The sequence below is a fragment of the Xanthomonas sp. WHRI 8932A genome (assembly GCF_035012785.1).
Taxonomy (GTDB): domain Bacteria; phylum Pseudomonadota; class Gammaproteobacteria; order Xanthomonadales; family Xanthomonadaceae; genus Xanthomonas.
Genome location: NZ_JAYGQQ010000009.1, coordinates 115343 through 296560, shown reverse-complemented (window position 1 = coordinate 296560; position 181218 = coordinate 115343). Strand labels below are relative to the sequence as shown.

General features: G+C 64.7%; 153 protein-coding genes, 6 tRNA genes, 3 other RNA genes and 2 pseudogenes (1 of these 164 running past the window's edge). 73 read left to right on the top strand and 91 right to left on the bottom strand.

The annotated features are described in order from the left end of the window. Positions 1-150: 150 nt before the first annotated feature. Genes VC212_RS16540 through VC212_RS16530 form a run of 3 tightly spaced genes read right to left on the bottom strand, consistent with a single transcriptional unit; the run spans position 151 to position 7867 of the window. Positions 151-3237 (bottom strand): efflux RND transporter permease subunit, encoded by a 3087-nt coding sequence (locus VC212_RS16540; protein ID WP_323526393.1) that lies wholly within the window; start codon positions 3235-3237, stop codon positions 151-153. Continuing rightward, complete coding sequence (locus VC212_RS16535; RefSeq protein ID WP_055854130.1) at positions 3234-6740, bottom strand: efflux RND transporter permease subunit; 3507 nt, start codon at positions 6738-6740, stop codon at positions 3234-3236. The genes VC212_RS16540 and VC212_RS16535 overlap by 4 nt, the downstream gene beginning before the upstream one ends. Continuing rightward, positions 6737-7867, bottom strand: coding sequence for an efflux RND transporter periplasmic adaptor subunit (locus VC212_RS16530; protein ID WP_055854128.1), 1131 nt, complete (start codon positions 7865-7867; stop codon positions 6737-6739). Before VC212_RS16530 ends, VC212_RS16535 begins: the two co-directional genes overlap by 4 nt. A 205-nt stretch (positions 7868-8072) precedes the next feature. On the opposite strand from VC212_RS16530, the gene VC212_RS16525 reads away from it, so the two are divergent. From VC212_RS16525 to VC212_RS16500, 6 genes are all read left to right on the top strand, one after another. Then, positions 8073-8474: a c-type cytochrome gene (locus VC212_RS16525; RefSeq protein WP_055854124.1), complete on the top strand. Its 402-nt coding sequence runs from the start codon at positions 8073-8075 to the stop codon at positions 8472-8474. Between the two features lie 8 nt (positions 8475-8482). Beyond that, positions 8483-8944: a cytochrome c gene (locus VC212_RS16520; protein WP_055854122.1), complete on the top strand. Its 462-nt coding sequence runs from the start codon at positions 8483-8485 to the stop codon at positions 8942-8944. Between the two features lie 101 nt (positions 8945-9045). Next, a tRNA-Ala gene (locus tag VC212_RS16515) sits at positions 9046-9121 on the top strand. Positions 9122-9168: 47 nt separating this feature from the next. Then, positions 9169-9244, top strand: a tRNA-Glu gene (locus tag VC212_RS16510). A 693-nt stretch (positions 9245-9937) separates the two neighbouring features. Then, positions 9938-10013: transfer RNA gene (locus VC212_RS16505), tRNA-Ala, on the top strand. A 47-nt stretch (positions 10014-10060) separates the two neighbouring features. After that, a tRNA-Glu gene (locus VC212_RS16500) sits at positions 10061-10136 on the top strand. 226 nt (positions 10137-10362) lie between these two features. Here VC212_RS16500 and VC212_RS16495 read toward each other — a convergent pair. Both VC212_RS16495 and VC212_RS16490 read right to left on the bottom strand, forming a co-directional pair. After that, positions 10363-10539 (bottom strand): hypothetical protein, encoded by a 177-nt coding sequence (locus tag VC212_RS16495; RefSeq protein ID WP_115560002.1) that lies wholly within the window; start codon positions 10537-10539, stop codon positions 10363-10365. Between the two features lie 332 nt (positions 10540-10871). Then, positions 10872-10958: transfer RNA gene (locus VC212_RS16490), tRNA-Leu, on the bottom strand. Between the two features lie 139 nt (positions 10959-11097). Between VC212_RS16490 and VC212_RS16485 the strand changes: the two genes are divergently transcribed. Then, a complete protein-coding gene (locus VC212_RS16485; protein ID WP_055854118.1) occupies positions 11098-11478 on the top strand; it encodes a response regulator in 381 nt (126 codons plus the stop codon). A 98-nt stretch (positions 11479-11576) separates the two neighbouring features. Next, positions 11577-15347 (top strand): PAS domain S-box protein, encoded by a 3771-nt coding sequence (locus VC212_RS16480; protein WP_055854114.1) that lies wholly within the window; start codon positions 11577-11579, stop codon positions 15345-15347. A gap of 556 nt (positions 15348-15903) precedes the next feature. Here VC212_RS16480 and VC212_RS16475 read toward each other — a convergent pair. After that, entirely contained in the window at positions 15904-18267 is a 2364-nt protein-coding gene (locus VC212_RS16475; protein ID WP_055854110.1) for a Tex family protein, read from the bottom strand. A gap of 103 nt (positions 18268-18370) precedes the next feature. Continuing rightward, positions 18371-18598, bottom strand: coding sequence for a hypothetical protein (locus VC212_RS16470; protein WP_055854106.1), 228 nt, complete (start codon positions 18596-18598; stop codon positions 18371-18373). A gap of 190 nt (positions 18599-18788) precedes the next feature. Here VC212_RS16470 and VC212_RS16465 point away from each other — a divergent pair, with 190 nt between their 5' ends. Then, on the top strand, positions 18789-20000 hold the full coding sequence (locus VC212_RS16465; RefSeq protein ID WP_055854103.1) for an FAD-dependent oxidoreductase: 1212 nt from the start codon (positions 18789-18791) through the stop codon (positions 19998-20000). A gap of 174 nt (positions 20001-20174) precedes the next feature. Here the strand turns inward: VC212_RS16465 and VC212_RS16460 are convergent, their stop codons facing one another. The 5 genes from VC212_RS16460 to VC212_RS16440 all read right to left on the bottom strand — a co-directional run bounded on the left by VC212_RS16460 (position 20175) and on the right by VC212_RS16440 (position 23898). Further along, on the bottom strand, positions 20175-20630 hold the full coding sequence (locus VC212_RS16460) for a hypothetical protein (protein ID WP_193552594.1): 456 nt from the start codon (positions 20628-20630) through the stop codon (positions 20175-20177). 5 nt (positions 20631-20635) lie between these two features. Next, a complete protein-coding gene (locus tag VC212_RS16455; protein ID WP_055854095.1) occupies positions 20636-20833 on the bottom strand; it encodes a PspC domain-containing protein in 198 nt (65 codons plus the stop codon). 110 nt (positions 20834-20943) lie between these two features. Beyond that, complete coding sequence (locus tag VC212_RS16450; RefSeq protein ID WP_055854090.1) at positions 20944-22020, bottom strand: class III poly(R)-hydroxyalkanoic acid synthase subunit PhaC; 1077 nt, start codon at positions 22018-22020, stop codon at positions 20944-20946. Beyond that, complete coding sequence (gene phaE, locus VC212_RS16445; RefSeq protein WP_055854087.1) at positions 22017-23228, bottom strand: class III poly(R)-hydroxyalkanoic acid synthase subunit PhaE; 1212 nt, start codon at positions 23226-23228, stop codon at positions 22017-22019. Before phaE ends, VC212_RS16450 begins: the two co-directional genes overlap by 4 nt. A 55-nt stretch (positions 23229-23283) precedes the next feature. After that, positions 23284-23898: a CDP-alcohol phosphatidyltransferase family protein gene (locus VC212_RS16440; RefSeq protein ID WP_055854083.1), complete on the bottom strand. Its 615-nt coding sequence runs from the start codon at positions 23896-23898 to the stop codon at positions 23284-23286. Between the two features lie 131 nt (positions 23899-24029). On the opposite strand from VC212_RS16440, the gene VC212_RS16435 reads away from it, so the two are divergent. After that, entirely contained in the window at positions 24030-24788 is a 759-nt protein-coding gene (locus VC212_RS16435) for a 3-hydroxybutyrate dehydrogenase (protein WP_055854080.1), read from the top strand. A 237-nt stretch (positions 24789-25025) separates the two neighbouring features. Here the strand turns inward: VC212_RS16435 and VC212_RS16430 are convergent, their stop codons facing one another. The 3 genes from VC212_RS16430 to VC212_RS16420 all read right to left on the bottom strand — a co-directional run bounded on the left by VC212_RS16430 (position 25026) and on the right by VC212_RS16420 (position 27258). Further along, complete coding sequence (locus VC212_RS16430) at positions 25026-25514, bottom strand: 8-oxo-dGTP diphosphatase (RefSeq protein ID WP_115553870.1); 489 nt, start codon at positions 25512-25514, stop codon at positions 25026-25028. Between the two features lie 215 nt (positions 25515-25729). Beyond that, entirely contained in the window at positions 25730-26239 is a 510-nt protein-coding gene (locus tag VC212_RS16425) for a DUF1249 domain-containing protein (protein WP_115513103.1), read from the bottom strand. 197 nt (positions 26240-26436) lie between these two features. Then, positions 26437-27258: a pyruvate, water dikinase regulatory protein gene (locus VC212_RS16420; RefSeq protein WP_055854069.1), complete on the bottom strand. Its 822-nt coding sequence runs from the start codon at positions 27256-27258 to the stop codon at positions 26437-26439. A gap of 142 nt (positions 27259-27400) precedes the next feature. On the opposite strand from VC212_RS16420, the gene ppsA reads away from it, so the two are divergent. Both ppsA and VC212_RS16410 read left to right on the top strand, forming a co-directional pair. Then, positions 27401-29779, top strand: coding sequence for a phosphoenolpyruvate synthase (gene ppsA / locus VC212_RS16415; protein WP_115513104.1), 2379 nt, complete (start codon positions 27401-27403; stop codon positions 29777-29779). Further along, positions 29779-30744, top strand: a complete 966-nt coding sequence (locus tag VC212_RS16410; RefSeq protein ID WP_323526382.1) for a mechanosensitive ion channel domain-containing protein — start codon at positions 29779-29781, stop codon at positions 30742-30744. The genes ppsA and VC212_RS16410 overlap by 1 nt, the downstream gene beginning before the upstream one ends. A gap of 162 nt (positions 30745-30906) precedes the next feature. Here the strand turns inward: VC212_RS16410 and orn are convergent, their stop codons facing one another. The 3 genes from orn to mntR form a co-directional block, all read right to left on the bottom strand. Beyond that, positions 30907-31491, bottom strand: a complete 585-nt coding sequence (gene orn / locus VC212_RS16405; RefSeq protein WP_055854059.1) for an oligoribonuclease — start codon at positions 31489-31491, stop codon at positions 30907-30909. A 71-nt stretch (positions 31492-31562) separates the two neighbouring features. After that, on the bottom strand, positions 31563-32060 hold the full coding sequence (gene tadA, locus VC212_RS16400) for a tRNA adenosine(34) deaminase TadA (protein ID WP_323526380.1): 498 nt from the start codon (positions 32058-32060) through the stop codon (positions 31563-31565). 14 nt (positions 32061-32074) lie between these two features. After that, positions 32075-32542, bottom strand: a complete 468-nt coding sequence (gene mntR, locus VC212_RS16395; protein WP_055854570.1) for a manganese-binding transcriptional regulator MntR — start codon at positions 32540-32542, stop codon at positions 32075-32077. A 145-nt stretch (positions 32543-32687) separates the two neighbouring features. On the opposite strand from mntR, the gene VC212_RS16390 reads away from it, so the two are divergent. Next, positions 32688-34022: an Nramp family divalent metal transporter gene (locus tag VC212_RS16390; protein ID WP_115513107.1), complete on the top strand. Its 1335-nt coding sequence runs from the start codon at positions 32688-32690 to the stop codon at positions 34020-34022. Between the two features lie 579 nt (positions 34023-34601). Then, positions 34602-35426, top strand: coding sequence for an alpha/beta hydrolase (locus VC212_RS16385; RefSeq protein WP_055854567.1), 825 nt, complete (start codon positions 34602-34604; stop codon positions 35424-35426). A gap of 688 nt (positions 35427-36114) precedes the next feature. On the opposite strand, the gene VC212_RS16380 is transcribed toward VC212_RS16385, so the two are convergent. The 5 genes and pseudogenes from VC212_RS16380 to VC212_RS16360 all read right to left on the bottom strand — a co-directional run. Next, entirely contained in the window at positions 36115-37743 is a 1629-nt protein-coding gene (locus tag VC212_RS16380; RefSeq protein ID WP_323526379.1) for an MFS transporter, read from the bottom strand. 85 nt (positions 37744-37828) lie between these two features. After that, on the bottom strand, positions 37829-39676 hold the full coding sequence (locus VC212_RS16375) for an amidohydrolase (RefSeq protein WP_323526378.1): 1848 nt from the start codon (positions 39674-39676) through the stop codon (positions 37829-37831). A 113-nt stretch (positions 39677-39789) separates the two neighbouring features. Beyond that, positions 39790-40227 (bottom strand): DoxX family protein, encoded by a 438-nt coding sequence (locus VC212_RS16370; protein ID WP_115513110.1) that lies wholly within the window; start codon positions 40225-40227, stop codon positions 39790-39792. Further along, positions 40224-40880 (bottom strand): hydrolase, encoded by a 657-nt coding sequence (locus tag VC212_RS16365; protein ID WP_055854039.1) that lies wholly within the window; start codon positions 40878-40880, stop codon positions 40224-40226. Before VC212_RS16365 ends, VC212_RS16370 begins: the two co-directional genes overlap by 4 nt. An 83-nt stretch (positions 40881-40963) precedes the next feature. Then, positions 40964-41350 (bottom strand): annotated as a pseudogene (locus VC212_RS16360) (AraC family transcriptional regulator); the annotation flags it as partial. 479 nt (positions 41351-41829) lie between these two features. On the opposite strand from VC212_RS16360, the gene VC212_RS16355 reads away from it, so the two are divergent. The 4 genes from VC212_RS16355 (at position 41830) to VC212_RS16340 (ending at position 47750) form a co-directional block, all read left to right on the top strand. Next, positions 41830-44922, top strand: coding sequence for a triple tyrosine motif-containing protein (locus tag VC212_RS16355; RefSeq protein WP_323526402.1), 3093 nt, complete (start codon positions 41830-41832; stop codon positions 44920-44922). Then, positions 44915-45556, top strand: coding sequence for a response regulator transcription factor (locus VC212_RS16350; RefSeq protein WP_055854030.1), 642 nt, complete (start codon positions 44915-44917; stop codon positions 45554-45556). Before VC212_RS16355 ends, VC212_RS16350 begins: the two co-directional genes overlap by 8 nt. Before the next feature lie 395 nt (positions 45557-45951). Continuing rightward, the gene (locus VC212_RS16345) at positions 45952-47079 is read left to right on the top strand and encodes a Cache 3/Cache 2 fusion domain-containing protein (RefSeq protein ID WP_055854028.1); all 1128 of its coding nucleotides are present in this window, start codon (positions 45952-45954) and stop codon (positions 47077-47079) included. A 44-nt stretch (positions 47080-47123) separates the two neighbouring features. Continuing rightward, positions 47124-47750, top strand: a complete 627-nt coding sequence (locus VC212_RS16340; RefSeq protein WP_323526376.1) for a hypothetical protein — start codon at positions 47124-47126, stop codon at positions 47748-47750. Between the two features lie 255 nt (positions 47751-48005). On the opposite strand, the gene guaA is transcribed toward VC212_RS16340, so the two are convergent. The 4 genes from guaA to folD form a co-directional block, all read right to left on the bottom strand. Beyond that, a complete protein-coding gene (gene guaA, locus VC212_RS16335; protein ID WP_323526375.1) occupies positions 48006-49571 on the bottom strand; it encodes a glutamine-hydrolyzing GMP synthase in 1566 nt (521 codons plus the stop codon). After that, on the bottom strand, positions 49555-49914 hold the full coding sequence (locus VC212_RS16330; RefSeq protein WP_055852253.1) for a hypothetical protein: 360 nt from the start codon (positions 49912-49914) through the stop codon (positions 49555-49557). Before VC212_RS16330 ends, guaA begins: the two co-directional genes overlap by 17 nt. 5 nt (positions 49915-49919) lie before the next feature. Then, positions 49920-51377 (bottom strand): IMP dehydrogenase, encoded by a 1458-nt coding sequence (guaB, locus tag VC212_RS16325; RefSeq protein WP_055852250.1) that lies wholly within the window; start codon positions 51375-51377, stop codon positions 49920-49922. A gap of 92 nt (positions 51378-51469) precedes the next feature. Beyond that, positions 51470-52354, bottom strand: coding sequence for a bifunctional methylenetetrahydrofolate dehydrogenase/methenyltetrahydrofolate cyclohydrolase FolD (gene folD / locus VC212_RS16320; RefSeq protein ID WP_055852245.1), 885 nt, complete (start codon positions 52352-52354; stop codon positions 51470-51472). Between the two features lie 49 nt (positions 52355-52403). On the opposite strand from folD, the gene VC212_RS16315 reads away from it, so the two are divergent. Further along, positions 52404-52724 (top strand): DUF1244 domain-containing protein, encoded by a 321-nt coding sequence (locus tag VC212_RS16315; protein WP_115527877.1) that lies wholly within the window; start codon positions 52404-52406, stop codon positions 52722-52724. A gap of 451 nt (positions 52725-53175) precedes the next feature. Beyond that, positions 53176-53463 (top strand): annotated as a pseudogene (locus VC212_RS16310) (gamma-glutamyltransferase); the annotation flags it as partial. 398 nt (positions 53464-53861) lie between these two features. Here VC212_RS16310 and VC212_RS16305 read toward each other — a convergent pair. The 10 genes from VC212_RS16305 to cmk form a co-directional block, all read right to left on the bottom strand. Next, a complete protein-coding gene (locus tag VC212_RS16305) occupies positions 53862-55718 on the bottom strand; it encodes a monovalent cation:proton antiporter-2 (CPA2) family protein (RefSeq protein ID WP_323526373.1) in 1857 nt (618 codons plus the stop codon). A 168-nt stretch (positions 55719-55886) separates the two neighbouring features. Continuing rightward, positions 55887-56780, bottom strand: a complete 894-nt coding sequence (galU, locus tag VC212_RS16300; RefSeq protein ID WP_055852231.1) for a UTP--glucose-1-phosphate uridylyltransferase GalU — start codon at positions 56778-56780, stop codon at positions 55887-55889. Then, a complete protein-coding gene (locus VC212_RS16295) occupies positions 56780-58687 on the bottom strand; it encodes a nucleoside-diphosphate sugar epimerase/dehydratase (protein WP_055852227.1) in 1908 nt (635 codons plus the stop codon). The genes galU and VC212_RS16295 overlap by 1 nt, the downstream gene beginning before the upstream one ends. A 13-nt stretch (positions 58688-58700) precedes the next feature. Beyond that, entirely contained in the window at positions 58701-59675 is a 975-nt protein-coding gene (locus VC212_RS16290) for a glycosyltransferase family 4 protein (protein WP_323526371.1), read from the bottom strand. Between the two features lie 251 nt (positions 59676-59926). Further along, positions 59927-60002, bottom strand: a non-coding RNA gene (locus VC212_RS16285) — sX9 sRNA. A gap of 95 nt (positions 60003-60097) precedes the next feature. Continuing rightward, the gene (gene lapB, locus VC212_RS16280; protein WP_055852219.1) at positions 60098-61276 is read right to left on the bottom strand and encodes a lipopolysaccharide assembly protein LapB; all 1179 of its coding nucleotides are present in this window, start codon (positions 61274-61276) and stop codon (positions 60098-60100) included. A gap of 6 nt (positions 61277-61282) precedes the next feature. Then, entirely contained in the window at positions 61283-61588 is a 306-nt protein-coding gene (locus VC212_RS16275; RefSeq protein ID WP_104614612.1) for a LapA family protein, read from the bottom strand. A gap of 66 nt (positions 61589-61654) precedes the next feature. Further along, positions 61655-61966 (bottom strand): integration host factor subunit beta, encoded by a 312-nt coding sequence (locus VC212_RS16270; RefSeq protein WP_055852212.1) that lies wholly within the window; start codon positions 61964-61966, stop codon positions 61655-61657. An 86-nt stretch (positions 61967-62052) separates the two neighbouring features. Continuing rightward, positions 62053-63738, bottom strand: coding sequence for a 30S ribosomal protein S1 (gene rpsA / locus VC212_RS16265; RefSeq protein WP_055852209.1), 1686 nt, complete (start codon positions 63736-63738; stop codon positions 62053-62055). A 183-nt stretch (positions 63739-63921) separates the two neighbouring features. Beyond that, positions 63922-64605 (bottom strand): (d)CMP kinase, encoded by a 684-nt coding sequence (gene cmk / locus VC212_RS16260; protein ID WP_115513122.1) that lies wholly within the window; start codon positions 64603-64605, stop codon positions 63922-63924. A gap of 172 nt (positions 64606-64777) precedes the next feature. On the opposite strand from cmk, the gene ykgO reads away from it, so the two are divergent. The 6 genes from ykgO (at position 64778) to VC212_RS16230 (ending at position 69480) form a co-directional block, all read left to right on the top strand. After that, complete coding sequence (gene ykgO, locus VC212_RS16255) at positions 64778-64903, top strand: type B 50S ribosomal protein L36 (RefSeq protein ID WP_005913193.1); 126 nt, start codon at positions 64778-64780, stop codon at positions 64901-64903. Between the two features lie 212 nt (positions 64904-65115). Further along, on the top strand, positions 65116-65457 hold the full coding sequence (locus VC212_RS16250; protein ID WP_055852198.1) for a hypothetical protein: 342 nt from the start codon (positions 65116-65118) through the stop codon (positions 65455-65457). Positions 65458-65689: 232 nt separating this feature from the next. Beyond that, positions 65690-66724: an agmatine deiminase family protein gene (locus tag VC212_RS16245; protein WP_323526369.1), complete on the top strand. Its 1035-nt coding sequence runs from the start codon at positions 65690-65692 to the stop codon at positions 66722-66724. Positions 66725-66838: 114 nt separating this feature from the next. After that, positions 66839-67723, top strand: coding sequence for a carbon-nitrogen hydrolase (locus tag VC212_RS16240; RefSeq protein WP_115562196.1), 885 nt, complete (start codon positions 66839-66841; stop codon positions 67721-67723). Between the two features lie 4 nt (positions 67724-67727). Next, entirely contained in the window at positions 67728-68255 is a 528-nt protein-coding gene (locus tag VC212_RS16235; protein WP_323526368.1) for a GNAT family N-acetyltransferase, read from the top strand. Between the two features lie 4 nt (positions 68256-68259). Further along, entirely contained in the window at positions 68260-69480 is a 1221-nt protein-coding gene (locus VC212_RS16230) for a TraB/GumN family protein (protein ID WP_193552449.1), read from the top strand. A gap of 117 nt (positions 69481-69597) precedes the next feature. Here the strand turns inward: VC212_RS16230 and VC212_RS16225 are convergent, their stop codons facing one another. From VC212_RS16225 to VC212_RS16180, 10 genes are all read right to left on the bottom strand, one after another. Next, positions 69598-70569, bottom strand: a complete 972-nt coding sequence (locus VC212_RS16225; RefSeq protein ID WP_323526401.1) for an endonuclease/exonuclease/phosphatase family protein — start codon at positions 70567-70569, stop codon at positions 69598-69600. Positions 70570-70574: 5 nt separating this feature from the next. Next, positions 70575-73712: a discoidin domain-containing protein gene (locus VC212_RS16220; protein ID WP_323526367.1), complete on the bottom strand. Its 3138-nt coding sequence runs from the start codon at positions 73710-73712 to the stop codon at positions 70575-70577. Between the two features lie 26 nt (positions 73713-73738). Further along, positions 73739-74575, bottom strand: a complete 837-nt coding sequence (locus VC212_RS16215; protein ID WP_005992271.1) for a carbohydrate ABC transporter permease — start codon at positions 74573-74575, stop codon at positions 73739-73741. After that, positions 74572-75456: a sugar ABC transporter permease gene (locus VC212_RS16210; RefSeq protein ID WP_115513129.1), complete on the bottom strand. Its 885-nt coding sequence runs from the start codon at positions 75454-75456 to the stop codon at positions 74572-74574. Before VC212_RS16210 ends, VC212_RS16215 begins: the two co-directional genes overlap by 4 nt. Next, the gene (locus tag VC212_RS16205) at positions 75453-76817 is read right to left on the bottom strand and encodes a sugar ABC transporter substrate-binding protein (protein ID WP_323526366.1); all 1365 of its coding nucleotides are present in this window, start codon (positions 76815-76817) and stop codon (positions 75453-75455) included. The genes VC212_RS16210 and VC212_RS16205 overlap by 4 nt, the downstream gene beginning before the upstream one ends. Before the next feature lie 3 nt (positions 76818-76820). Continuing rightward, entirely contained in the window at positions 76821-78440 is a 1620-nt protein-coding gene (locus VC212_RS16200; protein WP_115559005.1) for a glucoamylase family protein, read from the bottom strand. 102 nt (positions 78441-78542) lie between these two features. After that, positions 78543-81521, bottom strand: coding sequence for a TonB-dependent receptor (locus VC212_RS16195; RefSeq protein WP_115553890.1), 2979 nt, complete (start codon positions 81519-81521; stop codon positions 78543-78545). Positions 81522-81624: 103 nt separating this feature from the next. After that, positions 81625-82647: a LacI family DNA-binding transcriptional regulator gene (locus tag VC212_RS16190; RefSeq protein ID WP_055852166.1), complete on the bottom strand. Its 1023-nt coding sequence runs from the start codon at positions 82645-82647 to the stop codon at positions 81625-81627. Positions 82648-82991: 344 nt separating this feature from the next. Next, positions 82992-83261, bottom strand: a complete 270-nt coding sequence (locus VC212_RS16185; protein WP_055852162.1) for a BolA family protein — start codon at positions 83259-83261, stop codon at positions 82992-82994. 8 nt (positions 83262-83269) lie between these two features. After that, complete coding sequence (locus VC212_RS16180; protein WP_055852159.1) at positions 83270-83569, bottom strand: YciI family protein; 300 nt, start codon at positions 83567-83569, stop codon at positions 83270-83272. 367 nt (positions 83570-83936) lie between these two features. Between VC212_RS16180 and VC212_RS16175 the strand changes: the two genes are divergently transcribed. From VC212_RS16175 to VC212_RS16165, 3 genes are read left to right on the top strand one after another with little or no spacing between them, the layout of a single operon-like run. Beyond that, positions 83937-84842: a ScpA family protein gene (locus tag VC212_RS16175; RefSeq protein WP_055852158.1), complete on the top strand. Its 906-nt coding sequence runs from the start codon at positions 83937-83939 to the stop codon at positions 84840-84842. Next, the gene (gene scpB / locus VC212_RS16170; protein ID WP_323526364.1) at positions 84781-86076 is read left to right on the top strand and encodes an SMC-Scp complex subunit ScpB; all 1296 of its coding nucleotides are present in this window, start codon (positions 84781-84783) and stop codon (positions 86074-86076) included. The genes VC212_RS16175 and scpB overlap by 62 nt, the downstream gene beginning before the upstream one ends. Continuing rightward, positions 86069-87718: a pseudouridine synthase gene (locus VC212_RS16165; RefSeq protein ID WP_055852152.1), complete on the top strand. Its 1650-nt coding sequence runs from the start codon at positions 86069-86071 to the stop codon at positions 87716-87718. Before scpB ends, VC212_RS16165 begins: the two co-directional genes overlap by 8 nt. A gap of 200 nt (positions 87719-87918) precedes the next feature. On the opposite strand, the gene VC212_RS16160 is transcribed toward VC212_RS16165, so the two are convergent. Beyond that, positions 87919-88356 carry a hypothetical protein gene (locus tag VC212_RS16160; RefSeq protein ID WP_055852149.1) on the bottom strand — a complete coding sequence of 146 codons (438 nt, stop codon included), beginning with the start codon at positions 88354-88356 and terminating at the stop codon, positions 87919-87921. Between the two features lie 163 nt (positions 88357-88519). Between VC212_RS16160 and VC212_RS16155 the strand changes: the two genes are divergently transcribed. Continuing rightward, complete coding sequence (locus VC212_RS16155) at positions 88520-89290, top strand: glutaminyl-peptide cyclotransferase (protein WP_055852145.1); 771 nt, start codon at positions 88520-88522, stop codon at positions 89288-89290. Between the two features lie 86 nt (positions 89291-89376). Here the strand turns inward: VC212_RS16155 and VC212_RS16150 are convergent, their stop codons facing one another. Both VC212_RS16150 and VC212_RS16145 read right to left on the bottom strand, forming a co-directional pair. Continuing rightward, entirely contained in the window at positions 89377-90177 is an 801-nt protein-coding gene (locus VC212_RS16150; protein WP_323526363.1) for an amidohydrolase, read from the bottom strand. Positions 90178-90383: 206 nt separating this feature from the next. Next, complete coding sequence (locus VC212_RS16145; protein ID WP_055852138.1) at positions 90384-91532, bottom strand: pyridoxal phosphate-dependent aminotransferase; 1149 nt, start codon at positions 91530-91532, stop codon at positions 90384-90386. A gap of 199 nt (positions 91533-91731) precedes the next feature. On the opposite strand from VC212_RS16145, the gene ccmA reads away from it, so the two are divergent. From ccmA to VC212_RS16090, 11 genes are all read left to right on the top strand, one after another. Further along, positions 91732-92376 carry a heme ABC exporter ATP-binding protein CcmA gene (ccmA, locus tag VC212_RS16140; protein WP_055852134.1) on the top strand — a complete coding sequence of 215 codons (645 nt, stop codon included), beginning with the start codon at positions 91732-91734 and terminating at the stop codon, positions 92374-92376. Next, positions 92373-93071: a heme exporter protein CcmB gene (gene ccmB / locus VC212_RS16135; RefSeq protein WP_323526362.1), complete on the top strand. Its 699-nt coding sequence runs from the start codon at positions 92373-92375 to the stop codon at positions 93069-93071. The genes ccmA and ccmB overlap by 4 nt, the downstream gene beginning before the upstream one ends. A gap of 112 nt (positions 93072-93183) precedes the next feature. Beyond that, complete coding sequence (ccmC, locus tag VC212_RS16130) at positions 93184-93933, top strand: heme ABC transporter permease CcmC (protein ID WP_055852126.1); 750 nt, start codon at positions 93184-93186, stop codon at positions 93931-93933. Further along, positions 93930-94100 carry a heme exporter protein CcmD gene (locus VC212_RS16125; protein ID WP_055852123.1) on the top strand — a complete coding sequence of 57 codons (171 nt, stop codon included), beginning with the start codon at positions 93930-93932 and terminating at the stop codon, positions 94098-94100. Before ccmC ends, VC212_RS16125 begins: the two co-directional genes overlap by 4 nt. After that, complete coding sequence (gene ccmE / locus VC212_RS16120; protein ID WP_323526361.1) at positions 94097-94555, top strand: cytochrome c maturation protein CcmE; 459 nt, start codon at positions 94097-94099, stop codon at positions 94553-94555. The genes VC212_RS16125 and ccmE overlap by 4 nt, the downstream gene beginning before the upstream one ends. A 324-nt stretch (positions 94556-94879) precedes the next feature. Next, complete coding sequence (locus tag VC212_RS16115; RefSeq protein WP_323526360.1) at positions 94880-96817, top strand: heme lyase CcmF/NrfE family subunit; 1938 nt, start codon at positions 94880-94882, stop codon at positions 96815-96817. Then, positions 96810-97412 carry a DsbE family thiol:disulfide interchange protein gene (locus tag VC212_RS16110; RefSeq protein ID WP_228323877.1) on the top strand — a complete coding sequence of 201 codons (603 nt, stop codon included), beginning with the start codon at positions 96810-96812 and terminating at the stop codon, positions 97410-97412. Before VC212_RS16115 ends, VC212_RS16110 begins: the two co-directional genes overlap by 8 nt. Then, positions 97409-97843 carry a cytochrome c-type biogenesis protein gene (locus VC212_RS16105; protein WP_055852113.1) on the top strand — a complete coding sequence of 145 codons (435 nt, stop codon included), beginning with the start codon at positions 97409-97411 and terminating at the stop codon, positions 97841-97843. Before VC212_RS16110 ends, VC212_RS16105 begins: the two co-directional genes overlap by 4 nt. Next, entirely contained in the window at positions 97843-98850 is a 1008-nt protein-coding gene (locus VC212_RS16100) for a tetratricopeptide repeat protein (protein WP_323526359.1), read from the top strand. The genes VC212_RS16105 and VC212_RS16100 overlap by 1 nt, the downstream gene beginning before the upstream one ends. Positions 98851-99501: 651 nt before the next feature. Next, positions 99502-100677, top strand: a complete 1176-nt coding sequence (locus VC212_RS16095; RefSeq protein WP_323526358.1) for a homoserine O-acetyltransferase — start codon at positions 99502-99504, stop codon at positions 100675-100677. 29 nt (positions 100678-100706) lie between these two features. Continuing rightward, positions 100707-101048 carry a DUF1294 domain-containing protein gene (locus tag VC212_RS16090; protein WP_323526357.1) on the top strand — a complete coding sequence of 114 codons (342 nt, stop codon included), beginning with the start codon at positions 100707-100709 and terminating at the stop codon, positions 101046-101048. A gap of 63 nt (positions 101049-101111) precedes the next feature. On the opposite strand, the gene cydC is transcribed toward VC212_RS16090, so the two are convergent. The 3 genes from cydC to VC212_RS16075 all read right to left on the bottom strand — a co-directional run bounded on the left by cydC (position 101112) and on the right by VC212_RS16075 (position 104621). Continuing rightward, entirely contained in the window at positions 101112-102788 is a 1677-nt protein-coding gene (gene cydC / locus VC212_RS16085) for a thiol reductant ABC exporter subunit CydC (protein WP_323526356.1), read from the bottom strand. Then, positions 102785-104536 carry a thiol reductant ABC exporter subunit CydD gene (cydD, locus tag VC212_RS16080; RefSeq protein ID WP_323526399.1) on the bottom strand — a complete coding sequence of 584 codons (1752 nt, stop codon included), beginning with the start codon at positions 104534-104536 and terminating at the stop codon, positions 102785-102787. The genes cydC and cydD overlap by 4 nt, the downstream gene beginning before the upstream one ends. 9 nt (positions 104537-104545) lie before the next feature. Further along, a non-coding RNA gene (locus VC212_RS16075) (sX9 sRNA) lies at positions 104546-104621 on the bottom strand. A gap of 201 nt (positions 104622-104822) precedes the next feature. On the opposite strand from VC212_RS16075, the gene VC212_RS16070 reads away from it, so the two are divergent. From VC212_RS16070 to VC212_RS16050, 5 genes are all read left to right on the top strand, one after another. Then, the gene (locus VC212_RS16070) at positions 104823-106430 is read left to right on the top strand and encodes a cytochrome ubiquinol oxidase subunit I (protein WP_323526354.1); all 1608 of its coding nucleotides are present in this window, start codon (positions 104823-104825) and stop codon (positions 106428-106430) included. Positions 106431-106446: 16 nt separating this feature from the next. Further along, on the top strand, positions 106447-107598 hold the full coding sequence (cydB, locus tag VC212_RS16065) for a cytochrome d ubiquinol oxidase subunit II (protein ID WP_323526353.1): 1152 nt from the start codon (positions 106447-106449) through the stop codon (positions 107596-107598). A gap of 83 nt (positions 107599-107681) precedes the next feature. After that, positions 107682-107798: a cytochrome bd-I oxidase subunit CydX gene (gene cydX, locus VC212_RS16060; RefSeq protein WP_055852095.1), complete on the top strand. Its 117-nt coding sequence runs from the start codon at positions 107682-107684 to the stop codon at positions 107796-107798. A gap of 54 nt (positions 107799-107852) precedes the next feature. Further along, positions 107853-107929, top strand: a tRNA-Pro gene (locus VC212_RS16055). 123 nt (positions 107930-108052) lie between these two features. Then, entirely contained in the window at positions 108053-109279 is a 1227-nt protein-coding gene (locus VC212_RS16050) for an MFS transporter (RefSeq protein WP_161961733.1), read from the top strand. On the opposite strand, the gene VC212_RS16045 is transcribed toward VC212_RS16050, so the two are convergent. The 13 genes from VC212_RS16045 to VC212_RS15985 form a co-directional block, all read right to left on the bottom strand. Next, entirely contained in the window at positions 109260-111173 is a 1914-nt protein-coding gene (locus VC212_RS16045; protein ID WP_323526352.1) for a CocE/NonD family hydrolase, read from the bottom strand. The genes VC212_RS16050 and VC212_RS16045 overlap by 20 nt on opposite strands. Before the next feature lie 284 nt (positions 111174-111457). Then, positions 111458-112702, bottom strand: coding sequence for a glutamate-5-semialdehyde dehydrogenase (locus VC212_RS16040; RefSeq protein ID WP_323526351.1), 1245 nt, complete (start codon positions 112700-112702; stop codon positions 111458-111460). Between the two features lie 130 nt (positions 112703-112832). Beyond that, positions 112833-113987 carry a glutamate 5-kinase gene (gene proB, locus VC212_RS16035; RefSeq protein ID WP_323526350.1) on the bottom strand — a complete coding sequence of 385 codons (1155 nt, stop codon included), beginning with the start codon at positions 113985-113987 and terminating at the stop codon, positions 112833-112835. 13 nt (positions 113988-114000) lie between these two features. Further along, a complete protein-coding gene (locus tag VC212_RS16030) occupies positions 114001-114261 on the bottom strand; it encodes a YciI family protein (protein ID WP_115527903.1) in 261 nt (86 codons plus the stop codon). Then, positions 114261-114623, bottom strand: a complete 363-nt coding sequence (locus VC212_RS16025) for a cupin domain-containing protein (RefSeq protein WP_055852323.1) — start codon at positions 114621-114623, stop codon at positions 114261-114263. Before VC212_RS16025 ends, VC212_RS16030 begins: the two co-directional genes overlap by 1 nt. Then, positions 114623-115918 carry an argininosuccinate lyase gene (locus VC212_RS16020; protein WP_323526348.1) on the bottom strand — a complete coding sequence of 432 codons (1296 nt, stop codon included), beginning with the start codon at positions 115916-115918 and terminating at the stop codon, positions 114623-114625. The genes VC212_RS16025 and VC212_RS16020 overlap by 1 nt, the downstream gene beginning before the upstream one ends. A 108-nt stretch (positions 115919-116026) precedes the next feature. After that, positions 116027-116980, bottom strand: coding sequence for an N-acetyl-gamma-glutamyl-phosphate reductase (gene argC, locus VC212_RS16015; RefSeq protein WP_323526346.1), 954 nt, complete (start codon positions 116978-116980; stop codon positions 116027-116029). Next, a complete protein-coding gene (locus tag VC212_RS16010; protein ID WP_323526345.1) occupies positions 116977-117588 on the bottom strand; it encodes a GNAT family N-acetyltransferase in 612 nt (203 codons plus the stop codon). The genes argC and VC212_RS16010 overlap by 4 nt, the downstream gene beginning before the upstream one ends. Positions 117589-117593: 5 nt before the next feature. Then, the gene (locus VC212_RS16005; protein WP_115513153.1) at positions 117594-118937 is read right to left on the bottom strand and encodes an acetylglutamate kinase; all 1344 of its coding nucleotides are present in this window, start codon (positions 118935-118937) and stop codon (positions 117594-117596) included. Between the two features lie 48 nt (positions 118938-118985). Then, entirely contained in the window at positions 118986-120086 is a 1101-nt protein-coding gene (locus VC212_RS16000) for an acetylornithine deacetylase (protein ID WP_323526344.1), read from the bottom strand. 195 nt (positions 120087-120281) lie between these two features. Continuing rightward, positions 120282-121523: an argininosuccinate synthase gene (locus VC212_RS15995; RefSeq protein ID WP_311238580.1), complete on the bottom strand. Its 1242-nt coding sequence runs from the start codon at positions 121521-121523 to the stop codon at positions 120282-120284. Positions 121524-121595: 72 nt separating this feature from the next. Next, on the bottom strand, positions 121596-122621 hold the full coding sequence (locus tag VC212_RS15990; protein WP_311238581.1) for an N-acetylornithine carbamoyltransferase: 1026 nt from the start codon (positions 122619-122621) through the stop codon (positions 121596-121598). Positions 122622-122930: 309 nt separating this feature from the next. Further along, a complete protein-coding gene (locus VC212_RS15985) occupies positions 122931-123422 on the bottom strand; it encodes a hypothetical protein (RefSeq protein ID WP_055852058.1) in 492 nt (163 codons plus the stop codon). Positions 123423-123599: 177 nt separating this feature from the next. Between VC212_RS15985 and cysS the strand changes: the two genes are divergently transcribed. From cysS to VC212_RS15970, 3 genes are all read left to right on the top strand, one after another. After that, positions 123600-125015, top strand: a complete 1416-nt coding sequence (cysS, locus tag VC212_RS15980) for a cysteine--tRNA ligase (RefSeq protein WP_323526341.1) — start codon at positions 123600-123602, stop codon at positions 125013-125015. Positions 125016-125245: 230 nt separating this feature from the next. Next, on the top strand, positions 125246-125683 hold the full coding sequence (locus VC212_RS15975) for a SufE family protein (protein WP_055852053.1): 438 nt from the start codon (positions 125246-125248) through the stop codon (positions 125681-125683). Continuing rightward, positions 125680-126930 carry an MFS transporter gene (locus VC212_RS15970; protein ID WP_323526339.1) on the top strand — a complete coding sequence of 417 codons (1251 nt, stop codon included), beginning with the start codon at positions 125680-125682 and terminating at the stop codon, positions 126928-126930. The genes VC212_RS15975 and VC212_RS15970 overlap by 4 nt, the downstream gene beginning before the upstream one ends. A 508-nt stretch (positions 126931-127438) precedes the next feature. Here VC212_RS15970 and dksA read toward each other — a convergent pair. Beyond that, positions 127439-128464, bottom strand: coding sequence for an RNA polymerase-binding protein DksA (gene dksA / locus VC212_RS15965; protein ID WP_323526337.1), 1026 nt, complete (start codon positions 128462-128464; stop codon positions 127439-127441). Between the two features lie 84 nt (positions 128465-128548). Here dksA and yidD point away from each other — a divergent pair, with 84 nt between their 5' ends. The 6 genes from yidD (at position 128549) to eutC (ending at position 135388) form a co-directional block, all read left to right on the top strand. Continuing rightward, entirely contained in the window at positions 128549-128848 is a 300-nt protein-coding gene (yidD, locus tag VC212_RS15960; protein ID WP_161963062.1) for a membrane protein insertion efficiency factor YidD, read from the top strand. Next, the gene (locus VC212_RS15955; RefSeq protein WP_323526336.1) at positions 128845-130194 is read left to right on the top strand and encodes a dihydroorotase; all 1350 of its coding nucleotides are present in this window, start codon (positions 128845-128847) and stop codon (positions 130192-130194) included. The genes yidD and VC212_RS15955 overlap by 4 nt, the downstream gene beginning before the upstream one ends. Next, the gene (locus VC212_RS15950; protein ID WP_055852036.1) at positions 130194-131033 is read left to right on the top strand and encodes a M23 family metallopeptidase; all 840 of its coding nucleotides are present in this window, start codon (positions 130194-130196) and stop codon (positions 131031-131033) included. Before VC212_RS15955 ends, VC212_RS15950 begins: the two co-directional genes overlap by 1 nt. A 763-nt stretch (positions 131034-131796) precedes the next feature. Beyond that, entirely contained in the window at positions 131797-133161 is a 1365-nt protein-coding gene (gene eat, locus VC212_RS15945) for an ethanolamine permease (protein ID WP_323526335.1), read from the top strand. Then, positions 133158-134570, top strand: coding sequence for an ethanolamine ammonia-lyase subunit EutB (locus VC212_RS15940; protein WP_323526333.1), 1413 nt, complete (start codon positions 133158-133160; stop codon positions 134568-134570). Before eat ends, VC212_RS15940 begins: the two co-directional genes overlap by 4 nt. After that, positions 134567-135388, top strand: a complete 822-nt coding sequence (eutC, locus tag VC212_RS15935; RefSeq protein ID WP_323526331.1) for an ethanolamine ammonia-lyase subunit EutC — start codon at positions 134567-134569, stop codon at positions 135386-135388. The genes VC212_RS15940 and eutC overlap by 4 nt, the downstream gene beginning before the upstream one ends. Before the next feature lie 313 nt (positions 135389-135701). Here the strand turns inward: eutC and VC212_RS15930 are convergent, their stop codons facing one another. Both VC212_RS15930 and VC212_RS15925 read right to left on the bottom strand, forming a co-directional pair. Then, positions 135702-135992 carry a hypothetical protein gene (locus VC212_RS15930; RefSeq protein WP_323526329.1) on the bottom strand — a complete coding sequence of 97 codons (291 nt, stop codon included), beginning with the start codon at positions 135990-135992 and terminating at the stop codon, positions 135702-135704. Between the two features lie 277 nt (positions 135993-136269). Further along, a complete protein-coding gene (locus tag VC212_RS15925) occupies positions 136270-136773 on the bottom strand; it encodes a pyridoxamine 5'-phosphate oxidase family protein (RefSeq protein WP_193552451.1) in 504 nt (167 codons plus the stop codon). Positions 136774-136963: 190 nt separating this feature from the next. Between VC212_RS15925 and VC212_RS15920 the strand changes: the two genes are divergently transcribed. From VC212_RS15920 to VC212_RS15910, 3 genes are all read left to right on the top strand, one after another. Beyond that, positions 136964-137039: non-coding RNA, sX9 sRNA (locus VC212_RS15920), on the top strand. 265 nt (positions 137040-137304) lie between these two features. Beyond that, positions 137305-138486 (top strand): putative acyl-CoA thioester hydrolase, encoded by a 1182-nt coding sequence (locus tag VC212_RS15915; RefSeq protein WP_115562232.1) that lies wholly within the window; start codon positions 137305-137307, stop codon positions 138484-138486. Positions 138487-138875: 389 nt separating this feature from the next. Then, positions 138876-140546, top strand: a complete 1671-nt coding sequence (locus tag VC212_RS15910) for a glycoside hydrolase family 28 protein (protein ID WP_323526328.1) — start codon at positions 138876-138878, stop codon at positions 140544-140546. Positions 140547-140727: 181 nt separating this feature from the next. Here VC212_RS15910 and VC212_RS15905 read toward each other — a convergent pair whose 3' ends face one another. From VC212_RS15905 to efp, 6 genes are all read right to left on the bottom strand, one after another. Next, positions 140728-141417 carry a phytoene/squalene synthase family protein gene (locus VC212_RS15905; RefSeq protein WP_323526327.1) on the bottom strand — a complete coding sequence of 230 codons (690 nt, stop codon included), beginning with the start codon at positions 141415-141417 and terminating at the stop codon, positions 140728-140730. Between the two features lie 28 nt (positions 141418-141445). Then, complete coding sequence (locus tag VC212_RS15900) at positions 141446-142111, bottom strand: phosphoglycolate phosphatase (protein WP_323526326.1); 666 nt, start codon at positions 142109-142111, stop codon at positions 141446-141448. Between the two features lie 112 nt (positions 142112-142223). Then, complete coding sequence (gene ubiG, locus VC212_RS15895; RefSeq protein WP_055852321.1) at positions 142224-142943, bottom strand: bifunctional 2-polyprenyl-6-hydroxyphenol methylase/3-demethylubiquinol 3-O-methyltransferase UbiG; 720 nt, start codon at positions 142941-142943, stop codon at positions 142224-142226. Between the two features lie 29 nt (positions 142944-142972). Continuing rightward, on the bottom strand, positions 142973-144310 hold the full coding sequence (locus VC212_RS15890; protein ID WP_323526325.1) for a TRZ/ATZ family hydrolase: 1338 nt from the start codon (positions 144308-144310) through the stop codon (positions 142973-142975). An 18-nt stretch (positions 144311-144328) separates the two neighbouring features. Next, a complete protein-coding gene (locus VC212_RS15885) occupies positions 144329-145177 on the bottom strand; it encodes a hypothetical protein (protein ID WP_323526324.1) in 849 nt (282 codons plus the stop codon). 5 nt (positions 145178-145182) lie between these two features. Further along, positions 145183-145749, bottom strand: a complete 567-nt coding sequence (gene efp, locus VC212_RS15880; RefSeq protein WP_055851998.1) for an elongation factor P — start codon at positions 145747-145749, stop codon at positions 145183-145185. A 101-nt stretch (positions 145750-145850) separates the two neighbouring features. Here efp and epmB point away from each other — a divergent pair, with 101 nt between their 5' ends. Continuing rightward, positions 145851-146879 (top strand): EF-P beta-lysylation protein EpmB, encoded by a 1029-nt coding sequence (epmB, locus tag VC212_RS15875; RefSeq protein ID WP_323526321.1) that lies wholly within the window; start codon positions 145851-145853, stop codon positions 146877-146879. Between the two features lie 96 nt (positions 146880-146975). On the opposite strand, the gene VC212_RS15870 is transcribed toward epmB, so the two are convergent. The 3 genes from VC212_RS15870 to VC212_RS15860 are packed head-to-tail and all read right to left on the bottom strand — an operon-like array spanning position 146976 to position 150835. Then, positions 146976-149093: an EAL domain-containing protein gene (locus VC212_RS15870; RefSeq protein WP_055851992.1), complete on the bottom strand. Its 2118-nt coding sequence runs from the start codon at positions 149091-149093 to the stop codon at positions 146976-146978. Beyond that, positions 149090-150019 (bottom strand): phosphate/phosphite/phosphonate ABC transporter substrate-binding protein, encoded by a 930-nt coding sequence (locus tag VC212_RS15865; protein WP_323526318.1) that lies wholly within the window; start codon positions 150017-150019, stop codon positions 149090-149092. Before VC212_RS15865 ends, VC212_RS15870 begins: the two co-directional genes overlap by 4 nt. A 51-nt stretch (positions 150020-150070) precedes the next feature. Then, positions 150071-150835: an RNA methyltransferase gene (locus tag VC212_RS15860; protein ID WP_115559012.1), complete on the bottom strand. Its 765-nt coding sequence runs from the start codon at positions 150833-150835 to the stop codon at positions 150071-150073. 116 nt (positions 150836-150951) lie between these two features. Here VC212_RS15860 and VC212_RS15855 point away from each other — a divergent pair, with 116 nt between their 5' ends. Further along, positions 150952-151785 carry an inositol monophosphatase family protein gene (locus VC212_RS15855; protein WP_005994417.1) on the top strand — a complete coding sequence of 278 codons (834 nt, stop codon included), beginning with the start codon at positions 150952-150954 and terminating at the stop codon, positions 151783-151785. 533 nt (positions 151786-152318) lie between these two features. Here the strand turns inward: VC212_RS15855 and VC212_RS15850 are convergent. Beyond that, a complete protein-coding gene (locus tag VC212_RS15850) occupies positions 152319-152930 on the bottom strand; it encodes a superoxide dismutase (RefSeq protein WP_039407641.1) in 612 nt (203 codons plus the stop codon). A 263-nt stretch (positions 152931-153193) separates the two neighbouring features. Here VC212_RS15850 and VC212_RS15845 point away from each other — a divergent pair, with 263 nt between their 5' ends. Both VC212_RS15845 and VC212_RS15840 read left to right on the top strand, forming a co-directional pair. Continuing rightward, positions 153194-153634, top strand: a complete 441-nt coding sequence (locus VC212_RS15845; RefSeq protein ID WP_323526317.1) for a ribonuclease — start codon at positions 153194-153196, stop codon at positions 153632-153634. Next, positions 153631-154056, top strand: coding sequence for a barstar family protein (locus VC212_RS15840; RefSeq protein ID WP_115527929.1), 426 nt, complete (start codon positions 153631-153633; stop codon positions 154054-154056). Before VC212_RS15845 ends, VC212_RS15840 begins: the two co-directional genes overlap by 4 nt. A 190-nt stretch (positions 154057-154246) precedes the next feature. Here VC212_RS15840 and VC212_RS15835 read toward each other — a convergent pair whose 3' ends face one another. Then, positions 154247-156142 carry an ATP-binding cassette domain-containing protein gene (locus VC212_RS15835; RefSeq protein ID WP_323526316.1) on the bottom strand — a complete coding sequence of 632 codons (1896 nt, stop codon included), beginning with the start codon at positions 156140-156142 and terminating at the stop codon, positions 154247-154249. Between the two features lie 108 nt (positions 156143-156250). Between VC212_RS15835 and dbpA the strand changes: the two genes are divergently transcribed. Then, positions 156251-157627, top strand: a complete 1377-nt coding sequence (dbpA, locus tag VC212_RS15830; protein ID WP_115513177.1) for an ATP-dependent RNA helicase DbpA — start codon at positions 156251-156253, stop codon at positions 157625-157627. 355 nt (positions 157628-157982) lie between these two features. Here the strand turns inward: dbpA and VC212_RS15825 are convergent, their stop codons facing one another. After that, a complete protein-coding gene (locus tag VC212_RS15825; protein ID WP_115513178.1) occupies positions 157983-158543 on the bottom strand; it encodes an adenine phosphoribosyltransferase in 561 nt (186 codons plus the stop codon). Positions 158544-158635: 92 nt separating this feature from the next. Continuing rightward, the gene (locus tag VC212_RS15820) at positions 158636-160192 is read right to left on the bottom strand and encodes a protein adenylyltransferase SelO family protein (protein ID WP_323526315.1); all 1557 of its coding nucleotides are present in this window, start codon (positions 160190-160192) and stop codon (positions 158636-158638) included. 280 nt (positions 160193-160472) lie between these two features. Between VC212_RS15820 and VC212_RS15815 the strand changes: the two genes are divergently transcribed. Beyond that, positions 160473-161348, top strand: coding sequence for an alpha/beta hydrolase (locus VC212_RS15815; protein ID WP_323526314.1), 876 nt, complete (start codon positions 160473-160475; stop codon positions 161346-161348). 109 nt (positions 161349-161457) lie between these two features. Here the strand turns inward: VC212_RS15815 and VC212_RS15810 are convergent, their stop codons facing one another. Beyond that, positions 161458-162156, bottom strand: coding sequence for a glutathione S-transferase (locus VC212_RS15810; RefSeq protein WP_323526313.1), 699 nt, complete (start codon positions 162154-162156; stop codon positions 161458-161460). Between the two features lie 381 nt (positions 162157-162537). Continuing rightward, entirely contained in the window at positions 162538-162747 is a 210-nt protein-coding gene (locus VC212_RS15805; RefSeq protein ID WP_055851961.1) for a cold-shock protein, read from the bottom strand. Positions 162748-163015: 268 nt separating this feature from the next. Between VC212_RS15805 and VC212_RS15800 the strand changes: the two genes are divergently transcribed. From VC212_RS15800 to VC212_RS15785, 4 genes are all read left to right on the top strand, one after another. After that, a complete protein-coding gene (locus tag VC212_RS15800; protein ID WP_323526311.1) occupies positions 163016-163501 on the top strand; it encodes a YaiI/YqxD family protein in 486 nt (161 codons plus the stop codon). A gap of 56 nt (positions 163502-163557) precedes the next feature. Further along, complete coding sequence (locus tag VC212_RS15795; protein WP_323526310.1) at positions 163558-164106, top strand: YaeQ family protein; 549 nt, start codon at positions 163558-163560, stop codon at positions 164104-164106. Continuing rightward, positions 164103-165284 carry an NAD(P)/FAD-dependent oxidoreductase gene (locus VC212_RS15790; RefSeq protein ID WP_323526309.1) on the top strand — a complete coding sequence of 394 codons (1182 nt, stop codon included), beginning with the start codon at positions 164103-164105 and terminating at the stop codon, positions 165282-165284. The genes VC212_RS15795 and VC212_RS15790 overlap by 4 nt, the downstream gene beginning before the upstream one ends. Positions 165285-165401: 117 nt before the next feature. Further along, positions 165402-167471 (top strand): EAL domain-containing protein, encoded by a 2070-nt coding sequence (locus VC212_RS15785; protein WP_115527936.1) that lies wholly within the window; start codon positions 165402-165404, stop codon positions 167469-167471. A gap of 228 nt (positions 167472-167699) precedes the next feature. Here VC212_RS15785 and htpX read toward each other — a convergent pair whose 3' ends face one another. Then, the gene (htpX, locus tag VC212_RS15780; RefSeq protein ID WP_323526308.1) at positions 167700-168578 is read right to left on the bottom strand and encodes a protease HtpX; all 879 of its coding nucleotides are present in this window, start codon (positions 168576-168578) and stop codon (positions 167700-167702) included. 97 nt (positions 168579-168675) lie between these two features. Here htpX and gluQRS point away from each other — a divergent pair, with 97 nt between their 5' ends. From gluQRS to phaR, 3 genes are all read left to right on the top strand, one after another. Beyond that, the gene (gene gluQRS / locus VC212_RS15775) at positions 168676-169575 is read left to right on the top strand and encodes a tRNA glutamyl-Q(34) synthetase GluQRS (protein ID WP_323526307.1); all 900 of its coding nucleotides are present in this window, start codon (positions 168676-168678) and stop codon (positions 169573-169575) included. 85 nt (positions 169576-169660) lie between these two features. Further along, the gene (locus VC212_RS15770; protein WP_323526306.1) at positions 169661-170401 is read left to right on the top strand and encodes a beta-ketoacyl-ACP reductase; all 741 of its coding nucleotides are present in this window, start codon (positions 169661-169663) and stop codon (positions 170399-170401) included. Positions 170402-170560: 159 nt separating this feature from the next. Continuing rightward, positions 170561-171136, top strand: coding sequence for a polyhydroxyalkanoate synthesis repressor PhaR (gene phaR, locus VC212_RS15765; RefSeq protein WP_005994381.1), 576 nt, complete (start codon positions 170561-170563; stop codon positions 171134-171136). A 47-nt stretch (positions 171137-171183) separates the two neighbouring features. On the opposite strand, the gene VC212_RS15760 is transcribed toward phaR, so the two are convergent. The 6 genes from VC212_RS15760 to VC212_RS15735 all read right to left on the bottom strand — a co-directional run bounded on the left by VC212_RS15760 (position 171184) and on the right by VC212_RS15735 (position 178841). Then, positions 171184-172146 carry a TraB/GumN family protein gene (locus VC212_RS15760; RefSeq protein ID WP_323526305.1) on the bottom strand — a complete coding sequence of 321 codons (963 nt, stop codon included), beginning with the start codon at positions 172144-172146 and terminating at the stop codon, positions 171184-171186. Positions 172147-172179: 33 nt separating this feature from the next. Beyond that, positions 172180-173115, bottom strand: coding sequence for a DUF1684 domain-containing protein (locus tag VC212_RS15755; protein ID WP_323526304.1), 936 nt, complete (start codon positions 173113-173115; stop codon positions 172180-172182). Next, complete coding sequence (mutL, locus tag VC212_RS15750; protein ID WP_323526398.1) at positions 173115-174986, bottom strand: DNA mismatch repair endonuclease MutL; 1872 nt, start codon at positions 174984-174986, stop codon at positions 173115-173117. The genes VC212_RS15755 and mutL overlap by 1 nt, the downstream gene beginning before the upstream one ends. Positions 174987-175124: 138 nt before the next feature. After that, complete coding sequence (locus VC212_RS15745) at positions 175125-176786, bottom strand: N-acetylmuramoyl-L-alanine amidase (protein ID WP_323526303.1); 1662 nt, start codon at positions 176784-176786, stop codon at positions 175125-175127. Positions 176787-176856: 70 nt separating this feature from the next. Next, the gene (gene tsaE, locus VC212_RS15740) at positions 176857-177357 is read right to left on the bottom strand and encodes a tRNA (adenosine(37)-N6)-threonylcarbamoyltransferase complex ATPase subunit type 1 TsaE (RefSeq protein WP_115527942.1); all 501 of its coding nucleotides are present in this window, start codon (positions 177355-177357) and stop codon (positions 176857-176859) included. After that, complete coding sequence (locus VC212_RS15735) at positions 177354-178841, bottom strand: NAD(P)H-hydrate dehydratase (RefSeq protein WP_323526302.1); 1488 nt, start codon at positions 178839-178841, stop codon at positions 177354-177356. Before VC212_RS15735 ends, tsaE begins: the two co-directional genes overlap by 4 nt. 24 nt (positions 178842-178865) lie before the next feature. Here VC212_RS15735 and queG point away from each other — a divergent pair, with 24 nt between their 5' ends. Further along, positions 178866-179933 carry a tRNA epoxyqueuosine(34) reductase QueG gene (gene queG / locus VC212_RS15730; protein WP_323526301.1) on the top strand — a complete coding sequence of 356 codons (1068 nt, stop codon included), beginning with the start codon at positions 178866-178868 and terminating at the stop codon, positions 179931-179933. A gap of 54 nt (positions 179934-179987) precedes the next feature. After that, positions 179988-181218, top strand: the 5' portion of a protein-coding gene (gene xseA, locus VC212_RS15725; RefSeq protein WP_323526300.1) for an exodeoxyribonuclease VII large subunit. 107 nt of this gene lie beyond the right edge of the window; 1231 of the gene's 1338 nt are visible here — the first part of the coding sequence; its start codon is at positions 179988-179990; its stop codon lies beyond the right edge, outside the window.

The following is a 181218-nucleotide window of genomic DNA, read 5'->3' as shown; positions in this document are numbered from 1 at the left end:
CGAGCCGAAGAGCCAGTCCCCGGCCGCGCTGACGCCGCTTACCGAAGCCAGTAACCAACAGCCGCGCACTTGGCAGTACCCGGAAAACCGTACCCTCACCCCAACCCCTCTCCCGGCGGGAGAGGGGCTTTGAGACGGATCGTTGGTCGTTCAAGACTCCAGCGAGGCTCTCGCCTGCGTCGTCTTCGGCACACCCCGCGCACGTCGTACCAGCGCCGCTGCGCCGTTGCTCATGTCGTCGAGAATCGCGTAGATCGTCGGCAGGAACAGCAGGCTCACCACGGTGGAAAACGCCAGGCCGCCGGCGATGGCGCGGGCCATCGGGAAGTACGGCGGGCCGTCGCTGAACATCGTGGTGCTGGTCAGCGAGATCGGCACCATCGCCAGGATCGCGGTGCCCATCGTCATCATGATCGGCCGCAGCCGCTCGCGTGAGCCCTCCACAAGCGCCTGCGTCCGGCCCATGCCGCGTCGGCGCAAATTGTTGATGTGCTCGATCATCACGATGCCGTTGTTCACCACCACACCCATCAGCACCAGGATGCCGATGAAGGACATGATGCCGAACGAGGTGCCGGTGATCCAGAACAGCCAGAACACACCGAAGATCGAAAACAGCACGCCGCTCATGATCGCGGCCGGGAACAGCAGCGATTCGAACACCGCCGCCATCACCACATAAATCATCACCAACGCGATCACCAAGTTGAACAGCATCTGGCCCATCGCTTCGCCGTCGTTCTGATAGTTGCCGCCATCGAAGGTGTAGCTGTAACCGGCAGGAAAATTCATTGCCTTGAGCGGCTTTTCCATCGCCGCGCGTGCTTCCGGCACGGTGATTTTTTCGGCCAGATTGGCCTTGATGGTCAACGTGGTCTGGCGATTGGTACGTCCGATCTGGGTGGCCGCCGGGCGGATCTGCACATCGACCAGACTCAGCAGCGGCACGCTGCGGCCATCCTTGGTGCGTACGCTGAAGCCTGCCAGATCTTCCGGTTTGCTTTGCTCGGCGCCGGCAAAACGCACCCACACCGGCACTTCATTGTCGCCACGACGGAACTCGCGCAGCGGCGTACCGCGCAGTGCCAACCCCACGAAACTGGCCACCTGCTCCGCACTGAAACCGAACGCGGCAGCACGCTCGCGATCGACGCGGATCGCCAGCTCGCTGGTGCGATCGCCGGTATCCACATGCACGTCGCGCAACTCCTTGCGTTGCGCCAGCAGCGGGACCACCTCATCGGCCAGCGACTTGAGCGCCTCGGTGGAGTCGCCAACCAATTGCACCTGCACGCCCTGGTTGCCGCTAGCACCATCGCCCTGATTGCCGATGCTGTAGTCGGCACGCGCAGAACGCGGCAACGCCTTACGGATCTGCTCCAGCAATGGCGGCAGGTCTTTGACCTTGCTCGCATCGAAGGTCACCGTCGTGCTGCTGCCTTCCACCTCGCTGAACCACGAATAGACCTGGGTGATGTGGTATTTCTCGCGATTGGCTTCCAGGTAATTCTCGACTCGCCCGACCTCTTCGCCCAGCTGCTCATGTGTGTACGAGCCCTTCCACTGATATTGGATAAAGGCCTCGTTGCCGCCATCGCCGCCGAACATGTCGACCTTGGTCAGTTTCATCGGCACCAAACTGATGGCGCTCACCAGGATGATCCCGGCCACGCTCCAGCCGCGATGGGCCAGCGTCCATGCAAGCACCCGCGCATAGCGCTGTTGCAGCCTGGCGATCACGCCATGATCGGAGGTCACCATCGGCGGCGTCTTCATGCGCGCCGACAGCATCGGAATCAGGCTGATCGCCACCAGCCACGATGCCAACAGCGACACCGAAATGGTGATCGCGATCTGCGCCATGAAAATGGAGATGTTGTTGGTTTCGCCGAACAGATTCGGCACGAACACGATGCAATGGCACAACGTACCTGCACTCAGCGCAATCGCCACGCTGCGGGTGCCCAGCAATGCCGCCAGCTGCGGCTGCCCGGGCATGCGCTCGCGCTCCTGGTAGATGCTTTCCACCACCACCACGGCGTTGTCCACCAGCATGCCCACCGCGAGCAGCAAGCCCATCATCGTCAGGATGTTGAGCGTGACGCCGACGAAATACATGAAGCCCAACGTGATCGCAAAGCAGATCGGGATCGCCAGCGTCACCATCAAGGTCGATGGCCAATGCCGCAGAAAAAAGAACAGCACGGTGATCGACAACAACAGGCCCACCGCCCCGGCCTCGGCGAGTTCGGCCAGCGACGAGGTCACGGCCTTGCCCTGGTTGTCGATGACCTTGATCTGTATGTCGCGCATCGCGGGCTCGGCGCGAATGTCTTCCACCTCTTTCAGCGCGGCCTTGGACACTTCCACCAGATTGGCGCTGCGCTCCTTGAAGACATCCAGACCGATCGCCGGGCGCCCATCCAGCCGCCGCCCGTAGTTCATGCGCGTGGGCTTGAGGCGCACCTCGGCGATATCGCCAAGACGCAACCCCTTGGCATTGAGGACCAGATCACGCAGTTCCTGCAGGTCGCGCAACTCGCCGATGGGCTGCACCCGAATGCGCTGTCCGTTGTCGTCGATCTGCCCGGCGGACACCGAGAAATTGAGCTTGCCCAGCCGCTCGCTCAGGTCGTTGAGGCTGAGGTCGTGCGCGGTGAGGCGATCCGGCGCGATGGCGATCTCCACCTCGTTGGGTGGGGCGCCGGAAATTTCGACCTTCGCCACACCGGGAATGCGCTCGATGCGCCGCTTGAACTCGCGGTCGAGCATGTCGTACGCGCCGGTCAGATCGGTCTGGCTGGCCAGGCGCACCTTGAGCACCGGCTCGTCGCTACTGGACCATTTGAAGATATGGAAGCGCTGCAGATCGTCGGGAAATTCGTCGCGAATCGCATCCAGCCGCTCGCGCGCATCCGATGCGGCGATGGCGATATCGCGGTCCCAATCGGAGAACTCGATAAAGATGTTGGCGCCATCGGCAGTGGCGGTGGAGCGCATGCGCTTGATGCCGGTCATCGTGGCCAAGGCTTCTTCGGCCGGCCGCACCAGATTGCGCTCCACCTCGTCCGGCGTGGAGCCGGTGTAGGGCAATTGCACGAACAGGAACGGTGCCGAGATGTCCGGCAATGCCTCCAACGGCAACCGGAAGGCGGCGATCAAGCCCACCACCACCAACGACACAAAGCACATGATGGTGGTGACCGGGCGACGAATGCTGAAGGCCGCAACGCTCATAGCGCCTCCAGTCCGTCGGTGTTTTCACGCGTCTGCGCCTGCTGACGCGCCATGCGACGGCCGCGCTCCAGGTAGTACGCGTCCGCACGGCGATCCAGCAAGTCGTACACCACCGGAATCACCAGCAGGGTCAGCAGCGTGGACACCAGCAGGCCACCAATCACGGTGATCGCCATCGGTGCGCGCACTTCCGCGCCCTCGCCCATCGCCACCGCCAGCGGCAAGAAGCCGAACAAGGTGCACAGCGTGGTCATGACGATCGGCCGCAGACGCGAGCGTGCGCCTTCGATCAGGGCCTCGCGCTTGGGCACGCCTTCTTCGCGCAACTGGTTGACCTTGTCGATCAGGATGATCGCGTTCTTGGTCACCAGGCCCACCAGCAGGATCAGGCCGATGAACACCACCACCGAGACCGGCTTGCCGGTCATCAGCAGCGCCAGCACCGCGCCCACCATCGCCAGCGGGATGGTGAACAGGATGACGAACGGGTGCAGCAGCGATTCGAACTGCGACGCCATCACCAGATAGACCAGAAAGATCGCCAGCCCGAACGCAAACAACAACGACTTGACCGACTGCGCCAGCTCCTCGCCCTGCCCGCCGATATGCATGCCGACGCCGGCAGCCAACGGGTCCTTGCGGACCAGCGTTTCCACTTCGCGCACCGCACCGCCCAGGTCGATGTCCTTCAGGCTGGCCGACACGATCGCCACGCGGGTCTGATCGGCGCGATGGATCTCGCTCGGGCCGGTCGTCGCCAGCACCTCGGCCACGGCGGCCAGGCGCACGGGGCGACTGCTGCCCGGATTGACGATCAGCTGGCGGATCGCATCCACGCTGGCGCGGTCGCTGTGCTGCGCACGCACCAGCACATCGATCTTGCGGTCGCGAAAGCTGTAACGCGTGGCCACATCTCCACGCACCTTCTTGACGATGACATCGGCGATCTGCCGCGTGGTCAAGCCCAGTGCACCGGCACGCTCTTGATCGAAGCGGATCTGGATCTCCGGAAAGCCCTCTTCCACGGTCGATTTGACGTCGGCATAGTGGCCGTTGGCGCGCAGCATCGCGGCCAGTTTTTGCCCGGCCCGCTCCAGCTCGCCCAGATCCTGACCGCGCAATTCCACTTCCAGCGGAGTCGAGAAACTAAACAACGCCGGCCGTGCGAAATCCACCTGCGCACCGGGGTGCCCGACCATGCTGCTGCGCAAACGCTGCGTCGCCGCCGCTTCCACTTCAGGGCTGCCGCCGCCGGCCATCACCACGGTGAGCTTGCCGATGTTCTCCCCACTTTCGGTGGGGTTGGCATCCAGCCGCGTGCCGCTGCCGCTCACGCCATACAACGACGCGATGCCGGGGTCTTTGTCGTGCGCGAGTTGCAGCTCGCGCACCAGTGCATCGGTCTGCGCAAGCGGCGTGCCGGACGGCAGCTTCACGGTCATTTCAAAGCGATCCTGCGCCAGCTGCGGGATCAGGTCCGCCCCCAGCATCGGCACCAACAGCACGGTGCCGACAAACGCGGCCGCGGCCAATCCCAGTACCAGACCGGGCCGACGCAACGCTGCCGGCAACATCGCCAGATAGCCACGCTCGGCACGGCCGTACGGCGCCATCGCAATGTCGCTGGCCTTGCGCATCACCGGCGACACCACCCGTGCGATGCCGCGCCACAATTTGACCACCGCCCACGCCCCGCCGAAGAACGCATAGCGCACGCTGGCCCCCGCCCCGCGACGGCCGGCAGCCACTGGCTTGAGCCAACGCTGTTCGGGCGTCCAATCCGGGTGGTCCGGCTCATCCGGAAACGCCATCGGTGGCGCACCCTTCAGTGAGCTCAGCATCGGAATCAGCGTCATCGACACCACCAACGAGATCGCAATGGCGATCGCCACCGTCAGCGCCTGATCGCGGAACAGCTGCCCGGCAATGCCTTCCACGAACACCAGCGGCAGGAACACCGCAATGGTGGTCAACGTGGAGGCCATCACCGCCATGCTCACTTCACGGGTGCCGGCGATGGCCGCATCCAGCACGCTCAAGCCACGTTCGCGCGCCTTGGCGATGCTCTCCAGCACCACGATCGAATCGTCCACCACCAGGCCGGTAGCCAGTGCCAGCCCGCCCAGCGACATCACGTTGAGGCTCAAGCCAAGCTGGCCCATGAAGAAGAACGTGGTGATGATCGACACCGGCAACGACAGGCTGATCACGAACGTGCTCCAGCCGTCGCGCAGGAACAGGAAGATGATCAGGATCGCCAGCACACCGCCGATCACCGCATCTTTTTTGACATCGCTGATCGCGTGTTCGATGAAGTGCGACTGGTCTTCGATGGTGGTGATCTGCACATCGCCCGGCACGGTTGCCTTGAGTTGCTCCAGTCGCGCGCGCAGTGCGGCCGCTGTGGACACGGTGTTGGCATCGCCTTCCTTGTAGATCGCCAGCTCCACCGCTTCCTTGCCGCCCAGACGGATGATCGCCTCGCGCTCCTTGTAGCCTTGGCGCACGTCGGCCACATCTTTCAGCCGCACCGGCATGCCGCCGGCGATGCTGCTGCTGGACGCCGACGACGTGCTCTGCACTTCCGCCGCTGCCGCCAGCGCCGCCTGCGAGCCGGTGGACGCGGCAATCGCATACATCTGCTGCATCGCTGCATCGGCGGCGCTGCTACTGCTGCTCTGCGTGGTGACCAGCATGTTGCGGATCTCGTCCAGATCCACAAACTGGTTCACCGTGCGCACCAGATACCGCTGCGAGCCTTCTTCCAGCCGGCCGCCGGAGATGTTGACGTTCTCTTCCTTGAGTCGGGTGATCACGTTGTCGATGGGCAGATTGAGCTGCGCCAGTTTCTGCTGATCGATATCGACCTGGATCTCGTCTTCCAGCCCGCCGCCGACCTTGACCGCAGCCACACCGGCCACCGGTTCGAGCTTCTTTTTCAGGTCTTCGTCGGCATAGCGGCGAAGGCCGGTGAGCTGACGGATCGCATCGGCGTCCGACGCCGGGGCCTGCTTGGGCGACAACGCCAGCCGCATGATCGGTTCGGTGGATGGATTGAAGCGCAGCAGCACCGGCGGCTTGGTTTCCAGCGGCAGCGACAGCGCTTCCATCTTGTCGCGCACTTCCAGGCCTGCCTGGTCCATGTTGGTGCCCCAGGCGAATTCCAGCACCACATCGCTCTGCCCGGTGCGCGAGATCGACTTGAGCTTGCGCAGGTTCTTGACCACGCCGACGGCTTCTTCCACCGGTTCGGTCACCAACGTTTCGATTTCCGCCGGCGCCGCGCCGGTGTATTCGGTGCGCACGGTGAGCGTGGGGTAGCTCAGGTCGGGGAGCAGATTGACCTTGAGGCTACGTAGCGCGATCAGGCCGAACAACAGCATGGTCACGGTGATCATGGCGATGGTCACGCGCCGCCGTGTTGCGAAGGCCACCAGCCCGCCGCCAGGCGTTGGCAGCTGCGGGTCGTGCAAGGAGCCGTGCACGTTGCCGTGGCCGCTCATGAGTGCGTCTCATCGCGTGCAGCAGCCGGAGCTACCGCGACCGGCTTGCGATCGGGCTGACCAATCACCTGCACGGCAGTGCCATCGCGCAGTGCCACCTTGCCGGCGGTCACCACCTGATCGCCTTCCTTCAAACCCTGACGCACTTCCAGCCACGGGCCTTCGGCGTAACCAAGTTTCACCGGGACGCGGCTGGCCTTGCCATTGCGCACCACGAACACCGCAGGCTCACCATCATCGAGCAGCGCCAGGCGCGGAATCACCAATGCATCCTTGCGCTGGTCGTAATCGATACGGATGCGCCCGAACATGCCCGGCTGCAGCGACTCGGCGCCCTTGCCGAAGGCGCACACCACACGGAACGTGCCGCTGCCCGAATCCACCACCGGCGCAATGCGATCCACCTTGCCCACGAACTGCTGGCCCGGCAGCGCATCGGCCAGCAAGGTCACCGGCTGGCCCGATTTCAACGTCGCCAGTTCGCGCTCGGGCACGTTGAGCGTGGCTTCCAGCTGCGAGTCGTCGACGATGCGGAAGATAGGCGTGTTGATCTGCACGAAGTTGCCGGTCTTGATCGAACGCGAGGCGATCACGCCGGAAATCGGCGCCTGCACCGTGGTGTAGGACAGCTCCAGCGATGCCAGCCGGTGCTGCGCGCGGCTGTTTTCCACATCGAACTTGAGCTGATCCACATCGGCTGCGCTCACCAGCTGCTGACCGACCAATTGCGTGGCGCGGCGGTAGCTGTTTTCCAGCTTGCGTAGTTGCGCTTCGCTTTGCGCAACGGCCAGATGCGCGCGATCCGGATCCAGTCGCACCAGCGCCTGGCCGGCCGACACTTTCTGACCCTCTTCCACCATCACCGCCAATGCCACGCCGGAGGTCTTGGCGACCACCTGCGCTTCCGCACGCGGCTCCAGTGCCGCGGTACCGGTATAGCTGGCAGCCACCGCGCGACGCGCCGCCTTGGCGATTTCCACCGGCACGGTATCGACGGCCTTTTTTTCTTCGGTGGCCTTGGCTTCCCCATCGCCGGTCTTGCAGCCGCCCAACAACAGACTGGTGGAGATCAATACTGCGGCGGCGCAAATTCCGCTGCGGCCGGGCAAGAAGGAGAGTGGCGACATCGTCGTGTCCTAGTGGATGCGTGAACAGGTGTTGTAGGCAAGTAAACCACCCGAGCATGCATGTCGCCAATGCGCCAAAGGTCATGGTCTGTTCAACTTCGCGTATTCACCCCGTTTGCTCCACGCCAATTCGCAGGCATACTCGGTCCGGTTCCGTCACGCCCCCACCGTGCGGACGCTCAATCAGTCTTCCGGATACGAAACCATGCGCCCGCAGCCGCTCGCCGCTTGTCTCGCTCTGGTCGTCTTCCTGCCGTTTGGGGGCGCATCAGCGACACCGTCAGTCACGCCAGCAGTACCGGCCACGCCGGCGCCTGCCGCCGCCGCACCTGCTGCCGCCGCGCCCGCAGCGCCGACCGGCAATCCCTCCAATGGCCGCCTGCTGGCGTATACCTGCCAGGGCTGCCACGGCTTGACCGGCTACAAGAACGCCTACCCCAGTTACCGCGTGCCCAAGATCGGCGGCCAGTCCAGTCAGTATCTGACCCAAGCGCTGACCGAATACCGCCAGGGCAAGCGTAAACACCCGACCATGCAGGCGCAGGCGCAGAGTTTCTCCGAGCAGGACATCGCCGACATCTCCGCCTTCCTGTCCACCCTCAAATAAGCGCCCACATGCCGAACGCCCTGCACGCTCCGCGTCTAGCCATCGTCCTGGTCGCTGCCCTGATGATGGCGGCCTGCTCTCAATCCCAGGTCGAATCCACCGATCACTCCGCCGGCGATGCCGGCCATGCCAGCGGCGAGCACGGCTCTGGCTCCTCTGCCGGCTTGCCCACCGGTCGCGCCGAGGCTGGCGACAAACTTGCGCATACCAAAGGCAAGGCCACCGGCCAGAGCTGCGTGGATTGCCACGGTGCCGATGGCAATGCGCCGATCGACCCCAGCTATCCCAAGCTTGGCGGCCAGTACGGCGACTATCTTGCGCACGCGCTGCAGGCCTATCGCAGTGGCGACCGCCAGCACCCGCTGATGACCGCGCAAGCTACTGCATTGAGTGATCAGGACATCGCCGACCTCGCCGCATATTTCGGTGCCCGGCCGACGCAGCTGCGCGATCTGCACGGCGTCAAGTGAGTTTCAGGCAGCGCTGCCGAGCGCACGCGCTGTCTCAATCGGAATGAAAAAGCGCTTGCGCGAACATTAACGGGTCGCTATCATTTCGTTCTCAGTTTCGTGGGGCCATAGCTCAGCTGGGAGAGCGCCTGCATGGCATGCAGGAGGTCGGCGGTTCGATCCCGCCTGGCTCCACCATCTCAGACATTAGGCCGTCTGAAATGACAACTCAGGTTTTGATCTGCGTCCCCATCGTCTAGAGGCCTAGGACACCACCCTTTCACGGTGGACACCGGGGTTCGAATCCCCGTGGGGACGCCAATCATCCAAAAGCCCTGGCTCTGCCGGGGCTTTTTTTTGCCTGTTTTTTGCAGTGATGAGCGCTTGCGCTGTGTCTCGGCAGCAGCCTCGCTGCCGCCATGGAAGCGTCAAAAAAATTCGAGTGCCGTCGCGTTGCGCACGGCTTCGAATGTGCATCGACACCGTCGGCGACCTGCCGAGCGAGGGCTCACTGGAACCGGCCTGCGCGAGCGTGGCGCAGGCGCCATGCGCAAGCAGTCGCGTCGATCACGCGTCCGCATCGTCCGCATGGTCAGCGGCGACCCAAGCGCGGCATCGAGTGCAATGTGCGGTCGCGCAACGAACGCCGCGCACACCATGGACGTGGAGCATTGGTCGCTGAGGTCGGCTGCACCGTCGGTTGCGAATGCAGGCGCTCGATGCTGCTGATCACGATGTTGATGATTGAAGGCAGCGCGTCGATGCTGCGGTCCATGCACTAATGCGAAACGACATCCGCAACACTTACCTACTCCGCAACGACGACGAACCATCCAGTCCATCGGATTGATCGCAAGGTCCCTCGCGAGAAGAGACGTATTGATTGGCTGCATGCGCAACTTCGTGCTGATCACGCAATCCAGATCGATGCCCCGAAGCACCGGAGATCTTTTTTGCACAGACCGCTTCCCAAAGCCGTCTTCAGTCGCTATGATTGCCGGCTCGCAGCAACGCGGGGCCATAGCTCAGCTGGGAGAGCGCCTGCATGGCATGCAGGAGGTCGGCGGTTCGATCCCGCCTGGCTCCACCACTTCAGACATTAGGCCGTCTGGAATGGACAACGAGGTTTTGATACGCGTCCCCATCGTCTAGAGGCCTAGGACACCACCCTTTCACGGTGGACACCGGGGTTCGAATCCCCGTGGGGACGCCAATCATCCAAAAGCCCCGGCTCTGCCGGGGCTTTTTTTTATGCATGTTTGGGGCGCTCAGCAGTGATGCCGAATACCGCCCGGTCGAAGCGAAGTATTCGATCTCTGCAAGCGTTGGATTACCACGCAGATGCAACCCGCGTGTGGCGCACCCGGCCATGAGGATGCGATGTCGATCGAGCTGTCACAGGCACACACGCATCGCCACACAACACCTGCATCACAAGATCAGGCCTGTCCGTCGTCCAGCGCCTTGCGACCCTCGTGGGTCAGATCGATATCGCCGTCTTCGGCTTGCGCGGCATACCCTGCACGCACCGCCCAATTTGCCTCCTCGTCGGACACCGGCTTGGTGTCGCGGATGTCGCGAAGAATGCGCAACTGCTGCGAAGCATCAAAATCCATGGTGGCTACCTATTTGAAGTAAAGGTCCACGGTACCGACCGGGCGTGATGGTTGCGTGCCTGCAACGCCAACCGAGACCGCAGTTGCGTAGGGAACAAACGCATCTTTAGCCAAGCATGGCCAAGGCGATCGCACGATGCGCGAAACCGACGACATGCAGCGCGATGACCTGAGAACAAGCGAACGACGCCTGCTGCGCGCAAACGCACCGCGATCACGCACATCGGACGTCGCGCTGTCACCAATCCGCAGCACTGCCGCGGCACAACAACACATAGCAAAAAGCCCCACCGGATTGCGCCGGAAGGGCTTTCGCTGTTACTGCAACATCTTGGTGCCGAAGGTGGGACTCGAACCCACACGCTTTTAAGGGCGGCGGATTTTGAGTCCGCTGCGTCTACCGATTCCGCCACTTCGGCGTGGCCGCGTAGTATAGCGGCTTGCGAATGAAACGAACAGTGTCAGGATGCTCCTGACGAATTCAGCTGCAAGCGGCGTCGGCAACACCGTGGTCGACCAGCCTCGATATACTGGCCGACTTAAGTGAAGGAGTAAGCAATGTCGGTGCTGCGTGGAGTTCGGGTACTCGTGGTCGAAAACGATGACATGAATGCCATGCTGCTCGAGTTGCAGCTCGTCCACGCGGGTGCGGCTGTGGTCGGCCCTGTCGGCGAGGTGCAGGATGCCCTGCAGTTGATCCAGGCCGATGCGCCGGATATCGCCGTGCTGGACTATCGCCTGGGCAATGGTCAGACCAGCGAGCCGGTTGCCCGTCTGCTCTCGCAGCGCGGCATTCCCTTTGTGCTGGCCACCGGCGTTGCCAGCGGCAGCATTCCCACCGGCTTCGAACGCGGCGTCATTCTGACCAAGCCTTATCTCTCCGAAGAATTGGTCGGCGCCTTGTCGCGTGCCCGGCAGATGAGCAGTGCCAGCAGCTGATGCCATGGCTCGCCACCTGACCGGTTGTCGGCGGTTTGGTTGCCACCTGAGCGCTTGTCACTAGAATCAAGCATCCAAGATCTGCAGGTGGTTGCTGGATGGAAAGTGCCGTGTCGCCGTTTGCCGGCCTGTTGCCGGAGACGAGCGAAACTGCAGCATTGGTACTGGCGTCCACATGCGTCGCCGACCCGCTGCTCTGCGCCAGTCAGGCGCTGCGTACCGCGCTGTCGGTGTGCCTGCACGCACAACACCCGATGCTATTGGTCTGGGGCGAGCACGCATGCTGCATCTACAACGACGCCTGCATCGCGTCATTGGGCGAAAGACACCCTGCTGCGTTCGGCCAGCCGGTTGCCGAGCTGACGCGCGCCGACTTGGCTGGCGGTCTGCCGGGCGATGCGCTTACTGCAATGGATCTGTCGACCTGGTCGTGCAGTCCGATCCTGGACGCCGGCAGGCAGGTGGGCGCGTTGTATGTAGCTGCTGTGCACGCACGTGGTGCGCGCGACCAGCGTAGCGACGCCATGTCGCTTGCGGCGCCGCCCGCGCTCGACCAGTCGCCGGCCTTCATGGCCGTGCTGCGTGGGCCCGACTACATCATCGAGAGCGTCAACCAACGCTTCCACGATCTTGTCGGCGAGCGTCCCCTGCTGGGCCGTCCCTTGCTGGAGGCGATGCCGGAGATCGCCGATCAAGGCTATCTCGGCCTGCTCGACGAAGTCCGTCGTAGCGGCCAGCCGTTCATCGGCGAATCGATGACCGCCTATCTGCAGCGCACACCCGGCAGCACGCTCGACGAAACCTTCGTCGACTTTCTGTACCAGCCGATGCGCGACAGCGATGGTCGCGTCGATGCAATTCTGGTGCACGGGTTCGATGTCACTGCGCAGCGACGCGTCGAGACTCGCGACAGTTTTCTGCTGATGCTCGAAGACGCCTTGCAGCATGTCTCCGATCCACGGCACGTCATCGACACCAGCGTGCGCTTGCTCGGCGAACACCTGCAGGCCAATCGCTGTGCGTTCGGACTGGCGGCCGAAGATGGCAGCATCATGCATGTGATCAGCGACCATGTGCAGGACATGCCGAGCCTGCAAGGCGACTTCCCGATGGAAGTGGCCCAAGGCCTGCGCGATGCACTGCTGGCCAACCGGCCCTGGTTCACCACCGATGCGATGGCACCGGGTGCGCCGGACTATGTGGCCGAGCAGTATCGCCACTCCGGCCTGCGTGCGTCGTTGGCGATACCGCTGCATAAACATGGCCGGCTGGTCGCGGCAATCGGCGTGCACCAACGCGCACCGCGACGCTGGTTGTCGACCGAGATCGAGCTGGTGCGGCTGGTGGCGGCGCGCTGTTGGGAATCGATGCAGCGGGCCAAGGCGCAGCAACAACTGGCCGCCAGCGAAGCGCGTCTGCGCCGGCTTGCCGACACCTTGCCGCAGATCATCTTCATCGCCGGTCCCGATGGCCAGCTGCACTACTTCAATCAACGCTGGTACGAATACACCGGGCTGGATCCGGGCAACAACGAAGGCGCCGCGTGGCATCGGGCCCACACCGCAGATGGTCTGCAGCTGTCCGTGCAGGCATGGCAGGATGCATTGCTCGACGAGCGCGCTTACGAGATCGAATGCGAATTGCTGCGCCACGACGGCCAGGCGCGTTGGCATCTGGCACGCGCCCTGCCCGTCCGCGGCGACGACGGCTGCATCAGCGAGTGGATCGGCACATATACCGACATCCATGATCGCCGCACCTTTGAGCACCGTTTGCGTGAGAGCGAAATCCGTTTTCGTGCGCTGTGCGAGACGGTTCCCGCGATGATCTGGATGTCCGACGCGCAAGGCGATTGCGTGTACTGGAACCCACGCTGGTACGACTTCACCGGACAAGCCGAAGATCAGGCGCTGGATCAGGGCTGGTGGGATGTGATGCATCCGGACGATGCCGGCCGCGTGCGGTTGGCCTTCGAACAGGCGCTGGAACGGCGCGGCGAATTTTTAGCCGAATACCGGGTGCGTCGCCACGACGGCCAGTACCGTTGGTGTATCGATAACGCCTCGCCGCATTTCGCCAGCGATGGACGTTTTCTCGGGCATATCGGCTCGCTCACCGATATCTCCGAACGCAAGCATATCGAAGATGCCACCGCGTCCGACCGCGCGATCCTGAGCCTGATCACCACCGGCGCGCCGTTACCGGTGGTGCTGGATGCGATCGCATTGAGCGTGGAGGCGCGCGGTGAGATTGGGCTGTATTGCTCGGTGATGGTGCTGGACGAGGTGCGGCATACCTTGAGCTTCGGCTCGGCGCCGCACTTCCCGCTTGCGTATCACGGCAACTTCGAGCCAGCGCCGATCGGCCCGGATGGGCCGCCTTGTTCGCGCGCCGCACATCTTGGCCGGCAAGTCATCTGTGCCGATCTCCAGGCCGATCCAAGCTTCGGCCCTCATCATGCCGTTTCGGCGCTGCTCGGAATCGCGGCGTGCTGTGTAACGCCGATCTTGTCCAGCGACGGCCAGGTGCTGGGCACGCTCAACATCTACTACGACCGCCCGTATCTGCCCTCGCTGCGCGAACAAGCGATGGCGCGCTCTGCATCGCACCTGGCCGGTATTGTGATCGAGCGGACGCGCGTGGATGCCAAGCTCACGTTGTCGCTGCAGGCGGAAACCACTGCGCGCGGTCAGGCCGAACACGCCAGCCGGGTCAAGGACGAATTTTTGGCCACGCTCAGCCACGAATTGCGCACGCCGCTCAATGCGATCCTGGGCTGGTCGCGACTGATGCAAGCGCAGACCTTCGCGCCGGAGAATCTGGGTAAAGGCCTGGTCATCATCGAGCGCAGTGCGCGTGCGCAGACGCAGATCATCGACGACCTGCTGGATATGAGCGCGATCCTGTCCGGCAAGATCCGTCTGCAGGCCGAGCATTTCGACATTGCCGGGCTGGCGCGCAGCACGCTGGAGCTGATGCAGCCGGCCGCGCTGGCGCGCGAGATCGCCCTGGAACTGGACGCGCCGGCCGGCAGCGAATTGTGGTTTTTCGGCGATGCCGGGCGCTTGCAGCAGGTGCTCACCAACCTGCTCAGCAATGCGCTCAAGTTCAGCGCGCCGGGCGGCAGCGTACGGGTGGGATTGGACGTTGAGGAAGGACGTCTGCGGCTGTGCGTGCAGGACAGCGGGATCGGCATCGCGCCGGAGTTCCTGCCCCACGTCTTCGATCGGTTTCGGCAGGCAGATGCCGGCACCACGCGGCGTGTTGGCGGGCTGGGGCTGGGCTTGTCGATCTCGCGTCAGCTGGTGGATCTGCATGGCGGCAGCCTTGGGGCCTCCAGCGCCGGCGAAGGCCAGGGTGCGGTGTTTACAATCGTGCTGCCGTTCCAGCACGGGGTCAGTGGTCTGCGCCCGCCATCGGAGGATTCGAGCCAACCTGGGCGACTTCCGGCCGATTGCAATGGGCGGCTGGACGGCGTGCGTGTGCTGTTGGTCGACGACGATCAGGATTCGCGCGAAGCGGTGATGCAGTTCCTGATGCTTGCCGGCGCGCAGGTGCAGGCGGCCGGCTCGGTGGATGCAGCCGAGCACTATCTGGCTACTTCGGCGTTCGATGTGCTGGTCAGCGATATCGCGATGCCGCTGCGCGATGGCTACGATCTGATCCGCACGGTGCGCACCGGTCGCTTCGATCTGCCACGGCATATCCCGGCAATCGCGCTCACTGCCTACGTGCACGAAGAGGACCGTGACCGTGCCGTGGCGGCCGGCTTCGATGCGCATATGGGCAAGCCGGTGGAGCCGCCAGGGCTGGTCGATCTGATCGAACGCTTGGTGGTGCCGATGCGCGCGGTGCCGGGAGCGGCGTGAGATCGCCCGACAGCGGCTGATAAAAGCAATGCAGGCAAGGAGCAGGAAGAATCCCAACGCCCCGATCGCGAATGCAGACTTCTTGCAGGAGCGCAGCGTCTGACACCCCGGCACGTTTCAATTGCCGCCCGACTGCATTCCAGACTGCATCCGCACAACGGGATTCGAGTCGTCGCGTCGCTTGTGAGATGCAGTCAAAAGCTCAGATGGTCGAGCCTCGACGATTGCGGGACACGCTCATGGAGGCTCTGTGGCGGCATCCATGCCGCCGCAGGGTCCAGCAATCGGCCAGGACACCACACCAACCTGTGAGTCGGCTGCGTTGTTGAAAACATGCACACCGACCATTTCGACTGGTCATTGCCCGCCCACCGTCGCGGGACCTTATGCGGCATGGATGCCGCATAAGAGCCGACAAGGACGTACTTGCGGCGTGTCCCGCGATGGCGGGCGGGCAACGGCCCTGCTGTAACGTTGCAAAGCAGTCGCTCTACAACTGATCTGCAACGTTGCTGCCCAATCACTCAAAGACAGTCGCCGCGCCAGGCAGCATGACTCAGCTGCGCTTGGCGCGCGCGAACGCCGCGGCCAGTGCGTTATCGGCCGGTGGCGCAGTGGTCCGCGGCTTGCTGTTGCCGGGTGCCGGCCCACGTCCGCCGCCGTCGCGACGGCCCTGCCCCGGCCCGCCACTGCCGCGTGCATCGCGCGACTGCGCCGTGCCATCTGCCGCCGGCGGCGTGTCGGACAGGCGGCAGGTCAGTGCGATGCGCTTACGCGGCACGTCCACTTCCAGCACCTTGACCTTGACGATATCGCCGGCCTTGACCACATCGCGCGGATCCTTGACGAAGGTGTCCGACAACGCGGAGATGTGCACCAACCCATCCTGATGCACGCCGATATCGACGAAGGCGCCGAACGCGGCCACATTGCTGACTACGCCTTCCAGCACCATGCCCGGCTTGAGGTGCTTGATGTCCTCGATGCCGTCGGCAAATTGCGCAGCCTTGAACTCAGGACGCGGGTCGCGGCCGGGTTTTTCCATCTCTTTCAGGATGTCGCGCACGGTCGGCACACCGAACTGCGCATCGGTAAACAGCTCCGGCTTCAAGCCGCGCAGGAAACTGCCATCGCCCAGCAACGCCTTGATCGGCTTGCCGGTGTTGGCGACGATGCGCTCGACCACCGGATAGGCTTCCGGATGCACGGCCGACACATCCAGCGGCTCGTCGCCATCGGCAATGCGCAAAAAACCGGCGCATTGTTCGAAAGTCTTGTCGCCCAGGCGCGGCACCTTGAGCAGATCCTTGCGACGCTTGAACGGGCCATTGTCGTCGCGATGGCGCACAATGTTTTCCGCGACCGTGCCGGACAGACCCGATACGCGCGACAGCAGCGCGGCCGAGGCGGTGTTGACGTAGACGCCAACGGCGTTGACGCAGTCTTCCACGCGCGCCTCCAGCGCCTTGGCCAGGCGGTACTGATCCACGTCGTGCTGGTACTGGCCCACGCCGATTGCCTTGGGCTCGATCTTGACCAACTCGGCCAGCGGGTCCTGCAAGCGCCGTGCGATCGACACCGCGCCGCGCAGCGAGACGTCCAGCTCCGGGAATTCCTTGGCGGCAAACTCGGACGCCGAATACACCGACGCCCCCGCTTCGCTGACCACGACCTTCTGCAACTTGGTCGCCCCGCACAGCGCGATCGCCTCACCGGCCAGCTTGTCGGTTTCGCGGCTGGCGGTGCCGTTGCCGATCGCGATCAGCTCCACGTTGTGCTGCATGCACAATTTTTTGATCGTCTGCAGCGATTGGTCCCACTGCCGCTTGGGCTCGTGCGGGTAGATCGTCTCGGTCGCCACCAGCTTGCCGGTGGCATCGACCACGGCGATCTTGCAGCCGGTGCGGATGCCCGGGTCCAGCCCCAGCACCACGCGCGGGCCGGCCGGCGCGGCCAGCATCAGGTCCTTGAGATTGTCGCCGAACACCGCAATCGCTTCGGCCTCGGCCTTCTCGCGGGCCTGGTTGAACAGGTCCAGCAGCAGGTGCATGTGCAACTTGGCGCGCCAGGTCAGCCGGCACGCGTCCAGCAACCAGCGGTCGGCCGGGCGACCCTGGTTGGAAATGCCGGCACTGCGCGCCACCCGGCCTTCGGCGTACTGATGCCCGGCTTCGGCATCGCTGCCCGGGTCGAGGTCGAGATAGAGAAATTCTTCGCGGCGCGCGCGGAACAGCGCCAGCAAGCGGTGCGACGGAATTTTCGCCAGCGCTTCGGCATGGTCGAAGTAATCGCGGTACTTGGCACCGGCCTCTTCCTTGCCCTCGGCGACGCGCGCGCGGATCACGCCGTTATCGTTGAGCCAGCTACGCAACTCGCCAACCAGCGCGGCATCTTCGCCCCAGCGCTCCATCAGGATGGCGCGGGCGCCTTCCAGCGCGGCCTTGATGTCGGCAACACCCTTCTCGGCGTCGATGAAGGCGGCGGCAGCCACCTCCGGCGCCTGCGTCGGGTCGGCCAGCAGGCCATCGGCCAATGGCTCCAGCCCGGCTTCGCGCGCGATCTGCGCACGCGTGCGGCGCTTGGGCTTGTAAGGCAGATACAGATCTTCCAGCCGCGACTTGGTGTCGGCAGCGGCGATCTCGTTGCGCAGTTCGTCGCTGAGTTTGCCTTGTTCGCCAATGCTGGACAGGATCGCCGCACGCCGGTCTTCCAGCTCGCGCAGATAGGTCAGGCGCGTTTCCAGGTTACGCAGCTGGGTATCGTCCAGGCCGCCGGTGACTTCTTTTCGGTAGCGGGCGATGAACGGCACGCTGGCGCCTTCGTCGAGAAGCGCGATGGCGGCGCGCGCCTGGGCGGGTTGGGCACCGATCTCGTCGGCGATGGTGCGAGCGATCTGCTGGGCAAGCTGGCTGTCGTGCATGGCGGCGCGGAATAAACCGCTTCACTGAAAAAAAGCATTTTCGCAGTGTGGGCGCGCGACGGAAACCCGTTGACAGCGCCGCCGTAAACCTATGCCGCCGCGCTCAGCTGGCGCGGTGCGCGTAATGGGTGGCGGCGCGCTCGACCAGAATGCTTTCGTGCATGGATTCCAGGGCCATGACACGGATCTTGCCGACGTTCTTCAGCGGCACCATGCGTTCCACATAGATCTCCGGGCCGGCGTCAGTCATTGCCCGCGACTTGCTGAACCCGTAAGGCACAACACCCTTGTCGCCATCTTTGCTGCCACCGACGTACAGGACAATCGACATGCCACACCCTTTTGCTGCTGTTGTTGCGTTGGAGGCGCGAGCATAACGAGCGCGTCGTGAGGAGCTTTCCACGCACGTTAACGCCGGCTGTTTGCGGTTTAGTGACGGCCTCAAGACCTGACGCACCTCACGAGTGCTTCACCCTGCTTGGTCGTCCAATCTCCGTCCACCCGCTTTCTCACGACATCGCATGGACCTCAAAAGTGGCTACCCGTTCTGGTCGATCCGTAATGGATTGATGCGCGCCTATCCACGCCTGGAGCAAGACACCCAGGCCGAGGTCGTCATCGTGGGCGGCGGCGTGACTGCCGCGCTGATCGCGCACGAATTGCTGCGCAATGGCCATGAGGTGGTGGTGGTCGAACAACGCGAGATCGGCTGGGGCAGTACCTCGGCCAGCACTGCACTGCTGCAATACGAAATCGATACGCCAATGATCGATCTGGCCAAACAACACGGCATGCCGGCAGCCGCGCTCGCTTACGGCGCCTGTGCGCAGGCTATCGTCGACCTGCAGGACCTGTGCGACAGCCTGGGTGGCTGCGACTTCACCCGCCAGGACAGCCTCTACTACGCCAGCCGTGCGCGCGATCTGAAAGACCTGCGGCGCGAGCTCGACGCACGCCAGACCCATCAGCTACCGGTGGAGTGGATCGAGCGCGAGCCGCTCTGGCACGACTACGGCGTGCGCTCCGACGGCGCCATCCTCAGCCGCCTGGCCGCCAGCGTCGACCCGTATCGGCTGTGCTATCGCCTATTCGCCGAATGCGAGCAGTACGGCGGACGCATCTTCGATCGCACTACGATCGCGACCATTGTCCCGCACGATCAGCACGTGGAATTACGTACTCAAGAAGGCGTCGTCGTGCGCGCCAAGCACGTGATCATGGCCGCAGGCTATGGCAACCAGCAGTGGCTGTCGCAGCGTGTGGCACGTAATCGCAGCAGCTATGCGTTCGTGACCGACCCGCTGCACGACAGCGAGATCGGTGCGCTCAAGCACACCATGATGTGGGAGACCGCACGCCCGTATCTGTACCTACGCAGCACACCCGATGGCCGTGTGGTGGCCGGCGGTGAGGACGACAACGTGGACATCCCGGCGCGCCGCGATGCGCGCGTGGAAAGCAAATTGAAGACGCTGCTGAAGAAGATCGGCAAGACCATGCCGGACGTGCGTCTGCGCCCGGTGTTTTCGTGGGGCGGCACGTTTGCCGAAACCGCCGACGGCCTGCCGTTCTTCGGCGCGCATGCCGAACAAGGCACGCGCGTCTTGTTTGCAATGGCCTACGGCGGCAACGGCATCACCTATAGCGCGATCGGTGCCGGGCTGCTGCGTGCGCAATTGGAAGGTAAGCCGCACCCGCTGTCGGACCTGTTCGGGTTCTCGCGACTGGATTGAGGGCGATTGCCTTCTTGCGATGCAGTCGCCGAGCAGGCGCTGCTGCCACTAAGCGCGGCTGACAAAGCATAGCGAACAGTCTTCAGGCCGGCGTGGACTGCGCCATCACAAACGGGGTGTACGCGTACACCGAGCACCGGATGCGTCAGCCCCGCAGTGAGCGCAGGAACGTGGTTAGCCGCTCCAGGTCGATGGCCACCACGGCCACCAGCCATGCCCATGCATCGCATACGCATCGGCCGCCCGCTCCAGCGGGTTGCGCACATGGATGCCGCCGCACATCAGATACACCGGCAGGAACAGCGGCCCGAGCAACATGTATTGATACACATGTGCGCGCTCGTGATCGCCCAGACGCACCGGCGGATGCTCGCAACGGCCGGCCGCGTGTGCATAGGTGCTGCATTGCAGATCCAGCGATGCGCCCTTGAGCAGGATCACATTACCCAAGGTCATCGCCCCGCCCGGCCCCCAGGGCCAGGCATGAAAGACAAACGCGAGCTCATGACGGGACCAGCGCGGGCGGGCGCCAAAACAACTGCCAATGGCGCCGATCAACAGGCCAAGCGCGGTGTTGGGCAGCGTCCACAACGCGCCAAGCGCCAACACAGCCGATGGCGCGCGCCGCAACGGCCTCAATCGGCCTGCGCGGGGATCAGCAGCCACAGGATCAGATAGACCAGGATGCCGGGAAACGCGGCCGAGGCGATCGAGACGATCACGAACAGAACGCGCAGCAAGGTGGAGCTCCATCCGAAGCGGCGCGCAATCCCGCCGACAACACCGGCGATCATGCGGTCATTGAGAGAACGGGACAGTGCAGTGGTGGCCATGAAAACGCTCCTTCAAACGTAGCAAGCAGTCTAAAAAGCCGGGCAGCAGCGGGCCGTGATGGGTGGCGGCATGCGGTCGCACGCAGGCCTGCGCGGTTGCATGCGGCGCATCAGGCGATGCGGTCGCGCTCCTGCAGCCAGCGATGGATCGCCACCGGCACCTCGCGCTGGGCACGTCCGGACACGTAGATCCCGATATGTCCGCCGCGAAAACTCAGTTCGCTGTAATCCTTGCTGCCCACCAGCCCACGCAAGGCGCGCGAGGCATCCGGTGGCACCAGATGATCGTGTTCGGCATAGATATTGAGCACCGGCATATCGACGTCCTGCAGATCCACCGCCTGCCCGCCGATGCTCACTTGGCCGGTGACCAGCCCATTGCGTTGGTAGAACAAGGTCACGAACTCGCGGAACGCCTCGCCCGCCAGATCCGGCGAATCAAAGATCCACTTTTCCATGCGCAAGAAGTCTTCCAGCGCCTGCTTGTCGTCGAGGATGTCCAGCAAGCCGACGTACTTCTGCAAATTAAGCCGGAACGGCTTGAGCATCAGGTAACTGGCGTTCATCAGATCCGCCGGCACGTTGCCCATGGTGTCCACGAACAGATCCACATCGACCATGCGCGCCCAGTTGGACAGCATGTTGTCGGGAGTGTGGAAATCCACCGGCGTGACCATGGTGATGAGGTTGCGCACCTTGTGCCGTTGCAGCGCGGCGTAGCACAACGAAAAGGTGCCGCCCTGGCAGATGCCGAGCACGTCCACCGCCTCCAGCCCCGATTGCGCACGCAGGTGATCCACCGCGCCATCGATGTAGCGCAGCAGATAGTCTTCGAGCGTGAGATAGCGCTCGGAGCGGTCCGGGTAGCCCCAGTCCAGCACGTAGACATCCTGGCCGTGACTCAACAGGCCCTTGACCAGCGAACGGTCGGCCTGCAGGTCCACCATGTACGGACGATTGACCAACGCATACACGATCAGCAGCGGCGTCTTGGCCACCGGCGCCTGCTCGCCGACAAAGCGATACAGCACCACCTTGCCGTCGCGCCAGATTTCTTCGCGTTCGGTGACGCCATAGTCAACGTCTTCCACACCGGGCAGCAGTTTCAGGCCTTCGCGCAGCTTGCGTTGCAGCGACAGGGTTTCCTGCATCAGGTCTTCGGCACTGAATCCCAACGGCCCTTTCATGCCTTGGCTCCACGTGGGGTGCGTGCGACCGGCTTACTGCCGGACGCCTTGCCGGACGACGGTTTCGATGCGGCTTTCGCTGTGGCGGTCTTTTTCACCGCAGGTGTTGCAGCTGCGGTCTTCTTGGGCGCAGATTTTTTGGCCGCGGTCTTTTTTACTGCAGCGGTTGCCGCGGCCGGCTTGCGCGCAGCGGCGGCGTTGGGCGGCGCTGCACGTTTGGGCGGAGACGACGCCTGCGGATCAGCGGTGGTGTCCTCGGCCGGCTTTTCAGCCGCCTTGGTGCTGGTGCTGGTACCGGCGGCGGTGCGCAGCATCCGGCGCACCGCGCGCTCCAGTTCTGCGATACGGCGATGCGCGGCATCCATCTCCGAACGCGTCGGCATCCCGAAACGTTCGCTGAGCTGTTCGACCTCCTCCTGCAAGGCCGCGCGCAAGCGCATGTGCGCGTTGGCGAACCCGCCATACACGTCGCGAAACCGATCCGACAACGCCACATCGGCATAGGACTCTTCGGCCGCCTCGATCCACAGATCGAACAAGGCGCGCGCACTGGTCAGCTGGCTGCCGCTGCTTTCGTGCTCGCTCAGCTTGGTGGTGAAACGGGTGAAGGCCTGCTCGATCGCTGCCTTGAGTTGCTCGCCGTAGGCCTGCGATTGCGCCTGATAGTCCTGTTGCGCGCGCGCCAGTTTCTGCAGGCGCGCCTGATGATTGCGGTTCAACCCGAAGGCCGGCATGTCCAACCACGGCGCGTTTTCTTCGCGCCATTTGCCCAGCGCCTGCGCCGCCTGCTGCAGCCACGGGTCGAAGCCGCCGGGGCTGCCGCCGCGCAGCGAGCCCAGCGTCCACTGCATCAGTTGCTCGCCCTGCCCCTGCACGGCGCGGCGCCAGGCATCGGAGACTTCGTTGGCGGAGGTGTCGCGGCCGGCGAACTGCCCGGCCACCTGCTGCATGGTGCCGAACCAGCCGCCAGCCTGGGTGCGGAAGCGGTCGATGGCTTCCTGCGCCTGCGGCGCGGCCTGGGTGGGCAGCAGCTGCGACCACCAGTCCACTGCCTTTCTCCAGTCCTGCGGGGCATCGCCGCCGGACGCCGGCGGTGGCTGCGCAGCGGAGCCAGACTGGCCGTGGCGCATGGCGTCTCCCCAGGCCGCCCAATACTGGCGTGCCTTGTCCTCGACGTTGCCGTTGTCCGAACCGCTGCTTGCCATCATTCCCTCCTGTGACGATCCACCGAGCCATCCTACCGCGTGTAACCAGGCGTGCCGCTCAGGGCTTGGGGATCCGCAACGTCTTGCTGATCATCAGCGAGCCGGAGACGGCAAACAGCAGCACCAGCGGGTGGAACTGCCACGGCCCGAGCTGCCACTGGCCCCACCACAGGGCGTCGCCGATATGCCCGCTGCTGGCGGCGACCGCGAGCAGGATCACCAGCACCAGACTGGTCGGAATCGGGGTGCCTTCGAAGTACGGCACCTTGTCGGCTTCGCCGGCGATCTCTTCGGCCGTCACGTTGTACCGCGCCAGCCGGCTCACGCCGCAGCAGACGAAATAGCTCAGCACCAGCCAATCCCAGCCGCCACGCATGCCGCAGGCATAACCCAACGCCGCCGGCGCCACGCCGAACGAAATTACGTCGGCCAGCGAATCCAGCTCGCGGCCCAGGGTGGAAGACGCCTTGCGCCAACGCGCGACGTGCCCGTCCAGCGCATCGAACACGAACGCCAACGGGATCAGCGCCATACCCAGCAACAGGTCCCCGCTGTGCCCTTCCTGCAGGAACCGCATCGCTGCGAATACTGCGCCGGTGCCGCAGAAGGCATTGGCCAGCGTGAACCAGTCCGCAAGTTGGAAATCGCGCAGCATCGAAAAATGGCGTTTCATGCGAAACCTGATCAGAGCGAGGCGCAAAGGGTAACGCGCGCGCGCCGTGCAGGCGACCGTTTACCCGTCCTCCGCTAGGCTGGCGATCAGCGTGGCCGCTCCCGGCTGCGCACCACAGTGAAGGACACCCGATGCGCAGCATCCTGATCACCGGCGCGGGCAGCGGCATTGGCGCCGGCATCGCCACCCATCTGGCAAGCGACGGCCACCATCTGCTGGTCAGCGACATGGACCAGGCCGCCGCCGAGCACACGGCCCAGCGCGTGCGCGATGCTGGCGGCTCGGCCGAAGCACTGGTGCTGGATGTCACCGACGACGACAGCATTGCGCACGCGCTGGCCGGCGCCTCGCAGCCGCCGCAAGTGCTGGTGAACAATGCCGGCCTGCAGCAGGTCGCCGCGCTGGAAGATTTCCCGATGCAGCGCTGGGCGCTGTTGGTCGACGTCATGTTGACCGGCGCAGCACGACTCAGCCGTGCCGTGCTGCCGGGCATGCGCGCGGCAGGCTATGGACGCATCGTCAATATCGGCAGCATCCACTCGCTGGTCGCCAGCCCCTACAAGAGCGCGTATGTGGCCGCCAAGCATGGCCTGGTCGGCCTGGCCAAGGTGATCGCACTGGAAACTGCCGACTGCGACATTACCGTCAACACGCTGTGCCCCAGCTATGTGCGCACGCCACTGGTGGAGCGCCAGATCGCCGACCAGGCGCGCGCGCGCGGCATTGCCGAAGAGGCGGTGGTCCGCGATGTGATGCTCAAGCCGATGCCCAAGGGCGCCTTCATCGAGTACGACGAGCTGGCCGGCACGGTGGCGTTCCTGATGTCGCATGCGGCACGCAACATCACCGGGCAATCCATCGCCATCGATGGTGGCTGGACCGCCCAATAATTGCACTGGCGAAATTTTGACCAGCCTGCGCGAGCGCGTTGCGCCGCAGGCGGCTTGCGGACTTGTCCACAGACTTTCGCAGCGTCCATCCACAGGGGATGTGGAAAACTGTGCGGGCAATCTCGCTTGACTGATTGCGGAGATGACCGACGGCACGAGTGAGCCGGACAAGTGCGACCTGGCATGCCGGCGGCCCGGAGCGCGGCGCCGGCGCAACGCGGCCCACACGCCTGTCGCTCAAATCCGCGAATAGCTCCACGATTGCATGCGCCCATCGCGATACGGCATCACCCCATGGAAAGGGCGCGGGTCGCCATCGAACACCAGCGGCAGGAAGTTGCGGTCGCCCTCCCACATCGGCACCTGATCCATCTGCGCGAGAGGCACCCACTCCAGCGTGCCTTCGGGATTGGAGGTGTGCGGTGTCCCATCGAAGCTGCGGATCAGGAACACGAAGCCCAGCCAGTCCTCGCCCTGCTTGCCGAACCCGGGCCAGCTGATGGTGCCGCGCAATTGCATGTCTCCGCACGCGACGCCGGCTTCTTCGCGGATCTCGCGGCGCATGCAGGCCAGCACATCTTCGTCCGGCTCCACCTTGCCACCGAGCCCGTTGTACTTGCCCAGATGTTGATCGCCGGGACGGGCATTGCGGTGGATCATCAGCACCTGGGTGCCGTCGGGCGACAACAGATATCCAAGCGTGGCGACAATCGGGGTATAGGGCATGGCGCGCGATCTGCAACGAAGCGCATCAGTATGACCGATGACATGCGTCTGCCGTGGTGACAAACGGTGATTGGGCGCTATGCGGTCGTGCCTTGAACGACTCCGGTGAACGTGCGCCAAAGCATCGGCAAGTCCCACCCGCATGCCGATCACTGACCATTTCCGTCTAACAGCTGCGCTCGCTAACGATGCGCACGCGCCATCTGCCTATGCACTTAACCGACAACCACCTGCGAGCTGGGCCGCGGCGGCGCAACGTAGTCGGTATCAAGCCGCAAGGTGGCTACTCCATGACCGCGTTCGGCCAGGTACTCCAGCCACTTGCCCAGGAAGGTGTTCATGCGCATGCGGTGACTGATCAGCTCGGCCGGCGGCGGGAACATCCCCATCACGTCCTGCCAGCGACGGCCCACATAACAATGCGTGGTCTCGGCCTGACGCGCATCGCGGTACAGACGCACATACGCAGACGGATCCGGCTCACCGGTCACCGGGTCGCACAGGTCGTAGGTCAGGCGCAGTTCGACGGTGTAGCGATGGCATTCGATCACGTCCAGCCGCAGGTTCAGCCCATCGCCGATCGACGACACATACGAGCCAGGCGCCAGATCGGCCGGCGCGAACAGCCGGGTGAGATGCTGGAAGTTTTCTGCGTACAACCCCATCAGCCAACCGAACCGGCTCAGACGGGGGATGATCTCGAGTTTGCTCAATGCTTGGGCCATGCACCGATCCTACACGCTGCGCTGCCGCACGGGCAGCATTGACGAGGGCCCAATGGCAGGCCTACCTTGGCGGAGCCCTGCCCCGCCCGCTTGATTTTTCTTGGGCTGCACGCCGTCAGCCGCGTGGCGGCAGCCCCCGGACTGTGGACGCGCCGCTTGCTTGCCGGATCCCGCATCCCGCCCCACCAATCCCGGCCTCAAAACATCTCGCGCTGCAGTCCCAGGGTCGACAACACCTTGCTGGAGATTTCTTCGATCGAGGTGTTGGTGGTGCTCAGCGTGGGAATGCGCTCCAACTGGAACATGCGCTCGGCGGTTGCGACTTCGCGTCGGCAGGTTTCTGCCGCGCTGTAGCGCGAGTTGGCGCGACGCTCCTGACGAATCTGCTGCAACCGTTCCGGGTCGATGGTCAGGCCGAACAACTTGTTGCGGTAATTACGCAATCGCGGCGGCAGTCGTTCGCTTTCCAGATCTTCTTCGGTCAGCGGATAGTTGGCGGCGCGGATGCCGTAATGCAAGGCCAGGTAGATGCAGGTGGGCGTCTTGCCCGCGCGCGACACCGCCACCAGGATCACATCGGCCTCGTCATAGTTGAGCGCAATGCCGTCGTCGTGACTCAGCGCGAAGTTCATCGCATTGATGCGGCGGTGATAGGTCTCGAAATCGACCATGCCGTGCGCGCGGCCCACGCGCGAGTGGCGCGGCGCGTTGAGCTCGCGCTCCAGCGGTTCGATGAAGGGCGCGAACACATCCAGCATCAAGGCACCGCTTTCGGCCAGGATCATGCTCAGCTGTGGATCGACGCATGAATTGACCACCACCGGGCGCACCTGGTAACGCTCGCCGGCAGCGCGCACCCGCATCGCGGCATCGCGCGCTTTTTCTGCATCATCAATGAACGACATGCGGTCGGTGACGAAGTTGAACCCGCTGAACTGGGTGAGCAGGCTATGCCCAATCGTTTCAGCGGTGATACCGGTTCCATCGGAGACGTAAAACACCGGCCGGATTGTTGACATCAAGACCACCTCTTTGAACTAGTGTCCAAAACTTACGGGTTCATGCTTGTGCAGGTTCCGCTGTGCACTGCATCATAGCGGCTTCTTCCTACGGTCGCGGCCATTCAGCCCGCTCGGGCGATGGCCTTACGGAGCATCGCGCTTGAACGAGAATATCCTGTGGTTGCATGAGCTACGCCTGGTCGATCTGGCCCGCGTAGGCGGTAAAAATTCCTCGCTCGGCGAGATGATCGGCAACTTGGCCGGGTTGGGCGTTTCGGTTCCTGGTGGATATGCGACCACTTCAGAAGCGTTCAAGGACTTCATCGCGCACAACGATCTGTCCAAGCGGATTTTCGACAAGCTCGCAACGCTGGACGTCGAAGACGTGACCGCGCTCACTGTGGCCGGCAAGGAAATTCGCGGCTGGGTGATCGATGCCCCGCTGCAGCCGGAACTGGACCGCGACATCCGCACCGCCTACGAACAGCTGTGCGCAGAAAACGGCGGCGGCGAAGTAGCCGTGGCGGTGCGCTCTTCTGCAACGGCGGAAGACCTGCCGGACGCCTCCTTCGCAGGCCAGCAGGAAACCTTCCTCAACGTGACCGGCGCCGACGATGTCGTGCACAAGGTCAAGGAAGTGTTCGCCAGCCTCTACAACGACCGCGCGATTGCGTATCGCGTGCACCATGGCTTCAAGCACGAAGACGTGTTCCTGTCGGCTGGCGTGCAGCTGATGGTGCGCTCGGGCGTCGGCGCGGCCGGCGTGTTGTTCACGCTGGACACCGAGTCCGGCTTCCGCGATGTGGTGTTCGTCACCTCCAGCTTCGGCCTGGGTGAAATGGTCGTGCAGGGCGCGGTCAATCCCGACGAGTTCTACGTCTACAAGCCCACGCTCACGGCAGGCAAGCCGGCGATCCTGCGTCGCTCGCTCGGCAGCAAGGCGATCCGCATGGTGTATTCGGATGTGCCCGGCGAGCGCGTGCGCACCGAAGACACCCCGGTGGAACTGCGCAACACCTTCTCGATCAGCGACGAAGATGTGCAGGAGCTTTCCAAGCAGGCGCTGGTGATCGAAAAGCATTACGGCCGGCCGATGGATATCGAGTGGGCGAAGGACGGCGTGAGCGGCAAGCTGTTTATCGTGCAGGCGCGCCCGGAAACGGTGAAGTCGCGCAGCCACGCCACCCAGATCGAGCGGTTCTCGCTCGACGCCAAGGGCGCCAAGATCCTGGTCGAAGGCCGCGCGGTCGGCGCCAAGATCGGTAGCGGCGTCGCGCGCGTGGTGCGCTCGCTGGAGGACATGAACCGCGTGCAGGCGGGCGATGTGTTGATCGCTGACATGACCGACCCCGATTGGGAGCCGGTGATGAAGCGTGCATCGGCGATCGTCACCAACCGTGGCGGCCGTACCTGCCATGCGGCGATCATCGCGCGCGAGCTCGGCGTGCCGGCGGTGGTCGGCTCGGGCAACGCCACCGACATGATCAGCGACGGTCAGGAAGTGACGGTGAGCTGCGCCGAAGGGGATACCGGCTTCATCTACGACGGCCTGCTGCCGTTCGAGCGCACCACCACCGACCTGGGCAACATGCCGCCGGCCCCGCTCAAGATCATGATGAACGTGGCCAACCCGGAGCGCGCCTTCGACTTCGGCCAGCTGCCCAACGCCGGCATCGGCCTGGCGCGCCTGGAGATGATCATCGCCGCGCACATCGGCATCCATCCGAACGCGCTGCTGGAATACGACAAGCAGGACGCCGACGTCCGCAAGAAGATCGACGCCAAGATTGCCGGCTACGGCGACCCGGTGAGCTTCTACATCAACCGTCTGGCCGAAGGCATCGCCACCTTGACCGCATCGGTGGCGCCGCACACGGTGATCGTGCGGTTGTCGGACTTCAAGTCCAACGAGTACGCCAACCTGATCGGCGGCTCGCGTTACGAGCCGCACGAAGAGAACCCGATGATCGGCTTCCGCGGCGCCAGCCGGTATGTCGACCCGTCCTTCACCAAGGCGTTCTCGCTGGAGTGCAAGGCGGTGTTGAAGGTGCGCAACGAGATGGGCCTGGACAATCTCTGGGTGATGATCCCGTTCGTGCGGACGCTGGAAGAAGGCCGCAAGGTGATCGAAGTGCTGGAGCAGAACGGGCTCAAGCAGGGCGAGAACGGGCTGAAGATCATCATGATGTGCGAACTGCCGTCCAACGCGCTGCTGGCGGATGAATTCCTGGAGATCTTCGACGGCTTCTCGATCGGCTCCAACGATCTGACCCAGCTGACCTTGGGCCTGGACCGCGATTCGTCGATCGTGGCGCATCTATTCGACGAGCGGAACCCGGCGGTCAAGAAGCTGCTGTCGATGGCGATCAAGTCGGCGCGCGCCAAGGGCAAGTACGTGGGTATCTGCGGCCAGGGGCCGTCGGATCACCCGGAACTGGCCGAGTGGTTGATGCAGGAAGGCATCGAGTCGGTGTCGTTGAATCCTGACACCGTGGTCGATACCTGGCTGCGTCTGGCCAAGCTCAAGAGCGAGAGCTGATGGGACTGTTGGGTGCAGTGATGGCGGCAGCTGCGGGAGCAGCTGCTGCCAAACCGGCGGCGACGGCAACTGCAGAGCGGGCGTTCAACTGGGCAAAGATCCCGTGGGCACAATACGCGTTGAACTGGGGGGTGGCGCTGCTGATCGTGGTGGTCGGCATGTGGTTGGCCAAGCAGCTCAGCCAGTGGCTGCATCGTGCATTGACCCGTGCACGTATCGAAATCACGTTGACCAACTTCCTGCGCAATGTGATGTATGCATTGCTGCTGGTGTTGGTATTCGTCAGCGCGTTGAGCCAGATCGGCGTACCGCCGACCTCGTTGATTGCGGTGCTCGGTGCGGCGGGCCTGGCAGTCGGTCTGGCGTTGAAGGACTCGCTGTCCAACATCGCCGCCGGCGTCATGCTGATCGTGCTGCGGCCGATGCGCGATGGCGACCATGTGGCGATCGCGGGCCAGGAAGGCATTGTCGATGAGATCCGGATCTTCCAGACCCGTCTGCGGACCTTCGACGAGCGCATGATCACCCTGCCCAACAGCACCATCACCACGGCGCCCATCATCAACTACAGCACCCTGCCCAACCGCCGCCTGGAAGTGACAGTGGGCGTGGGTTATCAGGATGATCTGAAAAAAGCGCAGCAGTTGTTGCTGCAGATCGCCAAGGACAATCCGAACGTTCTGGATTCACCCGCACCATTCGTGCAGGTGACCAACCTGGGCGAGAGTACGGTGGATCTGATGTTGTTCGCTTACGCCACCAATGGCAATTTTGGTGCGGCCAAGAGCAGCACGCTGGAGCAAATCCGCAACCAGCTGCTGGAAAACGGGCTCAACATTCCGTACCCGCAGCGCGACCTGCATGTGTATCACCACGATGCCGATGGCAAGCCGATCTCGGATCTGTTGCGCAAAGGCATCGCCGATGACGGCGACCTGACCAAGGGGCCACCGTTGGCGCGCTGAACATCTGCGTCATCTTTCAAAAGCAAAAGGCCGCATCGAAAGATGCGGCCTTTTATGTTTTGTCACTGCCTGCTGCGATTTTACTGCGATTGCGGCCAGTTGCCCTGGCGTTGGCGCGCTCGACGCGCAGCGCGCCAAAACGCATGCCGCCCATCCGCCAGATCAGCCCTGCGTGCCAGCCTCGGTATCACCGCCGAGCGCCCCCATGAACTGCCGATAGTGGCGCAGTTCGTCGATGGAATCGCGCACATCGCTGAGCGCAGTGTGTGCCGAGTTCTTGGCAAATCCGTTGGCCACCGTCGGTGCCCAGCGGCGCGCCAGTTCCTTGATGGTGGATACGTCGAGGTTGCGGTAGTGGAAATAACGTTCCAGGCGCGACATCTGTCGGTGCAGGAAGCGGCGATCCTGGCAGATCGAGTTGCCGCACATCGGCGAGGCGCCGGCACGGATCCATTCGCCCAAAAACGCTACCGTCTGCGCTTCGGCCTGTGCGTGGGTGACCTGGCTGTCGAGCACACGCTGCCACAGGCCCGAACGACGGTGCTGGTTGCGGTTCCACTCGTCCATCGCTTCCAGCGTGGCCAGCGGATGGGCGATGGCCAGTTCCGGTCCTTCGGCCAGCACGTTCAACTGCGCATCGGTCACGATGGTGGCGATCTCGATGATCGAATCGCGATCGGTATCCAGGCCGGTCATTTCCAGATCGATCCAGATCAGTCGGTCGTTGCCCGCAACGTTGTCTGCCATATCACCGTCCTGTGGAGGCCGTTGCCGGCCGGGGTACTGAAAGGGCGCGCATCATACCGCGGCCATGCCGCTCAGGGTACGAGCGGCGGCTTGCCACGCTTGGCGCGAAAGTAATTGGTCAGCCGCAGGCTTGACTCTGCCGCCAGCACGCCGCCTGCCACCTGCACGCGATGGTTGTGACGCGGGTCGGCCAACAGGTCGAAGACACTGCCGCAGGCGCCGGTCTTGGGGTCGCTGGCGGCGAACACCACGCGTGCGATGCGCGCGTGGATCATGGCCATGGCACACATCGCGCACGGCTCCAGGGTGACGTACAAGGTGCAACCGATCAGGCGGTGATTGGCCAGACGGCGTCCGCATTCGCGCATGGCCATGATCTCGGCATGCGCGCTGGGATCGTGACTGGCGATGTTGTAGTTCCAGCCCTCGCCCAGCACGTTGCCATCGGCATCGATCAATACGGCACCAACCGGGATTTCGTCATAGTCGCGCTCGGCACGCTCGGCCAGACGCAGCGCATGCTGCATCCACTGCGTATCGATGACGGCCTGCGGTGAATCGATCGACATCGCGGCCGGCACACTCACTTCGCCTTGCCGCCCTGGCGGTCGAGAAACGCGGCGAATGCGGCAACGGTCGCCTCGCTGACATGGTGTTCGATGCCTTCCGCATCGCGACGCGCAGTGGCTTCATCGATGCCCAGTGCGAGCAGGAAGCGCTCGACGATCTGATGCCGCTGCCGACTGGAAGCCGCCAACGCCTCCCCGGCCGGGGTCAGGAACACACCGCGGTACGGGCGCTGCACGACCCAGCCGTCGCGGACCAGACGCTTGAGCATCTTGGCCACGGTGGGCTGAGCCACGCCCAGGCGCGCGGCGATATCGACCTGCCGCGCTTCGCCGCCGTCGACCAGCAGATCGGAGATCAGCTCCACATAGTCCTCGACCAGCTCGGCGCGGCGCGCTTCGCGCACCTGGCGGAAGCTCTCCATATGCACCTGCGCATCGATCAGGGACGGCGTGGCCGCCTCCAGCTTTTCGCTCTTGCCCACCCGCATCCTCGTCGTCGCATCCGGCATAGGTGCCGGGGTGCGTAGTGTGAAGCACGCAGCCGATCAATACGATTGAGTTTGCCAATGCTCAATAGCATAGCACTTGCTATATCATCCATCCGACGCCTCCAACCCGCTGCCCTGCATGTCCGTCGACACCGTTCCCTCCGCACGTTCGCCCGCCTCCACCAATGGCGGGCTTGGCGATCATCACGCCAGCGTTGCCGTGCCCAAGAACGGCCATTGGTGGTTCCGGCTGCTGGCCTTTCTGGGCCCGGGCTACATGGTGTCGGTGGGCTACATGGACCCGGGCAACTGGGCCACCGATCTGGCCGGCGGCTCGCAGTTCGGCTACCTGCTGCTGTCGGTGATCCTGCTGTCCAACGTCATGGCGATCGTGTTGCAGAGCCTGTCGGCGCGGCTGGGCATTGCCACCGGGCTGGATCTGGCACAGGCCTGCCGTGCGCGCTACCCACGTGGCGTGAACCTGGCGCTGTGGGGACTGTGCGAGCTGGCGATCATCGCCTGCGATCTTGCCGAAGTGATCGGCACCGCGATCGCACTGAAGTTGTTGTTCGGCATTCCGCTGACCGTGGGCGCGATCATTACCGCGATCGATGTGGTGCTGGTGCTGTTGCTGATGAATCGCGGCTTCCGGGCGCTGGAAGCATTTGTGATGGCGTTGCTACTGATCATCTTCGTCTGCTTCGGTATCCAGATCGCCTTGGCGGCACCGCCGATCGCCGCAGTGCTGGGCGGGTTCATTCCGCGTGCGCAAGTGATCACCGACCCGCAGGCGCTGTATCTGGCCATCGGCATCATCGGCGCCACGGTGATGCCGCATAACCTGTATCTGCATTCGTCGATCGTGCAGACGCGCGCCTACCCGCGCGATGACGCGGGACGCCGCTCGGCACTGCGCTGGGCCGTCACCGACAGCACGGTGGCGCTGATGTTCGCGTTGTTTATCAACGCCTCGATCCTAATTTTGGCCGCAGCGGTGTTTCATGCGCAGGGCCGCACCGATGTACAGGAAATCGAACAGGCGCATGCCTTGCTCGCGCCGATGCTCGGCGTGGGGTTGGCCTCGACCCTGTTTGCGGTCGCCCTGCTTGCCTCGGGCGTCAACTCGACGGTCACCGCGACGTTGGCCGGGCAGATCGTGATGGAAGGCTTCCTGCAATTGCGCCTGCCGCCGTGGCTGCGCCGCTTGCTGACCCGCGGCATCGCCATCGTGCCCGTCGTCGTGGTGACCTGGTTATATGGCGAGGCCGGCACCGCGCGGCTGTTGGTGCTGAGCCAGGTGGTGCTGTCGATGCAACTGCCGTTTGCGGTGATCCCGTTGGTGCGCTTTGTCTCGGACCGAACATTGATGGGCGCGCTGGTGGCACCGGCCTGGCTGGTGCGCACGGCCTGGGTGATTGCGGCGGTGATCGTTGTCTTGAACGGCAAGCTGCTGTGGGACACCGCGCTGCATTGAGCGTCGGGCGCAACACGCCCGCTCGATGGGATGCCGGCCTGTCGCACGTTGCAGAGCCGGGCGTCGATGCGCTGGGGTGTCATCGTGCGTTGCAGAGCCCGATATCGATGCACGCGGACGCGTCGCGATTCGCCGCGATTCGCCGCGATTCGCCAAAATTGCGCTGGTAGTGCGGGCAGATCCACAACGTTGGATCGGCTACAACAAACAACCTGATCCGCAGCGTTGCCGGTAACTCTTGCAGAGCGCACGCAGATGCAATCTGCACTGACCGTGCAGGCGGTCTACTGCGTGCATGCACCGGCACGTCCGTGGCCTGCGTCGCTCTGCATGGCGCGGTCGCGCGCCAGCATGATGCGCACCGCATCGTGCGACCGCCGGGCTGCATGCCCCTCGCCCACAGGAGGTTCCATGGATCCGTTCGAGGCGCATCCGGCCGACGCCGGACGCCGCAGCTTTCTCATCACCGGCACGGTCGCCGTGGCAGCGTTGTCGTTGCCCGCGTTCGCCACCGCCGCAGCTCCCGCACGCGCCCCCGCTGCCACCCCGCCCCACTCGTCCACTCACGGAGTCAACCCGATGTCCAATTTCGTCAAACGCCCCGACGGCGCCAACATTTTCTACAAGGATTGGGGCAAGGGCCAGCCGGTCGTCTTCGCACATGGCTGGCCGCTCAGCGCCGATGCGTGGGACCCGCAGATGCTGTTCATGGGTCAGCACGGGTATCGCGTGATCGCGCACGACCGCCGCAGCCATGGCCGCTCGTCGCAGACCTGGGACGGTAACGACATGGACACCTACGCCGACGATCTGGCCGCCGTGATCGACGCGCTGGACCTGAAAGACGCGATCCTGGTTGGCCATTCCACCGGCGGTGGCGAAGTGGCGCATTACGTTGGCCGCCATGGCAGCAAGCGCGTGGCCAAGGTGGTGTTGGTGGGCGCGGTGCCGCCGCAGATGGTCAAGAGCCCGACCAATCCCGGTGGCCTGCCGATGAGCGTGTTCGACGGCATCCGCGACGGCGTTGCCAAGGACCGCTCGCAGTTCTATCAGGACCTGACCACGCCGTTCTTCGGTGCCAACCGTGATGGCAACAAGGTCACCCAAGGTATGCGCGATTCGTTCTGGCTGCAGGGCATGCTGGGCGGCCACAAGGGCCAGTACGACTGCATCAAGGAATTCTCCGAGGTCGATTACACCGCCGACCTGAAGAAGATCGATGTGCCGGCGCTGGTGGTGCATGGCGACGACGACCAGATCGTGCCGATCGATGCGTCGGGCAAATTGTCGGCCAAGATCATCAAGAATGCCGAGCTGAAGATCTACGCTGGCGCGCCGCACGGGTTGACCATCACCCACGCCGATCAGTTCAACAAGGATCTGCTGGCCTTCGCCAAGAGCTGATTCTCGCTTCAATACTTAAGACAAAGGCCGGCTCGTGAGAGTCGGCCTTTTGTTTTGGTACGCATGGATGCGTGGTGATGAGGGTAGCAGCGTTTGTGTCGATAGGCCTGTTGCCATTCGCGCGGAAGTGCATGGCATCACCGCGCGTCGTGGATGGATCGCAGGTGAGCCGAGGACCTGTGCTGCGCTCGAAAAGATACCGAGCCAGCAAGCGAGGTGGCAACGCGTCACCTTCCCACCGTGAGCACAACAAAGGTCAACCGACCACGCTCATGCGTGGACGCGCAAGTCACGATCTGGCGCAACACCCAGCTGGGCAGAATGAAACCGCCAATCATCGCAACCACCAGCACCGCGCCGGTCGGCGTTGCAGTGCCGGCAGCTCCGGGTCAAGCAATCTGCATCCAATGCTGATCAGCAACGCAAACGATACGTCGACCAATGCAAGACTTTTGCATCGCTCTGCCCTACCCGACCTTGCTGCAAATCTGGCCGTTGCAAGGAATGAGATTGCGCGCAGCCCGCTTAGCCAGAAAATGCTCCAGCAATGCGTAATCCCGGTTCATTGCCAGCACCAGCAATGCACCCACAAACGCGATGGCTGCGGGCGACGGAATTCCCGCCGCTCGCAGCCCAAATCACTGGCCATGTCAGTGCCAGGCCGATTATGCGTGTCGCGTGGAAGTACTCAGATATCCGAATGCGCATGCGGCGGTAACGCGACACCGCCGCCGCCGACGAAGTGACGGACCACGGGTGCGCGTTCGCCTTGATGCAGTGCGCGGATCTGCTCCTGCAACTGGCGGTCGTCGCCGGTGACGCGCTCGTGCTGGCGCAGATGTTCCAGCCACGAGGCGACGATGAAGTATTCCAGTTGCACGCCGGGCGTGGCGGCGTCTTCGGCAATGCCCCAGACCACCGCGCCATCACGACGCCGTGCGTTGCCCAGCTGCGTCATCAACTGCAAAAAGGTGACGCGTGCTTCGGCAGCGATGCGGTATTCGACCGTCACCAGCACCGGACCGCGATCGTGCTCGACCGCATCCGATTGCGCCGGTGCAGGCCAATGCCCGCCGGGGGCAAGGTCCAGCTGCTCGGTGCCAGCAATGCGCGCACGCTTGACCAGCACCGCAGCGATCACCGCACCAACGGCAGCGATCTGCAAGGCGGTCGCGATTGAGGTGCGCTGCGCCAGCGCGCCCCAGACCAGCGAACCCGACGCCATGCCCGCGGAAAACACCACGATGTACAGCGACAACGCACGTGCGCGTACCCAGGCAGGCACCGCCGTTTGCGCGGCGATCTGCAAGGACGACAGCACCGTGATCCACGCCAGGCCGTTGACCACCATCACCACGCACAGCACACCGATCTGACGCGACAACGCCAGCCCCAGTAACGACGCCGCACACACGAGGGTGGCCACAAACACCAGCAGGTCACGGTCGTAGCGCGCACGCAGGCGTGGCAGCAGCAAGGCGCCACTGATCGCACCGATGCCGATGCAGCCCAACAACACGCCATAACTGCCGGCACCCAGCTGCATGTCGCGACGGACCACTAACGGCAGCAATGCGGTCAACGCGCTGGCGAACAGGAAGAACCCGGCGGCCTTGATCAGTACCGCCTGCAGGCGCCCGGCGCGCGCGGCATAGCGCAGGCCGGCACGCAGGCCTGCGCCGAAGCTCTCTGGCGGCAATGCAGACGCATGCGCATCGCGGCGCCAACGCCACAACACCACCAGCATCAATCCGAAGGTCACGCCATTGAGCAGAAATGCCCACGGCGGCCCGAATTGCGCCACGATCAGGCCGCCCACCGCCGGGCCGATCGAGCGGGCGATGTTCATGCCGATCGAATTGAGCGCCACCGCCGAGGCCAGCATCGGCCGCGGCACCAGCTCCGACACGATCGCCGCCTGCGCGGGCATTGCCATCGCTGCGCCCATGCCCATCGCAAAGGTCAATGCCACCAACACCCACGGGGTGAGCAACTGCAGATGCGACAGCAAGGCCAAAACGCCGGCCACCAGCAACATCCAGCCCTGGGTGAGCATCAGGTAGCGACGGCGGTCGACGATGTCGGCCAGCGTGCCGGCCACCAGCGCGAACAACACCACCGGCAAGGTGGTGGCCGATTGCACGGCCGCCACCATCAACGGCGAGCCGGTCTGTTCGGCCATCACCCAGGACGCGGCGACATCGTTGATCCAGGTGCCGATGTTGCTGCCTAAAATGGCCAGCCATAACGCACGAAAGATCGGCTCGCGCAGCGGCGCCCAGGCACCGCCATCGGCGGGTGCGGCAGAAGAAGTCATCGCGGCAAGGCTCCAGTTGACGGGGTGAAACAAACAAGATGACGGTATGAGATGCGCCGGCAGGCGCATCGAGACAGTGCCGATTTCAGAACGCGAAACACGCGCAACCCAATGCGCCCCAGAAGCCGCGCAGATCATCGCTGGGCGCAGCATGCTGCGCTGCATGGCCATGCGGCCCGTGCGCGCGACACCCGTGGCCGTGCGTGTGCACATGCGCGGCACTGGCAAGGCCGCTGACCGCACCGCCCACGTGATAGCCACCGAACCGATTGACCGGCGACCAGTCCGGCATGGCCGGCGGCAAGGTCGGTGCCAGCGCGGCAAAGTCGCCATCGCCATGCACCACGCGCCCACCCAACACAGTCAGCACGCTGGTGATGTCGGCAATGGCGGCATCATCGACGCGGAAGTAGTCGTCCGATAGCACGATGAAATCGGCCAGTTGCCCCGCCGCCAGCGTGCCCTTGTTGCTCTCGTCGCCAGAGAACCATGCGCTACCCTGCGTCCACAGCCGCAACGCCTGCTCACGGTCGAGCAGATTCTCTTCGCCGTACAAGGCCAGGCCGCCCACCGTGCGTCCGGTGACCAACCACGACAACGCCACCCACGGGTTGTAACTGGCCACACGCGTCGCATCGGTGCCAGCGCCCACCGGAACGCCGGCGGCCAGCATGCGCCGCACCGGCGGTGTGTGCCGCGCAGCCTGCACGCCGTAGCGTTCGACAAACGCTTCGCCCTGATACGCCATGCGATGTTGTACGGCGATGCCGCCGTTCAAGGCGCGGATGCGATCGATATTGCGTGGCGTGATGGTTTCGGCGTGGTCGATAAACCAATGCAGGCCATCGAACGGAATGTCGGCGTTGACCTTTTCGTAGACATCGAGAATGCGTTCGATGCTTTCGTCATAGGTGGCATGGATACGGAACGGCCAGCGTTTTTCGACCAGCAACCGCACCACCTGCTCCAGTTCGGGCTCCAGCTCCGGCGGCAGCTCCGGGCGCGGCTCGCTGAACTGCTCGAAATCCGCCGCGGAAAACACCAGCATTTCGCCGGCGCCGTTGTGCCGCAGCAGATCGTCGCCCTTGCGTACCGGCAGCATCTCGGTCCAGCCGCGGAAGTCGTCGACTTCCTTGCCCTTGTTCTGGGTGAACAGGTTATAGGCAATGCGCACGCTCAATTGGTCGGCCGCATGTAGCTGCTCGATGACCTGGTAGTCCTCCGGATAATTCTGGAAACCACCGCCGGCATCGATCACCGAAGTGATGCCCAGCCGGTTGAGTTCGCGCATGAAATGACGCGTGGAATTGGCCTGGTACTCCAGCGGCAGGCGCGGGCCCTTTGCCAGGCTGGCGTAGAGAATCAGGGCATTGGGTTTGGCCAGCAGCAAGCCGGTGGGATTGCCCAACTTGTCGCGCTCGATGCGCCCGCCTGGCGGATCGGGAGTGGCCTTGTCGTAGCCGCAGGCGCGCAAGGCCGCGCGGTTGAGCAAGGCGCGGTCGTAGAGATGCAGCAAAAACACCGGCGTATCCGGTGCGATGGCGTTGATTTCGTCCAGGGTCGGAAGGCGCTTTTCGACAAACTGATGCGCGGTGAAGCCACCGACCACGCGCACCCATTGCGGCGCTGGCGTGCGGTCGACCTGCGCCTTCAACATCGCCATGGCATCGGCAAGCGAACGGACGCCATCCCAGCGCAGTTCCAGGTTGTAGTTAAGTCCGCCGCGGATCAGATGGGTGTGGCTGTCATTGAGTCCGGGCAGCAGGCGTCGGCCTTGTGCGTCGATGCTGCGGGCGCCGTTTGCCAGCGCCATGATCTGCGCGTCGTCGCCCACCGCCACGATGCGTCCACCGGCCATTGCAATGGCAGTGGCGCTGGGCTGACGAGGATCCAGCGTGGTAATGCGCGCATTGCGAACGACAAGATCGACCATCGGAGATTTCCTTGAAGCAGACGAAGCGCCGGGCAAGGCGCCCAACGCAAGACCGGCCGCAGCGCCCTGCATCCACAGGCGCCGCCCGGCATCGTGATCATTGGGTGCGCCGCTCATACGGCACCACGCTTGCGCAGCCCATCCAGCGACCACGCGCCACCGCCGGCAGCGACCAGGGCCAGCAACACCAGCAACCACATCAGCGGGTACTCCATGCCACCGTGCATCCAGAACCAGCCCTTGGGCACGGCCACCACCACAGTGGTAGCGATGAAGACCGCTGCCAGCGCGGCACTGGCACGCGTCCACAGACCCAGCAATACCGCCAACCCGGAGAGCGTCTGCACCAAGGCCAGCAGCAACGGCAACGGCGCTGCAGACGGAAAGCCGAATTGCTGTAATTCAGCGGCAAATCCAGGCAGCCCCGGACCACCGAACCATCCGAGCAACTTGCCCAGGCCATGCGGCAACAGGAAGCCGCCGCCGGCAATGCGCAGCATCAACAACGCCGACGCAAGGCCGGCGTTGCCGCGTGGTGCCGATGCGTTCAATGCCCGCCTTCCTGCGCGCCGAACATGGTCTTGGCGTATTGAATGCCGATGCCGTAGCCGCCTGCATGCGCACGTGCGATGCCGGTGGTGAGGTCGTAGGTGTCGCTACGCGCCCAATCGCGCTGCAATTCCAGCAGGTACTGCACGCTGGTGATGGGCGCGGCGCCGGCCTGCACCATGCGTGTCACTGCACGCTCGTGCGCTTCGTCGCTGACATCGCCGCAGGCGTCGGTGATGACGTACACCTCAAACCCCTGCTCGATCGCCGACAGCGTCGGGCCGACGATGCACACGCTGGTCCACAGCCCGGCAATCACCAGACGCTGCTTGCCGATGGCGTTGACGCGATCGATCACGCCCTGGTCTTCCCAGGCATTCATGCTGGTGCGGTCGAACACCGGCTCGCCGGCAAAGATCTCCGGCAACTCGGGAAACAGCGGACCGGAGAACGACTTTTCTGCAACGGTGGTCAGAATCACCGGCACCTTGAAGCCTTTGGCGCCCTTGGCAATCAACGACACGTTGTTGCGCAGCGCCGAGATGTCGATGGTGTGCGTGGCGAAGGCCATCTGCGATTGATGGTCGATCAGGATCAGCGCGTGATCGGCGGGCGACAACAGGGATTTACCGGGGACGGCAGTGGCAGTGGTCATGCGTGATGCTCCATGAGTGTTGAAAAGGAATGAGCGTTGTGCCGATGTGCACGCGGTGCGGGTGTCGCGGTGCAGGTAACGTTCGCCACTTGGGCGGCAAAGCGTGCCGGCGTGCACCCTGTGGCGTTGCGGAAGCTGCGCACGAAATGGCTTTGATCGAAGAAGCACAGATCAGTGGCGATCTGGCTGATGGTGTGGCGGCCTTCGCGCAGCATCGCCTGTGCGCGTTCGAGCCGACGCCGCCGCAGATACTCCATCGGGCTGGCGCCAATCGCGTCGCGAAACACGCGTGCGAAATGGAAACGGCTCATGCAGGCGGCGCCGGCCAGTTGGGTCACGCCGATGGGCTCGTACAGATGCGTGTCGATGTACTGCAGCGCTCTTGCAACAGCACGTACGCGTGGGGCATGCAGTGCGCGCACGTTGCCTGCCTGCAGATCGGGGCGACCAGCGGCAATCAGACTTGCCATGTGGCGTCTCCGGCGGGGAATGTCGCCATGGTGCGGCGAACATCCGTATCGCCCCACCCCTGATGGTGAGGCGGATCGCTCACTCTTTAGGGTGAGTCACATGCCGCTGCGACAACCTGGCACCGCATCTCACGCCTGCATCGATGCGGCATGCACCACGCGTGCATGCCGGCACAGCAGCGATAGCGCGCATCCCTGCTGCTGTGTGCATTGCAGTGTGCAGGTAGGCGTCACCAGCACAGAGGGCCAAGCGAACCCCACCGCGCAACACCACGTCGTACACAAGCAACGTTCCTGCGCCGATCGAATGCTGCCACCAACATTGGGGACGCCACGCAGCGCACACTGCGTCGCGACGGCACGCGCCCGACGCGATGCGCCAGTCCTTGCGTACTCCAGCCTTATCCGATTTTCTGTCCCACGTCCCTCCCCCGAAAGAGGTGGTGGTGCTTCCCCCGATCTCGCCCGACAATACTGCGATGCCGCATGAGCCCGTCATCCGATCCCCCCTGCTGTTTCGCCTATGCGCGGCGGTGATCGTTGTGATGTGCAGTTGCTGGTGGGCATGCCCGCCCGTGCGCGCCGAAGGCATCGCCGCCACCCGTGCGGGGCTGCTGCAATTCCACCACACCGCCTGGAGCACCGAACGCGGCGCACCGGCCGACATCTGGGATATCCAGCAAGCCGACGCCGGGCCGTTGTGGTTGGCAACCGGCTTCGGTCTGTTTCAGTTCGATGGCGACCACTTCGCGCGGCAGGCGCCGCCGGATGGCGAGGCCTACGCGTCGCACAACATGACCGCGCTCGCGCTGGCGCCGGACGACACTGCCTGGATCGGCTACTTCAACGCCGGCATCGATCGCCTCGCGGACGGTCACCTCACGCACTTCCGCCCAGGCAAGGACGTGCCCGACGGCATGGTGTTCCGCATCGAGCACGATGGCAGTGGACGCTGGTGGGCGGCCATCGATGGCGGTTTGTGCTGGTTCGATGGCCAGCGTTGGCAGCGTGCCGGTGCCGACTGGGGGTACACCGCCGAACGCGCGCATTGGTTGCTGCGCGATGTGCGCGGCACGCTATGGGTCAGCGACGGTACGCAGATTCTGTCGTTGCGGTCTGGCGCCAAGCGGTTCGAACCCAGCGGTCAGCAGGTGGGTGTCTACGTCACCATGGCCGAGAGCCCGGACGGTGCGATCTGGGTCGCAGACCCGTACCGCGGCGTGTTTGCGTTGACCGATGCGCAAGGCAACGTGCTGCCCGCAGCGGCGCGTGCCCGGCCGCAATTTTCCGGGTTATTCGCGCGGCGCATCCGCTTCATGCGCGACGGCGCGCTGTGGGGCAGCGACTACGCGGCGCATGGCCTGTTCCGGATTGCCTTGCCCACTTCGCCCACGCCGGTGCTGGAGCGCTTCGGACCGGTGCAGGGGCTGACCTCGGCCACCGCCGGCCCGTTGCTCGAAGACCGCGAAGGCAATTTGTGGGCCGGCACCAATCTGGGCCTCAACCGCTTCCGGCATCGCGCATTGCTGCCGCTGGCGCCGTTGCTGCCGGGCCAGGCAATGGCCGTGGCGACCTTCAATCCTGCACCCGACACGTCTGCACGCCCGCTCCTGGCCAGCCTGCGCGATGGCCGACTGCTGGCGTTGAGCCGCGATCGCGTCGCAGGCCTGCAGCATGGTGCGTCCACCCACATCCTGGATGTGCCAGCGACCACCAACGGCTGGGTGCTTGGCGAGTACGCCCTGCTGCGTCTGCAGGCCGGCCGCGCGCAGCCCGTGACGCTGCCGCTCGGCCTGTCCACCGGCGCCATCCGCGCCTTCGTCGTCGACAGCCGCAACCATCCCTGGGTCTGCCCCGATGCGAGCGGCCCCTACGCATTCGATGGCAGCGCCTGGCAGCCACTGGCCAATCTGCAGGACACCCCGTGCACGGTGCTCGCCAACACGCAGGATGGCGGCATCTGGGTGGGCACCATCAAGGGCGATGTGCGCCTGCTGCGGAGCAGGCAGTTGACGCACTACAGCGCCGAAGATGGCCTGTCGGTGGGGCCGATCACCGCCATCTGGCAACGCCCGTCGCTCACCCTGGTCGCCGGCGAAACCGGGCTGGCAGCGCTGGGCGCCGATGGCCGTTTCCGGCAGGTGCCCGATCAAACCAATCCGCTCCTGCAAGGCATCACCGGCATCGTGCAGGACCGCCACGGCACCTTGTGGTTGAACGGCAACCGCGGCGTGGTGCAGATCAGTCAACGCGCGCTGCTGAGCAGCGTGCAATCGGGTGTGGCCAGCCCGGTCCTGCGCCTGTACGACATCATGGACGGGCTACCCGGTGTCGCGCAGCAGGCCACGCCGGTCCCCACGGCCATCGCTGCCGACGACGGCCTGATGTGGTTCACCACCAATCAGGGCCTGGCCTGGCTGGATCCCGAACAGACCTACCGCAACCCCACTGCGCCGGAGGTCTTCATCACCGAAGTGGTTGCCAACGATCGCCCCTACCCGCGTACGGCTGGGCTGCGGCTGCCCCAATGGACCCACCGCCTGCGCATCGGCTACGACGCGGTCAGCCTCACCCGCCCCGAGCGCGTGCGCTTTCGCTACCGGCTGGAAGGCGTGGACGCGCAATGGCAGGACGCCGGCAATCGTAACGAGGCGTTCTATACCAACCTCACACCGGGCCGTTACCGCTTCCGCATTGCCGCCGCCAACAACGATGGGGTGTGGAACGAGCGCGGAGACACGCTGGACTTCGTGATCGAGGCGGCCTTCGTGCAGACCTGGCAGTTCAAGGTGTGCGTCGCGCTGGCCTTGCTGCTGACGCTCGCGATCAGCTGGCGCATGCGCACCCGGCACGTTGCCGGACGCCTGCGCGCGCGGCTGGAAGAGCGTTACCGCGAACGCGAACGCATCGCCCGCGAGTTGCACGACACCTTGTTACAGGGCACCCAGGGGCTGATCCTGCGGCTGCATGCTGCCAGTCGCTCGTTGCCCGGCAACGACCCGCGCCGGCTGGAGCTGGAGCAGGCGGTCGATCTGGCCGAAAACGCACTGGTCGAAGGCCGCGACCGCGTCAACGGCCTGCGCGACAGTTACTCGCTGCGCCAGGATCTGGCCGCCGCATTGCAGCGCTCGCGCGATGCCACCATGCCCCCGCCTGCGGCCGAGCTGCAGGTCTCGGTGGAGGGTCGCCCAGTGGCGCTGCGCCCGATGGTGGCCGACGAACTGTTCCAGCTTGGCCGCGAAGCGTTGGCCAATGCCGATCGCCACGCCGACGCCGCACGGATCACGCTGGAACTGCGTTACGGTTCACGTGACTTCGTGCTGCGCATCCGCGACGATGGCTGCGGCCTGGACCCGGACGTGCTGCATGGCCAAGCGCGCACCGGGCACTGGGGGCTGACCGGCATGCAGGAACGCGCGCAACGCATCGGCGCCAAGATGCAATTGTGGTCACGTCCGGGCAGCGGCACCGAAATCCAGATCATGCTTCCCGCCCGTACCGCCTATGCAACGCCACCGCGCTGGTGGTGGCCATTTCGACCTGCACAATCCACGGAGAGCTCCAATGGCTGAGATGGTCAAACCGACCGACGTACTGGTGGTAGACGATCATCCGCTGCTGCGCGACGGTCTCAGCGCCATGCTGACCGCCGAACACGACATGCGCGTGGTCGGCGAAGCCGAAGACGGCGAACAGGCAGTGGCCTGCTACGCCAGCCTGCGCCCGGACGTGGTGCTGATGGATCTGCAGATGCCGCGCGTGGATGGCGTCGAAGCCATCCAGCGTATCCGCCGCGTCGACCCCACCGCCAAGGTCATCGTGCTGACCACCTATACCGGCGATGTGCGTGCGGTGCGCGCATTGCAGGCCGGCGCCTGCGGCTACCTGCTCAAGAGCGCACTGCGCCGCGAGCTGGTCGACACCATCCGCGACGTGCGGCGTGGCCAGCGCCGGCATGTTCCGGCGTCGGTGGCCGAAAACATCGCCGCCCACGTGCTCGACGACGCGCTGTCCGCCCGCGAGACCGAGGTGCTGAGTCTGGTCGCCACCGGATGTTCCAATAAACAGATCGGCAACGCCCTGAGCATTTCCGAAGAGACGGTCAAGGCACACATGAAGAACATCCTGGCCAAGCTCGGCGTGCGCGATCGCACCCATGCGGTCACCGTTGCCTTGCGCCGCGGGATCCTGTCGCTGGAAACCTGAGTGGCTGGCCATGCCATGGCCAGGCGGATGGCGCATCCGGGGGGGCGCTCCCCAAACTGCGCGTCCTCCGGCTGCCGCGGCTCGGTCACAGCGGCAACCGGGCCCTGCAAAGACGCGTCCGTGGTCGATTGCCCCAAGGACAGCCACCCCAAACTGCCCACCGCACCCACCAGCAGCCACATTGCAACCCAGTCCACCATTCTTGAACGCAAGGCGCACGACGCGATCGACGCGCACTCTCAAATCGATCGGCTTGAGCTATCTTATGCACCGCCAAGCGGCATGGGGGCCGCTTCAGCATCTTGTCTGGCAGCCGATAACGGCTAGGTCCGACCGCTGCACTGCGCTGCGGCGGCACTCGATTCAATCATTTAAACGCGTTCAGGGGAATTGCGATGCTTCGTCACTCTTTGCGGGTGCGCCTGCTGTTGCCGGTGCTGGCCTTGGTGCTGGTTGTGGTGGTGGCACTCACGGTCATTCTGGCCATTACCGAAGCGAACCGGGTCAAGTTCGAAGCCGGCGACGCGATCGAGCGCCAGTCGGTGTCCTTGCAGACCTTGTTCGCGGTCACCCGCTCGATGATGCTCGACCGCGTCAATTCCTCGATGCGCCAACTGCGCAAGGAAGCCAATGCACAGGGCGCCCCGAGCATGGGCAGCGACATCCGCGTCGCAGACCGCAGCGCCAGCGATCTGCTGCTGGGCCAGCGCCCGCAGGCGAATTCCTTCACCATGCTGGACGAGGTCACCGCGATCCACGAAGGCACCGCGACGCTGTTCTCGCGCACCGGCGATGAGTTCGTGCGTATCTCCACCAACGTCAAGAAGGAAGACGGCAGCCGCGCCATCGGCACCGTGCTCGATCCCAATGGTCAGGCCGCGGCCAAGCTGCGTAACGGCGAAAGCTTCTACGGCGTGGTCGACATCCTCGGCAACCCGTACGTCACCGGCTACGAGCCGATCTTTGCCGGCAACGACAAGCGCGTCATCGGCGCCTGGTACGTCGGCTACAAGGCCGACACCCAGGCCCTGGAAAACGTGGTCAGCAGCCGTCGCGTGCTCGATTCCGGCTTCATCGCCGTGTTCGACAGCAAGAACAAACTGCGCTTTCAGTCCACCACCGGTGCCACCACCGACACCGCCACCATCGAGCGAATCGTCAAGGAAAGCCCGGACGACTGGGTCGTGACCAAGCAGGAAGTGCCGGATTGGGGCTTCACCCTGGTCTCGGCGTATCCCAAGAGCGACGTCAATGGCGTGATCGTGCGTCAGTCGCTGTGGATCGCCGGCATCGGCCTGTTGGTTTGCGCACTGTTGCTTGGCCTGCAGTGGGCGCTGATCTGGAGCCGCGTGTTGCGCCCCATCCAGCATCTGACCACCGTGGCCGAAGAACTGAGCCTGGGCAAGTGGAACCACACCATCGAAGAGGTCAACCTCAAGGATGAAATTGGTACCCTGGCGCGCGCCATCTCCCGCCTGTCCAACAGTGTCCGGTTGGCCATGGAGCGCCTCAGCAAACGCTGAGCCGCTTCACCCGATTTCGTACCAGATGATGCAAGGAAGACGCCATGTCCAATGAATTCCGTCCGCTGATCGATGTCCTGCGCGAGCTCAGGGCGTTGGCATTGAAGAAGGCGTCCGGCTTTCTGTTTGTCGTCACCGAAGAAAACCATTCCTGCATCGTCCGCCTCAACGCCGGACAGATCGAAGAAGTGGTCTTTCGCATGCTGCGCAATGATGAGGCGGTGCAACGCCTCACCATGGTCGGTGCCGCGAAGGCCCGCTTCCAGGTGGACCCCGGTGCCGGCATGGGCAAGCCGTCGTTGCTGAGCGAAGACTCGCGCCAGTGGTTGATGGGCGGCTTCGAACAGGATCTGGGCGGCGCCCCTGCCCCGGCGCGCGCACCCGTGGCACCCGCGCCGGTGGCGGCTTCACCGGTCGCAGCCGCCGCGCCAGCACCCGCGCCGTCAGGCAACGCCAGTGCCGGCGCGCCGGACGATCGCGTACGCGATGCCTTGGAAAAAGTCGCGCTGAACTATCTCGGCCCCATCGCCGGCATGCTCTGCGACGAAGCCTGGGACGCGTCCAGCGATATCGAGCAGGTGCTCAGCCAGCTCGGCGCCAACCTGGCCACACCGCAGGAAGCGCAGAAGTTCATGGCCGACGCACGTACGGCATTAGCAAAGGTGCGTTGAAGGTCATCTTCAGCGTGCTACAGCATCAAGCCGCGCACTGCGCGGCTTTTTTGTAGGTGCGGAAGTGTCAGCTCCCTTACTACGGGCCTTGTCACGGGCTTTCGCCTTCAATGCCTCGTCCCATGCCACAAAACCCTTGCTTGGCAATGCACAAGGCTGCCCAAAATTGCCAGACTCAAAAAGCCAAAAGCCCGCAGTTACGCGGGCTTCAAGACATTTATTGCTAGTGGGTGCCCGGCAGTACCGGAGGTCCACTCACTCCCACTCGATCGTCGCCGGCGGCTTGCCGGAGATGTCGTAGACCACCCGCGAGACGCCGCGCAGTTCGTTGATGATGCGGTTGCTCACTGTGCCGAGGAAGTCGTACGGCAGGTGCGCCCAATGCGCGGTCATGAAGTCGATGGTCTCCACCGCACGCAGTGCGATCACCCATTCGTACGCACGCGCATCGCCGACCACGCCGACGGATTTCACCGGCAAAAATACCGCAAATGCCTGGCTGGTCTTGTCGTACAGATCGGCCTTGCGCAGCTCGTCGATGAAGATCGCATCGGCCTTGGCCAACAGTTCGGCGTAGTCGCGCTTCACTTCGCCCAGGATGCGCACGCCCAGGCCCGGGCCCGGGAACGGATGGCGATAGACCATGCTGCGCGGCAGGCCGAGTTCGACGCCGAGGCGACGCACTTCGTCCTTGAACAGTTCGCGCAGCGGTTCGACCAGGCCAAGCTTCATGTGTTCCGGCAGGCCGCCCACATTGTGGTGGCTCTTGATCACGTGCGCCTTGCCGGTCTTGCTGCCGGCCGACTCGATCACGTCCGGATAGATCGTGCCCTGCGCCAGCCACTTGGCGTTGGCCAGTTTGTTGGACTCTTCATCGAAGATATCCACGAACAGGTTGCCGATAATCTTGCGCTTGGCCTCAGGGTCGCTCACGCCTTCGAGCTTGGCGAAATAGCGATCCGCCGCATTGACGCGAATCACCTTGACGCCCATGTGCTCGGCAAACATCGCCATCACCTGGTCGCCTTCCTGCCAACGCAGCAGGCCGGTATCGACGAACACGCAGGTCAGCTTGTCGCCGATCGCCTTATGCAATAGCGCCGCGACCACCGACGAATCGACACCGCCGGACAAGCCGAGAATCACTTCGTCATCGCCCACCTGTTCGCGCACGCGCGCGATCTGGTCGTCGATGATGTTGGCCGCCGTCCACAGGGTCTGGCAGCCGCAGACATCGACCACGAAGCGGCGCAGCAAGGTCTGGCCCTGCAGCGTGTGCGTCACTTCCGGATGGAACTGCACGCCGTACCAGCGCTTGTCCTCGTTGGACATCGCCGCCACCGGAATGCGGTCGGTCACGGCAGTAATGGTGAAGCCCGGCGGCACCTGCGACACGTGATCGCCGTGGCTCATCCACACGTTCAAACGCGAGGCGCCGGCATGGTCGGTCAGGCCGGAAAACAACGCATCGGCCGCGACGACATCCACCTCGGCATGGCCGAATTCGCGTTGGTCGGCCGCTTCGGTGGCGCCGCCCAGCTGCGCAGCCAGGGTCTGCATGCCGTAGCAGATACCGAACACCGGCAAGCCGCTGTCGAACACTTGCTGCGGCGCGACCGGCGCCCCCGGCAAGGTGGTCGATTCCGGGCCACCGGACAGAATGATGCCCTTGGCCCCAAACCCGGCAATCTCGGACGGATCATGATCCCAGGCCCATATCTCGCAGTACACGCCGATTTCGCGGATGCGCCGCGCGATCAACTGCGTGTACTGCGCGCCGAAATCGAGGATGAGGATCTTGTCGTTATGCAGGCTGGACATCGTTACTCGCAGGGCGAAGGCGGCGCGCTCGGCGCCACTCCAGGAAAAGAATAAGCAGCGGAGCGCAGAGCACTCCCGGCCACAACAAAAGCGTTCCCATCAGCAGGTAGAGCAAGCCGTAGAGCGCACTGGCCAGCAGTGTTGCCGACGCGACGCGCACCACCACGCGCTGCAGGTGTACGGTGGCGCCAAATGCCAACAGCACCGGGGCCGATGCCACCAACAGATACATCAACGCGAAGAACGTCCAGCGATACAACACTGAAGACACCGCCAGCAATCCCAGCGCCACCACGGTCATTGCCGAGATGACCGCAAGATAGGCGAGCGATGCCTTCCACATTCGAATTACCCCGCCCGATAGTTCGGCGGCTCTTTGGTGATCTGCACGTCATGGACGTGGCTTTCGCGCTGGCCGGCGCCGGTGATCTTGACGAACTTCGGCTTGGTGCGCATGTCTTCGATCGTGGCACAGCCCACATAGCCCATGGTCGCGCGCAGGCCACCGATCAGCTGATGAATGATGCCGCCGACCGAGCCGCGATACGGCACCCGGCCTTCGATACCTTCCGGCACCAGCTTGTCGGCGTCGCTGGAATCCTGGAAATAGCGGTCCTTGGACCCCTTCTCCATCGCGCCCAGGCTGCCCATGCCGCGGTAGCTCTTGTAGCTGCGGCCCTGGAACAACTCGACTTCGCCAGGCGCTTCTTCGGTACCGGCCAGCAGACCGCCGACCATCACCGTGGACGCACCCGCCACCAGCGCCTTGCCGATATCGCCGGAGTAGCGGATGCCGCCATCAGCGATCAAAGGAATGCGGTCCTGCAAGGCTTCGGCCACCATGTCCACCGCGGTGATCTGCGGCACGCCCACACCTGCAACCACGCGCGTGGTGCAGATCGAACCCGGACCTACGCCAACCTTGACCGCATCGGCGCCGGCATCCATCAGCGCCAGCGCTGCATCGCCGGTGACGATGTTGCCGCCGATCACCTGCAGGTGCGGATAGGTCTTCTTGACCCAGGCCACACGGTCGATCACGCCCTGCGAATGGCCGTGCGCGGTATCGACGATGACCACGTCAACGCCGGCAGCCGCCAACAGCTCGATGCGCTGTTCGGTATCGCCGCCCACACCGACTGCCGCGCCGACCAGCAGCCGCGTGGACGAATCCTTGGCGGCGTTGGGGTTGTCGGTCTTCTTCTGGATGTCCTTGACCGTGATCAGGCCGCGCAGCTCGAAGCTGTCGTTGACCACCAGGATTTTTTCGATGCGGTTGCGATGCAGCAGCTCAAGCACTTCCTCATCGCTGGCGCCTTCGCGCACGGTGATCAGGCGATCCTTCTTGGTCATGATGTGGCGGACCGGATCGTCGAGCTTCTTTTCGAAACGCATGTCGCGGCTGGTGACGATGCCAACCAGTTCGCTGCCATCCACCACCGGCACGCCGGAGATGTTGCGCGCACGCGTCAGTGCGATCACTTCGCCGATCGTGGTGTCCGGGCTCACCGTAAACGGCTCGGTGATCACGCCGGACTCGAACTTCTTGACCTTGGCTACTTCGGCCGCCTGCTGGGCAGGGGTCAGGTTCTTGTGGATGATGCCGATGCCGCCCAGCTGTGCCATGGCCACCGCCAGGCGGTGCTCGGTCACTGTGTCCATCGCGGCCGACAAGATCGGCAACTTCAGACGCAGATCGCGGGTCAGCCGGGTTTCCAGGCTGACATCCTTGGGCAGGACGATCGAATGAGCGGGGACGAGCGAGACGTCGTCGTAGGTGAGAGCTTCAGCCTGGATGCGGAGCATCGGCGGACCCGAGTTTGGGGAAGCGCGGCATTTTACCCTGAAAGCCTTCACGAAGACACCACGCAGCCGCAATGCTGCGTTACACCGATCGCTCAACCAGCGGCATCCGCCGCTTCCAGGGTGTTCTGCATCAGCGTGGCCACGGTCATCGGCCCCACCCCGCCCGGCACCGGCGTGATCCAGGCTGCGCGCTGTACGGCGGCATCGAAGCCGACATCGCCCACCAGGCGTCCGTCTTCCAGCCGGTTGATGCCCACATCGATCACCACTGCGCCTGGCTTGACCCATTCGCCCGGAATCAGCCCGGGGCGGCCCACCGCCACCACCAGGATGTCGGCATTGCGCACGCTGGCCTCCAGCACATCGGCCGGGGTGAACTTGTGGCAACTGGTGACTGTGCAACCGGCGATCAACAGTTCCAACCCCATCGGCCGGCCGACGTGATTGCTCACACCCACAATCGTGGCGTTGCGCCCGCGCACCGGTTGATCGGTATGCCCGAGCAAGGTCACGATGCCGCGCGGCGTGCACGGGCGCAGGCCGAATTCGCGCAGTGCCAGATGCCCCACATTTTGCGGATGGAAGCCATCCACATCCTTACGCGGATCGATGCGCTGGATCAGCCGGTTGGCATCGGGAATCCCCGGCAGCGGCAGCTGGATCAGGATGCCGTGTATCTTGGGATCGGTGTTGAGCTCATCGATCAACGCCGCCAACTCGGCCTCGCTAGTGCCGTGCGGCAGGTCGTAATCGAACGCTTCGATACCCACTTTTTCCGCCGCGCGTCGCTTGTTGCGCACATACACCGAGGATGCCGGGTCGCCGCCGACCAGCACCACCGCCAACCCGGGCCGCGCCTTGCCCGCGGCCACGCGCGCATCCACGCGCAACTTCAGCCCGTCGAGCAGGTCCTCGGCAATGCGGCGACCATCGAGAAGGCGGGCCGGAGCGGAGGCAGCTGGCGCGGAAGCGGTCATGGGGCGTCAGGTGTAGAGTCGAAGGCCGTCTATTGTCCCCGATTCCGTCATGACCGACACCACCCCGCCCACCGATTCGACCACCACCGCCATCGAAGCGGCCGCATTCCGCCGCCTGCTGCAGCATCTCAATCAGGAGCGCACCGATGTGCAGAACATCGACCTGATGATCCTGGCCGGCTTCTGCCGCAACTGTCTGGGCGATTGGTACCGCGAAGCGGCCGAGGCGCAAGGTCAGCCGATGAGCAAGGACCAGGCGCGCGAAGCGGTCTACGGCATGCCGTTCGCGCAGTGGAAACAGCAACATCAGAAAGACGCGACTCCCGAACAACTCGAAGCATTCGCTGCGGCCCAGCGCAAACACGGCTGATCGTTGGTCTGGACGCGCGGCTGTTGCGATTGCTGTGCGTCCACTTTGCCTAACTGACATCTGCGTGGCCATCCAGCGAGCATCGCTGCCCCTCGATGCGGTTCGCGGCTGTGGCACGAATCCACGCTGGTGTTGCGTGCATCGCTTCCACCTAGGTACTTATTGCTAGCGATGTCTTGTTGATGGCCTCAAGACTCGAAAAGTTTGGGTGCTTGGGAGGGTTGAACGCAGTGGATAGATCTAATGCAGAGCGCATGATCTGCGCCCTGGCTGTAGGGCCCTTGCCCGCCTACCGCCGCGGAACACGCTGTGAATCCGTCCATGGGGGCTCTTATGCGGCATCCATGCCGCATAAGAGCCCGCGCCGGTAGGCGGACAACGGCCAGTCGAGAGGGTCGGTGTGCATGGTTGCAAGCAAGGCACCAGTCCCGCCGTTTAGTTGCTGACCTTTTATCAGCGGCGCGGGCTGAAAGACATTCCGCCGACCGGGCCGCTGCCGGTGTCGGTACCGGGCGCAGTGGATGGCTGGTTCGCGCTGCATGAGCGCTTCGGGCGCAAGCCGATGGCGCAGAACCTGGCGCTGGCGATCCGCTACGCGCGCGAAGGCCACCGCGTCCGCCACGCAAACCGCGGCGTCGCAATACCGAGCGACTTCGCAACGAAAGTGAAGTGCAGTACAGCCAGCTGTTTACCTGGTCACCGACCAACGTCCTGGCTATGCGGCATCCATGCCGCATAAGGTCCCGCGCCGGCAGGCGGACAAGGGCCAGTCGAGATGGTCGGTGTGCACGGTTGCAAGCAAGGCACGAGCCCCGCAGTTTAGTTGCTGGCCTTTTATCGCCAAGTGGAAGTGCAGTAAGGCCAGCTGTTTACCTGCTCACCGACCAACGTCCTGGCGCGGTGCCCTCGCCGCTTGCGGGACCCTGTGGCGGCATGGATGCCGCCACGGAGCGTCCATGGATGGATTCACAGCGTGTCCCGCAAGCGGTGAGGGCATCGCGCGCTCGACGACGCGACCTGAGCATCCAGCTGACGGCAACAGGAGCCAAAAGACTGCATTGCCGCAAGCCAGCTGCACGCACCCGCACATTGGGTTCTTGCGCAGCTCCTCGCCCAACTGACGATCATGGCGTGTTGTCAGCCGTTCTTGGTCTCTACCGCAGCCTCTTCACCGGTTTGCGCCAACGCATCGCGGTTAAGCGATCGGCTCTCTCGGCGCGGCGGCGTAAATGGCGTGGGCTTGGGGACCGTCGGCGTGATGTTGCCGAACATCAACCCTGCCCCGGCACGCACATTCCCCGCAGCGATTTCCAGCTCCAGCCGCTCCGCATCGCGGCGGCGGATCTCGCGGCCGATCATGCCGGCCTCATCCTCGTCCACGCCCAGCTCGACCAGCGCCATCTGGCCGAAGGTCACCGCCGACTCGAAGGTTTCGCGAATCTGGTAATCCACACCGGCGGCGATCAGCTGCAGCGAATGCTCACGATCGAACGAGCGCACCAGCAGGCGCGCATGCGGGAACTCGCGCGTCGCCAGCTCGACGATGCGGTTGGCTGCCTCGCGATTGTCGATGCACACCGCGATCGCCTGCGCAGTATGCGCACCGGAAGCATGCAACACGTCCAGCCGGGTCCCGTCGCCGTAATAGATCTTGAAACCGAACTCTTCCGCGCTCTGGATCATCTCGATGTCGTTATCGATGATGGTCACGTCCACGTCGCGCGCCAGCAGTGATTGGCTGGCCACCTGACCGAAGCGTCCGAAGCCGATCACCAGCACGCTGCCGGTCTGACCGTTGGCTGCTTCCACACCGTCCAGCGATACCTCCGGCGCGGGCGTCAAACGCCGCTGCAACAGCACGAACAACGGCGTCAGCGCCATCGACAGCACCACGATGGCGGTGAGGGTGGCATTGACCTGCGCATCGATCACGCCCGATGCCGCGGCCGCCGCAAACAGCACGAAGGCGAACTCGCCGCCCTGCGCCATCAGCACACCACGATCCAGTGCCTGACGATGATCGCTGCGCATCACCCGCGCCACCGCATAGATACACGCCGCTTTGCCCACCATCAACGCCAACACGCCGACAAGGATGAGACGCCAGTCGGCCGCAACCACGCGCAGGTCCAGGCTCATGCCCACGCCCAGGAAGAACAAGCCCAGCAAGATGCCGCGGAACGGCTCGATATCGGCTTCGATCTGATGCCGGAAGGTGGATTCGGACAGCAGCACCCCGGCCAGGAACGCCCCCATCGCCATCGATAGCCCGCCCACCTGCATCAGCAGTGCGGCGCCCAACACGACCAACAGCGCTGCCGCCGTCATCACTTCGCGCGCTTTGGACGCGGCAAGAATCCGGAAAAGAGGATTGAGCAACCAGCGCCCGGCCACCAGCAGGCCAACGATGCAGGCCAGGCCGATCCCGACGTCATGCCAGCGCTGCGACGCGGCCTGCGGATCGCCACTGGAACCCATCCAGGCCACGATCGCCAGCAACGGGACGATCAGCAGGTCTTCGAACAACAGGATCGCCACGATCTTCTGCCCCGAGGGCAAGGCCACATCGCCGCGTTCGGCCAGCAACTGCATCACCACTGCGGTCGAGGTCAGCACGAAACCGGACGCAGCCACGAAGGCCACCGGTGGCGCAAAGCCGAGCAATATGCCGATCCCGGTCAGCACCAGTGCGCACACGCAGATCTGCACGGTGCCCAGTCCAAAGATTTCCTTGCGCAGGCTCCACAGATGCGAAGGCCGCATTTCCAGGCCGATCACGAACAGGAACATCACCACGCCCAATTCGGCGACATGCAGGATCGCCTGCGGGTCGTCGAACAGGCCCAGTCCGAATGGGCCGATCGCCAGGCCCGCTGCCAGGTACCCGAGCACCGAGCCCAGGCCCAGCCGCCGAAACAATGGGATCGCAACCACCGCAGCGCCCAGCAGAGCCACCACGTTGATCAGTTCACTGGAATGCGCAGGCTGGCTCATACCCGGATTCTAACGACACGCGCGCAGTGACGCCTTGCATCTGCTTGCTTGTTGCGCCGACCAGCTTAGGCGCCATCGTTTCCACCGAGCACTCGCACTTTGATCGAAACGCCTAAACGACGAACGACGCCGGATGGCGTCGTTCGCGATGAAACAGTGGCTAAGCGATCAGTCGCGCGCGTCGGCCTGGGCCAATGCGTTACGCAGAATTTCCTTCGCCGGTCCACCGTGCTTCTCGTGCTGGAGCGCAAAGTGCACGGTCGCTTCGATCAAGCCGATGTGCGCGCCGCAATCGAAACGACGGCCCTCGAAGCGGAATGCATCGACCTGCTCTTTCTTCAACAGCTCGGCAATCGCATCGGTCAGCTGGATCTCGCCGCCGGCGCCTGCACCGGTCGCTTCCAGCAACTCAAAAATCTTCGGGCTGAGCACATAGCGGCCGACCACGGCCAGGTTGCTCGGCGCTACTTCCGGCTTGGGCTTTTCGACGATCGCATTGATGCGGCCCTTGCGGCCGTCGAATGTATCGGTGGAAACAATGCCGTAGCTGGCGGTCTTGTCGTGCGGCACATCTTCCACGGCGATGACGCTGCCGCCGGATGCTTCGGCCACATCGGCCATCTGGGTCAGCGCGGCATCGCCGCGGTTCCACATCAGATCGTCCGCCAACAACACGGCGAACGGCTCATCGCCGACCACTGCTTTCGCACACAACACCGCGTGGCCCAAACCCAGCGCCTCGGCCTGCGTCACAAAAATGGCGCGAACGCCTTCTGGCAACGCATGACGCACCAGTTCCAGCTGCTCCAGCTTGCCTGCACGCTCGAGCTTCTGCTCCAGCTCGTAGGCCTTGTCGAAGTAGTCGGCAATCGAATGCTTATACCGATTGGTGACGAAGATCAGCGTATCGCAGCCGGCCTGGATGGCCTCGTCGACAGCGTACTGGATCAATGGTTTGTCGATGATTGGCAGCATTTCCTTCGGCACCGTCTTGGTGGCCGGAAGAAAGCGGGTCCCAAGACCTGCGACGGGGAATACGGCCTTGCGAATACGCTGGCTCATTACAGTCTTCTGACCTCACGTGCGGGGAATGGAACGACCGTATCAGATCGCGCGTCGACTTTCCGTCGAGCAGCCGCAAAATCCGGCATCAGGCTGCCCAGCACAGTCTCCATTGCCTTGATGTCATAGCGATTAACCGCCTCGCGCAAACGCGTCACCAGCTGCAACACCTGCTCGTGCGAGAACTCGCGCACGCCGGCTTCCAGAATCTTGGGATGCGCGGTCGGGCGATAGTCTTCGTCGGAATAGAACAGCGTTTCATGCAGCTTTTCGCCAGGACGCAATCCGGTGTAGAGAATCGCCACATCCTTGCCCGGCTGCTTGCCGGCAAGACGGATCATCTGCTCGGCAAGCAGACGGATCGGCACCGGTTCGCCCATGTCCAGCGTGTAGATCGCGCCATGCGACGCCGAGGCAGCTGCCTGGATCACCAATTGGCACGCCTCGGGAATGGTCATGAAGTAGCGCGTCACGTCCGGGTGCGTCACCGTGACCGGGCCACCCTGGCGAATCTGCTCGCGGAACAACGGCACCACGCTGCCAGCCGAATCCAGCACGTTGCCGAAGCGCACGGTGATGAAGCGCGTTGGCGCATCGCGCGCATCAAGACTCTGGCAGATCATCTCCGCGTAGCGCTTGCTTGCGCCAAGGACGTTGACCGGCTCGACCGCCTTGTCGGTGGAAATAAACACGAAGGTTTCGATGCGTGCGCGCTGACAGGCGCGCGCAACGTTCTCGGTCGCCAGCACATTGTTGCGTACGGCCTCGCGCAGCTGCTCTTCCAGCAACGGCACCTGCTTGTACGCGGCGGCATGGAACACCGCATCCGGGGCGGCGGTGTTCAACGCATGCGCCACCACGGCCGGGTCGCCGCAATCGCCAAGCACCCGCACCACTTCGATATCCGGGAACAAGCGACGCAGATCCGAATCGATGGTCAGCAACGCCAGCTCATCGATTTCCAGCAGCACGATGCGACGCGCACCGTGACGCGCACACTGGCGACAGACTTCCGAACCGATCGAACCGCCGGCACCGGTCACCATCACGGTCTTGTTGGTCAGCCAGTCTCGGATCAATCGCCAGTCCGGCGTCACTGGCTTGCGATTGAGCAGGTCCTCGATGGCGACCTCCTTCAATTCGCCAGGCAGCGAACGGCCTTCCAGCACATTGATCAGCTTGGGCACCATCCGGAACGGCAGGCCGGTGCTCTCGCAGATCGCCACCACCCGCTGCATGCCAGAGGCATCGAGCGAGGGAATCGCGATCACCAGCAGCTTGGCGGCGGTTTCCTTGGCAATCGAAGCGGCCTGATCCAGATTGCCCAGCACGTTAAGGCCCTGGATCTTGGCGCCGTGCAGGTTGTTGGCATCGTCCAGAAAGCCGACCGGCACGAAGGTACCGGTGCGGCGAAGATCGCGCACCAGACCTTCAGCAGCGCGTCCGGCGCCCAGGATCAGCACGCGTTGCGCCGCATCGCCGGAATGTGCGATCTGGTAATCCTTCCAGGCGCGATACAGCAGACGCGGCGTCCCGAGCAGCGCCGACAGCGCGAACGGATAGACCACCAGTACCGAGAGCGGCACGCCGTCCAGGCGGTCGTACGACAACGCCAGCACGATCGCCACCAAGCCGAGGAAGCTCGACTTGAAGATGTTCCAGAGGTCAGGCACCGATGCAAAGCGCCAAAGCCCGCGGTACAGACCCATCTTCCAGAACACCAGCCCCTGTGCCACCAGGACCACGGCGGTGCGCCAATCCCAAAGAGGAAGGTCCGGTGCTTCGCGCAGCATCGAGTAACGACCCGCATGCAACAGCTGCCAGCACACCCAGACCATCAGAAGGTCGTGTACTACCACTGCAACTTGCGGCAGCGCCTTGGTCAAACGGTCACGCCAGGAAATCATAAGAATCCATTACTCAGGAATTGCGCAATCCATCGCGCAGAAAATACCAACTGGCACTAGCGCCCAAGCCCCACACCACGGCTGCCCAGACTTGCTGACCAAACACATCATGACGAAGTAACACATACAAGCAGACGGCAGCGACGCTGAAAGCGAAATAAACAGCGGTTACCGGAACATGCGTTCCAAGCCGGCGCGCCAGGCGTTGATACACGTGTTGCGCGTGCGGCTCCCACCAGCGCTGCCCGGCGAGCATGCGAGACAGTAGCGTGAAGCCGGCGTCCACAAGGAAGGCGGTCAGCGGCAGCCAGCCGATCCACCAGCTGACCTGCCCGCCTGCGACGTTCAGCGCAAGCAACGCGGCCAGAACATACCCCAGCGCACCGCTGCCACCGTCGCCAAGAAAGATGCGCGCACGCGGGAAGTTGAACGGCAGAAACCCCAGACATGCTGCCGCTACCGCCAGACCAGCCAGCGACCAGGCTGCCGGAGCCACCGCCGCAAATACCAGTGCGGCCAGCGCGGCCTGGCTGGCGGCTAATCCGTTGATGCCGTCCATGAAGTTCCACACATTGATCAGCACCACCGACGCGACGGCGCTGAGCACGCCATCCCATGCATTGCCCGTGCAGTACGTGACCAGCAATCCAAGCGATACGGATGCGGCCAGATGGATCGCAAACCGCAGCCTGGCCGACAACGGCCGATGGTCGTCCCACCAACCGACGCCGGCCACCAGGATCAACCCGACCGCGAACCAGCCAACCACCATACTTGCCGCTGGCCACAGCAAGCTGGCCGCAGCGCAACCCAGCAGGATCGCGGCAACGATCGCCATGCCGCCACCACGCGGAGTGGCAACCACGTGGCTGCGCCGCTCGCCGGGTTCATCGAGAAGGCGACGATGCAACGCATACCGTCGCAGCAGCCACGTTCCAAGCGCCGCAACGACTACGTGCAAGGCGCACCAGAGCCAGATCTGAGGCATCAGCGCGTATCACCGCTGTCAGGACCACGGGCATATGACGTGCGCTTTTTTGAATCACGCATAAGAGAACCGCGCAGAAGAAATGGCCAAAGCTGCAAGCGGACCCGACCCAGATCGGAGGCATCGGGCAGCACACGGCATAGCGGTGCAGGTGGCATCTGCGCAGCTGCCAGCCAGCGGATTGCCACGGGCATGATTGGCGCCGACGCAAGCTGCGACGTCGCGACCCGCGAGTCGATCAAACCAACAGCGGCTAAGAAAACGTCGCGAGCGGCTGACAGACGAATGTGGACGGCGCGCAGGAACCGGAGTGCACGAGTGGTACATGCCGATTCCGAGCACCGGCCGCGCCCGCCTGGCGACTGCGTCGTCGTTTTGGCAGTCGCTCTAAACGCAGTGTGCCGAACAGACAGAAACACGCCTTACACCACCGCGTAGTTCAACAGCGGCTTGACGGTGCCCCACTCCTTGCAGCTCGGGCATTGCCAATGGTGGGTTTTTGCGCCGAACCCACAACGGGTGCAACGGTAGCTGGGGTTACGCACCAAGAGCTGGTCGGTGATGTGCTTGAGATCGTTCAAGGTGCCAACCGGGTCGCTGCCTTCGGCAAGCGTCAGGTCGATCAACGCCGACTCGCCGCGCACCGATGGCCGGTCCTTGAGCTGACGACCGAGATAAGCCAGCGCGGGCGCAACCCCATCCTGCGCCTCCATCAATTGGGTCAGCGCCAGCACCGGTGCGATACCGCGGTAGTGCTCGGTCATCTCCGACAGGAAATTACGTGCGCCGGCAATGTCGCCGACGCTCCGATAGGCGGCCATCAGGGCAGGAATGATTTCCGGCAGATACTCCGGGTCGTGCCGTGCGGCGCGCTCGAAGGCACGCACGGCGGCCTCGTTATGGCCGCGCTCGGCTTCGATGCGCCCCTCCAGAATGCCGGCGCGGACCGACGTGCCGTCGGCCTGATACGCACGCGCGATCGCCTGCAAGGCTTCGTCGACCTTGCCCAGTCCGCGGTATCGATCGGCCAGCTCGCATTCGAACTGCGAGATCAGCTTGCCCATCGGCTCGCCGGTGACTTCTTCGTAACGGGTGGCGTTGTCGATCGCCTTTTCCCAATCGCGCTCGGCCTGATAGATGCCGATCAGGTGACGCAGCGCCTGCGGCGCGCGTTGATCCAGCTGCGCAAGTTCGGTGAAGACCGTTTCGGCGCGATCCAGTAGGCCGGACTTCATGTAGTCCTCGCCCAGCGCCAGCAAGGCCTGGACCCGCTGTTGATCGGTCAGGTCGGCGCGCTGCACCAGGCCCTGATGCAGGCGGATGGCGCGATCGACCTCCCCGCGGCGGCGAAACAAGTGACCCAGCGCGACCTGCGTCTCGAAGGTTTCCTTATCCAGCTCGGCGATGTGCAAAAACAGCTCGATCGCCTTGTCCGGCTGCTCGTTGAGCAGATAGTTCAAACCACGAAAATAGGTACTGGACAGTCGGCTGACCTGAGTGTCGCCATGACGCTGCCCACCGCGGCGGCCGACGATCCAGCCACTGAGCGCCGCCAGCGGTAAAAACAGGAAAAACCAGAACCACTCGGTCAGGAAGTCCATACGTGCTTAGAGTCCATCGAGAGGGCGCGGCTCGACTGCGGCAGGCGTGATGGGCCTGGCGTCGGCGCGGCTGACCGCAACAGCCTTGTTGGCCTGACGCAGCTTGGAATAGAGAGGAATGACCACACTGACCAGCACCATGCCGGCACCGATCAACACACCGACCAGCAGCGCGACGATGATCGCCACCCCGGAACTCGTGTGCACACTAGAAAACAGGAAATCGAGAGTGATGTCCTGGGAATTGACCGCACCGATAATCAGGCCGACCAACAAGAAAGCCAGCATCACCAGCAAGCGAAACACCTTCATCGCGCGACTCCGTCGGGAAGGCGCCTAGCTTAACCGAGCCGACATAAACGCAGCGGTAGAGCCGCCTCAGTCTGCGGAATCGGCCAGATCGACCGGGACCACGGAGCTGACACGCTCACGCAATTCCTTGCCCGGCTTGAAATGCGGAACATGCTTTCCCGGCAGCGCAACCGACTCGCCGGTCTTAGGATTGCGGCCCAGACGTGGCGGACGGTAATGCAGCGAAAAACTGCCAAACCCGCGGATTTCGATCCGATCACCATCGGAGAGCGCCTGCCCCATCATTTCCAGCAGTGACTTCACCGCCAGATCCACGTCGTCCGACTTCAGATGCGCTTGGCGTCGCGCCAGGATTTCAATCAATTCGGACTTGGTCATGGGAACTTGCTTTTTTCGACTGACACATCGGAATCGGCCCGGGCAAGCCCGGGCCGATCCATCACGCTCGCGAGAGCGCTACGCGCTTACTCGGACTTGTTGCTGTTCAACTGTGCACGCAGCAGCGCGCCCAGCTGAGTCATGCCGCCCGACGCAGCGGAGGACTGATATTCCTCCAGCGTCTCGCGCATTTCGGCATCGTCCTTGGCCTTGATCGACAGCTGCAGGGTGCGGCCCTTACGGTCCATGCCCACGAACTTGGCTTCGATCTTGTCGCCGACCTTCAGGTGCTGAGTCGCATCGTCGACGCGCTCGTTGGCGATGTCGCGTGCAGCGACGTAGCCTTCGATACCGTCGGCGAGGTCGATCGTGGCGCCCTTGGCATCCACTTCACGCACAACGCCTTCGACCTTCGTCCCCTTCGGGTTGGACGCCATGTACTGACCGAACGGGTCCTGCTCCAGCTGCTTGACGCCCAGGCTGATGCGCTCGCGCTCCGGGTCCACTGCCAACACAACGGCTTCCAGCGTGTCGCCCTTCTTGTAGTTGCGCACGACATCTTCGCCGGTGGTGTTCCAGCTGATGTCGGACAGGTGCACCAGACCGTCGATGCCGCCGTCCAGACCGATGAAGATGCCGAAGTCGGTGATCGACTTGATCTGACCGGACACCTTGTCGTTCTTCTTGTGGGTCGCAGCGAAGGTTTCCCACGGATTGGCGGCAACCTGCTTCATGCCCAACGAGATGCGGCGACGCTCCTCGTCCACATCCAGCACCATCACTTCGACTTCGTCACCAACCTGCACAACCTTGGACGGGTTGACGTTCTTGTTGGTCCAATCCATCTCGGAGACGTGCACCAGACCTTCGACGCCCGGCTCGATTTCGACAAATGCGCCGTAATCGGTGACGTTGGAGACCTTGCCGAACACGCGGCTGTTGGCCGGGTAACGACGCGCGATGTTGTCCCACGGATCTTCGCCCAGCTGCTTCAAGCCGAGGCTGACGCGGTTACGCTCGCGATCGAACTTCAGCACGCGCACGTCCAGCTCGTCGCCGACGTTCACGACTTCGGACGGATGGCGCACGCGCTTCCAGGCCATGTCGGTGATGTGCAGCAGGCCGTCGATACCGCCCAGGTCCACGAATGCGCCGTAATCGGTCAGGTTCTTGACGACACCCTTCAGGATCGCGCCTTCCTGCAGCTTGTCCATCAGCTGCTCGCGCTCTTCCGAATGCTCGCTCTCGACCACTGCACGACGCGACACCACGACGTTGTTGCGCTTGCGATCCAGCTTGATCAACTTGAACTCAAGCTCCTTGCCTTCCAGGTAGGCCGGGTCGCGCACCGGGCGCACATCCACCAGCGAACCAGGCAGGAACGCGCGAACATCCTTGATGTCCACGGTGAAACCACCCTTGACCTTGCCGCTGATGCGGCCGGTGATGGTTTCGTTCTTTTCCAACGCTTCTTCCAGCTCGTCCCACACCATCGCGCGCTTGGCTTTCTCGCGCGACAACACGGTCTCGCCGAAGCCGTTTTCGATGGAGTCCAGCGCAACCTTGACCTGGTCGCCCACGCCCACATCGATCTCGCCAGCGTCGTTACGGAACTGCTCGATCGGCACGATGCCTTCGGACTTCAGGCCTGCGTTGATCACCACCACGTCGCCGCGCACTTCCACGACGGTACCGGTGACGATCGAGCCCGGCTTCAGCTTGGCCAGATTGGCTTGACTGGCTTCGAACAGTTCAGCAAAAGATTCTGTCATTTGGATTTTACTCAGTTGAACACACGGGCGTTGATCGTCGGGTTGCGACAGATACGGACCGCCCAGCCTGTTGGTCGACCCCAACAACGAGTCGGTTTAGAAGTAGTAGAACCGCCACACAGGATGCGCGACGGAGCTGTGGAACGCCTTACGGTCGGCGGGACATGCCCGCTTGCGGAACGCTTACGACGACGTGTGGACAGCTAACATCCCGACCACACGCTGGACGACATCCTCGATCCCTATCCCGCTGGTATCGATGAGCACGGCGTCTTCGGCCGGCCGTAATGGCGCCACCACCCGCTGGGCATCCCTGGCATCTCGGGCCATGATCTCGCGCAGCAGGTCGTCAAAGATAACCGAAACACCCTTTTCCATCAACTGTTTATGACGACGGCCCGCACGTTCTTCGGCACTGGCGGTCAGGAAAACCTTAAATGCGGCATCCGGGAAGATCACCGTACCCATGTCGCGCCCATCGGCGACCAGGCCGGGTGCGCGCCTGAATGCGCGTTGGCGTTCCTTGAGGGCACCGCGCACCTCGGGAATCGCCGCAATCGCCGAGGCCAGGGCGCCAGTGGTCTCCAGACGCAATTCGCCGGTCGCATCCACGCCGTTGACCAGGACCCGCAAGCCCGCTTCGCCGGCGTCGTCGAACTCGACCTTGGTATCGAAGGTGCAACGCACCAGTGCAGCCGGGTCGGACACGTCCAGATCGGCCCAGCTCGCCGCCACCCCCACCGCGCGATACAGTGCGCCCGAATCGAGGTAGTGCCAGCCCAGCCGGGCAGCCACGATGCGGCTCACTGTGCCCTTGCCGGCGCCGGAGGGACCATCGATGGTGAGGACGGGCGAAAGGTCGGTCATTCAGGTTTCCGGTAGGTCATCAGGCGCTAGTGTAGCGCCGCTCGCAGCGATTCGGATGCAACCACTTGAAAGCACGACGAAAAGCCGGTTAGAATTGCCGGCTTAATTGCGGGTGCAGCCTCGATCGCGCGCACTCTTCCATCGAATCCAACCGTTTACGCCGAGGTGTGCCATGAAAGTCCTGTCCTCCCTGAAGTCTGCGAAGACCCGTCACCGCGACTGCAAGGTGGTCCGCCGCCGCGGCAAGGTCTTCGTGATCTGCAAGTCGAACCCGCGTTTCAAGGCGCGTCAGCGCTGAGCCTTCGCGGCGCGTGCAAGACCCGAGAAAGCCGCCTTCGGGCGGTTTTTTCTTGGCCGACGCTTGATGCGGCTCCATCCTTGGCGTGCTGAGCAAGGCATCTGCTGCCACGCGTCGACGTCACTGCCCGAGTGGCACGCATCGCGCCAACGTTTGTCCTGGTTTTTTGCTGTAATCACCATCCGAATCTTGTCCACTGGGGAGTAGATGACATGCGCAACCGTTTGTTTGTGATGCCGCCGATCGTGCTGACAATCGCGCTGATGGGGATCAGTGCCGCCGCATCGGCCGAAACGCTGTTGGTCGATCGTGCGCAGCAAAAACCCGCCGCCGCCCTGCCCTTGCGTGGCGACAGCATGAGTCAGGTCGAAGGCCGCTACGGTGCGCCGCAGGAGAAGCTCGACCCGCGCGGTGGCCAGAAGCGCCAGTGGCCGACCATCCACCGCTGGGTGTATCCGGCATTCACCGTGTACTTCGAAAAGAGCAAGGTGATCGACGTGGTGGCCAATCAGGCCGATGCCAACGAGATCGGGCCGAAACCGCCGATCCAGTAAGACGCGACATCACCCCGGCCAGCGCGTGCAGACATCGTTCGCTGCACGTTCTGGCCCAACGCGTCGCAGCACCACGTATCTGGTCCGTCAGCACTCGGACATGCGTTGCTGCGAATCTGCATCAAGCCTGGCGCGGCAACGTGCGCCTGGGTCGCAAGAGCCTGCACTCGGGTGCGGGGTATCGATGAACGTCCGGGCCGCTGCCCGGACACCAAGATGAGTATTGCCTCGCATGACCGACCGTCTTCGCTTTCCCGCCGAATGGGAACCTCAATCCGCCGTGTTGCTTGCGTGGCCGCATGCCGGCACCGATTGGGCCGAGCGCCTGGCCGATGTGGAAGAGACCTACATCGCGCTGATTACCGCGATCTCCCGCTTCGAGCCGGTGGTCGTCTGCGTCGCCGATGACGATCTGCAGATCTATGCCGAAGCGCGGCTGCGTTCGGCGCGCGTTAACATGACGCGGGTGCGCTTTGTGATCGCCGCCTACAACGACACCTGGTTGCGCGATTCCGGCCCGATCACGCTGCGCCAGGATGACGGTTTCCGGCTGATGGATTTCCGCTTCACCGGGTGGGGCGGCAAGTTCGAGGCCAGCCTGGACGACCAATTGGTGAGTTCGCTGGATGCGGCGCAGGTCTTCGTGCCCGCCCCGGTGCAGACGGTGGATTTTGCGCTGGAAGGCGGTGCGATCGAAACCGATGGTGCCGGCACACTGCTGACCACCTGGACCTGCCTGCACGAACGTCACCCGCAGCGCACGCGCGAGTCGCTGAGCAGTGATCTTGCTGCATGGCTGTCGCAGGATCGCGTGCTGTGGCTGGACCATGGCTACCTCGAAGGCGACGACACCGACGCGCATATCGACACGCTGGCGCGCTTTGCCGGCCCGCACGCGATCGTCTACCAGGGCTGCGATGTGCCCGGCGATTCGCATTACGCCGAACTGCAGGCGATGGGCAACGAGCTGGCCGCGCTGCGCACCGCCGACGGGCAGCCGTACCGTTTGTTCGTGCTGCCGTGGGCCGAGCCGATCCTGGATCAGGGCCGTCGCCTGGCTGCGTCGTATGCCAACTTCCTGATCGTCAACGGCGCGGTGCTGATGCCGGCGTATGGCGATCGGGCCGATGCGACCGCGCAGGCGGTGCTGGCCGAAGCGTTTCCGCAGCACGAAATCGTGCCGGTGCCCTGCCGTGCGTTGATCTGGCAGAACGGCAGCCTGCATTGCCTGACCATGCAGTTGCCGGCCGGCCTGCTCGCCGCCTGACCAGTGCGTTCGACGCGACTACGTAAGTGGCGCGTCGTTTCTTGTTCCGGCCGGCAGGCCGGTGTTATGCCATGGCGCGCTACCTTAGTGCGCACCTTTGCAGGATGAGATGCCATGTCCCGTCACCTTCTTTCCGTCGCGCTGATTCAAGAGCGCAACCACGGCGACGCCGAGGCCAATCTGGCCATCATCGAATCGCGCGTGGCCGAGGCTGCCGCACAGGGCGCCAAGTTGGTGCTGCTGCAGGAGCTGCATAACGGCGCGTATTTCTGTCAGCACGAGTCGGTGGACGAATTCAATCTGGCCGAGCCGATCCCCGGCCCGAGCACCGAGCGCCTGAGTGCGCTGGCCAAGCAACATGGCGTGGTGCTGGTCGCCTCGTTGTTCGAGCGCCGCGCCGCCGGCCTGTATCACAACACTGCGGTGGTGTTCGAAAAGGACGGGCGCCTGCTCGGCAAGTACCGCAAGATGCACATCCCCGACGACCCGGGCTTCTACGAGAAGTTCTATTTCACGCCGGGCGATCTGGGCTTTACGCCGATCGATACCTCGGTGGGCCGCCTGGGCGTGTTGGTGTGCTGGGATCAGTGGTACCCGGAAGCGGCACGTTTGATGGCCTTGGCCGGTGCGGAACTGCTGCTCTACCCCACCGCGATTGGCTGGGACCCGGACGATCAGCAACCCGAGCAGGAGCGTCAGCGCGATGCGTGGATCCTGAGCCATCGTGGGCATGCAGTCGCCAATGGCGTGCCGGTGCTGTCGTGCAACCGCGTCGGGCATGAACCCTCGCCGCTGGACGCGTCCGGTATCCAGTTCTGGGGCAACAGCCATGTGCTGGGGCCGCAGGGCGAGTTCATCGCCGAAGCCGGCCAGGAGCCGACCGTGCTGATCTGCGATGTCGACCTGCAGCGCAGCGAACATGTGCGGCGCATCTGGCCGTTTCTGCGCGACCGTCGCATCGATGCGTACGGCGACCTGCTCAAGCGTTACATCGACTGATCGCATGGCCGTCGAGCTGCGTGCAGTCCGCGATACGGACATCCCGGCGATCACCGCGATTTATGCGGAACAGATCGCCGGGTTCAATACCTACGAATACAGCGCGCCGTCTAGCGCGGACATGCACGCCCGCATGCGCGCGATCGTGGATGCCGGCTACCCGTATCTGGTTGCAGAACATGCCGGCGCTGTCGCCGGCTATGCCTATGCCAGTGCCTATCGCGCACGTGCGGGCTACCGCTGGACGGTGGAGAATTCGATCTATCTTGCCGCCGACATGCAGGGCCGCGGGATCGGCAAGGCCCTGTTGGGCGAACTGATCGCGCGCTGCGAGCAGCGCGGTTATCGGCAAATGATTGCGGTGATCGGCGATGCCAGCAACCAGGCATCGCTGCGGCTGCATGAACGTTTTGGATTTCGCACGGTCGGAGTGTTCACCGGTATCGGCCGCAAGCAGGGTCGCTGGTTGGACGGCGTGCAGATGCAGCGCCAACTCGGCTCCGGTAACACCGCCCCTCCTTCTGATGAATGATCCCATGACTGAGCAGACCACCCACGTTCTGGACGATGCGCTGTCCGGCCAGCCGCACCGCATCGTCGAACGCGATGGCGTGCGCTACACCTTGCTGGGAACTGCCCATGTCTCGCTGGCCAGCGTCGCCGCGGTGCAGCGGGCGATCGGCAGCGGCCGCTACGACGCGGTGGCGGTAGAGCTGGACGCGCAGCGGCTGCAGGCGCTCAGCGACCCCGATGCCCTCGCCCGTCTGGATCTGGTGCAGGTGATCCGCAAGGGGCGCGTGGCCTTGTTCGCCGCCAATCTGGCATTGGCGGCCTACCAGCGCCGCCTGGCCAAGCAGTTGGGCATCGAGCCGGGCGCGGAGTTGAAAGAGGCGGTGAATCTGGCGCGTGCGCAGGGGCTGCCGGTCTATCTGATCGATCGCGAAGTCGGGCTGACCTTCAAGCGTGCGTCCGGGCGGTTGGGATTCTTCGGCAAGATGAAACTTGCCGGCGGTCTGCTCAGCGGCCTGTTCGCCGCCGACGAGGTGGGCGAAGAGGAGATTGAAAAGCTCAAGCAAGGCGACATGCTGGAGGCGAGCTTTGGCGATTTCGCCAGCGAGAGCCCGGAGCTCTACGACACGGTGATAGCCGAGCGCGATCGCTACATGGCCACGCGCCTGCGCGAAGAAGCCGGTGCCGGGCAGCAGGAAGTGCTGGCAGTCGTCGGCGCCGGACACCTGGCCGGGCTTGCGCGGCACCTCGAACAAGACACCGATGCGCCCGGCCCGCTGCGCGAGTCGCTGGAATATGTGCAGCAGCGCAAGCGCGTTCCCTGGATCACGCTGGGCATCCTGGCAGTGATCATTACCGGGATCGGCATCGGGTTCTGGCGCGGCGGCCTGAGCATGGGCGCCGACCTGTTGCTGCAGTGGGCGATGTACACCGGCGGGCTGGCCGCACTGGGCTGTCTATTGGCCGGCAGCCACCCGTTGAGCATCCTGACCGCTGCAGTGGTCGCCCCGTTCAAACCGTTCCGTCTGAGCGTACCGACCGGTGCCTTCGCCGCGCTGGTCGAAGTGCATATGCGCAAGCCGGCCTATGGCGATTTCCTGTCGCTACGCGACGATGCGCAGACCCTGCGCGGTTGGTATCGCAATCGCGTATCGCGCGTGGTGCTGACGTTTCTGCTGACCAACGTCGGCAGCATGGCCGGAGTGTGGCTGGCAGGCGTGCAGATCTTCAATCGCCTGCATGGGTGATTGAGAAGGCAGTCGACAAGGTGCGGGATACCGACGCCTTGTAGGAGCGCACCTGGGCGCGATTGGGCGTTATCGGTAAAGCCCGTCGCGCCCGGGTGCGTTCCTACGTGGTTGGCGTTACGGAGCGGCTGCCTGATCCGGTGCGAGCTGCAAACGCACCCACACGCCATAGTGATCCGATGCCCAGCGGCCTTCGGCATATGGCGTGTCGAACAGAATGCGGGCTTCGCGGGCGAGCAGGCGGTTCTGCTGGAAGAACACGTGGTCGATGCGCGCCGGCGTGTCGAAGACATGCAGATTCAAGGTACTGACCGTGGCATCGCTGTTGCGGTGCACGCTGCCATAGCTGTCGCCATAACCTTTGCGTAGCGCCTCCAGATCCAGCGCGTCGGCGGCGATATTGAAATCGCCGGCAATCACCACCGGCGCCTGCGCGCTGGTGGAGGCAATGAACTCCAGCAGGTCGCCGACCTGGCGCGTGCGCGTTGCGGTGCCGCGCGCATCGGCGCGTTCGTTGAGATGGGTCACGTAGACATTGACCGGCTGGCCATCGATATCCACCTGCAGATGCGCCGCAACGCGGTAGTCGTCCAGCGGTTGCAGCAGGCGCTCATGGCGCGCCAGCACCTTGCGCCGGCTCAGTAACGCATTGCCATAGCGCTTGGCGGCACCGGGGGGATCCACCGAGGCGAAGATCACCTCGTAGCCCAGCTTGCGCGCCAACCAGGCAGATTGGTTTTCCACGCTACCGCGGCGCTCGATGACCTCCTGCAACGCAATGACATCCGGTGCCAGTTGCTTGAGCTCCTTGGCGATATAGGCGCGACGGGCCGGCCAGTCTTCGCGGTCATGATGCAGGTTGAGCGTGACCAGGGTCAGGCCGCGGACAGATGGAGCTGGGGTTGCCTGCCCTGCGGGGTCACTGACCGCTGCAGAGCCGTCCTGCCTGGACTGCGCTGCAGCACGTAACGGCCCAGCCTGACCAGGCTGGCCTGCGTGCGCGTGCGCGTAGCACAGCGCCAGTGCGACAACGGCCGCACACCGGCCAGCGCGGCGCCAGTGTTGCCCTGCGCGTACCGGCCAAGGCATCGCCGTCATTGCGTAGCGCGCTCGGCCCGCCGCACCGCGCTGGGCACATCGATCTGCACGGTGGCCGGTATCTGCTGGATCCGCAGCTCACCGTTCTGCCACTCCACGGTTTCGCCGTTGACGCTCGCCTTGCCGGGTTCGCCCTGATACGGCCAGACAAACACCACGCCGCCCTGCGGCAGCAACAGGCCGGGTTGCAGTTGCAGCGATAGCTGCTTTTCGGTGCGCTGCAGCGTGTAGTTGAGGCGGCCGTACGGCGTGCGCAATTCGGCAATGCCGATGCCCTTGCCTTCGAACCAGCGAGTCGGCGTGCCAGCGGCGATCACGATGCTTTGGTCGGACTCACGCGTGTAGGCGAACATGTCCAGCACCGAACGCACGAAGTCCGATGCGACCCAGGCGTGCGGCAGATCGCCGACGAAGAACGGTGTACGCGGCGTGCGCGAGACCACCTCGGCCCACTGATTCCAGGGCTGCGGCGCGCGATCCTTGAAGAAGAATGCGGTGGCATCCCAAGCACGCTCGCGCCAGCCCAGCCGCACGAACGCGGCGACGTTGCGCCATTCGTACGGGGTGTAGTCCTTCCACTCGCGTTTGCCGTCGCGGCGATCGGAGAATTCTTTCCAATAGCGTTCGAAGGTATTGGTCAGCAGCTCCTGCGGCAGGCGCTGCTGCTCGCCGCCCGGTGTCAACGCGATGGTGGTGGAGGTCGCGTCGAAATCGCCGAGTTCGGCCGAACCGGGCAGGAAATCGAGCTTGTGCTCGCGCACCGCCGCACCCAGCGAGGCGATCAGGTCGCCGCTGAATTCGTCGCGTGCAGCGCTGAAACGGGTGACGTCCTCCGGCTTGTCGAGCACGCCGGCCAGCATCGTGGCGTCCTTGTAGCCGCGCAGCGCCCAGAAGTTGTCCCAGTACGAATGCACCGGTTTGGCCGAATAGCCTTCGTGGCTGATCGACACCGGCATCATTCCGTAGAACGCCGGGTTACGCATGAAGTTGTCTTCGGTGCGCTCGCTGGCGCGCAGTTTTTCCATGTAGTCGAAGGCGCCGGTGACATGCGGCCACATCTTCTCCAGGAACGGCCTGTCGCCGGTGTAGCGGTAGTACTCGGCGACGTTGTAGATCAGTTCGCCATGACTGTCGTTTTCGGGCACCGGGTCGCTGCCACGGTCGTCCACGCAGCACGGCACCATACCGTCGGCAAATTGATACGGCGCAAACCAATCCACGTAGTCGCGCACCACGTCTTCGCGGCCGAGCCGCAGCAGGCCTTCGGAAATCATCGCGCCATCGCGGATCCAGCTGCGCGAATACGAGCGCGTTCCCGGCTGCAGACGTGGGCCGATGCGCGAAATCAGCATGTGCGCCAGCGCCGTGCGCAGCGTATCGACCACCGGCTTGCCTTCGGCCGGCACGCTGATGCGCACGCGATCAAGCTTGCCGCGCCACTGCTGGGCCACCTGCTGCTGCGCGGCGTCGGCATCGAAGCCGGCGGGCAGTTGCGCCGCGCCGGTCTGCGGGATCACCAGCGCCACTTCGCGCTTCTGGCCGGGCTCGAGCTTCCAGCGATACAGCAGCACGCCCGACGCCAGGCCGGTTTCGTCCTTGACCTGGGTGAGCGTAGGCGGCGTGGCGGCGGTGAGATGGCTGACATCCATACCGCTGTCGAAGGCGCTGGCGAAGCTGGCATCGGGACGTTGCGCGGCGAAGACGCGCGGCTTGCCGTTGACGCTGACCTGCGCGCCATCCACCGCCAGTTGCTCGATCCGGCTGACGCCGCCCAGGGTGTTGAGGAACTGCGACGGCGGGTTGACCTGGAACGGACGCACCGCCAGGGCCAGGGTGAACTCACGTGCCTCCTTGCCGGTGTTGTGCAGCTGATAGCGTGCGACCAGTTGTGCCTGATCCGGAGTGCCCTGCACAAACGCGGTGACACGCAGATTCATCAGGTCGTGGTGCCAGTCGACGCTGGGAATCGGCAGGTAATCGTCCTGCAGGCTCTGCTCGCTGCTGACGTCGGACCAGTGCAGCACCTTGCCACCGGTGACCACGAACGGCTCGATGCTGAAACCGCCCTTGCCCACTTCCACCGCACCGTCTTCGCCGATCAGGCCCTGCTCGGTGCCGCCGTCCAGACCGAGGATGGTCCAGTACGGCTGCTCGCCGGAAAACCCGCGCGGATAACTGCCACGCGGCAACTGGCCGGCCAGCGATTTGATGAAGTCGTTGGGCGTTGCCGCAAACGCCAGCGGCTGCAACTGCACCTCTTTGATGCCGTAGCGCCAATTCGGGCCGTCCTTCAGATCGAAACGCAGATAGCGTGCTTCGGTATCGGGCAACGCCAGCCAATCGGTGCCGCCGGCACCGGCGGTGACCGTGCGCAGGTCGCGCCAACTGCGGCCATCGGCCGATGCACGCACCGCGTATTGCGAAGCCTGCAGGCCGGGCACCCACTGCACCACCGCGCCACCAAATTCGCGCACCTTGCCCAGATCCAGCGTGACGGTCTGTTGCTTGACCGCACCGCTGAGCCAGAAGGTGTCGGGCTTGCCATCGGCCAGGCGTTGCTCCAACGCCGGCGCAGTGTCGGTGATGGCCTCGGCCTTGAGCGGCGAGGTGTCTTCCGGCGGCAATGGGGTGAGCGTCAGGCGGTCGAAGCACACCGAACCCTTGCCACCAACCTTGTTGTAGATGGTGAACTCGACATCCGCGCTGCTGCGCAGCTGCTTGTCCGCACCCGGACCCCAGGCTTTTTCGATGTTGCGCTTGCGGTAGTTGAAGGTGGTCCAGTTCTTCGGGAAATTGAAGCCCGGCCGGTTGACCCACCACACGTTGTCGCCGCTGGCATCGATCAGCTTGAGCTGCAGATCGTTGGACGGCGATTCGCCGCGTAGCGAAAACCCGATGCGGTAGTTATCGGGGTATTCGAGCGGCAGCGCGCGGCGGATGCCCACGTAGCCGGAGACGCCGTTGAAGTGGTAATCCAGGCACAGCGCATGCCCACCGGAGGGCGTCGCCACCGGGCGCAGCGAACCGCTGACCTGGTTTGACACTACCAGGCGCCAGGCGCCGATGTCGTTGAAGCCGTCGAGCACGCGCTCCTGCGCCTGCGCCACACCCGCACCACTGGCAACAGCGGCCATGGCAAGCACTGCCCGGATCATCGGCTTCACCCCTTCACACTCCCCAGCAGAAGACCTTGAATGTAGTAACGCTGCAGCGCCAGGAACAATAGCAGCACCGGAATCACCGTCACCACTGCGCCGGCCATCATCAGTTCCACGTCCATGATGTGCTCGCGCGACAGCGCCGCCAGCGCCACCGGCAAGGTGTATTGCTCCTGATCGGTGAGCACGATCAGCGGCCACATGAAGTCGTTCCATGAGCCCATGAAGGTGAAGATGGTCAAGGTGACCAGCACCGGCTTGAGCATCGGCAGCACGATCTGGAAGAAGATCCGCATCTCGCTGGCGCCATCGATGCGTGCGGCTTCGATCAACTCATCGGGAATGCTGCGCGCGTACTGGCGCACCAGAAAAATACCGAACACCGTGGCCAGCGCCGGCACTACTACCCCGCCGATGTTGTTGACCAGATGCAGCTGCTTCATCAACAGAAACAGCGGCAGCATCGCCACCTGCGCCGGGATCACCAGCGCGGCCATCAGGATCTTGAAGATGCGCTCGCGGCCGACGAACTGCAGCTTGGCGAAGGCATAGCCGGCCATGGTGTTGATCAGCAACGAGCCCAGCGTGATCAGCCCTGACACCAGCAGGCTATTGGCGAAGTTACGCGCCATACCGGTGCGCGCGAACAGCTCGTGGTAGTTGGCCAGGGTGAACGCCGACGGCAGCATCGGCGGCGGGAACCGGCTGGCCTCGCCGGTGGGCATGAACGACACCGACAGCATCCACAGCAACGGCGCCAGGCTGATCAAGGCCAGCACCAGCAAGCCGCCATTGATCAGCACGGCGTTCCAGCGCGACTCGCCGACATCACGACTCATATCAGGTCCCTCTTGCGGCCGAAGCGCAGCATCACGGTGGTCACCGCCAGGATGATCAGGAACAACAGGAACGCCACTGCCGACGCGCGGCCGAGGTTCCACCATTTGAAGCCTTCTTCGAACATGAAATACAGCACGCTGACGGTGCTCTGCAGTGGGTCGCCGCGGGTCATCACGTACGGTTCGGCAAACAGCTGGAAGTAGCCGGAGATGGTGATCACCCCGACCACCATCAGCACCGGGCCGAGCATCGGCAAGGTGATGTGCAGGAACTGCTTCCAGCGCGAGGCGCCATCGATGCGCGCGGCCTCATACAGGTCCTGCGGAATCGCCTGCAAGCCGGCCAGGAAGATCACCATGTTGTAGCCGAAGTTCTTCCACACCGCGAACAGCATGATGGTGGGCATCGCCCAACGCGGATCGCCCAGCCAGTCGATCGGGGCGATGCCCAGATGGCTCAGCCCGAAGTTCACCAGGCCATATTTGATATGGAACAGGTAGCGCCAGATCACCGCCACCGCCACCAGCGTAGTCACCACCGGGGCGAACAGTGCGGTGCGGAACACCGCCTTGAAGCGCGAGGCCTTGGCGTTGAGCAGCAGCGCTGCGCCGAGCGACACGCCGATCGACATCGGCACGCCCAGCAGCACGAAGTAGGTGGTGTTCCACAACGACTTCCAGAACAGCGGCGTCTGCAGCAGCTCGATGTAATTGCCCAAGCCGACGAAGCGCAGGTGGCTGCTGTCGGCTAGCGCGTACAGGTCGAAGTCGGTGACGCTGAGCACCAGCGCGGCGAACACCGGCACGCCGAAGAACATGCCCAGCACCATGATCGACGGCGCGGCGAACACCCAGCCGGCGACGGAATTGCGCTTCATCATCGTGCCGCTCCCTTGCCGCTGGCTGCAGCCGCTGCTGCGTCCGGCGTGGGCATGGTGGCGGGCGCACCCGACGTGCCGGCCGGCCCGACATGCCCGCCTTCCTGTTCAAAGATCCAGCGGCGCTTGGCCAGGATGTCGTCCACGCGTTTATCCAGTTCCTGCACGGCCGCTTCGTGCGATTGACCGCCACGCACCACGCGCTCGGTCACCAAGCGCATTTCCTGCACGATGCGCTCCCACTCCAGCACCTTGGGCGTGGCCTTGACCCGTTCCAGCTGGTCGCCGAAGGCATGCGCCAGTTCGTCGTTGGCCAGCGACGGCAGCTTCCAGGTACTGCGCCGCGGCGGCAGGTCGCCGATGATGGCGTGGAAGCGCGCCTGCACCGTGGGCTGGGACAGATATTCGATCAGCTTCCAGGCCGCGTCCTTGTGCTGCGACGATTTGAAGATCACCAGGCTGGAACCGCCGGCGATGCCCGCGCCTAAACCATTGGGCCCGGGTAGTGCGGCGGTACCCCACTTGCCTTCCATGCCCGGCGGCTGGCGCAGCTTGAACTCGCGCACGTTCCAGGGTCCGGACAGATAGAACGCGTAGTAGCCGTTGAAGAATTCGTACCAGACGTTGGAGACCTGGGTTTCCGACACCTTGGGCGCCCAGCCTTTCTGGTACATGCCGTCGTAGAACGCCAGCGCCTTGCGGAACCCTTCGCCGCGGAAGTTGCCGTAATTGTCGTGGTCGCGCAGCAGACGGTCGTCCTGCTGCAGCGCGAACGAGAGCTGCTGCTCGAATTCGTTGAGCGGCATCAGGATGGCGTAACGGTCCGGGCCGACCTTGCGCTTGATCGCGGCCATCACCTGTTCCATCTCGGCCCAGGTCTTGGGCATTTCGCTGTAGCCGGCCTCGCGCAGCAGATCCTTGCGGTAGAACAGCAGCCGCGTGTCCACGTACCACGGCACCCCGTACAAGGTGTTATCGACCACGTTGGTGTCCCACACGCCGGGGAAGTAGTCCGCCGGGTCGACGATCTTCGAGCGCGCCACGTAGGGCTGCATCGGTTCCAGCGTGTCCAGCAACGCAAACTCCGGCAGCCAGGTGTTGCCGAGCTGGCACACGTCCGGCAAGCCGTCGGCGGCGAAGGCGGTGAGCAGTTTTTCGTGCGCCGCGGTCATCGGGATGTTCTGCACATCGACCTGGATGTCCGGGTTCTGCTTCTCGAAGTCGGCCACCAGCTCGGCCACCACTTCGGCCTCCTTGCCCATGGCCCAGAAGCGCACGGTGGTCTTGGCGGGATCGGAGCGGTTGCATCCAGCCGCACCTGCACACAGGGCGGCGGCCAACATCAACAGTTTCAAAAGGCGCACGGATTACTCGGGTTTTTGGCGTTGCGAGGGGTCTTGCTGGGCCTGGGCGGCAGCGGCACGCGACTCGGCCATGCCCAGCGAGCGTGCAGCGGCCTTTTGCTCGTCCTTCTGCGGCAGCGGCTGCGGCTCACCCTCGGGCGTGAGCCAGCCACCGGTGAATCCGGCGCGTTCCAGACCGGCGCGGATGTAGGCGTTCTTTTTCATCACCGTCCAGACGAATTCGTTCTGGTAGTTGGAGATCATCGCCAGGATCGGGCCCTGATCGATGGCGATGTAATCGCTGGCCACCCAGCCCCGGTCCGGCACCATGCGCCCGGTCTTGAGCGGGATGTCGTAGTTGAAGCTGGGGTTGAACGAATCCAGAAAACCATAGCTGGAATACAGGAAGTCGCCGTAGCGCTTGTGCATCTCTTCGGTAGCCGGGATCACCACTTCCGGGGCGAACACGATCGAGGAAATAGCCGCAGTTGGTGCGATGGTGCCGTCGTCGAAGTTCTCGCGCAGGCCGGCGCCGCGCGAGGAGTAGTGGCGGAACTGGCGCTGCTCGCCGCGGTATTCCTGGCTGGTGTTCTGCGGGCCGTCGCCGGCGGTCAGGCCCCAGACGTTTTCGCCGTAGTCCTTCCACTTCATCGGGTTGTCGATGGCGTAGTCGCGCTGCGCCAGGGTGGCGCGGCGACTATTGAGGAAGTAGTCGATGCCGCGTTCGCGCATGTACTGGTCCTGGATATCGCGGAAGTCGATCCAGACATGGCTGTATTGGTGACCGAACAGCGGGCCGAAGGACAGGTATTCCTGGCCTTGGTAGACGCCCCAGTCGTTGTTGTAGGTGCGTGTCCAGCTGGTCCACGCCTCCGGGTCGACGCCGTGGGTGGGCGAGCCGAGCGCGAGGATGTACAGCATCATCGCCTCGTTGTAGCCCATCCAGTCGTGATCGATGAAGCCGCTCTCCGGGAACCAGCCCATGGAGATCAGCGGCGCACGCTGCTGCAGCCAGCGCCAGTCCACGCGCTTGTACAGCGTGTCGGCGATCTGGCGGATTTCTTTCTCGCGCGGGTCGTCGCCGTCGTAATACGACTGGGTAAACAACACGCCCATCATCAGCAGCGCGGTGTCCACGCTCGACAGCTCGACCCAGCTGTCGTAACGGTTGCCCTGCTGCATATCCAGAAAGTGATAGTAGAAGCCCTTGTAGCCGGCCCTACCGGTCCGCTGCGGCCCCATCGGCGCATCGCGGAAGAATTTCAGTGTGGTCAGGGTGCGATCGATCGCCTGATTGCGGCTGACCCAGCCGTTCTCGATGCCGATCGGATACGCGGTCAGCGCAAACCCGACCGAGGCGATGCTGGCGAACGGACGCGACGGAAACCGGTCCGGAGACAATCCGTTGAGTTCATTGGTGGTGTCCCAGAAAAACTGGAAGGTGCGGCGTTCGATGTCCGAAAACAGCGGCGGCAGCGGTGGCTTGACCGGCTTGGGAGGCAACTGCGCCTCGATCAATATCACTTTCACCGGTGCCTTCTGTTCGACCACCTTCGGCTCCTCGGCCTGTTTGCAGGACGCCAGCACCAGCGCGCCCAGCAAGAGTGGAATCGTCAACCAACGCGACGTGTTGCCCCTGTCCATCCGCCCCCCACTTGTGTAATCGATTACATCTCGCACGCCAACCTACCCTATCCAAGCGCCGAGTTCGACCGCCCTGGCCTCATGCCAGGGCGGTCGAGCACCTCACCAGTTCAGGCCGAAGGCCAGACGGAAGGTACGCATCGGCGACGCCAGCACACCGGTCGGTGTGCCGTAAGCCGTATTCAAGTCCGACAGTGTCCCGGTATCGCCGTTAAAGTTGGCGTAGTTCACCCAATTGAACACGTTGAGGATATCCGCACGCACGTTGAATTTGACACCTGCACCGGTATCCCACTCTTTGTTGGCGGCAATGCTGAACTCCTTGTAGCCCAACGTGCCATCCGGCTTGAACTGGATGATGTCGCACTGGTCGTTGCCGGCAAGGCAATTCTGGCCGTAGCGCGCGGTCTGGCTGGCCAGCGACAGCTTGCCGGACAGCTTGACCTCATAGGGCAGCTCGTAGATGCCGGTGACCACCAGGCGGTTCTTCGCGATACCGCCGGCTTCACGCCAGCCATAGTCTTCGACGCGCTCGCGGTCCAGCGCATAGTGCTCGCCGAACTGACGGTTTTCCTTGGCGTCGGAATAGGTGTAGGCCACCGTCAGGCCCCAACCGGATTCTTCGTCGAAGGGCTTTTCGATCTGCAACGCGAGCTGGTTGTTGCGGGTTTCCACACCATTGGTGCCCAGCACGATGGCGCTATAGCCATCCGGTCCGTCGGTGGGCGCGCCCGAGGTGGTGCCCGGCTGGAAGAACGACCCATCAGGCAGACGGTTGCCGCGCACGAACGCAAAGCCGTCGTGGCTCTCGATGCGGCTCAGGGTCACATCGGTGAACCAGTCCTGGCCCCATAGCGGCACCATGTTGCGCATGCCGATGCTGAATTGGTCGGAGTACGGGGTCTTGATGTTGTTGTCGATCAGATAGATTTCACGCCCACCGCCGCCAGCGCTGGTCGCCGCCAGTGCATCGAGCCCTTCCTGGGTCGCAAAGGACGGATTCCATGCCGTGCACGGGTCGCCCAGGCAGGCCGGGTTGTTGGCGCTGGTGAAGTAGTAGCTGTACGACTTGAAGGAGTTGTTGAGCTGCTCCAGTGCCAGGTAATCGAAGATGTTGCGGTCGTAGGCACGGCCGGCACCGCCGTAGATCACGTGGGCCTGGTCGCCGAACAGGTCGTAGGAGGCACCCAGACGCGGCTGCCAGGCATTCTTGAACGCCTTGCGGTTGTTGCCGGTGCTGATGAAGTTGTTGATGTTGTAGTTGGCGTTCTGCAGGTTCGGCCAGTTCTGCAACGCACCGACTACATCGGACGGCGTGACGAAGTCCAAGAATGCCGGGGTTTCTTCGTAGTCGTAGCGCACGCCCAGGTTGAGGGTCCAGTGCTCGTTGACCTCCCAGTCGTCCTGCAGGTAGATGCCGTACTGCTTGTTCTTGGACACAACCGAGCCGCCACCTTCGGTCAACGGCGCGCCGAAGCGCACGCGGTACGGCGTTTCGACATCGGTGAGGATGTTGTAGTAGTACTGCGGATTGGCCGGGTTGAACTGGGTCGAATCCAGATCGATGCTCTTGAACTTCACGCCCATCTTGACGGTGTGCGCGCCGTGCCATTCCAGGCTGTTCAAGGTCAGATCGTCCTGGAAGGTCCAGCCCTTCTGGCCCTTGCGCTGGAAGCTGCCGCCGGCACCGGCTGACAGCACTTCGTCTTCGATGCCGCGTACCGGCGCATAACTCAGCACGTAGCCGCTGCCATTGTTGAGCGGCGCCTGGTTCCAGAACGCGCTCTCGTAGCTCAGATTGGCTTCGTTGAGGAAGTTGGCGCCGCTGTACTGCCAGCGCAGGTTGGCGCGCTTTTCTTCCTGCCCATTGATGCTGCCGTGCTCGTAGGTCGAGGTGCGGCCGACGTCGTTGAGCTCGTCCTCCTTGCGGTACTTGCCGGTCAGCTCGAACAGGTTGTTGTCGCCGATGGTCCAGTCGATCTTGCCGAAGTACAGGTCTTCCTTGAACGGGGTGCTGTAAGTGGCCACCAGCGGCTGCAGCTGCGCCGGCAACTGGTCGATGCGGTCTGAATAGATCGAGCCGGGGATCACCACGTTGGGGGTGGTGTATTCCTTGGCTTCATAGGCGATGAAGAAATGCGCCTTGTCCTTGAGGATCGGGCCGCTGAAGGTGGCGCCGTACTGGGTTTCTTCAAAGTCGTCGCGCACGCCGGCCTTCTTCTCCAGCGGGCTTTCTTCGCGCCAGCCGTCATTGCTGGTGTCCCAGAAGAAGCTGCCGTGGAAATCGTTGGTGCCGGACTTGGACGAAGCCACGATGGCCGCGCCGCTGACCTGATCGAACTCGGCCTTGTAGTTGGAGGTGATGACCTTGTATTCGCCGATCGCCGACTGCGGGAACGGGTTGCCGCGGCTGGAATCCTGGCCGCTGACGCCACCGGTCAGCACGTAGTTCTTCTGGCTCACGCCGTCGATGTAAACGTTGGTGCCTTCGGCCGAGGTGGCGCCCGAGCGCACCTTGGTGGTGCCGTTGGCGTCGCGGGTGAACTGCACGTTCGGCACGGTGTCGGCCAGTTCCAGGAAGTTGCGCGTGGCACGCGGCAGGTTCTGGATCTGCACGTTGGAAATGTAGGTGGCGTTTTCGGAGGTGCGCGTCTCCACCAGCACCGGCGGTGCCTTGACCTGCACCGCGTCCAGCGTGGTGGCGTTACCACCTTCGGCCGTGGCCTGCTCGCCGCCAACGCCCAGGTTCAAGGTGGCCGTCTGGCCGACCTGCACGGTCACATTCTGCGAGCTGGTCTGGCCATTGGCAGTGACGTCGATGCGGTACGAGCCCGGCGGCAGACCACCGACCGAGTAACCGCCATTGTTGACCTGCACGCTACGGGTCAGGCCGGTTGCGAGATTGGTCGCGGTTACCTGGGCCTGCGCCGCAGGTGCCGAGTCGACGGTGACCTGGCCGCGGATGGTCGCGGCAGTGCTCTGCGCAAATGCAGGCGCGGCGCCCAGGAGCAGGCAGCTGGCCAGGGCACAGCTGAGCAGCTTGCGCGCCGGGCGTGCGGAATGGGGGTGGTGGTGGCGCATTGGTCCCTCCAGGGATCGGTACAAATTGTTGTTGTGGTGTTGCAAACCAGCAGGAACGACCGCTGCGGGGGAGCAGCGGGAGCGGACAGAACGTCCGCGAAAGTCAGGGGCCGGGCTCGCCGGCACCGCAGGAAGCGCGTATCACCAGCTCGGGCGTGAGCAGTTGGCGGATACCGTCGTCATGGCCGGGCAGTTCCACCAGCCGCATCAATCGGGTCATCGCCTGCTCGCCCAGGCGCGCGATGCTGACCCGCATCGTGGTCAGCGCCGGATGGACGAAGCGTGCCAGCGGGATGTCGTCGAATCCGGCCAATGCCACATCGCCGGGTACCGACACATCGGCCTGCGCAAACGCGTACAGGCAGCCGAGCGCGGTCATGTCGTTGGCGGCAAATACCGCATCGGGCAAGGTGCCGGCGGCCAGCATTGCCAGCCCGGCGCGATGGCCGGAGGCTTCATCGAAGTCGCCGGCATATTCCATTCCCTGCGCCTGGTCGCCGAACCCGGCAATCGCGTCGCGGAAACCGCGCAGGCGTTCGCGCGCATCGAAATTGAGCGCCGGCCCGCCGATGAAGGCGATGCGCCGGTGGCCGGCGCGCAGCAGATGCTCGGTCATGGCCATGGCGCCGGCATGGTCATCGATGCTCAGCACCGGATAACCGGCGCCGGGCAGATGCGCATTGATCAGCACCGTCGGCAGCGACGGCGGCAGGTTATCGGTGAGAAAGCCCGGCTGCTCGGCGTAGGGAGAGAGCACCAGCAAGCCATCGACGCGTCCACGCATCGACCGCAGCGCCCTGCCCTGGGCTTCCGGGTCGCCGTGATAGCTGGACACCAGCAAGTGCTGGCCGGCAGCGCGCGCCGCGCCATCGATGCCGCGGATCAACTCGGAAAAGAATTCGCCATACAGGTCGGGCAGCACCACGCCCAGGGTCTGGGACCGCCGGCTACTCAGGCTGCGGGCTGCTGCATGCGGGCTGTAACGCAGCCGCTCGGCCACTTCCATGACCTGCCGGCGCACCGGCCCGGCAACGTTGTCGTGCCCATTGAGCGCACGCGACACGGTAGCGACAGAGACCTGTGCTTCCCGAGCGACATCTTTGATGGTGACCGCACCCTTGGCCATTCGTGTCGCCCTCCGCGACCGACTTCCCAAAACTGGCGCGGACTGTAAGCGTTTTCATAAGCGGGCGTAAACCCCTATCTTCACACCTGTGAAAACGCTTACAGATCAAGCGCCTGCAAGTGATGGAGGTGTGAATAAATGTGCTGCGACGCAACAAATCGGCACCCACGTGTCCACAAACGAAGCAGAACGTCGATCACGTTTGGGCTGGTTGGGTTGCTGCATCGATGGGCGCGCAGGCCCTACCGACGTAGGAGCGCACCCGGGCGCGGCGGGCGTTATCGACAATGCCCGTCGCACCCGGGTGCGCTCCTGCGACGGTGGTTTGGTCCAGCGGGTTCGCTTTACCCCGCCTCGCCCGGCGCGAGCGCCTCGATCGACAAGGCATGGATGTCGGTCTGCATCATCTCTCCCACCGCAGCGTAGACCGCACGGTGACGGGCCAGTGGCGGCTTGCCGGCAAACACTGCGCTGACCACGCGCACATTGAAATGTCCGCGCCCATCGCGCGCGCCGGCGTGTCCGGCATGCCGGTGGCTGTCGTCCACCACCTCCAGCTCGGTAGGCGCCAACGCCGATTGCAGCGCCTGGCGAATCCGCTCGACCCGGCTCATGGCAGTACTCATGGCAGTACCCGGCGGAACGGCCGGACCTCTGTGCGCACGTAGACGCCCGCAGCCACATAGGGATCGGCATCGGCCCAGGCGCGCGCGTCTTCCAACGCATCGAACTCGGCGATCACCACGCTGCCGCTGAAACCGGCCGGGCCCGGATCTTCCGCATCGATGGCCGGGCACGGGCCCGCTACCAGCAACCGCCCCGCAGCGGCCAGCGCCTGCAGACGCGCCAGATGGGCCGGTCGCGCCTGCTGACGCGCGGCCAATGCGTCGACCCCGTCATACCCTTCGATTACGTACCACACATGCCACCTCACCCAGAACTTGAAGATCGTCGCAGGGATTCTAGCCGCGTCAGCGCTGGACACCGCCCCCGCGCACGCATTACCCTTGACGCTTACTGCACACGCAACCGGACGCAGCGGCCCGTCGGCCCAGGCCCCACGCCTCATTCGACGACCGATTCGCTGCCCACCGCCGGCTCGCGTAGACGACCTCCTCGCTGTTCCGTCGCCGCATGCCACGCGGCGCCTGATGGTATGTGGATCGGCGTATGTGAATTTGTGGGATCGTGCCGAAACAGGCACGACATTGATCGCAATAACTCAAGGCAAAGCCCTGCAGGCGCGGCTCAGACCGCGGCCGGCGACCGTAAGACCCGATGTCGACCTGATGAATTCCGAACTCGCGCACGCCGCGACTCCGCCAGCCGCAAGCGCTCACCCACAGCAGCAGGAAATGCCGCTGGCGGTCGTGCATGGGCAACCGGTACTGCAGATCCCGCAGGATCTGTATATCCCGCCGGATGCGCTGGAAGTGATTCTGGACGCGTTCGAAGGTCCGCTGGATTTGTTGCTGTACCTGATCCGCCGTCAGAACCTGGACATCCTGGATATCCCGGTCGCCGAGATCACCCGGCAATACGTGGACTACATCAACGTGATGCAGGAACTGCGTTTCGAACTGGCGGCCGAATATCTAGTGATGGCTGCAATCCTGGCCGAGATCAAGTCGCGCATGCTGTTGCCGCGCCCACCCAGCCAGGAAGGCGAAGAGGACGACCCGCGCGCAGAGCTGGTGCGCCGTCTGCAGGAATACGAGCGCTTCAAGCAGGCCGCCGAAGACCTGGACACCCTGCCCCGCATGGGCCGTGACAGCGCGCCGGTGCAGGCGCATCTGCCCGAGCGTGCAGCGGTCAAGCTGCCGCCGCCGGTGGAGCTGAAAGAAATGCTGATGGCGCTGTACGACGTGCTCAAGCGCGCCGAGCTGTTCACCGGCCATGCGATCAAGCGCGAGGCGCTAAGTGTGCGCCAGCGCATGGGCGATGTGCTGAGCCGCCTGGACGACGGCAAGTTCTACCGCTTCGAATCGCTGTTCACTGCCGAAGAAGGCAAGCTCGGCGTGCTGGTCACCTTCCTGGCGCTGCTCGAATTGGCCAAGGAGCAGTTGCTGGACATCGTGCAGGAGGCGCCGCTGGCGCCGATCTACGTGAAGTCGCTGGCGTTGGGCAACACCAATGCGCCGTTGCAATTCTCCAGCGAATTCGATGACAGCGACGCTGCCAACGAACCTATCTGAAGCCGATCACCGAATGGATCAAGCGCTGATCACCCGCATTATCGAAGCCGCCCTGTTGGCAAGCAGCCAGCCGCTGACGCTGGCGCAGCTGCAGGGCCTGTTTCCGGAAGAAGAGCCGGCACCGCCCGGCAGCGTCGAGCGCGCGCTGGAACTGCTGCGCGAGGGCTGCGCCGAGCGCGGCGTGGAGCTGGTCGAGGTGGCCTCGGGCTTTCGTTTCCAGGTCAAGGCAGATGTGCACGGCTGGGTCGCCCGTCTATGGACCGAGCGCCGCACCAAGTACACCCGCGCCACCCTCGAAACCCTGGCGTTGATCGCCTATCGCCAGCCGATCACGCGTGGCGAGATCGAACAGGTGCGCGGGGTGGCGGTCAGCAGCAACATCATCCAGGCCCTGGAAGAACGCGAGTGGATCCGCGTGGTCGGCCACCGCGACGTGCCCGGCAAGCCGGCCCTGTTCGGCACCACCAAGGGCTTTCTGGATTACTTCGGGCTCAAGCGATTGGACGAGCTGCCGCCATTGTCTGAGTTGAAGGACATTGCCGAACTGGAACCGCAGCTGCCGCTGGACCGCGATGGTCAGCTGGATGGCGTGGTGCCGGCCTCGGCAGCGATGGATGCGGCGCAAGGCCAGGCCGATGCAGGGGCGTCCGACGCGGATGGTGGCAACGCCGACGCCGACGCCGACGCCGACGCCGACGCCGATGAGCATGCATCGGATGCGTCGGAGACGGAGACGGCGCTTGCCGCTGCGTCCGATGCAGATGCCGAAACTTCCGTTGACGCAAGCGGTAGTGCGCCGACCGACAGCGAAAGCGACTCGGACGTTGCAGCGGATTCGCATCGTTCGATTGAAATAGATAACGACATCGATGCCGGCACCGATGTTGATGGTGATGTCGGCAGCGACAGCACCAATGACGACCAGGCATCCAGCGCCGACGACGACGCCGATACAGAAGTAGCCGACGCCGGCACGGCAGACGACACCGCCGACGCGCCGAGCGACGACACACCGCACCACCCCGAGGCCTCCTCGGCGCAGCACACGCAACACACGCCAGACCCAGACAGCGCCCGCGAGGGCGACCCCGACACCGCGCCGGGCACGCGCGCGGATGCAGTGAACGAAGACGAAGACAACGCCGTCGCGACGACGACCGTGGCTGTTGACGAAGCCGATTCCGACCCAGAGGCCGACCCACAACGCGTCGGCCGGAGCCAGACACATGAGTGACACCCCCCGCAAGCTGTCGTTGAACAAGCTTTCCCTCAAGCGCGACAGCGCGCCCGAAGCGCCGAAGCTGGAAGAGCGCCTGCACAAGGTGCTGGCCCAGGCCGGCCTGGGCTCGCGCCGCGCGCTCGAGCAGCGCATTGCCGATGGCCTGATCAAGGTCAATGGCGCCGTCGCGCAGACCGGCATGTCGGTGCGCAGCGGCGACAAGATCGAGCTGGACGGCCGCAGTTTCGTGGCCAGCGCGCTGACCGAACCCTCGCGCGTGCTGATCTACAACAAGCCCGAAGGCGAAGTGACCACGCGCGAAGATCCCGAAGGCCGACCGACCGTGTTCGAGTCGCTGCCGGCATTGAAGGGCTCGCGCTGGATCGCCATCGGCCGCCTGGACATCAACACCACCGGCCTGCTGCTGCTGACCACCGACGGTGAGTTGGCAAACGCGATGATGCACCCCTCCTACGAGGTCGAACGCGAATACGTGGTCCGCGTGCGTGCACCGGAAGGCGAAGAGAACGTCTCCGACGCCATCATCGAGCGCCTGTCGCGCGGTGTGCTGCTGGAAGACGGCGGCGCCAAGTTCGACGAAATCGACCGTATCGGCGGCACCGATTCGCACGACTGGTTCCGCGTGGTGGTCAAGGAAGGCCGCAACCGTGAAGTGCGCCGTCTGTGGGAATCGCAGGGCTGCCAGGTCAGTCGCCTCAAGCGCAGCCGCTACGGCAAAATCTCGCTGCCGCGCGAACTGCTGCGTGGGCAGTCGGTGGAAGTGGTGCAGGAAAAGGTCGACGCCCTGCGCGCCGAGCTCAAGCTCGAAGAAGGCGCGCCGTCGGCACTGACCCTGCAGCCGGTGATCGGCCAGCGTCGCGCTGCCAAGTCGACCGTGCACGTCTCGCGCGATGGCCGCAGCAATGCCTACGTCAATGGGCAAACCTCCGGCGCCGATGAAGGCCGCGAGCTGCGTCGCTTCGACAACCCGCGTGACGATCGCGGTGGCCGCGGTCGCGGCAAGCCCGGCGGTTTCAAGGGTGGTCTCACCGTCAGCGGTGAAGCAGCCGCGCGGCAGTCGCAGCAGCGCCCGTTCAAGCCGCGCGCACCCGGCAAGGGCGACCGCGCACTGCCGGATGGCAACCCGGCCGCGTTCCGTAGCTGGTATGTGCCCGATGGCGTGAGCACCGGCCCGAGCGGCCACCGCAACGCCGGCCCCAGCGGTCCTGGCACCGGCCAGGCACGTCCGTATGCCAAGAAGGGTCCGGGCGGCGCGCGTCCTGGTGCCGGCGGTCAGGGTCAAGGCCGTGGCGCTGCTGGCGGCGGCGGTGGACAAGGTCAGTCGCAGGGTCAAGGCCAGGGGCAGCGCAAGCATCCCTATGGTCACCCGGGCAATGCGCCGAGCTTCCCGTCCGATCATGCCAATCCGGGTTCCAGCCCGTATGGCGCCGCGCGTCCTGCCAGCCGCCCGAGCGGCGGCCGTCCGGCGGGTCCGGGCGGTAACCGCGGACCTGCGGCCGGCAATCGCGGCCCCGGCGGTCCGGGTGGCGGCGCGCGCGGACCGGGTGGTCCCGGTGGTGCACCGCGTGGCCCGGGCGGTCGTCCGCCCGGTGGCGGCAACCGTCGTCCGCCTGGCGGCGGCAATCGCGGCCGCTGATCCACGCTGCATGCACTAAAAAAAACGGCCCCGCGAGGGGCCGTTTTTTATTGAGGTCGACGTGGTTGCCGCTTCGATCGATGGGTCGGTGCAACCTGGTCGATCTCATTCGCCAACCGCTGCCCGCAGCTGACATCGGCGGCAACGCAACCATGCAAACCGCATGCGGCGTCGCTACCTGCTGCCAGAACTCCCGCGCATTACTTGCGGCGTTCGATCACGAAGTTGCCGACCGCAACGCCCAGGTCGACGCCTTCGCCAGTACCGGCGAGCGCGAGCGAGATATCGCCCTTGGTGACCACCTGCGCGGTGCTGGACTTGACCACGCCCGCATGCGCTTCGGCAGAGGCATAGGTGCCGAACAGGTCATTCAGACTGTAGGCGCCGGAGAACGAGCCGCGGCCACCGGTGATCTTGGACTTGCCCACCGTCAGACCCCCGCCCTTGCTGGAAATCTTGACCGGAATGACCGCCCCGTTGTCGCAGGTGATGGTGCCGGTGCCGCTGGCGGTCTTGTAGAACACCGACCAGCCGGACAGGTTGAACTTCAGCTGGCAATCGATATTGCCGGCGGCCTGTGCCTGCGGCGCAAGCGTTGCCGCGCCAAGCAGTGCAAAAAGAGACAGTGACTTGATCATGTGTGCGTTGCCGGTGGTGGACGTGGCCGGAGACTAGCAGCGCCGATGTGGCAGCCGCGACAAGGTGGCGGCACCTCTCCAACGCGCGTTCAGCGAATCATTATCTCGGGGCCTCGCAAGGGGTGGCGCTGCAGAAGCGGCCGCGCCGTGGGATCATCCGCGCATGTCACGCATCGCCCACAGACTGCTCTTCGCCGCCCTGTTGCTGCCGTCGCTCGCGCATTGCGGCGAGACGATTCCGACCCGGGGCTATACCGTCGTCAATCGTTATCCGCACGACACCGCTGCCTTTACCGAAGGCCTGCTCTATCTCAACGGGCATCTGTACGAGAGCACCGGCGAGCTGGGCCACTCCAGCGTGCGCAAGGTCGAGCTGGAAACCGGCCGCGTGCTGCAGCAGGCCGATACGCCTTCGCCCTACTACGGCGAAGGCATCGTGGCCTGGGGCGACCGGCTGATTCAGTTGACCTGGCGTAACCAGCGGGGCTTCGTCTACGACCTGGCCACGCTGACACCGCGCTCGCACTTCGCCTACGCCGGCGAAGGCTGGGCGCTGACCAGCGACAACCGCAACCTGTACATGAGCGATGGCACTGCCCGCATCCGCCGGCTGGACCCGCAAACGCTGCAGGAGACCGGCACCATCAAGGTCACCGCCGGTGGCAAGCCGTTGGACAACCTCAACGAACTGGAATGGGTCAAGGGCGAGTTGTGGGCCAATGTCTGGCTCACCACCCGCATCGCACGGATCGACCCGGCCAGCGGCAAGGTGATCGGCTGGATCGACTTGAAGGCGCTGGTTCCCGATGCCGACACCTTGACCGACCCCAGCAACGATGTGCTCAACGGCATCGCCTACGACGCCGAACACGATCGGCTATTCGTCACCGGCAAGCGTTGGCCGCAGCTTTACGAAATTCGGCTGGCTGAGTAGCCGGGATTGGGGAGTCGGGATTGGGGATTGGCAACGGCAGGCGAGCGGACGGCTGTGCCTTGGCTGCTTGCATCAATCCCTAATCTCTAATCCCTGATCACAAACGTATCCGCATCCAGCATTGCCGGGAAGCGTGCACGGTGCTCGGCGAGTGCCGCGGCACTGAGGGTGGTGGTGACCACCTGCGGCTGCTCGCGGATTTCCACCTGCGGCTGGCCGAGAAAATCGATCACTGCGCTGTCGCCGGCGTAATGCAGCTGATTGCCATCGATACCGACGCGGTTGACTGCTGCCACAAAGCACAGGTTTTCGATCGCACGTGCGCGCAGCAGCGTCTTCCACGCATACGCGCGCGCAGACGGCCAGTTGGCGACGAACAATTGCAGATCGAAATCCAGCTGGCCCGGCCGCTCGACATCGAAGCGATTGCGGCAGAACACCGGAAAGCGTAGGTCGTAGCACACCTGCGGATTGATCCGCCAACCCTTCCAGTCCACGCACAGGCGATCGCGCCCGGCCGCATAACGCAGGTGCTCGTTGCCGAAGCGGAACAGATGACGCTTGTCGTAATACTGCAGCGCCCCGTCCGGTGTGGCCCACAGCAGCCGGTTGAACACGCCTTCGGGCGTGCGTAACTGCACGCTACCAGTGACCGCAGCGCCCAGCCGCGCCGACTGAGCACGCACCCACTCCACGGTCGGCCCATCCATGCCTTCGGCCTTGTCGATGGCCTCGTTGGAGAACCCGCTGGTGAAGGTCTCCGGCAGGATCACCAGATCGGTCTGCCCGGCCAGTGGCTGCAGCAATGCAGCGTAATAGTCGCGATTGCCGGCCGGATCATGCCAACGGGTATCGCCTTGGATCAGGGAGATGCGCAGGTCGTGCATAGGAGGCTCGGGAATGGGGAGTCGGGAATCGGGAATGGGTAGAGCGGGTGTGGTGGTGTCTGTGCGCTATGTGGGTGACAACGTCGGAGGGGCGAGAAGGACACAAGCAACGCGCTCACGATTCCCTGTTCCGGGCCGGCAGGAATCAAGAAGGAGTCCAGTAACGCTCTTACGATTCCCCAATCCCGATTCCCGATTCCCGGCCCTCAGAGCTTCTGCAAACGTTCGATCGCCGCATCCAATGTCGCGTCGTTCTTGGCAAAGCACAGCCGTGCCAGTCGCTGACCGGCTGGTGCCTGTTCGTAGAACGGCGACAACGGAATCGCGGCCACGCCTTTTTCGATCGTCAGCCACTTCACAAATTCGGTATCGGGCAGATCGCTGATGGCCGAATAGTCCACCAGCTGGAAATAGCCGCCGGGCACCGGCAGCGGTATCAGGCGCGTGGTCAACAGCTGCTCGCGGAAGCGGTCGCGCTTGGCTTGATAGAACGCGCCAAGCTGCTCGTCGTGCTCGGGCTCATCGCGGATCATCGCGGCGAACGCGTGCTGCGCCGGGCCGAAGCTGGTGAAGGTGTTGTACTGATGCACCTTGCGGAATTCGGCGGTGAGCGCCGGCGGTGCGATGGCATAGCCGATCTTCCAGCCGGTGCAGTGGTAGGTCTTGCCGAAACTGGAAATCACGAACGCGCGCTCTCGCAGTTCCGGCCAGCGCAATACCGATTCGTGGCGACGGCCGTCGAACACGATGTGCTCGTAGACTTCGTCGGACAGCAAGAAGATCTCGGTGCCGCGCAGCAGTTCGGTCAGCGTCTGCATGTCCTCGGCCGAGAGCATCGCGCCGGACGGGTTGTGCGGCGAGTTGATCATCAGCAGTCGCGTCTTCGGCGTGATCGCCGCGCGCAGCGCCTGCCAATCGACCGCAAAGGTCTGCGGGTGCAGCGCCACATGCACCGCGCGCGCGCCAGCCAGATCGATCGCCGGCTCATAGCAGTCGTAGGCCGGGTCCAGCACGATGACTTCTTCGCCGGCCCGCACCACGGCGTGAATGGCATTGAAGATCGCTTCGGTGGCGCCGCTGGTAACGGTGATTTCGGTGTCGGCGTCGACCTGTGCGCCGTAGCAGCGCTGGGCCTTGCCGGCGATGGCCTGCCGCAGCGACGCAACACCGGTCATCGGCGGGTACTGGTTGTGGCCGGCGCGCATGGCCGCTTCCAGCTCATCGACCAGGCGCTGCGGCACCGGGAAATCGGGAAAGCCCTGTCCCAGGTTGACCGCGCCGTGTTCGGCCGCCAGCTGCGACATGACGGTGAAGATGGTGGTGCCCACCTTGGGCAGCTTGGTCGTGAGGGGCATCGTGCCTGTCCGGAACAAGAAACGGGGGACCGCGAGTGTACGCAAAGCGGCCGTGCGGTTGCGCCAGGCTCACCGCAAAACAGCGTTCCCGGACACATCGCGCCGCTGCGGTGCGCCCGTGCCGCGGCCATCGTCGCTACAATGCGCGCCCTGTCCCGCCCTTCCCCATGCCGTCCTGCGACGGGAGCCCGCTGCGCCGATGATCGAACCGCTGCACACTGCGCCCCCGCTGCTGGCGGCGCGCGCGCTGGCCTTCAGCCGCAATGAGGAGCCGGTCTTCGGCCCACTGGATTTCCATGTCGATGCCGGCGAAGCCCTGCTGGTGCAGGGCGACAACGGCGCCGGCAAGACCACCTTGCTGCGGGTGCTGGCCGGCCTGCTGCATGTGGAACACGGCGAAATCCAGATCGACGGCAAGACCGCCCGGCGCAGCGACCGCAGTCGCTTCATGGCCTACCTGGGGCACCTGCCCGGCCTGAAGGCCGATTTGAGCACGCTGGAAAACCTGCACTTTCTGTGTGGCCTGCATGGCCGGCGGGCCAAGCAGATGCCCGGCAGCGCGCTGGCCATCGTGGGCCTGGCCGGCTACGAAGATGCCCTGGTGCGGCAGTTGTCGGCCGGGCAACGCAAGCGGCTGGCACTGGCGCGGCTATGGTTGTCGCCTGCGCCGTTGTGGCTGCTGGACGAGCCCTACGCCAACCTCGATCTGGACGGCATCACCTTGGTCAACCGGATGATCTCCGCGCATCTGCGCGGTGGCGGCGCGGCGCTGGTCACCACGCATGGCGCCTACGCGGCCCCGCCGGTGCGCACCCGAATGCTCACCCTGGAGGCCGCAGCATGAGCACGCCGCCGTCGCCACAACCATCGTTGCTGCAGGCCGCGCGCGCGCTGCTACGTCGCGATCTGCAATTGCTGTGGCGCCGTCGCAGCGACGCGCTGCAGCCGGCCTTGTTCGCGCTGCTGATCGTGGTGTTGTTTGCGCTGGGCCTGGGTGGCCGCCCGGACCTGCTGGCGCAGGCGGCGCCGGCGGTGCTGTGGCTGTCGGTGCTGCTGGCCGGCCTGCTGTCGCTGGACGCGCTGTTCCGCAGCGACGTGGAAGACGGCTCGATGGAGCAATGGTTGCTGGCACCGGTGCCGCTGGCGTGGTTGATCGCCGTGCGCGTGCTGCTGCATTGGGCGACCAGCGCCTTGCCGCTGATCGCAGTGACGCCGTTGCTGGGCGAATTGCTGCACCTGCCACATGACCAATTGCCGGTGCTGCTGGCATCGTTGGCATTGGGTACACCGTTATTGAGTCTGCTCGGCGCAGTGGTTGCGGCACTGACGGTGACGATGAAACGCTCTGGTATTCTCGTGGCGTTGCTGGCGTTGCCGCTGTATGTGCCGGTGCTGGTGTTCGGTGCCGGCAGCGTTGCGGCCAGCGGGCAAGGACAGGATACGGTGGGTGCGTTGTTGTTGTTGGGCGCCGGATTGGTGATCGGCATTGTGCTGGCACCGTTGGCGGCAGCGGCGGCGATCCGGATTTCGCTCAGCTGATCGATGTTGCAGATGCGCCATTGATGGGACACCGTAAGTCGTTCGGCGGTGTCGTACCGAGAGCTGTCTCCATGCAAAAAGCCATCGCCACGCCAAGAGCCATCGCCATCGCATGAACGTCGTCGTCCGCTGGTTCCACCAAGTCGCCTCACCTCCGATCTTCGACCGATTTACCGCGCGCTGGGCGCCGTGGTGCTACGCGCTGGCGGCATTGCTGCTGGGCGCAGGCATGTGGCAGGCGCTGTTTGCGGTGCCGGCCGACTACCAGCAAGGCGATAGCTTCCGCATTCTCTACATCCATGTGCCGAGCGCGTGGATGAGCTTGTTCGTGTTCGGGTTGATGGCGGTGTATGCGGCGATCGCGCTGATCTGGCGCATCAAAGTGTGCGAGATCCTGGCGATGGCATGCGCGCCGATCGGCGCGGCATTCACCGTGATCACCCTGCTCACCGGCAGCATCTGGGGCAAGCCGATGTGGGGCGCCTGGTGGGACTGGGACCCGCGCCTGACAACCGAACTGATTCTGCTGTTCTTGTATCTGGGCGTGATCGGCCTGTATCACGCCATCGACGACCGTCGCCAAGCCGCACGCGCGGCCGCGTTATTGGCGATCGTCGGCGTGGCGCTGCTGCCGGTGATCCGTTATTCGGTGGTGTGGTGGAACTCGCTGCATCAGGGTCAGAGCATTCGGCTGCTCGGCCCGTCCACCATCGATGCCAGCATGCTGCTGCCGCTGTGGTTGATGGTGATCGGCACCAAGTTCTGGTTCGCCGGGTCGCTGCTGACCCGCGCGCGCGCCGACAACCTGCGCCGCGAGGCCGGCAAGGCCTGGATCGTGCGCGATGCCGAGGGCGCGGCATGAGCTATCTGCCTTACGTGATCGCCGCCTACGCGGTGTTTGTGCTGGTGCTGCTGTGGGACCTGATCGCCGGCCGCTGGCAGGTGCGTCGTGCCTTGAAGATCGCGCAAGCGCGCCGCCTGCGTGAGCGCAAGCGCACGGTGCCCAGCGATGCGGAGCTGACCCGATGAACCCGCAACGTCGTCGCCGGCTGTGGCTGGTGCTGGCGCTGGTGCTGGCCGCCGGGCTGGCGACCACGCTGGTGGCGATGGCCTTGCAGCGCAACGTGGCGTATCTGTACACGCCGTCGGAGGTATTGCGCGGCGATGCCGGCGACCACGCTAGGTTCCGGCTCGGCGGTATGGTCGAAAAAGGCTCATTCAAACGCGCCTCCGGTTCGCTGGAAGCGCAGTTCCGCGTCACCGACGGCGATGCGCAGCTGGCGGTGCGTTATGACCGCATCCTGCCGGACCTGTTCCGCGAGGGTCAGGCCGTGGTCGCCACCGGTCGTATGCAGCAAGGCGTGTTCGTGGCCGAAGACGTGCTGGCCAAGCACGATGAAACCTATATGCCGAAGGAAGTGGCCGACAAGATGGGTAGCGCGCATCGCAAGCACCAGGTGGTCCCAGGCAAGGTGACGCAGTGACGGTCGGAAGCAGTGGCGGCAGACCGGGTCACCGGCAAGCGCAGGCAAGTGAGAGCCCTGACATCGGCGCGGATCGTGCCGCGTTGACGGCTTACCCGTCTTTGATGCTGTCGCTTAAGTTCCGCCAGGCAGCACGCCGCCGCGCGGCCGTGCACACCAAGCAACCTGGCACTGAGAGATCGGAGCTGCGTGTTCCGACAAAACGTCGCAGCACGACAGGAAACACGTGTTCCGGTAACGCCCCTGTGTCAGGCCTGCTCCGCTTCTTGATTGCCGGTTCGCGGCAGCGGTCTATGCGTCTCTGCTCCCAATCCCTAGTTCCCCATGCTTCCTGAGCTCGGCACCTTTCTGCTGGTCCTGGCCCTGCTGGTCGCGCTGGTGCAGGCCGCATTGCCGCTGGCTGGCGCGCAGCGCGGGCGCCGCAGCTGGATGGCGGTGGCGCGCCCGGCAGCATTGGTGCAGCTGGGCCTGATCGCCGCGGCCTTCGCGCTGCTGACGCATGCGTTCTTGGTGCAGGACTTTTCGGTGCGCTATGTCGCCGAAAATTCCAACAGCCTGTTGCCGGTGATCTACCGCTACTCGGCGGTGTGGGGCGCGCACGAAGGCTCGCTGCTGCTGTGGACGCTGGTGCTGGCGCTGTGGACCGGCGCGGTGGCGGTGTGGTCGCGGCAGTTGCCGGCGCAGGTGATCGCGCGCGTGCTGGGGGTGATGGCACTGATCAGCATCGGCTTCCTGGCGTTTTTGTTGTTCACCTCCAATCCGTTCGCGCGGTTGCTGCCGGTGCCGCTGGAAGGCGCCGACCTCAATCCGCTGCTGCAGGACCCGGGGCTGATCATCCATCCGCCGATGCTGTATTGCGGCTACGTCGGCTTTGCGGTGCCGTTCGCCTTTGCCATCGCCGCGCTGCTGGAAGGCCGCATGGATGCGCGCTGGCTGCGCTGGACGCGGCCGTGGACAAATGTGGCGTGGTCGATGCTCACCGTGGGCATCGCACTGGGCAGCTGGTGGGCGTATTACGAACTGGGCTGGGGCGGTTGGTGGTTCTGGGACCCGGTGGAAAACGCCAGTTTCATGCCGTGGCTGGTCGGCACCGCGTTGCTGCATTCGCAAGCGGTCACCGAAAAACGCGGCAGCTTCGCCAGCTGGACCTTGCTGCTGGCGATTGCGGCATTTGCGTTGTCGTTGCTGGGGACTTTTCTGGTGCGCTCGGGCGTGCTGACCAGCGTGCATTCGTTCGCTGCCGACCCGTCGCGCGGGCTGTTCATCCTGGTGTTTCTGCTGATCGTGGTCGGTGGCGCATTGCTGCTGTACGTTCTGCGCGCGCCGGGCATGTCCGCCAGCAACGACCCGCGCCGCGCGTTTGCCGGCAGCTCGCGCGAAACCTTGCTGCTGTTGAACAACCTGCTGCTCACCTGCGCCTGCGCGATGGTGCTGCTCGGCACCCTGTATCCGTTGCTGGCCGATGCGCTGGGCCTGGGCAAGCTGTCGGTCGGCCCGCCCTACTTCGGCACCCTGTTTGTGGTGTTGATGGCGCCGCTGGTGGCGTTGCTGCCGTTCGGCCCGCTCACCCGCTGGCAGCGCGAGCAGGCGTCGCGGCCGCTGGCGATGCTGGCGCCGTGGGCTGGCCTGGCGCTTGCCGCAGGCGTGCTGGCCTGGTTCATGGCGCCGCAAGGCCAGCTCAAAGCCGCCATCGGCGTGGCCGGCGCGGCGTGGGTGATGCTTGGCACGGCGCGCTTTCTGTGGACCCGCCGCGCGGCCAAGGGGCGCAAGTTCACTGCCGAAATGCTGGGCATGGTGCTGGCGCATCTGGGCGTTGCGGTATTTCTGGCCGGTGCCTTGCTGGTGGAGTCGCTGAGCCTGCAACGCGAAGTCGCGCTGGCGCCGGGCCAGCAGGTGCAGATCGGCCGCTACGCACTGCACTTCGACACCGTGGAAGAACTGCGCGGGCCCAATTACGTCTCCGACCGCGCCAACCTGCAGGTGTTCAAGGACGATGCGCCGGTGGGCGTGCTGCATGCAGAAAAACGGCGCTATGCCAGCGGCGGGCAGACCTTGACCGAGGCGGCGATCCGCCCCGGCCCGTTCGGCGACCTGTATGTCGCGCTTGGCGAACCGCTGGGCAATCAGGCCTGGGCGGTGCGCGTCCACCTCAAACCGTTCGTCCGCTGGATCTGGCTGGGGGCGTTGCTGATGGCGCTCGGTGGCCTGGTCACCGCGGCCGACCGGCGTTTTCGTCGTTCTCCGGAGATCCAAGATGGTTGAGTCACGTTCGCCCCGCTTGCCCACTGCCGTACTCGTGGGCGCCATCGTGCTGCTGCTCGCACTTGCAGCGCTGCTGGTCTACGCGGTGGTGCGCTCCGGTCAGGGCGATCGCGATGCCCTGCCCTCGGCCCTGATCGGCAAACCGGCGCCGGAGTTCGCGCTGCCGCTGCTGCACGACCCCAGCATCGTGGTGCATGCGCGCGAGCTGCGCGGGGCGCCGTACATCATCAACGTGTGGGGCAGCTGGTGCCCGGCCTGCCGCGAAGAACACCCGGTATTGAGCCGCTTTGCGCTGACCAAGCGCGTGCGCGTGATCGGCTACAACTGGAAGGACGAGCGCGCCGATGCCTTGCGCTGGCTTGAGCAGCTGGGCAACCCGTATCTGCTGGTGGTCGCAGACAAGGACGGGCGCACCGCCATCGACTTCGGCATCGCTGCCGCGCCGGAAACCTTTCTGATCGACGGACGCGGCGTAGTGCGTTGGAAATACAGCGGCATGCTCACCCAATCCATCATCGACACCCAGTTGATTCCGATGCTGAGCAAGATCGAGCGCTCGCCCACCGCCGCACCGGACCTGCACGCCCCCCAATGATGCGCGCCTGGCTGCTCACGCTACTGCTGTTGCCCTGGCTGGCCCTGGCCCAGCCGGTCGGCGATCCGTCGCCGCTGCAATACCGCTCGGCGGCCGAAGAAGCGCGCTTCCATGCGCTGACTGCCGAGCTGCGTTGCGTGCAGTGCCAGAACCAGTCGCTGGCCGATTCCAATGCGCAGATTGCGCAGGACCTGCGCCGCGAGGTACTGGCCTTGATGCACGAAGGCCGCAGCGATGCGCAGATCCGGCAATTTCTGGTCGCCCGCTATGGCGAGTTCGTGCTGTATCGCCCGCAGGTGGAATCGCGCACCTGGCTGCTGTGGTTCGGCCCGTTGCTGGTGTTGCTGCTGGGCGGGGTGGTGGTGATGGTTGTGGTGCGTCGACGCAGCGCTGCGGCGCCCGCGTTGCCCGCCGATGAGCAGGAGTGGTGATGGTCGGCTTTGTCCTTGCGGTTGCGGTGGTCGCGCTGCTCGCCTTCGGCGTGGCGCTGCGCCCGCTGTGGCGCGAAACCCGCGCCCTGACCGCCAGCGTTGCGGTGCTGTTGCTGGCTGCAAGCGCGGCCTTGTATTGGCTGGTCGGCACGCCATCGGCGATCGAACAGGTGGCCGACCGCCCGGCCACGCCACGCACCCTGGACGAGGCCATCGTGCAGCTGCGCACCGCCCTGGCGAGTAACCCAGATCAGGCCGAAGGCTGGGTGTTGCTGGGGCGCTCGTTGTCCAGCCAGCAGAAATTCGCCGAGGCCAGCGACGCGTTTGCGCGCGCAGTGGCGCTGCGCCCGGACGAGCCGGACGTGCTGGTGGCAGCCGCGCAGTCGCGCATGCTCTCCGACGACAGCGGCCGCCCGGACCCGGAGGCGATGCGTCTGCTCGAACACGCGCTGGTGGTGCAACCGGACCATCAGCGCGCCCGCTGGTTTCTCGGCGTGGTGCAGCGTCAGGCCGGTCAACCGGCCAAGGCCAGCGCAACCTGGGAGCCGTTACTGAGCGTGGTCGATGCCGCCACCCGGCCCGGCCTGCTCGAACAGATCAACGCTGCGCGGCAGGAAGCCAAACTTGCGCCGCTGACACCTTCGCCCACCGCCGACACATCTGCCGGCAAGCGCATTAGCGTGCGCGTGTCGCTGGATGCGGCGTTCGCGCAACGTGCCGGCCTGCCTGGCGACACCAGCGTATTCGTGATCGCACGCGCAGCCGGCACGCCGATGCCGGTTGCGGTGGAAAAGCACACGCTCAGCGAGCTGCCGTTGACCATCACCCTGGACGATGGCGACAGCCCGATGCCGACGCGTGCGCTGTCGTCGCTGGACACCGTGCAAGTGCTGGCGCGCTTGTCGCGCAGCGGTAACGCCATGCGCCAGGCCGACGATGTGGAAAGCGCGCCGGTGACGGTGGAGTTGCCGGCCAAGGCGGATGTGGAGTTGGTAATCGGGCGCTGATTGCTCGCCACTTACAGCATTCCATGCCAGCGCCTGCGCACGACCATCTCGACGAGTCCTTGCCCGCTCACCGTCGCGGGATCTTACTCGGCATGGATGCCGCCTAAAGCTCGCAGAGACGTGCTTGCAGCGTGTCTTGCGATGGTGCGCGAGCAAGGCCCTGAAACGAAGCCGCAGCATCGAGGGCGCGGTGCCCTCGCCGCTCGCGGGACACGCCGTAAACCCATCCCTGGGGGCTCGTTGGCGGCATCCATGCCGCCAACGGTCCCGCAATCGGCAAGGACACCGGACCAGATAGTTGGTCGGCAGTCGCGTGAAAAGCTGCTTGTCGCTCGGCATGCGTCGAAGGTTAGGCCGGCGCATCATGCGTCAACAAGCCTCATCACGCATGGCTCTTGACCAAGCACACCGACCGTCTGGACTGGTCCTTGTCCGCTCACCGTTGCAGGACCCTTGGCGGCATGGATGCCGCCACGGAGCTTACATGGACGTACTTGCAGCGTGTCCTGCGATGGTGAGCGGGCAAGCGCCCTGCAACCAAGCCGCAAATCAACAGCGTTAAAAGCTGGCATCACACAACGCAAGGGCTCAAACCGAGTCCCCATCCCGATTCACCACGCCGCCCGCCGCCACGCCGGATAGAATTGCGACATGACCGAATTCATCCCTGCAGGCACGTTATTCCACGCACTGCCGTCGCCGTTTCCGATGAAGCGCGGCGGCGCGCTGCATCAGGCCCATGTGGCCTACGAAACCTGGGGCACGCTGGCGGCCGATCGCAGCAACGCGGTGCTGATCGTCACCGGCTTGTCGCCTAACGCGCATGCAGCCGCAAATCAGGCCAACCCCGAGCCGGGTTGGTGGGACGCGATGCTGGGGCCGGGCAAGCCGATCGATACCGAGCGCTGGTTTGTGGTGTGCGTCAATTCGCTGGGCAGCTGCAAAGGCTCTACCGGGCCTGCGTCCATCGATCCGGCAACCGGGCAGTTGTATCGCCTGACCTTTCCGGATCTGTCGATCGAAGATGTTGCCGATGCAGCAGCCGATGTCGTGCGTGCGCTAGGCATCGAACAGCTCGCCTGCCTGATCGGCAACTCGATGGGCGGCATGACCGCGTTGGCGTTGTTGCTGCGGCATCCCGGCATTGCGCGCAGCCACATCAACATCTCTGGCAGCGCGCAGGCCTTGCCGTTTTCCATTGCCATCCGCTCGCTGCAGCGCGAAGCGATCCGGCTGGATCCGCACTGGAACGGCGGCCACTACGACGACACGCGCTACCCGGAATCGGGCATGCGCATGGCACGCAAACTCGGCGTGATCACCTACCGCTCGGCGCTGGAATGGGACGGCCGCTTTGGCCGGGTGCGGCTGGATTCCGAACAGGCCGCCGATGATCCGTTCGGCCTGGAATTTCAGGTCGAAAGCTATCTCGAAGGCCATGCGCGTCGCTTCGTGCGTTTCTTCGATCCCAATTGCTATCTGTATCTGAGCCGCTCGATGGACTGGTTCGATCTGGCCGATTATGTGGATGCGTCTTCGATCGCTGCCGCGCAGGCCGCCGACAGCACGCCGGCTGCAGACGTCTCCACCGAAGCCGAGGTGCTGGCCGGCCTGGCAAACATCCGCATCGAACGCGCACTGGCGATCGGCGCCAACACCGACATCCTGTTCCCGGTGCAGCAGCAGGAACAGATTGCCGAAGGGTTGCGTGCAGGCGGCGCGGATGCGCGCTTTATCGGCCTGGATTCGCCGCAAGGCCACGATGCGTTTCTGGTGGATTTCGCCCGCTTCGGCCCGGCGGTGCGCGACTTTCTGGACGCCTGCTGATTTCCAGATCCAGGCCAGGCGCGCGCAGCGTGGTGCCGCGCAAGACGTTGACCGCACTGTTTGCGGTAAGCATGGCCAGCATCGTCGCAGCAGACCTGCTGCCGGTCTGGGTGGCAGTCTGGTACGCGGTTGCCAGCCTCGTGGCGCTGATCGCTTACCGGCGCGACAAGACCGCGGCAACCCGCGGCCAGCGACGAACGCCGGAGGCCACCTTGCACGGCATTGCAGTGCTCGGTGGCTGGCCGGGCGCGCTCTTGGCGCAGTCGCTGTTCCGGCACAAATCCAGCAAGACCTCCTTCCAGATCACCTTCTGGGCCACGGCAATCGCGAACAGCGCGGTGCTTGCATGGGCAGTACATCGCTCGATGTAATGCAGGCGCTGCAAGCTGCCGTCAGCGGTTGCGCAGCGATAACCCTCGCCGATCAAACACGTGTCACGGCAGCGGCTCCAGCACCCCGGCACGCATGCGATAGCACCGCTGCACCACGCCGGCAGGCACGCTGTCGTGGGTGATCATCACCAGGCTGCGCTGACCAAGCGCGGCCGACAGATCGAGCAACAGGGCGTGCGCCGTGTCCACGTCTAGGCCGTCGGTGGGTTCGTCGAGCAGCAGGATGGGAGCATCGCGCAACAATGCACGCGCAAGCGCAAGGCGGCGTGCCTGGCCTGCGGAGAGCGTGGCGCCGTTTTCGCCCACCCAGGTGTCCAGACCATGGTGCGCGCTGGCCCAGTCGTGCAGGCGCACCTGCTGCAATACCTGCCACATGGCGGCATCATCGGCATCGGCATCGCCGATGGCCAGATTCTCGCGCACGCTGCCGGCAAACACCGGCGCGTTCTGCGGCAACCAGGCGATGCGTCGATGCCATTGCGCCTGTGCGCAGTGACGCAGATCGATGCCGGCGTAACTCACCTGCCCGGCCTGCGGGTCCCATAGCCGCAGCAGCAGCGCCGACAAGGTGCTCTTGCCGCTACCGCTGTCGCCGCTGATGGCGATGCGCTCGCCAGCTGCCAGTGTCAGATCGAGCGCATGCAGCACCGGCCGCACGCCACCGGGCCATGTAAACGACACCTGCTGCAGGTGCAGCGTGCCCGTGCGTGGCACGTCGACTGCCTGCACCGGCTCGCTGACCGAAGGCGCTTGATCGACGATGGACTGCAGGCGCCGCGCTGCGACGCGCGCGCTTTGCAGTGCCTGCAAGGCCAGCCCGGCACCCGCCCATACCTCCAGCAGCGCCATGGTCAGAAACACCAGGCCTGCGGCCATGTCCGCTGCAATCAGCCCACGCTCGGCGGCGCTCAAGGCAAGCCACAACATGCCGGCCAGACCGATGGCCCCGCACACCGCATGCAGCAGGTTGCCGGCGATCAATCGACGGCGCTGCACGCGGTCGCCATCCATCACTGCTGCCGCAGCGGCGTCGAGCTGATGCAGCCAGGCACCCTGCGCATCGACCGCCGCCAGATCCGCTGCACCTTCCAGACCTTCGAACGCCTGCGTGCGCAACGCCGTGCGTTGCTGCGCGCGCAGCTGCTCGCGCTGTGCGCCACCACGTGCCACTTGCCAGGGCACCAGCCCGCCAATCAGCACACCAAGCGCCAGCAACAACCATGCGGCCGGCGGATAGATCAACGCAGCGGCGCCCGCCCCGGCCAACCAGATGCCGAGCAGCGCCGTCAGCGGCGCAAGCGCGCGCACGCTCAGGCCATCGACTTCGCCGATGTCGGACATCAACCGCGCCAACAGATCGCCAGTGCGCGTGGCCGACAACCGCCCCGGCGCAAGCGGTAACGCACGACGGAAGAACCACACCCGCAAATCGCGGGCGATGCGCAAGGTGGCATCGTGGCCGATCAATTTTTCGCCATAGCGCGACACGATGCGCGCAAACGTCAATGCGCGGATGCCTGCCGACGGCGAGAAGAAATTGAAGCCTGCCCCCATGCCGGCAACGCCGGCGAGCGCTGCTGCCGTCAGAAAGCTACCCGACAGACTCAACAGACCCACTCCGGCCAGCATGGTGACCAGCACCAGCAGCGCAGACAGCAGCAAGCGCCAGGCATGCCGGCGAAACACATCGCTCAGACGATCGTGGCGTGCGTCGTTCATGGCGCGCTCGCCGTCACGGTGGTGCCACGCAGATCGATCACCGTATCGGCCCAGCGCATCACTGCAGGGCTGTGCGTCGCCACTACCACTGCACGGCCGCGTGCGAGTACCCCGAGTGCGCGCAGCAATTCGGCTTCTGTGTCCGGGTCGAGAAACGCGGTGGGTTCGTCCAGCAACAGCAGATCCGGCGCGCGCAATAGCAGCCGCGCCAATGCCACACGTCGCGCTTCGCCACCTGACAGGCCAAAGCCGCGTTCGCCGATCACCGTGTCCAGGCCCGCCGGCAGCTGCGCGGCAAAGCGCATGACTTGCGCCGCATCGGCCACTGCCTGCAGTTGCGCATCGCTGGCCTGCGGATCGGCGAGCCGCAGATTGTCGGCAATGCTGCCGTGAAACAGATACGGCCGCTGCGTGGCATAGCCCACACGCGTGCCCGGGCGCAGCACCACACTGCCCGCTTCCGGTGGCAGCCAGCCGGCCAGCCCTTCCAGCAAGGTGCTCTTGCCGCTACCGCTGGCACCGATCACCGCCACGCGCTGACCGGGCTGCAGGTCCAGCGAAAACTGCGTGATCACCGTGTGCGGCGCGCCAAGCGGACGCAGCGCCAGACCACGTGCCTGCAGCAACGGCGCATGCGCCTGCGCAGGCTCCAAGGCGCGCGGCGGCGGCGCTGCAACTGGGGCAATGGCATCGGCTTCGGTCACAAAACCTTCCAGCAACCGCTCGGCCTCGGTCACGGCGGCCAGCGCATTGGCACGGTCGTGGTAATGCGCTGCAAGACGCCGCAACGGCGCAAAGAATTCCGGCGCCAACAGCAAGCAGAACATGCCCGCGCCCAGCGACGGCAGCCCGTGGAGGTCGAGCATGCCCAGATAGCTCAGACCGAAGTACAGGGCCACGATAGCCACGCTCACCGAGGCGAAGAATTCCAGCACTGTGGACGACAGGAACGCGATGCGCAGTACCTTGAGCGAGCGCTCGCGCACGCCCTCGGCCGCTGCGGCGATGCCGCCCAATTCGGCCTCCCCGCGCCCGTACACACGCAGCAAGCCCAGCCCCTTCAGACGATCGGCAAAGTGCCCGCCCATCCGCGCCAGCTCGCCGAGCTGCTCGCGGCCTGCGGCTTCTGCGCCCCACCCCACCAGCATCATGAAGAAGGGAATCAACGGCGCGGTCAGCAACAACACCAGGCCCACCACCCAGTCGACCGAAAACACCGCGATCAGGATCACGGGCGGCACCAGCAGCATCTCGGTGCGTGCCAGCTGATAGCCGACGAAATAACCTTCCAGCGCATCGGTATGCGCCAGGCTCAACTCGCCCAGTTCACCGCTGCGTTGCCGGCGTAACCACAGCGGCCCGTGCTGCACCAGCCGACGCGCGATGCGCATCCGCAGTTCGCGCTTGGCCACATCGGCCACTTCGCCGGTCAGCGCTTGCGCCCACCCCGTGAGCACGGCGCGCCCAAGCATTGCGAGCAGCAACCCGATGCCCACATGACGCAGCTGCGCCAGCGCCAGGTGCTGCACCAGCACCGCCTGCACCAACCACGCGATGGCCGCCGATTGCGCAAGCAACAACACGCCAGACAGCGCCACCGCCACACCGGACAGCCGCCTGGCCCGTGCAGCGGGTGCGGCAAGCGCATCCAGCCACTGGCCGCGTTGACGGCGCTGGGCGGAAGTTTCGCTGGCTTGCACGCTGGGCTGGCTCACATGGCTCTCTTCAGGCGGTGCATCGCAGGCGATTGTAAGAGCGGCTAACAAAACGTAGCGAGCAGTCGTCAGGTGGGTGCGGACGGCGCGGAGGAACCGGAGTGTACAGGTGGTACATGCCGATTCCGAGCACCGGCCGCGCCCGCCTGGCGGCTGCACAGGTGTTTTGTTAGCTGCTCTAAGTCGCCACTGTCCACTGCGGGATGGACAGTGTGCCGCACGCGATCGGGGCCGCATTGATTTGAATCAACGCGCGTAACGCAGCGGCGGCAGATGATCCGCCACGTTGCTCACCGATACTCAACCAGGCCACCCCGCCATGATCGACTCGACCGTTGTCGAACTGTCGCGGCTGCAGTTTGCAGTCACCGCGATGTACCACTTCATCTTTCCACCGCTGACCATGGGCCTTTCGTTCCTGCTCGGCATCATGGAAAGCGTCTACGTCATGACCGGCAAGCCGATCTGGCGGCGCATGACCATGTTCTGGGGCGTGTTGTTCGGCATCAACTTCGCCATGGGTGTCGGCACCGGCATCGTGATGGAGTTCGAGTTCGGCATGAACTGGTCGTACTACAGCCATTACGTGGGCGATATCTTCGGCGCGCCGCTGGCGATCGAAGGGCTGATGGCATTCTTTCTCGAGGCGACCTTCCTGGGCCTGTTTTTCCTGGGCTGGAATCGCCTGAGCAAGGTGCAGCACCTGATCACCACCTGGCTGGTGGCCTTGGGCAGCAACTTCTCCGCGCTATGGATCCTGATCGCCAACGGCTGGATGCAGAACCCGACTGGCGCGGTGTTCAACCCGGACACCATGCGCATGGAAGTGGTGGATTTCATGGCGGTGCTGTTCAACCCGGTGGCGCAGGCCAAGTTCGTGCATACCGTCAGTGCCGGTTACGTGCTCGGCGCGGTGTTCGTGATGTCGATCAGCGCGTTTTACCTGCTGCGCGGCAAGCACGCTGAGATGGCGCGCCGCTCGTTCGCCGTGGCCGCGGCCTTCGGTCTGCTGTCGTCGCTGTCGGTGGTGGTGCTGGGCGATGAGAGCGGCTATGCCGCCAATGAGCACCAGAAAATGAAGCTGGCCGCAATCGAAGCGATGTGGGACACCGAAGCCGCACCGGCCGACTTCACTGCCTTCGGCATTCCCAACCAGCAGACCCATCACAACGACTACGCCATCAAGATTCCGTATCTGATGGGCTTGATCGCCACACGTTCGTTGGATACGCCCATCCCCGGCATTCTGGAACTCGTTGGACGCGCCGAGCATCGCATTCGCGGTGGGCAGATCGCCTACGGCGCGCTGCAGCGTATTCGCGCCGACACCAATGATGCCGAAGCACGCAAGGTCTTCGACGCGCATTGGCAGGACCTGGGCCACGGCTTGCTGCTGAAGCGTTACCGCGACGATATCGGCAATGCCACGCCCGAGCAGATCGCGCAGGCGGCGATGGACACCGTGCCACGCGTACTCCCGCTGTTCTGGACCTTCCGCATCATGGCCGGCATCGGCATCTATCTCATCGCCTTCTTCGCCATTGCGTTCTGGTTCGCCTGCAAACACACCTTCCAGGAAAAGCGCTGGTTCCTGACCTTGGCGGTGTGGACGCTGCCGCTGCCGTGGATCGCGATCGAATGCGGTTGGTTCGTGGCCGAATACGGCCGCCAGCCCTGGGCGGTGGAAGGCGTATTGCCCACGTTCTACGCCGCATCGGGTCTGGATCTGTACGAGATCGTGCTGACGCTGGTGGGCTTTACCGCGCTGTACACCACGCTGCTGGTGATTGCGATCAAGTTGTCGCTCAAGACCATCCGCACTGGCCCGGACGTGCTGTTCCCGCCGACGCAACCCAGCGCGTCGCCTTCCCTGCCGCACGCTCATGCCCCGTTGAGCTCGGGCGCCGTGGCCGGCAGCGCACCGTAACCCAGGAGAGACCGTGATGGATTTTATCTTGCTCGACTACACAACCTTACGTGTGATCTGGTGGCTGCTGCTCGGCGTGCTGTTGTCCGGTTACGCCGTGCTGGGCGGTTTCGATCTGGGCGTCGGCGCGCTGCTGCCGTTCGTTGCGAAAAACGATGCCGAACGCCGGCTGGTGATCAACACCGTCGGCCCGGTCTGGGAAGGCAATCAGGTGTGGTTGATCCTGGGCGGCGGCGCGATCTTCGCCGCGTTCCCGCCGCTGTATGCGGTGAGTTTTTCCGGGTTCTATCTGGCGATGTTCGTGATGTTGTTTGCGCTCATCCTGCGGCCGGTCGGCTTCAAGTTCCGCGGCAAACTGGTGAATCAACGCTGGCGCAGCACCTGGGACTGGGGATTGTTCGTCGGTGGGTTCGTTCCGGCGTTGATCATGGGCGTGGCGGTTGGCAATGTCGTGTTGGGTGTGCCGTTCCATTTCGACGACAGCATGCGCACGTTCTACACCGGCAATCTGTTCGGGCTCCTGACGCCGTTTGCCTTGCTCGCCGGTCTGCTCAGCGTGGCAATGCTGATCGCCCACGGCGCGGCGATGCTGGTGCTCAAGACCGATGGACCGGTGGCCGACCGCGCTGCGCGTGTCGGCAGCATCGCCGCGATGGCTGCGGTGGCGTTGTTTGCAGCAGCCGGTGCTTGGGTTGCGCTTGGCTTGCCCGGCTATGCGGTGACATCGGTGCTGGCGACCGATGCGCAGACCAATCCGTTGGCTAAGACCGCAGCACTCACGGCCGCTGGTGGCTGGCTGCACAACTACAGCAGCATGCCGGCCACCTTGATGGCGCCGCTGCTTGGCCTGATCGGGCTTGCAATGAGCGCAGTGCTGTTGCGCGCGCGACGCGGCGGCCTGGCGTTCATTGCGTCGGGCAGCGCCATCGTCGGCATTGTCTTTACCGTGGAGTTTGCGCTGTTCCCGTTCCTGCTGCCGTCGTCCACTGCACCAAGCGCCAGCCTAACGCTGTGGGATGCCTCCAGCAGCCGCCTCACGCTGTGGATCATGTTGCTGGCCACCACCGTCTTCATGTCGATCATCCTGGCCTACACGGCGTGGGTGTATCGCGTACTCAAGGGCAAGGTCACTGCCGAGGAACTCTCAGCCAATCCCAATGCGTATTAGCCGACGCAATGGCTGCGACGCCAGCACGTCGTCGCAGCCGCGCTCGCCTTCCCACTCTCTCACCGTTTTTTAGGAGCACAACGATGTGGTACTTCGCCTGGATTCTCGGCACCGGCCTGGCGGCATTGGCCGCTGTCCTCAACGGCATGTGGTTCGAAGCACGCGAGCCCGAGCGTGCGCATCGGCCGCAGGAAAAATAATTGCGACAGATGCTTGCCGATTCCGCATTCCCTATGTAACATACGCGGCTCCTTCGGGGTGTAGCTCAGTCTGGTAGAGCGCTACGTTCGGGACGTAGAGGTCGCAGGTTCGAATCCTGTCTCCCCGACCAGTTTCAAAACACAAAACCGGCCTCGTGCCGGTTTTGTGTTTTCAGGCGCCGTCGCACGGCTGTGCACGGTGCGGATGGTCTGTCATGTCTGTTGTCACTGCCGCCTCGTCTCCGTCTGCCCAATTGCGTGGGCGCGGTTTGGTGCTGGCCGCTATTTTGTTGTCCGCATTCAACTTGCGCACGGCGGTGACCTCACTCACTCCGCTGCTGGAACGCATCGCCGACGAGTACGCGTTCGGTGCGCCGACCATGGGCGCGCTCGGCATGTTGCCCACTGCCGCGTTTGCGTTGACCGGCGTTGCAACGCCAGCCGTCTTGCGTCGCTTCGGCCTGCTGCGCACGGCGCTGGTGTCGATGGCGCTGGCCACGCTCGGGCTGGTATTGCGCCCGTTGCTGCCGGGCACTGGCGGGCTGCTGGTGGGCTCGCTGGTGGCGCTGGCCGGCATGGGCATGGGCAACGTGGTGTTGCCACCGTTGGTGAAGCGTTATTTCGGCGACCGCGTGGGCCGCGTCAGCACGCTGTACATCACCGTGCTGCAGGTCGGCACCCTGTTGCCGGCGTTGATGGCGGTGCCGGTGGCCGACGCGCTGGGCTGGCGCAGCTCGATGGTGGTGTGGGTACTGCCGGCGCTGCTCGCCTTGGCGGCCTGGGCGCTGGTGCACACCAACCAGGGCCGTCTGCGCGCGACCGGCCCGGCGCCGGTCACACCAACCCCCGAGGCCGAAGGCCGGGTCGCACGCACCGCCTTGGGCTGGAGCATGGCGATCACCTTCGGCATGACCTCGCTGGTGACCTATTCGATGTTCACCTGGCTCCCCACGCTGCTGCGCGAGGCCGGCGCCTCGCCTGCGTTCGGCGGCACCATGGTCGCGCTATTCGCCGCGCTGGGCATGGTCGGTGCGTTGACCATGCCGGCATTGGCAGTGCGCATGCGCAACCCGTTCCCGATCGTGCTGCTTTGCGCTGCCTGCCATCTGATCGCGTTCGCCGGGCTGTGCTGGGCACCGCTGGCGGCACCGATCCTGTGGGTGACCTTGCTCGGCCTGGGGCCCAGCACCTTTCCGCTGGCGCTGGTGCTGGTCAACCAACGCAGCCGCACTGCTGCGGGCTCGGCCGCGCTCTCGGGTTTTTCGCAAGGCGTGGGCTATGCGGTGAGCTGCCTGGGGCCGTTTCTGTTCGGCTGGCTGCATGCGCATCGCGGCGGCTGGACAGCGCCGTTCGGATTTCTGGTGATCTGCATCGTGGTGCAGCTGGCCGCCGCCTGGGTGGCCTGCCGTCCACAGCTGCTGGAAGACCTATGGGCGCCGCCGGCACGCGGCGCCCGTGCAGTCAGCGCACCGGCAGACTGATGTAGCTGGGCTGCTCCGGCGTCACGTAGACGCGCTGGGTGGCCTTTTGATAATCGCCTGGCTTGGCGAAGAAGAGATTCGGCACGTAGGTCTGCGGGTTGCGGTCGTAGAGCGGGAACAGGCTGGATTGCACCTGCACCATCACCCGGTGGCCTTTCTGGAAGGTGTGATTGGCGGTGGGCAGGCCAAACTCGAACGCCAGCGGTTGATTGGCCGCCAGCGGCTTGGGCGTGCTGAAACTCTCGCGATACCGGCCGCGGAAGATCGCCAGCGACACTGGAAGCTCATAGCCGCCCATCTTCGGGCTGGACGCCATCTCATCCGGGTACACATCGATCAGCTTGACCACCCAGTCGCTGTCGCTGCCACTGGTGGAGGCCTGCAGATGCACATCCGGCGCACCGGCGATCTGTAGCGGTTCGGTCAGCGGTTCGGTGACGAAGGTCAGCACGTCGGGGCGGCCGTCCACAAAGCGCTGGTCGTGCACCAGCCAGGTGGTCCACATGCTGCGGTCGCCAAAATCCACCGGGCGCGGCACGAACGGCACCGGCTTGGCCGGGTCGGAAACGTATTCTTCAAACGCGCTCTGCCCGGCAGCGGGCTTGTCGAAGGACAGCTTGCCGCCGGCCTGCAGATACAGCGGTTTGCTCGCCGACGCGCAGCCCTTGTCGCAACTGCGCGGCCAGGACTGCAGGCGATCCCAGCGGTTCTCGCCGGTGTCGTAGATGAAGACCGGCGGCGTACTCGCCTTGGGGGCGCCATCGACCAGGTATTGGTCGAAAAACGGGCGCAACACATCGCGGCGGAACTGACGCGCGGTATCGCCATCGAACGTGAGCGCGCCCAGCGTACCGCCCTCGGCATTGACCTGGCTGTGCCGCCACGGCCCCATCACCAGATAGTTGAGCGTGTTGCGCGTGTCGCGCGGTTCCATTGCCGCGTAGCTGTGAATCGCGCCCCACATGTCTTCCTGGTCCCACAGCCCCTGCAGCCACATCGTGGGCACCTTGAGCGGCGTACGCGCCATCACCTTGTCCAGCGCCTGCTCCTGCCAGAACGCATCGTAGGCCGGGTGTTCGGTGAGCTTGTGCCACCACGGCAATTGCTCCAGCCCTGCTGCCTTGGCGAAATCCCCAGCCGACCCGGCCCGCAGGAAATTGCTGTAATCGTCCTGCCCCTGCCGCGGGATGCCGGTGCCCTTGCCGCGCTTGCTGAGCTGGCCGGTGAAGTAGTCGAAGTTGACCTGGCGGAACGCGCCGTAATTGAACCAGTCGTCGCCCATCCAGCCATCGATCATCGGGCTTTCCGGCGCGGCCACCTTCAATGCGGGATGCGGGTTGGTCAGCGCCATCACCACGGTGAAGCCTTCGTAGGACGAGCCGATCATGCCGACCTTGCCGTTGGATTCGGCGACGTTCTTGACCAGCCAGTCGATGGTGTCCCACGCATCGGTGGCGTGATCCACAGCGCTGGGATTGAGCGCGCCACGCAGCGGGCGGGTCATCACGTAGTCGCCTTCGGAGCCGTACTTGCCGCGCACGTCCTGGAACACGCGGATGTAGCCGCCCTCTACGAACACGTCGTCGCCGAGCGGCAGCAGATCCTTCATATGCGGCGACGCCAGCCGCTCGCTACGGCCGCTGGCATCGTAGGGCGTGCGCGTCAGCACCATCGGCGCATGGCGCGCGCCCTTGGGCATCACGATTACGGTATGCAGCTTCACGCCGTCGCGCATCGGGATCATCACCTCGCGCTTGATGTAGTCGTTGGCAGCGTCGCTTGCCACGAACGGCTTGCCGGTGATGTCCGGCGTCATCGGCGAGGTCTGTGCGACTGCGCTACCGGTGGCGGCGGCAATGGCGGTGGCAAGCAGGCAGACAGCAAAGCGGCGCATCGACGACTCCGGAACGTGCGGGGTAATCGTCGACTGTAGGCAGGTGGCGGGCTGCCGGGGGAGTGTCAAAGGTCGTGGTTGGAAGGTTGGGCGTGCCGTACTCGCTGCGAATGGACCTGGATGCGGTGCACGGCTTTGCACGCACGCTGGTTGCGGACCGTGGCACATGCAGTGTTGCGTAAGCTCACGATGCCAACACCCTTCAACCAAGGGCGCGACATCGATGCCTCAACAGCTCAAGGCTCGCTGGCAGGCAACCACACGCCTGATCCGCGGCGTGCCGATCAGTGCCGCACCTGGCCTTGCCCACGCACCACAAAGCGCTCCACGGTGAGCGCTTCCAGGCCCATCGGGCCATAGGCATGCAGACGCGTGGTCGAGATGCCGATCTCGGCGCCCAGGCCCAGTTCGCCGCCGTCGGAGAAGCGCGAGGAGGCGTTGACCATGACCACCGCCGAGCGCAGCGCATGCACGAAGCGCTCGGCGTTTGCGGCGTCTTCGGTGACGATGACTTCGGTATGGTCCGAGCCGTACTGACGGATATGGGCCAGTGCGGTGTCCAGGTCCGCAACCACGCGGATTGCCAGAATCAGATCCAGAAACTCGGCGGCATAGTCGTCGTCGCTGGCGGGCGCGATGTCGGGCACTAGCGCGCGCGTTGCCGCATCGCCCCGCAACTCCACGTTGCGGGCGCGCAGCGCAGCGGCGGCCAGCGGCACAAAGCGCTCGGCGATGTCCGCATGCACCAACAGCGTTTCCAGCGAATTGCACGCCGATGGCCGCGTTGCCTTGCCATCGACCAGCAGACGCACGGCACGCTCCATATCGGCCGATGCATCCACAAACAGATGGCACACGCCCTTGTAATGCTTGATCACCGGCACGCGCGCGTGTTCGGCGACAAAACGAATGAGCCCTTCACCACCGCGCGGAATCGCCAGGTCGATGATGTCGCTGAGCTGCAGCAACTCCAGCATGGTCTCGCGGCGCAGATCCTCGACCAACGTCAATGCCGCTTCCGGAACGCCGGCCTCGCGCAAGGCTCGCTGCAACGCACGCGCAATGGCGGTGTTGGACTGGATCGCTTCGGAGCCGCCACGCAGGATCACGCCATTGCCGGCCTTGATGCATAGCGCGGCCGCATCGGCGGTGACGTTGGGGCGGGCCTCGTAGATCATCGCGATCACGCCCAGCGGCACGCGCACCTTTTGCACGCGGATGCCGTTGGGGCGCGTGTCGTCGCGCGTGATCTGACCGACCGGGTCCGGCAACTGCGCCACCTCGCGCAATGCCGCCGCGATACCGGCCAGGCGCGCGTCGTCCAGCGCCAGCCGATCGAGCATGGCGCTAGCCGTTCCCTTCGCACGCGCCGCCTCAAGATCGCGCGCGTTGGCAGCCAGGATCAATACGGCATCGGCTTCCAGTGCCGCAGCCATCGCTTCGAGCAAGGACTGCTTTGCCTCAGCAGAGAGTTGCGACAGCACCTGCGCGGCATCGCGACATTGCAGGGCGAGCGTTTTGATGGTCATTTGGGGGCCGGGATTTGGGATTCGGGAATGGTAAAAGCACGCGATATCACTTTACTGCGACAGAATCGGCGCCGGGAGAAGTTCGGTGACACGCGTTTGCGATTCCCCATTCCCGATTCTCCATTCCCCGCTACAACAGCACCAAATCGTCGCGATGCACCACGTTCTCGCCATAGCTGTAACCGAGCACGCTGTCGATCTCGCGCGAGTGTCGGCGCGCAATCCGGCGGATATCCAGCGCCGAATACTGGCTGACGCCGCGCGCCAGACAGCGCTCGCCGTCGGCATCGCGCAGACGGATCTCCACCATGTCACCGCGACGGAAGTCGCCTTCGGCACCGGCCACGCCGCCCGGCAACAGCGACGCGCCCTTGTCGCACAGCGCGGTTGCAGCGCCCGCATCGATCAGGATGGCGCCCGACTCCACCGGTGAATGGCGCAACCAGTATTTGCGTGCCGCGATGCGCGTACGTGCGGCGTGGATGCGCGTACCGCTCAGGCGATCCTGCGCCAGCCCGCGTACCACCTCGCCGCTGCGTCCATTGAACAGATAGGTTTCGATGCCGGCCGCGCCCGCCTTTGCAGCGGCTTCGAGCTTGGTGCGCATGCCGCCGGTGCCCACGCTGCTGCCACTGCCGCCAGCCATCGCCATCACCTGCGGCGTGAGCTCAGGGACATCGTCGAGCGGCCGCGCCAATGGGTTGCTGCGTGGGTCGGCGCTGTACAGGCCGTCGATGTCGGTGGCGATAAACAGTGCATCGGCATCGACCAGCGCGGCGACGATTGCAGCCAGATTGTCGTTGTCGCCCAGCTTCAGCTCGTCCACCGACACGGTGTCGTTCTCGTTGATCACCGGCAGCGCGCCCAGCCGCAGCAACTCGCCCAAGGTGGCGCGGGCATTGAGATAACGACGACGGTTGCGCAGGTCGTCGTGCGTGAGCAGCACCTGCGCGACCGGCCGTTCGAAAAAGCGTTGCCACAGCGCGATCAATTGCGCCTGACCCAGCGCAGCCAGCGCCTGTCGCGCTGCGATCGGCGCGCCGATCTCGGCAGCCTTCGGCAAGATTGCGCGGCCTGCGGCCACCGCGCCCGACGACACGATCACCAGTTCACGTCCGGCCGCCAGATTGGCCGAGACGAACTGCGCCAACCCCAGCGCAAAACGCGGCGACAGGCCACCACCATCGGCGGCAAGCAGGCTGCTGCCGACCTTGAGCACCGCACGCCGCCATGGCGGCAGCGGTTGCTCGGTAAAGGGCGATAACGTGCCGGCGGGCGTACTCATGGGGGCAAGGTACTCAGAACGTGTTCCATTCGTAGACGGTCAGTGTGGAGGCATCGCGCAGCACCAGGGGGTCGCGCGCGACGATCCGCTTGGCCTCCTCCAGACTGTCGACGTTGACCAGCACATACGCACCACCGGAGCGATCGCTGAAACCACCGGTCAACTCAAGCTGCGCGGCGGCTCGCAGTTCCTCCAGAAACGCCAGATGCGGCTCCACCACATCGGCGGGAAACGTGGCATTGCGGATCGCCAACACCAGATAGCGCGTCTTCATCAGCCTGCGTCCTTGATGCGTGCAGCCGCTGACGTGCGTTCGCGACCATGCGGTGCGGAAATCACCAGAAAGCGCGCTTCCACGTCCGACAGGTTGTGCATCTGATGGGTAGACCCCGGCGGCACGTGCAAGCCCTGCCCGACCCGCAGCACATGTTGCGCGCCGTCCAGCTGCAGCATCACTTCACCGGCCACGACGTAGAAAAAATGCCGTGCGCGACTATGCCGATGGCGCAACTCTGCGGCGCCTGGCGGCATGCGTTCTTCGAGCACGCTCAAGTTGGGGTCGCGCAACAGATGCCAGCCTTCGCAGGCCTCACCCCAAGGGTAATGCTCGGCCGTGTCGGTGCTGATCATGGCCATCAGCGCAGCGCCTGCCAACGCGCGCGCAACACATCCAGTTGCAGATCGGCTGCGGCACCGGGCGAGACGCGTGCGGCCAGGCTGCCTTCCGGCGTGCGTCCCTGCCCTGCGCTCTCGGATGCTTCCGCGGCAGCCTTGTAGGCATCGCGAAACGGCACACCAGCCACGGCCGCTTCCACCGCCACATCCGTGGCGTACATGCCCGAGTCGATCGCTGCATGCAACTTGTCCGGGCGCCATTCCAGATTGGCAAGCAACGCAGGCAGCAATTCCAGCGCAGCCAGACCACGGCCGAAACCGTGCACGATGGCGCCCTTGCTGCTCTGCAGATCGCGGTGGTAGCCGGAAGGCAGCGACAGCAGTTGTTCGATCTCGGTACGCGCCGCCGCCACGCTGGCATGGGTGGCACGCATCAGTTCGATCACGTCCGGGTTGCGCTTGTTCGGCATGATCGAGCTGCCGGTGGTGTACTGCGCCGGCAACGCGACGAAAGCGAATTCGCCGCTGGTGAACAGCGACAGATCCCAGGCGATACGGCGCAGGTCCAGCGTGGCGCTGCCCAGTGCTTCGAGTGCGGCCAGCTCGTATTTGCCACGCGAAAGCTGCGCGTAGATCGGCGACACCTGCAGACGTGCAAAGCCGAGCTCGGCAGTGGTGTGCGCACGGTCCAGCGGAAGATTGACGCCGTACCCGGCGGCGGTGCCGAGCGGGTTACTGTCCACCAGGTGCAGGGTATCGGTCGCGCGCACGGCGTTATCGATAAATGCCTCTGCCCAGCCCGCCCACCACATGCCCGCCGATGACACCACCGCACGCTGGATATGCGTGTAGCCCGGCACCGGCAATGCGGCTTCGGCCTGCGCGCGATCCAGCGCCACCTTGGCGATCTCGCGGCTGAGCTCGGCCACGCGCCGTAGCTTGTCCTTCAGCCATAGCCGAGTGGCGACCAGAATCTGATCGTTGCGACTGCGCCCGGTGTGGATCTTGCGCCCGGCATCGCCCAGCCGTTCGGTCAAGCGCGCTTCGATCGCCGAATGGCAATCTTCGTACTGCGCATCGAGCACGAACGCACCGCTGCGGAAATCCTCCGCCAGCAGATCGAGTTGTTCGCTCAAGCCGCCCAGCTCCTGCAAGGACAGGATGCCGATGTGCTGCAGCCCCTGCGCATGCGCCTTGCTGGCTGCGATGTCGTGCAGGAAGAATTCGCGATCCAGGATCACGTCGTCGCCGGCCAGAAACGTCTGGATTTTGGCGTCCACCGCAACACCGGGCTTTTGCCACAACAGATTAGTCATTTGGGTCCTTTTTGCGGACCGGGGACCGGGGACCGGGGACCCGGAAAAGCAGGAGCGTTTGCCCTTGCTCTTCCCGGGTCCCCGGTCCCTGGTCCCTGGTCCCGAGAATCACATCGAAATTGCGGTCAACTCGTCCCAGCCAAACGCCAGGTTGAGATTCTGCATGGCCTGGGTCGCCGCGCCCTTGAGCAGGTTGTCCAGCGTCGCCACCACCACCACGCGCTTGTTGCCGGGCGCCAGCGTGATGCCGCCAATCTGCACGCCGTGTTTGCCTGCGATGCGGCTCACCCACGGCGCCTCGTCGACAAGCTCGATCAGCGGCTCGCCCGCGTAACGCTGTGCATAGCGCGCCTGGATCTGCTCGCGCGTCAGTGGTTGCTGCAGCCACAGGTTGACGGTCATGGTGATGCCGCGGAAATGCGGCGCCACGTGCGGCATGAACTCCACCGGCACGCCGAGCTGCGCCGACACTTCGCGCTCGTGCATGTGGTTGGTCAGCGCATACGGCATCAGATTGTCGGCGAGCAGCTCGGGGTTGTTTTTGTCCGATGGTGTGGTCCCCGCGCCGGAATAACCGGACACGCCAAAGCATTGCGGCGGGCCGGCCAGCTGATCCAGCAATGGGGTGATCGCCAGCTGCATTGCAGTGGCATAGCAGCCGGGGTTGCTGATGCGGCGCTGCCCCGCATACTTGCCACGGGTGAGCTCCGGCAAGCCGTAATACCACGCCGGGTCGAAGCGATAGTCGGCCGACAGATCGATCAGCAGCGTCTGCGGCCGGCGCGCATCGATTGCGGCAACAAACGGCTCGGCCTTGCCATTGGGCAGCGCCAGGATCACCACATCGGCGCCCTTGGCGGCCACCGCGTCGGCATCCAGGCTCTCGAATCGCAGATCGCCGCGATAGCCGTCGTTGTGGTCGGCCACGGCCTGCCCCGCCAGTTCGCGCGAGGACACGAACACCAGCTGCAGATGCGGATGCGCCACGACCAGCTTGATCAATTCCGAACCGGTGTACCCGCGGGCACCAACGATGCCGATGGTTGTTGTTTGAACACTCATGCGTTTGCTTCCAGGCGGAACTGCAGGTGGCGTTTCACCCCGGCCCATTCCGTATCGATGATGGAGAACACCACGGTATCGCGCGGCGTACCGTCGGCGTGGCGGGTGTGATTGCGCAGTACGCCGTCCTGCTTTGCGCCAAGCCGCGCGATCGCCGCGCGCGAGGTGTGATTGAACCAGCTGGTTTCGAACACCACGCTCAGGCAGCCCAGCGTTTCGAAGGCGTGCTGCAGCAGCATCAACTTGGCTTCGGTGTTGACGCCGCTGCGTTGCACACGCGGTGCGTACCAGGTGTAGCCGATCGACAGCCGGGGCACGGCGGCATCCAGCGCGTAATAGCGCGTGCAGCCGACGATGTCACCTGCCGCATCGCGCACCACCAACGGCAACGCCGTGCCATCGGCACGGGCTGACATTGCCGCCGCGATGTAGACATCGACCTGGGCCGGTGCCGGCACACCGGTGTACCACAAGCGCGACAAAGCGCCGTCGCCCAGCGCAGCACGCAGGCCATCGGCATGCGCAGGCTGCAGCGGCTCCAGGGTGGCGTGCTGCCCACGCAAGATGGGCATCTCGCTCCAGGTTGGTGGCAAGGCGGCGGGTGTCATTGCGCTCAGCCCAGCAACGTCGGCTGACGCGTCGCGCAGTGCGCCACGCAGTGCTGGATCTGTTCGAAATTCTCCAGCCCGTACCAGAACACCTTCCACTTTTCCTGCTTGATGCAGCCGTCGGATTCGGCGTAGTAGAAGATGTTGACCTGGTTGTTGTGACGCGAGCGCCAGAACAGCTGCGGTGTTTCTTCGCGCATCACATTCCATACCGCACGGCCCAGGCCTTCGCCTTGCGCATCGTCGAGCACGGCGAACTTGTCCAGGTAGGTCAGCCGGCCTGCACCGAACTGGCCTTCGTCGGTGAGAATCACCGCAGCGCGATAGTTCTCGCTGACGTAAGCGCGCAACAGCGTGGTGTTGGCGAAGTAATCCGGCACCAATGTGCGGCCGAAGCTGGATTCGATCAGCGACGTCAACCGCGGCAGATCCAGCTCATCCCACGAAGTCGCGCGCAGCACGCGCTCGCCCCGCCGCACCAGCGTGCCCGAGCCCTTATGGGTGAACAGTTCCTTGGCCAGGTCCGCCGGCCGGGTGATCGACACCGACGATTCCAGCGGCAGGCGATCGAGCAGATCCTTGATCTGTTCGATCTTGACCCGCATGCCGCCATTGATCCACGGCTGCTGCATCAGGTGATCGTATTCGGTGGACAGGTTGATCGAATCGATCAGCTTGCCATCGGCATCCAGCAGCCCGCCGGTGCCGGTGAGGAAGATGATCTTGTACGGCTGCAGTTCCTGCACCAGTTCGTTGGCAGCAAAATCCGCATTGATGTTGAGGATCTGCCCGCTCGGGGTTTCGCCCAGGCTGGTGATCACCGGGATCGAACCGGCCTGCAGGCTGGCCTCGATCGGCGCCAGATTCACCGCCTTGACCTCACCGACCAGGCCGTAGGTGTCGCGGTCCAGATACTCCGCTTCGAATACGCCGCCGGTGATCGATGTCGCACGCGCGCCGTTCTGCTGCAGCGCTTCTACCAGCTTCAGATTGGACGCCTGGAACACCTTGCGCACGATCGCCAGCGCTTGCGGCGAGGTCACCCGCAAGCCATTGACGGTCTGCTTCTCGATGCCCGCCGCAGACAGCTCGGCATCCAGCTGCGGGCCGGCGCCATGCAGCACGATCGGGGTCAAGCCCACTTCCTGCAGGAACGACAACGACGACGTCAGCGCGTCCAGGTCGTCGCGCAGCACTGCGCCGCCCACCTTGACCACCGCAAAGCGCTTGGCGTCCAGCTGCGAAAAACGCTTGAGGTACTGGCTGATTTCCTTGGCGCTGGCCATGCTCGAAAGCAGGCGCACGATGGTCTGGCGGGTCTGTTTGTGGGGCTGTGCGGAGAGGGACATTGCCGTGATCGAAAGAGGAGAAGGATGCGCCAGGCGCAGGAATCGGCGTCAGTGCGCGCCGTTGATGATGCGATTGACCGATTCGGCGTAACGCTGCAACTGCTCCAGCGTCACGAATTCGTCGGCGGTGTGCGCCTGGGCGATGTCGCCCGGGCCATAGACCAGCGCGGTATAGCCGCCGGCCGAAAACAGCGAGGCTTCGGTCCAGAAGTCCACCGCGTTGCCGATCGGCAGATCCAGCGCATCGGCCACATCGCGCGCGGCCAGGCGGCGTTCTTCGGCGCGCGCGATGTCGCCCGACGGCAAGCTCGGGCCACGAAAGGTTTCTTCGAAGTGCGCTGCCGCAGGATCGGCAAAGCCGGCAAACGTGGCCAGCAAGCCGTCCACGTCCATCGACGGCAACGGACGAAAGCCGAAGCGCAGCTCGGCGGCCGGCGCGATCATGTTGGCCTTGATGCCACCATCGACGCGGCCGATGTTGAAGCGCAAGCCGGTCAAACCGCCGAAGCGTGCGTGCGCCAACGACTCGACATGGTCCAGTGCCTTGCCACCCCACCGCATCGCCTGGTGCAAGGCACTTGCGGACGGATCCTGCTTGCCCGACGCATGCCCGGCACGGCCGGCAAAGCGCATCAACACCGAACTGATGCCGCGATGCGCCAGCACCGCTTCGCTCATCGTCGGCTCGGCCACCAGCACCGCCTCGTATGGCAATCCACGCGCCAGAAATGCAGCGATGCAACGCGGGTCGTTGGCCTCTTCGTCGGAAGAAAACAGGAACGCCGCATCGCCATCGCCGGCATTGGCCGCAGCCACCAACGCCGCCGCCGCGCCCTTGATATCGCACACGCCCAAACCGATCACCCGGTCCTCGGTGCGCCGCATCAAGTGCGGGTCGGCGCTCCAATGCGGCGAATCCGGCACCGTGTCCAGATGCACGTTGAACAGATACGTTGGCGTGCCGCGCACCGCGTACAGGCTCACCGCACCGGCGCCGTGATCGATCACCTCGACCTGGAAACCGGGCAGCTGCGCGCGCAGGTAATCGAAGATGCCGCCCTCGGCAGCGATCGCCCGCGGCGGATTGCGGGTGTCGAAGGACACCAGTGCCTGTAGATGCGTCAGTGTGTTGTCGAGCAGTGTGGTCATTGATCGCGTCTTGATTGCGTCGGGCAGCGTATGGTTGGTCTTTCTAAGCCCATCTAGCCCTTCCCCCGCCTGCGGGGGAAGGTGTCCGACAGGGCGGATGGGGGCATGCGTCAGGCCGCCCTCATCCGGCGCTCTGCGCCACCTTCTCCCGCACGCGGGAGAAGGAAGATGCGGGTTGCCGACGCGGCGGTCGCCTCAGCGGTTGACTTGCGCGTACAGCGTGGAGCTCATGCCGAACAGCTTGATGAAGCCTTCCGCCTCTTCCACGCCCCAATCGGCCGACTGCGCGTAGGTCGCGCCCTTGGTGTTGAGCAGGTGCGGCGAACGCACCGCCACCGCATCGACGCGGCCGCCGCGGGTTTCCAGCGTCACTTCGCCGTTGACCTTCGACTGCGAGGACTTCAAGAACGCTTCGATATCGGTCTTGAGCGGGTCGTGATAGAAGCCTTCGTACACCAGCTCCACCCACTTGCGCGCCACATCCGGCTTGAAACGGTTCTGCTGCTTGGTCAGCACCGCATCTTCTAGCGCGCGGTGCGCGGTGAGCAGCGAAATCAGGCCCGGCGCTTCGAACACGATGCGGCCCTTCAAGCCGATCACGGTGTCGCCGGTGTACACGCCACGGCCCACGCCGTACTGCGCGAACAAGGTGTTGAGCTTGGCGAGGATCTTGGCGCCCGGCAGCGGCTTGCCATCCAGTTCCACCGCTTCGCCTTCGACGAACTTCAAGGTCACCGTCAATGCTTCGGTCGGCCACGCACTGCGCGGCGCGCACCAGCCACGTGCCCCTTCGCCCGGCGCTTCCCAACGGTCGATCTCGCCGCCGGACATGGTCAGGCCCAGCAGGTTCTCGTTGATGGTGTAAGCCTGCTGCTTGGCACGAACACCGAAGCCACGCGCCTCCAGATACTTCTGCTCATAGGCGCGGGTCTGGGTGTGTTCTTTCTGAATTTCGCGGATCGGCGCGACGATCTGGTAGTCGCCCAACGCCTTCACCGCCAGGTCGAAACGCACCTGGTCGTTACCCATGCCGGTGCAGCCGTGCGCGATGATGCGCGTGCCCAGCTCTTCGGCGCGCTTGAGCGCGGCATCGACGATCAGATAGCGGTCGGACACCAGCAACGGGTACTGGCCCTGGTAGCCCTCGCCCGCCCATACGAACGGCTTGACGAAGCCTTCCCAAATCGCCGGACCACCATCGACGGTGACATGGCTGGCCGCACCGAGCTCGGCGGCACGCTTCTCGATGAAGTCGCGCTCATCGGCATCCACGCCGCCGGTATCGGCGAACACCGTGTGCACCGCATAGCCGCGCTCTTGCAGATACGGAATGCAGAAGCTGGTGTCCAGACCACCGGAGAACGCCAGGACGATGTCCTTGGTACCGGGAGTGGAGAGTGGGGATTCGGGATTGGTGGAAGCGGTCTGCTGCGACATGGGGGCTCTCTGTGGAAGTTGACTAAGTTGGGTCGGGAGCGGAGTTCGCCGTTGCGAATCCCCAATCCCCAATCACGAATCCCGGCTGCCCTGGCCTACCAGGGCAGCCATGATCGCCTTCTGCACATGCAGGCGATTTTCCGCCTCGTCGATGGCGATGCAGTTGGGCGAATCCATCACCGCGTCGGTGGCCTTGACGTTGCGACGCAGCGGCAGGCAGTGCGAGAACACGCCGTTGTTGGTCAGCGCCATCTTGGCTTCGTCGACGATGAAGTGCTGGTACTGGTCGCGGATCGGCTTTTCCGGCTCCCAGTTGCCGAAGAACGGCAGCGCGCCCCAGCTCTTGGCGTAGACGACATCGGCGCCGCTGTAGGCGCTCGCGATGTCGTGGCTCACCTGCAGCGAGCCGCCGCTTTCGGCCACGTTCTGCGCCGCCCAGTCCATGTAACGCTGATCCAGGATGTAATCCGGCGTCGGGCACAGCAGGGTCACGTCCATGCCCATGCGCGTGGCAATCGTCAACGCGGAATTGGCCACCGCGGTGTTGAGCGGCTTGGGGTGATAGGTCCAGGTCAGCACGTACTTTTTGCCGCGCAGATCCTGCGTGCCGAAGTGTTCCTGCAATGCCATCGCGTGCGCCAGCTCCTGGCACGGGTGGGTGATGGTCTCCATGTTGATCACCGGCACCGGCGAGTACTTGGCGAAGCTCTTCAGCACCTGATCTTCGCGATCCTTGGACCAGTCGACGAACTTGGGAAACGCGCGCACGCCGATCAGATCGACATAGCGGCCCAGCACGCGCGCCACTTCGGCGATGTGCTCCTCGGTGTCGCCGTCCATCACCGTGCCCAGGTTGAACTCGATCGGCCAGGCATCCTTGCCAGGCTGCAACACCACCGCATGCCCGCCCAGCTGAAACGCACCCAGCTCGAAGCTGGTCCGCGTGCGCATGGACGGGTTGAAAAACACCAGCGCGATCGACTTGCCCTTCAGCTCGCTTCCCAGCTTGTTGCGTTTGAACAACGCGGCCTGGGTCAACAGCGCGTCCAGTTCGGCGCGGCTCCAGTCCTGGGTGTTCAAGAAGTGCTTCAGTGACATCGATCGATCCTTTGCTGCGTGCTTCTGCTGCGTGGTCCGCCAGGAGCGACGGGGTGCGCGACATGCGCGTTTCTTGCGGTTGAAACTTTTGTGACGCCAGAACGAAAAAACCCAGCCGGTGGGCTGGGTTTTCAGAACGGACAGCAAAACGCCCCGGTTACCCAGCGAAAATGTGGGATTCCGGTCGGCGGGCACGCGAGGTCATGCCGGAGGCCATCCGGGCCGCGCTGGTGTCGTGCTGAAAGGGGATTGCTTGCATAGGGCGCGAATCCTCGCATGCATGCGGGTGCGGCGCAACCGCCATGCCCCTCAGCGCGGCGGTGCGACGATGGCGTCGGGAATATAGGGGGTCACCGAGACCCGGATGCGCAGCCGGTTGCCCGGATCTTCCGGCAGCCGCGAGCGATACTTGGTGCCCTTGTAGACGTAATCCACGTCGAAGGCGATCGGCCGCCGGAACTCGCGCGGCACTTCCACTACCCGGCAATTGCGGCGGGTACTGGTCGGCGGCACTGCAGCCGGGGCGGGCTCGGGCCTGCGCGTGAACATCTCCTTGACCGAATCCACCATGCGGTTGATGCGGCCCTCGTCTTCGACCGACGCAACCGCGACCGGCGCTGCCTGTTCGGCCTCGCACTGCTCTTCGATACGGGTGGCGCGCAGCGTCTGATAGACCGGCTCGACATTGAGCACTTGCGCATAGTCCAGCTTCACGTTCTCGATCACCACGACCCGGTTCTTGGGGTCCGGCTCTGCCGCGTGCACCGAGACCGCCGGCCAGGCGAACACACACAGCAGCATGAAGAACAGAGAAGGTCGCATCAGTACCAGGAAGGCATAGCCGGGCAATACGTTAGTGTATGGAGCTTGTGATCTCCGGGGCTGAACGCAGCCCATCCGGTCGCCGGTGTCGGCATGCCGGTTCGCCATCCTGCCGCGAGGGGCTAGAATCGCGCGGTTACCCTTTTTCAGATGCCGATGAGCCTGCGCCTGCACAACAACCTGACGCGGCGGGTCGAACCGTTCGCGCCGCTCGATCCGTCAAGCCCCACCCTGTATGTGTGCGGCCCTACCGTCTACAACTACGCGCATATCGGCAACGCCCGCGGCCCGGTGGTGTTCGACGTGCTCGCCGCGCTGCTACGGCGCCGCTTTGGGGCGCTGCGTTACGCGCGCAACATCACCGACGTGGACGACAAGATCAACGCCGCCGCACAGGCGCAGGGCGTCCCGATCTCCACCATCACCGACCGCTTCGCCGCGATCTATCGGCAGGACATGGCCGCACTGGGTGTCGTGCCGCCGGACATCGAACCGGAAGCCACCGCGCATATCCCGCAGATCGTGACGATGATCGAGCAGCTGATCGCCAACGGCCATGCGTATGCCGCCGAAGGCCATGTGCTGTTTGCCGTGGCCAGTTTCGACGGCTACGGCAAGCTGTCGCGGCGTGACCCTGATGAAATGCTGGCCGGCGCGCGCGTGGACGTGGCGCCGTACAAACGCGACCCCGGCGACTTCGTGCTGTGGAAGCCGTCCACCGACGACCTGCCCGGCTGGGGCTCGCCGTGGGGTCGCGGCCGCCCCGGCTGGCATATCGAATGCTCGGCCATGGCCGCCGCACACCTGGGCCCGACCATCGACATCCATGCCGGTGGCGTAGACCTGCAGTTTCCGCATCACGAAAACGAAATCGCGCAGAGCGAGTGCGCGCATGGCGGCGCCACCTTCGCCCGCTTCTGGCTGCACAACGGCATGCTCAATTTCAGCGGTGCCAAGATGAGCAAGTCGCTGGGCAATATCGAAACCGTGCACGACCTGATCGCCCGACATCCGCCGGAAGCGCTGCGTCTTGCGCTATTGAGCGCGCATTACCGGCAACCGCTGGATTGGTCGGATGCGTTGATCGACGATCAGGTCAAGCGGCTCGATGGCTTGTACGGGACCTTGCGAAGCCTGAAAGCGATCGACGCGGAGCCAGCGATTCCAGAGCAGATAGAAGACGCGCTCAACGACGATCTCAATACGCCGCTGGCGCTGGCGGTGCTGGCAAAGCTTGCCAAGGATGCGAACCGGGCGCTGCTGGAGTTTGCTCCGGCCGGCAGCCCAATCGATGGGCTTAGCCAAGAGAATCTTGCAGCATTGCAACGCGCCAAGGCCGAGCTGCTGGGTGCCGGAATGGCGCTGGGCTTGTTGCAGCAAGACCCGGCCGCCTGGTTCTCGCGCGGCACCGATGCCAGCGACGATGCACGCATCACCGCCCTGGTCGAAGAACGCAGCACGGCGAAGAAAGCCAAGGATTTTGCCCGCGCCGACGCCATCCGCAAGCAACTCGCCGACGAAGGCATCGTGCTGGAAGACACCCCGCAAGGCGTGCGCTGGAAGCGCAGCTGACCGCTTGCCTGCGTCCGTCAGATTTCTTCTCCCGCGCGCGGGAGAAGGTGCCCCGAACGGGCGGATGAGGGTGCAGGCGAAGCCGCGTGTACCGCTTTTTTGAGGGCTGGACGAAGTCCGCATCGAATTCCAGCGAGGCTTCGCCCGTACCCTCACCCCAACCCCTCTCCCGGAGGGAGAGGGGTTTTGACCGAATGCCCCTAGATTTTGCGAACGATTCTGGAATTTTGATGACCACCACCCCCTTCCCGCTTGAACCCACTGCCGTCGAAGCGCAGGCCGCCATTGCCGACGAGTTTTCCTTCTTCAGCGACTGGTCCGAGCGCTACCAGTACCTGATCGATCTGGGCCGCAAATTGCCCACCTTCCCCGAGCAGTGGAAGACCGAAGAACACCGCCTGCATGGGTGCCAGTCGATGGTGTGGATCGTGCCGGAAGGCAATGCCGAGCGGCTGGACTTCCATGCCGTCAGCGATTCGGCCATCGTGTCCGGGCTGATCTATCTGGCGCTGCGCGTGTATTCCGGGCGTAGCGCGCAAGAAATTCTGGCCACCGAGCCGGACTACATCGCCGGCATTGGCCTGGCCAAGCACCTGTCGCCGACGCGCAGCAACGGTGTGGCCGCCATGCTGGCCTTCATTCGCGACACTGCACGCGCACAACAGTGAGCACGCCGACGCCCTCGCCCACCGACTCGCTGCGCACGCTGTTCGCCCATCCTGGCTTCGGCCTGGTGTTGCTGTACCGCGTCGCGGCAATGCTGTCGTACCAGATCGTGGCGGTCACGGTCGGCTGGCACATCTATGAGATCACGCGCAATCCGCTGTCGCTCGGGCTGATCGGCCTTGCGGAAATCCTGCCGTTCTTCTGCATTGCGCCGTTTGCCGGCTATCTGGTCGATCATCTGCCACGCAGGCGCCTGGGCATGGCCGCAGTCCTGGGGTTGATCGCCACCGCGTTGCTGTTGATGGCGATCGCACAGGGCTGGCTGCCCATCCAGGGCGTGTGGCCGATCTATGCCGCCATCGCATTGACCGGCGCGGCGCGCTCGTTCCTGTCGCCGGTCTACAACGCCTTGTTCGCGCGTGCGTTGCCGCGCGAAGCGTTCGCACGCGGCGCCAGCATCGGCAGCGTCACCTTCCAGGCCGGCATGGTGATCGGCCCGGCACTGGGCGGCGTGCTGGTCGGCTGGGGCGGCAAGGGCCTGGCCTATGGCGTGGCCGCAGGCGTGGCATTGGTGGCGATCCTGGCGCTGGCGTTGTTGCGCGTCAGCGAGCCGGTCAACGCCGGCCCACGTGCGCCGATCTTCCGCAGCATCGCCGAGGGTGCGCAGTTCGTGCTCTCCAACCAGATCATGCTGGGCGCGATGGCGCTGGACATGTTTTCGGTCCTGCTGGGCGGCGCGGTGTCGATGTTGCCGGCCTTCATCCAGGAAATCCTGCATTACGGCCCCGAGGGACTGGGCATCCTGCGCGGTGCGCCGGCGCTGGGCTCGATCGTGGTCGGCGTGTGGCTGGCGCGGCATCCGCTGCAGCGCAATGCCGGCCGCATCCTGATGCTGTCGGTGGCCGGCTTCGGGCTGTGTACCATCGCCTTCGGCCTGTCGCGGCACTTCTGGCTGTCGGCGGCGATCCTGCTGGTCTACGGCATGTGCGACGGCGTGTCGGTGGTGGTGCGGCAGACCATTCTGCAGCTCGCTACACCGGACGCGATGCGTGGCCGGGTGTCGTCGATCAACGGCATCTTCATCGGCTCGTCCAACGAGCTGGGTGCGTTCTACGACGGAGTCATGGCACGGCTGGTCGGGCTGGTGCCGGCGGTCGTCATCGGCGGCGGCGTCACCCTGGGCGTGGTGGCAACCACGGCCTGGAAGGCACCGCGGTTGCGCAAGCTGGACTTACGCGATCTGCAATAAGCGCAGCCGACAAGACGACTGCGCTCACTGCAAGACGGGCGCAGTCGGTGCTCGGCGCGGTAGCTACAACGCGTGCACGTGGGTTCTGAGCGCGGCGGCCGAGTCCGCCTGATGACTTCTCGCTGCGTGTTGTCAGCCGCTTCAAGCCGAGTCTGGCGAGGCATCGGCTGCAAATGCTGCCGGTATGTTCGCTACGTGTTGTCCAGCCGCTCCAGGCCAAGCCTGGTGAGGCATCGGCTGCAAATGCTGACGGTGTGCCCGCGACGGGTTGTCCAGCCGCTCCAGGCCAAGCCTGGCGAGGCGCTGGTCGCAGAGGCCGCCAGTGCCCTGCGCCGCTTGCGCGTACTCGCGCCGCGACGGTCGATACGACGGGACCCACCGGGTCCACCAGGCACCGCGTCGCCTGGCCCACTGCAACGACGCGCCACGACAACGGCCTGCAACAACCCACCGCCCACAAAAAAACCCCGCACATGGCGGGGTTTTTTATGCGGACGGAGAAAGACGATCAGTCGCCTTGCTGCTTCTGCAGATGCTCCCAACGCTCCTGGGCGTCGATGGTGCGCTCGGCAGTCAGACGCGCGTCCAGGCGGTCCAGGCCGATTTCTTCGCCGGTATCCACGCAGTAGCCGTAGTCGCCGTCTTCCAGACGCTTGAGCGTGCTGTCGATCTTGGAGATCAGCTTGCGTGCACGGTCGCGCGCGCGCAGTTCCAGCGAATTCTCGGTCTCGCGCGTAGCACGCTCGGCTTCGTCGCCGATGTCGCGCACTTCTTCGCGTAGGTTTTCGATGGTTTGCTTGGATTCCTCCACCATCTCGTTGCGCCAGCTCTGCAGACGCTGACGGAAGTATTCCTGCTGCAGTTTGCTCATGTACTCCTCGTCCGCCGAAGGCTTGTAGCCCTGCGGGAGGATCGGTCGACCGGTGGTCTCGTCGTTCTTGTAGTCGACCACTTTGTACTTGGTCTTGGGCGTCGGGCTGGTTGACTTGGCGGTCACGGCCACTGCCACCTTGCCGACCGGACGGGTCGCGGCGGGCTTGGCGGGGGCTTCGGTTTTGGTTGGCGTTTTTGCGGAAGATTTCGAAACGGGCACGGGATTCTTAAGTGACGGGGTCGCGGGCTTTGCCGGCTTCGCAGGGACGGCCTTGGGGGCCGGTGCGGGCGCGGGCTTCTCAGCCTTGACCGGGACTGACTTGGCCGGAACCGGCTTGGTGGCCGGCTTCGGTACGGACTTGGACGCCACCGGCTTGGCAGCCGGTTTGGCGGCAGCCGGAGCTGCCTTGCTCGCCGCCGGCTTGGCAGCGGTCTTGGCGACAGGTTTCACGGGCTTGGGCGCTGCGGCCTTGGAAGCCGGCGCCGGCTTGGCAGCGGTCTTGGTCGCAGATGCCTTCTTGGCAACCGGTTGCGCAGGAGCCGGAGTCGCCTTCTTGGCGGCCGGTTTTGCAGCGGCAGGCGCCGCTGCCTTCTTCGCAGCGGGTTTGGCGGACTTCTTGGCGGCCTCTACGGCCTTTTTTGCAGGTTTTTTAGCAGCCACGAAACGCTCTTCCTTGGTTCCCCCGGGGCCCGGGAAAGCGGGCCTTTATAACGTACCCCGCTGACCCCCGGCAACCACCTATTAATGCAAGTGGCATATGATTGGCAAGTGATCGGACGCCTGCTCATCGCGCTGTTGCGCTTCTACAAGCTGTTCATCAGCCCGCTGCTCGGGCCGCGCTGCCGTTTTGCGCCCAGTTGCTCGGAGTATGCGATGACCGCCATCGGCCGCTTCGGCCCGCTACGCGGGAGTTGGCTGGCTGCGCGCCGGCTCGGCCGCTGTCATCCCTTCCATCCGGGCGGCTTCGATCCGGTGCCCGACGCGTCCGCGTCCGCCGCCCCTTCCCCCTCTTCTTCCTGCAGTTGCAAAGGACCTCATCCATGAGCCGAACCGTCATCATCAACGCCCGCCTGGTCAACGAAGGCAAGGAGTTCGACGCCGATCTCCTGATCGAGGGCGGTCGCATCGCCAAGATCGACAGCAAGATCACGCCTGCCGCCGGCGACACCGTGGTGGACGCGGCCGGGCGCTGGGTGCTGCCGGGCATGATCGATGACCAGGTGCACTTTCGCGAGCCGGGCCTGACCCACAAGGGCGACATCGCCACCGAATCCGGCGCGGCCGTGGCCGGCGGCCTGACCAGCTTCATGGACATGCCCAACACCAACCCGCCCACGCTGGACGCGGCCGCGCTGCAGTCCAAGTACGACGCTGCGGCCGGGCGCGCCTGGGCCAACTACGGCTTCTACATGGGCGCCAGCAACGACAACCTGGCCGCGATCCAGTCGCTGGACCCCAAGACCGCGCCGGGCATCAAGGTGTTCATGGGCGCCTCCACCGGCAATATGCTTGTCGATAACCCCGAGACGCTGGACGCGATCTTCCGCGACGCGCCGACGCCGATCATCACCCATTGCGAAGACACTCCGACCATCGACGCGACGATGGCGCAGTACAAGGAAAAGTACGGAGATGCGCTGACCCCTGACATGCATCCGGACATCCGCTCGCGGCAGGCCTGCCTGAAGTCGTCGCAGCTGGCCGTGTCGCTGGCGCGCAAGCACAACACCCGTCTGCATGTGCTGCATATCTCCACCGCAGACGAGCTGGGGCTGTTCGAAGCCGGCCCGCTGGTGGACGCCGACGGCAAGCTGCGCAAGCGCATCACCGCCGAGACCTGCATCCACTTCTTGCGCTTCGACCGCAGCGATTACGCGCGGCTGGGCAACCTGATCAAGTGCAACCCCGCGATCAAGGACGCCGACGACCGCCTGGCCCTGATCGAAGCGCTGGCCGAAGACGTCATCGACGTGCTCGCCACCGACCACGCCCCGCATACCTGGGAAGAGAAGCAGAAACCCTATGCGCAGGCGCCGTCCGGGCTGCCGCTGGTGCAGTACGCGCTGGTCGCCGCGCTGGAGCTGGTGCATGAAGGCAAGCTGCCGATCACCCGTATCGTGCAGAAGTTCGCGCATGCACCGGCGCAGTTGTTTGATGTGGAAGAGCGCGGCTTTCTGCGCGAAGGCTACTTCGCCGATCTGGTGATGATCGACAACACCCCGTTCACCGTGAAGCGCGAGCAAGTGCTGTCCAAATGCGGCTGGTCGCCGTTCGAGGGCACCACGTTCCGCTCGCGCATTGCCGCGACCTGGGTCAACGGGCAGCAGGTGTGGGACAGCGAGCAGTTGGTCGGCAGTGCCGCTGGCCAGCGCCTGACCTTCGACCGCTGATGCGCGCAGCACTGGTTGGTGCATGGCTGGCGTTGGCGCCGGCCATGCTGAGTGCGGGCGCAGTGCAGGCGCAGGCCACAAGCGAAGCTGGCGTGGTGTTCCCGGCCAACGCCTCGCAAGGGGCGATGGTGATCGGCAAGGTGCCTGCCGGCAGCACCGTGCAATATGCGGGGCGCACCTTGCGCGTCAGTGGCTACGGCAGCGTGGTGTTCGGCATCGGCCGCGACGCGACCGGCCCGCTGCAGGTGCAAATCACCTTGCCCGATGGCACCCAGCGCACCAGCAGCATCGCGGTGACGCCGCGCGATTGGCCAACCGAGCGCGTCAACGGCGTGCCGCCCAAGACGGTGAACCCGCCTGCGGCCATTGCCGAGCGCATCAAGCGCGAGCAAGCGCAGGTCACCGCCGCGCGTGATCGCGACGATGCACGCACGGATTTTGCGCAGCCCTTTATCTGGCCAGTGCAGGGCCGTATCAGTGGGCGCTTTGGCAATGCGCGCGTGTACAACGGCCAGCCCGGCGCCGGTCACTCTGGCATGGACATCGCCGTGCCGACCGGTACGCCGGTGAAGGCCCCGGCTGCGGGCGTGGTCACGTTTGCCGCGCCGGATCTGTATCTGACCGGTGGCACGGTCCTGCTCGATCACGGCTTCGGCATCAGCTCAAACTTTCTGCATCTGTCGCGTATCGACGTCAAAGTGGGCGATCGCGTGGAACAGGGCCAGGTGATTGCAGCGGTGGGGGCGACGGGACGTGCGACCGGGCCGCATCTGCATTGGGGGATGAATTGGTTCGATGTGCGTATCGACCCATTGTTGGTGCTTGAGCGCGGGAAGTAGCTCTGCTGGCTGTTGGAACACTCGCGCGCAGCGGCGCGGTGGTCATGCTGGCAGCCAGATATCTCTGCGGAGCGGTTCGATGTGCGTATCGATCCACTACTGGTGCTTCAGCGCGGGAAGTAACTCCAGGTGGGCGGCTTTTCCCTTCTCCCATCGGGAGAAGGTGGCGCGTAGCGCCGGATGAGGGTGCGGCGGCAGCTAGTTAACTGAGTAACCGTACCCTCACCCCAACCCCTCTCCCGAGGGGAGAGGGGCTTTCACTTGCCGGCAGCGAAGCGGGCCCTCGACGAATCCACACAAGTGTTGATTGACCGAATGCGTGGGCTGTGGCGAGACCAGTATTTGCGCATCAAGCGCTCAACCCGTGCGCGCTCACAGCCACTCGTGGACACCTCCCTTCTCCCATCGGGAGAAGCTGGCGCGTAGCGCCGGATGAGGGTGCGGCAGCGGCTGGTTAACTGAGTAACCATACCCTCACCCCCACAACCCCTCTCCCTTGGGGAGAGGGGCTTTCAGCGATTGCAGCCGCACAGAGGCCTGTCGGCGATTCCACCCACTTGTCGATTGATCGAATTGGAACGCCACCACGTTCCGCCACACCTACCCGCGGCGCTTGTGTCCGTCGCCGGGCTTTGGGGTATAACCGGACGAACGTCGATCATCGCCGATGACAGCGGCCGATCGGCCGGCGACGGTCAGCCCGCGCTGGCGATCACGCCCTTGCAATCGACGTGCTTGGTCTCCCCTCCCCCGACTGCAGGAGATGTGCGACATGCGCAACGAGCAACTCAAGCCCACCCTCGGCACCTGGCAGCTGTGGGGCATTGCGGTGGGTCTGGTGATCTCCGGCGAATACTTCGGCTGGAGTTACGGCTGGGGCACCGCCGGCACGCTCGGATTTCTGGTCACCACCGTGCTGGTCGCGGTGATGTACACCTGTTTCATCTTCAGCTTTACCGAGCTGACCACGGCCATTCCAAATGCAGGCGGGCCATTCGCCTACAGCCTGCGCGCGTTCGGCACCTATGGCGGGATGCTTGCGGGCCTGGCCACGTTGATCGAATTCGTGTTCGCGCCACCGGCCATCGCGATGGCGATCGGTGCGTATCTGAATGTGCAGTTCCCCACGCTGGACCCGCGCATCGCCGCCATCGGCGCGTATGTGATCTTCATGAGCTTGAACATTGTCGGCGTGGCGATTGCGGCTGCCTTCGAGCTTATCGTGACCTTGCTGGCAGTGATCGAACTGTTGGTCTTCATGGGCGTGGTAGCGCCGGGTTTCAGCGTTGCTCGCTTCGCCGCCAATGGCTGGGCCGGCAGCGATGTGTTCGGCCCTGCGGCCATCTCCGGCATCTTTGCCGCGATTCCGTTTGCGATCTGGTTTTTTCTGGCAATCGAAGGCGCAGCGATGGCGGCCGAGGAGGCCAAGGACCCCAAGCGCACGATCCCGCGCGCCTACATCGCCGGCATTCTCACCTTGGTGGTGTTGGCGCTGGGCGTGATGGTGTTTGCGGGCGGCGTGGGCGACTGGCGCCAGCTATCCAACATCAACGACCCGCTACCGCAGGCGATGAAGGCCGTGGTCGGCACCAGTTCGACCTGGTTGCACATGCTGGTGTGGATCGGCTTGTTCGGGCTGGTTGCCAGCTTCCACGGCATTATCCTGGGTTACTCGCGGCAATTTTTCGCGCTGGCGCGTGCCGGCTTTTTACCGCACGGGCTGGCCAAGTTGTCGCGCTTTCGTACGCCGCACCGCGCAATCCTGGCCGGCGGCGCGATCGGCATTGCCGCAATCTGCAGCGACAGCGTGGTGAAGATTCAGGGCATGTCGCTGACGGCGGCAATGATCACCATGTCGGTGTTCGGCGCCATCGTGATGTATGTCATGAGCATGCTCAGTTTGTTCAAGCTGCGACGCTCTGAACCTGGGCTGGAGCGCAGCTTCCGCGCACCTGGGTATCCGGTGGTGCCGACGATTGCGCTGTTGCTCGCGTTGGTCTGTCTGGTGGCGATGGTGTGGTTCAACCCGATCGTGGCGTTGATCTTTGTCGGCCTGCTGCTGTTTGGCGCGCTGTGTTGCGTGCTGAGCCTGCGCAGCCAGACGTCAACCGTGGCCAGCGGCAGATGAGCGGCTTTGCGTTTACGGCCGGCGGCGAGCGGTTCCAGTTTGCCGATCTAAAAACATTGCTGGCCAAGGCGACGCCGGCACGTTCGGGCGATCAACTGGCCGGGCTTGCGGCCGATTCCGAGCTGCAGCGCGTCGCGGCGCAGATGGCGCTGGCAGACCTGCCGTTGCGGCATTTCCTTGATGAAGCCGTGGTGCCGTATGAGACCGATGAAGTCACCCGGCTGATCGTCGACCAGCACGACGCGCATGCATTCGCTGCAGTGGCGCACCTCACCGTCGGCGGGTTTCGCGATTGGTTGCTGAGCGCGCAGGCCGATGAACCCACACTAGCTGCGCTAGCCCCCGGCCTGACCCCGGAAATGGTCGCCGCAGTGTCCAAGCTGATGCGGGTGCAGGACCTGATCCTGGTCGCGCAAAAGATCCGCGTGGTCACGCGCTTTCGCAATACCCTGGGATTGCGCGGGCGGCTATCCACGCGCCTGCAACCCAATCATCCCACCGACGATGCCACCGGCATTGCCGCCAGCGTGCTCGACGGATTGTTGTACGGCAATGGCGATGCGGTGATCGGCATCAATCCGGCCAGCGATAGCCTGGCAGCCACCACCACGTTGTTGCGCATGCTCGATGCGGTGATCACCGGCTACCAGATCCCCACGCAGTCGTGCGTGCTGGCGCATATCACCACCACCATCGAGGCCATCAATCGCGGCGTACCGGTGGATCTGGTGTTCCAGTCCATCGCAGGCACGGAGGCTGCAAATGCCAGCTTCGGCATCAACCTGGCGGTACTGCAGGAGGGCTACGAGGCCGGGCTGTCCTTGCGGCGCGGCAGCGTCGGCGACAACGTGATGTATTTCGAAACTGGCCAGGGCAGCGCGCTGTCGGCCAACGCACATCATGGCGTGGATCAACAGACCTGCGAAGTGCGCGCCTATGCGGTGGCACGACAGTTCAAGCCGCTGCTGGTGAACACGGTGGTCGGCTTCATCGGCCCGGAGTATCTCTACGACGGCAAGCAGATCATTCGTGCGGGGCTGGAGGATCATTTCTGCGGCAAATTGCTTGGCGTGCCGATGGGCTGCGATATCTGCTACACCAACCATGCCGAAGCCGACCAGGACGATATGGATATGTTGCTGACCCTGCTCGGTACCGCCGGCATCAACTTCATCATGGGAATTCCCGGCTCGGACGATGTGATGCTGAATTACCAGACAACCTCTTTCCACGATGCGCTGTATGCGCGTCAGGCACTTGGCCTGCGTGCGGCGCCCGAATTCGAGCGATGGCTGGACCAGCAAGGCATTCTGCGGCTACACGCCGATGGGCGGTTTGAACTGGGCAACGAGGTACCCGCAGCGTTTCGCCGTGCGCTGTCGCACTTCCCCACCGAGTCGCCGCAATGAGCAGCCCGACGACACCCCCGCACGATGCCTGGGCGCAACTGCGTCGGCTCACCCCTGCGCGCATCGCACTCGGGCGGGTCGGCACCAGTCTGCCCACTGCCGCGCACCTGGATTTCCAGCTCGCGCATGCACAGGCACGCGATGCGGTGCATCTGGCATTCGACCCGGCACCATTGCAGGCCACACTGGAACAACGTGGGCGCAGCAGCATTCTGTTGCACAGCGCTGCGGTGGACCGGCATGCCTATCTGCAACGCCCGGATCTGGGCCGCCGCCTGGCCGACGACGCTGCCACGCACCTGCGCGGGCTCACCGCTGTGCATGGCGGCGGGCATGATGTCGCCGTGGTGGTTGCCGACGGGCTCTCGGCGCTGGCCGTGCATCGGCACGCGGCGCACATGCTCGAACAGATCGATGCCCTGGCTGCACATGAAGCCTGGTCGCTGGCGCCGGTGGTGTTGGTTGCACAAGGGCGCGTCGCGATAGGCGACGAGGTCGGCGAACTGCTCAAGGCACGCGTGGTGATCGTCTTGATCGGCGAAAGGCCGGGGCTGAGTTCGCCCGACAGTCTCGGCCTGTATCTCACCTACACGCCACGCGTCGGCTTGACCGATGCCGCACGCAATTGCATCTCCAACATCCGTGCCGAAGGACTGAGTTACGCCGACGCCACGCACAAGCTGGCATATCTGTTGCGCGAAGCGTTCCGCCGTAAGTTGTCCGGTGTGCAACTCAAGGATGAAGCGGAACAACCGTCGTTGCCGTCGGCGGGGCCTGCCGATGCGGTGCCGCGCACGTTCCTGTTGCCGGATGCATAACACTCTGGCCGACGGATCGGAGATGGGTCGTCAACAAGGCGACTCATCCATGACAAGTACTTGCTAGCCCGCTTGCCGCCGCCTGCAAGATGCAACACGCGATCATTGCAGGCCTGTCGATGCGAGAGCGCGGCTGGCGCCTGCAATAGACTATTTTTCGCGCAGCGCCCGCTCACTGACGACGCCGTTAACGCCAGGCTTTCATCAATCAGCGCGCGTCGCAGTCGCGATGTCAGATCGGCGCAAGGTCCGTTGCGCAAGGAATCGACCACGGAAGCCCGCGAGGTCGTGAGTCCGGTCTTGTCGTGGAGGTCTACCTCAGCGCACCATCCTGCGGATTGCTTGCAGCATAAGTACTGGTCTGCAGCTCGTTGTCATGCACATGACGCAGCGCATTGCGCACATCCTCTGGCAACCGATCCACATCCAATAACACCTTGCCAGAATGCACATCGCGCACCACCGACGCCGGCAGGACGAAATCGCCGCCGTTCTCGATATTGATCACCAGCTCGGCGCCATCGTTGCGGATATCGCGCACCGCGCCAACACCAACTTCGCCGTCGCGCAGGAATACCATCTGGCCGATCTCGATCTGCTGCATGTCACTCTCCTCATGAAGCACCGGCGCAAGCGCGCTGTGCCGTGGTGGTTGATCATCGCGCTGCTCGGTGTTCTGCCGTGGTGAAGCGCAGATCAGTGCGGCGTAGGCGCATGCAGCACGCACGGCTGGCGCGCGCGCTGGCGGCCCTTACCCAAGCGTTCCCCCAATAACACCGTGATAGCGAAATCCCAACGCTGTCGTCGTGTACCGATGCGCAATCGTGGGGACGCAATCGGCACACACACGCGGCATTGAAGGCCGCGTGTGCGTGCAACCGTCAACGCAGCGGAACGTCCGCTACCTTGTCCTGGTAATCCTTCTTCGGGTCGACGCCGAACAGCACCTTGATGCCGGCGAGCAGACTGGAGCCGTTGAGCCAGATCTGCGCGTGATCGGGGTCCAGACGCAACAGCGCCAACTTCGGATCGTCCTTGCCGCCTTCGTACCATGCTGCGACGTACGGGTTCCACAACCGCTCGATCACGGCCGGGTCAGTGTCTTCGCGCAGCGATCCGCTGATGCTGGCGAATAGATCATGGCCCTTGCTGCTGAAGGCGCCGATGACGCGACGGCCCTGCCCCAACATTGCGATCAATGCATTGTCCTTGGACGTGAAAAACCAGATCGGACCACCGCTGTCGCCCTCGATCTGCGCGGTCATCGGACGCGCATGGCCGTCTTCGACGCCATCCAGGCCCAGCATCACGGTGCGGTCGGACTTCAACGCCTTCCAGAATTTTTCCTGCAGTTCTTTGGGATCTGCCATTTCGATTCCTGACATACGCGTTTTTACGCGGGCCGTTGAGTCTGGAAGGCCGCACGCCCACGGCATGTGAGGACGCACAGGCAACGCATCGGTACAAGGCAGCCGCATCGAGACAGTGGCCAAGCGCGGCTGACAACGCGGTTAGGAGCGGCTAACAACATGACTGCGCGGCCGCCAGACGGGCGCTAGCGGCGCAAGGTACGGCAGGCAACACGCGTGCACGCCATTTTATTCGCGCCGCCCGCATCCACCTGACGGCTGCTCGCTACCTTGTGAGAGCCGCTCTAGTGATGCGCGTTGCGACCTGCAGCTGGTGTAAAGCGTGACCACAGCGCACATCCTGCACATTGCCTGGCGCCGCCGGCGCCAACAAGCGACCCCGGCAGTACCATCGCCCTGCACCGCAGGCGGCACCGACGTGAACTCCAACCCGACCACGACGCCTGCTCCATCGCAGGCAACCGCGCTCGACGACTCACGCAGCGCACACCATCTGCGGTGCCCCCACGTGTCTGTATGCGTCCCTTCCCAAAAGAGCGCCACACCATGTCCGTCTCGCACATCCGCACGACCTGCATCGCCGCTGCACTATTGAGTCTTGTCAGCGTTGATGCGGCAGCACTCACCGGCACCGCTTCACGTCCGCAGCTCACCAGCAGCGAAGCAAGCACTTATACGATCGCCAAAGCGCTGGCCAAGGCCGGGCCGATCACTGCATTGGTCACCGACAACTGGAATCCCACTGCCGGCGTTGCCTTGCTCAGCGCGGACTATGCGGTGGCCGCGGATGGCTCCACGCGCTACCGCACCGTGCAGTCGGCAATCGATGCGGCAGTGACCGCAGGCGGCACCACGCGTCGCTACATCAGCATCAAGGCGGGCACCTATACCGAACTGGTGTGCGTGCCGACCAATGCGCCGCCGTTGACCCTGTTCGGGCTGGGTGCGGCCAAGGCCGACACCATCATCCGCTTCAACAATGCCAACCCCACGCCCAAGCCCACCGGGACGGCGAGCCATGCGTGTGCCAGCAATGCCTCGGCCGCCACGGTGGGGACATCCAACAGCGCCACGCTGACGGTACGCGCGGCCGACTTCCAGGCACGCCATCTGCGTGTGGACAACAATTACGTCGAAGGCACCTACGCGGACAACAACCAGGCGGCTGTCGCGCTGGCAGTGCGCGGCGACAAGGCGAGCTTTGAAGATGTGCTGGTGACCGGCAACCAGGACACCTTGCTGATCAGTGCGACAAATGCAGCCAATGTCATTCGTGCGTATTTCAAGAACAGCACCATCGATGGCGATGTGGATTTCATCTTCGGCTCCGGCGTCGGCGTGTTCGACACTGCCAACATCCGCTCCACCGGCGCACGCCTGGGAAGCAGCCGAGGCGGCTATATCTTTGCACCCAGCACGCGCCCCGGCAGCGCGTACGGCTTTCTTGCCATCAACAGCACCTTCGTCAGCCTGTCCGGTTCGCCCGACAACCAGACCTATCTGGGCCGCGCCTGGGACGAAGGCATCAGCAATCTGGGCGCTTACGTCAACGGCACCTCGCCCAATGGTCAGGTGACGGTGCGCAACTCCACGCTGGGCAGCCATATCCGCAAGACCACGCCCTGGAATGCATCCACCGCAAGCCGCCCTTATTGCAGCAGCAGCTGCACCAATTCGGCAAACCGCTTTTACGAGCACGGCAATAGCGGTGCGGGCGCCGCCGACTGAGCGTTAGCCAGGACAGCTGCGCCGCTCTCCGGCAGCCTCGCAGCAAAACCTGCGTTTAGCACTGCACTCGTCGCCTGTTGGCAACCCGCGTGATGCGGCCTGCCAGCAGGCGATGTTGTTTGCCACGTCTCTGCTCCACTGATGGCGGCGCATTGCTGGATGAGGCAATGCGTTGGTTGGCTTCGGGGATGCGGTGCCGAGTTCGCCCCTCCGACGTCGGCAGCCGGCACGAGGCGCCACGCTTACGGCTCCCCTAAGCGATCGACGTAGCGACATCGATACCCGCACTGCATGCACTGTGCCTCCCCCGCACGGCCATCCAGATGTCATGCAACGTATCGATGCCGCGCGCAGATTGCACCGCCGCGCCCCATCGGAGCACTCCCCCCATGCAACCTACGTTTCCCTTTCCAGCCATCGCGCCGCTCACACTCGCCTTGTTCGGCATGACGGCCTTCCAGGCCGACGCGGCGCGACCGCATGGGCAGGATGTGCCAGACACCGCGCACAGCATCTCCACCCGCTGGGGCGTGGTCCAACAGCCGAGCTTGCCGACGCAGAGTTGCGCCACGCTCAAGGCAGCGCTGGTGCCGGTGGCCGGTTCGCTGGACACGCTGGATGCCGATCCCGCCCATTCCAAGCGCGATACCGCACGCCTGCAGGCGGCCATCGACGATTGCCCTGCCGGCAGCGCGGTGCATCTGGTCCCCGGCGATGCCGGCGAGTCCGGCCTGCTCAGTGGGCCACTGACCATCAAGAGCGGGGTCACGCTATGGATCGACCGCGGCGTCACCTTGTTTGGCTCGCGCAATCCGCAGGACTACGACAACGGCCTGGGCACCTGCGGCACCGCCACCAGCGACAAGGCCAAGTCGTGCAATCCGCTGATCCACATCTCCGATGCGGCCAAGAGCGCCATCGTCGGTGCGGGCAAGATCGACGGCCGCGGCGGCAGCACGCTCACGGCCGGGCCCAATGCCGGCAAGGCAAGCTGGTGGGATCTCGCGTACCTCAACGTCACCAAAGGCTTGAGTCAGCACGTGCCGCGTCTGTTGCAGATCGACAACAGCACCGACGTCACCTTGTACGACATTACCCTGGAAAACTCGCCCAATTTCCATGTCATCAGCGACAACGTGGTGGGCATGACCGCGTGGGGCATCAAGATCCTGGCACCCAGCCTGGTTTATTCGCGCCCTGGCTACCAATGCCCGGCCGGCAGCACCCCGGACGTCAATCCGCACGCTACCTGCTTTACGCCAGAAACCGCAAAGAACACCGACGGTTTCGACCCCGGTCAGTCGAAGAATGTGCTGCTGGCGTACTCCTACATCGGCACCGGCGACGACGGCGTGGCGATCAAGGCGCATGCCAACAGCAAGCGCAGCATCGCCTCGGAAAACATGCTGTTCGCCTACAACCAGTTCTACTACACCCACGGGTTCTCGCTCGGCAGCGAAACCGATTCGGGCATGCGCCATATCGCCGTGCGCGGGTTGAGCATCGACGGCTTCAACGCCAACGATGTGCAGCGCGATCCGTATTCGGCCAATGGCCTGCGTATCAAGTCCGATGCCTCACGCGGCGGGCAGGTCTACGACATCAGTTTCGAGAACATCTGCATGCGCGGGGTTGCGCGCCCGTTGGTGTTCGATGCCAATTACGCCAATGCGGCGACGCGCGACAAGATCCCGCAGTTCAACGGCATTTCGCTCAGTAACGTGCATTCGCTGGGTTCGACCACATTGGGTGGCGGCGAACTGAGTTTCTATGGGTATCGCGATGCCAGCACTACCCGGCCGATCACCATCTCGTTGGACAATGTCGTGCTGGAAGGTGGCAAGGTCAGCTTCGCGCAGCCGCATTTCGGTGGGCCTGCGAGTAATCCGGGGGCGACACACTTCACTTTCAAGGGCGGCCCGGTGAGCTTTTACGATCAGCTGACGGAATCGGTGCCCAACGATGTGCAGCTGCAAGGCAAACCCAGCCCGGGCGCGCCACTGCAATGCAATGACGCCTTCATTGCCTATCACTCGGTGCTGCCGGATTCGCCGATCTGAGTCGAATGTTCTGAGCTGCAGCACAGCAGTCACACACTGATGCATCGCTTGCTGCGATCAACCGATCGCAGCAAGCCGTCGGTCCACGGCCAACACTTCAACGGGCGCACATCCGGCCAACCGGCGGCGCGCACCAGTGCGCTTGCACGGTACGGCCGCCATACGGCCGACGCAGTTACGCTCAGTCCGCGCCGCTGGCCGCGCGCCAGCTATGCCACAACTGCTGCACCGGCGGTGGATAGGCCACCTTGCCGCCCAGCTCGCGCTGCAAGCGCAACCGCGCAAGACGCGACCACACCCGATGCGGCCGTGCCAAGGCCGGCTTGCGTGGCCATGCATGCAACAGCTGCGTGCGCCAGGCCACCGTGGTGACACCGCCAGGCGCGGCGCTATCGCCGGCCACGCGTTGACGTGCATCCAGCCATTGCACCGACACCGCAGTGGCATCGCTTGGCACCGTGCGCGTAAACAGCACCGCTTCCACAGCGACCACTGCCTCGGCAAAGGCCCGTAACTGGTCCAGCGCCTGCTGCAGCGATGCCGGCTGTGCGCGTGCGACCTGCATGGTCGGCAAGGTCTCGGCCAACTGCGCCCACGGCGCGCGCATCGGCTCCAGCACGCGTCCCAACGGATGCCGCGAGCGTTGACTGGACCAATCGCGCAACTCCTGCTGCCACCACGCCAGCTTGGCGTCGGCCGGCAACGGGTCGCCGGGGATATTCATGATGTCCTCCCATTCCTGCAGCAAGGCGAACCAGGCCGCGGTCAGGTGGCGCTGCGCTGCGGGAACGAACGGCTCGGCAACCGACCACTCCGGCCATCGGGTTCGCCACTTATCGAGAAAACTGTCGAGAGCGCTGGATTGGCTCATGGCGGGTCCAGAAATAAGTTCAAAAGAATCAGGTCTGCGGCCATGTGGCCGGATTCCACAGCAGCTGCGGCTGGTCCACCAGCACATCGGCCTGCCAGCGCGCCGGCACATCGTCATGCAGGCGATAGCCCCACAACACCGCCACCGACGGCATGTTGGCCGCGCGCGCCGCGAGAATGTCGCGCTCGTCGTCGCCGACGTAGACGCACTGCGCAGGCGCAACGCCGATGCGTTCGGCGGCGGTCAGCAACGGCAGCGGATGCGGCTTGCGCTCGGGCAAGGTATCGCCGCCGATCAACACGGCACAGCGCTGCTGCCAGCCCAGTTGCGGCAGGATCAAGCGCGCGAGAGATTCGGGCTTGTTGGTGACCACGCCCCAGATGCAGCCGGCCGCTTCCAGCCGCGACAGCAGCGCTTCGACACCATCGAACAGCTGCGAGTGGGTCCCGATCAAGCCTTCGTAGCGACGCAGGAACTCCGGCACCAGGTCGGCGCGCGCAGCGTCATCGAGCTCGGCAAAGGCCACACCCACCATCGCACGCGCGCCTTTGGACACCACCGGTCGCAGCTGCTCCAACGCAATCGGCGCACGCTCGCGTGCCGCAAGCATTGCATTGACCGTGGCCAGCATATCCGGCGCACTGTCCAGCAAGGTGCCATCCAGATCGAACAACGCCGCACGCGGAAAACTCACGCGCCCACCACGAGTGACCAACGACAAGCAGCCGGGCAGGAATCGAAAGACATCAAGATCGCAGCCAACCGCGGTTGTGAATACCGAATCCCAACGCCCCAATTCCCGCCCATCACGGCCTCACCGCATACGCCAGATAATTGACCTCGGTGCGCGAGGACAGCCGCGCACGATTGCGCCACGGCTCGTACAGCATGCCGCTGACGTCTTGCAGCTGCAGTTCGGCGCTGCGCAACCACGCCGCAAGTTCCGATGGCTTGATGAAGTCCTTGTAGTGGTGCGTACCCTTTGGCAGCAGCCGTGCGATGTATTCGGCACCGACCACCGCCAGCGCGAATGCGGCCGGCGTGCGGTTGAGCGTGGACAGGAACAGCTTGCCGCCCGGCTTGAGCAGGCTGGCGCAGGCACGGATGATCGCGGTCGGGTCCGGCACGTGTTCGAGCATTTCCATGCAGGTCACCGCATCGAAACTGCCCGGCTGCTCGGCTGCCAGGTCTTCCACCGACTGCACGCGGTAATCCACCTGCACGCCCGATTCCAGGCTGTGCAGCCGGGCGACTTTCACCAGCTCCGGTGCCAGATCGATTGCGGTGACCTGCGCGCCCAGGCGCGCCATCGACTCGCTGAGCAAGCCGCCACCGCAGCCGACATCCAGCACCCGTGCGCCGGCCAATTCCTGGCGTGCGGACACGTACGCAAGACGCACCGGGTTGAGCGCATGCAGCGGCTTCTGCGGGCCGTCGGCGTCCCACCAGCGGTTGGCCAGCGCGGCGAATTTATCCAGCTCTGACTGATGAAAATTGCTGGAGGTGGATTGAGTCGTGGGATTCATGCGGAACTCCGGGATGCGATGACGCGCGATCAGGCGCGGACGGTGCGGATGCGTTCGCGCCATTGCCGCGCATTGGCGACCAGGGCAGCGGTATCCATGTCGATCAGCTCGCGCTGCACCAGCTTGGGCTTGCCGGCGATCCACACATCGGTGACCTGATGACGGCCGGCGGCGTAGATCAATTGCGACAGCACATGATGCAGCGGCTGGGTCTCCAGCGCAGACAGATCCACGCAGACCAGATCGGCCTGTTTGCCGATTTCGATCGACCCAATCTTGTCGCCGAAGCCCAACGCACGCGCGCCGCCCAACGTGGCCGCGCGCAAGGTGGTGGCCGCATCCAGCGCGGTGGCATCGTTGGCCACGGCCTTAGCCAGGATCGCGGCAGTGCGGTTTTCGCTGAACATATCCAGATCGTTGTTGCTGGCGCAGCCGTCGGTGCCGATGGCCAAGTTCACCCCAGCGCGTTGCAATGCGCAGGCCGGGCAGAAGCCCGACGCCAGCTTGAGGTTGGACTCGGGGCAATGCACCACGCTGACGCCGCGTTCGGCGCACAGATGGATTTCTGCCTCGGTGAGCTGGGTCATGTGCACAGCGATCAGGCGGTCGTTGACCAGGCCCAACCGATCCAGCCGTGCCAGCGGGCGCTGGCCGTACTGCTTCACCGAATCGGCCACTTCCTGCGCGGTTTCATGCGTGTGCAGATGCACCGGGATGTCCAGCTGATCTGCGAGCATGCGCACGCGTTCGAAGTTGGCGTCATTCACCGTATACGGCGCATGCGGTGCGAACGCGGTGCCGATCAACGGATCGTCGCGCCATTGGTCGTGCAGCTCGCCGGCCCGCGCGAAGTATTCGTCGTCCGACGATGCCCACGCGGTGGGGAAATCGATGATCACCGCACCGACCAGCGCACGGAAACCGTGTTGCTTGTAGACCGCCGCCTGCACATCGGCAAAGAAGTAGTTTTCGTTAACGCAGGTGGTGCCGCCGCGCAGCATCTCGGCGATGGCGAGCGTGGTGCCGTCGGCCACGAACTCAGGCCCGATCACCGCCGCTTCCACCGGCCAGATGTGCTGCTGCAGCCACACCATCAGTGGCAGATCGTCGGCAATGCCGCGCAGCAGCGTCATCGGGTTATGCGTATGCGCATTGACCAGACCCGGCATCAGCGCCGCCTCCGGGCGCGAGACGGTTTGCTTCGGCGCAAACCGGGCGCGTGCTTCGGCAGTCGGCAGGATCGCCACGATGACGCCGCTGCTGACCGCCACCGCGTGGTTTTCGAGCACCACCGCATGCGGTTCGATCGGCACCACGTAACCGGCTTCGATCAACAGGTCGCACGCTTCGGGAGGGGCATTGGTCATGAGCGTATCCATAAAGGGTTAGTTGTCGAACGGCCAGCTGCGATCGCCACCGGCCACAGGCACATAGCGCTGGCCGTTGTAGCGCAGCACCTGGCGCACGCGACGGGTGCGTTCGGTATCGGTGTCGCTGCCAGCGGTGCTCTCCGTGGTAGCGACGTTGGCTGTCAGCACGATGTCCGCATAGCCGGCATGTGCCTGCGGCGCCATGCTCAGGCTCAGATTGGCGACTTCGGTGATGACATCGCTCCTGCCCATCGTGCACGGCTCGCCTTCCACACGTTGCCAGGCATAGAGATCGCGTTGCAGCACCTGGCGCAAGTTGCGCCCCTCGCGTACCAGCAAGGTCAATGCCTGATTGCTGTAAAAATCCGGGCAGCTGGGCCCACGCGCAGCGCTATGCACCACCACGCCGATCGCGCGCACGCCTTTGGCCAGGTCATAGCGCGCCGTATCCAGGCGCAGGCTGTCGGCAGCAAGTTCGAAGGCGGCGTCCTCGCCCATTTCCTGCGCATAAAACGCCAGCACCTTACCGCTGGCGGCATCGAGCATCGCCACGCGCAACTCAAGGTCGCGCTCGCCAGCTACGGTCTGAGCGTCGCCGGCAAACGCGATTGCTGCCAGCCGGATGGCTGGATCGTTCGGCCACGGCTTGCAGGTCTGGGCCACTGCACGCTCGACCGGCACCGTGGCGGCATCGCCGCCCACGACACCGGAGGTTGCAATGGCCGCAACGGCGGCCACGTCACCGGCGTCGCAGGTTGCGGCGGCCGATTGCGCAAAGGCCGGGGACGCTACGAGCGCAGCCCACAGCCCCACCAGGACACCGGCACTGCGTACCACTCGAACAGACAGGCGTCGCGGGCGCATCCGGCTTACTTGACGCGCGCCGAATATTCGCCCGAACGCGTATCGACCTTGATGATTTCGTCCTGATTGACGAACAACGGCACGCGCACCACCGCACCGGTTTCCAGCGTGGCCGGCTTGCCGCCGCCGCCCGAGGTATCGCCGCGCACGCCCGGGTCGGTCTCGGTGATCTTCAGCTCGACGAAGTTCGGCGGCTGCACCCAGATCGGCGCGGAATTCCACAACGTCACGATGCAGTCTTCTTCGCCCTTGAGCCACTTCTCCGCGCCGCCCATGCCGGCCTTGTCGGTCTGCACCTGCTCGAAGGTTTCCGGGTCCATGAAGTGCCAGTACTCGCCATCGCTGTACAGGTAGCGCATGTCGGTATCGACCACGTCGGCCACTTCCAGGTCATCGGTCGCCTTCATGGTCATTTCGACCACGCGGCCGGACCTGATGAAGCGGTACTTCATGCGGGTGAAGGCCTGGCCCTTGCCCGGCTTGACGTATTCGGTCTCGGTGATGACCGCCGGCTCATTGTTGACCAGGATCTTCATGCCGTTCTTGACGTCGTTCATGCCAACAGTGGCCATGGTGCAGCTCCTCGATAAGACCACGACCCGCCACACGGTGGCCGGTCGGATTAGAATGGGGCGCCCGCCGCAACCGGCGGGCATTGGTTTTGTGACCGCACATGATAACCGCAGCCCCCGTCGCCTTACAGCCATCCCCGCCCTCCACCCTGCAGCCGCCGCGCTGGCAGCAGCAGTGGCGCGATGCCGTGCGCGACCCGCGCGCATTGCTGGAACTGTTGGGCCTGGACGCGCAAGCGGCCGGCATCAGTGCAGACGCGGCCGCGCAGTTTCCGCTGCGCGTCCCGCAGGCCTTCGTGGCGCGGATGCGGCACGGCGACCTAGACGACCCGCTGCTACGGCAGGTGCTGCCGCTGGATGCAGAAATGCAGCCGGTGCCAGGCTTCGGCCTGGATGCGGTGGGCGATGCCGCCGCCAAGACGGCCGCCGGGGTGATCCAGAAATACCGCGGCCGCGCCCTGCTGATCGCCACCGGCAGTTGCGCGGTGCACTGCCGCTACTGCTTCCGTCGCCACTTCCCGTACGCAGAAGAAACTGCCGCGCGCGACGGCTGGCGTAAGGCGGTGGAGGCGATCGCTGCCGACCCGGACATCGACGAAGTGCTGCTGTCCGGCGGCGACCCGCTGTCGCTGGCCACGCCCAAACTGGTCGAACTCACCGACGCCCTGGCCGCCATCCCACACCTCAAGCGGCTGCGCATCCACAGCCGCCTGCCGGTGGTGTTGCCCGCACGCGTGGACGCGCCCCTGCTGGCCTGGCTGCGCAGCCTGCCGTGGCCGGTGGCGTTTGTGATCCACGCCAACCACGCCAACGAATTCGATGCCGACGTGGACGGCGCCATGCACGCCTTGCGCGATGCCGGGGTGCAACTGCTCAATCAGGCGGTGCTGCTGCGTGGCATCAACGACAGCGTGGACGCGCTGGCCGCGTTGAGCGAACGCAGCTTTGCCGCCGGCGTGCTGCCTTACTACTTGCATCAGCTCGATCGCGTAGCGGGCGTAGCGCATTTCGAAGTGGACGATGCCCACGCACGCGCCCTGCATGCGGAACTGGCCACGCGCCTGTCCGGCTATCTGGTCCCGCGCCTGGTACGCGAAATCCCCGGCGACACCGGCAAACGGCCGTTGTAATCAACCAACTCAAGCAGTGCAGCGTAGGAGCGCATCCGGGCGCGACGAAGCCTTACCGATAACGCCCCACCGCCCCCAGGTGCCCTCCTACGGTGCTCAGCCCGCCGCGATCAGCTTGACCATATCGGCCGGGCTCAAGGGCCTGCTGAACCAGTAGCCCTGCCCCAGATCGCAGCCGCGCTCGCGCAACAGGTTGAACTGCGCCTCTTGCTCGATGCCTTCAGCGACTACGGTGATTCCCAGCGAGTGGGCCATGTTGATGATGGCCGTGGTCAGCGCCAGATCGTCCGGGTCGCGCTGCAGGTCGGCGATGAAGCTCTTGTCGATCTTGACCCCATCCACCGGCACCTGGCGCAAATGGCTCAACCCGGAGAAGCCGGTGCCGAAGTCGTCCAGCCACACCTTCACACCGGTGCGGTGCAGCTGATCGAGCAGGCTGGCGGCCATCATCTCGTCGCCAATCACCGCCGTCTCGGTCAGTTCCAGATGCAGGCGCGCGGCAGGCAACCCGGACTCGGCCAGGCACTCGGCCACGGTGTCGATCAGATCGCCGCTGCGCAACTGCCGCGGCGACACGTTGACCGAAATAAACAGGCCCTCGCCCACTTCCGGCCACTGCGCGGCTTCCAGGCAGGCTGCGCGCAGCACCTTGGGGCCGATCATCTCGATCAACCCGCTCTGCTCGGCAATATCGATAAACGTCGATGGCGCAATCGTGCCCAGCGCCGGGTGCTGCCAACGCAGCAGCACCTCCACGCCCACCAGCAGCCGGTCGCTGGTGCGGTAGATCGGCTGATACACCAGCCGCAACTCGTCGCGCTCCCAGGCGCCGCGCAGCTCGTGCTCCATATGCACGCGACGCTCCACCGCATGGTCGGCCGCGCGGCTGTAGAAGCGGTGGCAGTTTTTGCCGGCGACCTTGGCCTGGTACATCGCGATGTCGCCGTTCTTCAGTAGCGCGGTGGCATCGTTGGCATCGTCGGGGAACAGCGTGATGCCGATCGAGGTGCCCAGGAACACTTCGCGGCCCTGCACGTTCAACGGGCGGCTCAATTCATGCACCAGGCGGTCCGCCAGCTGTGCAGCGAGCAGGGTGACATCGCCGCTTTGCAGCAGGATCACGAACTCGTCGCCACCGAAGCGCGCCAGGATCGCATCGTCGCCACCCAGCGCAGAAACCGCGCGACTGATCCGGCTGGCGAACTGCAACAAGGCCTCGTCGCCCGCTTCATGACCAAGCGTATCGTTGACGCGCTTGAAGTCGTCGATATCCGCAAACAGCAGCGCCAGCTTGCTATTGCTGCTGCGCGCGGTATTGAGCAGGTAGTCCAGACCTTCGCGAAAACCCAGGCGGTTGGTCAGCCCGGTCAGCGCATCGGTGTAGGCCATATGACGCACTTCGCGGTCGTGCCGGGCAATGCTTTCGCTCATGCGGCCGAATGCGGAAATCAGCTCGCCAATCTCGTCGTTACGCGGATGCGGCGGCAATTGCACGGCGTAGTCGCCGCGCTCGATCTGCCGCGCCGCCGCCGCCAACAGCCGCACCGGCGCCACCAGCGTGCGTTGCACATAGATCGCCAGCAGCACGCCCAGCGCCACCAACGCGGCCAGCAGCACCAGCAACCAGCCCAGATCGCGCTTGCCGATCGCATTGAGGTTCTGCACCAGGGTCAGATTGGCGCCCGACTCGATCTTGCGCACCCGCTCGCGCGACATGCCCACGCGCACCCCGCCGATGCGCTGATCGCCGATCTTGATCGGCACCGTCACGTCCAGCACCTCGGGCGAGGATTGCAGCAGCATCGCCTGCGCGGTCACCGCCTTGGCCGCGAGCGGGTCGTCCATGCGCTGACCGTAGCGCTGCAGATTGGGCGTGCCGTCGTGCACCAACAGGCCACGCCGATCGAACACCAGCACATACGTCACCACCTGCTGGCGCGAGGCATTGCGCACCAGCGCGCCTACCGCCCCCAGGTCGGAGTAATACAGCGGATTGGCCAAGCCGGAGGCAAGTTCGGTCGCCAGCGTCTCGCCGCGGGTGCGCAGGCTGCGATCGAACAGCTCGTGCAGGATCTGTGCGCTGAGCCCGCGCACCTCGCGCTGCATCGCACTCTGGCGCTGCAGCAGCGACGCCAGGATCGCGCCGACCAACAGCAAGGTCAGCGCCATGACCAACAGGAAACGTGCCTGCAACCCGAAGCGCACCTGGCTCATTCGATTTCATCCCTGACGTGCCGCAAGCCGGCGCTCAACGCATCCAGACGCCTGCGACTGCTGCCATCCAGCGGGTGAAACGCGGTGGTGCCGAAAAAGCGCTTGAGCGCCGGTCCGGCCTGCGGGTCGGATGCTGCCTGCAGCAACACCACGCGCAGGCGACGCTCCACTGCCGGGTCCATGCCGGAGCGCACCATTTCCACTGCACGCGGCACCGGCGCGCTGCGGTACACGATACGGAAATCGCGTTTGAACACCGGCGGCAGATGCCGCTCGTCGTCCCAATCGAGATTACTGAAGGCCCCGGCATCGATCAGGCGCTTGTGCACGAACGCAGCGACATTCAACTTGGAGCCGACCATCAGATAGCCCACCGAGCCCGGCACCTGAGGGTCGTCGGGCGACAGCAGCACATCGCAGGCGATGCCGTTGCGCATCAACTCCAGCATCGGCACCAGATAACCACTGGTGGAGGACGCAGTCTGCAATGCCAGGCTATGCCCGCGCAGTTGTGTGAGCGACTGGATCGGGCTGTCGCGGCGCACGAAAAAAACCGTGTGGAACTCGCGCACGCCGCCACGTTCGGTCATCAGCAACGGGTGCGCGCCGCCGCGCCGCTCCAGCAACATCGCCGCACCGGTGGTCTCGCTGACCCAGTCGACCCGGCCACGCCGCAGATAGCTGGACATCTGGCGCGCATCCGGCGCCATCAGGATCTCGCCACGACGAATGCCCACCTCGCGCATGCGCGGCACCACATAGTCCAGCAGTGGCTTGAGTTGATCGTAATGCGTGGCGGGGTCATCGCTGATCCGCCCGAGCACCAATACCGAGGAGGGCGCTGCCGCAGCCGTCGCGGCCAAGCCTGCCCCGGCCACCAGCCAGCAGGCAATCAGACACCATTGTAGACCGCGCAAAACGGACACTCCCCTAGAGCCGCGGACAGCCTAGCCGAATCTGTGAAGATGTGACAGACGTCAGTTTCCGGCACGCTTGGCCAGCATCGCCATGCGCTGCGCATCGGACAGGATGCCGCGGATCAGCCGCACCTCCTGCTCGGTCATTTCCGCGCGCAACAACAGCCGCCGCAACTTGCGCATCGCCGACTCCGGCGCGCGGCCCTTGTGGAAGTCGATCTCGTCCAGGGTTTCGCCAAACTGGCCGAACATGCCTTCCAGCTGCGCATGGCTGGCCGGCCCGTCGCGCAGGCCGGCGGCGGCGGCCGGTGCTGGCTCGGCCTCGCCGGCGGCCAGCTGTGCCAGCCGTACTTCGTAGGCAAGCACCTGCACCGCCGCCGCCAGATTGAGTGAACTGAACTGCGGGTCGGACGGGATATGCACCGCCGCGTGGCAGAGCTGCAATTCGTCGTTGGTCAGGCCGGTGCGCTCGCGGCCGAACACGAACGCCACTTCGGCCGGCTCGCTCGCCTTGGCCAAGGCCCGCTGCGCGCCTTCGTCCGGCAGCAACTCTTCCAAGGCCACCCGACGCGCGCGCGCCGTGCAGCCGATCACCAGCGTGCAGTCGGCTACCGCCTCGCCCAGCGTGGCGAACAGCGGCGCATCGCCCAACACGTCCTCGGCGCCGGCCGAGCGCCGATACGCGTCTTCATCGAGTGCGCGTTCGGGCGCCACCAGTACCAGCCGCGAGATACCCATGGTCTTCATCGCACGCGCGGCGGCGCCGATGTTGCCTGGATGCTGGGTACCGACAAGAACAAAACGGATGCGCTGGCTGACGGACATGAACGGAGATTGGGGAGCTATTCGGTCGTAGATGGTAAACTGCGCGGCCGGCTTTGGTGCCGGACCGCTCTTTTACCTTCGCCATTTTCGATTCTGCCTTCACGGGAGCTTTAACCATGCAGAAACCCGCCGTCACCGTCATGGTCAAAGCCGCCCGCCTCGCCGGCAATGTGCTGTTGCGTGGTATCAACAAGCTGGATGCACTCAACGTGGTGCAGAAGGGCCGCATGGACTACGCCAGCGAAGTCGATGCCGATGCCGAAAAAGTCATCATCAAGGAACTCAAGCGCGGTTACCCCGAGTACGCGGTGTTCGGTGAAGAAGGCGGCGTGCAGGGCGGCAAGAGTGGCCGCTACACCTGGGTCATCGACCCGCTGGACGGCACCAGCAACTACCTGCGCGGGTTTCCGCATTACTGCGTGTCGATCGCGCTGGTGGAAAACGGCGAACCGACCGACGCGGTGATCTTCGACCCGCTGCGCAACGAGCTATTCACGGCCAGCCGGGGCGCCGGCGCGGTGCTCAACGACCGCCGTATCCGCATTGCCGAGCGCAAGGATCTGGAAGGCGCGATGATCCATACCGGCTTCCCGCCGCGTGAGCGCGCACGGATCAGTGCGCAGCTGAAGTGCGTAGATGCGGTGCTGGTGCAGGCCGAGGACGTGCGCCGCACAGGCTCGGCCGCGCTGGATCTGGCCTACGTGGCCTGCGGACGCGCCGATGCCTACTTTGAAGCCGGCGTCAAAGCCTGGGACATCGCGGCCGGCGTGCTGCTGGTGCGCGAAGCAGGTGGCCGCGTCTGCGACTACAAGGGCGCCACCCCGCCGCGCATGGACAACATGGGCCCGGAAACCCAGCAGATCGTGGCCGGCAACATCAAGATCAGCGACGCACTACAGAAGGTCATCGTCAACACCGGCTACGCCCGCGAGTTCGACGCCAAGTTCTGATTGCCGCTCCAGCAATCGTAGGAGCGCACCCGGGCGCGACCGAAGCTTCCCACCAGAAAGCCCCTCGCGCCCAGGTGTGCTCCTACATGACAGACCGCAGCAAACGCAGAAGGCCGGGATCGCTCCCGGCCTTCTTGCGTTACAGCGGCAACACCGACTACCCAGGAAAATTCGACGCCAAGTTCTGATTGCCGCTCCGGCAATCGTAGGAGCGCACCCGGGCGCGACCGAGCTTTCCACCAGAAAGCACCTCGCGTCCAGGTGCGCTCCTACATGACAGACCGCAGCAAACGCAGAAGGCCGGGAACGCTCCCGGCCTTCTTGCGTTACAGCGGCAACACCGACTACCCAGGAAAGTTCGACGCCAAGTTCTAATTGCCGCTCCAACAATCGTAGGAGCGCACCCGGGCGCGACCGAGCTTCCCACCAGAAAGCCCCTCGCGCCCAGGTGCGCTCCTACATGACAGACCGCAGCAAACGCAGAAGGCCGGGATCGCTCCCGGCCTTCTTGCGTTACAGCGTCAGCTTGAAACTCAGGCGATCGCAGCGTGGTAGCGGCGCTCGACTTCGTCCCAGTTGACCGCGTTGTAGAACGCGCCGATGTATTCCGGGCGGCGGTTCTGATACTTCAGGTAGTAGGCGTGTTCCCACACGTCCAGGCCCAGAATCGGGGTATTGCCTTCGAACAGCGGGCTGTCCTGGTTGGCGGTGCTTTCCACCACCAGCTTCTTGTCCGGGGTCACGCTCAGCCATGCCCAGCCCGAGCCGAAGCGGCTGACAGCAGCCTTTGTGAAGGCTTCCTTGAACTTCTCGAAACCACCGATGTCCTTGTCGATCGCCTTGGCGACCTCGCCCTTGGGCTCGCCGCCGCCGTTGGGCGACAACACGGTCCAGAACAGCGAATGGTTGGCGTGGCCACCACCGTTGTTGCGCACCGGGCCCTGCAGGTTTTCCGGCAGGCTCTTCAGCTTGGACACCAACTCGTCGATCGGCAGGTCGGCGTACTCGGTCCCTTCCAGCGCCGCGTTGACGTTGTTGATGTAGGTCTGGTGATGCTTGGTGTGATGGATTTCCATCGTCTGCGCATCGATGTTCGGTTCCAGCGCGTCGTAGGCGTAGGGCAACTGCGGAAGGGTGTAGGCCATGCGTGTCTCCTGGACTTGCCGCCCGGCGAAGACCGGGCGTTGCGGGGTAGATGGTAAGGACGCCGACGGCGCTTACCAAGGGCAGCGGCAGGGAAACTTCATCCCATTGCATCGGGTGCCACGCCCTGTTGGCTGCACACCTTGCACCAGCCCCCGGTTACTTGGATGTGAATCGCGAAGGCGCCCTGCCGCGTTCAAAGTCGACACAGTCGCGCAGCGGCATACTTGCTCTGCCGCACACTCTTCGTTTCTGGATCGTCTTCATGCGCAAGCCCGCTTTGCTGATCGTCGCCATCGTGCTGCTCGTTGCCGGCTTATGGGGCATGCGGACGCTGCAGACGCCCAAGCCGCAGTTTGCGCCACAGCTCAACGCACCGAGCGCTGCAGCACCGCCAGCGCGTCAGGTGCCGCACTTGCCGGCCTTTTTGCCGACCGAAGCCATGGCCACCATCGTCCTGATCCAGCGCGGCGGGCCGTTTCCGTATCCGCAGGATGGCGGCGTGTTCGGCAATCGCGAACACCGGCTACCGGAGCATCCGCGCGGCTATTACCGCGAATACACCGTCGACACACCCGGCAGCGCCGATCGCGGCGCACGGCGCATCGTCACCGGCGGCACCCCGCCGCAAACCTGGTACTACAGCGACGATCATTACCAAACCTTCAAATCATTCCAGGGCCCGACACCGGAGCAGGCGCCATGAGCGCGGGCGACTTTGCACTGGACCTGTCCGACCCGCAGCAATCTGGCGTGTATCAAGCCGACACCGACGATCTGGACACCATGGCAGCGCTGGCGCGCGATGCCGGCTTGCGCATCCTGCGCGTGGATCTGGCCACCTGCAGCGACAAGCGCATGCTGTTGATGCGCCTGGCCACCCAACTGGATTTCCCCGCCAGCTTCGGCCGCAACTGGGATGCATTGAGCGATGCGCTGCGCGATCTGGCCTGGCTGCCCTCCCCGCGCGGCTATGCGTTGTTGATCGACGGCGCCGAGGCATTGGCGCAGGCAGCGCCGAATGAGCGCGATACCTTGCTGGATATTCTCGATGAAGCCGCCACTGCCTGGGCCGCTCGCGGGCTCACATTTGCAGCATTTGTGGCGCCTGCGAGTGCTTGCGATTGAGGACGGCTAACAAACCCTCTCGAACGCTGTTGCGATGGCGGCAACGTCTTGGCCACAAATGACGCAATGGTGGGTTAGAGCGATCAAAGACTGATGGGACCACGAAGCAGGCCGCGCCCATCTCGCGATGCGTGTTTGCCGCGCCTACCAACCCACAAGACCGGCACGCAGTCGCGCGCCGGTCCGGCAATCAACTATCCAGCTCGCTCCAGCGCGCGAACGCCGCATCCAGCTGCGCCTGCGCATCTCCCAGCGCGGCGGTATGCGCGGCCATCGCTGCGCTGTCGCGCTGATAGAAGGCCGGGTCGTTCATTGCATTGGTGAGCGCTGCGACCTGCTGCTCCAGGCTGTCGATCAAGGCCGGCAACTGCTCCAGTTCGCGCGCATCCTTGTAGCTGAGCTTGCGCTTGGGCGCGGCATCTACCGCTGGCACCGCAACCGCAACGGGCGTGGTCGCCGCAGCCGTCGCCGAGGCCTTGGCGACTGCCATCGCATTGGTCGCCGGCGTACGCCGCTGACGCAACGAATCGCTATAACCGCCGACGTAATCGCCGATCAGGCCATCGCCTTCCATCACCAGCGTCGAGGTCACCACGTTGTCGAGGAAGTCGCGGTCATGGCTGACCAGCAGCAAGGTGCCGGTGTATTCGCCAAGCAACTCTTCCAGCAGCTCGAGCGTTTCCACGTCCAGATCGTTGGTCGGTTCGTCCATCACCAGCAGGTTGGACGGCTGCGCAAACAACCGCGCCAGCAGCAGGCGATTGCGCTCGCCACCGGACAGCCGCGTGATCGGCGCGCGTGCGCGCTCGGGCGTGAACAGGAAGTCCTGCAGATACGCATGCACATGCTTGCGCTTGCCATTGATCTCCAGGAAATCGCGGCCTTCGGCCACGTTTTCGATGGCGCTCCAATCCTCGCGCAGGGTTGAGCGGTATTGGTCGAAATACGCAATCTGCAGATTGGTACCGATGCGAATTTCGCCTTCCTGCGCCTGCAGATCGCCCAGCAACAACTTGAGCAAGGTGGTCTTGCCGCTACCGTTGGGGCCGATCAAACCGATGCGATCGCCACGCTGGATGATGGTCGAAAAGTCCTTGACCATCGTGCGCGCACCGAACGCAAAGCCGACCTCCTTGGCCTCGATCACCTTCTTGCCGGACGACTCGCCCTGCGAGACTTCCATGCGCACATTGCCGGTCAGGTCGCGACGCTGCACGCGCTCGTTGCGCATCGATTCCAGACGCCGCACACGGCCTTCGTCGCGGGTACGACGCGCCTTGATGCCCTGGCGGATCCAGACTTCTTCCTGTGCCAGCATCTTGTCGAAGCGCGCATTTTCCTGCGCCTGCGCATTGAGCCGTTCTTCGCGACGCCGCTCGTAGTTGGCCCAGTCGCCCGGCCAGCTGGTGACCTGGCCACGATCGATTTCGACGATGCGGGTCGCCAACGCACGCAGAAAGCGCCGGTCATGGGTCACGAACAGCACGCTGCCGCTCCAGTTCTTCAGGAACGACTCCAGCCAATCGATCGCTTCGATATCCAGATGGTTGGTCGGCTCGTCCAGCAGCAGCACATCCGGCGAGGACACCAGCGAGCGCGCCAGCAACACGCGGCGCTTCATGCCGCCGGACAGACGCGCAAACTCCGCATCGCCGTCCAGTTCCAGCTTGGTCAGGGTCTCGGTGACGCGCTGATCCAGCGCCCAACCATCGGCCGCGTCGATCTTAGCCTGCACCTTGCCAAATGCATCGGCATCGAACACTTCGGCATGGCTGAGCTGATGGAACTCGGCCAGCCAGTGACCCAGTTCGCCCAGGCCATCGGCCACCACGTCGAACACGCTGCCGCCGGTACCCTGCGGCACCTCCTGCTCCAGCCGTGCGATGCGCACGCCCTGCTGCACGCGCACTTCGCCGTCGTCGGGCCTGAGCTCGCCGGCGATCAGTTTCATCAAGGTCGATTTGCCGGCGCCGTTGCGGCCGATCAGGGCGATACGCTCGCCCGGCTCGATCGTGAGGTCGGTTTTTTCCAGCAACAAGGGGCCGCCGACGCTGTAGTCGACGCTTTGCAGAGTGATTAAAGGCATGCGCCAATTGTACGGGAATCGGGAATGGTGAATCGGGAATGGAAAAAGCCGCAGCCACTACCTTTGCGATTCCCGATTCCCACTCCCGATTCCCGGCTAAAATGTGCCATGAACGAATTCTCCGCGCTGCCGCTGTCGCCGGCCCTGGCCCCCGGCATCGACGCCCTTGGCTACACCGTCCTTACTCCCATCCAGGCGCAGAGCCTGCCGCCGATCCTGCAGGGGCTGGACGTCATCGCCCAGGCGCCGACCGGTAGCGGCAAGACCGCCGCGTTCGGGCTGGGCCTGCTGCAGAAGCTCGACCCTGCCTTGACCCGTGCGCAGGCGCTGGTGCTCTGCCCCACCCGCGAACTGGCCGACCAGGTCGGCAAGCAGCTGCGCAAGCTGGCCACCGGCATCCCCAACATGAAGCTGGTGGTGCTCACCGGCGGCATGCCGCTGGGCCCGCAGCTGGCATCGCTGGAAGCGCACGACCCGCAAGTAGTGGTCGGCACGCCCGGCCGGATCCAGGAACTGGCCCGCAAGCGCGCGCTGCATCTGGGCGGCGTACGCACGCTGGTGCTGGACGAAGCCGACCGCATGCTCGACATGGGGTTCGAAGAACCCATCCGCGAAATCGCCAGCCGCTGCGACAAACACCGCCAGAGCCTGCTGTTTTCGGCCACCTTCCCGGACATCATCCGCACCTTGGCGCGCGAGATCCTGAAGGACCCGATCGAAATCACCGTCGAAGGTGCCGACAACGCGCCCGAAATCGATCAGCAGTTCTTCGAGGTCGACCCGACCTATCGGCAGAAGGCCGTCGCCGGCCTGCTGCTGCGCTTCAATCCCGAATCCAGCGTGGTGTTCTGCAATACCCGCAAGGAAGTGGATGAAGTGGCCGGCTCGCTGCAGGAGTTCGGTTTCTCCGCACTCGCGCTGCATGGCGACATGGAACAGCGCGACCGCGATGAAGTGCTGGTGCGCTTCGTCAACCGCAGCTGCAATGTGCTGGTGGCCAGCGACGTGGCCGCACGCGGGCTGGACGTGGAAGACCTGGCGGCCGTGGTCAATTACGAGCTGCCCACCGATACCGAAACCTACCGCCACCGCATCGGCCGCACCGCCCGCGCCGGCAAGCGTGGGCTTGCGCTCAGCCTGGTGGCCTCACGCGAAACAGCGCGCGCGCAGGCGCTAGAAGCCGAACAAGGCCAGCCGCTGAAGTGGTCGCGTGCACCGTTGGCGACCGCGCGCCCGGCGCAGCTGCCGCAGGCGGCGATGACCACATTGCGGATCGACGGCGGCAAGACCGACAAGCTGCGTGCCGGCGACATCCTGGGCGCGCTCACCGGTGAAGCCGGACTGTCGGGCGCGGCCATCGGCAAGATCGCCATCTACCCCACCCGCTCCTACGTCGCCATCGCGCGCGCGCACGTCGCCAAGGCCCTGGCGCATCTGCACGCGGGCAAGATCAAGGGACGCCGGTTCCGGGTCAGCAAGCTCTAAATAGCAGTCGTAGCGTGCGCGAGCGCACGAACCTGGATGCGGCGTTGGCCGAGTTCAGCGAGTCTCCCGCGACAGATAAGGCGGCCGGTGCAATGCCGGCCGCATGCGAGGCTTTGCTGGCGTTACGCCGATGCGTGCACTTGCTCGTAGCATTGACTGCCGCGATACACGATTCGGCGCCGCCAACAACCGGTAGCGCGCAGTTCTGGGCAGGCACCAGAGCATGGCCGAGAGCTGCGATGCAGATGCATTCGCGGTGCACCCCGAGGGCCATTGCGCCTGCCTGCTGGCAAGCGCACTCCGAACACCCACCGCGCCTATTTACCGGCAAGCGCGCTAGGTCAGGCGGTCGACCTCAGTAAGCCAAGGTCGCTAGCAGCGGCACATCGTTGACCCACTTCGCGCGGCCCTGCAGTGCTTTCAGCTCGACGAGCACCGCCGCGCCGACGATTTCCAGCTCCAGCTGTGCGGCCAGGCTCAGCGCAGCACGCAACGTGCCGCCGGTGGCCAGCACGTCGTCGACAATCAGCACACGCGCGCCGCGTGGCAATGCGTCTTCGTGCATTTCGATGCGATCGGTGCCGTATTCCAGGGCATATTCCTGGATCAGGGTGCGCCCCGGCAGCTTGCCCGGCTTGCGGACCGGCACGAACCCGGTACGCAGTTCGCGCGCCAAGGCCGCGCCCAGGATGAAGCCGCGCGCTTCGATACCCAGCACCGCGTCCAGCGGCGTGGTGCGCCAGGGCTGCGCCATCTCATCCAGCGCAGAAGCGAAATCCGGGCCATCGGACAGCAGCGGCGTGATGTCCTTGAAGACGATGCCCGGCTTGGGGAAATCGCCGATGTCGCGAATCCGTTCCGACCAGTGATTGGGGCCGGAGGAGTTGGTGCCGGCGCAGCGGGTGCAGTCTGTCATGGTGGAATGGCGTCGTTGCCGGTGGGGACCGCCCTATTCTAGGCTGCGCAGCGCTTGACGCGGCATTTATGGCATCCGTGCGTCTGAGCGCGTCAGGAACTGCAGGACAGCATCGAACACCCGGCGCGATCGCGCGCCCACTCCGGCCGGCGGGCAGCGAACGCCGCGTTGCCTGGTTGGTCGTCATATGGCCGGCGCATGATCTCCAGCACTTCCTGTACGCCCGATGGGTCGCCCTGCTCGGCCTTGTCGATTGCCTGCTGCGCCAGGTAATTGCGCAGCACGTAGCGCGGGTTGGCCAGGCGCATCCGCTCGCGCCGCTGCTCCGGCGACAAGCTGTCCTGCTGCAGCCGAGCGGCATAACGCTGTAACCAGTCGTGCAGCTGCGGCGCAGTGGCCAGGCGCTTGTGTTCGTCGTAGAACGCCTCGTGCAGCAGCTGCGGATCCGGCTGCTCAGGCGTGAGGTCGATCAACGCGCGGAAGGTCAGCGTCATGTCCATTTCCGCCTCGCGCATCAGTCCGCGCAGCGCATCGAGCAGTTGCAGGTCCTCGTCGCGGCACTCGGCAAGCCCCAACTTGGCAGCGGCGTCGTTGCGGTCGCACGCCAGATACGTGTCGCGAAACCGGTCCAGCCCCTGCTGCAGGGGTGCGGCGTCGGCGAACAGCGGCGCAAGCGCCTGCGCCAGACGGCCCAGATTCCAGTACGCCACCTGCGGCTGGGTGCCGAAGCGATAGCGGCGACCCTGCGCATCGGTGGTGTTCGGGGTCCAGTCCGGGTCGTAATCGTCTATCCACCCATACGGGCCGTAATCGATGGTCAGGCCAAGAATCGACATGTTGTCGGTATTCATCACTCCGTGCACGAAGCCCACCCGCATCCAGTGCGCCACCATCACCGCAGTGCGTTCGCAGATCTGCGCGAACCACGCCGCATAGAGCGCCTCGCCACTGCCGTCCAGTTCCGGGAAATCGCGCGCAATGGTGAACTCCACCCATTGCCGTAACAGGGCAACATCGCCACGCGCACTAGGCAATTCGAAATTGCCGAAGCGGATGAACGATGGCGCCACCCGGCACACAATCGCCCCAGGCTCCCGCTGCGGCCGGCCGTCGTAGAACATGTCGCGTACCACCGCATCGCCGGTGGTCAGCAGACTCAACGCACGCGTGGTCGGCACGCCGAGATGGTGCATCGCTTCGCTGCACAAGAATTCGCGAATCGACGACCGCAGCACTGCCCGGCCATCGGCACCGCGCGAATACGGCGTCGGGCCGGCGCCCTTGAGCTGCAATTCGTAACGCCCGCCATCCACTCCGATCGCTTCGCCCAAGGAAATCGCCCTGCCGTCGCCCAATTGACCAGCCCAATGGCCGAACTGGTGACCGCCGTAATTGACAGCCCATGGCTGCATGCCCGGATACAGGCTATTGCCGCCAAAGACCTCGGCAAAGCGCGCACTCGCAATCTCGGCCGCGTCCAACCCGAGGGCCTGTGCCATCTCCGCCGAATAGGCGATCACGCGCGGCGCAGCAACCGGGGTCGGCAGCACCGACGACCAGGCAGCGCTGACCTCACGACGGCGCGAACCGTTTTCTGGGTCGCCGGGCAACTGTTGGCGCAGGCGATTATCAAAGTGCAGCGTTGTCATGCCGCAAGCCTAGGCCACCGACGGTGAACTTGACATGGGCCACCCCGCATCCGGGCGCGCGTGCGCAGCGTATCTTCACTTCGCATACCGACACCAAGCGAGCTCCTCCTGCACATGCTGGCGACAACAGATCACCGCTAATACGCGTCGCAATCGCCACACGGCCGCCGATGCAATGCGCAATTGGCGGACATCGCTGCCGATGGACGTGTACGCGATCCAGCGCGCACCGCTCCTTCGTACCCGACCGACTCACGCCCCTTCCTGACCGACATCGCCCATGCCTCTTCGCGCATTCCGCTGGATCCGTCCCGCCCTCCTGCTGCTCGGCTCGCTCAGCCTGACGGCCTGCAGCAGCGTGTTCTTCGGTGGCATCAATGCCGCCTCCAGCCGCGATGGCGTCGTCGAACATCCCAACCAGGTCTTCGATCCCGAACATGGTCTGGCACTGGACGTCTACCAGCCACGGGGTGTGGTGGACGCGCCGGTGGTGGTGTTTTTCTATGGCGGCACCTGGAAACACGGCAAGCGCGCCAATTATCGCTGGATGGGCCGCGCGCTGGCCCGTCAAGGTGTCGTCACGATGGTGGCCGACTACCGCAAGTTCCCGCAGGTGGGGCTGCAAGGGTTCATGGCCGACGCCGCCAGCGCAACCGCCTGGAGCTATCGGCACGCGCATGCGTACGGCGGCGACCCCACGCGGCTGGCCGTGATGGGGCACTCGGCCGGTGCCCACATCGCCGGGCTGCTGGCGACCGATCGCAGCTGGTTGCAAGCGCAAGGCTTGCAACCGCAGCAGTTGTGCGGCTTTGTCGGCCTGGCCGGGCCCTATGATTTTGCTCCGATGACCGATCCCGAAATTGTCGAGATCTTCGGCACCTCGTCAGCCGATCAGGCCAAGTCGCAACCGGTGCTCTACGTCGACGGCAACGAACCGCCGATGCTGCTGTTGCACGGCGACGCCGACCGCATCGTCGAGCCACAAAACAGCGTTGCGCTGGCCGAAGCCATGCGCAGCAAGGGAGAAAACGTGCAGGTCAAGTTTTATCCAGGCGTCGGCCACATGGGCCTGGTGCTCGCCTTCCGCAAGCCGCCGGCCGATTCGCCGGAACTTCGCGACACCGTGCAGTTCCTTCGGCAGTGCAAAGCGCGCTAAGGCTGGGCTGGCGACCATGATGAGCGGCTGCGCGGCTGTCAGCTCCGTCATGGGCCGGTGATCTAGCAGCGGCGTGGCTGCCGAAGCCACGCCGTTGTCATATCCAGCGTCAGGCGTTGTTGTTGCGTCCCATCAGCGCATAGGGACCACCTTTCTTCAGTGCAGCCTGATACGCGGGGCGCGCCTCGATGCGTTCCAGAAACGCGCGCAAGCGCGGATAGTTCTCCAGCCCGCCACCCCGTGCCGCCGCAGCTTGGGCCGGGAAACTCATCTGGATATCAGCAGCGGTAAAGCGCTCGCCGGCAAACCAGGCGTTGGTCTGCAGCGACTGCTCCATCCAGTCCAGATGCAACTTCACCTGCGGTCCGACAAAACCCGACATCGCCTTGTCCACGATGGCACGCGCAATGGGTTTGGCGAAGAACGGCATCGGCGCGCTACGGATGCGACCGAAGATCAACGTCATCAACAGCGGCGGCATGGCCGAGCCTTCGGCGTAGTGCATCCAGTAACGGAACTGCTGACGCTCCGGGGAGTCGATCGGCCGCGCAGGCGGCGACAGCGCACATTCGGTGTCGTAGCGCTCGGTCAGATACTCGACAATGGCGCCCGACTCGGCGATGGTCAGGCCGCCATCGACAATGACCGGCGACTTGCCCAGCGGGTGGATCGCGCGCAACTCTGCCGGCGCCAACATGGTCTTGGCATCGCGCTCATGGCGCACGATCTGATAGGGCAGCGCCAACTCTTCGAGCAGCCACAGCACGCGCTGCGAACGGGAGTTATTGAGGTGGTGAACAGTGATCATGGCAAGCGGCCGCACACGGAAAACGCCATCCTACCCACCTGGACGTCATTACCGCGCGCAAGCACTGCCGCCTGCCGAGCAATCGTCGGTCTGTCGCTTGATCGTTCTTGCGTGTCGCCCGACACAACGCACGCGGTGAGCAACCGCCGCAAAGGCAGGCTGGCCACTAACGTGGTTGGACGACTGGAGGCGGCAGGAAGACCGGGAAACTCGGCAAATCGAACAGGACAGGCACGACCTGGATGCAGATCAGCCGTGGCGTGGAGACACACACGACCACACCGGCGCAGGGTCACTAAGGGATAATAAAAACGCCGACAATAAAAAACGCCGGCCGCTTTCGCGACCGGCGTTTTTGGCAACCCTAAGGTTGCAGACGGATTAGACCGCCTGCACCTGGTCAGCCTGCATGCCCTTCTGGCCCTGCACGGCGACGAAGGAGACCTTCTGGCCTTCCTGCAGCGACTTGAAGCCGGTGCCCTGGATGGCACGGAAATGCACGAACAGGTCCGGGCCGCTTTCCGGGGTGATGAAGCCGAAGCCCTTGGCATCATTGAACCACTTCACGACACCCATCTGACGATCTGACATTTTACTAACTCCTGAACTATAGATTGATAAATCGCAGCGTCCGAAAAGCCGGAGCTGAGACTGAGTTGCAGGCGTTGGTAAAGCGGAACGATGAAGCGAGATCTGTAACGATCCGGCTGCATCAGGCCACGATTCACGGTGACCCTTGCAAACACAGTGCGTGCACAGTACTCGTGTTTTCGGCAAAAAGCGACACCTCGCGTCAAATCTTTTGCAGTCAGGCCAAATCCGACTGTCTGTCAGGTCCCTCCCCATCCACAATAGTGGGATGAATACGCCTCAAACACAGACACGCGCGCAGATCTGGGTCGATGCCGACGCCTGCCCCGCGGTGATCCGCGACATCCTGTTCCGCGCCGCTGCGCGCACCGGCATCGCCGTGACCCTGGTCGCCAATCACTATCTCAGCACGCCGTCCCTGCCCCATGTCCGCGCCTTGCAGGTGCCTGGCGGCCCGGACGCGGCAGACGACGCGATCGCCGAACGGGTGGCCGCAGGCGACCTGGTGGTGACCCAGGACATTCCGCTGGCCGTACGCGCGCTGGAAGCCGGTGCTACGGCGGTCGGCCTGCGCGGCGAAGCGTTCACCAGCAACACCATCAAGGAGCGCCTATCGGTCCGTGGCTTCATGGAAGAGCTGCGCGGCGCCGGTATCGCGACCGGCGGCCCACCGGCTCTACATGCACGCGATCGTCAGGCATTCGCTGCCCAGCTGGATCGCTGGCTGGCCGCGCAACCGCGCACGCCGACCTAACGCGCCGCAGCTGGAACGGGCGCGTATCATGAGCGCCCTTTGCAATCGGCATCCTGATGGCTCTCACCGCCACCGTCCGTAGGGCGGAACTTCAGATCAGCGACATGGACCGCGGCTACTACGCCAACCATCCGCTGACCCTGGCCCAACATCCTTCCGAAACCGACGAGCGCCTGATGGTGCGGCTGCTCGCGTTCGCCTTGTTCGCCGACGACCGCCTGGAGTTTGGCCGCGGCCTCAGCAACGACGACGAGCCCGACCTGTGGCGGCGCGACTACACCGGCGATCCGGATCTATGGATCGACCTCGGCCAGCCCGACGAGAGCCGCGTGCGCAAGGCCTGCAACCGTTCGCGCGAAGCGGTAGTGATCGGCTACGGCGGCCAGGCCACCGAAACCTGGTGGAAGAAACACGCCAACGCCATGGGCCGGCACAGCAACCTGCGCGTGATCGAACTGGAGTCGCAGGCCACCGAGGCCCTGGGAGCGCTGATCCAGCGCGGCATGCGTTTTGACGTGATCATCCAGGACGGCGAAGTGCAGATGCTGGCCGACCACGGCAGCGTCACCCTGACCCCGATGGTGCGACAAGCGCCAGTCGAATGAGCATGCGTTGCGACGTGCTGGTCATCGGTGCCGGGGCTGCCGGCCTGATGAGCGCCTTCACCGCCGGCCGACGCGGCCGTCAGGTGCTGGTGCTGGACCACGCCAACAAGGTCGGCAAGAAAATCCTGATGTCCGGCGGCGGGCGCTGCAATTTCACCAATACCGGCACCACGCCGGGCAACTTCATTTCCGCCAATCGCCATTTCTGCAAGTCTGCGCTGGCGCGCTACAGCCCGGGCGATTTCGTGGAGCTGGTCGAGCGCCATGGCATCGCGTATCACGAAAAAGAGCTGGGCCAGCTGTTCTGCGATACCTCATCCAAGCAGATCGTGCGGCTGTTGCTGGACGAGTGCGAGGCAGCCGGGGTGCAGATCCACACCCAATGCGAGGTGCGTTCGGTCCGCCGCGACAGCGACGGCTTCACGGTCGACACCAGCCTGGGGCGCGTGCAGACGCAATCGCTGATCGTCGCCACCGGCGGACTGTCGATTCCCAGCATGGGCGCCAGCGGCTTCGGTTACGCCCTGGCCAAGCAATTCGGCCATGCGCTGCTGCCGACGCGCGCCGGGCTGGTGCCGCTCACCCTGAGCGGCAAGCATCAGGAACGTCTGCAGGACTTGTCCGGCCTCGCCCTGCCGGTGGAGGCGCACTGCAACGGGGTCAGTTTCCGCAACTTCATGCTGCTCACCCACCGCGGCGTCAGCGGGCCGGCGATCCTGCAGATCTCGTCCTATTGGCAGCCCGGCGACGACTTGCGGCTCGACCTGCTGCCGGGACACGACGCGGGCGCATGGCTGCGCGAGCAGAAACAGCAACGCGGGGCCACCGAGCTGCGCAATGTGCTGGGCGATGTGATGCCGCGACGCTTTGCGCAACGCCTGTGCGAGGCGTGGTTGCCGGACAAACCGGTGCGTCAGCTGGATCCACCGCAACTGCAGAGCGCGGCCGACCTGCTTTCCGCCTTCCCGCTGATCGCCAGCGGAACCGAGGGTTACCGCACCGCTGAAGTAACGCTGGGCGGAGTCGATACCGATCAGGTCTCAAGTGCGACCATGGAGTCGCGGCTGGTGACTGGCCTGTACTTCGTCGGCGAAGTGCTGGATGTCACCGGCTGGCTGGGTGGGTACAACTTTCAGTGGGCCTGGGCATCGGGACATGCCGCCGGCAGCGTGGCCTGATCCCTCTTCATCGCACGGAAGCGTGGCCCAAGTCTCACACCGGATGCGGCTTTGTCCACAGACATGGACGCAGCCGATGACCTTCGTGTATTAAAGCCCGTCGCCAGGGAGTTGCGCATGCAAAGAGGTAAAGATCTCACCCTCCGCCTGATGATCGTCGACGACAGTGTCGAGCGTGCGGAGGCGATCGTGACGGCGCTGCGCAACGGCGGCATTGCTGTGCGGCCTTCGCGCCCGCAATCTCCGGAAGAGCTCGCCAGCATGCTTGCCGGCCAGATCGATCTGGCCTTGCATGGACAAGCGCTGCAGATTCCGATGAGCGCTCTGCAGCAGCAGATCGCCGGCAGCGGCAAGGACATTCCGATCATCCTGCTGGCCGAGCGCATCGAAGAAAACGCATTGGTCGAGGCCGCTGCGCACGGCATCCGCGCCATCGTGCTGCGCCACCGTCCCGAACACCTGCTCTCCCTGGTGCGTTCGGAATGGGCCGACCTGCAGGCGCGTCGCGGCCTGCGTCGCATCGAAGCGCAGATGCGCGAAACCGAGCGCCGCTGCGATGCACTGATCGCCTCCTCGCGCGACCCCATCGCCTACGTGCACGAAGGCATGCATATCCGCGCCAATGAGGCGTATCTGGAAATGTTCGGCTTCGAGTCGTTCGACGATGTTGAAGGCGTGTCGCTGCTGGACATGATTGCCGCGCAATACGTCGACGACTTCAAGCAATTGCTCAAGGCCATGGCCAAGGGCGAGCCGCCGCCGGCGCAGTACAAGGTCGACGCGCGCCGACTGGAAGGCGACACCTTCCCGGCGACGATGGAATTTGCCACCGCCACCTACGAAGGCGAGCCGTGCATCCAGGTGGTGTTCCGCCGCCGCGAGGAGTTCGACCCGGAACTGGCGCGCGAGGTTGAAGATCTGCGCCAGCGCGATCAGGTCACCGGCCTGCTCAACCGGCCCACCTTCATGGTGGCGCTGGAACAGGCCGTGGCGCGCGCCGGCCGCAGCGAAGGCCAATCCGGCTTTCTGCTGATCGAGCCGGATCACTACGCACGCATCCTTCCCGAAATCGGCCTGGACTCGGCCGACGCCCTGATCGCCGCGATGGCCGCGCATGTGGCCGGTATCGTCGATGAAAGCGTGGTGGCGGCGCGCTTCGGCGAGCACAGCTTTGCCCTGTTGCTGGACGGCAACTACGCACGCTCCCACGCGCTGGCGGAAACGGTACGCGATGCGTTCGCGCAGCATGTTTTCAGCGTCGGCTCGCGCTCGGCCACGGTCACGGTGAGCATCGGCGGCGTGCAGATCGGCGAAAAGATCGCCAGCATCGGCCAGGTGCTCAATCGCGGGACCGAGGCGGTGCGCACCACCGCCGAGCTTGGCGGCAACGCGGTGAGCATCTACGACCCGGCCGCCTCCGACCGCGCCGAGGAAGAACGCATCGAGCGCTGGGTCGAGCAGCTGCGCGAGGCGTTGGTTGGCGATGGCTTCCTGCTGCATTACCAGCCGGTGCTCAATCTGCAGGGCGAGCCGCTGGAGCTGTATCAGGCGTTCCTGCGTCTGGATCGCAATGGCGAGATGATGTCGCCAAATGCCTTCATGGCCATTGCCGAAGAGCACGACCTGGTCACCGAAATCGACCGCTGGGTGGTGGCGCGCGCCATCCGTCAGCTCGGTGAACGGCAACGTGCGGGGCACAAAACGCACCTGCTGGTGCGTGTCGGGCCGAACTCGTTCTCCGACCCGCAGATGATCGACACCATCCGCGAGCAGTTGGCGGTGTACGGCGTGCCGGGCGAGCGCTTGTGGTTACAGACGCCGGAATCGAAGGTGTTTACGCACCTGCGCAATGCGCAGCAGTTTCTGGCGGCAGTGTCGGCGATGGGCTGCAAGGTCGGGCTGGAGCAGTTCGGTTCGGGCCTGGACTCATTCCAGCTGCTCGCGCATTTCCAGCCGGCCTTCCTCAAGCTGGACCGCGGCATCACCGGCGACGTCGCCTCGGCCCGCGAGAGCCAGGAAAAGATCCGCGAAATCACCTCGCGCGCGCAGCCGGCAGGCATTTTGACCGTGGCTGAATTCGTGGCCGATGCGCAGTCGATGAGCAGCTTCTTCAGTGCCGGAGTAGATTATGTGCAGGGCGATTTTGTCGCACCGACCGGTCCGCTGATGAACTACGAATTCGGCTGACCCAACCGAAAGCCGGCAACGCAGGACAACAAAAAACCCGCAATGCGCGGGTTTTTTGTTGTCTTTCAAGCCGATACGCAGCCGACCGTTTTCCGACCAGGTGATGCAGCGGGCACTATTTCGTTGAGCATGGGCGGTGCGCTCATGTGGCCGTTGCACCAACGATCGATGCTGATGACGGCAGCGCCTTCCGCATCACACCGGAGCTGCGGCGATCTCGGCTGCCGCTTACAGTGCAGCGCCATTGGCCGCACGCAACGCGGCAAGGCGCTCGGTCAGCGGCGGGTGGCTGAGGAACAGGCGACGCAAGCCATTGCCCACACCACCGGAGATGCCGAACGCCTGGACTTGCGAGGGCAAGGTGCTCTGGCCGTGGTTGAGCGACAGCCGCTCCAGCGCGGCGATCATCTTGTTGCGTCCGGCCAGCTGCGCGCCACCGGCGTCGGCGCGAAACTCGCGCCGACGCGAGCACCACATTGCAATCATGGTCGCGAACATGCCCAACACCATCTCCAACGCGAACACGATGATGTAGTAGGCAAAGCCACGGCCGCCCTCGCGGTTGCCCGACAAGGTGCTGTCGATGATGCCGCCGACCACACGCGCCAACACGATCACGAAGGTATTCAACACGCCTTGCAACAGCGCCATGGTGACCATGTCGCCATTGGCGACGTGGGCGATTTCGTGGCCCAGCACCGCTTCGGCCTCGTCCTGACTCATGTTCTGCAGCAGGCCGGTGGAGACTGCGACCAGGGCTTTGTTGCGATTGGCGCCGGTTGCGAAGGCATTGATCTCTGGACCCTCGTAAACCGCCACTTCCGGCATGCCGATGCCGGCGGCCTGCGCCTGACGCCGTACCGTCTCCAGCAACCACCGCTCGGTCGGGGTGCGCGGCTCGGTGATGACCTGCGCACCGGTGCTGCGCTTGGCCATGAATTTGGACAGCAGCAGGGAAATGAACGCGCCGCCGAAACCGAAGATGGCGCCCATCACCAGCAAGCCGCTCATCTGCGCGGAATTGACGCCCAAGACCGACATCACAATGCTGGCGAGGAACAACACCGCCAGGTTGGTCAGCAGGAACAGGAAAATGCGTTTGAACATGACGCGCTTGCTCCACTGATGCAGGGTGAACTGTTGCGGATTTGCGGCCGTCGCGACTTGAAATCAAGCAAGCACCTGACCGACGATTCAGCTGTCTATGCCATTGCCCCTCTACCGCGGCCGCTTCGCGCCCTCCCCGACCGGCCCCCTGCACTTCGGCTCCCTGCTGGCGGCGTTCGGCAGCTGGTTGCTCGCTCGCCATGCCGGTGGGCAGTGGTGCGTGCGTATCGAGGACATCGACCCGCCACGTGCTGAAGCAGGCGCGTCCGAACGCCAGCTGCGCAGCCTGGCCGCGTTCGGGCTGATCTCGGACCTGCCAGTGATCCGGCAATCCGACCGCGATGCGCATTACATCGGCGCAATCGCCGCACTGCTGGAGGCCGGGCTGGCGTTCGAATGCAGCTGCAGCCGTGCCGATCTGGCCGAGATGGGCGGCATCCACCACGCTTGCGTGGCGGCGCTGGGCGACCGGCGCGCGGTGCGCCTGCGGGTGCCGCCACAAGCGCCGGTCGGCTTCGACGATGCCTTGCAAGGCCATGTGCGGCAGGACGTGTACGCCGACGTCGGCGATGTGGTGTTGCGCCGTGCCGATGGCTATTGGGCGTACCAGTTGGCGGTGGTGGTGGACGATGCACTGCAAGGCATCACCGATGTCGTGCGCGGCGCCGACCTGCTCGACTCCACCCCGCGCCAACTCCTGCTGCAGCGCGCCCTGGACCTGCCGCAGCCGCGCTATCTGCATCTGCCGCTGATCCTGGATGCCGATGGCCGCAAGCTCTCCAAATCGCATGGTGCGCCCGCACTGGACGACGCCGACCCGTTGCCGGCGTTGCGTGCCGCCTGGCAGGCCCTGGGCCAGGTGGCGTCCGCCCTGCCGCCGCGTGCAGATATCGACACGCTGCTGCAGCACGCCGTGCAGCATTTTTCGCCCGACCTGCTACCGCGCACCTGCGCCCTGGGCAGCGATGGGCGCGCATCGCAGCCCCGGCGTGACTAGAATTGCGACCCAGCATCGACATCCGGGTGCGGCGCCTGCGCCGGCACCCTGATCGCCCCGGACTTACCTGCTTATTGGAGTCGTCATGACATCTCGCGTCGCATTGGTCACCGGCGGCACCGGCGGTATCGGTACCGCCATCTGCAAGCGCCTTGCCGACCAGGGCCATAAGGTGGCCAGCAACTTCCGCAACGAGGAAAAGGCGCGCGACTGGCAGCAGCGCATGCAGGCACAGGGCTACACATTTTCCCTGTTCCGCGGCGATGTGGCGTCGTCCGAGCATGCGCGTGCACTGGTCGAGGAGGTGGAAGCGTCGCTGGGGCCGATCGAGGTCTTGGTCAACAACGCCGGCATCACCCGCGATACCACCTTCCACCGCATGACTGCCGAGCAGTGGCACGACGTCATCAACACCAACCTCAACTCGGTGTTCAACGTCACCCGCCCGGTGATCGAAGGCATGCGCAAGCGCGGCTGGGGCCGGGTGATCCAGATCAGTTCCATCAACGGGCTCAAGGGTCAGTACGGCCAGGCCAACTACGCAGCCGCCAAGGCCGGCATGCACGGCTTCACCATTTCGCTGGCGCGCGAAAACGCCGCGTTCGGGGTCACGGTCAATACGGTCTCGCCCGGTTACGTGGCCACCGACATGGTGATGGCGGTACCGGAAGAGGTGCGCGCCAAGATCGTGGCCGACATCCCGACGGGCCGGCTGGGACGCCCGGAAGAGATCGCCTACGCCGTGGCGTTTCTGGTCGCGGAAGAGGCCGCCTGGATTACTGGGTCCAATCTGGACATCAACGGCGGCCACCACATGGGCTGGTAACGTTTGCTGCAACTTTGCGGTGCAGCATGGATTTGGATCAAAAACCATGCTGCGCAACATTTTTAATGTGTCCGCTTAAGCAAATAAGGCCTTCTGACTGTTGCAACCGCTGCTGCGCTGCGCCATCCTGCGCGCACTATCAGTGTGAGTGAACGTTCCATGGCCGGACTTCGCATCATCAAGAAGTATCCCAATCGCCGTCTCTACGACACCGAGATTTCCAGCTATATCACCATCGAAGATGTGCGCCAGTTGATCATCGACGGCGAGGAGTTCGAAGTCCGCGATGCCAAGAGTGGCGAAGATTTAAGTCGTGCCGTTTTGTTGCAGATCATTGCCGACCGGGAACAGGACGGCGAGCCGATGCTCTCCACCCAGTTGCTGAGTCAGATCATCCGTTTCTACGGAGATTCGCTGCAGGGCTTCATGGGTAACTACCTGGAGCGCAGCATGCAGGTGTTCCTGGACCAGCAGCAGCAGTTCCGCCAGCAGATGGGCAACCTGCTCGGGCAGACCCCCTGGGCGATGATGAACCAGCTGACCGAGCGCAACCTGGAGTTGTGGCAGGAGTTTCAGCGCAACTTCGGCGCCGGTTTCGGTCGTCCGGGTGGCCCTGGCACACCGCCGACCCCGCCTGGCGCCGGCAGCATGGGCAGCGGCCCGATGGGCACCGGCACGCACGGTGCGTCCAACAGCCATACCGGCACCACCGGCAAGGCCCGCAACCGCGGATGACAGCACTGCTCGCGGCTGCCAGCCTGATGGGCTGGAGGCGCGAGCAGTCAGCGGCCGGCCTGCTCCGCGCAGGCCGAGCAGATCCGCTCTACGTGGTAGCCGCGCGCACGCAGGCGCTCCACCACACCGTCAGTCCCCAACAGATGCAGGGCGCCCACCACGACCAAGGTGGTTCCACTGCCCTTGCCCAGCTGTTTTTCCAGCCGCGGCACCCAGCGCGCATTGCGTTCGACGTTGATGTCCTGATACAGCGCCGGGTACTGGCGGCGCATGTCTTCGGCCATCTGCGTGGAGAGCGTGTGCACGTCGCCATTGCGCCACGCCGCATGCAGCCGACGCAGCTGATCGGTGGTATCGGCTTCGTCCAGCGCTTCTTCCAGCAGCTGATGCTGCTCGGTGGGCGACATGCCATCCAGCAGGGCGATCTGTTCTTCGGCGCGCTCCAGGCCATCGGCGGGCTTGCCCTTGGCCTGCGCCTGATCCATCAGGTAATGGTCCAGACCCGCGTTCGGGTCCATGCCTTGCCGGCTCATCTCGGCCAGGCTGATCGACAGTGCGACAAACCAGGGTTTGAGCGACTGCAGGGCGTCGATCGACATGCCGTACTTGCGCGCGTAGGCACTGAGCGCCTGCCAGGTCTTTGCGTCCAGCACGTCCTGCAACGTGCGTCCATCGGTGCGTCGTGCCACCTGCAGCATGCGGCTGGCCAGCTGCGGCGATTGCGCATCCGACGGCGGCAGCTCGAACAGCAGACGGTCGGCCTTGGCGAATGCCTGCATCACATCCGGCGACAACGGGTAATCGCTGGGCTTGAGCACGTGGAACGAGCCCAGCAAATAGAGCGTTCCGCCCTTGCCGTCGACCTTCCACAGCAGCGGCACCGGCGGGCCGGCAGGTGCGTCGTTGGCACCCCGCGCCCAGGCCGGTGCGGCCGCCCCGCTCCACAGCGCCAGGCCGATCAGCGCGCCACTGCACCAGACGGCAAGGCGCGCACGCAGGCGCACCGTCATCGCATCAACCTTCACCGTATCCACCTCATCACGTCAGTGCGGCACCTTGTAGGTTTTCTCGCCGGCCGAGACCGCCAGATCGATCCGGTTTTCCGGCGGCGGCAACGGGCAGGTTGCGAAGGGAGTGAACGCGCACGGCGGGTTGTAGGCGCGATTGAAGTCCACCACCACATGACCGGACGCATCCGGCACGTCCACGTCCAGGAAGCGCCCGGCCGGATAGCTGCCGTGCCCACTGGTGCGATCGGCGAACACCACGAACACCGGCCGCCCAGGTTCGCCGATCGTTTCCAGGCGATAGGTCTTGCCATCGCGCTCGAAGACGATGGCACCGGCGTTGGGCTGCTCGCTACTGATGCCGACGATGTCCACGATCGGGATGGTCTTGCCGACATCGTTGGGCACGTAGCGTGCGGTGATGCGCCAGGAAGGATCTGCCGGCCAGTACTCCAGCCCGGCGAATTTGCTGCGCGATGGCGCATCGGCGTGCTTGACCCGCAATGCGTAGCGGTCGCCGCGATGGATCAGGCTGAGCACGCCCTTGCCATCGTCGAAATGGATGAACGTGGGCTGCGGATCGCGATCGGACTGGAAGCGGATCTTGCCGGTCAGCGGCTTGCCATCCACGCTGAGCGCAGCGCCACGTTCGGGCACGAACCACACTGCCCCGCCCTCGCTGGACACCATACCCATCTTCGGCGGCCCGACCGCGAGCCGGATGCCGCTATCGGCGCTACTGCCGATGTAATGCGCTTTCAGCGACAGCCAATGCAGCCCGACCAGACTGGTCCAGCCATCGGGCGCACGCAGTTCGTTGATCCGGCTTTCGCGCCAGGCGGCGTTGTCGGCCAGGAATGTCTTGTCCAACGCCACCGGCGCGGCAGGCGGCGGAGCATCGCGCCCACATCCGACCAGCGCCGCTGCCACCAGCATGCCGAGCAGCCAGCCCTTCCCCGTGTGCACTGCCATCAACGCCCCCTGAGAAACCAACGATCGATATCGCTCAGCGTAAACCGAGCCCAGGTGGGTCGGCCATGGTTGCATTGACCCGAGCGCTCGGTGGCTTCCATATCCCGCAGCAGCGCGTTCATTTCAGGCACGGTGAGACGTCGATTTGCGCGCACCGCGCCGTGGCAGGCCATGGTCGACAGCAGCTCGTCGCGTGCACTGGCGATGCGGCGGCTCTGACCGTGCTCGCGCAGGTCGCCCAGCACATCGCGCAGCAACGCCTCCGGCTCGGCATTGGCCAGCAAGGCAGGAATGCTGCGAACGTGCAGCGATTGCGGACCGGCGCGGGTGATCTCGAAGCCAAGGGTAGCCAGCGTCTCGGCCTCGCGCTCGGCGGTATCGGCCTCGCGCTCGCCCACTGCCAGCGTCATCGGCACCAGCAACGGCTGCGCATGCAGACCGATGCTGTCGTGCGCGTTCTTGAGCCGCTCGTAGCCGATGCGTTCGTGCGCGGCGTGCATGTCCACCACGATCAGGCCTTCGGCGTTTTCGGCCAGGATGTAGATGCCGTGCAACTGCGCCACGGCGTAGCCTAATGGCGGCACGCCGCTGTCTTCCGCGGTGGCTGGCAGACCGGTTCCGGAGAACTGCGGCAGGCTGGCGGACTGCTGCGCGCTGCCAGATGGCGGCGCATACAACGCGCTATAGGCTGCACGCGCTTCGTCCACGCGCAGACCCAACGGCGTCTGCGAGGGCGTCCAGTTGGCATAGCTGCCTGAGCCACCACCATTTCCGGATGCGCCGGAATAGGTTGCCGCACCGTCGCCAGCGAGACTGCCCATCTCACCAGTCGCCGCATAACCCGCGCCGTCGCTGCCGATGCTATTGGGCGTGGCGCCGGCGCGGGTCTGCGCCAGCGCATCCTGCAAGGTGCGATAGACGAAGTCGTGAATCAGCCGCGCTTCGCGGAAACGCACCTCGTGCTTGGCCGGGTGCACGTTAACGTCCACGCGCGCCGGGTCCAGCTCCAGAAACAGCACATACGCCGGTTGGCGGCCATGGAACAACACATCGCCGTAGGCCATCTTGACCGCGTGCGCCACGCTGCGATCGCGTACCGAGCGGCCGTTGACGTAGAGATATTGCTGATCGGTACTGGCCCGCGAGTAATGCGGTTGCGCAACCCAGCCATGCAAGCGCAGGCCGGCACCGCTGTGATCGACCCGCAAAGCCTGCCGTGCGAAATCATCGCCCAAGGTTTCGCCCAGCCGCGCATCCGAGTAGAGATCGCCCGGCTTGTAACGGCGCGACGGTTTGCCGTTATGCGAGACGCGCAATTCCACATCCGGGCGCGCCAACGCCAACGAGCGCAGCCACTCTTCGATGTGCCCAAGTTCGGTGCGTTCGGCACGCAGAAACTTGCGCCGCGCCGGCACGTTGAAGAACAACTCGCGCACCTCCACCGTGGTGCCGGGCGCATGCGCGTGCGGCGTTACTTCGCCAAGCCGCCCGCCTTCAATCTGCAACGCCGAGCCGTGTTCGGCATCGTGACGACGCGAAATCAGCGTAAAGCGGCTGACCGAGGCGATCGAAGGCAAGGCTTCGCCGCGGAAGCCGAGCGTGGCGACGGTTTCCAGATCGTCCAGCGAGGCGATTTTGCTGGTGGCATGCCGCGATACCGCCAACGGCAGTTCATCGGGCGGAATGCCGCCACCGTTATCGCGGATGCGGATCAGGCGCACGCCGCCCTCTTCCAAATCGATATCCACGCGGGTAGCGCCGGCATCCAGGGCGTTTTCGACCAACTCCTTGACCACCGATGCGGGCCGCTCGACGACTTCGCCGGCAGCGATCTGGTTGATCAGGATCTCGGGTAACTGACGGATCGCCATCAGCGCGCGCTTCGGCGCTGGCAGCGCAAAACAGGGTGCATCGCGGGTGTAGCAGGCAAGACGAACGTCGGCACGGCAATCCGGCGGCGCATAAGCGCCGTCACTCAAGGAATCAGTGCGGAATGATAGCCGAGCAGGTCAGCGACTGCCGCCGGCCACGGTGCCGACGGCATCGGCTTCGGCCTGCGCGCGCGCAGCAAACAAGGTGCCCGGAGGCGGCTGACGGGTGAAGAAGGTATCGATGCCATCCAGCACGGCGGAGGCGATCTTGCGCTGGTAGGCCGGGTCGATCAGGCGGCGTTCTTCGTCCGGATTGGATATGAAGGCGGTTTCCACCAGCATCGCCGGCATGTCGGACGTCCGCAGCACCGCGAAGTTGGCGCGCTCCAGCTGCGGCTTGTGATTGTTGCCGATGCGCTTGAGGCCACCCAGCACATGGCCGGCGGCATCTTCGGAGGCCTTCATATGGCCGCTTTGTGCCAGGTCGAGCAGCACGTTGGCCAGCGTGCTTTCGGTCTGTTGCAGACGCACGCCACCAACCAGATCGGCGGCGTTTTCCTTATCGGCCAGCCAACGTGCGCGCTGCGACGAGGCGCCCTTGGTCGACAGCACATACACCGATGAGCCGGTCGCGCTGCGATTTTCTGCAGCGTCAGCATGGATGGAAATGAAAATGTCGGCCTTGGCGGCACGCGCTTTTTGCGCACGCATCGGCAAGGGAATGAACACGTCCGTATCGCGGGTCAGGTACGCCTTCATACCGGGGGTGGCGTTGATCTGGCGTGCCAGTTCGCGGCCGACCGCCAGGGTCACGTCTTTTTCGCGCTTGCCGGTCGGGCCCATCGCACCCGGATCCTGGCCGCCGTGGCCTGGGTCGATGGCGACGATCAGCGGCCGCATGCCCGGCGCCATCTTGACCCGCGAGGCTTCGCTGGGCAGCACCGGGCGCGGTGGCAGATCGTCGTCGGCGCTGGCGCCGGACGCAGTGCCGGACGCGACCGCACCGGTGCCGGCAGCAGCCATCGGTGTGCTGCCGCCGTTCAAGATTGCTGCGGCGGATGCACCGCCGGTCGCAGGCGCACCAGTTGTGGAACCCGCAGCACCGCGATTAGGGATGCTGCCAGCGGGAGTCGTCTGTGCAGCCACTGCAGCGGTTGCCGGACGCGGCGTCGGCACGCCGGTGGCGACGGTGGTCGGCACCGCTGCAGGGGTGACCGTCGGCATCGCCGAGGCAGGCACGACGACCGGTGCTGACGGTGCTGGCGGCAGCGACGACGCACGCTGCGCGGACGCAGCCAGGGCTGCGGTTGCACGCGCGGCTTCGGCCTGTGCGTTAACGGGACGCGGCGGCGGCAGTGCGGCAGGCGTGCTGGCCGCAATAGGCGTCGCAACCGCAGGCGCCGGATCGCCCGGCCACTCGATCACAAGTGTGGAGGCACTACCCAGCGTCTGCATCTGCGGCTTGAGCGCGGTGACCGGGCTTGCCAACTCGAACACCACCCGGAACGTGCCCGGCACTGGTTGCCCGGTGCGCACCGAAGTGACCAGGCCGCTCGCCGGCGGCAACTTCAAGCCACGTGCGGCTGCCGAATCCGGGAAATCCACCACCAAACGATTGGGATTGGCCAGCGACAGCGTCTTGAAACCGCCGCTACCGGCCAGCTGAATCTCTGCACGCGTGCCAGTGGCGCCGGTGCTGACACCGACGGTCTTGATTTCGCCGGCCCACGCAGCAAAAACCGCCAGGCTGAGGCTGGCGGTCAGGGCGGAAGCGCAGAACTGTCGGATCCCCGGTGTCATGGCGCTGGATTCAATCATCCAACCGGGTGAATTGCAAGGTGATTTCCCTTAATAATCCGTAACCTGGCGTTCATTCTTCTTGTCCACTGACAAAAAGAGGCTGCAACTCGGCCTGTTGGGCCACCGCATGCAGCCAGTCGCGCCCGGCTGGGCTGCGGCCCAGCAACCGTACGCTGCGCCCGTCACCCTCCACGGCCAATTCCACGTCCAGATCCACCGGCGGCAAGATGCCTGCGCCGCGCTCCGGCCATTCGACCAGCCACAGGCTGGCGCTGCCCTCGTCCAGACCGAGGAAATCGAGCTCGCCGGCATTGCCGATGCGGTACAGATCCAGATGCCAGGCTTCGTCGCCGCTGCTCAGCGGATAACGCTCGACCAGGGTGTAGGTCGGGCTGCGGATGGGGCCGGTGACGCCAAGCGCCCGCAGCAGCGCACGCGCAAGCGTGGATTTGCCGGCGCCGAGGTCGCCATGCAGTTGCACCATCGCCGTGGCAGGCCGCACCGCGGCCAGGGCGCGGCCGAGTGCTTCCGTGGCTTCGGCGTCGATCAGATGTGCGTCGAGCTGATTCATGCGCCGGCTCCGGCATTGGCGAGACGACGCAGCTGCGGCAGCAGGTCGGTGGGCAACAGGCCGCGCTCGCCATCGCGTGCGGCCGCATCGCCGGCGCAGCCATGCAGCAAGGCGCCAAGGCTGGCGGCATCGAAGGCCGACCAGCCCTGCCCCAGCAAGGCGGCGATCACCCCGGTCAGCAGGTCGCCCATGCCGCCGACGGCCATGCCGGGATTGCCGGCGTCAATGATCCGCGGCACCGCATGCGGGGCAGCCACCACCGTGCCGGCCCCCTTGAGCACGATTACTGCATCAAACCGCTGGGCCAACGCGGCAGCGGCGGCCAAGCGATCGCGCTGCACCTGCGCAGTAGGGATTCCCAGCAGCCGCCCTGCTTCGCCAGGATGCGGGGTCAATACGCGCGGGCCACGCTGTGTCGCGGCAGTCGCCGCCAGCAGATTCAGGCCATCGGCATCGATGACGACCGCGCTGTCCGACCCCAGCACGCCTTGCCACAACGCGCGCGCCCAGTCGTCCTGGCCCAGTCCCGGCCCAAGCGCAACGACATCGGCGGCATCGGCCAGTGCGGCGATGTCTTCGTCCGCCTGCACGGCGCGCACCATCGCTTCGGGGCAGCGCGCCAGCAGCGCGGTGACATGCTCGGCGCGAGTGGCGACCTGCACCAACCCTGCGCCACTGCGCAATGCAGCTTCGGCGGTCAGCAGGATCGCGCCGCCGCTGCCGAGATTGCCGCCCACGCACAGCACACGCCCCGATTCGCCCTTGTGCGTATTGCGCCGACGCGGCCGCAAGTGCGCGGACAGGGCATCAATGTCCCAGCTGTGTGCGGCCGGATGCAGCCCCTCGAATGCAGAGGCCGGCACGTCCAGCGCGGCGATGCCGCGTTCGCCCGTGTATTCCAGTGCGTCGCCGGTATACAAGCCGAGATGCGGGACGATGAACTGCAAGGTGACATCCGCGCGCACCGCGGTCTCGAAAGCGACACCGTGGTCGGCATCGATCCCGCTGGGCACATCCAGCGCCAGCACCGGGGTACCGGCCGCGTTGATGGCCTCGATCAATGCGGCGGTCTGCGCATCCGGCGCGCGGTTCAGGCCGATACCGAACAGCGCATCGACGATGACATCGGCCTGCGCCAGCGGAGTTGGAAACAGCTCGATCGCACCGCCAACGGCCAGATACTCGGTGCAGGCGCGCTGGGCCAGCGCCGAGGCCGGGCCGTGCTCGGGCAGATGCACCACGCACACCTGGCGTCCGGCGCGCTGCGCCAGTCGTGCCAGCACGTAGCCATCGCCGCCGTTGTTGCCGGTGCCGCACACCACCACGATGCGCCGCGCCTGCGGCCAGCGTTCCAGCAACCATTGCCAGGCGGCCTGCCCGGCGCGTTGCATCAAGGTGTAGCCATCGCCACCCAGCAGCGTGGTGGCCTGCGCATCGAGCGTGCGCGCGGCAGCGGTGTCGTAAAGAGCGAGCGGTGCGTACATGCCGGGAATTCTATACTTGTCGCCATGTCTGCCGCCCTCGCCCACCCCGACCCCACCCATGCTGCCGCGCGCATCCGTGCGCTTGCGCGCGAAGCGGGCTTTCAACGCTGCGGCATTACCGGTATCGAGCTGGGCGAAGACGAGGCGCATCTGCGCAGCTGGCTGGAAGAAGGCCTGTACGGAACGATGCACTGGATGGCCCAGCACGGCGACAAGCGCTCGCGTCCGCAGGAGCTGGTGCCGGGCACCTTGCGGGTGTTGTCGGTGGGCATGGATTACGGCCGCAAGGACGACACCGAGGCCTGGACGACCTTGCACGATGGCACCCGTGCATACGTGGCGCGTTATGCATTGGGCCGCGATTACCACAAGCTGATGCGCAACCGGCTGCAAAAACTGGCCAAGCGCATCCAGGGCGAGATCCGCGCCTTCGGCTACCGCGTATTCGTCGATTCCGCACCGGTGCTGGAACGCGCGCTGGCCCGCAACGCCGGGCTGGGCTGGATCGGCAAACACACCTGCCTGATCGACCGCAACGGCGGCTCGTGGTTCTTTCTGGGCGAGATCTACCTGGATCTGCCGCTGCCGGTCGACACGCCCGCCACTGCGCATTGCGGCACCTGCACGCGCTGCATCGACATCTGCCCGACCCAGGCCATCATTGCGCCGTATCGGCTGGATGCACGCCGCTGCATCGCCTATCTCACCATCGAGCACGATGGTGCAATTCCGGAAGAAATGCGCAAGCCGATCGGCAACCGCATCTTCGGCTGCGACGACTGCCAGCTGGTCTGCCCCTGGAACAAGTTCGCCCAACGCACCGATGAGGCCGACTTCCGCGCCCGCAACGCATTGGATGTGGCGACGCTGCCGCAGCTGTTCGCCTGGGACGAAGCCGAGTTCCTGCAACGTACCGAAGGCAGCCCGATCCGCCGCAGCGGCCATCAGCGTTGGTTGCGCAATATCGCCGTCGGCCTGGGCAACGCGCCCGGCACGCCGGAGGTGTTGGCGGCGTTGGAAGCCCGTCGCCACGACGCGTCGGAGCTGGTCCGCGAACACGTGGGCTGGGCACTGGCGCAACACGGCATCTGAGCTTCCAGCCGCTGCGCTCACGCATGCGCATCGCCACTGCGGGATAATGCGGCGATGGCAGACCGCAACCAACAGATCCTCACTCCCAGCCAGCTCAACACGTTGGCGCGCGACCTGCTGGAAGGCAGCTTCCCGTTGGTCTGGGTGGAAGCCGAACTGAGCAGCGTCACCCGCCCGTCTTCCGGCCATCTGTATTTCACGCTCAAGGATGCGCGCGCGCAGATCCGCTGCGCGATGTTCAAGCCCAAGAGCACCTGGCTGAAGTTTCAGCCACGCGAAGGCCTGCGCGTGCTCGCACGCGGCCGCTTGACCTTGTACGAAGCGCGCGGCGACTACCAGCTGGTGCTCGACCACATGGAAGAAGCCGGCGAAGGCGCGCTGCGGCGGGCTTTCGATGAACTACGCGCGCGGCTTGCGGCAGAAGGCCTGTTCGATGCCGAGCGCAAGCAGCCATTGCCTGCGCACGTGCGGCGACTGGCGGTGATCACCTCGCCCAGCGGTGCGGCCGTGCGCGACGTGCTCAGCGTGCTGGCACGGCGCTTCCCGCTGCTGGAAGTGGACCTGTTGCCGTCGCTGGTGCAAGGCGACAGCGCTGCGGCGCAAGTCACCTCGCTACTGCAGCGCGCCGATGCATCCGGGCGCTATGACGTCATCCTGATCACCCGGGGCGGCGGCTCGCTGGAAGATCTGTGGGCGTTCAACGACGAGCGCCTGGCGCGTGCGATTGCCGCCGCACAGACGCCGGTGGTGTCGGCGGTGGGCCACGAGACCGACTTCAGTCTCAGCGATTTTGTCGCCGACGTGCGTGCCCCCACGCCGTCGGTGGCAGCCGAATTGCTGGTGCCCGATCAACGCGAACTGGTCGCACGGGTGCGGCGCGCACGCGCGCGCATCGCCCAGCTGCAACAGCACGCATTGGGCAATGCGATGCAACGCGCCGACCGACTCGCATTGCGCTTGCGGGCGCACAGCCCGCAGGCGCGATTGCAGCTGCTGCAGCGCCGCCAGGAAGAAGCCGGCTGGCAGTTGCGCGCGCGCATGACCCAGCTGATGGAGCGTCTGCAGGCACGCGTGCAACGCGGGCAGACGCGCCTGCAGGCGCAGAACCCGCAACGCAATCTGGCTACCTTGCAACAACGGTTGCGCGCATTACACCCGCAGGCGGCGATGCAACGGCGGCTGCAGCACGATCAATTACGTTTGCGCGGCCTGGTGCGCTCGCTGGAAGCGGTCAGCCCGCTCGCCACCGTGGCACGCGGTTATGCCATCGTCACCCGTCCTGCCG

Bases quoted from the DNA above. Each gene is read 5' to 3' on its own strand.
- VC212_RS15890 (WP_323526325.1), bottom strand. From the start codon at position 144,310: ATGACCAATGCCCCTCCCGAAGCGTGCGACCTGTTGATCGAAGCCGGT.
- VC212_RS16475 (WP_055854110.1), bottom strand. From the start codon at position 18,267: ATGCACGACAGCCAGCTTGCCCAGCAGATCGCTCGCACCATCGCCGAC.
- VC212_RS15990 (WP_311238581.1), bottom strand. From the start codon at position 122,621: ATGTCACTGAAGCACTTCTTGAACACCCAGGACTGGAGCCGCGCCGAA.
- mutL (WP_323526398.1), bottom strand. From the start codon at position 174,986: ATGGCGATCCGTCAGTTACCCGAGATCCTGATCAACCAGATCGCTGCC.
- VC212_RS15845 (WP_323526317.1), top strand. From the start codon at position 153,194: ATGCGCAAGCCCGCTTTGCTGATCGTCGCCATCGTGCTGCTCGTTGCC.
- cmk (WP_115513122.1), bottom strand. From the start codon at position 64,605: ATGACCGACCTTTCGCCCGTCCTCACCATCGATGGTCCCTCCGGCGCC.
- VC212_RS15815 (WP_323526314.1), top strand. From the start codon at position 160,473: ATGCCTCTTCGCGCATTCCGCTGGATCCGTCCCGCCCTCCTGCTGCTC.
- orn (WP_055854059.1), bottom strand. From the start codon at position 31,491: ATGGCAGACAACGTTGCGGGCAACGACCGACTGATCTGGATCGATCTG.
- ccmE (WP_323526361.1), top strand. From the start codon at position 94,097: ATGAACCCGCAACGTCGTCGCCGGCTGTGGCTGGTGCTGGCGCTGGTG.
- VC212_RS16185 (WP_055852162.1), bottom strand. From the start codon at position 83,261: ATGAGCCGGGTCGAGCGGATTCGCCAGGCGCTGCAATCGGCGTTGGCG.
- galU (WP_055852231.1), bottom strand. From the start codon at position 56,780: ATGAGCCAGCGTATTCGCAAGGCCGTATTCCCCGTCGCAGGTCTTGGG.
- tsaE (WP_115527942.1), bottom strand. From the start codon at position 177,357: ATGAATCAGCTCGACGCACATCTGATCGACGCCGAAGCCACGGAAGCA.
- VC212_RS16455 (WP_055854095.1), bottom strand. From the start codon at position 20,833: ATGGCCACCACTGCACTGTCCCGTTCTCTCAATGACCGCATGATCGCC.
- VC212_RS16270 (WP_055852212.1), bottom strand. From the start codon at position 61,966: ATGACCAAGTCCGAATTGATTGAAATCCTGGCGCGACGCCAAGCGCAT.
- VC212_RS16160 (WP_055852149.1), bottom strand. From the start codon at position 88,356: ATGATCAAGTCACTGTCTCTTTTTGCACTGCTTGGCGCGGCAACGCTT.
- VC212_RS15820 (WP_323526315.1), bottom strand. From the start codon at position 160,192: ATGACAACGCTGCACTTTGATAATCGCCTGCGCCAACAGTTGCCCGGC.
- VC212_RS15930 (WP_323526329.1), bottom strand. From the start codon at position 135,992: ATGCAGCAGATCGAGATCGGCCAGATGGTATTCCTGCGCGACGGCGAA.
- VC212_RS16210 (WP_115513129.1), bottom strand. From the start codon at position 75,456: ATGATGAAGCGCAATTCCGTCGCCGGCTGGGTGTTCGCCGCGCCGTCG.
- VC212_RS16495 (WP_115560002.1), bottom strand. From the start codon at position 10,539: ATGGATTTTGATGCTTCGCAGCAGTTGCGCATTCTTCGCGACATCCGC.
- ykgO (WP_005913193.1), top strand. From the start codon at position 64,778: ATGAAAGTCCTGTCCTCCCTGAAGTCTGCGAAGACCCGTCACCGCGAC.
- VC212_RS15995 (WP_311238580.1), bottom strand. From the start codon at position 121,523: ATGTCGCAGCAGACCGCTTCCACCAATCCCGAATCCCCACTCTCCACT.
- VC212_RS15885 (WP_323526324.1), bottom strand. From the start codon at position 145,177: ATGCGCCCGCGACGCCTGTCTGTTCGAGTGGTACGCAGTGCCGGTGTC.
- cydX (WP_055852095.1), top strand. From the start codon at position 107,682: ATGTGGTACTTCGCCTGGATTCTCGGCACCGGCCTGGCGGCATTGGCC.
- VC212_RS16040 (WP_323526351.1), bottom strand. From the start codon at position 112,702: ATGACCATCAAAACGCTCGCCCTGCAATGTCGCGATGCCGCGCAGGTG.
- VC212_RS16230 (WP_193552449.1), top strand. From the start codon at position 68,260: ATGACTGAGCAGACCACCCACGTTCTGGACGATGCGCTGTCCGGCCAG.
- VC212_RS15955 (WP_323526336.1), top strand. From the start codon at position 128,845: ATGAGCCGAACCGTCATCATCAACGCCCGCCTGGTCAACGAAGGCAAG.
- VC212_RS16440 (WP_055854083.1), bottom strand. From the start codon at position 23,898: ATGAAACGCCATTTTTCGATGCTGCGCGATTTCCAACTTGCGGACTGG.
- VC212_RS15840 (WP_115527929.1), top strand. From the start codon at position 153,631: ATGAGCGCGGGCGACTTTGCACTGGACCTGTCCGACCCGCAGCAATCT.
- VC212_RS16290 (WP_323526371.1), bottom strand. From the start codon at position 59,675: ATGCCTCAGATCTGGCTCTGGTGCGCCTTGCACGTAGTCGTTGCGGCG.
- VC212_RS16535 (WP_055854130.1), bottom strand. From the start codon at position 6,740: ATGAGCGGCCACGGCAACGTGCACGGCTCCTTGCACGACCCGCAGCTG.
- VC212_RS16520 (WP_055854122.1), top strand. From the start codon at position 8,483: ATGCCGAACGCCCTGCACGCTCCGCGTCTAGCCATCGTCCTGGTCGCT.
- VC212_RS16235 (WP_323526368.1), top strand. From the start codon at position 67,728: ATGGCCGTCGAGCTGCGTGCAGTCCGCGATACGGACATCCCGGCGATC.
- rpsA (WP_055852209.1), bottom strand. From the start codon at position 63,738: ATGACAGAATCTTTTGCTGAACTGTTCGAAGCCAGTCAAGCCAATCTG.
- VC212_RS16005 (WP_115513153.1), bottom strand. From the start codon at position 118,937: ATGTCCCTCTCCGCACAGCCCCACAAACAGACCCGCCAGACCATCGTG.
- VC212_RS16190 (WP_055852166.1), bottom strand. From the start codon at position 82,647: ATGGCCAAGGGTGCGGTCACCATCAAAGATGTCGCTCGGGAAGCACAG.
- htpX (WP_323526308.1), bottom strand. From the start codon at position 168,578: ATGTTCAAACGCATTTTCCTGTTCCTGCTGACCAACCTGGCGGTGTTG.
- VC212_RS15870 (WP_055851992.1), bottom strand. From the start codon at position 149,093: ATGAGCCAGGTGCGCTTCGGGTTGCAGGCACGTTTCCTGTTGGTCATG.
- VC212_RS16225 (WP_323526401.1), bottom strand. From the start codon at position 70,569: ATGCCTTGGCCGGTACGCGCAGGGCAACACTGGCGCCGCGCTGGCCGG.
- VC212_RS16540 (WP_323526393.1), bottom strand. From the start codon at position 3,237: ATGAGCGTTGCGGCCTTCAGCATTCGTCGCCCGGTCACCACCATCATG.
- ubiG (WP_055852321.1), bottom strand. From the start codon at position 142,943: ATGAATCCCACGACTCAATCCACCTCCAGCAATTTTCATCAGTCAGAG.
- eat (WP_323526335.1), top strand. From the start codon at position 131,797: ATGTGCGACATGCGCAACGAGCAACTCAAGCCCACCCTCGGCACCTGG.
- VC212_RS16200 (WP_115559005.1), bottom strand. From the start codon at position 78,440: ATGGACAGGGGCAACACGTCGCGTTGGTTGACGATTCCACTCTTGCTG.
- VC212_RS15985 (WP_055852058.1), bottom strand. From the start codon at position 123,422: ATGCTGCTGTGTGTGTTCGCCTGGCCGGCGGTCTCGGTGCACGCGGCA.
- VC212_RS16425 (WP_115513103.1), bottom strand. From the start codon at position 26,239: ATGGCCCAAGCATTGAGCAAACTCGAGATCATCCCCCGTCTGAGCCGG.
- VC212_RS16220 (WP_323526367.1), bottom strand. From the start codon at position 73,712: ATGGCCGCTGTTGCCAGTGGTGCGGGTGTGGCGCAGGCGCAGGAGCGC.
- VC212_RS15785 (WP_115527936.1), top strand. From the start codon at position 165,402: ATGCAAAGAGGTAAAGATCTCACCCTCCGCCTGATGATCGTCGACGAC.
- VC212_RS15770 (WP_323526306.1), top strand. From the start codon at position 169,661: ATGACATCTCGCGTCGCATTGGTCACCGGCGGCACCGGCGGTATCGGT.
- VC212_RS15800 (WP_323526311.1), top strand. From the start codon at position 163,016: ATGAATACGCCTCAAACACAGACACGCGCGCAGATCTGGGTCGATGCC.
- VC212_RS16110 (WP_228323877.1), top strand. From the start codon at position 96,810: ATGGTTGAGTCACGTTCGCCCCGCTTGCCCACTGCCGTACTCGTGGGC.
- VC212_RS15850 (WP_039407641.1), bottom strand. From the start codon at position 152,930: ATGGCCTACACCCTTCCGCAGTTGCCCTACGCCTACGACGCGCTGGAA.
- VC212_RS16030 (WP_115527903.1), bottom strand. From the start codon at position 114,261: ATGAAGACGCGCTATCTGGTGTTGGCGATCCGCAATGCCACGTTTCCC.
- VC212_RS16480 (WP_055854114.1), top strand. From the start codon at position 11,577: ATGGAAAGTGCCGTGTCGCCGTTTGCCGGCCTGTTGCCGGAGACGAGC.
- VC212_RS16430 (WP_115553870.1), bottom strand. From the start codon at position 25,514: ATGCCCTATACCCCGATTGTCGCCACGCTTGGATATCTGTTGTCGCCC.
- VC212_RS15805 (WP_055851961.1), bottom strand. From the start codon at position 162,747: ATGTCAGATCGTCAGATGGGTGTCGTGAAGTGGTTCAATGATGCCAAG.
- VC212_RS15810 (WP_323526313.1), bottom strand. From the start codon at position 162,156: ATGATCACTGTTCACCACCTCAATAACTCCCGTTCGCAGCGCGTGCTG.
- VC212_RS15925 (WP_193552451.1), bottom strand. From the start codon at position 136,773: ATGTCAGGAATCGAAATGGCAGATCCCAAAGAACTGCAGGAAAAATTC.
- VC212_RS16530 (WP_055854128.1), bottom strand. From the start codon at position 7,867: ATGTCGCCACTCTCCTTCTTGCCCGGCCGCAGCGGAATTTGCGCCGCC.
- VC212_RS16315 (WP_115527877.1), top strand. From the start codon at position 52,404: ATGACCGACACCACCCCGCCCACCGATTCGACCACCACCGCCATCGAA.
- VC212_RS16100 (WP_323526359.1), top strand. From the start codon at position 97,843: ATGGTCGGCTTTGTCCTTGCGGTTGCGGTGGTCGCGCTGCTCGCCTTC.
- VC212_RS16275 (WP_104614612.1), bottom strand. From the start codon at position 61,588: ATGAAGGTGTTTCGCTTGCTGGTGATGCTGGCTTTCTTGTTGGTCGGC.
- VC212_RS16125 (WP_055852123.1), top strand. From the start codon at position 93,930: ATGAGCTATCTGCCTTACGTGATCGCCGCCTACGCGGTGTTTGTGCTG.
- proB (WP_323526350.1), bottom strand. From the start codon at position 113,987: ATGAGTACGCCCGCCGGCACGTTATCGCCCTTTACCGAGCAACCGCTG.
- VC212_RS16045 (WP_323526352.1), bottom strand. From the start codon at position 111,173: ATGCGCCGCTTTGCTGTCTGCCTGCTTGCCACCGCCATTGCCGCCGCC.
- dbpA (WP_115513177.1), top strand. From the start codon at position 156,251: ATGAACGAATTCTCCGCGCTGCCGCTGTCGCCGGCCCTGGCCCCCGGC.
- eutC (WP_323526331.1), top strand. From the start codon at position 134,567: ATGAGCAGCCCGACGACACCCCCGCACGATGCCTGGGCGCAACTGCGT.
- VC212_RS16450 (WP_055854090.1), bottom strand. From the start codon at position 22,020: ATGAAAGGGCCGTTGGGATTCAGTGCCGAAGACCTGATGCAGGAAACC.
- VC212_RS16420 (WP_055854069.1), bottom strand. From the start codon at position 27,258: ATGTCAACAATCCGGCCGGTGTTTTACGTCTCCGATGGAACCGGTATC.
- VC212_RS15790 (WP_323526309.1), top strand. From the start codon at position 164,103: ATGAGCATGCGTTGCGACGTGCTGGTCATCGGTGCCGGGGCTGCCGGC.
- VC212_RS15755 (WP_323526304.1), bottom strand. From the start codon at position 173,115: ATGGCAGTGCACACGGGGAAGGGCTGGCTGCTCGGCATGCTGGTGGCA.
- VC212_RS16435 (WP_055854080.1), top strand. From the start codon at position 24,030: ATGCGCAGCATCCTGATCACCGGCGCGGGCAGCGGCATTGGCGCCGGC.
- VC212_RS16010 (WP_323526345.1), bottom strand. From the start codon at position 117,588: ATGACACCCGCCGCCTTGCCACCAACCTGGAGCGAGATGCCCATCTTG.
- VC212_RS16380 (WP_323526379.1), bottom strand. From the start codon at position 37,743: ATGACTTCTTCTGCCGCACCCGCCGATGGCGGTGCCTGGGCGCCGCTG.
- ccmA (WP_055852134.1), top strand. From the start codon at position 91,732: ATGATCGAACCGCTGCACACTGCGCCCCCGCTGCTGGCGGCGCGCGCG.
- cydC (WP_323526356.1), bottom strand. From the start codon at position 102,788: ATGAACGACGCACGCCACGATCGTCTGAGCGATGTGTTTCGCCGGCAT.
- VC212_RS16000 (WP_323526344.1), bottom strand. From the start codon at position 120,086: ATGACCACACTGCTCGACAACACACTGACGCATCTACAGGCACTGGTG.
- VC212_RS15825 (WP_115513178.1), bottom strand. From the start codon at position 158,543: ATGACAGACTGCACCCGCTGCGCCGGCACCAACTCCTCCGGCCCCAAT.
- VC212_RS16385 (WP_055854567.1), top strand. From the start codon at position 34,602: ATGTCCAATTTCGTCAAACGCCCCGACGGCGCCAACATTTTCTACAAG.
- VC212_RS16410 (WP_323526382.1), top strand. From the start codon at position 29,779: ATGGGACTGTTGGGTGCAGTGATGGCGGCAGCTGCGGGAGCAGCTGCT.
- VC212_RS15905 (WP_323526327.1), bottom strand. From the start codon at position 141,417: ATGAGCCAATCCAGCGCTCTCGACAGTTTTCTCGATAAGTGGCGAACC.
- ccmB (WP_323526362.1), top strand. From the start codon at position 92,373: ATGAGCACGCCGCCGTCGCCACAACCATCGTTGCTGCAGGCCGCGCGC.
- efp (WP_055851998.1), bottom strand. From the start codon at position 145,749: ATGGCCACTGTTGGCATGAACGACGTCAAGAACGGCATGAAGATCCTG.
- VC212_RS15975 (WP_055852053.1), top strand. From the start codon at position 125,246: ATGACCACCACCCCCTTCCCGCTTGAACCCACTGCCGTCGAAGCGCAG.
- VC212_RS16145 (WP_055852138.1), bottom strand. From the start codon at position 91,532: ATGCCCCTCACGACCAAGCTGCCCAAGGTGGGCACCACCATCTTCACC.
- VC212_RS16330 (WP_055852253.1), bottom strand. From the start codon at position 49,914: ATGTGGAAGGCATCGCTCGCCTATCTTGCGGTCATCTCGGCAATGACC.
- phaE (WP_055854087.1), bottom strand. From the start codon at position 23,228: ATGATGGCAAGCAGCGGTTCGGACAACGGCAACGTCGAGGACAAGGCA.
- VC212_RS16465 (WP_055854103.1), top strand. From the start codon at position 18,789: ATGGACCTCAAAAGTGGCTACCCGTTCTGGTCGATCCGTAATGGATTG.
- VC212_RS16105 (WP_055852113.1), top strand. From the start codon at position 97,409: ATGATGCGCGCCTGGCTGCTCACGCTACTGCTGTTGCCCTGGCTGGCC.
- cydB (WP_323526353.1), top strand. From the start codon at position 106,447: ATGGATTTTATCTTGCTCGACTACACAACCTTACGTGTGATCTGGTGG.
- VC212_RS16250 (WP_055852198.1), top strand. From the start codon at position 65,116: ATGCGCAACCGTTTGTTTGTGATGCCGCCGATCGTGCTGACAATCGCG.
- VC212_RS16295 (WP_055852227.1), bottom strand. From the start codon at position 58,687: ATGATTTCCTGGCGTGACCGTTTGACCAAGGCGCTGCCGCAAGTTGCA.
- VC212_RS16365 (WP_055854039.1), bottom strand. From the start codon at position 40,880: ATGACCACTGCCACTGCCGTCCCCGGTAAATCCCTGTTGTCGCCCGCC.
- phaR (WP_005994381.1), top strand. From the start codon at position 170,561: ATGGCCGGACTTCGCATCATCAAGAAGTATCCCAATCGCCGTCTCTAC.
- scpB (WP_323526364.1), top strand. From the start codon at position 84,781: ATGCGCCGTTGCAATTCTCCAGCGAATTCGATGACAGCGACGCTGCCA.
- VC212_RS15760 (WP_323526305.1), bottom strand. From the start codon at position 172,146: ATGACGGTGCGCCTGCGTGCGCGCCTTGCCGTCTGGTGCAGTGGCGCG.
- VC212_RS16020 (WP_323526348.1), bottom strand. From the start codon at position 115,918: ATGACTAATCTGTTGTGGCAAAAGCCCGGTGTTGCGGTGGACGCCAAA.
- queG (WP_323526301.1), top strand. From the start codon at position 178,866: ATGTCTGCCGCCCTCGCCCACCCCGACCCCACCCATGCTGCCGCGCGC.
- epmB (WP_323526321.1), top strand. From the start codon at position 145,851: ATGATAACCGCAGCCCCCGTCGCCTTACAGCCATCCCCGCCCTCCACC.
- VC212_RS16240 (WP_115562196.1), top strand. From the start codon at position 66,839: ATGTCCCGTCACCTTCTTTCCGTCGCGCTGATTCAAGAGCGCAACCAC.
- folD (WP_055852245.1), bottom strand. From the start codon at position 52,354: ATGACCGCTTCCGCGCCAGCTGCCTCCGCTCCGGCCCGCCTTCTCGAT.
- tadA (WP_323526380.1), bottom strand. From the start codon at position 32,060: ATGTCGATCGATTCACCGCAGGCCGTCATCGATACGCAGTGGATGCAG.
- gluQRS (WP_323526307.1), top strand. From the start codon at position 168,676: ATGCCATTGCCCCTCTACCGCGGCCGCTTCGCGCCCTCCCCGACCGGC.
- lapB (WP_055852219.1), bottom strand. From the start codon at position 61,276: ATGGACTTCCTGACCGAGTGGTTCTGGTTTTTCCTGTTTTTACCGCTG.
- VC212_RS16485 (WP_055854118.1), top strand. From the start codon at position 11,098: ATGTCGGTGCTGCGTGGAGTTCGGGTACTCGTGGTCGAAAACGATGAC.
- VC212_RS16195 (WP_115553890.1), bottom strand. From the start codon at position 81,521: ATGCGCCACCACCACCCCCATTCCGCACGCCCGGCGCGCAAGCTGCTC.
- VC212_RS15835 (WP_323526316.1), bottom strand. From the start codon at position 156,142: ATGCCTTTAATCACTCTGCAAAGCGTCGACTACAGCGTCGGCGGCCCC.
- VC212_RS16025 (WP_055852323.1), bottom strand. From the start codon at position 114,623: ATGGCCATGATCAGCACCGACACGGCCGAGCATTACCCTTGGGGTGAG.
- VC212_RS15735 (WP_323526302.1), bottom strand. From the start codon at position 178,841: ATGTACGCACCGCTCGCTCTTTACGACACCGCTGCCGCGCGCACGCTC.
- ccmC (WP_055852126.1), top strand. From the start codon at position 93,184: ATGAACGTCGTCGTCCGCTGGTTCCACCAAGTCGCCTCACCTCCGATC.
- guaB (WP_055852250.1), bottom strand. From the start codon at position 51,377: ATGCTCCGCATCCAGGCTGAAGCTCTCACCTACGACGACGTCTCGCTC.
- VC212_RS16345 (WP_055854028.1), top strand. From the start codon at position 45,952: ATGCTTCGTCACTCTTTGCGGGTGCGCCTGCTGTTGCCGGTGCTGGCC.
- VC212_RS16175 (WP_055852158.1), top strand. From the start codon at position 83,937: ATGAATTCCGAACTCGCGCACGCCGCGACTCCGCCAGCCGCAAGCGCT.
- VC212_RS16115 (WP_323526360.1), top strand. From the start codon at position 94,880: ATGCTTCCTGAGCTCGGCACCTTTCTGCTGGTCCTGGCCCTGCTGGTC.
- VC212_RS15745 (WP_323526303.1), bottom strand. From the start codon at position 176,786: ATGACACCGGGGATCCGACAGTTCTGCGCTTCCGCCCTGACCGCCAGC.
- VC212_RS16150 (WP_323526363.1), bottom strand. From the start codon at position 90,177: ATGCACGACCTGCGCATCTCCCTGATCCAAGGCGATACCCGTTGGCAT.
- VC212_RS16215 (WP_005992271.1), bottom strand. From the start codon at position 74,575: ATGAGTCGTGATGTCGGCGAGTCGCGCTGGAACGCCGTGCTGATCAAT.
- VC212_RS16340 (WP_323526376.1), top strand. From the start codon at position 47,124: ATGTCCAATGAATTCCGTCCGCTGATCGATGTCCTGCGCGAGCTCAGG.
- VC212_RS16525 (WP_055854124.1), top strand. From the start codon at position 8,073: ATGCGCCCGCAGCCGCTCGCCGCTTGTCTCGCTCTGGTCGTCTTCCTG.
- VC212_RS15940 (WP_323526333.1), top strand. From the start codon at position 133,158: ATGAGCGGCTTTGCGTTTACGGCCGGCGGCGAGCGGTTCCAGTTTGCC.
- VC212_RS15910 (WP_323526328.1), top strand. From the start codon at position 138,876: ATGCAACCTACGTTTCCCTTTCCAGCCATCGCGCCGCTCACACTCGCC.
- VC212_RS16355 (WP_323526402.1), top strand. From the start codon at position 41,830: ATGCCGCATGAGCCCGTCATCCGATCCCCCCTGCTGTTTCGCCTATGC.
- VC212_RS16350 (WP_055854030.1), top strand. From the start codon at position 44,915: ATGGCTGAGATGGTCAAACCGACCGACGTACTGGTGGTAGACGATCAT.
- VC212_RS15855 (WP_005994417.1), top strand. From the start codon at position 150,952: ATGCAGAAACCCGCCGTCACCGTCATGGTCAAAGCCGCCCGCCTCGCC.
- cysS (WP_323526341.1), top strand. From the start codon at position 123,600: ATGAGCCTGCGCCTGCACAACAACCTGACGCGGCGGGTCGAACCGTTC.
- VC212_RS15795 (WP_323526310.1), top strand. From the start codon at position 163,558: ATGGCTCTCACCGCCACCGTCCGTAGGGCGGAACTTCAGATCAGCGAC.
- VC212_RS16155 (WP_055852145.1), top strand. From the start codon at position 88,520: ATGTCACGCATCGCCCACAGACTGCTCTTCGCCGCCCTGTTGCTGCCG.
- VC212_RS16470 (WP_055854106.1), bottom strand. From the start codon at position 18,598: ATGTCGATTGTCCTGTACGTCGGTGGCAGCAAAGATGGCGACAAGGGT.
- yidD (WP_161963062.1), top strand. From the start codon at position 128,549: ATGCAAGTGGCATATGATTGGCAAGTGATCGGACGCCTGCTCATCGCG.
- VC212_RS16245 (WP_323526369.1), top strand. From the start codon at position 65,690: ATGACCGACCGTCTTCGCTTTCCCGCCGAATGGGAACCTCAATCCGCC.
- argC (WP_323526346.1), bottom strand. From the start codon at position 116,980: ATGAGTGTTCAAACAACAACCATCGGCATCGTTGGTGCCCGCGGGTAC.
- VC212_RS15915 (WP_115562232.1), top strand. From the start codon at position 137,305: ATGTCCGTCTCGCACATCCGCACGACCTGCATCGCCGCTGCACTATTG.
- VC212_RS16070 (WP_323526354.1), top strand. From the start codon at position 104,823: ATGATCGACTCGACCGTTGTCGAACTGTCGCGGCTGCAGTTTGCAGTC.
- VC212_RS15950 (WP_055852036.1), top strand. From the start codon at position 130,194: ATGCGCGCAGCACTGGTTGGTGCATGGCTGGCGTTGGCGCCGGCCATG.
- VC212_RS15860 (WP_115559012.1), bottom strand. From the start codon at position 150,835: ATGTCCGTCAGCCAGCGCATCCGTTTTGTTCTTGTCGGTACCCAGCAT.
- VC212_RS16165 (WP_055852152.1), top strand. From the start codon at position 86,069: ATGAGTGACACCCCCCGCAAGCTGTCGTTGAACAAGCTTTCCCTCAAG.
- VC212_RS16375 (WP_323526378.1), bottom strand. From the start codon at position 39,676: ATGGTCGATCTTGTCGTTCGCAATGCGCGCATTACCACGCTGGATCCT.
- guaA (WP_323526375.1), bottom strand. From the start codon at position 49,571: ATGTCCAGCCTGCATAACGACAAGATCCTCATCCTCGATTTCGGCGCG.
- VC212_RS16390 (WP_115513107.1), top strand. From the start codon at position 32,688: ATGTCCGTCGACACCGTTCCCTCCGCACGTTCGCCCGCCTCCACCAAT.
- VC212_RS16305 (WP_323526373.1), bottom strand. From the start codon at position 55,718: ATGAGCCAGCCTGCGCATTCCAGTGAACTGATCAACGTGGTGGCTCTG.
- VC212_RS16095 (WP_323526358.1), top strand. From the start codon at position 99,502: ATGACCGAATTCATCCCTGCAGGCACGTTATTCCACGCACTGCCGTCG.